This is a genomic window from Alphaproteobacteria bacterium, assembly GCA_004295055.1.
Taxonomy (GTDB): domain Bacteria; phylum Pseudomonadota; class Alphaproteobacteria; order SHNJ01; family SHNJ01; genus SHNJ01.
In genome coordinates this window covers 1-205,062 of the sequence record SHNJ01000012.1, presented here as the reverse complement: position 1 = coordinate 205,062, position 205,062 = coordinate 1, and the positions used below count along the sequence as shown (strand labels likewise).

Here is a 205,062-nt window from a genome sequence, read left to right as displayed (position 1 = left end):
TCGAATCCGCGTTTCTCCGCCTGTTCCAAAGCGACTTCCGACGTGCCGATTTTTCCGCAATCCTTGATAAATTCGGCCAATTGCGGATTGGATTTCGCCAAATTTTCGGCGATCGGATGATTCGGCGAAATCGCCAAGAACGACATGCCGAATAAGGTGTCTGGCCGGGTGGTAAAGACGGTGATAGAAGGTTCCAGGTTCCCGGTATCAGGTTCCTGGTTTTTCTTGCTTTCTTCCTGATACCCGGTACCTGACACCTGAAACCTTATCATGGCACCCGTAGATTTCCCGATCCAGTTTTCCTGCATCAAGCGCACTTTTTCCGGCCAGCCTTGCAAACGCTCTAACGCGCCCAGCAAATCATCGGCATATTGGGTGATTTTCAAAAACCACTGATTCAATTTGCGCCGTTCGACCACCGCGCCCGAACGCCAACCCTTGCCATCGACCACTTGTTCGTTGGCCAGAACGGTATTCTCCACGGGGTCCCAATTCACCCAAGCTTCCTTGCGATAGACCAAAGATTTTTTATAAAACTCGATGAACATTTTCTGTTCATGCTGATAATAATCCGGATCGCACGTCGCGACTTCGCGCCGCCAATCGTACGACAATCCCATGGTTTTCAATTGCGCTTTCATTTGCGCGATATTGGCATAGGTCCATTTGGCCGGATGTTCGCCGCGTTCGATCGCGGCATTTTCCGCCGGCAATCCAAACGCATCCCATCCCATCGGATGCAGCACATTGAATCCCTGCATGACTTTGTATCTGGCCACCACATCGCCCAGCGTGTAATTGCGCACATGGCCCATATGAATTTTGCCGGAAGGATAGGGAAACATTTCCAGCACATAATATTTCGGCTTTGACGAGTCTTCGCCGACTTCAAAGCATTTTTTCTCGTCCCAGATTTTTTGCCAATTTTGCTCGGTTTGTTTGAAATTATACCGCTGCGCTTCTGTGCTCATATTTCTACCTTTATATATGGACCCTACCCGTGAACAATAAATTCTAAGCAAATACAATAATTTGGCAAGAGCCAATCCCCCTGGACATTCTTTATATAAGTGTTTATAAAGGATACACTAAAGGAGCGGTATTAAAATGCGCAAAGACAATAAGCCTCAAGAAAATGAAATTCCGGTCTACTTCGCCCGAATGATCGAAGCGGCAAAAAGCTATATTTTATCTAGGGATCCAAACGGATTAGAACTGTCTGGCAATATGCGCAGTGGTTTGCAAGAAATAGTGAAACATCTCGCCCATCATTGCGACGGCAACGAAGATTTGCTTAGCGAAAATCCAAAACAATCCAAAAAATATAAAAGGATCATTTACGCCGCAAAAACAAATGCCGCGCTAAAGGCTTTTTTATATGGATGGGATTTACAAAATGACGCGCACGTTAATCGGCGCGTTGATGTGGCGAACCAGTTATCGGAAATAAGCGCTTTTCAGAATGCTATTTGTGCAGGCTCCGATATCCGTCCTGTGGATGTCGGTTTGGGTATTGGCGTGGCATTATTTTATTATGCGGCATTCGTGGGGGTGCATGACCCGTATTTTCGCAATTTTGTTTTGCTAACCAGGCATTTAAACTTGCCGCAGTTGCAAAAATTAAAGAAAGCCATGGAATTTGCGGATAGAGCTGATATTTTTTCATTGCTTGGGGATTCGGCAAAACCGGCCAGTAGAAAATACAAGCAATTAAAGCCAAAGAGAGAAAAAGATCCTTCTTACCAAGTGATAGATGCTTTTATCGCGCGGCGCGAGAAAGAGCAGCAAGACTTGCGTAAAACAGCAAAACGCCAAGTAAGAGGACGATAAAAAACCGGTAAAACTTCGCGGGTTTTACCGGTTCTGCACAATATCAAGATAAAATCGGGGATTATTTTACCGCCGCCGCCACGCGCAATTCGCGGGCGCGCATTAAAATCGAATTTTCGATTTTGCTGGCAGTATCGGCATCCGGCGCGGTATCGACCCAATTGCCGTTTTTATCGGCGATTTGTTTAAACGCCGAAACGCGAATGCCATCGGCGCGCAAATCCCGCGACAAAATATAAATCGTCAATTTAAAACGCTCGGTTGCTTTTGCATCCGCTTCTTCCGATGGCGGCGAATACCAGTCGGTGATAATCACGCCGCCGAACGGATCGGCGGATGCCAATGGCATAAAAGAAACCGTGTCTAAACTTGCGCGCCATAAAAATCCATTGACGCCGATGCCAGCGCCGGAATTATTTTCTTCTTTCGATTTGCCGCCGAAAAATAATCCGTCTCCGCCTAAAACAGATTCATTTTGCTTATCGCGCGCCATTTTATCGGTATATGGATTGGTATAGCCTTCGCCCTTTTGAATGTTCGAACATCCGGTCAAACCGACAAGTCCTACCAGCAAGGCAAAAATTGTGAAAAAAACGATTTTTTTAGAAAAACACGACATGAAAACCTACCTTTTGGGGCGTTATAAACCGGAAGTATGACCAAATTAGGGTGGTAATCCACCACAAAATTGCAACAATTTCAAGGGGATAAATGGCTAATCCCCAATAATCGCATTGTAAACATTAACCTTTTTGCCTTGTGGCGGCAAAAACACGCGATGGCCTGAATACAACAGGTTAATGGCCGGAATGACTTGGCACGAGCTCCTAATATGTATAGTTTTGCCTCAGATGACGGGATGACTCGTTGCAATATACAGGTCATTCCATCTGTAACCGCTTTGTTTTTCTAAACATTCGGTCACAACCCGGTCGGAAGCTGAGGATGTGACTATATTAAAGAGAGGCAAGGCAAATTTTTTCGAAGTGTATTGGAGGAAAAATGAAAAAATTCTATTTAGCTCTTGTGGCTTTGGCTGTTTTCGCAGCCGGTAGCGCACAAGCCGCTGACCAAGGCGTAAAACTTGGTTTAGGCGGTTACTACAAAGCCGGTTTCGGCGTGATTGCTAGCGATGATGACGATGCTGGTAACGCCCAAGCTCAGGGCCTTCGCAACCACAGCTTGAAACAAGATGTGGAAGTATGGTTCACCGGTGAAACCACCTTGGACAACGGTTTGACCGTTGGCGCTCGCGTGGAATTGGAAGGCCAAACCAATGGCGACCAAATCGATGAAACCTGGATGTACATGAAAGGTTCCTTCGGCGAATTGCGCGTCGGTGACGAAGATGATGCTCGTCGCTTGAAAGCAGTTGTAGGTCCTATGGCCTCTAAAGTGTTTGGTCACGCCGATCCAGATGACACCATGCTCAGCTTCTCGAACAGCTCCTTGGCTTTCTTGAGCGACGGCGGTGTTAACACCTTCGGTGAAAACAACACTGTTATGAAAGTTGAAAATGACAGCACAAAGCTGATCTATATGACCCCAAGCTTCAACGGCTTTAGCTTGGCTGTTTCGTATGCTCCAGATGCATCGCAAGACGGCCAAAATCGCGGCGGTTTGACTCAAGCCGACAACATTGGCGGCAACTCTGAAGCATGGTCCGTTGCCGGCGCTTATGACGGCAAATGGGACTCGACCAAAGTTATGGCTTCGTTGGGCTACACCACTTCTAACAACGAAGTGGCTGGCGCTGATGACGTAAGCGCATGGCACGCTGGTTTGGGCTTTGGCTTTGGCGCGTTCATGGTCGGTGGTTCTTATGGCCACTTGAACAATGAATTCGGCAACGACTTAGACGTAAAAGTATGGGAACTTAGCGGTACTTATACCACTGGCCCATACACCTTAGGTTTAGGCTGGAGCCACGGTAACTATGAAGTAACAGCTACCCAAGAACCAGAACTGGATACAGTTGCTGTTAGCGGTTCTTACGCTATGGGTCCTGGCATCACCTTGGATGCAGCCGTTGCTTTCAACCAGTATGACAACGATGGCACTGCTGCTATCGCTGCTGGTGCAGGCACCGACGATTACGATTCGACCTCGGTTATGGTCGGTTCGTCGATCAAATTCTAAGCCTTACGGCATAGTATTGGGAAAAGGCGGCTTTTTAGCCGCCTTTTCTTTTTGCCCAAATATTCGCGTATGTTTTGTTCAAACACATACCGTCACTGGGGATAAGTATTATTGGGTTAAACCGGTTTTTAGCTGGACGGTTTTTGATTTGTTACAATATAACATTAGCCAACACCTTATTTTATGGAGCACAAAATGAGAAAAATTTTCTGGCCAGCATTGGCCGCTTTTGGTTTGTTGGTTTTTTCCGCCTCCGCCAATGCCGCGGATAGCGGCGTTAAACTGGGACTTGGCGGATATTACAAAGCCGGTCTAGGCGTTATTGTTAACGATGACGATGGTGGAAACTTTCGCAATCACAGCATAAACAAGATGTGGAAATATGGTTCACCGGTGAAACCAAATTGAATAACGGTCTGACCGTTGGCGCTTTGGTGGAATTGGAAGGCCAAACGGTTGCTGGCGGACAAATTGACGATACTATTATGTATATCAAAGGCAATTTTGGCGAATTGCAGGTTGGCGATACCGACGATGTGCGCATTCAAAAATCGGTGACCGGCCCCGAAGCGTCGGAAGTTTTCCAAGTGGATCATCGCACCTATGAAACTTTAAGTTTCTCCAACAATCCGCTGACGCAATTAACCAGCTATGGCAATAACGTTGCCGGTGTTAACACAACCTTGGAAATGGTCGAAGCGGCCAGCAGCAAATTGATTTATTTGTCGCCATCCTTCGGCGGATTTTCGTTCGGCGTTTCTTATGCGCCGGATGCCACCGCCGATCGGCAGAATAACGGCGGTTTGACCGAAGCCGATAATGACGCCGGTCAAAATTCCGAAGCGTTATCGATTGCCGCCAGCTATGAAGGCAAATGGCAAAATACCGGTATTCTGGCTTCGGTCGGTTTTACCGATTCGAATAACGAAGACACCACCATGGATGATGTGCGCGCCTGGCAAGCCGGGTTGAATCTGGATTTCGGCGCCTTTGTCGTTGGCGGTTCCTATGGACGCCTTGAAAACGGTCTCGGCAACGATTTGGATGTCGATACTTATGCCATCAGCGGTACTTACAAAACGGGACGATATAAAGTCGGCCTGGGCTGGAGCCACGGCAATTACGAAGTCACCTCCACGCGCGAGCCGGAATTGGATACATTATTGCTATCGGCTTCTTACGCGATGGGTCCTGGCGTAACGCTGGACGCGGCGATTCAACACGACCGTTATGACAATGACGGTACTGGCGCCATCGGCGTCGGTCTTGGCGCAACGGATGATTACGATTCGACCGCGATTATGGTCGGGTCAATGATCTCGTTCTAAGGCTTTGTTGACAAAATAATGAAAGGGCGGTCTTATATGGCCGCCCTTTTTTATTGGAATCGCCATGAATGAAACCATTCCCGATATTCTTGCCGGAATTCGCGCCAGGCTTGGCGCCGCGCAGTTGATTGCGGTCAGTAAAGGCCAGGACGCAGGCAAAATCGCCGAAGCCCTGAATGCGGACCAGCGCGTATTCGGTGAAAATTATGTGCAGGAAGCGCGGGAAAAATGGCCGTCCTTGCGCGCCCAATTTACCGGCATCGAATTGCATATGATTGGCCCTTTGCAAAGCAATAAAGCCAAAGAGGCGTTGGAATTATTCGATGTCATTCAAACTTTGGACCGCGATTCCTTGGCCAAAGCCATAATCAAGCATCCGGAACTGGCGCGCCAAAAAAAGTTCTTTATCCAAGTCAATATCGGGGAAGAAGCGCAAAAATCCGGCGTGATGCCAAACGATGCCGACGCTTTCATTCGCAAATGCATTGGCGAGTATAAATTGCCAATCGTTGGATTAATGTGCATCCCGCCGCAAGACCGGGAACCGGCCGCGCATTTTCAGCGCTTGGCGCGAATCGCGGCGCGGCATGATTTAAAACAATTATCCATGGGTATGAGCGCGGATTGGCAAACGGCCATTGCGTGCGGCGCGACCCACGTGCGGATTGGCACGGCTATATTCGGGGAACGCGGACGTTAGCGTATATCGATCGTCGTTTGCGGCGTGAATTCCGGCAAAATCGACAACAAGTCTTTTTTGTCTATCGCGACGCAACCCTCGGTTCCGGCGAAATCCGGCTTGGCGCAGTGCAGAAAAATCGCGCTTCCCCGGCCGCGAATGGTCGGATTGCGGTTATATCCGATCACCACCACAATATCGTAACACCCGTCTTCGCGCCAAAAAACCTCGTGCCTTGCGGAAAAAGGCAGCGGCACCGGAAAATTATACGCCGCATGCTCCGGGTCATCGCACCAGCCGGTGCTTTTTAGAATTTGTCTGGTTGGCAGTTGGATTTTAGGCAGATCCGCGCGGTCTTTGCGCCAATAAACTTCCAATATCGGAAATTGTCCCAGCGGCGTTTTGCCGTCGCCTTCGATTTTTTCCATCGTGGCGCCATTCTTTCCGATCGCGCAGCGATAGGAACGGTTGTTCCAATATAATAAATTGTTTTTACTGTCGACTTTGATCATCATGAGCAAGATGTAATCGCAGAATTGACGGATTGCAAGCGGAACCCAGGACCGGCTCTAGTTTTGTTGAACGCGCTGTTTCATCATTTGTTCGTATTTATCCATCGCGCGCATCATCATTTCCGGCATTTGTTGCGGCGGAACTGAAACGGGGGCCGCATTGGCGTTAGTTGGCGCCAACGGTTTCATGGGTTTGTTTGGAATTATATCGACTTCCGCAACCGGCTGTTGCTCCACCGGCGTTACTGGCGCTGCGGCTGCTTTCGGCTCCAACCATGGGGCGGCATCGATATCATCCGGAACCTCCGCTAAATTTACGGCGTCGCTGGCGTCTGCGGTTTTGGATTCGGTATCGCTTGCGCTATCGTCGCTATTTTCTTCGGCGACTTGCGCTTTATTTTGTTCGGCTGTGTGTTCTGGCGCTTCTTCATCCTCGCCTAAGCTTGCAATGGCCACTTCGCCGATATCGCGGCCGCCATGTTCCTGCGCATAAATCGCGCTGGATGTGGCCACCAATAATCCCATCGGTCCGCCGAAGGCAAGTCCGCCAATCACGCGCGCCGGTCCTGAAATTGTATCGCCGGTTAGATTGCGGTACAAAGATCCCAGTACAGGAATGTGTTGCAGCGGGTTGATTACATCGATTAAGTCGGCCAGCGTAAAATCTTGATTGTCGTCTACGGGTTTGGCGTCTTCAGCTTCGGAATTTCCATTCAATAGGCGTTCGGCCACGGAATCGGTTTTATCCGCGGCTTGTCCGATATTGTCTTGCAGAATTGGGGCGGCAATAGCGTTGGGCGCTTGCGCCTGCGCCGGTTCAACCGAAGCTGCCGGCAATAATTTTGAAAATTCCGATTCGCTAGGCAGTTTGGTTTCGCGCCAGGCGCGATCATCGCTTAGGGCGCTGCTATAACTGCTCTCGGATAATAAGGCGGTGTTAATCGTCATTTTTTTAGTCTCCCATCCGATATGATCCTTGCAATCGCCATGCCAACCAATCCGGTATATTATCATTATATTTCAATATCTTATATTGTTTCGATATTGATTCTATGGGCAATTTTGGACCGTAAGTGGCTGTTTTTGCCGGGTTTCGGCCCCGGCCTTGTGGGCCGAAAAACATTGCGCTCGATCTGTAACAAAAATATAAAAGATAGAGATGCGTCCAATTTTTCTTATCGGTGGTTATGAAAAAGAATATTTTGCTGGTTGATGATGATGATGCTTTGCGCGAATCGCTCGCCGAACAATTGGCGATGTATGATGAGTTCAAAGTCACCCAAGTCAGCCGCGCCGCGCAAGCACTGGAAAAAGTCAAAGAACAAGAAGTCCCGGATTTGGTGATTCTCGATGTCGGTTTGCCGGATATGGATGGCCGCGATACGTGCCGTTTGATGCGCCGCGCCGGATATAAAGCGCCGATTATTATGCTTACCGGCGCCGCGACCGATGCCGATACGATTTTGGGCTTGGATGCCGGCGCCAATGACTATGTCGCCAAACCGTTCCGGTTTAACGTGCTGCTGGCCCGGGTGCGCGCGCAAATCCGCCAAAATCAGAATTCCGAAGACGCGCAGGTGCGCATCGGAAAATATTTATTTCAGCCCAGCACCAAAATTATGGTCAACACCCAAACCGATCAGAAATTGAAACTGACCGAAAAAGAAGCCGGCATTATCCGCCAACTGTACAAGGCCGGCGGCCGCGTGGTGCCGCGCGAAGTATTGTTGAACGATATTTGGGGTTACAATTCCGGCGTTTCAACGCATACGTTGGAAACCCATATTTACCGCCTGCGGCAGAAGATAGACGATGACAAGGGCGAAGGCGCCGTGATTATCACCGAAGGCGGCGGATACCGCATCGGCGTTTAAGTTTTTAATTTTGGATAATGTATAAAGGCCCTTTCTTATGAAAGGGCCTTTTCTTTTTGCCGCATTGATAAAGTTATTTTTTTAGAACTTCCAAATTGGCTGCGTTTTTGGCCATTTGTATAAGGTTGATAAACTCGGCGCGGTATCCGAACTTATCGGTGCCCTTGGATTTTTCCGCCAGCGTTGCGATATCGTCATATTCGAAATCGCCGACATATTGATCGCCGTGTAATTTTTGGCCAAAGGCGGCAACCGCGGTCGAAAAACGAACATCGGCCGGAACCTGATCGATACTGGAAAATTCCAGATTTTTATCGACGGGCGTCGTGATCAATTTGCTGCCATCCTCATTCGGCAATTTATAACGGATTTTGACAAAGGCATATTCATCGCCCATGCGGCTTGCGATTTGCGCTTTGTCCACTTCAGCCTCGTTTCCATAACGCAATGGGTCGATGCGATCGGCATTTGATCCGGCTGGGGTGATTTCATAAATCGCGGTCACGCTGTGGCCCGATCCGATTTCACCGGCATCCACCTTGTCGTTATTGAAATCCTCGCGATTCAACAAACGGGTTTCATAACCGATCAGGCGGTATTCGGATACGGTCGCCGGATTAAATTCAACCTGAATTTTAACGTCCTTGGCGATGGTAAATAAAGTCGAACCGGCTTCGTTGACCAAAGCCTTGCGCGCTTCGTTAATCGTATCGATATAAGCCGCGTTGCCATTGCCATTCTGGGCCAAAGCCTGCATCAGCTCGTCATTATAATTGCCGCGGCCAAATCCCAAGACAGACAGAGATACGCCGCTTTGCCGTTCCCGTTCGATATAGGATTTCAATTCATTGGTATTGTTGATGCCCACATTGAAATCCCCGTCGGTCGCTAAAATAACGCGATTAACGCCATTTTTATCGAAATTGCTTTTGGCCAATTGATACGCCTGACGGATGCCTTCGGCGCCAGCGGTCGATCCGCCAGCATCCAGATTATCCAACGCCGCCATAATCTTCGCCTTGTCGCTGGCTTTGGTAGGCGGAAGCACTGTGCCCGCGCTGCCGGCATAGGTGACGATGGCGATGCTGTCGTCCGGTTTTAAGGTTCCAACCAGCATTTTCATGGAATTGATCAATAAGGGCAATTTATTTGGATCATCCATCGAACCCGAAGTGTCGATCAAAAACACCAGATTGGATTTTGGTTTTTCGTCGCTATTCAGTTCGTATCCCTTGATGCCGATATGCATTAATTTGGTTTTGGCGTTCCATGGATTTGGATATACCGCCACATGCGCTTTGAAAGGTTCCGATTTGCTTGATGGAGCCTTATAGTCGTAGGGGAAGTAATTGATCATCTCTTCCACGCGTACCGCGTTCTTTTGCGGCATGACGTTATTATTTAACGCCGCGCGGACAAAGGAATAAGACGCCGTGTCCACATCGATGGAAAAAGTGGATACCGGATCGCTGGCGGTCATTTTCACGCCGTTGATTTTCAGATCGCCGAATTTGTCGTGTCCTTGGTCCTGATAATATGGTTCGGAAATGTCCTGGGCAATGCCAATACGCTGGCTGGCGGCCATTTCCGCGGTCCGGATTTTTGCCGGTGCGGTGGACGGAGCGGCAGGCACGGCCAGGCCGCCACTATTGCCGCCGATTTGGGGCTGTCCTGATTCCGCTTTGGTTTCCGGCGCGGCGGACGCCACCATCGCTGGCGGCGATACTGGCGGCGCCAGTTGATCGATGCTTGCGGAATCGTTCCGTCCTGTGCCCGATGGCGGCGATGATGCCAGCATTTCTGGCGGCGCCGATGCCAACCCCGGAAGTGGAACGTGCCGCATTACATACGGATTCCATAAAAAACTGACGGCGATCAGCATCAAGCACAATACGCCGACTAAATAACGAGCATGGGTCATGATATTTTCTCCTATGATTGCGGCGTAGAAATTACGCAGCTTATTCATAAGACGACGCAACGTAGGCAATCCTTGGCGCGCTTCCGCATTTTTTTGCTCAAATTCATCTAACGCATTGGAAATAATGCGTTTTTTTGTATCTAGATCCGGCCGGGGGGTCGGATTATCGCGCCATAATTGCTGTAATTCGTCCAAATCCTTATCCATGGTTTTCTTCCCGAATTTGTTTCAATTTTTTTCGTACCTCAAACAATCGCCAAGACACGGTGGCCTCGGCACAATCCAAAATCTTTCCGGCTTCGGCATGAGTTAGGTTTTCATCCAATATTAAAATGGCGGTATCGCGCAATTCCGGTTCGATTTGATTTAACGCGTTATGTAGCCACGCGCTTTTGTGTTTGTGGTCTTTGCTGTCTTCGCGGGCGAATTCTTGTAATTCTTCGAAGGTTTTTTCTAAATTACGCGCGCGGCCACGGCTTTTACAAAAATCCTTACAGGCATTTAAAATCACGCGATACAACCAGGTGGAAAAATTACTGTCGCCGCGAAAAGCTTGCAACTTATCCACTAATTTTAAACAAATATCCTGCACGATGTCTTCGGCATCTTGCCGGTGTCCGGTAAATCGATAGGCCAATCGATACATTTTGTCGTAATGCCGCTCCAACAATTGCTGGAACGCGGCTTTATCTCCCTTGCTCGCTTTTTGCGCTAAGATCAGGTCAATATTTTGCATGCACTAATGATTGGACGACACGGAAAGAAGGTTCCTTGGGAAAATCTACTAAGACGCAGATAATATTAAATATCAAGGAATTGTTTGAGATAAAAATGCTAGGCGAAGACTGGCTGGGGCGCTAGGGATCGAACCTAGGAATGTCGGTACCAAAAACCGATGCCTTACCGCTTGGCTACGCCCCATCAAGAAATTCAACGGTAAAATAGATCCGTGAAAATAGTCGCTCAGCGCGAATAATGCAAGCCTGTCGTTGCACTTGTCTTGTTGCCGAAAATAACACGCCAGCGAAATATCCACCACTATATATAGGTAAATACTTGCAAATTTTACCAACTCTGGTAAACCCAAATCTTAATCCTTTTTCTATAAATAAAATAAAAACAAGGCCGTACATGACAGATTCTTCCAAGAATGACGTCGCTATCACGATTCCCTGGAGTGTAAAAGGCGTTTCTGCCAAAGCCCGACAAACCGCCAAAGACGAAGCCGCTAAATCAGGTCAGACCATTGGTTCCTGGTTGTCGCAGGCTATTCGCACGGCGGCCAAAGATCCGGTTCTATTTCAGCAATTGACCGATCTGGCGCGCACTACCGCGACCGCCCCGGCCAATGTACCTTTGGACGAGTCCGCTTTGTTTGAATATTTGCAAAAAATGGATCAGAAACTAAATGCGCTGTCGGATCGCGTTGCCGCCAACGAAGGCCAAAGCGATGTGCGCATCCCAAGTTTCGAAACGGTTTCCGCGATCGCCAGCAAAACCTGGCCCGCTTAGTTTAAATTTTTAATATATAGGTTGTTGCATGTCGGCAGTTTTGGGTGCGTGGAGTGTTAAGGGTGTAGACGAAGAAGCCAAATCCATCGCCAAACGCGCCGCCGCCGAAGCAGGCATCACCATGGGCGCTTGGCTGGAAGCCGCCGTGATGCATGTCGCGCGAAAAGGTTTTGAAACATCTTCCCTGTCGCTGACAAAAAACAATCCTTTGACATCCGGCACTATGGTGGAAAGCGCCGTGGGCGATGTTCAAGAGCAGCGTTTGTTTAATACCACCATCCGCGTCGCGCCGCGCGATTTATTGCCATCCGCCACCGGCACATCGACCGGACTTGCCGCGATTGCCGATTCGGTCAATCAATTGGAAGCCGGGCTTCAACGCACTATCGATATTCTGGAAGCCCGTTTGGTGGAATTGGAAGACGGCATGCGCCAAATGCGAAATTTATTGCCGGCTAACCGCACGGCATTGCCTACTTTGACGCAATCGGAACCGCAAATCGCCTATTATGAACTGGGCCAGATCAGCGCGGATTATAAGCCATTGCAAAGCATGCCGACCGGGGCATCGGAATTTTTCAGCACCGATAATTTGCTGAATTTGGCGGTGATCGTGGCGCTTGGCGTTGCCGCGTTTCTTGCCGGCCAGCGTCTCGGTTTTGATTTTTTCAATTTCTAATTTCCCGCAATAACAATCGGCTTGATCCAATAGTCCGGAAAAAGATTCCGGACATCGCCCAGCAATTGCTGCTGCGCCTTTGTATCTTCCGCCAAAAGATAAAAACAGGATCCGCTGCCGCTCATTCCCCAGCCTTTATGCGTGGTTTTGGCCAGTTTATTCGCGATTGCGCCCAATTCCGGATGTATCAGCGCGGCAGGCGTGAACAAATCATTGTCGTTATTGAATTGCGTTGTTGGATGGATGGTTTTCACCCGGCTTTTTCCATTCCAAGCGGCAAAAATATTTTTGGTCGGCACGGAAATATTGGGGAATAGTAAGACGCCACGCTTTGGCGCAAAATTGGATGTGAATTCTATTTTCTCTCCGACACCGCGCATAATGCATGGCTTTGATTCCACGCAAACTGGCACATCCGCGCCAATATTGCGCGCCAGGTCCATCCAATTAAAACCCGGTTTAAATAAGTCCGAATAATAATCGCGAACAAATCTAATGACAGAAGCGGCATCGGCCGAACCGCCGCCAACGCCGCCGCCGACGGGAATATTTTTTTGCAAATGAATATGAAAGTTAGGCAAATCAGGCGCCGATGCGCGCAGTTTGTCCAATGTTTTTAATATCAGATTATCGGGATTGCCCGGCGCAAGGCGCGCGAATTCCCCATCTATCGCAATGCTGTCTTTTGGCGCGATTTCAAAACGCAGCACATCGCCAAAATCCGCAAAACCAACCAGGCTTTCCAAATCGTGATATCCATCCTCGCGTTTGGCAATGATTCTAAGGCTTAGATTGATTTTGGCCGGCGCGGCGATGGTGTAAAACGGGATCAATTCAACAAATCGGTATTGTCAGGTTTCGATGCCGGTGCTGGTGCAGGAGAATCCTTCGGTTCCTGCATGGATTGCTGCTTCAATCCTTTTTCCAATTTTCCATCGATCGATTTTTTTAATTCCGCGTCGGGTTCAAACGAAAGCGCCCTGTTCCATTGAATGCGCGCCTGTTCGGCGCGATCCAGACGCCATAGCGCATCGCCATAATGATCGATCAGTTGTGGATCATAAGGACGCGCTTCAACCGCTTTTTGCAGAATTTTCTCGGCGTCATTGTATTTGCCCATGCGGTACAGCGCCCAGCCCAGCGAATCGATAATAAACGCGTCGCCTGGCGCCAGCGCCACGGCCTTTTCCAGCAATCCCAGGGCTTCATCCAGTCTTTCGCCGCGCTCCACCCAGGAATAAGCGAGATAATTCATCACATAAGGCTGTTCCGGCGATAATTCCAGCGATTGCTGCAAATCCTTTTCCGCCTGGGTCCAAAGTCCGGCGCGTTCAAATGCGGTGCCACGCGCATAAAATAATGGCCAATCGGTTTTGCCGACCGGTTCGCTGTTTTCTATCGCTTCGCTATAAGCCTCGATCGCCGCGGCGTAATCCTTGCGGTTTCTGTATAAATCGCCCAGCATGGTCACGGCCTCCACGCGTTTTGGCTGCGCCTTGCGCATTTTTTCTAAAATTTCGACAGACTTGGCTTGTTGACCCATCTTGTCATAGTCGCGCGCCAGCCGAAGTCCGGCCGACCAATAAAAAGCCGGATTGCCCATCAATTTCGCGTGGATGGCGGCGGATTCGTCAAACTGCTCGAACGCTTCGAACAATTCCGCCATCAGCAATTGATTGAATTCGAAATCGGGCTGCATGTAATTGGACAGTTGCGCGTATACAATCGCCATTTCGCTGCCGGCCTGGCCTTCGAACGATGTGGCGATGTCGAACAGCACTTGCGCAATGCCGTCGGTGGAGGTGCGGATGTTGGCCGGGGCCACGCCGCCTTTTTCCAGCCGCGCATACGCCGCATCGAAAATATAATTATTCGGGCTGCGTTTGGTAAAAGCGTCGTATAATTCCTTGGCTTTCGCGGGTTCGACCAGGCGTTCATATAAATTGCCCATGCTCATCGACAAGCGCAGCGGCATTACGGTGAATCGCGACGCGGCTTGGGTATAAAAATCCATGGCGGCGTTATAATTGTTGGCATATTCGGAAATCAACGCGGCATGCAGTAAAATAATGCCGCCAGCGGTTTCGCTTGGAAATAAAGGCTTCAGCACGTCGATCGCCGCATCGGTTTTGCCTTCGGCCGCATTCATCCAGGCGCGCAACAGAGGCAAGGTCAGCTTGTTTAATTTTGCATCCTCCATCGCTTTTAATTGTATTTCCGCATCCGCCAATTTTCCGGTTTTTACATTTTGCAAAAACAGCACCAAACTCGGCAGCAAGGAATTTTTCTTATTGGTCTGCCAGATTTGCGCCAGCGGCAAGGATTTTTCGACTTGTCCACTCATGATATAAAGCAAACAAACGCGCTCGATCAGCGATTGGTTGGTTGGATCTTTATCCAGCGCTTGTTGTAAAAATTCGGCGGATCTGGTGAAATTGGCGTCCTGCAATGCGGCGCGGCTGGCCAAATAACTGCCCGCAACGCCATCCGGCGTTTCGGTAAATTCGCTGACCGCATCGGTTTCCTCGGTTGTTGCGGTTTCGGCGGGTTCGGCCTTTTGGGCCGTTTCCGCGGCCGGCGCCGCATTGTCCGCGGTATTGGCGGTGGAACTGTTGCCCCCAGCGGCATCCAATAAAGTGCAGGCGCCTAGAATAACGGTGATGGATAGAATCGTCAGAAAACGGAAAACCATAAAAACCTCGGTTAAAAACTACATATTGGTGTAACTCGGCCCCTCGCCGCCTTGAGGCGGAACCCAATCGATATTTTGGCTTGGGTCCTTTATATCGCAAGTTTTGCAATGAACACAGTTGGCGGCATTGATTTGCAGTTTCTTTTGTCCGTCTATGTCCACAAATTCATACACCCCGGCCGGGCAATAACGCGATTCCGGCCCGGCGAATAAGTCATAATTCACTTTTATGGCTTTTTCAGGATCGCGCAATTGCAAATGGCATGGCTGATCTTCGGCATGATTGGTGGATGATAAATACACCGAACTCATGCGGTCGAATGTCAAAACGCCATCCGGTTTCGGATATTCGATTTTCGCCGCCGATTGTTTGTTTTTCAATCCTGTATGATCGGCGCGGTTGCGCAAAGTCCATGGCGCGCGGCCACGGAATATATAGGTATCGATCGCGGAATAAATAATCCCTGCCCATAATCCAAAATGAAACGATGGGCGGATATTGCGTACGCCGTACAATTCCGCGCCAACCCAGGACGATTTCAGCGTTTGTTCGTATTGATCGGCCTCGTCCGGCGCATTTCCCCCCGTCAAATGATCGAATAAACATTCGGCGGCGATCATCCCGGATTTCATCGCCGTGTGCGTGCCCTTGATTTTTGGCACATTTAAAAACCCGGCCGTATCGCCGATCAACATTCCGCCGGGGAATGTCAGTTTGGGAATGGATTGGAATCCGCCTTCGCTGATGGTGCGCGCGCCGTACGATATTCGTTTTCCGCCCTTAAAATATGGCGCAATTTTGGGGTGGGTTTTAAAGCGCTGAAATTCTTCGAACGGTGATAAATAAGGATTGGAATAATCCAGCCCCACCACAAATCCAACTGCGATTTGATTATTGTCGAAATGATATAAAAACGATCCGCCATAGGTGTCGGCACGCAAAGGCCAGCCAACCGAATGCACAATCAATCCTTGCTTATGCAAAGCCGGATCGGCCTGCCAAATTTCCTTGATGCCCAGCCCATAAGTTTGCGGATCGCGGCCATGGCGCAAGTTAAACTTGGCGATCATTTTTTTGGTTAGGCTGCCATGACATCCTTCGGCCAGAATTGTCTGTTTGGCATTGATGACAACACCAGGTTGATATTGCGCGGTTTGGTTGCCATGTTTGTCCAATCCCATATCGCCGGTTTTAACGCCGACGACGCGGTTGTTTTCCATCACCATTTCTGCGGCGGCGAAGCCGGTGAAAATATCGACGCCCATTTCCTGCGCTTGCGCGGCCAGCCATTTGCATAAATTGCCAAGGCTGATGATATAATTGCCTTTGTTGTGCATCTGCTTTGGCGTCGGCAGGCGAAAAGCAAATTTCTTGGTCAGGAATAAAAACTTATCTTCGGCCGCTTCGATCGTAACCGGCGCGCCTTTTTCCTTCCAATCGGGAATCAATTCGTTCAGCGCGCGGGGTTCCAATACCGCGCCGGACATAATGTGGGATCCGACTTCCGCGCCTTTTTCAAGAACGCAAACGGAAATCTCGGCGCCTTTTTGTTTGGCCAGTTGTTTTAAACGGATTGCGGCGGCAAGGCCCGATGGCCCCGCGCCGACAATTACCACATCGAATTGCATGCTATCGGACATGATTGGAATATAGACCAATTGGACGGCCTGTGCTAGTCTTGGCCGCATGCAAACCCCCAGGCAACAACTGCAATGGCTGCATTCCATGGGCGTCGAGGATGAAGCGGCGGAAACCCCTATTGGGCTTTACCGTTTCAAATCCAAATCGCCTATTGCCACCAAGCCGGTTAATAATTCTGGCCCCGCCATCGCTTTTGCCGAGCCGATAAGCGCGCCAAAGGATATGGGCGTGGCCGCCAAAAAGTCGCTGTTTGAGGCCGCGCCGACCATGTCCGGCAATTACGATGGCGAGTCCCTGGCAAAGTCCGCCAATAATCTCGATGAATTGCGCGCGGCAATTGAAAAATTCGATGCGATTGCATTTAAAAACACCGCGGCGCACACGGTGATTGCCGATGGCAACCCCAAAGCCGGAATCATGTTTATCGGCGAGGCGCCGGGCGCGGAAGAAGACCGCCAGGGCTTGCCATTTGTCGGCCAGGCAGGGCAATTGCTGGATAAAATGCTGGCGGCCATTCAATTGGACCGGCGCAACAATGCCTATATCAGCAATATTTTATTTTGGCGTCCGCCGGGCAATCGCACGCCCAGTCCCGAAGAAATGGCGGCCTGCATGCCGTTCGTGCGCCGGCATATTGAATTGATCAATCCAAAAATTTTGGTTTGTTTGGGCGGCACCGCGATGAAGGCGATGTTCGAAGTCAAGGACGGCATCATGAAAATGCGCGGGTCGTGGATGGATTTTACGCCGTCGCCCAATCATGCGCCTATCCCGACTTTATTGACCTATCACCCGGCATTTTTATTGCGCACCCCCGCCTATAAAAAAGATTCCTGGGCCGATTTGCAGGATTTGCAGAAACGCGCCAAAGAATTGGGGATATTATAGCCGGGTAATGGGTTTTGGGGTTTGGGTTTAGGAAAAGAGGCGGATATGGTGGCGCATGCTTCTAGTTTCTCAAAACCCATCACCCAATACCCTAACCCCTTATTATATAGCCGGTGTTGATGAGGCCGGGCGGGGCCCGTGCGCCGGGCCGGTGGTTGCCGCCGCCTTGATATTGCCGAACGGTGTCGAAAAATATTCCTGGGCCGAACAAATTAAAGATTCCAAAAAATTGACCGCCCAAAAACGCGATTATTTATTTTCGCATCTAACGGAGCATTGCGTTTCTGCTGTTGCCGAATGCAGCGTCGAGGAAATTGACCAACTGAATATTTTATGGGCGACGATGCTGGCAATGAAACGCGCTGTGGAATCGCTGGCTACGGCGCCGCAAAAAATTCTGGTGGATGGCAACCGGTTGCCGGATGTTAAAATTGCTGGCGAGGCGGTGGTGGGCGGCGATGATAAATATTTGTGCATCGCGGCGGCGTCCATTATTGCCAAGGTAACGCGCGACCGCATCATGCAAAAATTGGCGGTCGAATTTCCCCATTATGGATGGGGGGATAATTCCGGCTATGCCACCAAAACCCATTTGACGGCCATGGATCGTTACGGTATAACAACGCACCATCGGAAATCTTACGCGCCGGTGGCTAAGACATTGGAAAAGCATCAAAAAATGGCCGCTTGACGAATGTCTTCTAAAAAGATACAATCATAAGGCTTGCAGGTAACATGCTTGTGCGACTGGTTAATCGCCATTCATGTAACCGTATAAAAATTAACAAAATAGAGCCGCATCAGGGATTCATTATCAATTTTAAGACCTGAATGGTTTAGGGGTTATGAGGTAAGTGTTATGAAAATTCCTTTTATAGGGTTGGATATTCCAATAGAGCCGCCGTTGCGCGCCATATCAGACGCGCTGTTTGGCACAATTTGGGCTCCCTTGGCGAAATTGGAAAAAACCACCGTTGTTTTTAGAAACGGCCAGCCGGAGGGACGGGGCACTGCCGATGCGTGGGACCAGGCGATAACTTTATTAACCGGCAAATTGGATATCAATAAGAAGGACGCGAATGGATCATTAAAAATTCCATCCGGCCTTAAAAGGCAAATAAAACGCGTCGCGGATATCGCCGCTTCTAAATCCAACGATAGTAACGGACTGTTGGAGTACCTTGCAAAGTCTAAAGAATTTCCACGATCTGTGATCGCAAAGGAGGTTATCGTACCTGCGGCCAATCAGGTTTTGGATAAAATAGCAAGGCAAGGAAACAAGAATCCTCCCACCACACTCATACGCCTGGATTTGCATAAAATAATTTCGGATACTGTTGTTGGTAACGCAGCAAGCGCAAAAGACGATACGGTAAAATCATCGGTCATCGATCCATCGTTAAAAGCGGCGTTTGCCGAAATAGAAAGTTTTTTCACAAGCGAGCGGCAAGCCAGCGATAGTTACAAGATATCGGACGCCTATCCGGTTATTAATCGTATTTTAGCAAAATATGAAGCATTAAAAATTTCCGATGTCGCCAATCAATGCCAGAATGTACGCAAACGCTTGTTGGAAACCGCCGTTGCGCGCGGAGATCTAAGGTTGTCTCTGCAAATTCTCAGCGATACGGAATCGGCGATTAAATCAAGGCACGCTATTGATGGAATAACCACCGGTAGATTGCCGGAAGCAGTTTTTGCAGGCATTGAAGAATTGCAATCCCAGGTTCTGGCGGGTTCCAGGCATTTAATCATGAAAGAAGCCAGCGGCGATTTGGAAAGAAATACGCAAAACGCCAGGGATCTTTTTCACGATTTACGGCGGCGGATCGTAATGGGAAAAACCAATTATGACAATCCATTTAAAGAAGCGGATACGATAGGCCGGCTTTTTGATTTTGCCCGCACTGTTAAAGATAACGAAGCCATGAAAAGCCTAGCGGAAAGATTGGGCGAAATTGTACAGGATGGCGCTGGAGGCACCACAGCAAAAAGAATGTTGGAGTATTGCGCAGATATTTGCAAACGCGCGGGTATCCCTTTAAATTTAAGTGCGGCGGCAATGGCTGCTATCGGAATGGAGAAACCCGCCGCCGAAAGCCCAGTGATCATAGAAGAGCCTAAAAAACCTAGCGGACAAGAGGTACGTGAACCAGCAGTGGTTGGGCTCCCCCAACAAGCAAACCTGACATTATTGAACGGCGATATGATGTTAGCCGGTTCATCTGGTCCAATAATTAGCGGTGTGGTTCTGACCGGGGCTGGCTTGGTATTGGTTTCTGGAATGTCCGGTCCGCTTATGGACGCCAATATCACCGGCGTTTTGCCGCAACCGACCAACCAAGTCGCTGCGGATTTGTTAACGGACATGGCCGCTATTCACACCGCATTAAAGGACAAAGCCGCCGGTTCGCCCGAATATAGCCGCGCTTTGGCCAGCCTTGCGGCAATAGTTTTTGCGGATTCTCATGCCGCGCCCGATTTGGGGGATGTAGTTACGGCACAAATGAAAAAATTAAAAGCCGTAACCGGCACGGAAGCATCCCATAACGGGGACCGGGTTAATTTTGCCAAAATCATGGGTGCGCAAATAAAAAACAGAAAAACCAGTCCCTTGCCAACGGCCGCCGATCTGCGGAAATGCCGGGAACTTGGCATGACCACGGATGAATTGCGTAACGGATTTTCCGCCAATATAGTGGCTTACGGCGAAAAACTGGGCAATAGCGCTAAAGCGGACAAAGCTTTTGTCACTGCCTTAAAAAAGGCGGAACCAGTGCCTGTTGGGGCTGTCGATACCGCAAAATCCAAAAAGCGCGGATAAGCGGCTCTTAAACCAACAGCGTCCGGATTTTTGCGATCGCCACCGTGATCATCGCGGTATCGAGATTGCTGACCGCGCGGATTTCCGCCAGTAACGCATCGATTGGCGCAACAATCTGTGCGCGGTCATCGATAAATTCCTGCAACGATTTTTCGCCGGCGCCCACTTCGCGCACGACTTCTTTGGTCAGGCGCGCCTGAAGACCCAATAAATCGTCGATCAAGCTGCTCACCGCTCTTGCTTGCCAGGCGCTGGATCGGCTGATTTTGCTCGCCGCGCGGCGCATCCAATCCAGGCCAAACCGTTCGCCAATCATGAAATAAAGTCCGGCTACGTCGCTGGCCGGCTTTTTGGTGGTCTCGGCAATATTGATCACATCGCCAATGCCGCCCAGCATGCGGATAAATACCACCCGCGACGCCAAGCCGTTTACCACATTCTGTTCGGCATAATCCTTGGCTTTTCGATCCAAAATTTTCAAATCGTGGCTTGGCAGGATTTTGCGCAAATTGGCTTGAATTTGCATAATCGGTTTTTGATAAATGGCCAACACCTGATCCAAAGTCTGCTTGGATTTCCGGCTGCGCAGGAACCAGATGGTGGCGCGTTCCACAAACCGGTTCAGCGCCTGGATCATATGAATTTGCACGACCGGCTTGGTTTTGTAATCCAGCGCGCAAATTTCGCTCCATACTTCGTCCAATCCGAACAATTCCCGCACCGCGATATAGGCGCGGATGACTTCGGCGGTATCGCTGCCGGTGATTTCGGAAATGTTATGCGCGAACAGAATCCCAACGCGGTTGACCATATAATTGACAAGGCACGTCGCGATAATTTCGCGGCGCAGCGCATGCTTGCCGATATCCTTGGCATATTTATCTTGCAGCGCTTTGGGGAAATAACGGCGCAAGTCCGTTTCCAGCGCCGGATCGTCCGGCACGGTGCTGGCCAATACCGCGTCATACAGGCCCATTTTGGTATAGGCCAGCAGAACCGCCAATTCCGGCCTGGTCAGGCCTTGCTTGGCCATGCTGCGTTCGGCGATTTCCTCGTCGCTGGGCAAATATTCAATCGTGCGGCTTAACTTGACGCTTTTTTCTAGAATGCGGATATGGCGCGCATATTCATCCAGCATTTCGGCGCTTTCGGAAACCATGCAGGACAATGCCATGGTTTGCTCGTAATTGTCGCGCAAAACCAGATCGCAGACCTCGACGCTCATTTGTTTCAATAATTTATCGCGATCCTTGCGTGTCAAGCGGCCGTCCTGTTCGACACGGCTCAGTAGGATTTTAATATTCACTTCATGGTCGGAACAATCGACGCCGCCGGAATTGTCGATGGCATCGGTATTGTTGCGTCCGCCCGAAAGCGCGTATTCGATTCTGCCCAATTGCGTGAATCCCAAATTCGCGCCTTCCCCCACTATTTTGCAACGCAGCTCCTTGGCGTTTATGCGCAGATTATCGTTGCCGCGGTCGCCGACGTCGGAATTGCTTTCATGGGACGCCTTGACAAAAGTGCCTATGCCGCCAAGCCATAATAAATCCGCCGGTGCGCGCAAAATGGTTTGAATCAATTCTGCCGGGGTGAAATCGGACTGTTCGGTTTGCAACGCTGCGCGCGCTTCGGTCGACAAGGTTATTTTCTTTTTATCGCGGCCAAATACGCCGCCGCCCTTGGAAATGGTTTTGCTGTCGTAATCCGCCCAGCTCAGTTGCGGGTTTTCAAACAACCGTTTGCGTTCCTTGTAACTTTTTGCCGGATCTGGATTCGGATCGACAAAAATATGCGCATGATTGAACGCCGCCAACAGTTTCATTTGATCGGATTGCAGCATGCCGTTGCCGAATACGTCGCCTGCCATATCGCCAACGCCGATGGCGCTGAATTGGGTTTTGCGTATATCGACATCCATTTCGCGGAAATGGCGCATCACGGAAACCCAGCCGCCGCGCGCAGTGATGGAAAGTTCCTTGTGATCGTATCCCGCCGATCCGCCCGATGCGAAGGCATCGCCCAGCCAGAACCCATATTCGGCGGAAACGGAATTGGCGGTATCGGAAAATTTCGCGGTGCCTTTATCGGCCGCCACAACCAGATACGGATCGTCCGCATCGCGGCGGACAACGTTTTGCGGCGGGATCACCTTGCCATTTTGCAAATTGTCGGTGATATCCAGCATGCCGCGCATCATGGTTTTATAACATTCGGTAACTTCGGCCGATAACGCTTTTTTATCTTCCGGCGGCTGCTTTAAAACGAAACCGCCTTTGGACCCAACCGGCACGATAACGGTGTTTTTCACCATTTGCGCCTTAACAAGGCTTAGCACCTCGGTGCGGAAATCCTCGCGGCGGTCGGACCAGCGGATGCCGCCACGCGCCACTTTGCCGCCGCGCAAATGAATCGCTTCCATCCGCGGCGAGCAGACAAAAATCTCGCACCATGGCTTCGGTTCCGGCAGATCGATAATATCGCGGCTGGATAATTTAACCGAGAAATAATTTTTTGGCCGGCCTTCAGCGCCTGTCTGAAAGAAATTGGTGCGCAAGCTGGCCGAGATCAAATTCAGGAATTTGCGCATAATCCGGTCTTCGTCGACATTGGTTACCTTGTCGAGCTTGATCAGAATGTCGGCCTGCAATTTGGCCGCCGTGAACGAATCGCCGCCGGATTTCGGATCGAAGTACGCATAGAACAATTTCAGCAGATCCTTGGTGATGTCCGCGTGCTTGGCCAGGCAGCGTTCGATCGAATTTTGCGAAATGGTAAAACCGATTTGCCGCAAATATTTGGCGTAAGACCGGAAAATAACCACTTCTCTCGCGGTCATGTTATTGCTGACAATCAGACGGTTGAATCCGTCGTCTTCGAATTCGCCGCTATAGACGCCGGCAAGCGCAGCCGTGAACTTGTCCCGCAATTTATCGACGTCGATAGGCTGGCGGTCGAACCGCTGGACGGTTAAATCGTGCGACCATACGGTTTCCGTCTTGCCGTCAATGGTGGGGGTCACCGGCATGGCGGTTTCGCTGAGAACGCGGAACCCCATATTTTCCAGGCTGGGCAGAATTTCCGACAATACCAATTGCGCGCCGTTTTTATACAACGCCACGCCGCATTCGCCCGTTCCGGCATCGCCGTTTGGATAAATGTGAACGATGATTTCCGAAGTTTTCGCCAATGCCAAGGTCGCATCGGTGTTTTCAATATCGGCCATGGCGTCTTTAAGGCCATAAGTGTTTTGGTATTTTAACGAGAATGCGGCGGCATAGCGGCGCAGTATGGCTGGCGCTTTGTCCGCTCCGAATCTATCCAATACCGCTTCGCGTAAACGATCCGACCAGGATCGGGCCATTTCCGCCATTTCTTTTTCAATATGCCCGATATTGACCGATTCCGGCGGGTTTTTGTCGCAATCTATGATGAAATGAATCCGCGCCAACGGCTGATCGCTAAGCATCGTGTAATAATTGCGGATCTTGCCGCCAAGCCTTTCTTCCAAAGTTTGTCCGAATTTTTCGCGCAGGCCGGAAGTAAAATTCTCGCGCGGCGTGAAGATCAGGCAAGAATAATGGCGGCCCAACTTGTCGCGGCGAACGAATAAAGCCGTTCTGATTTTCTCTTGAATCCGGGCAATGCCCATGGCGATGGAAAATAATTCGTCTTCGTCGATCTGAATCAATTCGTCGCGCGGGAACGATACCAATACGTCGACCAGAATTTTGGTTTTATGTCCGGTCGGGCTCCATCCCGTGCGTTTTAAAATATTGTCCACTTTTTGCCGCAACAACGGGATATCGCGCGGATTACGGGAATAAGCCAGCGATGTAAATAATCCGACGAACCGGTGTTCGCCGACGACTTTTCCTTCCTTGTCATACCGCTTGATGGAAACCGTATCCATCGGCACGGTACGGTGCACGCTGGATGTGGCATTGGACTTGCTGATCGAAATAATGGATTTTTCCGATACAAAGGCTTTTACCTCGGGATGGTCGGCATCCCTGTCGCGCAAATCGCCGAATACGCGAAAAGCGGGATCGGTGATAACGCCAAGGCCGCTATTATCGACGACGCTGATTTTGTTACGGTTTCCCGTTTTGGGGTAATCATAGGCGCGATAACCCAGAAACGTGAAATGATCCTGGTCAAGCCATTCTAAAAACTGGCGCGCCTCTTCGCGTTCCGCTGGGCTTGGAATGCCGGCCGGCATTTCGGCGATAATATCGCCCAATTTCTTGCGCATTTTTTGCCAATCCGCAACCGCGATGGCCACATCGTTCAAAACCCGCGTTAAGTTGGCCTTTATGTCTTTAATATCCAGATCCACCGCCGGCGTTTTAATAATAAACTGAATAAACGACATGCGTTGGCCGCCGGATTTCGGGTTGACCTTTTGAATGTGTTTTGGCGGATAAACGGCCTTGATGGTTTTATCGTCCCGCTCGATATAGGCGGTCGGGTGAACCACGGCTTCGATCTCTATTCCCAGGCGGTGCAATTCGTTGGTGGTGGAATCGACCAAAAATGGAATGTCTTCGCCGACAATTTCAATTAACGAATATTCCGGCCCATCTTTTTTGCTGTTGGCCAATTCAATCCTTACGGATTGTTTTTTGCCCTTATGATCCAGCGCGGTTTGCCACAATTGCGCGACGGCATAGGCAAATAACGGTATATGAGCTTGATTCAAATCTTCGGAATTGATGGCATAAATATAAATCGGCGAAAATTGGGCAAATGCTTTCGCCTCGGCGCCTTTGAACCGGCTTGCGGCTTGTCTGATAATTTCTTCGCGCAGGGATTGTTCGGGCATGGCGGCGTGCTTTAAAGCGGGGGCGGGTTTGGACATCGGACGAGATCCTGTAACTTATGGTTAATGGATTATATAGCACGAAGCCCAATACGGGGCAAAATCGCGCTTATAATAAGAAAATTTTTGATGAAAAGAAGATTAAACAACAGTTACGTTTTGCAAACGCAAAAAGAAAATCGGCAATATGTTATTAAAATGGCCGGAAACTGGAGCGGGCAAAGGGATTTGAACCCTCGACCCTCACGTTGGCAACGTGATGCTCTACCGCTGAGCTATACCCGCTTATAAAAACAGAGCAGTATGGATACCAGAATCACCCTTGTTTGGCAAGCCTTTAGAATATAGATCAAGTATCGGAAAATATTGGATTTTATATCTTTATCGTGCTCTGCCGGTTTTGTTAGTTAGGCGCCGCAAATTGCAAGCCCATTGGCTGGGTGTTGGCTTTGGGGCATCGGGTTTGATATTTTTTTGATCTTGGGGTGCGGGAAATACAGGATGGGATGGTTGCGGAAATTTCGGTATCTCATTGGCTCTTACGGAACGCGCCACGCCCCATAGCAACAACACACTCGTTATAATAGTGGCCGCGGCCAAAAACCACCATATTTTATCCGAAGAGAGCAATGGTTGAATAGACCTTGCCAATGGAGCCAATTTAGCATCGGATAAGGCTTCCTTGCTTTCACTTATAACATAAAACAAGGGCGCCAATTCACTCAAAGTGCGTTCCGGCATCCATCGAACATGATTATTGTCGGGTATAATGTTATTTAACGTTCCAAATGCCCCAGAGATTTTTACCCGTTGATTTGGCGTTAACAGACTCGTTAGTGTTTGAAACAGGGGGGCGGGTTGGGTTGCGAGTCCTTCGGTAATAAGTGGCCCAAAAAATTGCTCCCAATCTTTTTCGTTAAATCCTATAAGGGTTTCTTGCCGGCCGTCCACGCCCATTTTTTCACAGGCAAGATTTGGAATCTTTAAAACAGCATTTGGACCAAATAATACGGAATTGCATGGCCGGATTTTGTTTGTCGTTAGTTCAGTAATGAGCATTTATAAAACTCTGCTATTTGTTTGCCGCCTTGCGACAATAATTGCCGGGTCGGGAAAGGTATCGGATCTGGGGTTCAATTTTGGTTCTGTGCCTGAAGGGTTTGCGACGGGCGTTTCTTTTTGTTTTGGCGGCTTCGGCTTTTTGACGGGCTCCCTTATTGCTTCGGAGGCATCTCTATATGGATCCGACAATATATTATAGGCGATAATCGCGGTCGCTAAGATTCCCAAACCGGCGGCGATGGTTATTTTTTTCAGTTTTTGGCGGCGCCTTCCTCTAGCGACCAATGCGCGGATGCGGTGTTGCTTTTCACGCTGTGTCGCTATTGTTTCGGCGATTTTTAAAAAAGGCGCGCATTCTGGTTTTTCCAACCCGCGCTGTTCCGCCTTTGCCGCCGCGCTGGCCATTAAGTCCGCCATCGCCACAAAAACTTTATCATCCATAAACCGGCTGGGGTTATGGATGGATTGATTTAATGCAGCCACTGGAAAATAAGTCCAAACATTTTTCAACACAGGATCGACCAACAACGGACCGTGAGGATTATGGGATTTTTCCCATTCATCAAGGATTTCACCAATAATTGGATTTTGGGGTGTGGCTTTGTATGCGGCGATGGTTGGCGCAAAAAAATTGTCCCAAACCCCATTTTCTACATAACACCAATCGCCGTCCCGTCCCTTTTCAACGCTAAAAATTATAGGTAAAGTCACTGTCTGCCCATCGACCTTGGCGGCGATGGTGCGGTTTGTGCCTGCTCGCAGTAGTGCATTTCTGTCGTTATCCATTTTGGTCCCTCGGGGCTGTCTGGCGCAGCCTTATTTGTTTCTCTAATATATACGGTTTTATAGCAATGGACGAATTATTACAATATTTAAAAGATTTAGGTATTAATCAACAAACAATCAACCACCCAGCCTTCTTTACTGTCGAAGAAGGGCTGCAATGGCATGATCGCATCCCCGGACTTCATTGTAAGACATTGTTTTTAAAAGATAAAAAAGATAAATTGTGGTTGGTGGTCATTCCCTTTCATATTCGAGCCGATCTAAACCGGCTGGAAAAGAAAATTGGCTCTGCCCGGCTATCGTTCGGCAAGCCCGAATTGCTGGAATCGACCTTGCGGGTTAAACCGGGGTCGGTAACGCCGTTTGCGGTAATGCACGATAATCCGCCCAAGGTGCAGGTGGTATTGGACCAGTCTATCCCAAAGGCGGATCTGGTTTGCTATCACCCGATGCGCAATGATTATACCACCACTATTGCGGCGAACGATTTATTGAAATTTCTGCGTGCGACAGGGCACGAACCGATGATTGTCGATTGTGCTGCCTAAGCATATGCGCTAGTTTGCCCTTGTTTTTACAGGGATAAACACCAAATTATGCGTATGACCAATACTATGGAAGCAATTACTTTAGAAAATAAAACCAATGGCTTGATCAAAGACGGATCGATCCCGACTTTTGTGCAAGACGTGCTGGAAGCGAGCAAGACCGCTCTGGTGCTGGTCGATTTCTGGGCCACCTGGTGCGGACCATGCAAACAATTGACGCCGGTATTGGAAAAAATCGTGCGCGATTTTGGCGGCAAAGTGAAATTGGTCAAAATCGATATCGATCAGAATAAACAACTCGCGGCGCAATTGGGTGTGCAATCCGTGCCGATGGTGTACGCGTTTCAAGACGGCCAGCCGGTCGATGCATTCATGGGCGCGATCCCGGAACGTGAATTGCGCGCGTTTGTCGATCGCTTGCTTGGCGGCGAAGGCAAACAAAATACCGAAGACACATTAAAAGCCGCGAAGACGGAATTGGATGCCGGCAATGTCGCGGGCGCGGCGATGCTGTATCAACAAATTTTATCGAATGATGCGGAAAATACCCTGGCGCTGGCGGGATTGGGATTATGTTTTCTGAAAAGCGGCGATGCGGCGCGCGCGCAAGACATACTGAATAAAATCCCGGAAAAACTGTGGCATTTGCCCGATGTAATGGCTCTGATCGCCGCCTTGGAATTATCCAGTGGCGCGAATAATGATACAGCGGCGTTGGAACAAAAAGTAAAACAAAATCCAAAAGATCAGCAAGCGCGATTGGATCTGGCTTGCGCTTATGCGGCGGCGAATAAAATGGAGCCGGCAATTGAAATTTTGCTGCAATCGATCAAATTCGACCGCAAATGGAACGAAGAAGCGGCCCGGCAGAAAATCGTGAAAATTCTCGACACGCTCGGGTTCGATCATCCGCTGGCCGGCGATACGCGGCGCAAACTATCGTCGATTTTATTTTCGTGAACGGCATGACTTGTTTTGAACGATTCAAGGCCAAATTCGAAGATCTGCCGAAACAGATCCCGATTTTCCCATTGCCGGGCGCGTTATTGCTGCCTGGTGGACAATTGCCGTTGAATATTTTCGAGCCGCGCTATGTGAATATGATTCTGGATGCGATGCGCACCGAAACGCGCTTGATTGGCATGATCCGCCCCAAAGACGAAGAATCGATGGAAGATGGCTGCGCCTTATTCAAAACCGGATGCGCCGGGCGAATATCGTCTTTTGCCGAAACCAACGACAACCGGATCTTAATAACCCTGCATGGCGTGGCGCGATTCGATTTATTGTCGGACGATTTGACCGACCGGGGATATCGCCAGGCCAATGTGGATTTTACAAAATATAAACGCGATTTCACCGATGAGCCGAATGAAAAAATCGACCGCGCGCCGATTCTGGCGGATTTAAAGCAATATTTGAAACGCTGTAAAATGGATGCCGATTGGCACATGATCGAAGGCGCGCCGGATTATGTGCTGGTGAACACGCTTGCCATGGTTTGCCCGTTCAGTTGCCAGGAACAGCAGGCATTATTGGAAGCGCCGAATCTGGCCGAACGCGCCAAGATTATTTCGTGTTTATTAAGTATGGCGGCGCACGATAAAGATTGCCGCAAAAAACAATAAGGAGATTTTCGATGGCCCTATTGCAACGTCCGCAAAAAACCGAAGTCGATCCAAGGCTGCTGGAAATTCTGGTGTGCCCTATGACCAAGGCAAAATTGGAATATGACCGCGAAAAACAGGAATTGATTTCGCGCGAGGCTGGCCTGGCCTATCCGATTCGCGACGGTATTCCAATCATGCTGGTCGACGAAGCGCGGAAAATTTAAAAATCCCCCATCGCGCGTTTGACAAAGGCGCGTTTCAGCGGCGGGATATAATCTACCAATTTCAATCCGATGCCGCGAATGCCGCGCATCGCGGCATGATCGACCCCGAACAGCCAATTTAACGCGTGGGTTGCCGCAATCATGCTGGCAACATCGAATTCGCGGCCCCGGGCGTAATTTTTCAGCACCGTATCGCCGCCCAAATCCAATCCCAATTTTTTTGCGCGGCTCAGGGATTGCGATAAATCCTCGATATCGCGGAACCCTAAATTCAATCCTTGCCCGGCAATCGGATGAATGCCATGCGCGGCATCGCCGATCAACACCATGCGTTGTCCGTAAACTTTTTTGGCAACGATCAGATTTAGCGGATATTTCTGCCGGTCGCAGGCCAGCGCAAATTCGCCCAAATAATCGCCGAACCGATCCTGCAATATTCCGCAAAACTCCTCATCGCTTAGATCCATCAAGGCTTGGGCCTTTTCCGGCGACTCGCTCCACACCAGCGAGGACGCGTGTTTGCCGTTTATGTCTTGCATCGGCAGCAACGCCAGCGGGCCTGAGGTCAAAAAACATTCATAAGCCACATTGTGATGCGGTTTGGTATGGGTCAGGCTGGCGATGACCGCATGATGGCGATAATCGTATTGCCGCGTTGGAATATTCCATTCTGTCCGTGCCCGCGATCCGCGGCCGTCGCTGGCAATTAACAATGCCGCCGATAATTTTTTGCCATCCGATAAATCAATTTCAATTTTGGCGGAATCTGGCCGCATGGCTCGCACATCGACAGGGGCCAATAATTCTATATTTTTGTGGTCTTGCAAGGCGGCGAATAATTCGCGCCGCAAATCCAGATTTAAAACAATATGGCCCATCGCCGCGCCATGGGTTTCGGTTTTGCCAAAATCCAAATGCACCGGGCCATTTCCATCGATCACTTCAATTTCTAAAATCGGTTCCGATTTTCCGGCCAGATTCTTCCATATCCCCGCTTGATCCAAAATTGCGCGGCTGCCGTAACTAAGCGCGGTGGTGCGCCAGTCGAAACCGGATTTTAATACCGTTTTCGGATCCTGCCGGTCGATAATTCCGATCGAAAACCCTTGATTCGCCAACAATAAAGCGGCCGTAGCGCCAACCGGCCCCGCGCCTAAAATCAAGCAATCAAAATTGTGCCTTGGGTTGGTTTTTATGTTGCGTCTTACGGCCATGATTATATCTTTTTGCGAAAATGATCTAGGCGCGCGCCCCGCGCCCAGTCTATACTATAAAGCCAAAGGCAGGGTTGGCCAAGCGATTTAGGAAAGATTCCGGATATGACCAAATTAAAGAAAAAGAAATCAATGCGCGCCAAAATGATGGCCCATATCGCCGAAATTTATAACCAGTACGAATCGTATATTTTGGGCGCGCTATGCTTGGTGTTTGGCGTTACCTCGGCCCTGTCCCTGATTTCGTATTCTTCCACCGATCCATCGTTTAATACCGCCAGCGATACCGATGCTGCCAATTGGTTTGGAAATTTTGGCGCTTATTTGTCGGATTTTTTGTTGCAGTCGTTCGGATTCGCCATTTGGCCGCCGGTGATTTTACTGTGCGTTTGGGGCTGGCGGCAATTGGCGCAATTGGAAATGATTGCCGGGTGGTTGCGCGCGATTTTATTGCCGGTGGGTTTATTATTGTTCAGCGGCGCGATGGCAACCTTAGCCACGCCGGCCTTATGGCCGTTTCCAAGCGGGCTTGGCGGCTGGCTTGGCCAATTGGTATTGGCGCAAAGCCTGCCATTATTTTCTTTTATGGGCGCTGGCGCTATTTGGGGTATTGGCGTCCTGTACGGCACTGTTGGCGCGGCGTTGTTGGTATGGTCCGCCGGTTTGTCGGCCGAAGAATGGGCTTATTACGGACAGATTATCGCGGCGGTCAGTGTTTATGCCGCGCGTAAAATCGCGGCGGCATCTTCTTGGCTATATGCGCAGATGAAAATGTTGTTCGCATCCAGCGAAGAAGAAATCGAAGAAATAATAGCGGAAGAAGAGCCGGAGAAAAAACCGGAAAAACTGGAATTGCCGAAACCGCCGCCGCGCAAGAAAAAACCATTGTTGGTGGAACAGGCCGCGAAAAAAACCAAACCGAAGGAATTTCGTCAGCAGCAGTTGGATTTATCTTCCGACGATTTTCAACTGCCGCCATTGGATTTGCTAAAACTGGGCGCGAAAAAAGCGGCTAATGACGGCCAGTCGCGCGAATCGATCGAGGCCAATACGCGCATGCTCGAATCTGTCCTGCAAAATTACGGCGTCGAGGGCGAGGTGGTGCGGGTGCGCCCAGGTCCTGTCGTTACACTATATGAAATGGAACCGGCGCCCGGCACCAAGGCGGCGCGCGTGATCGGATTGGCTGACGATATCGCCCGGAATATGAGCGCGCTGTCGGCGCGTATCGCAATGGTTCCAGGGCGCAGCGTGCTTGGCATTGAATTGCCAAACGCCTCGCGTGAAACGATTTATCTGCGGGAATTATTGGAATTGTCGGATGCGGATGCGCCAAAATATCAACTGCCATTGATTCTGGGCAAGGATATCGGCGGCGAACCGATTATCGCCGATCTGGCGCGCATGCCGCATTTATTGATCGCGGGTACGACCGGATCGGGCAAATCGGTTGCCATTAACACGATGATTTTGTCGCTGCTGTACCGCATGCCGCCGGACAAATGCAAATTGATCATGATCGATCCAAAGATGCTGGAACTGTCGGTGTATCAGGATATTCCGCATTTATTGACGCCGGTCGTAACCGATCCGAAAAAAGCGATTGTGGCGTTGAAATGGGCGGTCAAGGAAATGAATAACCGCTATCAGGCGATGTCCAAACTGGGCGTGCGCAATATCGAAGGATATAATTTGCGCCTGGCTGAAGCGCGCAAAAAAGGCGAGGTTCTATCACGTCAGGTGCAAACCGGATTCGATCCTGAAACCGGAAAACCGGTATACGAAGATCAACCGCTGGATTTGAATCATCTGCCGCTGATTGTGGTGGTGGTCGATGAAATGGCCGATTTGATGCTGGCGGCGGGCAAAGATATTGAATTCGCGATTCAGCGCCTGGCGCAAATGGCGCGCGCGGCCGGCATTCATTTGATTATGGCGACACAACGCCCGTCGGTCGACGTTATTACCGGCACGATTAAGGCGAATTTCCCGACCCGTATTTCGTTCCAAGTCACATCGAAAATCGATTCGCGCACGATTCTGGGTGAACCTGGCGCGGAACAATTATTGGGTCAGGGGGATATGTTATATATGGCCGGCGGCGGACGCATTACCCGCGTGCACGGACCGTATGTTTCGGATGCCGAGGTCGAATCGATCGCCAAATTCCTGCGCGATCAGGGCCAGCCAAGCTATCTGGAATCGGTCACGCAGGACGAGGAAGAAGAAGCCGGATTTGCATCCATCGACGGCAGCGACGATGGCGGCGATCAATTATACCGTCAGGCGGTACAGCTTGTTATGCGCGAACGCAAGGCATCGACATCTTTCATTCAGCGTCATTTGGCGATCGGCTATAACCGTGCCGCGCGGATTATGGACGATATGGAAGCGCGCGGGATCGTTTCCCCCGCCAATGCCACCGGCAAACGCGAGATTTTGATCGAATCCGAAGAACAAATGTATGGTTAAGATTTAGTTCTTTTTCTTTCATCCATCATTTCTCTCAGGCTTAAGGCGCTGAGTCTTTTAGGCGCTATGATGGGCGGCCTTTCGAATTGTTTTTTAGGCGGCAGTACCGCATTGCGCAAATCCACAATAAAAATATCCTGGCCCGGCGTTTTTATGCGGACATCTGCCGTGGCGTCTGCTTCGGAAGTATAAGGCCCAAATACTTTGACGCCGGCAACAACGGCAACATCTCCGTTTTTCCATTGCGGTTTCGTGGCGTTCAGCCAGCTTCCGACACGCTGCTCCGGCGGAACTTTGTTCGCTTTTTGGCCTTTTTTCATTATTACCCTCTCTAAGAAAGAGCTACGAGACCTATCGTTGCTTGTCAATATTATGCGTGTGAGAATCGCCTCGCTTTTGCCACAAGGCGGGACTATATATGGACTATGACCCATATTTCCCGCTTTGTTAGCATTATTCTTTTATCCGTTTTCTGCGCCCTGCCGGTGCAGGCGGCCAATCCCATTTACGATCAAAACATCGCCGATATTCATCAGATCGAAGATTACCTGAACTCTATTCAATCCATGCGCGCCACGTTTGTGCAGGCATCAAGCAATGGCAATTCCGCGCAAGGCAAAGTCTATTTGGCGCGGCCCAGCAAATTGCGTTTCACCTATGATGGCGACAAACCGATCGAACTTGTTTCCGACGGTAAAAAATTGGTCTATTACGACGGCAAGTTGGAACAAGTGACTTATACTTCGATCGATTCGTCCCCGTTGGCGCCAATCCTAAAATCCAAGGTGGAATTCAACGATCCCAAAATTATTCTGACCGGGTTTGAGAAAAAACGCGGGGAAATTTCCGTTTCTTTTATCGGCAAGGATGATCCTGGCGCCGGACAAGTGACGTTGCAATTTGACGCCGAGCCCTTGACGCTAAAGCGGTGGGTTATTCACGATTCGCAAGATATTGTGACCACGGTTTCGCTGGTAGATCCCGAACCTGGCGTGGATATCGACCCGAAAATATTTAAATTCGACGATCCCCGGCCGTTGAATAAACGCATCGATCAATAACCCATAGATTTTACGGCAATGCTGCGCTATATCTGGCGTTATGCCATATATATTTCCGCCAACCGCAGGTATTGTTGGAATTCCGGTGTTGGGCCAATCGGGCCATTTTCCGGTGCGGCGCGTGTTTTGCGCCGGGCGCAATTATGCCGCCCATGCCAAGGAAATGGGATGGAAAGGCGATTCCAAGGAAGAACCGTTCTTTTTTACCAAACCCAATGACACATTGCTGGTGGCCGCCAGCTTCGATCAAGAAGTGGCCGTTCCTTATCCCTTAATGACTAAAAATCTGCACCATGAAATTGAACTGGTGGTGGCTTTGGGCTCTGGTGGCAGTAATTTGTCCGCGCCCGCGGCTGGAAAATCGGTGTTTGGCTATGCTCTCGGCCTCGATTTAACGCGGCGCGATTTGCAGAATTTAGCCAAGGAAAAAGGCCAGCCATGGGATATGGCCAAGGGATTCGATTACGGCGCGCCAATATCGCCGATTATACCGGCCAAAGAAATATCGACAATTGAACATTGCAGCATGGAATTGCAGGTCAATGGCATCGTGCGCCAGCATGGAAAAATATCCGATATGATTTGGAATATCCCTGAAATTATCGCCCATTTATCGCAATACATAGAATTGAAGGCCGGCGATCTTATTTTTACCGGCACGCCCGAAGGCGTCAACGCCGTTCAGAAAGGCGATATATTGGCGGCCAAGTTGGATAGTTTTCTGCAATTGAAAGCCAAGATTGTTTGATGAAAAAGTTAAAAGTCAGCACGTGGAATATCAATTCGGTTCGCCTGCGATTACCCTTGGTGCTGCAGTTTCTAAAAGATCAAAAACCGGATGTGCTGGCGTTACAGGAAACTAAAACGCTGGACGAATTTTTCCCCGGGCAGGCGTTGAAAGACGCCGGATATACGCATCAATTATTTACCGGCATGAAATCCTATAATGGCGTGGCGTTGCTGTCTAAAGTGCCGCTGGAGAAAATCGATACGCCTTACTGGTGCGATAAACAGGACTGCCGCGGCATTTCCGGACGTTTGCCCAATGGCGTGGAAATCCATAATTTATACATCCCCGCCGGCGGCGATATTCCGGACCGCGCGGTGAATGACAAATTCGGCCATAAATTGGATTTCGTCGCTGAAGTCGGCAAATTCTGGAAAAAAATGAAATGCGGTAAAACCGGCCGGATTTTGCTGGGTGATTTTAATATCGCGCCGCTGGAACAGGATGTTTGGTCGCATAAACAATTGCTGGATGTGGTATCGCATACCCCGATCGAGGTCGAATCATTGTTAAAAATGCAGGCGGCCAATGATTGGGTTGATGCGGTCCGGCATTTCGTTCCCGCCGATCAGAAGCTTTATACCTGGTGGAGTTACCGCAACCAGGATTGGCGCAAATCGGATCGTGGCCGCAGGCTAGATCATATTTGGGTATCTCCAAACTTGAAAAATAATTTAAAATCGTATCACATATTGAAAGACGCCCGCGATTGGCAACAGCCATCCGATCATGTTCCGGTCAGCGTCGAAATGAAATTTTAGGGAGAAGAGCATGGGCAATTATAAAACTATCGATGAATTGAATGTCGCCGGCAAAACCGTTCTGGTGCGGGTCGACTATAACGTGCCGATTAAAGATGGGAAAATAACCGACGCAACCAGAATCGAAAAATCGGCCAAAACTATTTTGGATTTATCCGCGCGCGGCGCAAAAGTGATTTTGCTGACCCACCTGGGCCGGCCGGATGGCCATAAAAAACCGGAATTTTCTTTGGCTGTTGTGTTGCCGGAACTCAGCCGCGCGTTGGGCAACAAGCCGGTGGCGTTTGCGGATGATTGCGTCGGCGAACCTGTAAAAGCGGCCATTCAGAAACTTCCGAATGGACAGATTTTGTTATGCGAGAATGTGCGATTCCACGCTGGCGAGGAAAAAAACGATCCTTCTTTTGCCGCGCAACTGGCGGAACTGGGCGATTTTTATGTGAATGACGCGTTTTCCGCCGCGCATCGCGCCCATGCCTCGACGGAAGGTCTGGCGCATTTATTGCCATCCGCCGTTGGGCGTTTGTTGCAAGCGGAATTGGAAGCCTTGCAAAAAACCTTGGAAAATACTTTGCGTCCGGCAATGGCCATTGTTGGTGGCGCCAAAGTTTCAACCAAAGTCGATGTGCTGTTCAACCTTTTGTCCAAGGTCGATATTTTGACCGTTGGCGGCGGGATGGCCAATACATTCTTGGTGGCTCAGGGATTGCATGTCGGAAAATCGCTGGTGGATAAAGAATCGGTCAGCATCGCGCAAAAAATCCTGGCTGAGGCAAAATCCCAGGGCAAAGAAATTTTGTTGCCGACCGATGCGATGGTGGCGCCCGAATTAAAAGCGCACGTACACGCGGATATCGCCGCCGTTAATGCGATTCCAAACGATAAAATGATTTTGGATGTTGGCCCGGCCAGCGTCGTGAAAATTGCGCAAAAACTGGCGCATGTCAAAACCGTATTGTGGAACGGGCCGCTTGGCGTTTTTGAAACGCCGCCATTTGACCGCGGCACTATCGCGGTGGCGCAGGAAATCGCGCGTTTGACGGGGACTGGAAAATTATTGTCTGTGGCAGGCGGCGGCGATACCGTATCGGCGCTGGAACATGCAGGCGTGATGGATAAATTGTCTTATGTATCCACCGCTGGCGGCGCATTTTTGGAATGGCTGGAGGGCAAGGAATTGCCGGGCATTGCCGCGCTTAAAAAATCGCCGATGAAAAAAGCCGGATAGTTATTCCGCCGCCGGGCGCGCAGATGCCGGTATTTTCACCAGACGCTGTGCCGGAAAGGTAATCGATACGGTCGTGCCTTTGCCAGGCGCGCTTTGCAAATTCAATTTACCGCCGTGCAATTCCGCCAGCGCGACGCATACCGGCAATCCAAGGCCGGTGCCTTCGTGTTTTTGGGTCAGGCGGTTATTGACTTGCGAAAATGCGGTCAATGCCTTTGGAATATCGTCTTCATTCATGCCAATGCCGGTATCGCGCACATGAATCGCCGGGTTCCCGGCGCGGTCAATGTCGGTAAAGGCGGTAATCGATCCCCCAGGCATGGTAAATTTGACCGCATTCGAGAATAAATTAATCAGAATCTGCCGCAGTTTTTTATTGTCCACGCGCAGCACCATATTGGGATCGATGCCGCTGGCATCCAACGTGATATTGTTCGACTCCGCTTTTTGCCATACCATGCGCATGGTGGATTGTACCGCGGAAATAACGCTGACATTCTGTTCCACTAGTTCCAATTTTCCGGCTTCGGCCTTGGATACGTCTAAAATATCATTGATGATGTTCAATAAGTGGCTGGAACTATCGTGAATATCCTGCGCATATATTCTGTATTGAGGATTGCCAAGCGCGCCTAATTGTTCTTCTTTCATAATATCGGAAAAACCGATGATCGCATTTAATGGCGTTCGCAATTCGTGGCTCATTTTGGCGAAAAACTCGCCCTTGGCCTTGTTGGCTTTTTCCGCATCCAGCCGCGCGCCGGTTAGTTCATTTTCGCGGTGCTTGATTTCGGTAATGTCGGTGAAAATGCTAACCCTGCCATCTTCCTCGGTTTTGTAATCGCGCGCCAATAAATATCTTCCATCCGCCAGTTTGAATTCAAACGGCGCGCCTGTTTGTATGAAATGCCGATTGCGCGTGTTGATCCAATCTTGCGCGGACATTCCGCCCGTATCGACATCGTGGCGTAAAACCGCTTGTTGCAGCCATTCGGTGTGATGCAATCCCTGTTTCAGTAAATGTTCGGTGGCGTTAAAGAAGTTGCGGATCATGCCGTTGATCAGGATCAGATGGCCGTTTTTGTCGAATAATGCAAACCCTTCGGACATGGTTTCAATCGCGTGGCCCAGACGTCGTTCCAGCAATTCCGCTTGGGATTTCGCGGTCAATTCATCGCTGATATCGCGCGCGGTGCCGCGATAGCCCAAAAATTTTCCATCCAGGCGATCGAAATTCGGCATGCCGCTTAATTGCAGCGTATGAATTTTTCCCACGCGGTCGGTGACGTAAAAACTTAGATTGCGGAACGGCGTCAGGCGCTGCACGGCAATCGGTTTTCCGGTAACGGTATCCATTTCATTCGCATTGACGTTGCCTAGCGAAAATAAGCCGCAGCCGATAATTTCGCGGGGGTGGAATCCCAGCAATTCATAAATACGCTGCGAAGTCACCGTCAGGCGCAATTGATCGTCGGTTTCCCATACCCAATCGGACGACAGCCTGATCACGTCATCCAGGCGGCTCTGGGTCAATTGCAGGCGCGATTTAATATGTTCTTCGCCCGTTACATCCAGAAATTGACTGATGACGCCGCGAGCAGTGGTGCGGGATAAAGCAACCATGCGGTGTGTGGTTCGATAAACATAAACTTTACCTTCGCGATTGACCCGCAGATCGAACGACAAAGCATTATTCAGCATTTCCAATTGCTGAATAATTTCAATTAAATCAGGCGCATCCGGCTCCAGTGCGCCGCCTTCTATTTCTTCCTTATAGGTCCGGTTTTTGTAGAGAATATTGCCGCTAATGTCGGCAATTCGCACCGGCCCGGCATGTTCCGTCGTTTCTTCCAAAATGCTGTTCAGGCTTGGAAGTTCGATTTTAACCGGCACTTTGCTTTTGTGCAGGGAAATAGATTTTGATTTTATTTTTGGGGCGGGTTTTTTGCCGGTTTTTTTACCCGTTTTTTTCTTTGGGGTGCGGGCCATCATATTCCCCGCTATTTCTTATCGCCGGGCTTGTTCAGGCGCAACGCCTGCCCGGCGGCTTGTTTCTTGTCGCCCTTGTTGATGTTGTCAAGGTAACTGGAATCGCGCTGCCAGCTGCGCAGAATATTTTGCGCGGTGACTTTTTTCATTTGCTCGTAATACGACAATAAATGCGACATTTCATTGATCCGCACATCGCGCGATCCGGACCGCGTAATCCGGATCAATTTATACAAATCGGAAAATTGATGATTCTCGAAACCGATCGCCTTGCAAGCCAGCGCGATCACTTCGCCCTCGGCCTCGAAAATTATTTTACGCATGGTGGCGATATCCAGCTCCACCATTTTGCTGAACAAGCCCACAAATAAAGGTATTTCGCCATCGCGCAATGTTTTGGCCAAAAGACCCGGAGTCAATTCCTTGGTCTTACTGATGGCTTCGACCAATTCCATGGTCTTTTTATTGGAATCCGCGCCTTCATCGCGCACAGCATCGCCCACTGATTCCAGCATGGCGGCTTCGATGGTGGCGGGATCGACCTTATAATCCGCAACGATTTTTTTGCGCAATGTATCGGACACCCAGACATACATTTTCTTGGCTAAATCGGGTTTCAAATCGGCGCGCGACAATAACGGGGTTTGATAAGAATCCACCCGTTCCGATTGTTCCACAAGATATTCCAAGGTAGCTTGCGAAATTTGCGCCGACGGATTTTGCAGCAATGTGGTTACAACGTCTTCTTGCCCCGTTTCCACCAGCGCGCTCGATACGACTTCGGATACATTTTCGCGCATTGCGACGGCCATTTGGTGCTCTTGGGTGCGGTGCTTGATAATTTCCAACAGTTCGTCATCATTCAATAAATCGCTTTCCAGCAATATCGGCCGCGCTACATCGATCGTATCGTTGGCCAGCATGACGACCAATTCTTTGGGCGCCTTGGCATCGCGAGCGAGTTTGCTGGACAAAGACTGGCGCACCTGCATTTCAACTTCGTGCAGCAATTTATTTAAAATATCGACCATCATCGCCCGTTCCTGGTCGGACGATGTAACCTGGCCATCGATCATGATATTGCTCAGCTGGCCGAATAATTCATTGCGGCCTTCGGCGGATTTGGTTTCGGCCAAATGCACAAGATTCAGTAAGTCCACAGGAACATTCTGTGTTGTTGTCATTGCTCAGGCACGCCTTTTTCGATAACCCAAAGGAATCTGAAGTAATTGAAAATCCTAAATTTAGTTTGCCTGGAATAGGTTGAGAAAACCTAAACGCCACTTAAAAAAACCGGCAGCGGTTTTAACCCAAAAATGCATACCAAGGCATTCCCACGCTATCAATAAGTAATTGAAATACAATAATAAATATTAAAATGTCACAGAAGATTCAAAATACCCCCCGATTTTCCAGATTAACCAGTTCTCAACCGTTTTCCGGTTAAATGGATAGAAATAAGGGGAATGAAATTATGCAAATTAATTCAAACACCCCGTACACAAACGTTGGCACAGCGACTCAAGGATTTAAACCGGAAGTTTCCCGGCAAGAACAAAGAAGCAGTGCACCGGTTGTTACACGGGAAGCGATCAAGCCGGAACGGCAATTGGACCGGGTTGTCGATCAAAATGACCGGGCCAAACAGATGGCGCGCAATGCATATGCAGGCGCATCGCAACGGGGGTCACTCGTCAATATCGTGGTCTAAGACGGCCGCAACGGAATTCCCTTCAGTGGGATAAAATTTTTCCTTAGCTCCATCACTTCTCTTGGCGCCGTTTTACGACGGTGCCATTTTCTTTTCCGGGCAATTTGATTTAAATGCCGAGCAAGTTATTGGCAAATGCGATCGGATCGAACGGCTGCAAATCGTCAATCCCCTCGCCGACGCCAATGGCGACCACAGGAATTTTGGTTTTCTCGGCAATCGCCAAAATCGCTCCGCCGCGCGCGGTTCCATCCAGTTTTGTAACAATCAGTCCGGTCAGTGGCACGGATTTATGGAAGTTTTCAACTTGGGCGATCGCGTTTTGGCCGGTGGTGGCATCCAATACCAAAAATGTTTCGTGCGGCGCATCGGCGGCGATTTTTTTCAAGACGCGCGGAATTTTCTCCAATTCCTGCATCAAATTGGTCCGCGTGTGCAGGCGTCCTGCCGTATCGACGATTAAAACATCGAATGCGCCTTGCGCCGATTGTAACGCCTCGTACGCCAATGCGGCCGGATCGCTGACATTGGGTTTATAGAAAAAACTGGCGCTGCCGGTGCGTTTGCACCAAACATCCAATTGCTCGGTTGCCGCTGCCCGGAATGTGTCGGCCGCGGCCAGCATAATTTTATGTCCCTGCCGGTTTAAATGATGGGTCAATTTACCGATGGTGGTGGTTTTACCGGCGCCGTTAACGCCAATCACTAAAATCACAAATGGCGATTTTGCGGCATCAATCTCAATCACGCGCGAATAAGGTTTTAATTTACCAGCGATGATGGCGGCGAGTTCCTGGCGCAGTTCTGCGCCATCGACTTCCTTATCGAATTTATTTTGCGCCAGCTCCGCGACGATTTGTGCCGACATACTGACGCCCATATCGCCAGCGATCAAAATTTCTTCCAATTCAGAAATTGTTTGCGTGTCCAATTTGCGTTTGTTGACAAGATTATCGATTTGCGCCGTTAAATTATCGGCGCTTTTTTGTAACCCTTGTTTCAACCGTTTCAGCCAGTTGGTTTCCTGGGTGCCATCATTGGCGGCTTCCGGCGCGGTTTCCGCGGACGTTCGAGATTCTTGTTTTTTACGGAATAATCGCAACATTATGCATATAACCTTTTGTCGTCAGCCGAAATGATGGTGCGTTCGATAATCTGGCCGACTTTGGATTGATCGTTAGTATCGGATAATTGTACGGCGGCAAAATGGCGCGTGTGCCCTATTCCGCCGCGTTCGATTAAAATTTGCTCGCGCTGTCCATGACGGCTTTGCAAGAATTTCTGTAAATTGGCGGCGCCGATGGCGCGCAATCTGGCGGCGCGGGATTTGCGAATATCGCCCTTGACCTGCGGCATTTTGGCGGCTGGCGTGCCGCGCCGCGCGGAATAGGGAAATACATGCATATGGATAATGTCGCATTCTTCGATCAGGCGAGCGGTGTTTTCAAACATCTCATCGGTTTCGGTTGGGAATCCAGCAATCACATCGGCGCCGAACACCATATCCGGCCGCGCTGCTCGCGCCCGTGTGCAGAAATCAATCACGTCTTGGCGTAAATGGCGGCGTTTCATGCGTTTCAACACCATATCGTCGCCCGCTTGTAAACTGATATGCAAATGCGGCATCAGGCGCGGTTCATTTTCAATCAACTGCCATAAATCCGCATCGATTTCGGCGGGATCGACCGATGATAAACGTAATCTTGGCAATTCCGGCACCAGCGCCAGTAACCGGCGCAGCATTTGGCCTAATGTTGGCACGCCTGGCAGATCCTTGCCATAACTGGTTAAATCGACGCCGCTGACCACAATTTCATTGTAACCATTTGTAACCAACTGGCGGACTTGAGTAACGATTTCGCCAATCGGCGTAGACCGCGAATTGCCGCGGCCATATGGAATAATACAAAATGTGCAACGATGGTCGCAGCCATTTTGTACCTGGATGAAAGCGCGCGATTGATCCTGAAATCCCGCCAATAAATGCGATGCGGTTTCGCGCACCGACATAATGTCGTTTACAATCACCCGCTCGCCCAAATCCGGCAAAAAACTTTCCGCCTTCATTTTCGCGTCATTGCCCAGCACCCTATTCACTTCTGCCATGGCGGCGAATTCGCTAGAATTGGTTTGCACCGCGCAGCCGGTTGCGATGATATAAGCATCTGGATTTTCGCGGCGCAATTTGCGGATTGCCTGGCGCGCTTCGCGTTCAGCTTCGTTGGTAACCGCGCAAGTATTGACGATAATGGTATTTTGCAATCCACCGGCGCGCGCATGTTCGCGCATCACTTCAGATTCATAGTGATTTAAACGGCAACCAAAAGTGACAATACGCGGATCGCTCATATCATTCCCTTAAGCGGCTTCCAAATCGATTTCGCCGGAAAAAGATAACGCCACCGGCCCTGTCATCATCACATGCCCATCGCGCAAATATTCCACGATCAACTTTCCGCCATCCATGATGACTTCGATTTTCCGGTCGGTTAGATTTTTACGCACTGCCGCAACCACAGTTGCGCAAGCGCCCGTGCCGCAAGCATCGGTAATGCCAGCGCCGCGTTCCCAAACCCGCATCCGCACCCTGCCCTTGTCCAAAATCTGCACAAATTCGACATTGGTTTTTTCCGGAAACATTTTATGGGTTTCGATTTGCGGACCCCATTTCGCGACGTCAAAAAATTCGACATTTTTGATAAAAAATACCGCATGTGGATTGCCGACATTCACTCCAACCGGTTTCGGCAAATCCGCGCACGGCAAATCAATTGGAATTTCGGCGGTATCGCAAGCATCGCGCAATGGAATATCGCGCCAATCCAATTTCGCCGCGCCCATATCGACGCTGACCAAATTGCGGCCTGCGATTTCGCATTCCAATAATCCGGCGCCAGTTTGAATGGTGATGTGATTTTGTTTTTTCTCCGCGCCCAATTCCCAGGCGACGCAACGCGTGGCATTGCCGCAAGCGTTCACTTCGGTCCCGTCGGCATTGATGATGCGCATGAACACATCCGCGCCCTTGCCGCGCGGGGGTTCCAGCACGATGACCTGATCGCAACCAATCCCGGTTTTACGGTTGGCGATTTGTTGCAAGGTTTTAAGGGTAAGGGGCAGGGGCTTTTTCCGGCTATCGAGCACCACAAAATCATTGCCCAGCCCATGCATTTTTTTAAACACGGCCAACATTATGAATCCTTATTTTCAAACCATTTATCTAGCGCAAATCCGATAAAGCCACAAGTTATTGAATTTACTGGAATTTTGTGTGTAATAAAATTACCTATATATTGAAAATGGAGAAATTTATCCGAAATAGAAAAATTTTATGTTGACCTTGTGGTATTGTGGATATAGACTGTTACAAATTGATCATAATATTTGACATATTAATATTGTTACGATTAAGTTTCATTAATATGTCACATAGTAAAAACATAATATAGGAGCGAGAGATGGTACATTATCAAAGCAGTTTAGAAGAAGACGGCGTTGTTGACACTGCAACGCGTCCGGCCAAAAAAAGATTTTATCCCGCTCACCAAGATCCCAAAAAAATTACTTTGGCGGGCCAGCCTACGGATGTAGTAGAGCGCGGCTTAAATAAATTGCGCAACGGCATTGCACAGCAAGTAGGCGCGGAATTTAATAAACAGCACGGAAGAGGATGGCGAAGCAGCGAAGAGGCTCCTCGTTTGCAGGAACAATTCTCTACCCGAACCGCAGCGCTATTTGAGGCTCGTTTTAAACAACTGACGAACAGTCGATAGATAAAGATTAAGAGGAAAATAATGTCTGAAAAATCAAAAAACCGGCGTTGTGCGGGATATGTTATGCGACATGGCACACACAGGTGTTAGCGGTGTGGGCGGTACCTCTGTAGTAGAAGCAAGAGAGCCAAAGTCTGGATATGTTTATCGGGAATCTGCGGGAGATCAAAACGGAGTACTTGTTCCCGGCGCGCCATTAAGCGTATTGGATTTACAAATCGCCCGTGATTTTGGCATAGGTCATATTTTAGGACTAAGAGCCAGGTAATATACTAAGCATCTGTTTTATCATCAAATAAGCTTCATCGCTTAGGCTTGACTTTGCCGGGCTTTTGCTTTAAAAACGCCCATAATTAAGCGGAAAACCAAATAAAGGTGTTTCCACGCCAGTCGACGAGTTTCGTCCACTGGTGTTTTTTGTTTGTGATAAAGGCAAGGTAATGTTTAACGCGTTAAGCGACAAACTCGGATCTATTTTCGACCGGCTAAAAGGACGCGGCGCTTTGCGTGCCGAAGACGTCGAAGCCGCTATGCGCGAAGTGCGCATCGCGCTGCTCGAAGCCGATGTATCGTTACCAGCCGTCAAAGATTTTATTGCCAAGGTGCAAAGCCGCGCGGTTGGGGTGGATGTTTTGCAATCCATTACTCCTGGACAGCAAGTTGTTAAAATCGTTCACGATGCGCTGGTGGAATTATTGAGCGGCGAGGACGAGTCGGCGGAATTGAATATCAATGTTGCCCCGCCAGCGGTAATTTTGATGGCCGGTTTGCAAGGTTCGGGTAAAACCACCACATCCGGCAAAATCGCAAAATTCTTAAATGAAAAACGCCGCAAAAAAGTTTTATTAGCATCGCTAGATATTTATCGTCCCGCTGCGCAACAGCAATTGGAAATTCTGGCGCGCCAAGTCGGGGTAGGGGGCTTGCCGATTGTAACGGGCGAAAAGCCATTACAAATCGCCGAACGTGCGATGAAGGTTGCGCGCATCGAAGGATATGATGTTTTAATTTTAGATTCCGCTGGCCGTTTGCAAATCGATCAGGAATTGATGGATGAATTGCGCCAGGTTAGCGATTTGGTAAAACCGCAAGAAACCTTGCTGGTGGCCGATGCCTTGACCGGTCAAGAGGCGCTGAATATCGCGCGCGGATTTAATGCGCAAATTGGCATTACCGGCATTGTGTTGACCCGTATGGACGGCGATGCACGGGGCGGTGCGGCCTTGTCGATGCGTCATGAAACGGGCCGGGCGATTAAATTTATCGGAACGGGCGAAAAATTAGACGGCTTGCAAGAATTCGATGCCAAACGCGTCGCTGGTCGCATTTTGGGCATGGGCGACGTTGTTGGTCTCGTTGAAAAAGCGATGCAGGAGTTCGACGAAGCCAAAGCCGAAAAAATGATGCAGCGGATGCAAGAAGGCAAATTCGATTTGACCGATATGCTGGATCAATTCCGCAAAATGCAAAATATGGGCGGTATGGGCGCGATGCTGGAAATGTTGCCGGGTATGGGCAAAATTAAAAACCAAGTTGCCGGCAAGATTGACGAAAAAATGTTGAAACGGAACGAGGCGATTATTTTATCGATGACGCCATCGGAACGCAGCGATCCCGATTTACTAAAAGCGTCCCGCAAAAAACGCATTGCCGCTGGATCCGGCACACGCGTTGAAGATATCAACCGCTTGCTGAAATCTTATGAAGAGATGAGCAAGGTGATGAAGCAAATTAAAAAAGGCGGATTGGCCGGATTGCTGAAAGGCGGTTTGGGTCAAATGTTCGGTGGCGGTGGAATGCCTGGCATGCCGGATATCGCCAATATCGATCCGAAAAGTTTGATGCAGGGCGGCCAATTGCCGCAACTGCCAAAGGGTTTGGGCTTACCGCCCGGATTCAAGATACCAAAGTTTTAACTGTTTAATTTAATAAAGGAGAGCAAATGCTAAAAATCAGACTATCCAGACATGGCGCGAAAAAACGTCCATTTTTTCACATCGTGATCGCCGAACATACACGTTGCCGCGATGGGCAATTTGTTGAAAAAGTAGGCACCTATAATCCGATGTTGCAAAAAACCGATACGCAACGCATCAATTTGAACACCGACCGGATTAAATATTGGCTCGGCGTTGGCGCACAGCCAACCGATCGCGTTGCGAAATTCTTGGGCGATGCAAATTTGATCGCCAAACGTCAATATCGCGAAACCCCAACCAAATCTTTGCCAAAAGCAAAAGCGCAAGAACGCTTGAAAGCTGCCGCTGATGCCGCTGCCGCCCCTGCGGAAGCTGCCCCAGCACCAGCTGCTCCAGCTCCAGCCGAAGCGCCAGCAGCCTAAGGATCTAAGGGATAAGAATGCAAACCATGTCTACCCATAACGCATCTGCAAAACGATCTGGCTTGTCGCCAGCGTCGATGGATGCGCGCGCCGATCTGATTTTGATGGGCGTTATTGGCAAGCCGAAAGGCGTGCGGGGACAGGTATGGATTTATTCTTATACTGGCAATCCGAGCGACATTGCTTCGTATGGCACCTTGATCGATCCAAAAACCAACCGCACGTTCCAATTGAAAGCGGGCGAGGTGAAGGGATCACAAGTCGTTGTATCGATCGATGGCGTTGCCGATCGTACTATGGTGGAATCTTTGCGCGGCGTGAAATTATATGTTTCGCGGGGCGCCTTGCCGCCACTTGAAAATGGACGTTACTATCACACCGATCTGATTGGCCTTTTTGCGGAAACGCAGAATGGCGAAATGGTTGGCAAGGTAATCGACGTTTATAATTACGGTGCGGGTGACGTTGTGGAAATCGCAACGGAAAATTCCGATGAACCATTATGCTTGCCGTTCCACGATCAATTCGTGATTTCGGTTGATATGAATGCGGGCAAAATGATCGTCGAAATTCCTGTGATGGTGGAATTAGAGGAGGGCGAGCAAGATGCGTAAATCTTCCCCGCAATCCGCGCCGAAATTACAGGTGGCCGTGTTATCGTTATTCCCGGAAATGTTTCCTGGGCCCTTGGCGCATTCGATTGCGGCCAAGGCGGCATCGGATAATATCTGGGCGATTGAATCGATCAATTTGCGCGATTTCGCAACCGATAAACATCGTACCGTGGACGATACGCCATTTGGCGGCGGTCCCGGCATGGTGATCAAGGCGGATGTGATTGATGCGGCGATTGAATCTTTGCGCGCGCGCGACGAATATAAAACCGCCAAGGTGATTTATTTCACCCCGCGCGGTAGAAAATTCGATCAAGCTATCGCCAAAGATTTGGCAGGCGAGCAAAATTTAATTTTGCTGTGTGGCCGGTACGAAGGTATCGATCAGCGCGCGATTGACAAACATCAGATGGTTGAAATCTCGATGGGCGATTTCATTTTATCGGGCGGCGAGTTGCCAGCGATGATGGTGTTGGATGCCGTAATCCGGTTATTGCCGGGTACGGTTGGCGATGCGCAAAGCGTGTTGGAAGAAAGTTTTGAAAGCGGTTTATTAGAAGCGCCGCATTATACCAAACCTGCCGATTGGCAGGGGATGGCTGTGCCGGATGTGTTGTTGTCCGGGCATCATCAAAAAATTGCCGATTGGCGCAAGCAGATGGCGGAAACCGCCACGCGCGAACGCCGACCGGATTTATGGCAGCAATATAAAACTGCTTAACTATTTTAACGATAAGATTAACTGAAGGAGACAAATATGAGCAAGCTACAACAAGTCGAAAAAAGACTGATTGCAAAATCGGTCGAAGCTAAGAAAGTTCCGGAATTTGCCCCAGGCGATACCGTGAAAGTGCAAGTGAAAGTGGTCGAAGGCGACCGTGTTCGTTTGCAAGCGTTCGAAGGCGTTTGCATTGCGCGCAGCAACAAAGGCATCAATTCGAATTTTACCGTGCGTAAAATTTCGTACGGCGAAGGCGTGGAACGTTTGTTCCCGATCCACTCTCCGCTCGTTGCATCGGTCGAAGTAACCCGCCGTGGTGAAGTTCGCCGCAGCAAATTATATTATCTGCGCGACCGGACCGGCAAATCCGCCCGTATCAAAGAACGTATGGGTATTGTCGAACAAGACATGCCAGCCAACGCGGCACAAGCCGACAAAGCCGCTTCGTCCTCTGAAGCGCAAAGCGCGTAAGGGAAAAAAACCGCCAGCGCCTAATCGTGATTGGTGTTTAGATACAGAAAAAGCGGGGTTTTGCCCCGCTTTTTTGTTGGTTATTACTTTTGGCGACCCAGTATCAAAAGCTGTACCGGAATAGCGATTTTCATCGAAGCTTCCGTAACGCCACCGCGGCTAATCGCGGCTTCTTCATAACCTAAAGCTTCGCGCTGATCTTCTGGGATGCGAACTTGGATATAGCTATTGAGCGCCGCAACTTTGGCAGCACGATCATGGCCCTTGAAATCTTGATCGCCAACAATCGGCGGGTGAAATACTTGTGGTTCCATGACTTGTGAGGATCGAATTGATAAACCAGCCAGTTGCACCGACTCTGTTAATTCCGGCAAGGTTGGGAAATATCTTTTGGCGCGTTGAACCGAATGCCCACCGATGGCGTCGCGCATAGCAATAATATCGCGCAAAGTTTCAGGACGATCTGTTGGCATGACTTGCTGCCAGACTACAAGGCGGCTTTCCGGATTGTCATTTAAAAACGCAGCCGCATGCTGCAAAGTAGTGGGATGCATATCTTTAGGAGTTTCATGTAAGGCAGAACGCAGCAACACAACATCAAATCGATAATCCGCATGTGGAGGCTTCCAATCAGGATCAACAAGGTTCGCTTGATCTATCCCAATGTCGACAACACCCATGTTCTTGAGCTTGGTGCGACCGGCTTCCAACATCTGAGGAGAAGAATCTAACAAGACGACCCGAATATTGGGCTGAACTTCAGCGATATAGGAGCTGGCGGTAGCGGGGCCGGACATGGCGTCTAAAATTGAAATGCCCGGTTGCGCATTCACCGCTTCGCGCAACATGGCAATTTGTCCATCTGTGACACTTTGTAATTTTGTAAAATCAATCACTGTTGCATAACGATCGCCGGACATATCTGCTCCTGTTAAATTAAAATTTGTAGAATTTTATCCTATAAAGATACAAATAACAAGCTGTTTTTAAGTTCTACTTCTCAATGGTTTAGGGCATAATTTAAGGGTTAAACCAAGGATTCCCAATGACCCAACCGCAAACTTTGTTCGATAAAATCTGGGCCTCGCATATCGTCGATCGCAAAGACGACGGCGCGTGTTTGATTTATATCGACCGGCAATTGATTCACGAAGTTACTTCTCCGCAAGCCTTTGAAGGATTGCGCAATGCCGGGCGCAAAGTGCGCCGGACGGGTGCGGTATTGGCGGTGGCGGACCATAATATTCCAACGACCGACCGTTCCTTGCCGATTGTCGATCCCGATTCCAAATTACAAGTCGAAACGCTGGGCGCGAATGTGAAAAACGCTCATATCGAATATTTCGACATGCATGACCAACGCAACGGCATCGTGCATATGGTTGGGCCCGAACAAGGTCTGACCCAGCCCGGTATCACGTTGGTTTGCGGCGATTCGCACACATCCACCCATGGCGCGTTCGGCGCGCTGGCGTTCGGCATCGGCACATCCGAAGTCGAACATGTACTGGCTACGCAAACATTATGGCAAAAGCCGGCGAAAAATATGCGCATCACGGTCGATGGCAAATTGGGATATGGCGTAACATCGAAAGATATTATTTTGGCGATCATCGGTAAAATCGGCACCGCCGGCGGCACCGGGCATGTGATGGAATATGCAGGCTCCGCCATTCGCGACCTGTCGATGGAAGCGCGCATGACCATGTGCAATATGTCGATCGAGGGCGGCGCGCGCGCTGGCTTGATCGCGCCGGATGAAAAAACTTTTACTTATATGAAAGGCCGTCCAAAGGCGCCAAAACCCGATCAATGGGATGCGGCGGTTGCATATTGGAAAACCTTGCCGTCGGATGTGGGCGCGAAATACGATACCGACCATGAACTGCGCGCCGAGGATATTGCCCCGCAAGTCACCTGGGGCACATCCCCGCAAGAAGTTGTGCCAATCACGGGCGTTGTGCCGGATCCGCGCGCGGAAAAAGACGATAAAAAGCGCGTTTCGATGGAACGAATGCTGGAATATATGGGATTGACGCCGGGAACAAAAATGCAAGATTTAAAAGTCGATATGGTGTTTTTGGGTTCCTGCACCAACGCGCGGATCGAAGATTTGCGCGCGGCAGCCGCAATCCTAAAAAACAAAAAAGTCGCCAGCGGTGTGCAGGCGATGGTGGTTCCGGGATCGGGATTGGTCAAAAAACAAGCCGAGGAAGAAGGCTTGGCCGATATTTTCAAATCCGCCGGATTCGAATGGCGAGAACCCGGATGTTCGATGTGTTTGGGCATGAACCCAGACAAGGTGCCAAGTGGCAAACGCTGCGCCTCCACATCCAACCGCAATTTCGAAGGCCGCCAAGGCCGCGGCGCAAGAACGCATTTATTATCGCCGATCATGGCGGCAGCGGCAGCCATCGAAGGCCATTTCGTCGATGTGCGTAATTATGATCTGAAAGGCTAAATCATGCAAAAATTCACAACACTTTCCGGTCTTGCCGCCGCGCTGCCGACGCCGAATGTCGACACGGATCAAATCATTCCAAAACAATTCCTGACCACAATTCAGCGTAAGGGATTGGCCAAGGGATTGTTTTACGATTCCAGATTCGATGAAAAAGGCAACAAAAAATCAGGTTTTGTTTTGAACGAATCGCCTTGGGATCAGGCGAAGATTCTGATCGCGGGTGAAAATTTCGGATGCGGGTCATCGCGCGAACATGCGCCATGGGCGTTGATGGATTTTGGCATTACTTGCGTGATTGCATCCTCGTTCGCCGATATTTTTTACAATAACTGCTTTAAAAACTTTATGCTGCCGATTATTTTGCCACAGGACAAAATCGATCAATTGCTGAAATTGGCGGCGAATAAAAGCGGCTATCAATTGAATGTCGATTTGCCTAATCAAACGATCAGCGGCGATGGTATCGCGCCGATCAAATTCCAGGTCGATGCATTCCGTAAACATTGTTTAATTAATGGCCTCGATGATATCGGATTGACCTTGGAAAAATCATCGGCGATCGACGCATTCGAAGCCAAACAAAAACAGGCGATGCCGTGGCTGTGGAATCAAGGGTGAAACCGGCTGCTTTGCCATTGGTTCGGCCGGCGCGGGATAATGACCGCGATCTCGCCGAATTAATCGGTATGAGCAAGGCGTTGGTGACGCATGAAGGCGGGGAGGCATCCGCTTATTGCAATTCTACATCCACCATTCGCCGCGAATTATTTCACAGCAATGCCAATGTCGAATGCCATATCGCCGAAACGGGCGGAGAAATTGCGGGATTTATTATGTTTTACCCCAGTTTTTCCAGTTATAATTTGTGCCGCGCAATTTTTATTTCCGGACTGTATGTAAAACCGGAGTGGCGCGATCAAGGTATTGGCACAAAATTATGGAACCAGGCGACCATTTATATGCAAAATAATAATATCCGTCACGTCAGTTGGCTGGTATCTGATGGAAATTCAAAGGCACGCGAATTTTACACCAAAATGGGCGCGGCGATGGATGGGCCGTGGAATTATTGCGTGGTTAGGAATTCAAATTACAAGGAATAGTCATGACTCAAAAAATTCTTCTTTTGCCTGGCGACGGTATTGGTCAAGAGGTTATGGAACAGGCCGAACGCGTATTGCGTCATTTGATGGCCAAAGGATTAAAAGTCGAAATCGAGCATGATGTGATCGGCGGGACGGCGATTGATAAATTCGGTAAACCTTTGGACGATTCGACATTGGCCAAGGCGCGCGCGTGCGGCACGGTGTTGCTTGGCGCGGTCGGCGGCCCGAAATGGGACAAGGTCGATTATAATATAAGGCCAGAGGCGGGATTGCTGCGCATTCGGAAAGAGCTGGATTTATTCGCCAATCTGCGTCCGGCTATCGTATTTCCGGCATTGGCACAGGCTTCATCCCTGAAAACCGAAATCGTATCCGGCCTTGATATTTTGATTGTACGCGAATTGACCGGCGGCGTGTATTTCGGCAACCCGCGCGGGATCGAGGATCTGGGCAATGGCGAACGGCGCGGAATCAACACCCAAGTTTACACGACATCCGAAATCAAACGCGTTGCGCGCGTGGCATTTGAATTGGCCAGAACGCGCAAAAAACAAGTCACGTCTTGCGAAAAAGCCAATGTGATGGAATCCGGAAAATTGTGGCGCGAAGAAGTTACCGCGCTGCATGCGGCAGAATATTCCGATGTTCAATTATCGCATATGTACGCCGATAACGCGGCGATGCAATTGGTGCGTAACCCGAAACAGTTCGATGTGATCGTCACCGATAATCTGTTCGGCGATATTCTATCGGACGAAGCGGCGATGCTGACGGGATCGCTCGGCATGTTGCCGTCAGCCTCATTGAATGGCAAAAAATACGGGCTTTATGAACCGGTGCATGGCTCCGCGCCGGATATTGCCGGCAAGGGTGTTGCCAATCCGCTGGCGATGATTTTATCGCTTGCCATGGCGTTGCGTTATTCACTCGATCAAGGTGCGCTCGCCACGCAATTGGAATCGGCGGTTGCCAAGGTTTTGGATAATGGCATCCGCACCGCCGATATCATGCAAGACGGGATGACCAAGGTCGGTACCGCGCAAATGGGCTCGCACATTCTAAATGTGCTGGGATAGGGTTAACGGCTTCTTTGATTTTCCACAGTCGATTTAATATCCCGAATCGATAGATCCGGTTGCTCTTTTTGTGACGTATTTTGCAACCACATGCTGTAAGCAAAAGAAACCACCGCAATAGCGCTGAAAACAACCGCCAATGCGGCATAACGATAAGCTGTGTTCGAGTGTTCGGCAGCTGCCGCTGAGTGGGTTTCCGCTTCACGAAGAAGCTGCATTGGTGATTTTGAAACCATTTATATTTTCCTTTTCCTGTAAATAGGCGATCACTGTAGAAAAAAGACATTTAAGTTTTATTACAAAATCCTTAAAATATTGATTTTATGGGGCTTATAATGCAATATCCTGCTTTGAAAAGGGGTAAAGAATGTCTTATACGATTGCCGTCGTTGGTGCGACCGGGAATGTCGGGCGCGAAGTTTTGAATATTCTGGCGGAACGGAATTTTCCGGCCAAGAAAATCCATGCGCTGGCCTCGGAAAAATCGGCTGGCCGCGAAGTGGCCTATGGCGACGATAAAAGCCTGCGGGTGGAATCCTTAAGCAAATTCGATTTCAAGGGCGTCGATATTGTGTTTTCCGCCGCTGGGTCATCCGTGTCCAAAGAATTCGTGCCGCGCGCGACGGCGGCGGGCGCGATTGTCATCGACAAAACGTCCTTGTACCGCATGGAACCGGATGTGCCTTTGGTGGTGCCGGAAGTAAATCCGCAGGCATTGGCCGGTTATGCCAAGCGCCGCATTATCGCGGTGCCGAATTGTTCCACTATTCAAATAGTAATGGCGTTGAAACCATTGCATGATATTGCGCGGATTAAACGGGTGGTGGTGGCTACCTATCAATCGGTTGGCGGCGCGGGCAAGGAAGCGATGGATGAATTGTTCAACCAAACCCGCAATGTTTTTGTCAGCCAAGATGCTAAACGCGAGATTTTTTCCAAGCAAATAGCCTTTAATTTGATCCCGCATATCGATTCTTTCATGGATGATGGCTATACCAAGGAAGAATGGAAAATGATGGCGGAGACCAAAAAAATTCTGGACCCGAAAATAGAAGTGGTCGCGACGTGCGTGCGCGTGCCAGTATTTGTCGGCCATTCCGAAGCGATCAATGTCGAATTCGAATCGCAAATTACCGTCAAGCAGGCGCGCGACGCGCTGGAAAAATTTCCGGGAATTGAAATTGTCGACCGGCGCGAGGACGAGGGGTATATCACTCCAATCGAATGTGTCGGCCAGGACGAAGTATTCATCAGCCGCCTGCGATCCGATAAAACCGTGCCATTCGGATTGTCATTCTGGTGCGTGTCGGATAATCTGCGCAAAGGCGCGGCACTGAACGCGGTGCAGATCGCCGAATCTTTGATTGAACAAAAAATGCTAAAGGCTGCCTGAATATGAACGGCGAATCCCTTTTAATTTATACTGTCGGCGGCATATTTGTTTTGTTTTGCATCGTCATGGCGTTTGGCGCGCATGTATTGCCGACCGGACCGATGATGCGTAACCCCAGCCGGCGCGGCGATATATTGATCGGACTGTTGGCGGTATGCATGTTGCTGGCGGCGGTCTGGATCGTGTATGACGGATGGCGTTATATTTGGGGCAACCATCCCGGACCAAAACCGGAAGTTGCGTTTTTTACGCCGACAATTTCGCAAGGCGTAACCAGTGCTGGATGGCTAAGTCCAGAATCTTTGCAAAAACCCGCGCCAACGAAACGCCAGGTCCGCGCTTATTGCAAAAAATTTATCGAAGACAATCCGAATTTGAACCAGTGCGTTGTCTTTATGTGGATTGATCAGCGGTTTTTACCGCAAACTCTGCCTATATCGCCGGCCAGCCTGAACGTAATGACAGCGAATTATTTATATAATAAATCCGGCAATCTTGACCGGTTTTGCTGGCTGGTTAATGGTAAAGTGCTGGAAACTAATTGCTTTTAACTCTAAAACGCTACAGCGTTTTATTAAACGAAATAAATTATCGGGCTTTTATTGACTTATAGTAAAGACAGCTTTAAACCTATTTTAGAACCTCTCTAACATCCATGTCCAACGCCCCAAAAACCTATCCGCGTCCATTATCGCCGCATTTGCAAATTTACAAATTGCCGCTGACTGGCGCCATTATGTCGATCATGCACCGTTTTACCGGCATCGCCCTGTATTTCGGCATTTTGGTTTTGACCGTATGGCTGTTCGCGCTGGCCTCCAGCCCCGAATGTTTTGCGCAGATACAGCATTTTATGGGCAGTCTGCTGGGCCGTCTGATGCTGTTCGGCTGGACCTTTTGCATTTTCTATCATTTATGCAATGGCATCCGCCATTTGGTTTGGGATGTCGGCAAGGGATTTAAATTAAACGAAGTGGATGATTCCGGCGGCATGGTCATGGTCGGCAGTGTGTTATTGACAGCGCTGGCCTGGCTGCTTGCGTATGCATTGTACAATCCGTCGGCTTGGCAAACATTATAGGGGCATTATGGCGCAAATCCAAAACAGCATGCGGTCGAAATTGGCGGTGGTCCGTGGTTTAGGATCGGCCAAGGACGGCGTGCATCATTGGTGGATGCAGCGTTTAACCGCCATTGCCTTGATTCCGCTGACGGTTTGGCTGGTTGGCGCTTTTATTGGATTGATGGGCGCTGGCGGCCCTGTAATTGCCATTTGGATGGCGCAGCCATGGCACACGATTTTATTTGGACTGTTTATGTTAATTGGCCTTTATCACGGCGCCATTGGCATGCAAGTTGTGGTCGAAGATTATGTGCATAGCCCATTTTCCAAATACACATTGCTGATTGGGTTGAAATTGCTGATGTGGCTGACTATGGCCATGACCGTGTATGCCGTTTTTAAAATTGCTTTGATGCATTAGGATTAATCGCGTTATGAATTTGCAATCGTACAAAATTATCGATCATGAATTCGATGTCGTCGTTGTCGGCGCGGGCGGCGCCGGTTTGCGCGCCACGATGGGGATGACCGCGGCCGGCCTTAAAACAGCTTGCATTACCAAGGTTTATCCGACCCGTTCGCACACCGTCGCGGCACAGGGCGGCGTTGGCGCCGCGCTCGGCAACATGGGTGACGGCGACAATTGGCGCAATCATTTTTTCGATACGATCAAGGGATCGGATTGGCTGGGCGATCAGGATGCAATCGAATATATGTGCAAAAACGCCATTCCAGCCGTTATCGAACTCGAACATTTTGGCGTGCCGTTTTCCCGCACGCCCGAAGGAAAGATTTACCAACGCCCGTTTGGCGGACATATTTTGAACGAAGGCGCCGGATCGCCGGCAAAACGCGCTTGCGCCGCCGCCGACCGTACCGGCCATGCAATTTTGCATACGTTGTACCAACAATGCCTAAAATATAACGCCGAATTTTTTGTCGAATATTTTGCGCTGGATCTGATGATGGATTCGGATGGCAAATGCCGCGGCGTGGTGGCGTTGTGTCTGGAAGACGGAACGATTCACCGGTTCAAGGCCCATCAAACGGTTTTGGCGACCGGGGGATATGGCCGCGCCTATTTCAGCTGCACCTCGGCGCACACTTGCACTGGCGACGGCAACGCGATGGTGTTGCGCGCCGGATTGCCATTACAAGACATGGAGTTCGTGCAATTTCACCCGACCGGAATTTACGGTTCGGGTTGTTTGATCACCGAGGGCGCGCGCGGCGAAGGCGGTTATTTGACCAATTCCGAAGGCGAGCGCTTTATGGAACGGTACGCTCCGTCGGCAAAAGATTTGGCTTCGCGCGATGTGGTTTCCCGTGCCATGACCATTGAAATCAACGAAGGCCGCGGCGTCGGTCCGCACAAAGATCATATTTTGCTGCATTTGGAACATCTGGATCCAAAGGTATTGCATGAACGTTTGCCGGGTATTTCGGAAACCGCAAAGATTTTCGCGGGCGTCGATGTCACCAAACAGCCGATTCCGGTTCTGCCGACCGTGCATTACAATATGGGCGGAATTCCAACCAATTATCATGGCGAGGTTGTCCGTCCAACGCCGCAAAACCCCGATGCCGTCGTGCCGGGATTGATGGCGATTGGCGAAGCCGCTTGTGTTTCGGTGCATGGCGCTAACCGCCTGGGTACCAATTCGTTGCTCGATATCGTGGTATTCGGCCGCGCCGCCGCAATCCGCGCCAAGGAAACCATGCGTCCGAATCAGCCGCATGCGCCATTGCCGGCCAACGCGTCTGATCTTGCCATTTCACGCCTGGATAAAATGCGGCATGCGAACGGTAAATTATCATCCAGCGTCATTCGTGAAAATATGCAACGCGCCATGCAGCGCCACGCGGCGGTGTTCCGTAATTCAAAATCGCTGGATGAGGGCGTTGTGAAAATTCAGGATATCGCTCAATCGATCCGCGACATTAAAGTTTCCGACCGTTCATTGGTTTGGAACTCCGATTTGGTCGAGGCGTTGGAATTGGAAAATTTGCTGGCGCAGGCTATTGTCACGCTGACATCCGCACAGGCACGGCCGGAATCGCGCGGCGCGCATGCGCACGAAGATTATCCGGAACGCGACGATAAAGACTGGATGAAGCATACCGTTACCTGGTGCGACGATAAAAACCGGGTCAAAATCGCCTATCGTCCGGTGCATATGAATACGCTGTCGAACGACATTCAACCAATCCCGCCAAAGAAACGGGTATATTAAAGGAGCAAGGTAATGAGCAACACCGCGAAACAAGAACAAGTCACATTGCATTTAATCGGCCAGCACGTCATGTGGGGCATCGAATCGCAATTTTTTATGGACAGCGATGCGATTTCCGCGGCTGTCAATGGCAATTTGGAAAATGTGGCGCCGCCGATGATGGCGCCAAAGCGCGAGCGTAAAATCGTTGCGCAGCCCGTAGCCGCAGAAAACGTCGTAAAATTATTTGGCGCGAAATAAAGGACATCCCAATGGCTGAATTCACTTTGCCAAAAAATTCCAAAGTCGAACCCGGCAAAAAACACGCCGCGCCTTCAGATGCCAAAAATACCCGCACGTTTAAAGTTTATCGCTGGGACCCGGAAACGCCGGATAATCCGCGTTTGGATGAATACCAGCTTGATATGGATAAATGCGGCCCGATGGTTTTGGATGCGCTGATTAAAATTAAAAACGAAGTCGATTCGACCCTGACATTCCGCCGTTCCTGCCGCGAGGGGATTTGCGGTTCCTGTTCGATGAATATCGACGGCACCAATACGCTGGCCTGTACCAAGGCCATCGACGAGGTTAAGGGCGATGTTAAAATTTATCCATTGCCGCATATGAATGTGGTAAAGGATTTGGTCCCGGATTTATCGCAAGCCTTTGCGCAATATAAATCGGTGAAACCATGGTTGCGCGCCGATAGTGAAATTACGACCGGGGCAGAGCGTTTGCAATCCGAGGAAGAGCGCGCCAAGTTGGACGGGTTGTGGGAATGTATTTTATGTTTCTGCTGTACTACATCGTGTCCGTCTTATTGGTGGAATGGCGAGCGGTATTTAGGCCCGGCAACGTTATTGCAATCATACCGCTGGATCGCCGATTCGCGCGATGAAACCACGGGTGAACGTCTGGATGAACTGGAAGATCCGTTTAAATTATACCGGTGCCATACGATTATGAACTGCACCAAAACCTGTCCCAAAGGTTTGAATCCGGCCGAAGCGATCGCCGAAACCAAAAAACTGATGGTCGAACGCAAGGTTTAATTTAAGACTAAAATTGGATAGAATAAGAACCGTGGGGACCGGTGGCCTTGACGTACGACAATATCGCTTTGTGGCGATAACTTTGCAAATTGCCGGCGTCGCCCATCAAATCATACACTTTTTCGTCGAATTCGTGCATTTTGCGTTCATACAGCGTATCGCCTTTTTTCTCGTTCTTTTGGGTTTCGCTGTGATTATCCATAATTCTTAGTTCCAGCGTGCCGTTGCCGTCGACATCGACCAGTTCCATATGAAAATCGCGCATTTTGTCGATGGAAATAACCTTGCTGTCGCCGTTGCCCCGTTCGTCGAACAAAGTAACGATAGCTTGATTGTTTTCTAAATCGACAATGACTTCATCTTCGATTTTATCGCCGTTAATATCGGCGGCCATAACGCGGTATTTATTCGGATCGACTTGCCAGACGGGATTTTCCGATGTTTCGGTCGGCTGGCGCACCAAACGGACACTGATATCGCCGCGTTTGATGATCAAGGCTTTGGTAAAATCGCCCTGCTTTTGTTTTTCCCAGCCGATATCGGTTATGCCGTGAAAATTCAAATTCTTGGTTTCCGTCAATGAATATTCGCCAGTTTCATCCTGGCTATAAACCTGCAACAGGCCTTTTTCATTGATAATCAACACATCGTCTTTGCCATCGCCGTCGAAATCGCCGATAATTCCTTTGGCATTCAACCCATGCTGTTTCATATCCGCGATTTTTTGATTTAAAAATTCCTCGGCCTTGCTGACGGCAGGCGCGGTTTCTTTGTCTGTTTTTTGTGGTTTGGTAACGCGCGCGGCGTTCGCCAATGCGCTGTCTAGGCGTGTTGCGTTGATATTATTCTGTCTGCTGGCAATGGCGTTGACCAATCGATACTTCCTGCATCGTTGTTTAAATCCCTTTTACTATAGGCCAAATACCTTAATATCTTATTAATACATTGCCGCAAAAATACGATGGAATTAGCCCCAATCATTGTACCAGCAATAAAAAAACCGGCGGTTTTTATGCCGCCGGCTATATCAATCATATTTTATTTATCTTCTTCTGGAATTGGGGGAGCTAGCAGCATACACTAGAGCTGCTTCCACGGTTTCTCTTGCATGCGTGGTTATCCGAGGTTTAATTCTACGATCTTTCCCACGCGGATGCGCGTCCATAGCGACATCGCGGACAACTACGGCTAAATCATGCGCCAATGGCCCGGCCATAATATTTCCAGAATTAGTTAATTCTCTCATTTTAGCTGCAATTTTTCTTTGTACGACTGGTGTTTTTAACCAATCTTCCACCGATTGCACTGTTGCTAGTGTCGGTCGAGGTAAATAAACTCTATTTCTACCCAATGTTTCATTTACTTCACCCCAGCGATCACTTTCCACAAAAATAGCATTAATCATTGCCTCCACATTCTGTTGCCGCCAAGTTTTTTGGGTCGGGGTGGTTTGTTCAATAATTTTGCGGTCTAAACGAAGTCTTGCAATTTCATCCAAAAATAAGTCAAGATTGAATCCTTCTTTGCTTCTAATCTCAGTTTCACTGTCAGGTGCGCGAATGATTAATCTGCCATTATCATTCCGCTTGCTGGCTAATTGATGCATCAAATAAGTATCTGCCACGGGTTCAGTAGGTCTAGATTTTTTGGCATGTGATGCAACATAAACTACGCGATCTGGCTGTGGGGCAGCCGTGACTGCTCCTGTAGTTCCCCCCAATGAAATGGCGGCGGCAACTACCGCAGCACCACTATAGGTCTTTTGCAACCTATTTTTGGTGCGATGGCGATTATTGATGACAGACGTTTTAGTCATAATTCCCTCTCTATTAACTAATTTCCTTAACAGCCGTAGAAAGTTACAGAAATATGTCATAGCGTCAAATGCAAATTTTGCATACCGACATTAAATTTATGAAATAACGGAAAAAATTGTTGAAAACACGTCTAAAATTTAAAATTGTGTAATTATATTTTAATTTACAGAAATTTTATTCTAAAAAGAGACGATTAAGTTTATATCTCAGTCAGATATGGATATTGTTTCAGCTCTAGGCGCGGGGGATTCCCTGGCGCGATTTATAAAAAACTTATGCGCGTCAATCATGGTACGGTTTAGGGGAAATCGCTTGATCTCAATGATTTAGACCGATAAGACCATATTATGCAAACCGGCCCTTATGAAAAATACAAAGCGATGGTGAGCGGCGGCAAGCTGCGCGAGGATGAAACCCAAGAAACCCTCGCCAAGGAATTGCAAATTTTACATGAACAATTGCTGGCCTATCACCCGCGCAAAAAATCGGGATTGACCGGCGCGGTTGCGCGGTGGCGTGGCGGTTCGGTAATGCAGCCCAAAGGCCTTTATATTCACGGGCAAGTCGGTCGCGGCAAATCCATGCTGATGGATTTGTTTTTTATGGCGGTTCCAACGCCGCAAAAAAAACGGGTGCATTTCCACCAATTCATGCAAGACGTGCACCACCGTTTATTCATTATGCGAAAATCGAAACCCAATCTCGCCGATCCTTTAAAGCCGCTGGCGGCGGAGCTTGCTGAAGAAGCCTGGTTATTATGTTTCGATGAATTCGTGGTCCAAGATATTGCCGATGCGATGATTCTATCGCGCTTGTTTACGGCGCTGTTTGAAGAAGGCGTGGTAATGGTAGCGACATCCAACGTCGCGCCGGACGATTTATATAAAAACGGATTGCAGCGCGACCGGTTTTTACCGTTCATCGATATCTTAAAAAATCACGTGCATGTATTTCATTTTGGCGGCGGACAAGATTATCGCGCCAAACGCATCGCCGAAATCAATTTGTACAACGCGCCGCTGGATGCCAAGGCGGCCAGCACGTTGGCCTTGGCCTTTACCCGCTTGACCGATCATGACGCGGCGGAATCCGTGGATTTGGATGTGAAGGGGCATAAATTGCATATCGCCAAGGCTGCGAAGGGCGTTGCGTTTTGTACCTTTGCCGATTTATGCGAAAAACCTTATGGCGCTGGCGATTATCTGGCTATCGCACAAAATTTTCATACGCTCATTTTGTCCGGCATTCCGCAATTTAAAGACGATAATCGTAATGAAGGCAAACGCTTTATTACCTTAATTGACGTTTTATACGACAATCATATCAAATTGATATGCTCCGCCGCTGTGCCGGTCGCGGAGTTATCGGCGGGTGGGCATAATGCGTTCGAATTTCAACGCACCATTTCGCGTCTGATGGAAATGCAATCGCGCGAATATGCCGCGCCCGACGCGGCCTGATATCCTTTTTGTTTACAAAATTATGGTATGACCGGTAGGACCAATTCGTCCACCACAAATTATTGCGCGTTCATGGCGATTGGCTTGGATTTTCGCCCCTAAAATGCTAGGAATTAACTGTTCAAGGGGGCTGTTCTGCCTTTATGGATTGTTAACCATTGCGGCTTAGGATTCGCTCTTCTTCTTAATATATAAAGTACAAGGAATTCATCATGGCTCACAAACGCGCAAAAATTTCATTAATCGGCGCCGGTCAAATTGGCGGCACGCTGGCATTGCTGGCAGGATTGAAAGAACTGGGCGATGTGGTGCTGTTCGATGTGGTCGAAGGCACGCCGCAAGGCAAAGGTCTGGACATTGCGGAAGCCGCGCCGGTTTTGGGGTTCGATGCGAAATTTTCCGGGGCCAATGGATATGAAGCCATTCAAGATTCCGATGTGGTGATTGTAACCGCCGGCATTCCGCGTAAACCGGGGATGAGCCGCGACGATCTGATCGGCACCAATACCAAAGTCATGCAAGCCGTCGGCGAAGGCATTAAAAAATATTGCCCCGGCGCATTTGTAATTTGCGTTACCAATCCGCTGGATGCGATGGTCGGCGTGCTGCAAGAAGTTTCCGGTTTGCCGAAAAACAAAGTCGTCGGCATGGCCGGCGTTCTGGATTCCGCCCGCTTCCGTCATTTCTTGGCGGATGAATTTAATGTGAGTGTGGAGGATGTAACCGCATTCGTTCTGGGCGGTCATGGCGATACCATGGTGCCGCTGGTGCGCTATTCGACTATTGCTGGAATTCCGTTGCCGGATATGGTGAAAATGGGATGGAGCACGCAAGCGAAAATCGACAAAATTGTTGATCGCACCAGAAATGGTGGCGGTGAAATCGTCGCATTGCTGAAAACCGGATCGGCCTTTTATGCCCCTGCCGCGTCGGCGATTGAAATGGCGGAATCCTATTTGCGCGACAAACGCCGCGTGCTGCCATGCGCCGCGTATTTGAACGGCGAATATGGCGTGAAGGGCATTTATGTCGGCGTGCCGGTAATCATTGGCAAGGGCGGCGTTGAAAAAATCGTCGAAATTCAAATGAACGCGGATGAAAAATCCATGTTCGACAAATCGGTTGCGGCGGTGCAGGAACTGGTCAAAGTGACCAAGGACATTCAGGCGAAAGCGGCCTAATAAATTTAGATTTTTAAGTAAGGGACAACACAATGAACATCCATGAATATCAAGCAAAAAAATTATTAGGCCAATATGGCGTATCGGTTCCGCGCGGTGCGGTGGCCTATACCGCCGAAGAAGCCGAAACAGCAGCCAAGCAATTGGGCGGTCCGGTGTGGGTCGTTAAGGCGCAAATTCACGCCGGTGGCCGCGGCAAGGGTGGCGGCGTTAAATTGACCAAATCGGTGGCGGAAGCAAAAGAAACCGCGCAGAAAATGTTAGGGATGACTCTGGTCACCAAACAAACCGGCCCAGCTGGTAAAGAAGTCAAGCGCGTTTATATCGAAGAAGGCTGCAACATCGACCGCGAGTTGTATTTGGGCATGCTGGTGGATCGCGCCACGTCGCGCATTACCATGATGGCATCGACCGAAGGCGGCATGGAAATCGAAGAAGTCGCCGCGCATCAGCCGGAGAAAATTTTAAAAGCGGTGATCGATCCGGCGGTTGGATTGCAAAATTTCCAGTGCCGTCAAATTTGCTTTGGCCTTGGATTGAAAGGCAAGCAAATCAACGCGGCGCAAGAATTCATGATCGCGATGTATCGCGCCTTTGTGGATTTGGATTGCTCGACCGTGGAAATCAATCCGTTGGTTGTCACCAAGGAAGGCGGCGTGATTGCACTCGACGCGAAAATGAATTTCGATGACAATGCGTTGTTTCGTCACCCGGAAATCGAACAATTGCGCGACGAATCGGAAGAAGATCCGATGGAATTGGAAGCTGGCAAGCACAGCCTCAATTACGTGAAAATGGACGGATCGATCGGTTGTATGGTCAACGGCGCAGGTTTGGCGATGGCCACCATGGACATCATTAAATTGTATGGCTCCGAGCCTGCCAATTTCCTCGATGTCGGCGGCGGCGCAACACGCGAACGCGTGACCACGGCCTTTAAAATTATTTTGTCCGATCCGAATGTCGAAGGCATTTTGGTCAACATCTTTGGCGGCATCATGCGTTGCGATGTGATCGCCGAAGGTATTGTCGCGGCCGCGAAAGAAGTATCGCTGCACGTGCCGCTGGTCGTAAGATTAGAAGGCACCAATGTGGATCTGGGTAAACAGATCCTGGCCAAATCCGGTTTGCCGATCGTATCGGCGAACGATTTGGGCGATGCTGCACAGAAAATTGTCAAAGCGGTCAAAGAAGCGGCATAACGGTAAGAGGAAATCATGTTGTTCAGTCGCGGCGGTTTAGTAGTGCAAGAGGTTAAGGGCCGTTTGGTTCCGGCAACTCCGTTTGCTGCCGCGTATCACTCCTGGGCGCAATTTGCCGGCATGCCTTCTACTCCGCCAGCGGAAATGATTCTGCGCTCCGTTGCCGATATTCCGCGCCGGTTTCGTGGCAAAATTGCGCCAGCAATCTTGGAGCATTTTTCCCGCGAAAGAAGAAAATCATAAGAATTTAATAGGAGATTTTAAATGTCTGTATTAGTCAACAAAGATACCAAAGTTATTTGTCAGGGTTTCACTGGCGCACAAGGCACGTTCCATTCGGAACAAGCCATCGCCTATGGCACTAAAATGGTCGGCGGCGTAACGCCTGGCAAAGGCGGAACCAAGCATTTGGATTTGCCGGTGTTTGACACGGTGCGCGATGCCGCAAAAGTCACCAAGGCCGATGCGTCTGTTATTTATGTTCCGCCACCATTTGCCGCCGATGCAATTTTAGAAGCCATCGAAGCCGAAATTAAATTGATCGTCTGTATTACCGAAGGCATTCCGGTCACCGACATGATCAAGGTCAAACGCGTTCTGACCGGATCGAAATCCCGTTTGATCGGCCCGAACTGCCCGGGAATTATCACCCCAGGCGAATGTAAAATCGGCATTATGCCTGGCCATATTCACAAACGCGGCAAAATCGGTATCGTTTCGCGTTCCGGCACCCTGACATACGAAGCGGTCGCGCAAACAACCGCGGCGGGTCTTGGTCAAACCACTTGTGTGGGTATTGGCGGCGATCCGGTTAACGGAACTAATTTCGTCGATGTGCTGGAATTGTTCTACAAAGATCCTGAAACCGAAGGCATTATCATGATCGGTGAAATCGGCGGCGACGCCGAAGAAACCGCGGCCGAATTCGTCAAATCGCAAAAAATGAAAAAGCCGATTGTTGGCTTTATCGCTGGACGCACCGCGCCTCCGGGCCGCCGCATGGGCCATGCCGGCGCGATCATTTCGGGCGGCAAGGGCGGAGCGGAAGACAAAATCGAAGCCATGAAATCGGCCGGTTATTTAGTCTCCGAATCGCCAGCATCGCTGGGCACAACGATGCTTGAGGCAATGAAAAAGGTTAAGGCGGCTTAAAAAGCTGCCTTGACGTATCTATCCTTTTAAGATACAATCTTAGTAAGATATTAATATTAAATAATAAATGTGGGTAGATGATGACACAAACCGTTGCGCCACAGGCTCAAACCCGGGATACTGGTCAAATTTTAGATGATGTGGCTATGCATCAGCGAATGTTTGATTTAGTTTTACAAAAAGCGCGTAGTGACGATGAATTACGTAAAGCAGCATTGAAAGTTAAACCGCCTAAAGGCCAAAAAGCTCCTACACCGGATCAGTTAAACAGAGAAAAAGGTTGGGTTTCTGGGGGACATTTAACAAGTCTAAATTCATGGTCGGCTAAGCCAACATGGCCGATGGCTACTAAAAATTTTCACCTACTGTGTGAAATGTATTCTACTTATTTTCCAGACGGCCCCGATGCCAATGAAGCAAGACAGATAACAGGCCGGGGCGGAAGTGGCAGTAATGGAACCGCGAAGCAACCATCACCTGAAGCATTGAAATTATTGGGTCTTGGCGGTCAACAAGGTCCACGTCGCCGTTAAATTTTGCCGCTTGATCGTGACAGTAATTGCATAATTTGCTATAAATCCTGAATCTAATCATTCAGGATTTTTTTATGTCCCGCGAACAAACTTTATCCAGCTCTTTCTTATATGGCGGCAACGGCGAATATGTCGCCGAACTTTATGCCAAGTTTTTAAAAGATCGCAATTCGGTCGATAGTCAGTGGTCGCAATTTTTTGGATCGTTGGGCGATGAAGATAAATCGGCCCTCGCCGATATGCTGGGCGCAAGTTGGAACAAACGTCCTGGGAAAATCGTCGGCGCGGCAGACGGTAACGTGACTAAACCGGCTGCTGGTAAAGGTTCGGCGAATACCAATGCCGCCGTTGCGGTGGTAACGCCCGATGCGCTAAAGGCGCAGATTGTCGATTCCATGCAAGCGCGGTCGTTGATTCGCGCCTACCGTGTGCGTGGGCACTTATTGGCGCAGCTTGATCCGCTGGGATTAATGCAGCCCGCCTATCACGCGGATTTGGATCCTGGTACCTATGGTTTTTCGGAATCGGATTACGACCGGCCGATTTTCATCGGCGGCGCGTTCGATGGCCGCGAAACCATTACCATTCGCGAATTGCTGGATGTGTTGCGCCAAACCTATTGTGGCCATGTCGGCATTGAATTCATGCATATGCAGGATCCCGAGGCGCGCGGCTGGATTCAATCCCGCGTCGAATCGAACCGCAGCCACCGCGATTTTACCGTACTTGGCAAACGGGCGATTTTGGATCGGCTGACCGCTGGCGAGGGTTTTGAAAAATTTCTGCAGGTTAAATATACAGGCACCAAACGCTTTGGTTTGGAAGGCGGCGAATCGCTGATCCCGGCGATGGAGCAGATCATCAAAAAATCCGGCCAACTGGGCGTTAAAGAAATCGTGTTTGGCATGGCGCATCGCGGCCGTTTGAATATGCTAGCCAACGTTTTAGGCAAACCATACGTCAATATTTTATCCGAATTCCAAGGCAATTCCGCCAATCCGGACGAAGTGCAGGGATCTGGCGACGTTAAATATCATTTGGGCACCTCAAGCGACCGCACCTTCGATGGCGTGTCGGTGCATTTAACCCTATCGCCTAATCCATCGCATTTAGAAGCCGTGAATCCGGTGGTATTGGGCCGCGTGCGCGCAAAACAAGACCAGAAAAAAGACCGGGAACGCGGTCAGGTTTTGGGCGTGTTATTGCATGGCGATGCGGCGTTCGCAGGCCAGGGTATCGTGCCGGAATGTTTTGGATTTTCGGATCTGCCGGGATATCGCACCGGCGGTACGATTCATTTTATTATCAATAACCAGGTTGGATTCACCACATCGCCAACTTATGGCCGTTCTTCGCCATATTCATCGGATGTCGCGAAAACCGTGCAAGCGCCGATTTTTCACGTCAACGGCGACGATCCGGAAGCCGTGGTTTATGTTGCAGGTTTGGCGGCCGAATTCCGTCAGCAATTTAAACGCGATGTTGTGGTCGACATGTTATGTTACCGCCGTCAGGGTCATAATGAAACCGATGAACCGGCATTCACCCAGCCGATTATGTATCAAAGAATCGCATCCATGCCGACGACGCGCGCGAAATACGCCGAACAATTGGCGCGCGAGGAAATTGTTTCCGAACGCGAATCCAAGGCGATGGTCGATAATTTCAACGCGATGATGGAACGCGAACATCAGGCCGCGCAATCGTACAAACCGAACAAGGCCGATTGGCTGGAAGGCGCGTGGAGCGGCCTTTCCACATCGAAATCCGCCAAGGATGAAGTCGATACCGGCGTGAAAAAAGATGTTTTGGGCCAGGTGATCAACGCGATCACATCGACGCCGCAAGGATTCAATTTGAATTCCAAAATCGCCCGTCAATTGGAAGCCAAGAAAAAAATGTTCGAATCCGGCGAAGGATTCGATTGGGCCACCGGCGAGGCATTGGCATTCGGATCTTTGTTGACCGAGGGATATCGCGTGCGTATTTCCGGCCAGGATGTCGGCCGCGGCACATTTTCGCATCGTCATTGCATTCTGCACGATCAGAAAAATGCCGAACGATATTTGCCATTGCAACATATCAACGATAAACAAGCCGAATTCGAAGCCTGCGACAGCCCATTATCCGAATTTGGCGTGATGGGATTCGATTATGGTTATTCGCTGGCCGAACCGCGCTCGCTAGTGTGCTGGGAAGGTCAGTTCGGCGATTTCGTCAACGGCGCGCAAGTGATGATCGATCAGTTCATCTCCTCCGCCGAATCGAAATGGCTGCGGATGAGTGGTTTGGTATTGTTATTGCCGCACGGATTCGAAGGCCAGGGGCCGGAACATAGCTCCGCGCGCCCGGAACGATTCCTGCAATTATGCGCCGAAGATAATATGGTGGTCGGCAATTGCACCACGCCAGCCAATTATTTCCACGCGCTGCGCCGCCAATTGCACCGGCCATTCCGTAAACCGCTGATTTTGATGACGCCGAAATCTTTGTTGCGCCATAAATTATGCGTTTCGACCCTCGATGATTTCTTGCCGAAAACCTCGTTCCAAAAAGTCATTCCAGAGGCCGAAAAAATCGACGCGGCGAAATGCAAGCGCGTCGTGTTGTGTTCCGGCAAAGTTTATTATGACTTGCTAGAGGCCCGTACCGCCAAGGGCATTAAAGATGTCGCGCTGATTCGGGTCGAACAATATTACCCGTATCCGGATGCGGAATTGCAAGCGGTGCTGAAACCATACAAAAACGCCGATATTATCTGGTGTCAGGAAGAACCGGAAAATATGGGGGCTTGGAATTTCCTCGACCGCCGTATCGAAGGCACATTGACCGCGATCAAGCATAAGGCTGGCCGCCCAGTCTATGTCGGCCGCCCGGCAGCAGCCTCGCCGGCAACCGGATCGTATAAACGCCATAACGAAGAACAGGCGAAGTTGGTGAAAGAAGCCTTGGGCGCATGACCACCAAAACACCAAAAGCACCTGGAAGAAGACGCGCCACGCCGCCGGATGCCGCGAAGCTTTATCCGCAAGTGGTTCGTTGGCGTATGGTCAATTATGAATTTAGCGAAAAAGAAAATCCGCATCGTCAGCAGCTTTTTGTAACTTTACAACAAGTTGGATTCACCCCATCCCGCCCACAAGGACCGCCAGGATCTTTGTCTACCCATCAAGATTGGTGGTTTGTGGCATTAAACAATGAGGGGGAACGAGAACTTTTAATGAAACTTTTAAAACGCGCACAAAAACTAAAAGTTATCGATGATATTCAAACAGTGCGCCATGGCGATCAGCATCCTTTGCCTGTGGATCGGGAAATGGCCGCTTTGATAGAACGGTTGCGTCAGCGACAAGATTGATAGTTCTGGTCGCAAGAACGCACAATCCACGCTAACATACTGAAAAATATGATAAACCACCTTTGTTTGCTGGACAAAATGCCAGAAAAACGTATATATTTAGGCGCTTCTTCTTATAAAGGAATTTCCCGATGTCCACCGAAATCAAAGTCCCATCTTTGGGCGAATCTGTTTCCGAAGCCACCATCGCAAAATGGCTGAAAAATCCTGGCGACGCTGTCAAAGCCGACGAGCCGGTTGCGGAATTAGAAACCGATAAAGTCACGGTCGAAGTTCCCGCGCCCACCGCGGGCGTGTTATCCGAAATTCGCGTACAAGCCGGACAAAATGTAAAAGTCGGCGCGGTAATCGCCACCATCGGCGCCGGCACGGGCAAAGTTTTCGCGGCTCCCGCCGCTGCGCCTGTTGCGCCAAAACCTTCCTCCGCCAAGGCTTCGGAGGGCGGGTCAGAAATTAAAATTTCTTCTGACAAATCCGGCATGTCCGCCGAAGCCTTGGCGAAGGCGGGTCCTGCCGCGCGCAAGGCGATGGCGGAAACTGGAAATACGCCGCAAACTGGCAGCGGCAAAGACGGCCGCGTTACCCGCGCCGATGTGTTCAACGCGCCGGTTCCGGTGGCACAAGCCACGAGCACCAGGGTTGGTGTGGCGGCTGGTGCGAGTGGCGCAAGAGAGGAACGCGTGAAGATGTCGCGCTTGCGCCAAAAAATCGCCGAACGTTTGAAGCAGGCGCAAAATACCGCCGCGATGCTCACCACATTCAATGAAATCGACATGACGGCGGTGATGAATTTGCGCGAACAATACAAAGAATCGTTCGAAAAAATGCATGGCGTGAAGCTTGGTTTCATGTCGCTGTTTGTCAAGGCCGCGATTCAAGGCTTGAAAGAATTGCCAGCGGTGAATGCCGAAATCGCCGGCGATGAAATCATTTACAAAAATTATTACGATATCGGCGTTGCCGTCGGCACCGAACAGGGCTTGGTCGTTCCCGTGGTGCGCGACGCGGATGCGTTGTCGTTCGCGGAGATCGAGAAAAAAATCGGCGAATTGGGCCGCAAAGCCAAAGACGGCAAGCTCGGTATTGATGAATTGACTGGCGGTACATTCACCATCACCAATGGCGGTATTTATGGGTCGTTAATGTCGACGCCAATCTTGAACCCGCCGCAATCCGGCATTCTGGGCATGCATAAAATTCAAAAACGCCCAATCGCCGTCGGCGATAAATTGGAAATTCGCCCGATGATGTATGTGGCGTTATCTTATGACCACCGCATTATCGACGGCCGCGAAGCGGTTACGTTCCTGGTGCGGGTAAAAGAATGCATCGAAGATCCGCAACGTCTGTTGCTTGCTATGTAATCAATTTCCCCTCCCTTTGGGAGGGGTATGGGGAGGGTTAGGTTCGGTTTCGAATCTACTGTAAGGAGAGAGGGCTTTACCCCCGCCTTACCTCCCCCAAAGGGGGAGGAATTATTTTATGTCTGAAAACTCATTTGATTTAGTTGTCATCGGCGCCGGGCCAGGCGGATATGTCGCGGCGATTCGCGCCGCGCAATTGGGGATGAAGGTTGCCTGCGTTGAAAAACGTGCAACCCTTGGCGGCACTTGTTTGAATATTGGCTGTATCCCATCGAAGGCATTGTTAAACGTCACCCACAAATTCGAAGAAGCGCGCGATCATTTCGCTGGCCAGGGCATTTCGGTCGGCAAGGTCGATGTCGATGTCGCCAAAATGATGGCGCACAAGGATAAAATCGTCGGCGATCTGACCAAGGGGATCGATTTCCTGTTCAAGAAAAATAAAATCGCCCGTTTCCTTGGCACTGGCACGATTACGGCCGCAGGCGAGGTTACCGTTGCGGTGGACAGCAAGGGTGAAAAACAAGTTTTAAAAACCAAAAAGATTTTAATCGCAACGGGATCGGATGTGATTTCTCTGCCCGGTATTGCCATCGACGAAAAATCGATTGTATCGTCCACTGGTGCGCTGGAATTGACATCGGTGCCGAAACACATGGCGGTGATTGGCGGCGGCGTTATTGGTCTTGAAATGGCGACCGTATGGCGGCGTTTGGGCGCGCAAGTGACCGTGATTGAATATTTGGATCGCATTGGCGGGCCGCTGGATCTGGAAGTATCGAAAAATCTGCACCGCGCTTTGACGAAAATGGGCATGGATTTTCGTCTCGCGACCAAGGTTACTGGCGCCAACAAACAATCCAGCAAGGCAAAAACTAGCGTCACATTGACGGTGGAACCGGCGGCTGGCGGCGCACGCGAAGAAATCGAAGCCGATGTGGTGCTTGTTGCGGTCGGGCGCAAGGCGAATACGGCCGGGTTGGGCCTCGATAAAATCGGCGTGAAAATGGACGAACGCGGCCGCGTGGCGGTGAATGAGAATTTTGAATCGAACGTGCCTGGCATTTTTGCGATTGGCGATGTTATCGCCGGACCAATGTTGGCGCATAAGGCGGAGGAAGAAGGCATTGTGTGCGTTGAATTAATGGCCGGGCAACACCCGCATATTAATTACGATATGATCCCATCGGTAATTTACACCTGGCCCGAAGTCGCCAGCGTCGGCAAAACCGAAGAAGAATTGAAATCGGCAGGCGTAGCGTACAAGGCCGGAAAATTCCCATTTGCGGCGAATTCCCGCGCCAAATCGAATGATGACACAACAGGTTTTGTGAAAATTTTGGAAGATAGCAACACCGGTAAAATCCTCGGCGCGCATATTATTGGCCCTGATGCCGGAACCTTAATCGCAGAAATTACATTGGCGATGGAATTTGGCGGATCGGCCGAAGACATCTATCGTACCTGCCACGCCCACCCAACATTGAACGAGGCCGTGAAAGAAGCCGCGCTCGCCGTCGATGGCCGCGCGGTGCATGTTTGATTATCATTAAACCATTGATATTAAATATATTTTTTAACTTACAAAAAACATTATTTTTGTTAGTTATGGCAATTTAGCTTTCAAAAATGTTAGTTTGGATTTTTTAAATAACGAAATATGCATATTTCGTTATTTATAATCTTGTAACTTTCAATAATGTTAGTTATATTAAAATAACTAACAAAAATCTAAATTTTTGTTAGTTAAGCAATAGGTTCAACAATGTCGAACAATAAATCAACCCGGATCGGACAATACATTAAATGCGGCCAAGGTACGGAAGAACCGTATACGGCCTATTTTCCGACTTCGTTGCCGCCGGTTCCGCCTATAGAAATGGAAAATTTGTACGCTTTGTTGGAACAAGCCAACACGGCTTTGGGACGTCTAGACAGCATCAGCGTTGTTTTACCAGATCCATCGCTGTTTCTATATATGTACATCCGCAAAGAAGCGGTTCTATCTTCGCAAATCGAAGGCACGCAATCGTCATTGTCGGACTTGTTGCTTTTCGAGAGCGAACAAGCGGCGGGCGTTCCCATCGATGACGTAACCGAAGTATCCTGTTACGTGACGGCGATGAATTATGGATTGCAGCGGTTGCAGGAACTTCCTTTGTCGCTGCGCCTGTTGCGCGAAATTCATGCCAAGCTGATGAGCAATGCCCGTGGCGGCCGTAAAGATCCGGGCGAATTCCGCCGTTCGCAAAATTGGATTGGCGGAACTCGTCCTGGAAACGCCCAATTCGTTCCGCCGCCGCCGGATAGATTGATGGAATCGTTGGATGCTTTTGAAAAATTCCTGCATGACAAATCAATAAAGCTGCCGATTTTGATTAAGGCGGCGCTGTCCCATGTGCAATTTGAAACTATTCATCCGTTTTTGGACGGCAACGGGCGGCTTGGGCGCTTGTTGATCACTTTTATGCTGTGCGCGGAAGGCGTTTTGAAGCAGCCGTTATTGTATCTCAGTTTGTATTTGAAAACCCATCGCCAAGCCTATTACGATCATTTGCAATCGGTGCGCGCCACCGGCGATTGGGAAGGATGGATTGAATTCTTTTTAGAAGGGATCATCCATACGGCGACTCAAGCGGTAACCACCGCAAAATCCATCCTGGATTTGTTTGAGCGCGACCGCGTAAGAATAGAAACATCTGGTCAATCGACCACCACCGTCCTTGGCATATTCAATCATCTGCAATATCATCCGATCGTGAACACGACCATGTTACGGCAAGTTACCGGTAAGGCCTTGCCCACCGTTCTGCGTGCGCTGGCGGTTTTGCAGAAACTGGGCATCGTCAAGGAAATTTCCGGTCGCGCAAGAAACCGGGTTTTTATGTATGCGGAATATATTGACGTTCTGAACGATGGGGTCGAGAAAGCCAACGACTAGCATTACCTCTTCCCGCCAAACACCGCAGACAGAATCGCTTGATAATCCGCCTTGATTAAACGGCAGATATGCATAAATTCTACTATATCCAAACGCCGTTCATAGGTTTCATAGCGCGATACGAATGGTTGCGGCTTATTTAATTTGGCCGCAAGGTCCACTTGCCGAATCCCAGCTTTTTTGCGGGCGGCGATCAGAAGGTCAACGATCTTCCGGTAATCTTTGTCGTATACGGATTCCAATTAAATCAAGCTCCAACCGGTGGTGAGGCTTGACTTGTATATACGAAAATGGAATATACAAATTATGTATATACATTTTCTGTATATTTGTCAATTCATCTAAGGGAGTTATTATGAAACGTCTATTATTAAGTATCTTTCTCTTATCTACGCTGGCGGTCATACCGGTGGCGAGGGCTGCGGATAATGCGGTGAAACCAGGCTTGTACGGTTCGCTCGGCCTCTCGCATGTCACACTGCGCGATTCGGATTTTTCCGATGGCACGGATAGCGTGACGGTCGAATCCGATGGCGGTTATGGCATCATGGCCGCGTTGGGCTATCGCTTTACCAATAACCTGCGCGCTGAAGGCGAGATCGCTTATCGCCATAATGATCTCGATAATGTCGAAGGTATCGATTTAAACGGCGATGCCAAGGCATGGTCGTTTATGGCCAACGGTTATTACGATTTCAACACGGGCGGCGTGCAGCCTTATCTGGGCGCTGGCATTGGCGTCGCGCGGGTTTCGCAAGACAGTACTTTTACCGTCGGTGGATTTACCTATGATAGCGAGGGCAGCGATACGGTATTGGCGTACCAAGCCATCGTCGGCGTTGCGGTTCCGGTCGCAACCGATACCAATATTGGCGTCGAATACCGCTATTTCGGTACGCAAAATCCCGAGGATGAAGGCGTCGAGGCGGAATATGGCACGCATAATATCGGCGTGCGGTTAAATCACTCGTTCTAATTTCCTCTGACTAAAGAAACGGCCTGTTGGGAGTGCTCACCCGGCAGGCCGTTTTTTGTTCTTGTGATCATAAATTAAATTCCCCTCCCTTTGGGAGGGGTAGGGGAGGGTTAAGTTCTTAAGGGCTTAACCCCCTACTGCAAATGCTGTGCATTTGCACCTCCCCCAAAAGGGGAGGAATTTTTTACCCGCTTTTCTTCCCCCGTGGATGCGCGCGCGCGTGAATGTCGAGCATTTTTTCGACTTCGACTTGGGCGTACCTTTGTGTGGTCGATAAATTGGCGTGGCCCAGCAATTCCTGAATGCTGCGTAAATCGGCGCCGCCATTTAATAGATGCGTGTCGAAGCTGTGGCGCAGGGCATGTGGCGTCGTATGTTCCGGCAATCCCATCGCGGCGCGCAATTGCCGCACCATGCCGGCGATATTGGTGCGTTGTAACCGTTTGCCTTTTTGGCCAATAAATAACGGATCATTCGCGGCCAGGGGCAGGGGGCAATGATCGATATAATCCCGCACCGCCTTTTGTATTTGCGGCAAAATCGGCACGACGCGTTGTTTATTGCCTTTGCCGGTAATCACCGTTGTGTCATTTACCGGCGCATTGTTGCGATTCAATCCGACCACTTCGCCAACCCGCATTCCCGCGCCGTACATCAACGCGAACATCGCCATATTGCGTTTTTGTATCCAGGGTATGTCGGATAAAATATCGCTGCCGTCCAATAGCGCCTCGGCTTCCGCCCCGGCGATCGCGCGCGGCAGTGTTTTGGGCAATTTGGGCGAGCGGATCACGGTGATCGCCGCGTTCTGCCCGTATTCTTTTTTGGCCAGGAATTTATAAAAACTGCGGATGGTCGATAGGATCCGCGCGATGCTGACGCGCTGCATTCCCGCATTATGGCGCGAAGCCATGAAAGCGCGGAAATCCGCGGCCTCTAGCCCTAACAGGGTTTTTAAATTTAATTCGCCGCCAGTGTGATCTTGCAGGAACGATAAAAAATATACGAAGTCTTTTTGATAACGCTCGATGGTTTCGGGCGAATAACGCCGTTCGCTTTGCATCCATTCGAACCAATGGGCAATCGCCTTTTGCAATTTGGTGTCGCAAAATTGCGGGAACATGAAAATAGTGTATAGGGGTTGGCGGATGGTGGCTAGGGAATTGCGATTATTCGCCAACCGTAATCCATTGCGTGATACAGATTTCAACTACTTGGCCCAGAAACGCCAGCAATTCGCCGCCGAATGCGGTCTGAAACGCATTGACCTTGCGCGATCCCAGCGCCAGCATCGCATCGGGAATCGTATCGCTGATATATAGGCGGATTAACGCGTCCGATTGCACCAGCGCCGCGGCCGCGCCGAAAATAGCTGGATCGGGATCGATTTCCCCGCGCAGCAATATATGCCGCGTGCCCATGACCTCGTCGATATATAACGGGTCCAGAATTTGAATGCCGGGCATTGCGGTTCCGGTCGGCATGATATCGTTCGCCTCGAAACACAGCATCACCGCATCCAAATCGAGCTGCATGGCAAGGTCCGATGCGATCACATACAATAAATCTTCAAGGCCGTTGGCGGACAATAGCGAGATGATGGCGGAATGCACGCGCTGCTGCGCGGTTATATTTTCACGCGTGTTATGAATCAAATCGGTGTTGACGCCGCGCAGTTTGCTGTTATCCGCTTGCAATTTGCGCAGCATGAAATTTTGCAAATCCATCACCTTGCCGCCTTCATGCCGCGATGGCGGGGTCAGCAATTCCAGCAACGCCGGATGTTTCAGCAAAAAGTTCGGATGTTTTTCCAGATAATCCAAAACTTGCTGTTCGGTGACCTTGTCGCTATGGGGTTTGCGCGTAACCATATATTAAGTATGTGATTGAAATGATTAAAAGACCGCTAATACATAGGCGAAAAAACCGCGCTGTAAAGTCAATAATTCGCTTGACGGGGTTTAAAAACTGGTGTTGGATAATGGCATGACACATAAAACGGTTTCTTATTTCTCTTCTGCAATCTGGTGGCGCTAAGCCGCACAGAACCGTTTTACTTATTTTTCCCCTTACAATTTAAGTTTTTAAATTTTCTCGCAGAAGAGGTTTATCATGTCTACTACCACCATCGATGCCACAGGTTTATTTGCCGGTGCCGTAAAATCGGCCCCTATCGCTAAAATCCGCCCCTTGGGGCCTTTGAGCGATTTTGTGGTCGAGGAACTGCCCAACCGCCTATCCGCCATTCGGTTCGCTCAATCTAAATCCGCGCAACAAACCGGTCCTTTCGGCTTAGGACAGCAAGGCGATAGCACAGAGAAATTGGCCGCCGATATCGAAGGGTTGATTGCGGGAAAACAGTTTCATGTTCCTCATGCCAAAACCAATCTGGCAAGACTGGATTTGATGATGCTGGAGGCTGGCTTGCGCGCAATCGGCACTGTTCCAGGCGCAGGATTGCAAACTTTAATCGATGACGCTTCGCGGGAAACCGGCCAGCAGCCGATTTTATCGTATCAGGACATTATTATCGATAATCCGCCCGGCGATTTGCGCACTTTTACCACAGGCGTTATCGGCAAGCAGGAAGCCGATTTTTATCGCGGCCACCAAATGATCGAAAGCTGTCTTTGGCTCGGCCATCGCTTCTCTGCAACAATTCATTGATCAGCCAGCCGCCGCCAACACCGCGTTAAAAGCCGCCTTGCCGCATTTGCAGCAAGTCGTTCAGATCATGCAGCGTTTTCATGATCTTGATGCAAAAGCATTCGACCAATTCCGAGTATTTTTCGCCAGCAAGGAATGCCCGGTGAAAATGGCGGGGCCGAGCGGACTTTATTCCAGCAAAATTCCAACCTTGGATATTTTACTTAGTGGCCGGCATTTGCCGCCGCATATGAATGAATTTCTGGCGGCGCATGATATTTCTTATCCCAAGCGTGAACAACCAACGCGCACTGCTGTAAAGCAAGATGCCGCGAACGGCCGTTGTGTGCTGGATGTCATTCATGATTTGGGCGATCCGGAATCCTTGGCGGCGGATTATGCCGATTTGCAAGCGGCTTTATCGAAATTTCGCAGCACGCATATGCAAGCGGTGGTGAAATTTATCCCAGGCCTGATTGAAGGGCACAAACTGGGCACCGGCGGCGAAAGCGTCGATTTGTTGCGTGCGCGCAATTCCATGCATGGCGATGCGCAAAAACGTTGTCCGTTTCATGGTTTAACCGAATTGATCTCCAAATTCAGAGGAAGGTGTCCCCGTGCTTAAGAAAAAATCGGCCAAAAAACCAAACGATGATTTCGAATTATACGATTTGCGGGTGACGACCATGCCGCTCGCGCGCGGCAAAAAAATGGGATGCAATCATCCGGTTGGATCCTATTTCGAGCTCAGTGGCGAGAATCTAAAGCTGGGCCAGAAAACATTTCCGATCTATTCACTGGCAGCGATTCTGCCGTTACTGCCGGCGATGCAACGCCAGGTGCAGGATAATGATTGGATGAGCACGGATCATATCATCGCTTGTCCAGATCCGAATTGCGGCGGACGGTTTCAAATCACCCGCATCGGCAAGCGCAAATTTCAATATTCCAAAACAACTTTAACCAAAAGGAGAAAATAAAAACTAATGTTTAGTCCTATAACACAATATAAATTAACCGCAGGGTATGAAATTCCGCGCATTATCAAAGGTTGCTGGCAGTTATCGTCCGGCCACAGCGATGTGGACCGAAGCCAGGCTCTAAGCGATCTGGGGGCCTATATCGACGCGGGTTTTACCGCGCTTGATTGCGGCGATATTTATACAGGTGTTGAAGAATTGATCGGCGATTATATTCGCGGCAACCGCGGTAAAAAGGTGCAAATTCACACCAAATACGTGCCGGATCTTGATTGTTTGGATAAGGTTGATTTTGCCGGCACGCAAGCCGTGATCGACCGTTCTCTGCTGCGTTTAGGAGTAGAGAGTTTGGATCTGGTGCAATTTCACTGGTGGGATTTTGCCGTGCATCGGTATGTTGAAGTCGCGCAGCATCTGGCAGCATTGCAAAAGCAAGGAAAGATCCGCCATATTGGCGTAACCAATTTCGATGGCGCGAGATTGCAGGAATTGTTACGCGCTGGCGTGCCGGTTGTCAGCAATCAGGTGCAATATTCGGTGCTGGATGATCGTCCGGGTCAGGATAAAATATTACGTGATGTTTGCCGCAATCATGGCGTGCGTTTGCTAGCGTATGGAACTATGGCTGGCGGCTTTTTGCAAGAATCGAATTTAGGCGCCGCGCCGCCGGAGCCTCCGTTTCAAAATCGTTCGCAAACCAAATACCATCTGATGATCGAAGAATTCGGCGGATGGGAATTGTTCCAGGAATTATTGCGAACTTTGACAAATATTGGAAAGAAATATGATGTTAGTCCAAGTGCGGTAGCAAGCGCCTATGTTCTGCGTTGTACAAATGTAGCAGGGGTTATTGTCGGCGCGCGAAACCAGGCGCATTTGACGGAAACGATACTAATCCAACGATGCAGCCTTAGCCCGGACGATGTTGGAAAAATTCAAACGGTACGATCCAAAGCCAAGGGGCCGAATGGACCGGTATATGGATTAGAACGCGACCGCGACGGACCGCACGGTAAAATCATGCGTTATGATTTGAACACTGCGGTGATGCCTAGGCGCGAATTAGCTCGTACCTGATTAAAGAATGCTTTGTCCGGTTTTTTGCCAATCGGCAACAAACTGGGCAAGACCTTTGTCCGTCAACTGGTGATGGAATAATTGCTTGATGATTGCGGCTGGAATGGTGGCTACATGCGCGCCGACTTTGGCCGCTTCGACCACATGTTCCGGTTTTCGCACCGATGCCACCAGGATCTGCGTGTCGAAATCCGAATATTGCTTATATATTTGCGCGATATCGGCAATCAATTGCATGCCGTCGACGCCAATATCATCCAGGCGTCCAACAAATGGCGATACAAAAGTCGCGCCGGCCTTGGCCGCCAGAATTGCCTGCGCCGGCGAGAAACACAGCGTCACATTGACCATAATATTTTTGGCGCGGAAAGTTTTACAGGCTTTCAGCCCATCCGGTGTCAAAGGCACTTTGACCGCAACGTTTTTGGCGATCTTGGATAATTTCAACCCTTCTTTGATCATGGCGTCATAATCGGTTGCGGCAACCTCGGCCGAAACCGGCCCATCGACGATTTTGCAAATTTCGGCAATGACTTCGAGGAAATTGCGCCCCGATTTGGCTACTAACGACGGGTTGGTGGTTACCCCATCCAAAAGCCCGGTTGCGGCCAATTCCTTAATTTCCTGCACATCGGCGGTATCGACGAAGAATTTCATTTTTTTCCTCAAAGGGTTTGCGGGTTAGGGTTTACGGTTTAGAAGGGGTGGTAGAGAATAATTTTCCCTATACCCAAAACCCTAAACCCTATACCCTAATGCTATGACATTAACCACAAACCAGGATGTCTTTCAAGTCTTGCTGCCTTTACCCTTAAAGGATTGCTTTGACTATAAGATCCCAGCCAATATTGCCACCGCGACGGGCAGTTACTTGCGCCTGCCATTCGGGCCAAAGGAAATGGTCGGCATCGTTTGGGGTAAAGGCGCCGGCAATGTGCCGGATCATAAATTAAAAGCTGCCAACGACAGCCTGGATCTGCCGCCATTGACCGATGCGATGCGGCAATTCGTGGATTGGGTGGCGACATACACCATGAATCCGCGTGGTGCTATTTTAAAAATGGTGATGGCGGAAAAATCGGTGTTTGCCGTGCCAAAACGTGCTCGCAAACCGGTGACCGCAAAAAGTTACGATTATCGTCCGCCTAATATATCGTTGGAACCCGAACAACAACGCGCCGCCGATGATTTGGTTGGTAAATTAGGCCGCGGATATTCAGCGACTTTATTGGAAGGCGTTACGGGATCGGGAAAAACCGAAGTCTATTTTCAGGCGATTGCCAAGGCGTTGCAGGAAAAAAAACAAGTATTGTTGCTGTTGCCGGAAATTGCGCTGTCGGCGCAATTATTGCGGCGGTTTCAAGATGAATTCGGCGCGGCTGCTACGTTATGGCATTCGGATTTGAAATCCACCGAGCGGCGGCAAAACTGGCTGGATATTGTCACGGGTCGCGCGCGAGTGATTATCGGTGCGCGTTCGGCGTTGTTTTTGCCGTACAAAGATTTAGGCCTGATTGTGGTCGACGAAGAACATGAAGGCGCATTCAAGCAAGAAGAAGGCGTGTTATATCACGGCCGCGATATGGCGGTGGTGCGCGCACATTTGGAAAAAATACCTATTATATTGGTCTCCGCGACCCCAAGTTTGGAAACGGCCGCCAATGTGCAATCGGGCAAATATCATCATTTGCATTTATCCAAACGGTACAGCGGCGCGAAATTGCCGGATATTCAGATAATCGATCTGCGCACCCACAAATTGCCGCGCGGACGGTGGATTTCCGATGTTTTACAAAAAGCGCTCGCGGATAATTTGCAATCGCGGCAACAAAGCCTGTTGTTTTTAAACCGGCGCGGCTATGCGCCATTAACCTTGTGCCGCACATGCGGTCACCGCATGCAATGCAAACGGTGCAGCGCCTGGCTGGTGGAACATCAAAAAACCGGCGAGCTATGTTGCCATCATTGCGGGTTTACCATGCGCAAACCGCAAAACTGCCCATCATGCAAAAAAGAAAATGATTTGCATCCGATCGGACCGGGGGTGGAGAGGATAGAAGAAGAAGTAAAACAATTATTTCCATCCGCGCACGTGGCGGTGATGTCCAGCGATCTGACCGAAAGCGCGCAAAAAGTGGCGGAGTTGGTGCAGGCGTTGGAACTTGGCGAAATAGATATCGTGATCGGAACGCAAATGATCGCCAAGGGTTATCATTTCCCTCGTCTAACATTGGTTGGTGTTGTGGATGCGGATCTCGGTCTTGCTGGCGGGGATTTGCGCGCCGCCGAACGCACACATCAATTATTATTGCAAGTTGCTGGCCGTTCGGGCCGCGAGGATTTGCATGGCAAGGTTTACTTGCAGACCCATTTGCCGGATCACCCGGTATTACAGGCCATCGCGCGCGGCGATGACGAGGCATTTTATGCCTTGCAAATGGAAGAACGCAAATTGCTGTCCATGCCGCCATTCTCGCGTTTGGCATCGGTGGTAATTTCGGGGGCAAACCAATCCATGGTCGAAGAACATGCGGGGAAATTGGCGCGCGCTATCCCGCATAATATTACGGGCTTGCAAATATTGGGCCCTGCGCCAGCGCCCTTATCGCGCCTGCGCGGTAAATACCGGATGCGTTTTCTGGTCAAGGCGGCCAAGAATCTCGCAATCCAGGACCATTTACGTGCCTGGGTGGGATCACAGCCCCATTCCCGCGCCATTAAAATTCAAGTGGATGTAGATCCGTATAGTTTTGTCTAACTTTGCGTCAAAAATTTATATTTTGTAATAAAGTTTCGCCAGATCTCGCTAAGTATGACCGGTTTTTCCACGGTCTGACCAATCCAGAATTTTCCAGATATTTCAAAGAGAAAGCTTGCACTACCGGGTTTCGGATGCTATAAAGCGCGCGAATTTAAAAAAGGAAAAAACGTGGCAGGAATTTATTCGGTTAACGCGCAATTGGTCAATCGCTTTTGCAAGGCTTTGCTGGATTTGGCGATTCAGAATAATGCCGTCGACACTATTCAACAAGAATTGCAGAAATTGGGCGCGGCGATTGAACAAAGCCCGGAATTGAGAACATTGATCGAAACGCCGATTTTACGCCGCGAACAAAAATTAAACGCCATCGTGGAAATTTTGAAAAAATCGGGCGCCAGCGGATTGCTGGTCAATTTCGCCGGAATGCTGGCGAATAATAATCGTTTGAATTTACTGCCTGAAATTGTCGGATCGTTTGCCGAAAAATTGGCGGAAATGCGCGGGGAAATCGCCGCCGAAGCAATCTCGGCGCGCCCACTGGAAGCCGCGCAAATGCAGCAATTGCAAACAGAAATCAGCAAAATGTTTGCCGGCAAGAAAATTGTCGTAACGTCGAAGGTAGATCCAAATTTACTTGGCGGCGTTGCGGTGCGTGTTGGATCGACAATGATCGACGGTTCCTTGCGCACCAAATTCGAAGGATTAAGTCTGGCGTTAAAAGGCGCCGCTTAGGTTTTAATACGGAATTAAAAGGAAAGTTTATTTAGGAGAACATCAATGGAAATTCGTGCAGCAGAAATATCCGCGATTTTAAAACAGCAAATCAGCAATTTTTCAACCGAAGCCCAAGTCGCCGAAGTCGGCCAGGTTATTTCGGTGGGCGACGGTATCGCGCGTATTTACGGCTTGGACAAAGTGCAAGCCGGGGAGCTTGTGGAATTTCCAGGCGGCATCAAGGGCATGGCGCTGAATTTGGAAACCGATAACGTCGGCGTGGTTATTTTCGGCGACGATCGCGGCATTAAAGAAGGCGATACCGTAAAACGTACCGGCGCCATCGTCGACGTTCCGGTCGGCAAGGGTTTGCTCGGCCGTGTTGTAGACGGTTTGGGCAATCCAATTGACGGCAAAGGCCCATTGACCAACGTTACCCGCCGCCGTGTTGAGGTTAAGGCCCCTGGCATTATTCCACGCCAATCGGTTAACGAGCCCGTGCAAACCGGATTGAAAGCGATTGACTCGCTGGTTCCAATCGGCCGCGGTCAGCGCGAATTGATCATCGGCGACCGTCAAACGGGCAAAACGGCAGTTGCGATCGACGCTATTTTGAACCAAAAGGCGGTTAACGCCGGTTCGGATGAATCGAAAAAATTATACTGTATTTATGTGGCGATCGGACAAAAGCGTTCGACCGTTGCACAGATCGTCAAAACTTTGGAAGAACAAGGCGCATTGCAATATTCGATCGTGGTTGCGGCAACCGCATCCGATCCTGCGCCAATGCAATTCTTGGCGCCGTACACCGGCTGCTCGATGGGCGAATATTTCCGCGACAACGGCATGCATGCCGTTATTATTTATGATGATTTGTCGAAACAAGCGGTGGCTTATCGTCAGATGTCGTTGTTGTTGCGCCGTCCGCCAGGCCGCGAAGCGTATCCAGGCGACGTATTTTATCTGCACAGCCGTTTGCTCGAACGCGCCGCGAAACTGAACAAAGCGAATGGTTCAGGTTCGCTTACCGCGTTGCCGATCATCGAAACCCAGGCTGGCGACGTTTCGGCGTACATTCCAACCAATGTGATTTCGATCACCGACGGCCAGATTTTCTTGGAAACCGAATTATTCTATCGCGGTATTCGCCCGGCGATTAACGTCGGTTTGTCGGTATCGCGCGTCGGTTCCGCCGCGCAAATCAAAGCCATGAAACAAGTTGCTGGCCGTATCAAATTGGAATTGGCGCAGTACCGTGAAATGGCGGCATTCGCGCAGTTTGCATCGGATCTTGATGCCGCAACCCAAAAATTGCTGGCACGTGGCGCGCGTTTGACCGAATTGTTGAAACAGCCGCAATATTCGCCGCTGTCGGTCGAAGAACAAGTTTGCGTCATTTTCGCAGGTGTTCGCGGATATCTGGATAACGTTCCAACCAACAACATCACCAAATTCGAAGCTGAATTCTTGCGCGCTTTGCGCGGCAGTGGCGCAGACATTTTGTCCACCATCCGCACCGAGCAAGCATTAAGCGAAGCGACTGAGAACAAATTGAAATCGTTCTTGGAAAACTTCATGAAGAGTTTTGCGTAAGATTCACGGGCTGAAAACGGGATAATCCATGCCGAGTTTAAAAGAGTTTAGAAACCGAATCAAAAGCGTGAAATCCACGCGTAAGATTACGTCAGCCATGAAAATGGTCGCTGGCGCGAAATTAAAACGCGCCACCGATCGCGCCGCCGCTGGCCGCCCATACGCGCAAGCCATGGAAAAAATGCTGGCCAATTTAACGCAAAATATCAGCGCGTCCGAAGCGCCGGTATTAATGCGCGGCACTGGCAAGGACGATGTGCATTTACTAGTGGTTATGACGTCTGATCGCGGCCTCTGCGGCGCGTTCAACGGATCGATTTCCCGCCGTGCGCGCGCCGAAATCGTGCGTTTGCGCCAATTGGGCAAAAAAGTTTTGGTATTATGCGTTGGCCGCAAGGGCCGTGATTTCTTGCGCCGCGAATTTGCCGACTCCATCGTTGGCACGATGGAAGATATCGGCAAACCACAATTGTCGTTTGCCGATGCCGAACGCGTGGCCAGCAAAGTGATGGAATTGTTCAACGAAGGTAAATTTGATGTTGCGACGTTATTTTACAACCATTTCAAATCCGCGATGACCCAAGTGGTCACCGCGCAGCAATTGATTCCGGTTCCAATGGCGCCGAAGATCGCCAATCAAAACGAAGAAAAATCGGAACCAAAAGCGATTTACGAGTTCGAGCCAAGCCCGGAAGAAATTTTGGCTGAATTTTTGCCGCGCAATATTCGCGTGCAAATCTACCGCGCTTTGCTGGAAAATAACGCGTCCGAACAAGGCGCGCGGATGGTGGCGATGGATAATGCCACCCGTAACGCCGGCAAGGCAATCGACAGATTGAATTTGAATTATAACCGCGCGCGCCAAGCGTACATCACCAAAGAGATGATCGAAATCGTCTCTGGCGCCGAAGCGGTCTAAACGAATAAAGGAATTAAGGAGAAAGTAAAATGGCATTAGCAGCAGTGAAAAAAGACAATCAGGGTAAGATTCTTCAGGTTATCGGGCCGGTCGTGGACGTGCAATTCGAATCGTCCTTGCCGCCGATTTTGAACGCTTTGCACACCAAAAACGAAGACCAAACCTTGGTGCTTGAAGTCGCGCAACATTTGGGCGAGAACACCGTTCGTTGTATTGCTATGGATTCGACCGATGGTTTGACCCGCGGATCGCCGGTTAATGACACTGGCTCGCCAATTTCGGTCCCCGTGGGTCCCGGCACGCTGGGCCGTATTATGGATGTGGTTGGCAATCCGATTGACGATCGCGGCCCGGTTGTTACCGAAAAAACCTATCCGATTCACCGTTCGGCCCCGGAATTTGCGGAACAGTCGACCAAAAAAGAAGTTTTGGTGACGGGTATTAAAGTTATCGATTTGCTCTGCCCTTATTTGAAAGGTGGAAAAATCGGTTTGTTCGGCGGCGCCGGTGTCGGCAAAACCGTTCTGATTATGGAATTGATCAACAACGTCGCAAAGGCGCACGGCGGTTATTCGGTATTCGCTGGCGTGGGCGAACGGTCGCGCGAAGGCAACGATTTGTATCATGAAATGATCGAATCGGGCGTTATCAAAAAAGACGGCCCAGGCTCCAAAGCCGCGCTGGTTTACGGTCAAATGAACGAGCCGCCAGGCGCGCGTGCCCGTGTTGCTTTGACCGGTTTGACCCAAGCCGAATATTTCCGCGACGAAGAAAACCAAGACGTGTTGTTCTTCATCGACAACATCTTCCGTTTTACCCAAGCCGGTTCCGAAGTGTCGGCGTTGCTTGGCCGTATTCCATCGGCGGTGGGCTATCAGCCAACCTTGGCGACCGACATGGGCGCTTTGCAAGAACGCATTACCTCGACGAAGAAGGGTTCGATTACATCGGTTCAGGCGATTTACGTTCCGGCCGACGATTTGACCGATCCTGCACCGGCAACCTCGTTCTCTCACTTGGACGCAACCACCGTGTTGTCGCGCCAAATCGCGGAATTGGGCATTTATCCGGCGGTGGATCCGCTTGATTCCACCTCGCGTATTTTGGATCCGATCGTTCTGGGCGAAACGCATTACCAAGTTGCCCGTGACGTTCAGCGTGTATTGCAATCGTACAAATCGTTGCAAGACATTATCGCGATCTTGGGCATGGACGAATTGTCCGAAGAAGACAAATTGACCGTTATGCGCGCGCGCAAAATTCAACGTTTCTTGTCGCAACCGTTCCATGTGGCCGAAGTATTCACCGGATCGCCCGGCGTTCTCGTCAGTTTGGAAGAGACCATCAAGGGCTTCCGCGGCATCGTGGATGGCGCTTATGACGATCTTCCAGAACAAGCCTTCTACATGGTGGGCACAATCGACGAAGCTATTGCCAAAGCGAAGAAAATGGCGACAGAATCGAAATAGGAAATCGCATGGCCGAATCTTTTCAACTCGATATCATCGCGCCCGACAAAACCTTGCTGTCGGAGCCAGTGCAAATGGTTGTCATTCCGGGGACGGAGGGCGACTTTGGCGTGCTGGCAAAGCATGCGCCGTTTCTTAGCACGCTTCGGCCGGGAATTATTAAAATTCAACCGGTTAACAATAACGATAGCGAAACTTTATTTATCTCCGGGGGCTTTGCAGCGGTAGAAAATAACCATTGCACCATTTTGGCTGACTATGCTATACCTGCCAAAGAGATAAAACGTGAACAAGTTGTATCCCGTATCGAAAATATTACAAAAAAATTGCAAGAAGATCCGACCCAAGATACCTTGATCACCGAGTTAAAAGTTTGCGAAGCCATGTTGGCCGTCGCGGCCTAAACAAAATAGGGAGATTGAGCACATGATGATTACAATGCTTTCCGGTAAAATTCAGCGCGTGAAAGTTACCGACACGGATTCCGATATCGACGGTGGTATCACCATCGATGAAAAATTGATGGAAATGGCTGGCATTGGCAAGTTTCAGGAAGTTCAAGTCATCAATATCACCACTGGCGCTCATTTCACCACATACGCTTTGCCAGGCAAAAAAGCCTCTGGCGTTATTCAAACTAACGGCGGATGCAGCCAATTGGCGAAATCCGGCGATGTTATTCAAATTTTGACCTATGCCAGCGTTCCAGCGGCCGCAGCCGGCAACTGGATCCCGCAAGAAGTTCCAACGGACGAGAAAAATCGTCCAATCCACAGCATCGATCAAGGCGCCGCGAAATTCTTGGATGCTCGCCGCCGTCGTGCCGGTGCCGCTTAACTTACAAGCATTTGGCTGGAATCAGGGGGCATTTTTGCCCCCTTTTTATTCAAAAGTAATGGTCCAAGCAATTAAAATATAAGTAAGGATGAGAGTTATGGATCAAATAACATATGGTTGGGCAATGGTCTTGGGGGATCGCAACGCACGCAACGCGCCTTTGACTAGGGCTGGGTGGGGTTATTATATGATTGTGACAGCTGTTGTATTGGTATCGGGGGTATTGGCGATGAAAGATAAGCCAGAAACAACATCTCGGCCGATTATAACAAAACAGCCAGCAACACACGGAAGATAAAATGAAACATTGGGATTATCAAACCGATATTGATTGGGAAAAATTCGACAGGTCCAAAGTTGATCCTGCTATTGTGCCATTGATCAAGGCCGCCGCGTTGGTGGAATATAATGGCGGACAATATGCCGATCATTTGGTACCCGTATTCGCGGATGACCCCGATTTTTGCGCGTCCGCGCGCGATTGGGGGATTGAAGAAATTCAACACGGGCAAAGCCTTGGTAAGTGGGCGTCATTATACGATCCAACATTCAATTTAGAAGATGCGTTCCAAAAATTTACCTCCGGTTATCAAATTCCAGTGCAGGCTGGCGTTTCCGCGCGCGGATCGCGCGCTGGCGAGATGATTGCGCGTTGTATTGTCGAAACCGGAACCAGTTCCTATTACACGGCGCTGATGGAATCGACCGACGAGCCGGTATTAAAAGATATTTGCCGCCATATCGCCGCGGATGAATTCCGGCATTACAAATTATTTTACCAATATTTTAAAAAATATGTGGCGATTGAAAAAATTTCTTTCCCGCGCCGATTGATGATCGCCATCGGCAGGATCAGTGAAACCGAGGATGATGAATTATCCTATGCCTATTATTCCGGCAATCTTGCGGCCAACGACAATACAGCTTATGACCGGGAATTATTCAATAAACGCTATATGTTCGGCGCTTATTCCTATTACCGCCGCCACCATATCGAGCGCGCGGTTGGTATGGTATTGAAAGCAACTGGCCTCAAAGCGGGCGGGAAATTGAATTCCTGGCTGACAACGCTGGCGTACAAAAAAATGCAAAAAAATCTGCACAAACTGGCGAATGATTTGAAACAGGCAGCGTAATGCAGCAGCCGGTCTGGAAGAAATTCGATCAGCTTAGTTTGAATGAACTTTATGCCATTTTAAAACTGCGTATCGATGTATTTGTGGTTGAACAAAATTGTCCTTGGGCAGATCTGGATAATTTGGATCAAGTTTCCTGGCATTTATGTTTATGGCAGGGTCCGGAATTGGCCGCTTATGCGCGGTTGCTGCCGCCACATCATATGGGCAGCGAAGTGAAAATTCAGCGCGTTATCACCGATCAAAAATTCCGCGGCCAAGGATTGGGGCAACAATTAATGACCGCGGCGCTGGAAAAATCGACAGAATTATTTCCCGGCATTCCAATAAAAATCGGTGCGCAAGAACGGCTAGAGAAATTTTATTCCAATCTTGGTTTTATGCCGTGCGGCAAACCTTATGACGATCTTGGCATTATGCATATCGATATGATTAAAGTTGCCTAGGATAGTAAATTTTTAAATTCCTGCAAAACCCGCGCGTAAACATCGCGTTTGAACGGCACGATTAAATCCAGCAATTGATTGGGTTGCGCCCATTGCCAAGTTATAAATTCCGGCTTGGCGTCCGCGTCGATTTTAATATCGGCATCGACCCCGGTAAATCGCATGGCAAACCATTTTTGCCGTTGGCCAATATATTTTCCGCCCCATAATTTTTTCTGCAAATCGGATGGCAAATCGTAATACAGCCAATCTTTGCTTTCGGCGATAATATCCGCTTTGCCTGTGCCAACTTCTTCCCGCAATTCGCGCCAGACCGCATCGCTTGGATTTTCGCCATCATCGATGCCGCCTTGCGGCATTTGCCAGGCATCGGCAATTTTATCGGCGCGCTGGCCGACAAAAACCTCGCGGTTTTTGTTCAATAACATAATGCCGACGCCGGGCCGGTAACGGGAAGGTGTCAGGTGTCGGGTGTCGGATTTCAGGATCATTATTAAAAAGTCAGGTTTTGGGAATAGGTATCGAATTTTAGAATAATTGCTCGTATAAATCCATAACCTACCTGACACCGGGTACCTGATACCTGAAACCTATTTCCCAATGTCAACCATTGCGGTGATTGGCATTAATACAAGGCCTTTGGCCTCCAGCGTTTGGGACCATTCTTTGATTTTACGCACGCTGATAGGATAAGCCTGTGCCAAGCCGACCGCGTATCCGCTGGTTCTGGCTTGCTGTTCCAGATCCTTCAATCGCGCGTCGATCGCGCTCCGGGATGGCTCGCTGTCTATCAGTAATGTGACGCTGGCGATTTGCGACTTGATATCGGCCGATACTTGATCGGTAACGGAATTTACCGAAGCCATGTTATCGACGAAAATATAACCTTGCTGTTTTATTTCGGACAAAGCCGCCTTCATTGGTCCGGTTTTTGATAGATATTTCCCGCCCATAAAAGCCAGTAGACCCACGCTGCCCTTGGCTTGGGTTAAAACCCAATCTAAATTTTTTGCATTTTCGTCCCAGGATTTATCGGTAAACAATGCGCGCGGTCCCGGATCGCTGCCAGGATAATAAACCGGCTCCAATGGCAATTCGACCAAGGCTTCCTGGTTTCTGGCACGCACGCGCTGTATCAGCGAGAAAAGATTTTCGCCATAAACCGAAAATCCGATAGTGGTCAGTGGCGGCAATTCATTTAATGCCAATTCCGTTTCTTCTTTTTTAAGGCCTAGGCCCGTAACAATAATCGCGATTTTAGGCCTGCTGTCGGACCGGTCATATCGTGCCGCATTGGCTTTCCATGGAATGCCGGAAACAATGGCTGGCGGCAAAGGCGCGGGTGCTGCAATATCGGGGCTGGAATCGGGGGTGGTGGAAACAGGAGAAGCCTGTTCACCAACATCCGGCAGCGGCGGCGTTTCCATCGCACCCAATATGGATTGAATGCCTGCAGTTATTGCCGACCCTGCGATATCAGAACTGGCGCTGGGAATGGCCAATGTGCGGCGCGAAGCGGTGTCTTCTGCCTGAACCATGGCCCAGGCAATGAGGGCCGATACACCCGCGATAAATAAAAACACTACAACCAATAAGCCCCACCAGGATAATTTGGTATGGGCTTTATCGGCGGTAAGGACGGTCATGGGTCTTACTTTGCTTTGGCCGGGGTGGGGGTTTCTTTTGCCGCTTTTTTAACGGCGCCGGGATGGTTGTACATATAAATTCCACGCAGCAAATCGACGCCACGAGCCAATTGATAATCTTCATCCGGTTTTCCGGATTCAGCCGCGGCATATTTATCCGCGTCTTCCTTATCTTTATTGGCCGATTTATCGTCGGATTTTTTGCCGTTCTTATCGTCGGATTTTACAGCGTCTTTATCCTGATCGTTTTTCAACGCGCCGCGCAAGTCTGCTTCCCGGCGGCCTTTGGAATCTTTTTCCAAGATTTCAATTTTAGCCACTGGAACTTCGATATCTGGCGTTATGCCTTTGCCTTGGATCGATTTGCCGGACGGGGTGTAATACCGGGCGGTGGTCAGGCGCATCGCGCCATGGCCTGGCAATGGAATAATGGTTTGCACCGATCCCTTGCCGAACGATTGCGTACCCAGCACGATTGCGCGGTGATTGTCTTGCAAGGCGCCGGAAACAATTTCCGATGCCGATGCCGAACCGCCATTGATTAATATTACAATTGGCAGTCCTTTGATCAAATCGCCAGGTTTGGCGTTAACACGTTGCGTGTCTTCCACTTTGCGCGAACGGGTTGATACGATTTCGCCGCTTTCTAAAAATGCGTCCGATACCGCGATTGCCTGATCCAACAATCCGCCTGGGTTGTTACGCAGATCCAGCACGATACCTTTTAAATTGTCGCCCAACTTGGATTTAATTTCTTCGATTCCTTTGCTTAATCCCGGATAGGTCAATTCGTTGAATGTGGTAATCCGCACATAGCCGACATCGTCCAGAACTTTGCTTTTGACCGATTGGATTTTGATGATATCGCGTGTCAATGTTACATCGAACGGTTCCGCATTTTCCCGGCGTACCGATAATTTGACTTTGGTGTTTACGGGGCCGCGCAGTTTTTCTACCGCTTCGCTTAAAGTCAGGCCCATGACTTGTTCGCCGTCAATATGGGTAACGAAATCGCCTGGTTTCAATCCGGCCTTTGCCGCCGGGGTGTCATCGATCGGCGATACAACTTTTATCAATCCGGCTTCCATTGTAACTTCGATACCAAGTCCGCCAAATTCGCCTTTGGTTTGAACCTGCATATCTTGGAAATTCTTGGCGTTTAAATAGCTGGAATGCGGGTCCAGGGCGGATAGCATGCCGTTGATGGCGTCTTCCATCAATTTTTCCTCTTCGACCGGTTCCACATATTCCTGGCGAGTGCGTTCAAATACATCGCCGAACAAATTCAGCAATTGATATGTTTCAGAAGCGCTTTTGCTGGCTTTTTTATCGTCATTAGCGGCAAAAGACGGGATAGAGAGTAAACCGGCGATCAGGGCAACCGCGGCTAGAAATTTTACATAACGCAACATAAGGAACCTTTTGGTTTAAGAGTTAGGGCTGGTCCAATTCTGTGGAGGAACTGGTTGCCCGTTTTTACGGAATTCGACATAGAGCCGGGGCGAGGCGGGACCTGTGCCCATGACCCCGACGGGTTCACCGGCAACCAGATTTTGCCCCAGCGCGCTATCGATGCGTCCAAGATTGGATAACATTATATGGTACCCGTCCCCAACTTCAATAATTAAGATCAATCCGTACGACCGAAATTGTCCGGCGTAGACTACTTCGCCAGCATAGGGGCTAACTACCTGGGCTTGTGGGCGGGTTTCTATGACCAAACCCTTGCTAAGTCCGCCCATTGTGTTGGTTTCGCCATATTCGGTGACGATTTTACCCTTGGCCGGCAAAGGAATACCGCCGATGGTGGCAACTTCCTTGCCTGATTTGGGTTTAATTTTTGGCTTAGGCAGGGTTTGGGTAACGCGCTGTTTGCGTTCTTCTTCCAATTTCGCGATTAAATCGCGTAAATCGGCGGCCTGGCCGGCTAATTGTTGAATCTTTTGTTCTTGTTTCTCTTGCGCTTTTTGGTTGGCTGCATGAGCTGCTTTGCGCTTTTTAACCAGACTTTCCAATTTTTCTTTTTCCGCCAACAGCTGCTTGCTGCGGTCGATAACTTCGGAATGTTTTTCTTCGATGGTTTTTTCAACCAAGGAAATAGCGTCCAATTGTGCCTTTAACACTGCCACCTGCTTATCCAACTCCGGCGTCATTTGTTTTAAAAGAACGATGGTGTGCGCGGTTTCGGCAGGGGTTTGCGGAATGGCCAGCAATGCCTGTGGCGGCTGGCGTTTCAACCGCAAGATCGCAGCAAGTACATGCGATAATGAGTCATGGCTTTTCAGCAAATCTTTTTCGGCCTTATCGCGTTGCGCGCCTAAATCCTTAAGGCTGGCTTCCAGTTTGCTCAACGCTTCTTCCTGATCCTGGGCGCGTTCGGCAGCCTCGACCATATCGCCTTGTAACTTTTCTATTTCCTCGGCCAGTTCTTCTTGCTGAAGTTTTAGCTTTTCCTGCTTGGCGCGCTCCGCCTCGATATTTTTTTCTAATTGCTGCGCTTGATTATTGATTTGGTCGATACGATTGGCGGATTTTTTGGCTGGCGTGGATTTGACCGCAGTCTGTTCCGGCTTGGCAAATGCCGGAGTATGCATAACGATCAGGCCGGACAGAATTACGGCCAATAAAATCGGCGATTTATTTTTGAAAAGGCTCATTGTTATAAAATTACGGTTCCGGTCATCGATGCTGGTTGTGGCAAGTTCAACAAGCGCAAAACGCTTGGCGCCACATCCGCCAGTCTACCATTCTTCAGCGTTTTGACGCCAGTTTTATCGTTAAAAAGTACCAGTTTTACCGGGTTCAATGTGTGGGCGGTGTGCGGCTCGCCAGTTTCCGGATCGCGCATCATTTCGGCGTTGCCGTGATCGGCGGTTACGAGCATTACCCCACCCATTTTCTCAACCGCATCCATAACACGCCCAAGACATATATCAACCGTTTCACAGGCCTTGATGGCCGCTTCTAAAATGCCGCTATGGCCGACCATATCGGGGTTGGCGTAATTGATTAAAATAAAATCATATTGGGCGGATTCAATCGCTTCGACCAATTTATCGGTCAATGGAATCGCCGACATTTCCGGTTGCAAATCATAGGTAGCGACTTTCGGCGAGGGAACCAGAATCCGGTCTTCGCCGGTATATTGTTTTTCCTCGCCGCCATTGAAAAAGAAAGTGACATGCGGATATTTTTCCGTCTCCGCCATGCGCAATTGGCGCTTGCCGGCCTTGGCGACCACTTCGCCCAGCAAGTCATGCAAAGGTTGCGGCGTGAATAATATTTGCATCCGGTTGGCCAAATCAGCCGAATATTCGGTCATTGCCACCGCGACAGATGCATGAACAGGGCGGCGGGCAAAGTCATGAAAATCGGGATCCAAAAGCGCAGTCATAATTTGCCGCACCCGGTCGGACCGGAAATTGGCACATAAAATCGCATCGCCGTCTTGCATGGCTTGAAAGCCTGGCAAAATGCGTGGCTTGATAAATTCATCCGTCTCGCCAGCATCATGCGCGGATTTAATTGCAGCGGAAAGGGACGGCGCGTGATCCGCCTTGCCATCGACGATAGCGTTATAAGCCAATTCCACCCGTTCCCATCGCTTGTCGCGGTCCATGGCATAGTATCGCCCACAAAGGGTGGCAGGCTTAATATGCGGCAGGTTCTTTAATTCCTGTTCCAGCGCCGATACATAATCGATTGCGCTTTGCGGCGGTGTATCGCGGCCATCGGTCCATAGATGCAAGTATGTTGGAATGCCAGCATCATTCAGAATTTTACATAGCGCTACTATATGATCTTGATGCGAATGCACGCCGCCTGGCGAATACAATCCCATCAAATGACATGATCTTCCTTTGGATTTCAGGGTTTCGATCATCTGTTTTAGAATCGGATGATTTTTTAAACTTCCATCTTCGATCGCGGAATCGATTCGCGGCAAATCCTGCATGACGACGCGTCCGGCGCCCAAATTCATATGGCCTACTTCGGAATTGCCCATTTGCCCGGTGGGTAATCCCACATCGCGGCCGCAGGTTTTTAGTAACGCCTGCGGCGATGATTTCAACAACCGGTCCCAATTTGGGGTTTTGGCCATGGCAACGGCGTTGTCGGTTCGTGTTTCGCTATATCCCCAGCCATCGAGGATGCACAGAATTACAGGTTTTTGTTGGGTTTTCATAGAGTTAGAATTAGCATATAATAAATCCTGAAAGCCAATAGTTTATTGACATATAAATAACATGATCCTACAAAGAAACGACTTTTAAAAAGGGAAATTATCATGGCAAATCAACTTCCTAAACAGGTAGCCATACTGGTTGGAGCAACAGTAATTGGGGGAATGATAGGATCCACGATTTCTGAGGTTTGCACCACACGTGAACAAGGGCAGTACTTGGCGAGTGTGCCAACACCTCTTACCGTTCGAATGCCGAATAATGAAGGTGTATCTTTAAACTTTAATCCTATCACCCATAACTATTCCGTGCTGCAATCCAATTCGGTTTTGCCTTCTATAGGAAGAATTGCTGAAGCAGGAGCGACTGCGATTGAGGTTCCAACTGTTAACGTACAACAGAATTTAACAGCCCAAGCAGTGGCGGCCAGTTATAATCAACAAATTGACACCCGATTAAATACTATTTCTCAGGGTAATCAGTGGATCTTTGCCACAGGCATGATTTCTGGTCTGGTAATTGGGATGATAGGCGGCTTTGGTTGCCCCTATGTTGCGCGGCGTATACGAGAACAAAGACAAGGTAGCATTCGCCTAGCCTAATCCCGGTGATACGGGTGTCCGTCCAGAATCGTTTTGGCGCGGTAAATTTGTTCCAATAACATCACCTTAACCAACCTATGTGGCCAAGTCATGGCGCCGAATGCCAATTTATAATCGGCGCGTTTCAATATACCTATATCCAATCCATCCGCGCCGCCAATAATAAAACATAAATGTGATTGCCCAGCATTCTGCCAGGATTTAATAGATTCCGCGAATTCTTTGCTGGTCGGATTTTTGCCGCGTTCATCGAGCGCCACGATCATCGCGCCTTTGGGAATTTGCGCGGCGATTTGCTCGGCCTCGATTTCCTTGATATTGGGCTTATTTGCGCCTTTGCTGTCCGATTCCAGGATTTTCACCGGCCAGGACAGGCGTTTTTCATATTCGGCGCAAAGTTCCGCAACCGCGTCGCGTTTGGATTTGCCAATAGCAATGATGGTGATTTTCATAACAGGTGTCAGGTATCAGGTAACGGGTTTCAGGTCAACAACCTGGAACTTGGCACCGGATACCTCGAACCTTAGGCCATAAGCGTAGGTTGATCGACTTGTGGTATATTAGCGCCCCACATCTTTTCAACGTTATAAAACCCTCTCGCTTCGGGTTTGAAAAGATGCACGATGACATCGCCGGTATCCACGCAAACCCAGTCGCAGCCGGGGATGCCTTCGACCTTTACGGGGTCGACGGTGCGGCTGATCCGATCGGCAATCGCGCCCAGCTGGCGTTGCGAGGCGCCAGAGGCAACAATCATATAATCGGCAATACTGGATTTTCCGGATAAATCGATAACAACGACGTCTTGGGCCTTAGTTTCATCTAAGCAGCGTTCGATCAGGTCGAGAACGGCTGAAGCACTTTGTTGTTTGGTCACTATGGGAAAAATCTCCTTTTCCAAGCGTATACCCTTATTATAAATCAAATTGTTAAAAAAATGTAAAACAAAAACCAATAAAACCGGGCTTAAAGCCACCATTTGCGTGGTTTTTTTGCCCTTATGCGGCTGGCGGAGCGTTTGTCGGCAAAGCCGGTCAGGTACGTCCAAGCAGGCGGTTTTTGCGCTGCAAAATCAGTTTTAGATGTAATGCGGTATTTTTTTAATGCAACGGCAGCCTCGGATTTTAAAGATGCCTTGCCAATCGGCTGCCGTTTTATGATGGCGATCGGTATACGCCGCGCAATTTGCCGCCATTTCCGCCAGCGGTCGAAGCCCGCCAAATTATCGCTGCCCATCAGCCAGATAAATTGGGGGTTTGGGAATTTTTTCTGGATTTGGGTTATGGTATCGATGCTGTACCGCGTGCCCATTTGCGATTCCAGATTTTTGATTTTTATTTTTGGGTGAGCGCCGATTTTACGCGCCTGTTTCAACCGCGTGGACAGGGGCGCCATATCATCCGATTTTTTCAACGGATTTTGTGGGCTGACCAGCCACCATATTTCATCGAGCTTAAGAGCGCGTAAAGCGAACAAGGACATTTTTTTATGTCCCAGATGCGCGGGGTTAAATGACCCTCCCAAAAGTCCAATTTTACGGGGTTTATTCGGCGGCCGGCGTTTCATGATGGTCTTGCTCGGCGGCGGCTTTTTCGGCTCTCGCTTTTTCGATCTCGGCGCGCAATTCGCGCAATACGGGCAGAATATTTTTCTGCGCGGCGGCGGAAATCAGATGCACTTTTTTGCCCGATGCTTTTTCCACCTGTTTTTTCTTGTCCGCTTGTTCTTCGTCGCTCAGCGCGTCAATTTTATTAATAGCGATTACTTCATGTTTTTCGCTTAACCCATGGCCGTATTCGTCCAATTCCGCGCGGATGGTGCGGTAAGATTGCGCCAGATCTTCTTCGGTGCCATCGATCAAATGCAACAACACGTTGCACCGCTCCACATGCGCCAGAAATTTGGTGCCAAGCCCGCGGCCTTCGGATGCGCCTTCGATCAGGCCAGGAATATCCGCGAGGACAAAGGAATATTCATCCGCTTTGACGACGCCCAGTTGCGGGTTCAAAGTGGTGAATGGGTAATCGGCGATTTTCGGTTTTGCCGCAGACGTTGCCGCCAGAAATGTGGACTTGCCTGCGTTGGGCTGGCCAATAATACCGGCATCGGCGATCAGTTTTAATCTAAGCCAGACCCAGCGTTCCTCGCCGGGCCAGCCCGGTAATGCCTTGGTCGGCGCGCGGTTGGTCGATGTTTTGAAATGCACATTGCCGAATCCGCCATCGCCGCCTTTTAACAAAACGACTTTCTTGCCATCTTTGTCCATGTCGGCCAGCAGGGTTTCTTTATCTTCATCCAGAATTTCGGTGCCGACCGGAACTTTGATAATCAAATCCTCGCCGGATTTGCCGAATTGATCGCGGCCACGGCCATTTTCGCCTTGTTCGGCTTTGAAATGTTGTTGGTACCGGAAATCAATCAGCGTGTTCAAATTTTCGCCAGCGACAAAAATAATGCTGCCGCCACGGCCACCATTGCCGCCGTCGGGACCTCCTTCGGGAATAAATTTCTCCCGCCGGAACGAGGCCGAGCCATTGCCGCCATCGCCGCTTTTAATAAAGATTTTTGCTTCGTCTAAAAATTTCATGTCCCAAATCCAATCGATTCAGGAAAATAGCAAAAATAATGAATAATATCTATGTGCGTGTGGCAGCTTTAAGCGCTAAAAAACGCCTCTCAACTCCCGTGGCTGCTTGCACTTTTTCCGCAGCGTCAGGCGGAGCTTTACCCAAGCTGGGAATAGTAATTGATCCTTTGGGTCCATTAATTGTAGCCTCGTGTTTTTCAAAACTAACAGTGCAGCCAGTACCTGGCGCTTGCACCATTTCGCATATTCGCGAGTATTTCATCACGTTCCCCCTGGATTATTTATTCAATTTTCTAATGATAACCGAATATAAATAAAGTGCCTAGGGGAAATTAGCGCAGCAATATTACAAAGGGGATATTTTAAGAAACTAGATTCAACCGTTCGTGGTAAATTTGGCCAATAAAAAACGGCCCTGTGAGGGGCCGCTTTTAAGCTTCTCAAGCTTAAATATCTTAGGCGTTGCCTACGACGTTAACAAAGGTTTTGCCACCGCTTTTGCGTTGGAATTGAACTTTGCCATCCGTGGTCGCGAAAATGGTGTGATCGCGGCCCATATCCACGTTTTTGCCTGGATAGAATTTGGTGCCGCGTTGACGGATGATAATGCCGCCGGCCAAGATGTCTTGTCCGCCGCTAACTTTTACGCCCAATCTTCTGCCGGCTGAGTCGCGACCGTTGGCGGTACTACCGCCTGCTTTCTTCTGTGCCATAACTTAAACTCCTTTAATCCTATTACTCGGCTTTTTTGCCTTTGGCCGCGGTTTTCTTCGCCGCCGGTTTTTTCGCTGCCGCCGGTTTGGCTGCTTTGGCGGATTTTGCCGCTGCCGCTGGGCGTTTGTTGCGCGCTTTGTATTCCGGAGCCGATTTTTTCGGGCCGCCAGAAGCGCTGATATCGAACACTTTTACCATGGTCAATTCTTGGCGATGGCCGCGTTTACGGCGGTAATTGTGACGACGTTTCTTTTTAAAGATGATCACTTTGTCATCTTGATATTGATCCAAAACCTGCACGCTGACGCTGGCGCCGCCGATGGTTGGTTTGCCCAGCTGCACCTTGCCGCCGTCTTCGATGGCCAATACCGAATCGAACGTTACGGTTTGACCGGCTTCTTTGGTCAATTTTTCAACCGAGAAAATATCGCCTTCTTTCACGCGATATTGTTTTCCACCGGTTTGGATGATTGCGTACATGATACCTTGCCTCTTATATTTATATAATAATTCTATATGCTTAGGCCGTTCAGCGGCTTTGGCGAACCCGTCAATATAAGGATTTTGCGCTTTCTGTCAATCGCTTTCGCAACAAAATTTGTCATTTTTTCCAATGATTTTCAGGGGGTTATGGGTGTTCAATCCAAATGGGGGGCAAAGCTGGCTTAAATCCGGCTTTATGGCTGGAAAAACCCGTTAAAAAGAATATCTTAGCTTTCATCCGTTTGAAAGGAGCCAATCCATGTCCATTACCCAGAAATTTTTATCTATTGCGGTTTTCTTGGCCTTTGCCGCTTTTGCCCCGATCGCGTTTGCCGCGCCGATTATCGGCAATCCCGCGCCGGATTTCGCCGCGACCGATTCCAACGGCAAAACCGTCAATTTGTCGGATTTCAAGGGCCGCAATGTGGTTTTGGAATGGACCAACAATGAATGCCCATTTGTTAGAAAACATTACGAATCGGGCAATATGCAATCCTTGCAGAAAAAATATACCGCGCAGGATGTGGTGTGGTTATCGATTGTTTCATCGGCGCCTGGTAAGCAGGGCCATGTCGATGGCGCAACCGCGAATAAATTGACCGTTAGCCGCGGCGCGTCGCCGACCGCGGTGCTGTTGGATGAATCGGGTAAAATCGGGAAATTATACGGCGCGAAAACGACGCCGCATATGTTCATCGTCGATAAAACCGGCAAGCTGGCCTATGCCGGGGCAATTGATGATATTAATTCGACCGATATAGCGGACGTAAAGAAGGCCAGAAATTATATCGATATGGCTTTTGCCGATATTAATGCCAACCGCACAGTCGCGTTATCGTCCACCAAACCTTATGGATGTTCGGTGAAATATGGCGGGTTTTTTTAACGCCCTTTTTGTGTCAACCCAATCAGCCGTATTGGCGCCTGGTGCCGCCTTGAATTTTAAGCGGTGCGGTTAAAACATAACCGCCGATTGGGGGCATATCGTTTAGGCCCGCAGCATTTTCAATCAAATATTTTCCGGCGCCCAGCACGGCTTTGTGCACCGGAAAACCTTCATCGCCACGGTCGGAAGACAACGTATCGATGCCAAGCCCTTTTATGCCGCGCGATAATAATAATTTTGCCGTTTCCACATCTACCGAAGGAAAGCGGAAACTATTGTGATATTGGTCTGGATTGTTCCAAAAACGCGCCCAGCCGGTTTTGATCATTACAACGCTGCCGGTTGGAATAGGGCCGTGGTCTTTTTCAAATTGTTTAATATCGTCAACGGAAGTTTTGTATTTTTCATCGCCGCGTGCGGACACATCGATCACCACGCATGGCGCGATTAGATCGGATAAGGGTAACTGATCGACGGTTTTACCGCCAGGGATGCAGTGCGCTGGCGAATCCATGTGCGTGCCGATACCCTCGTTCATCGCAATTTTATGAATGCGAAATTGGTATTCGTCGGTTGGCGTATAATCGAAATGCACTTTGTGATCGAATCCGCAAGACCCATCCCAAGTCGGAATGGCAGGAGATAGGGCGTGGGTAAGATCGATCAGTTGGTATGGAAAGTTTGGCATGCTGCATTATTTGGTAAGATGGCGGATGAGGAGGGATTTGAACCCCCGATACCCTTGCGAGTATACCGCATTTCGAGTGCGGCGCGATCGACCACTCTGCCACTCATCCGGTTTTGGCCGCTAAATTAATATAAAGTCAAAACCGCCCTGCATAGCTCCGTTAGGAGCGAAGCGGGGCCGGTGCGAACCGATCGACTTTGGGGCGCAGAATACAAATATAAATCGGATCTGTCTACCCATGTTTTAGTGTAATAAAGCCTGGGCTATTGGCCGTTTTTCGGCATTGCTAAATACCAATCCAGTAAATGCTTGGTATTGGCTGGATTCCGGTGCAGGGCGCCATGCCCTTCGGCCGGATCTTCGATTTGCAGGGCCACGTTTCCGCCCATCGATTCAATCCATTTTGCCGTCCGTTTCATGGCGGGGCAGCCGTCTCGATCCGGGTTTTCATCGCGCATCCCGCAGGACGTAACCCATTGGGTTCCGGCAAAAGGTTTCGGGCCAAATTCGCCGCGCGTGATTAATTGTGTTGGCGGATAATCCATCGATGCGCCGCCGGAATTGGCGACAATCGTATTGAAATATTTTCTACCCTTGTTCTGATCGATTGCGGCAACCGCATAAATATTCGCGCTGCCCCGGCTGAAACCATGCAACATGGCCTGACCGGGCGCGATGTGCAGTTGATTTAAGGCAATATCGAGTTCGCGGTAAATATCGAATGGCGAGTAATAGTCCGATGTCTTATCGCCGCCGCCCAACCACCATTGCAAAACAACAATACCGATATTTTCGCCATTCAAATGTTGCGCCCAAATTTGCAAATCGCGCGTTGCATACCCGCCAGTGCCAGGCAAGGAGACAATCCATTTTCGTGGAGGTGTTTTGCTCGGCGTCCAGACCGCCAAAAAACTTTTTCCATCGCTGGTCGGCAAAAACGCCGGATGCAGTTTGGCTGTTTCCTTGAAATATTTTTGACTCTGCGCCTGGCGCAGCAATTGTGCGCTTTGTTCCGGCCAGGATTGATCGGCGGCCAGTGCGGAGAAAGGCAATAATAAGAATAGCGATAAAATAAGGATTCTCATGCATATTCCTTGCGGTTGGGCGCCTTATTATAGCGGCTTAAAATAAAAACACCCGCCTTTATGGGCGGGTGTTTTGTTTGCGATGAAATCGCTATGGCTTAGTTGCCAACTGCGGTTTTCAAATCTTTCGCGGCGCGGAAAGCGATTTTCTTTTTCGCCGGAATTTTGATTTGTTCGCCGGTCGCCGGGTTGCGGCCCATGCGAGCAGCGCGTTTGCGCACTTGCAAAATGCCGATACCAGCCCAACGAATACGCTCGCCTTTTTTCATGGATTTAACGATCAATGTGTTTAAATCCTCGAGCATTGCGTTCGTGGTTTTTTTAGGAATGTCATATTTTTCCGCCAATGTAGCGAAGAAAGTTTTAAAGGTTACTGTGGGTTGAGAAGTAGATGCCACCTTAACGCTCCTTATAAGTTAGGGTTAAACGTGATTCAAAAAATACGCCAAACACACGGTAACGCAAGCAAAATCAGCACTATTTTCCGGCTATAACCCAAAATAATCCCCATTTTTATTGGTTTTTTGGCCTTAGGGGGTATTTATCCCCCGTATTTAAATGTTTTGTTGCAATTCTGGCCAATCGGTTGGTAAAGACGCTTGGATCGAAATTGGCGGTTTGTTTTTATATAAAGGCAGCGCAATTTGTTTTGCATGCAGGAATAATCGATTCGATTTACGGTCGGAATCCACGCCATATAGTCGGTCGCCAATAATCGGGCATCCAATATGTGCACAGTGCGCGCGCAATTGATGCGTGCGCCCGGTTTGCGGTTTTAATTCCAATAAAGTTCGGTCATCCTTGCGCGCCAGCACTTTATATTCTGTTATCGCGTCCTGTCCTCGATCATCGACAATCATGCGAAAACCCAGCTGGCCAGGTTTGAATAAGTGCCGGTATAATTTGGCATCGATCGTGCCGGATTCGGTGGGCGGCATGCCGCGCGCGACGGCCCAATAAATTTTTTCCGCTTTATTTTGTGAAAATATTTTTTGCAATTCGCGTAAGCTATGCGGGTTTCGGCCCAGAATCAAAACGCCCGAAGTATCCTTGTCCAGCCGGTGCGCCAATTCCGGCTTGCGCGGCAAGCCGAATTTCAACGCATCCAAAAATTGCCCCAAATGCGCGCCGCCGCCTGGGCCTTTATGTACCGGCAAACCGGCGGGTTTATCGATTCCCAATATTAAGGCGTCGCGGTAAATCAACCGGTCTTCTATGGAAAAATTTGCAAAATTGCCCATATAGGTTTTTAGCGTTATGATCCCTATATTGCCATGCCTAAAATAAGGAATATGACATGAATAACGCCGCACACAAACATCCCATTACTTCCTGGACCGATGCAGACCATCAATGCCTGACTGATTTGCGGCATATTAAGCCTGCGCGAAAAAAGACACATGTTGCTCCTCCGACCATTGGCCAGAAAGTTGCGGATGCGGTGGCGGCACTGGTTGGGTCCTGGGGTTTCATTTTGCTGCAAACGGCGCTGATCGCCTGTTGGATTGGATTGAACCTGTTCGGCATTATTAATTTGGATCCGTTTCCGTTTATTCTTTTAAATTTGTTGTTGTCGTTTCAAGCCGCCTATACCGCGCCCGTTATTATGATGAGCCAGAATCGCCAATCGGAAATCGATCGCAGGCGGGCGGAAAATGATTATGCGGTCAATTTAAAGGCGGAGCTCGAAATCGAGCAGTTGCATCAAAAAATCGATCTTTTGCGCGAGCAGGAAATATTAAAGCTAACCCAAATTATCGAGCAAATGTCCGCGCAAATCGCGCAATTGGCCGCCCGAAAATAATCCGTAACTCCGTTGCCAAATCGGGGAAATTGTGATACATAACCTGCCAATTAAAAGAAATGGCAAGGTAATGAAAAACGATTCTATAAAAACCGCACAAACCAAAACCGCCCCGCGTGTGGGGATGGTGTCGCTGGGCTGTTCCAAGGCGCTGGTCGATTCCGAGCGGATTCTGACGCAACTTCGCGCCGAAGGCTATGAAATCACCGGCAGCTACGATGGCGCCGATGTGGTGGTGGTCAATACTTGCGGATTTTTGGATTCCGCGCGCGAAGAATCGCTGGATGCGATCGGCGAGGCGATGGCGGAAAACGGCAAGGTGATTGTAACGGGTTGTTTGGGCGCGGAGCCCGATGTGATCATGGCGCGGCATCCGCAAGTGCTGGAAATTACCGGCCCGCATCAATATGAATCGGTGGTGGCCGCAATTCACAAGGCTGTACCGCCGGCGCACGATCCATATTTGGATCTGATTCCAGCAGGCGGCGTGCGTTTAACCCCGCGCCATTATGCCTATTTAAAAATTTCCGAAGGCTGCAATAACCGTTGCAGTTTTTGCATCATTCCAAAATTGCGCGGCGATTTGGTTTCGCGGCCGCTGGGCGAGGTTATGGCGGAGGCGGAAACACTGGTGCAATCCGGCGTTAAAGAATTGCTGGTGATTTCTCAAGATACATCCGCCTATGGCATCGATGTGAAATATGCCGAATCGCAATGGCGCGATAAAACCTACCGCACCAAATTTTTGGATTTATGCAATGCGCTGGGGGAACTTGGCGTTTGGACGCGGCTGCATTATGTATACCCATATCCGCATGTCGATGAAATTTTGCCGATGATGGCGGATGGAAAGATTTTACCGTACCTGGATATTCCATTCCAGCATGCCGCGCCCAATGTATTGAAGGCGATGAAACGTCCGGCGGCGGCGGAAAAAGTCGTCCATCGTATTCAGAACTGGCGCAAAATTTGCCCGGATATGACCGTGCGTTCCACATTTATCGTTGGATTTCCTGGCGAGACGGACGAAGATTTTGAAATTCTGCTCGATTGGTTGAAAGAAGCGCAAATCGATCGTGCCGGATGTTTCAAATATGAAAACGTCGAACATGCCACATCGCGCGATTTACCGAACCATGTGCCGATTGAGGTCAAAGAAGAACGTTGGCACCGTTTCATGCAAGCGCAACAAGAAATCAGTGCGGCGCGATTAAAGGCGAAAATCGGCAAAACCATCGAGGTAATGATCGATCAATCCGGCCCCGACGGAATTGTTGGCCGTTCCAAATCCGATGCGCCGGATGTGGACGGCAAAGTATATTTGACATCCAAAAAACGCCATCTGCCTGGCCATATCGTAAAGGCCACAGTAACAGCGGCGGATGAATATGATTTAGAAGGAGAAGTGGTATGACATCGAAGCGAGATGCAGTTATAGCAGCTCTGGCTGAACAAGGTTTGAAATTGGAAACCATAACTGATCCCCCATCCAGTAAAATCGTATCGTTTATGCCCCTTTGTATTGGGGTCCAGGAAACCACGTTTCACACCAGTGGCGTTGCGCCGCGCAGAGATGGAAAAGTTCCAAGTGAATTTATTGGCAAATTAGGGAAAGAAAATTGGCATGTGCCTATGGAGCGCGCTCAATTGGCGGCCGCGCACTGTGCCGCAACATTGCTTGGAATTGTTGACAAAATTTGCGAAGGAGATTGGGATCGAGTGGCAGGATTAGTCCATTTAACCGGGTTGGTTAATCATGCCGATCCAGAGTTTGCCGATTTTCCCAAAGTAACCGACGCAGCATCCGGTGTTTTTTTAAATACCTTGGGGCCGGAGATTGGACAACATTGCCGCACTTCATCTGGCGTATCCGGTTTGCCAGGAAGATATGTCGTAGAAATGAATTTAAGTTTGCGAGTTAGAAATAAATAAAAAGCGGGACTGAATAGTCCCGCTTTTTATTTTTAGAAATCAAAAATCTATTTCTTATCCATGCTGCAAGAGCCGCCTTCGCAAGACGATTTGCCCATCATGGTATAAAGACAGCACGATCCGGTTGCCGCCGTTAAGATCAAAACGATACCGAGAACCAAAACCACGATACCGAAAGTTCCGGCGATGTTTCCTGTTCCGTGCAACAGCATCAATACGATCCCTAGTATGGCGCGCAATAGACGTTCCCGGTCGCCAACATTTTTGGTGCAGAATAATTTGTTCATAAAAAGCTCCCTATAACAATAACCGATATGGATATCATGGGCGCGAGGCCCTTATTTGTCTATGTTTGATCGAGGGGCTTGAAAATATATTTTGGCAATTTATCTTTGTTTGCAACATTTAGGAGACATTTTATGACCGTATTGCAAGGAAAATTGGCTGTAATTACTGGGGGATCTCGGGGGATTGGGGCGGCTACCGCCGTAAGATTGGCGGAAATGGGCGCGGATGTCGCCATTACTTTCAGCAAGTCCGATGCCGAGGCCAAGGCAATTGTACAAAAAATTACCGCTATGGGCCGCAAGGCGCAAGCGTACAAAGTAGACCATACAACTCCCAAGGCGGTTGGCGAAACTGTCGATAAAATTGGCCAGGATTTTGGAAAAATCGATATTTTGGTTAACAATGCCGGAATTTATGAACAAAAATCTTTGCCGGATTTAACCGATGCCGAATTCGAAAAAATGTTCAACATCAATGTCTATTCGGTTTTTGCGGCAACGCGTGCCGCGATTAAATTCATGCCCGATCATGGCCGTATTATCAATATCGGCAGCGTGCTTGGCGAACGGGCAATTTTTCCAGGCATGACCGCCTATGCCATGAGCAAATTCGCAGTCGCGGGGATGAGCCGCGCCTGGGCGTGGGATTTGGGCGCTCGGAAAATTACCGTAAATTGCGTTGAACCAGGTCCGATCAATACCGACATGAATCCGGAAAACGCGGAATATTCCGATGAACAAAGAAAAATGAATCCGCTGAGCCGGTTTGGCCAACCGAAAGAAGTCGCGGCTGTTATTGCATTCCTGGCATCGCCGGAATCGGCCAATGTGAACGGCGCGACGATCGGCGTCGATGGCGGAATGAACGCTTAACTATTTCTTTGCCAGTAAATCGCGAATTTCTTCCAGTAGAATTTCCTGCCGTGGTGGTGGGGCGGTCGGCGCGACCGCTTCACTTCGTTTCAGGCGGTTGATTTGCTTGACTACGATAAAAATAGCAAAAGCCACGATCAAAAATTTAATCACCGCATTAATAAACAGGCCATAATTCAATGTAACCGCGCCAGCTTTTTTTGCGGCCTCCAGGGTCATCGCATGCTCGCCTTTTAATGTGATAAAAAATTCGGAAAAATCGATTCCGCCAATTAATAATCCTATGACAGGGTTGATGACATCGCCGACCAGTGAATTGACAATGGTGGTAAACGCGGCGCCAATAACAACACCGACCGCGAGATCGATGACATTGCCGCGCAGGGCAAATTCTTTAAATTCTTTGAACATAGTGCGTGGTCCTTGGTTTGTATCCTGAAGGCGCGACCATTCTTGTTTTAGCGCGTTTCTGGACAATTTTAAAATATCCGCCGCAGTAAAATCGGAATCGCCGTTTGGTTTCGAAAGAAAAGACATTGGAACCTAAATTATGTTAAAATTGATAACAATCGCGATTGTCCGCGTCAAGATGGTAATACTATGGCTGCTCCTACAAAGAATAAATCGAGACCCGTGCCCACATCACGACTGCCACGCGATTTTTATGCCCGGCCAACGGTAGCGGTTGCCAAGGATTTGCTGGGAAAAATTATGGTATTTAATGGTATTGCGGCTACTATTACCGAAACCGAAGCCTATGTTGGGAAAAATGACGAGGCCTGTCATGCGTCGCGCGGGAAAACCAAACGGACAGAAATCATGTTCGGCCCACCTGGGCATTCGTATGTGTATTTTATTTACGGCATGTATCATTGTCTGAATTTTGTGACAGAGCCTGAAGGCACTGCGGCGGCGGTTTTAATTCGCGGTTGCCAATTGCTGGATGACAGTAAATTGCATTTGAACGGCCCTGGAAAATTATGCCGCCATTTCGGGATTACCCGCGATTACAACGCGATCGATCTATGTTCCGATCCAGACTTTTATGTGTTGGATCATCCCATTCGTCCTAAATTCGACACGACCCCCCGCATTGGTATTTCGAAAGCCAAAGATAAATTGTGGCGTTATGTGGTAAAATCAAATAGTTAGATATTCTCTGTCATAGAATATTAATAATTAAGCTATTGACTTTATTATAATATTGTAATATTATTTCAATATATAATAAAAAGGAGTAGTTAAATTGGCTGTAGTAGTTTCAGGGGGAATTAGGGAAAGTGGTTCAGTACAGCCGGTTGTGGTGTTGCAAACTTTGTTTCCAAACCAAAATGATTTAGTGGCACAAGAGCAAAATTCCAAAAAACAATTTGAGTTAAATGCCATTGCTGCCAAAGCGCTTCGCCGGGCAGAAGATGCGTTAGAAGATATGCGCCGCGCTAAGTATGCTATGGAAGATTTGGTAACTATAGCTAAAGCAAACCCATCTTATGCCAATGTCGCCGCCGCCAAAGACGCAGCTGGAATTTATCAAAAAGCGGCAGTGGAATATGTCGGCGCTTTATATGCCGCCGAATATGCCAACAAAGCTGCTGAGGGGGCGGGAGTTTCGGTTGCCAGTAAATTCGCCGGCGAAAAAATATCGCCTGGAATGGAAACAGTTCGCACAGATATAAAAAGAATTGAAGCCAATTATCAAGAAGTCGCCAAGTCGCAATCTGTTTCAGTTTCTAGTTTGAACGTAGTCCCAGTTTTTAATGCGCAAATGGAATTTAAATTGGCTTCAGAACGAGTTGATGTCTTGTTTGATATTGCTAAAATGCCAACATCGACCGCAGAAGATGGCCAAAATCTGGTGGAGGCTGTTGCGGCTATGAAAGCGGCCCGTAAACAAGCCTATATTGCGAAACGTGATGTCCGCATCGCCGAACTGATGGGAATGGGCTATAGCGAATCGGATTCCAGGGATCAATGCGCCAAAGAATTGCGCGCCGAACGCCGGCACGAAGATGAAACTGGCAAGCGTAAAAAGCGTCATGAATATTGCAGAAAATGCAATCGTCAAGGACACGGTTTGATTAGAGGAGATGTTCAACAAGGCCGGGCCGATATGCCGTTGGCGATGGCAAAACATTATAATGCCAAGCATGATAAAAAAGCGGCCCGTGCCGAACGCGATGTAGTCCGCCGCGAGAAGAATCCTTTTGCTTTGCAGGAATCGGTAGATCGTTATGTGCTGGCCAGCAAACGCATGACCATGGGTATTTTCCGTCAATTGACCGCAGAAGCGATGATCGAAGGTTATACAAAAGCAGAAGCCAAAAAAATCGCTTTGGAAAAATTCCGCGCCGAGCATAATCGCCGTAAAAATGGAACCGATCACGATGCTCGTGAATGGCAAAACGCCCGAAACGATTTGCAAATGGATATTGGTCTTCTGCGCGTTACTTCTGGCAAGGCGGAATCTGTGTATACAGCGCCATCGTCCGTGCGCCGTCATGACGGTAACGAACGCAATCATCCGCAAGCGCATCGGCATAGGGTCGGAGTTGCTTCAGATCCAAGAGTAGCGGCGGCAATATTGGATGCGCGGCAACGCAGAATGTAATTCATCGAAAAATAAAAAAGGCGGCCCCAAATGGCCGCCTTTTTTTGTGAACCGATAAAGCTTAGCTTTCGCCCTGCGCTTTGGAATAGCCGATTTTGCCATCAAACTCATTCAGCTTTTCAATGTGCGTCCAGGTATGCTGTGCCGACAATTTATTCAGCAAATCCAGAATATCGTGATCGCTGACATTGGCATTGTCGTTACGGGCAACAAAGCGGCAGGAGAAGCAATCGACCAAATCCGGTTGTGCACCGGTGGATGGCCATACCTGCGTGCCGCGGTTGGAAATGCCTTTCAATTTCAAAGCGCCGTTACCGGACAGGTTTTCCAGCGATTTTGCCAGCGCTTCTGCTTGTTGATGCCATTCGACAAACAAATCGATCCCGGCGGTGCGGCGCTTTGCCGCTTTTACAAAATCGATATCGGCGCGCACGTTAGGCACTTTGATTTCTTTGAAATTGCGCGCTTTGATCGAAGTCGCGGATTTGCCTAGATTTTGAATGACGCCATCGGTGAATTCCGATGTCTTGCAGCCTTTGGCATCGCCTACAACGTCGCGCGGCAAAAACTTGCCTTGTTCATACGTTGCGTAAATAGCGTTTTCCATTTTGTCTGCTTCATTTAAGAATCCAAGATAACGCAGCATCATCACCGCCGACATCATATGCGCGGTTGGGTTGATATTATTTTTCCCGGCATATTTTGGCGCGGATCCGTGCACCGCTTCGAATATCGCGATGTCCTTGCCGATATTGGCCGACGGGGCAAATCCCAAACCGCCAATCAAGCCGGATGTTAAATCCGATAAAACGTCGCCGTTCATGTTGGTAAACAGAATCACGTCGAATTGTTCCGGTTTTTTGGCTAATTGATGCGCGCAATTGTCTACAATCATATGTTCGGCTTGGATATCCGGATATTCAGGCGCCACGCGTTCAAATACGCGTTTCAATGTACCTTCGGTCATTTTCATAATGTTGGATTTGGAGGCACAGGTGACTTTTTTGCGGCCTTCGGCGCGGGCGGTTTCAAATGCAAAACGCGCAATTTTTTCGCAGCCTTTTTCCGAAATCATTTTCAACGCATGGAAAACGCCGGGAGATTGTTGGTGTTCCACGCCGGCATATAAATCTTCGATATTTTCGCGCACGACGGTAATATCAATGCCGCGGCCTTTAAATGGGGTTGGCACATTCGGCCATTCGCGCACAGGGCGTATGTTAGCATAAGTTTCGGCCAGTTTGCGCAGTGTCACGTTTGCGGATTTATTGCCATAGCCAACCGGAGTCCCCAAAGGACCTTTTAATACGCAACGCGTCGATTTCATCGATTCCAAAGTTTCGGTTGGAACGCCGGTTTCATATCCTTTGACAAACGCGGCTTCGCCGGCAATGTGGTCTTCCCATTCGATCGGTACATTCATCGCTTCGATAACTTTGCGGCTGGCGTTGGAAACTTCGGGGCCAATGCCGTCGCCTGGAATAAAGGTGACGCGTTTTTTAGTCATGGGAAAATCCTTATAAATTGGGAAAAAGACTGATCAAATAATGACCTATCTTTATATACTAGACCAGTTAAAACAATATTAAGAGTCAAAAACGCCTTATGCCCGTTGCATCGGACTCATTCCGCTATAACCCGCTCTGCAGCATGATTACAGCCGGGGCGATAGGGGTGCTGGCTTGAATGCGCAAGGGAATATGCCGGTCATCGTCGGATAAAAACGCATGAATTTTGGTATTTTGCCATATATCCGCATCTCTGCTTTTAAAGCCTGCAACCGGGACAATGGATAAGGTGATGTCTATCACTTTGCGCATTTGGCCGGCAACTTTGTCTTCCCGCTCGGCGATGTCCTGCAGCGAGATATCATAACGGCGCCTGCCGTCATACACCGGCAATATTTTATCCTTGATCACGGACCAATCGTTCTTGATTCTTGCTTCACGGATTAAATTGCGAGCCTTCAGAAGTACCGATAAAGGATCGTAAATATGTTGGCGCATGGATTCAGGAATAGTTTTTTCCGTGTCTTCGTTATTTTCATCCGGAACACGCGCAACTCCTGTTTTAGGGTCAAGTCGCCACCAATATTTTTTTTCTTTTTTTCTTTTGCTGACCGTAGAAGTAAATTCCGATGTGGTAGGCGAATCGTTTTTGATTGTGCCGGAATTTTCCGCGCTGGAATATAAGCGTAAGATTTTTTTAATCAGGCCTTTGGATTCAAAGGCAAATTTAGATTGGTATTTTTGATGATCTTCTTCGAGAGACAGGGTTATATTAGCGGCCTCAATCCCGCCCCAGAATCCTTTGTACTGCAAAACCATCGGTTGTACGGCTTCTGATGCCGTTGTTGTTTCAATGGCAAAAGCAGGGGCATTTATTAGTGCCAGGACTAATATCAATACCAAACGGATCATGGGGTACATAATGCGCATATAACGGAGTCTATTTTATGACGTTTTCCGGGAAAGTATACAATATCCCAATATAGCAGATAAAATCGATCCGAACAGTACCCCTAATTTGATTTGTTCCATATTTTGGGGGCCAGCAAAGGCCAGAGAACCTATAAACAGGGACATGGTAAAGCCGATGCCGCCTAAAATGGAGATCCCATAAATATGCCGAAAATTGCACCCCTGGGGCAATAAGGCGGGGCGTCCGCGGGTATAAGCGTAACAAGCCCCAAAAATGCCGATTTGTTTGCCGACAAAAAGCCCTAGAATAATGCCTAGTGGCAGCGGATTTAGAAAATCCGTTATTCGAAAGTCATCGAAATTCAAACCAGAATTGGCAAATCCAAACACGGGCATAATGAAATATGCAACAATTGGTTGCAGGTTGTGTTCCAGCCGTTCAAAGAAATTGTTCGCGGTATTCAGCGGAATAAAGATCGCCAATAAAACGCCCGCTAAAGTGGCGTGAATTCCGGACAGTAATGTGGCTGTCCATAGTGCCGCGCCCAAAATAATATACGGCCAAATACAGGAAACCGATTTGCGGTGCAGTTGATGCAACGCGGCGCAGGAAAACAGCATTGTTATAGTTGCGGGAACATATAGTTGATCGGTATAAAATGTAGCGATTATGATAATCGCGCCCAAATCGTCGATAATGGCAAGAGCGGTTAAAAATATTTTCAGGCTTAGAGGGATGCGCGATCCCAATACCCCTAAAATAGCAAGAGAGAATGCGATGTCGGTTGCCGATGGAATCGCCCATCCCGACCAATGTTCCGGATAATGCCAATTGATTAAAAGATAGATGATTGCTGGCGCAATCATTCCGCCGATCGCGGCAATTGCTGGCAGACTGGCCTTGGACCAGGTGTTCAATTCGCCAATGCATAATTCCCGCTTTATTTCCAGGCCCACCAAAAGAAAAAATCCTGCCATTAGAAGATCATTAATCCATGCTTGAACCGTCAGGCTCTTGCCGAACAGATGAATTGGAGGAACATAGGACAGGGCGGCGGTGTAATGACCATGGAATGGCGAATTGGCCACGGCCAATGCCAGTATGGCCGAGAATATCAGCAGGAATCCGGAATCTTGAAAAAGGCGTAAAAATCTTTGGATAATAGTCATAACACGGGCTGGATTGAGAATAAAATTGATGTATGATGTGCCGACTATAATCCATTTCTTATTCCCAGGGAAATACCATGGCGCAAGCGGCATTAAAAAATAATTCAGACAATCTTATTCATCACAAAGTTCGCGTATATCCGTCGGCAGAACCTTGTCCGCGCGAAGATCAATTGGCGTGGAAATTGGCCGCCAGCGCCGCCGACAATGTGCCGCTGGATAATGATGTCACCGATATGATTATCAATCGCGTGATAGATAATGCCGCGGTTGCCATCGCCGCAATCAACCGCGAACCGGTTGCGAATGCAAGGTCGCAAGCGCTTTGCCATCCACGCGATGGTGGCGCTACCGTTTGGGGCATGCCCAATAATGCACGCTTCTCGCCGGAATGGGCGGCCTGGGCCAATGGCGTTGCGGTGCGCGAACTCGATTGGCATGACACGTTTTTGGCCGCCGATTATTCGCATCCGGCCGACAATATTCCCCCTGTATTGGCTGTCGCGCAGCAATTGGGAAAATCCGGCGCGGATATGTTGCGCGGTCTTGCGGCGGCTTATGAAATTCACATTAATCTTGTTAAGGGCATTTGTTTGCACGAATTTAAAAAAGATCATATCGCGCATCTGGGCCCCGCTGCTGCTGGTGGAATTGGCGCGATGTTGAATCTGCCGGTCGATCAGATTTATCAATCGATCCAACAAGCGGTACATGTTTGTTTCACCACACGCCAATCGCGCAAAGGCGAAATCTCTTCATGGAAGGCACACGCGCCAGCCCATGCCGGCAAATTGGCAATCGAGGCGGTGGATCGCGCGATGCGCGGCGAAAAATCGCCATCGCCAATTTACGAAGGCGAAGACAGCGTGATTGCCTGGATGCTGGCTGGCAAAAATGGTCAATATATTGTGCCGATACCAGCCATCGGTTCGCCGAAACGCGCGATCATGGACTCTTACACCAAGGAACATAGCGCCGAATATCAATCGCAAGCCTTGATCGATTTGTCTTTCCGCATGCGCACCAAGATAAAAAATTGGGATGATGTGAAGGAAATTATTTTGCATACATCACACCATACCCATTACGTTATCGGCACCGGCGCAAACGATCCGCAAAAAATGGATCCGAAGGCGTCGCGCGAAACATTGGATCATTCGATCATGTATATTCTCGCGGTCGCATTACAAGACGGCAAGTGGCATCATGTCGATTCCTATGCGCCGGAACGCGCGGGCCGTGCCGATACGGTACGTTTGTGGCATAAAATTCGTACCGTCGAAGACAAAAATTGGACCGAACGATACCATTCGCACGACCCAAAACAAAAAGCGTTTGGCGGACGGATTGAAATCATCCTAAATGACGGCACCAAAATCGCCGATGAAATGGCAGTTGCGAATGCGCATTCGCTCGGCGCAACGCCATGGCAGCGTCCACAATACGTCAATAAATTCAAAATGCTGACCGATGGCATTATCGCCGCTGCCGAATCGGCGCGGTTTTTAGACGCGGCGCAGAATCTTGCCAAATTGCGCGCCGATCAGATGGCGGATTTGAACGTGCAATTAGATCCCAAAACATTAACGCGCAATGCGCGCGACAAACGGGGAATTTTTTAATCCATGACCCAAACCACCAAAACCATTTTGCTTTCTGTGCTCGTCAGTTTCGCCGTAACATTCACGGCGGCGAATTGGTTGGGGTGGGGTGGAGATACGCAAACGAAAACGGCGGCAAAAGAGTCTGTCTATGACCGCGTGATGCGAACCAAGACCATTCGCTGTGGGTATACGCTACGGCCCGGGTTTGTGATGAAAGACGTCAACTCTGGGCAATTATCGGGCGTGGTGGTCGATTATGTCCGGGAACTGGGCAGTGGTTTATCATTGAATGTCGAATGGAATGATGAAATCGCGCCGGGTGAAGTTGGCGCGGCACTCGATTCCGGCAAGATTGATTTGTATTGCGCCGCACTTTGGCCAAACGCGCCGCGCGCGAGAGTGATGGATATGGTCATGCCAATCGCAACCAGTGTAATGGGCGTTTATATTCGCAACAATGAAACGCGGCAATTTACCGATTACCAGCAATTGAACGATCCCGCCGTCACCGTCGCTCTGATCGATGGCACCGCGCCTGCGCAAATTATTCAGCGCTTATTTCCGGCGGTAAAAAAATACGCATTGCCACAATTGACGCCGCACACCGATCTGGCATTGGCGGTGGAATCAGGCAAGGCTGATTTTGCCTTAATCGATTCTTATGCCGCCGAGGAATTTATGGCTCATAATCCAGGCAAGATAAAACAATTAGTGCTGAGCAAACCCTTTGCTACTTTCCCAAATTCTATTGCTTTGAAACGTGGCGAATATGAATTTAAACGTATGCTGGAAATTTCGACGTTGGAACTAATCGGCACTGGTGTTATCGAAAAAATCGTCAAAAAATATGAACAACATCCAGGAACAATCATTCCTGCCAAATATTTATTGAGTATGTAATCATGGCCCAATCCGCAAAAACCGTTCTAATTTCTATTGTCGCCAGTTTGGCAGTTTGTTTTTTGCTGATTAATTGGATGGGGTTGAAACCGCAGCAAGCATCAAACGCCAAAGAATCCGTTTATGAGCGCGTGATACGCGCAGGGACGATTCGTTGCGGGTATTTCAATGTTCCGCCCTATATGATTAAAAATCCAAATACAGGCGAACTTAGCGGCATTGCCCACGATGTGATGGAACAAGTCGGCGCTCGGTTGAATATGAAAATTGAATGGGTGATGGAATCCGCTTTTCCAACAATGGCGCAGGATTTGAATCAAGATCGCTATGACGCGCTTTGTTCCGGTGCATGGAATATGCCCACACGGGCAAAGGTGGCTGATTTCACCGTGCCATTCTTTTTTACGCCGTCTATTGTGATTGTCCGCGCCGATGATACGCGTTTTGATAAGGACGTGACGATACTGAATAATTCCGATTACACATTGGCTATTGTTGAAGGAACGCCACAACAATATCTGCACAAAACCCGTTTCCAAAATGCCAAATTGTACAGTTTGCCGGAATATTCCAGTCCGGCAGAAGCATTGGAAGTAGTTGCCACGAAAAAAGCCGATGCGGCCATTTATTTCGTTTCGGAGTTGGATTTGTATAATCGTCACAACCCGGATAAAAAATTGAAAAATGCTACTCCAAACCATCCGGTCTTTATCGGCGCAAGTTCGATGATTGTTAAAAAAGGCGAAGTAGATTTTAAAAATTTGCTTGATCAAGTATTGCTGTATTTAATGGCCGATGGAACCGTGGATGAGATATTGAAAAAGTACCAATCCGTTCCAGGATCTTTTCTTCGCGTCGCCAATCCTTATCAACCTTTATCGGTGCAACCATGACCCAAACTACCAAAACCGTTTTACTTTCCATTCTCGTCAGTCTCGCCGTAACATTCACCGCGGCGAATTGGTTGGGGTGGGGTGGGATGTCACAAACAAAATCGGCGGAAAAAGAATCCGTGTTTGACCGGGTGATGCGCACCAAAACTATTCGCTGTGGGTATTTCATTCGCCCCGGATTTTTGATGAAAGACGTCAATACCGGCGAATTTTCCGGTATCGCCTATGATTATGCCGAGGAAATGGCAAAATCCTTATCGTTGAATATCGAATGGGCCGAGGAGATTGGTGGCGGTGACGTTGCCTCTTCTTTGCAATCGAATCGCATCGATGCTTATTGCAGCACCGTATGGCCCACTTCGGCGCGGGCGCGGGCGATGGATTTTGTGGCGCCGATTGCGCTTACGCCGCTTATTGTCATGGTGCGCGAAAATGAAACCCGGTTTACCGGCGATTACGCGCAATTAAATGATCCGCAATATAGCGCATCTTATATCGATGGATCGACCATGGCTTTGATGACGCAGCGCGCTTTTAGCCGGGCGCAACAACATAGTTTGCCGCAATTGACGTCGTTGATGGAACCTGTCAACGATGTGGCGAATGGTAAAGCCGATTTCGCCCTGTCCGACAGCTTTATCGGCCATGATTATATCGCCAAAAATCCCGGCAAGATAAAAATCCTGAATGCTAAACCCGTCGGTATGTATACCAACGCGTTGTTTATCAAACAGGATGAATATAAATTCAAACGCATGCTGGATGTAGCGACGCTGGAATTGATCAATACCGGCGTCATTGAAAAAATCATCAAGAAATACGATAAATATGACGGCACTATTCTTCCCGTGCCAATCGGAGCGAACTAATGACCCAAACCCGTAAATCTTTTCGCAAATCTTTGAAATCCGGCAAATTGCTGCGCATGCCGGGTGCATTCAACCCGCTGGTCGCGATGGCGATTCAGCGCGCTGGGTTTGACGGCGTGTATTTATCGGGCGGCGCGTTTTCGGCATCGATGGGGTTGCCGGATATTGGTATGACGACGTTACCAGAAGTTACCGGTATTTGTGCGCAAATGACGCGCGTGATGGATTTGCCGATTCTGGCCGACGCCGATACCGGATTTGGCGGGATTCCGAATGTCGCGCGCACGGTAACTATGTTCGAAGAAGCTGGCGCGGCCGGGATTCATTTGGAAGATCAAGTGCATCCCAAACGTTGTGGCCATTTGGACGGCAAGGAATTGGTAGATACAAAAACCATGGTGCAAAAAATCCGCGCAGCCATCAGTGTAAAACAAGATCCGGATTTCTTAATCATGGCCCGCACCGATGCCAAAGGGGTCGAAGGTTTAGACAAGGCGATTGCCCGCGCGAAGGCGTATGTTGATGCTGGAGCGGAAGCGATTTTCCCCGAAGCATTAGAAGGTGAAAAAGAATTCGAAAAATTCCGCAAGGCGGTCAAGGTCCCATTGCTGGCCAATATGACCGAATTCGGCAAATCAAAATTGCTGACTGTAAAACAATTGGAAAATTTGGGTTACAATATCGTTATTTATCCCGTAACCACGCTGCGCCTTGCGATGGGCGCAATTACGGATGGCTTGAAACAGATCAAACGCGATGGCACGCAACAGAATGTGGTAAAAAATATGCAAACCCGCGCGGAATTGTATGATTTGTTGGATTATGAAAGCTATAGTAAATTCGATCAGAAGATTTATAATTTCAAAGTGAAGAAAAATTAAGTGAAGAAATAGGTGAGTGATGAGTGTTCCGGCGGCCGCCAATTCCGTAAGCAATATTAAAAAAGGCCTCGAAGGGGTAGTCACCGATGAAACGCGCATTTCCCGTGTTATTCCCGATAAACAATATCTGACCTATTACGGTTATCCGGTTCAGGATCTGGCCGAAAATTGCGATTTTATGGAAGTCGCTTATTTGCTGCTCAATGGCGAGCTGCCGAACACCAAACAATATGCCGATTTTTGCGATATGGAAAAAAAATCGCGCGGCGTCAGCGGCAATATTTTATCGGTTATCAAAACGTTCCCGAAAAATTCTCATCCAATGCGCATGATGCAAACCTGCATCGCCTATTTAGGACTGGAAGATGCGGATGCGGAAAATAACAGTGTTGAAGCGAATCGCCGTAAATATATGCGGCTTTTGGCGCAATTGCCCACGGTAACGGCGGCAGCAATGCGCCATACCAAGGGTGAAGATTTCATTCCGCCCGATCCAAAACTGGGATATTGCGAGAATTTTTTCCAAATGTGCTTTGGTAAAATTCCATCGAAAGACGTGCTGAAAGCATTCGACGTATCGATGACATTATATGCAGAACATGGATTTAATGCCTCCACCTTTACCGCGCGGGTGATTATTTCATCTTTATCCGATTTGCACAGCGCCGCGTCGGGCGCGGTGGGATCGTTAAAAGGCCCACTGCATGGCGGCGCGAACGAAGCGGTGATGCATATGTTAATGGATGTCGGCAATGGCGATCCTAAAAAATGGATGCTGGATGCGTTGGCGACTAAGAAAAAAATTATGGGATTCGGCCACCGCGTTTATAAAAACGGCGATTCGCGTGTACCATGTATGAAGAAATACCGCGATCTGGCCGCAAAATCTTTGGGCGGCGAAAAGTGGGTGGAAATGTCCAATATTCTGGAATCCACCATGATTGCCGAAAAAAATATTCATCCCAATTTGGATTTTCCGGCTGGGCCCGCTTATTACATGATGGGTTTCCCAATTCCATTTTTCACGCCGCTGTTTATTATGAGCCGTATTACCGGCTGGGCGGCGCATGTGATCGAACAATTATCGTCCAATAAATTAATTCGCCCGTTAAGCCAGTATATTGGTCCGGTGGAACGTAAAGTAACCCCTATCAACCAGCGCGCCGCATGAGTAAATCCGCAAAAATATTGCTTGCCGCCAGGTACGCCGGAAATAATGGCGATTGGCGCTCGGCCGAAAATCTATATCGGCAAATTTTGAATTTGGATTCGGAAAATGAGGATGCGTTGAATGGTCTCGCCGATTCTTTGTATTTTCAAGGAAGACTGCAAGAAGCGGAAATCGATTATCGCGCGGCGGTTTTCTCCAATCCGACCAATTTGAATTTGCGTATTTTGCTGGCGCGGTATTATTTGCGCCTGGAATACGATCAAATAGCCTTGGATGTTCTTGAATATATTTTGGGCCAGGACCCTAATCATCAACAAGCATCCTTGTTGATTTGCGAAACCTTGTGCCGTTTGGGCCGGATCGACGAAGCGCACGCTCGCGCCAGAATTCTGCTGATGCAGCATGGGTATGATTCTAAATTCTATTTCTATCTTGCCGGCACATTGCGCCGCACGCTGGAATTCAATCATCTGCAGCAATTGGAACGCGCGGGTGAGGCGGATTTTACCGCCGCGGACCGAAGATTGCGCAGCCGGCAATTGGTGCATTTCCTGGCTGGCGCGGAACATGACACCGGCAAGGAACGTTTAAAAAAACTGGCTTCGTCAATCTGGCATCGTTTGGACCGCCACGCGGTTACTTCGGCGCCGTCCAAAGCCCCTTATCGTGTCGGGTTTGTGTGCCATGAACTCCGCACGCATCCCGTGGGCCGGTACTTTCTGTCGTTACTGCGCGCCTATGCCGCGCAATATATGCCCGATTTGCGGATTCATGTTTACAATGTCGGCGACGATCTGCCGCGCGATCCGGTTTATGCCGAGATACGTAAAATTGCCGGCAATCATTTCCGCAGTTTGAAAAATTTGCCGATGGATTTGGTTTTGGAAACCGTGCGCGCCGATCATATCGATGTACTGTTCGATTTGGGTGGGCATAGTCCGCGTTCTGCCACGTGGATATTCGAAGCGCGCTTGGCGCCGGTACAAATCATGTGGCTGGGTTGGGGTCATACAATGGGACTGCCGGGGATCGATTCGGTATTGGTCGATCAATATTGCGCGCCGACCGACCGGCGCTTTTTGGCCGAAGAATGCACGGTAATTGATGCGCCGTATATGATTTTGCCGGATGTGCCGACATTGCCGGATAAATTTATTCCGCCCATAGTCCAAAACGGCTTTGTTACGTTTGGCCAGCCAAACCGGCTGGATAAATGGACACCGGATATGATTGTGCGGGATGCGGCCATTATGCGGGAATTGGCAGATTCGAAAATGCTGGTGTTCCATCCCGATGTAGCGGCAGAATCGGTACGAAAAAATGTCCGCAGTCTGTTTGCCGCCCAAGGCATCGATAATTCGCGGATTGAATTTATCGCCAATACGCCAACCAATTATGTGGATTGCTTGCGCCGCGTGGATATAGTGATGGACCCAATTATGGTGAATGGCGGCGCGACATCGATGGATGTTCTGGCGCAAGGCATTCCATTATTCACTGTACCTGGCGATCAATTATTCCAGAGATTCAGCTACGCATTTTTACAATACGCGAATCTTCCTCAATTCTGTGCCAAAAACCAAAAAGATTTAATTCAAAAAGTGATTCAGTTTGCCGGCAATGCCGATTTATTAACCGAATGGCGCGGCGGCGGCATAACGCATACTGTGGCAGGGTCGCCATTATGTGATTTTGCGGCTTACGGCGCGGCTTGGAATAGGCTGATTCCGCAATTGGTTGACCGGGGACACACGCAAAAATTGCAAAAAAGAATGTAATACATATCGGTTATTTTTAACCCATTGTTTTTCCTATATAAAATTGCATAAAATGCAATCTATATTTTACCGGAAATTAAAGCCGGCATGATTAAATAATAAGAGTACGGGTTTGGCCTTTGGGCCAAGGGGAGCGTTACAGGGGGAGTGGTTTTATGACAGCAGTACCGGTGAACACCGTTGCGGTAAATTATACCCGCATTGGTGGAGTTGCAGCCGCAAGCGCCAAGGCGCATGCCGACGCAAGAGAAAGATTTGATATCGAGGTTAAGCAAGATTTGCAAAGAAAACAGGACAAAGTTGACGCTTTGTCGAACAAGCTGGAACAGAGTGATTCAGAGAGCGGCAGTGACAGAGTCGATGTCACCGTATAACGATTTAGGGGTGTAAAAGAGAGTAGGGGGAAAGCGGCTTTCGGGCCGCTTTTTCTTTTCTAGAATAAATGCGGCCAGTTCATGGTTACAAAATAAATGCCGATAAATGCCAGCAATAAATTTCCGATCGATCCGATAACCGGTACCGCTGTTAAAATTAGGGCGGCTACGCCGGATTTTACCCAATCCCATCCCATTATTTGCATTAACGCATAAATGGACAATGGCAGCATCAGGATATTGAATATCCATCCTAATGTTTTGCCAAATGCACTGAAAATATTCCCAATCATGCCGGTAATCCTCTGACGCAAATAATTCCAAGTATCGTCGCCAGCAACGACAATAAAACCGATGCGCAAATGTAAATCACCGCTGGCGTGGTTTGTCCGCGTTGCAATAGCAAAATCGCATCCAACGAAAAAGCGGAAAAAGTGGTAAATCCGCCCAAGATGCCGACGATCAGAAAGGCGCGCAGTTCCATGCCCACATTCCAACGCAACGCCATCGATTCCATCCAATACCCAATAATAAAAGACCCAATGATGTTGACAATCATCGTGCCATACGGAAAGTCCGTGCCCAAAAATTTACCCGCGCCGATATTGGTCAAATATCGTGCCGTCGATCCCAAGGCGCCGCCGATTGCGACGGCCAATATCATGGTTGGGTTCATGGATTTACTGCCGGTTGATATGGTTTGGCGGTATGCAAAAATTGATCCGTTCCAATATCGTATTTTTTCAAAAGCCTGTCGACAAATCCGGTATTCAGCAGGTGCCGGATACTGGAATCGATCAGCCATAAGAATCTTTGGTCTTGTTCCAGTTTTGCGATCATCGATATGCCGAATACGCCAATCGGATGATCGGCAGGAATCTTGCGCAACTTTCCAGGATTGCTTTTCATGAATTCATGCGCGGTAACGGTATCGATAAACACTACATCGGCCTTGCCGCTGGTAACGTTTAAAACGGCTTGAACAAGCCCTTGCTGCGCGGTGATTTCCAATAATTTGGCTTTGGGAAAACCGCTGCGCGCCAATGCCGATGTCAACTCGCCTTCGATGACGGAAATAGTAACATTTTCGGCGTTGATGGCGTCCAGGTTATTATCAAAACGTTTATCATCGGCGCGTGTATAAGCATAGGATTCGATAAAGGCGAATGGCGCGGTAAAATATCCATGAGTGACGCGTTGCGGTACGGCGGCCATTGGAACACAAAACATGTCAAACCGGTCGCCTTCAAGGGCGGCCGCAAACTCACTCCATGCAATTTCCTCGGTCCATTCGATTTTAAGATTCAATCCTTTGCCAATTTCTTCCATAAGGTCGTACATAACGCCGGAAACTTTGCCGGTATTCGGGTCTTTGCTTAAGATCGGAGGCCAAGCGCCATATCCGCAACGGATGGTTTTTGTTTTCATGACCCGCGCAAAAACCGATGTTTTTTGCTCATTGGTGGATTCCACCGATTTACCGGCCCAGTTGGTCACCAACAAAACAATCAAAACAACCGCAATAATATGCAGATAAAAACTCAATGTGGTTTTTGGCATGTAAATCCTATTCTCCTTATAAGAAGACGCATAGCAGTTATACGCTAAGAAGATGGTCGAGGCCACCCCGACAAGGAAATTATTTTGCTCGCAAAGCCGGGTAGAATCATTTTCTGGCGGCAAGGACGGTTGTGTTTTATCACAACACCCCGGGCATAAACTGTTGCTAATAAATCATATTTTGATTGCAGAATGGTGCGGTTATCGGCAAGCATTGTGTATGGATCGGGCAGGGACCGGAATCCAGACGCTGTTATTTTAAATGATTGATATATAAGGAGAATCTCATGTTTAAGAAATTTATCGTCCTCTCCGCGCTGTTGGTTTTATCCGGTTGCGCCGGCGTCAATGTCGATAAGTTCGATGATGCCAAAGTCAAAGGTTCTCCCTTTACCCAAGCATTAGTCAAAGAATATAAATCCTTCGTCCGTTCCGAAGCGCATCAGTATGATTGGTACGATGCCGATCATTTCGCAAACAAAGGCTTGCGCGCTTTGAACGGTGAAAATGTGGATCCGGAAAATCCTAACAATTGGAATATCCCAAACCACAAAATTGCGGAAATGACCAATTATTACAATCGCCTGGATTATATGTTGGATAACGGCGCAAAAAAATCATCGCCGAACCAGGCCGCTAAGGCCATGGCGAAATTCGATTGCTGGGTCGAACAACAAGAAGAAAATTGGCAGCCAAACGATATCGCCGCCTGCCGCAAGGAATTTATGGCCGCGTTCGCGGATTTAGAAAAATCGGAAACGGCTCTTGCCGATAAAGCCAAGAAGTACGCCAGCAGTCAGCCGAAAAAAGCACGCGCCTCGATGGCGATGAAAGATACAACCCCGCATTCCGGCGACGGTACAATCTATTTTGCCTTTGGATCTTCTAAATTGAATGCCGCAGATATTAAGGAAGTAAAAGCCTTGGCTAAACGGGCCGGCACCGACAATCCTGTCATAGTCACAGGCCATACGGACACCGCCGGCACTCGCGCAGGCAACATGGCCTTATCGCACCGCCGGGCTATGGCTGTGCGCAATGTGCTGATTAAAGCTGGCGTGCCGTCGAAAAATATCCGCGTGGAAGCGCGCGGCGAAGACGATTTGGCCATTTCAACCGGCGATAATGTTCGCGAAGCGCGCAATCGCCGCGCTGGCGTAAGGATTGGCGGAACGCCATCGCACGATCGGAATATTATGTACTAATCAATGCAATAATATGGAAAAAGGGGCCTTTTGGCCCCTTTTTTTATGATTTGGCCCCCTTTTCTTAGTATGGCTTTTGCCGTATGATGCGCGCCGATGTACAGTAAAACCACCCACAATATTCGTATTACGGTCAAGCCAACCTATTTGGCCGATCAATCGGCGCCAAACGATAACAGTTTTGTATGGGCCTATCATGTGCGAATAGAAAATTGCGGCAAGGAGACGGTACAGCTTCGCAATCGCCATTGGAAAATTACAGATTCTTATGGCCGCACCCAGGAAGTGCGCGGGCCCGGGGTTGTTGGCGAAGAACCGGTTTTGAATCCGGGCGATGCTTATGAATATACTAGCGGTACGCCGCTGCCGACTCCATCGGGAATTATGGTGGGCAGTTATGAGATGGAAAGTCAAACCGGCGACCGGTTTAATGTCGATATCCCCGCCTTTTCGCTCGACAGCCCTTACCAACCGATCAAAATGCAATAGATATAAATTCCAACTTTTGAAAGATTTCTTATGAGCAACAAAGATTCCGTCACCGCCCTTTTAAAATCGATTCATCAACTGGGCGACGATATCCGCCCCAGCGAGGAGCAGGCGATGGATGCGGTTCGCACCTTGATTCGGTATGCTGGCGATGATCCAGACCGCGAGGGTTTGATTGAAACCCCGGACCGCGTAGTGCGCGCGTTCGAAGAATTTTTCCGCGGTTATGCCGAAGATCCGGCCGAGATTTTGGGCAAAACGTTTGAACAGCCGTCGGGTTATCATGATGTCGTTATTCTGCGCGATATTCCATACGAATCGCATTGCGAACATCATATCATGCCATTTACCGGTAAAATCCACATTGCCTATTTGCCGAATAAAATGGTGGCGGGTATTAGCAAATTGGCGCGTGTTGTCGATGTATATGCCAAACGTTTGCAGATTCAGGAAAAAATGACCTCGGAAATCGCGATTGCGATTTACCAGCATCTTAGCGCCAAGGGCGTGATTGTCGTCGCCGAAGGTGTGCATGAATGCATGACCAATCGCGGCGTGCATAAACAAGGCGTCAATATGATCACCATGCAGGCGTTGGGTTTGTATGAGCATGATGCCATCAAGCGCGAAGAAGTGCTGCGGCTTATAAAATCCGGCACTTAAGTGCTAGGTAGATCTTGTGCATAATAAAAAAGGCCGCTTTACTAGCGGCCTTTTTTATTGCTCAACGAGTTTTTCTTCTAAGTTTCGCAAGGTGTTTAATAATAGAATTATCTTCAACCAAAGTAATTTGATCTTGCCCGGCTGGTTTTTCTATTCTTATTCCCAAGGGTCTTCTTGCCCTTCCCCCAAGCATGTAGGATGCCAGAGGAGTTTCAATTTTATCGCGTATCAAGCGCTTTAAAGGCCGGGCGCCATACTCAATTCATAACCATTTTGTGCAAGCCATGCTTTTGCGTCCGGAGTTACTTCTAAAGATACGTTTTGCGCACGCACCCGTTTTGCCAGCAAAGAGGCATGTAAGTCAACTATGGGCGGCATATCGGTGGGCGACAAAGGATCAAAAGTTACTTGGTCGACGCGGTTTAAAAATTCAGGCGATGCCCATTTTCGTACCGCCTGATCATAGGCTTCGCGCATTTTTTCTTTTGCAAGTTCAACATTGTCTCTGTCTTTGGCTCCCACAAAACCAAACTGCTGCGCTGCAGCCATGGCTTCTCTGGCGCCAATATTACTGGTCATAATAAGAACGGTATTGCGAAAATCTATGGTGTTGGCGCGTCCATCGGTCAAGCGCCCATCTTCGGTGACTTGCAGTAAAATTGATAGAATATCCGGATGCGCTTTTTCAATTTCATCCAGCAATACGACCGAAAATGGTCTGCGTCGGACTGGTTCCGTCAATTGTCCGGGTTCATCATAACCAACATAGCCGGGCGGCGCGCCAATTAATCGGGAAACACTGTGTTTTTCGCCATATTCTGACATATCAATACGAATAGGGCGTTCCAACCCCAGCTCTTCGGCAATAACATTCGCGGTCAAAGTTTTTCCAACACCGGTTGGTCCAATAAAAATAAAACATCCTAACGGCTTGCCGGATTCTTGAATCCCCGCCATGCCGCGTTTAATCGCATCTCCGACCGCAACCGCCGCATTTCTTTGTGCAATAATCCGCAGCCCTAATTTTTCGGTCAATGCGCCGTAGCCACTTTTATCTCTACTTTGAATATTGACCAACGGAATATTGGTCATTTTTGCGACTACTTCTTTAACATCATGCAGTGAGGCATAAGTCCCGCCTCGTTTTCGAGCGGCCAGCAAAGTTGCATCCAATACATCGATGGATTTGTCCGGTTGTTTGCGGCTGTTAATGTATCTTTCCGCCGTTTCCGCGATTGCGCGAATAACAGAAGGGGGAATTTTTACCTTATGATGGGCCGCATAAGTTGGTGCTAGGCCGGTAAGAATCTCAATGGTTTTTTCTAAGTTTGGTTCTTGAACGTCAATCACATGAAATCTGCGATTCAAAGCAGTGTCTTTTTCAATGTGTTTTCTATACTCATTCCAGGTAGTAGCACCTATGACACGAATTTCACCTCGTGCCAAATACGGTTTTAATATATTGCTTAAATCTAGGGTGCCTTCGTTTGTTCCACCAGCACCAACCATGCCATGCATTTCGTCAATAAACAAAACGATATTTTTATCGGCTGATGCTCCAGCGACAATCGCTTGTACGCGCGCTTCGAAATCGCCCCGGTAGTGAGTGCCTGCCACTAATTTACCAATATCCAAATGAAGCAAGCGTAAATTGGCCAATCTGGGATCGGCCTTTGCGTTTGCAATCCGGGTTGCCAATCCTTCAACGACAGCGCTTTTTCCAACACCAGCATCGCCCACTAAAACGGCGCTGCTTTTTTTGCGATGCAGTAATGCATCTTCTATTTGATTAATTTCTCCTTCCCTGCCAATGACGGCATCGAATTTTCCTTGGCGGGCCTTTAACACCATATCTGTTGTATAGTTTGCCAATGCCTCGGACGATTTCATTGGGATTCCAAAGATGGCATGCAAAGCGCTGCGTTGTTCCGGATCTTGCCCAATTTCCCTTAATACAGTTTCCGCTTCGCGTACAAAATCCTTTGGATCCGCCACGCCCCACTCTTGTAGACGTTTTGCAAGGCCGGTTTTGGGATCATCAATTAGCAATGCAAAAATATCGGCGGCAATAACCGGTCTGTCCTTAAAACTTAAAGCTGCCGCTCTTTTCAAAGTAGTTTGAAATAAATCATCTGGAACAACGCTATGGCGGTAAGTGCTGCCAACATTATCTGCTGCGGCTTTATCTTCGATTATTTTTGCCATGGCCCCGCGAGCTACCTCAGGCTTAAAACCGGTTTTGATAAGCGCTTGAGTGACTAAACTATCCCCGATTAAAACAGGTAATAAATAATCAACGGTTAGATTTTTGGCTCTAAGATCTCTTGCCGTGTCCCAGGCGCCTAAAAATACATTGGCAACATTATGTGCCGGAAATTGGAAGACTGGAGGTGTTGTTCCTTCGGGCACAACCAACCCCGACCGATAAAGCAAGACTTCTATCAAAGGATTTTTTGCATCAAGTACAATTTTGACCAAATCATCGGTTAAGGGGGCCGAGTCTTGTTCATCGGTTAGATTACGAGCGCCTGTTTTATAAGCTTCTTGGACAGAAGCATTGTCATAAGCAGACACTCCTTGTTGTTGGAGTACGGATTTTCCAACTTCTTCAGCAAAGCCTGCAGTAAGGTCTTGCATTTCTGTTCTTAAAAGCTTTTGGGCAATATTTATAGCTTCTCTCGCAGAATCAACAGAAGCTTGTTTTTTTCGTAAATTTTGTACAGTTTCTGATTGGTTATCATAATAACCTATGATTCCAATGCATCTTTCTAATATTTCATTATATCCCCTTATAGTGAGTCCAGGTTCTACAGCTTCCGCGTTTTCATCTTCGCTTCTTCTTACCTGCATTTTTCTTTCTGCGGCAAGTTTGGCTTCATTTAAAATTACTTGCACTTCTCTTAGGTCCAATAAATGATTCGCAATCCGAATGATGATTTGACCGCTCGGGGATCTTAGTAACTCGCTTATAGGAGGTGTTCTGGTCCAATCTATCTCTAGTGCTTTAGGCGGGGATGAATCGGCCGCAATCGCAATTGGTCCGAACCCAAGTTTGTGGGACAGTAACGAGAATCTAATGTCAGTTTCTAATGTTCCAACGGAAATACCAAGGCGACTAAAAACCTGCGATCCATTATTGCTGGATAATAGTGCAAGCAATACATGGCGCCAATTGACATGATCACTATTCATGCCTCGTGCATGTTGCTCGGCGGTTAGCCAAATTTGCCGGACTAGTCTGCTGGCCATCTTGTTCCCTCAAAGTTTTAATGATTCTATATAAGAAACAATTGGATTCAAGAGAAATAGGATATTGAAAAATAATAAAAAAGGCCGCCAATTTGGCGGCCTTTTTGTTGGAATCGGGTCAATTACATCGTTGCCGGACCGCGAGTCATCAGAATCGGGCCGAAATTGGCGCTGATTTGTTTGCTCAATTCCCGGTCGATATCATTGGCCAGGGCACGGGTTAAATCATACCAAACCCGGTCCTTGTCGGATTGCGACGCATTTTCCAAAACAGTGCGGCTTTGGGTGGATTTGGCGGAAACATAAGCCTCCACATATCCGTCGGGACGGACGATTTCAATCATCACCGACAGCGATCCGTCATAACGGGCGGCTTCTTCGGTGCTAAACCATCCGCGCCAGCCTTTGGTATATGGCAATTCGGTTTCTTTCACGCTGGCATCGCGAATCACAACACGCGCCAAAAACTGGCCGCCTTTGGCCGATAAACGATCTTTTACCCAGCTTTCGACCGCCTTGGCCGGAGAAATAGCGAACATATGTTCCACGTTCGGTGCCGCCATTGGCGATTTATAATCCTGAACAATTTGGAAATCCGATACGGCAAGAGCGATAGGCGCTTGATCCTTAAAACTCATATCTTGCGGCGCAGGCGGCGCATCATTGCTGGCGCAAGCGGTCAGCAGGCCTAAAGTTAGAAATAATGCTATAATTTTTTTCATCATGAACCTCATTGGTTGAATATAGAGCTACGCCGGATTTTCAGTTTTACGGTTGATTTCTTCCCACGTAAAAATTTCTTTAGAATTGCAAAACTGGCAAGTGACGACGATTTTGCCATCAATTTGCATTTCTTGCAAATCTTCTGCTGTTAGCCGGAGTAAAACATTCTCCACCCGTTCGCGATTACAGCGGCATTTATGCACCAGGGGAGTGGGCTTAAAGACACGCACGCCATCCTCATGAAACAAGCGGAATAATAACTGCTGGGCGGTTAAATAAGGGTCGGTTAATTCTTCATCGGTGCAAGTACCCAATAAATACATTAACCGGCGCCAGCCATCTTCTTGTTCTTCCGCATCCAATGTTATGGATGATCCGCCTTCCAGCGGTATTCGTTGTAACATAATCGCGCCAGCGCGCCAGTGATTGCGTCCGGCAAGGCTTGGCAATTCGCCGGTGGCAACCTTGATGGCGGCTTCCAATTGTTCCGATTGCTGGAAATAATGATGCACGCAATCAACCAGTTTGTTTCCGGTCAATTCCACGATGCCTTGATAAGGATCGGCTTTATCGCCCTGATCTACGGTGAATGCCAAATATCCTGTTCCCATCAATCGCGGCAAAGATAAATCTTTATTGTTGGCGGCGATGACTTTTTCCATTTCTTCGGAATTGTAATGGCAATATCCGCGCAAATGACCCTCGCTGGTCATATCTGCCACCAGGAAACGCACCGCCCCATCGGTTTTGGTTTGCAAGGTGAAAATTCCGTCGAATTTTAACATGTTCGCTAAACACGCGGTGATAGCAAGACTTTCGCCAACAATTTGCGCAATTGGCGGCGGGTATTCATGTTTGTGAATAATGGTATCGGCCACGGTGGACAGCCGAATCAACCGGCCGCGTATCTGCAGGCTTTCGATCTGAAAGGGTAAAATAAAATCGTCGATACTGGGGATCGAGGAAAGGGTGATTTCTTCTGGATGATCGGCCACGTTGATATTCCTTATGCGGCCGGTTTGAAATCGCGGCAGGTTTTTTCGATAATCGCCAATGCCTCGTCGACATGGTTTGCGGTGATAATCAATGGCGGCACCAGACGAATGCAATTTTCGCCGGCAACGGTCGACAGCAATCCGTGTTCGCGCAATTGCGGTACGAAATCGGTATTGACGATATTGGATTTCAACTGGAATCCCGCCAATAACCCGCGCCCACGCGGTTCGATAACAATGTTTGGATATTGTTGCGCCAGTTTTTCCAATCCCTCGCGCAGTTGCTGGCCGCGTTGTTGTACATTTTCCATAAATCCAGGGGCCAGCAAAACGTCAAGCGCCGCATTGGCTAACGCGCAAGCCATCGGGCTGCCGCCAAAAGTGGTGCCATGACTGCCGGGTGTCATGCCGGTTGCGGCTTTTTTGGTGGAAAGGCAAACGCCCATCGGATATCCGCCGGCAATTCCTTTGGCGAATGTCAATACATCGGGTTTCACGCCGGACCAATGATGCGAACAGAATTTACCGGTCCGGCCAACGCCGCATTGCACCTGATCGTAAATCAGCAACAGGCCAAATTCATCGCATGTTTTGCGCAGCGCCTGCAGCCATTCGTCGGACGCAACGCGTAATCCGCCTTCGCCTTGCACGGGCTCGATCATAATTGCGGCGGTTTCCGGCGTAATGGCGGCGCGCAATTCATTCATATTTCCATAAGCGACTTTATCAAACCCATCCACTTTCGGATAAAATCCCTTTAAGTATTTCTCTTGACCCGTGGCGGTAACGGTGGCCAGCGTGCGGCCATGAAAAGCTTGTTCAAAAGTGATGATACGGAATTTCTCCGGCTGGCCGATGTCGTCGAAATACTTGCGGGTTAATTTGAACGCGCTTTCATTCGCTTCCGCGCCAGAATTGCAGAAATAAGCCTGTTCCATTCCTGTTGCCTCGACCAGGCGTTCCGCCAGACGTTCTTGTTCCGGTATTCGGAAGTGGTTGGAATAATGCCAGACTTTGCCGGATTGTTCCCGCATTGCAGCAACCAATTGCGGATGAGAGTGCCCCAGTGAGCAAACGGCGATGCCAGCCAGGAAATCCAGATATTTTTTGCCATCATACCCATATAAATAGGGTCCTTCCCCGTGGGTAAACGCCAAATTGGCCCGTCTTGCCAGGGGCATTAATGCGTCGGTGACCGGTTTTTGCAGGGAGAAATTCGAATTCATGTCTGGACAGTCCTGAAAAATAACTTGGTATTTTATGGCGCTCGGCCTAATCTGTAAGCCGGTTATCATAGGCAATTCCAATGCAATCTGCCAGAAAAATTGAAAAAAAATATAAGGATAAAAGACCGCCAAAACCGCGCGCTATAACGTCGGAATATTTGGAAAAAGCCGCCTTGTACTATCTGGGGCGTTACGCCGCTTCGACCCATTCCTTGCGCCAGGTTTTAATGCGCCGTTTGCAGAAATCCGGGGTGCATAAAGAAGCGGATTTTATTGCGATGGTCGATAAAACCATCGCAAAAATTGCAGCATCCGGATATTTAGACGATCAAAATTTTGCCTGGCACCGGATTAAAAATATGAACCAAGGCGGCAAATCCCTGCGCAGTATTCGCGCCAAATTAAAACAAAAAGGCATTGCCAACGACGATACCGAATCGGCGTTGGATAGAATTATAGAAGAAGATCCGGACATGGAATATCAAGCGGCGATGCGATTTGCCAAGCGTAAAAAATTAGGGCCATTCGCGGCGCCAGGATTAGATGCCAAGAAACAATTGCAGAAATTTGCCGCCGCCGGATTTGCCTTTGCTCTCGCCAAACAAATCTTAAATATTAAAAACGGGGATTTCGATGACAATGATACCGATTAATCCAGAATTTGCTGCGTTGGCCAATATCAATACCGAACAATATATTGCCATGATGAAGGCATCCATCGATCATCCAGATCAATTCTGGGCGGTGCAGGCAAAGCGTCTTGACTGGTTTCAGTTTCCTAAAAAAATAAAGAATGTGGATTTTGCCGATAATGCCCGTATTCGTTGGTATGAAGACGGTATTTTAAACGTATCCCATAACTGCATCGATCGTCATTTGGCGGAACATAAAAACCGCGTTGCGATTATTTGGGAAGGCGACGATCCGAATGAATCTAAAAAAATAACCTATGGCGAGTTGTACGAACAGGTTTGCCGCATGGCGAACGTGTTGAAATCAATGGGCGTTAAAAAAGGCGACCGGGTTACAATTTACCTGCCCATGATTCCCGAAGCCGCTTATGCCATGCTGGCCTGTGCCCGCATTGGGGCTATTCATTCGGTAGTTTTTGGCGGATTTTCGGCCGAATCGCTAGCCGGCCGCATTCAGGATTGCGGGTCCAGCATTGTAATTACCGCCGACGAAGGATTGCGCGGCGGAAAAACCGTGCCGTTAAAATCGAATGTCGATATCGCCTTGAAATCCTGTCCCGGCGTTCAGAAAACCTTGGTGGTGAAACGTACGGGCGGAAAAGTGAATCTCGATTCTTCGCGCGACATTTGGTGGCACGAAGCATCGGTAAAAGTAAGCGCCGATTGCCCGCCAGAAAAAATGAATGCCGAAGATCCGCTGTTTATTTTGTACACTTCGGGTTCGACCGGCAAGCCCAAGGGTGTTTTGCATACGACCGGCGGCTATTTATTGTATGCCGCGATGACGCATCACTATGTGTTCGATTATAACCGCGAAGATATTTATTGGTGCACGGCCGATGTGGGTTGGATCACCGGCCATAGTTATATCGTTTACGGTCCGCTGGCCAATTGTGCAACAACCTTGATGTTCGAAGGGATTCCTAATCACCCGACCACATCGCGTTTCTGGCAAGTGATAGACAAGCACGCGGTCAGTATTTTTTATACCGCCCCAACCGCGATTCGCGCACTGATGCGGGAGGGTGAGGGGCCTGTAAAATCCACCAAGCGCGATTCGTTGCGTTTGCTGGGATCGGTGGGCGAGCCGATCAATCCAGAAGCTTGGCTGTGGTATTATAATGTGGTTGGAGATGCGCGTTGCCCCGTTGTCGATACCTGGTGGCAAACCGAAACGGGCGGAATTTTGATATCGCCGCTGCCTGGCGCTACGCCGTTAAAACCCGGTTCGGCCACGACGCCGTTATTCGGCGTTCGCCCTGAAATTGTCGATGCCAATGGCAAAATGTTGATGGGCGCGGGCGAAGGCAATCTGGTGATCGCCGATTCTTGGCCAGGCCAGGCGCGTACCGTGTATGGCGATCATAACCGGTTTGTTGAAACCTATTTTAAAACTTACCCCGGAAAGTATTTTACTGGCGATGGATGCCGCCGCGATGAAGATGGTTATTATTGGATTACCGGACGTGTCGACGACGTGATTAACGTATCTGGCCATCGTTTGGGCACCGCGGAAATCGAATCGTCATTCGTTGAACATCATTCCGTTGCCGAGGCAGCGGTGGTCGGCATGCCGCACGATATCAAAGGACAGGGGATTTACGCCTATGTCACTTTGAAGAAAGGCATCGAAGCGAATGAAAGTCTGCGTAAAGAATTGACCCAATGGGTTCGGCAAAAGATATCGCCGATTGCCACGCCGGATTTCGTTCAATTTGCGCCAGGACTGCCGAAAACAAGATCGGGCAAGATCATGCGCCGCATTTTGCGCAAGATTGCGGAAAATGAATTGTCCAATTTGGGCGATACGTCGACGCTGGCCGATCCGGCGGTGGTTCAGGATTTGATCGATAATCGATTAAATAAGGGCTAGTTCCTAACTTGATTTTGACATATTTAAGAGCATAATGGCGCCATGGAAAATATTATACAGCCTCAGGCTAAGCTTTTAAAATCTCGGATTAAATGGACGCGCTATTTTGCTGTTTTGTGCGTGGGTGTTTTGTTGTTCTGCGCGCCAAGACTAGAATGGCTGGAAGAAGTCACCGAATGGTTAGGATATGTTTGTCTAATTATTGCGGTTGCGGGACGTGTCGCGTGCACCATGTATGTCGGTGGCCGTAAAAATGAAACTTTGGTAGCCGAAGGCCCTTATTCCATCGTACGAAATCCTTTGTATGTTTTTAGTTTCTTTGGCGTGCTGGGGCTTGGCTTTATTACCGGGATGATGAGCTTTTTACTTTTGCTGGTGCTGGCGTTTATTTTATATTACCCGCATGTTGTGGCACGGGAAGAAGCGTTTCTGCATGAAAAATTTGGCGCTGTTTATGAAAATTATCGCAATCGTACGCCAGCCTGGATTCCCAATTTTAAGCTCTGGAACTCCCCGCCATTGGTTTCCGCCAATCCGCGTTTTATGATGTTAACTTTGCGCGATGCCACATGGTTTTTGCTGGCTTTTCCATTGGTTGAATTGATTGAATATGGCCATGAAATTGGCTGGCTGCCGGTTTTAGCCCATTTGTATTAATTATTCGGCATCGGCGCGTTCGCACCAAGATCCGCGTTTTTTACCTTCATAGGCCCGGCCCAAATTTTCGGCGATAAGAGTTTTAGCAATGTCGGCTTCACCCTGCGTGCGTATTTTGGCAATCACCCGGCCGCCATATTTATCCCGTTGAATGTCATACAATTCCACTTTTTGCCCACGCAGCAATTCTTCAAGCCGCGCTTTGGCGGCAATCGCCAAATCGTGTTCTTGTACACAGCGCGATTTTAATTCTGCCGTGTCCAGGCCTTGCAACCTTACGGTGGTGGTAACCTCTTGATCCAGCCACACGCGCACGCGCACTTCTACGGAATCGCCGTCAATGACGCGAACCACCTCCGCCGGCAAGGGGCCAGGCAGATAATGTTCGGCTCCTTGCTCGGTTGCGGCTGGTGCTGGCGCTGGCGCAAACCAAACGCCGGTGAGGAATAGAATAAAAAAAAATCTGGAGATCATAGTTGCAGTATACGCTCAAAATATTTCCGGATGATTAATTATACAACCGATGGTTGTAATATCGCGCGAAAAATTGAAAATAATTTTACGCAATACCATCGCAGTCGCATCTTGGCGTATGAAGCAATTTAATTGTTTAGCAGTTTTGTAAATTCCACGCCGATTTTTTGCGCCGATTTTTGCCGAAGATTGTTATCGCCGCCACTGTATAAATATACGGCCCCTTGGTAATCCATATCCAAATATTCGCTGGTGCGTTGAAATGGAATTTCGAATCCTTGCGGCAGATTATCGTCTGTGCCGCTGCTAATTAGAAAAGTTTTCTTGCCTTCTAATTGCCGGCCCTGGTTTTTTTCGACGCGCACCAAATCGGAAAAACGATCGATGAATATTTTTAAAGGCGCGCTCATTGCATACCAATAAACCGGCGTTGCAAAAATTATTTTTTCTGCGCCTAGCATTTTTGGGACGATGGCTTGAAAATCGTCTTTGCGGTTTCTGTATTCATAATCATAAAACGTAAAATTATAATTCAGTAAATCGACCAATTCGAATTCATGGCCCGCCATAGCGAGATCAACCGCATGGCGTGTATCGCCATTGCTGCGGGAGCTTCCCAATATAACCAGCGGCTTGTCGGACATTATACTTGTGTTCCGCCTACGGTCATTCCTTCGAGGAGGAGTGTCGGCTGGCCTACGCCTACCGGTACCGATTGGCCGTCTTTGCCGCAAGTGCCAATGCCTTCGTCCAGCGCGGTGTCATTGCCGACCATTTTAATTTTGGTCAGCGCGTCGGCTCCTTTGCCAATCAACGTAGCGCCTTTAACTGGCGCGGTTATTTTCCCGTCCTCGATTAAAAACGCTTCGGATGCGGAAAACACAAACTGGCCCGATGTGATATCCACTTGGCCGCCGCCAAAATTGGTCGCGTATAATCCGCGTTTGACCGATTTGATAATTTCTTCGCGTGTATGATTGCCGTTCAACATATATGTATTGGTCATGCGCGGCATAGGGGCGTGCGCATAAGATTGCCGCCGCCCATTGCCGGTTGGCTTCATACCCATCAATCTGGCGTTCTGGCGGTCTTGCAAAAACCCGACCAATTTGCCGTCTTCGACGATCACATTGCGTTGCGATGGCGTGCCTTCGTCATCGACGGTAATCGATCCTCGTTTGTCTGGAATCGTGCCATCATCCACCACGGTCACACCAGGCGAGGCAACGCGCTGGCCCATCATGCCTGTAAATACCGACGTTTTTTTGCGGTTGAAATCGCCCTCGAATCCATGGCCGATAGCTTCGTGCAATAACACGCCCGGCCAACCAGCGCCCAGCACCACGGTCATCTCGCCCGCGGGGGCGGAAACGGAATCCAATTTTTGCACCGCCTGGCGCAACGCATCATGGACCGCATTTTTCCAGTTCTGATCGGTTAGGAACTCGGTATAGGATTTGCGTCCACCCATGCCATAAGATCCCGTTTCCATGCGGCCATTTTGTTCGACGATTACGCTGACGCTGACGCGAACCAAGGGACGGACATCCGCGATACGGCGGCCATCAGGACGGATAATTTGTACTACCTGCCATTCGGCATAAAGACTTGCCATTACTTGTTTAACGCGTGGATCTTGAATTCTGGCATATTCATCGATGCGTTGCAGAATATTGATTTTTTCGGCAAATCCCATGTCGGTTAACGGATTATCCTCGGTATATAAATGCAGATTGGTGCCTACGGGCGGTTCGCCCAATTGTCCCGAATAATTTTTGTAAACCGATTTAATGGCATCGGCGGAACGTTTCATGGCGTCGAAGGTAAAATTGGTCGAATGGGCATATCCAACCGCTTCGCCAGCAACCGCACGCATTCCATATCCTTGTGAAATATCATAGGTCGAAGATTTTAGTTTGCCATCGTCCCAAGACAGGCTTTCCGACAGGCAATATTCCAAAAACATCTCCCCATCGTCAGATTTGACCAGACTGTCGCTGACCAGTTTTTGCACGGCATGTAGATCCAATTGCGAATTTTTTCCAAAAAAGATCTTATCTGACTGTAAAAGATGGGACATGGGCCGTATTCCTTCGTTTAAATACCGATTGTTTATTAATATAGTCAGGAATTAAGAGAAAAATAGAGTTAAATTCAAGGAATTGCACATATTTACATAAAACATGATTTTGTTCCATGGAACAAAGTGACTTTTTTCCGGTTTTCCATTATAGATCGAGGATTAATCAATCATAAAAATCAAATGGATATCCTTATGCAACGCGTAATCATTGGTTTTAGTTCCTTTATTTTCTCTTTTTTCGTAACAGCACTGGCATTCGCCGCGGACATTGTCGGCGCGCCGCATGAAAAACAATTGAGCTTCCAAGCCGCCGCTTCGCCGGTGATGGAAAAAATTACCAGTTTTCATGATTTTCTTTTGGTTCTGATTACTATTGTTGCCACATTTGTGTTGGCGTTATTGTTATGGGTTATGGTGCGGTACAATGCGCGCCGCAATCCGGTTCCAAGCAAGACAACCCATAACACCATGTTGGAAGTTGTTTGGACCTTAATCCCAGTTTTGATTTTATTGATTATTATCGTGCCGTCGATGCGTTTGTTGTATTTCTCGGACAAAGCCGTGAATGCGGAAATGACTTTAAAAGCAATTGGCAAGCAGTGGTTTTGGACATATGAATATCCGGACAACGGCAACTTTACGTTCGATGCCTATATTTTAAAAGATGAAGAAGCGAAAGCCGCCGGCCACCCGCGTTTATTGGGCACCGATAATCTGGTGGTTCTGCCAACCGAAACGAATATTCGTATTTTAGTCACTGGCGCGGATGTGTTGCATGCGTGGGCAATGCCGTCCCTGGGCGTGAAAAAAGACGCGGTGCCGGGAAAGATCAATGAAACCTGGCTGCGTATCGAAAAACCAGGAATGTATTATGGCCAATGTTCGGAATTATGCGGCACCAATCACGGTTTCATGCCGATTGCATTAAAAGCGGTTCCAAAGGCGGAATTTGAAGCCTGGGTCAAAGAAGCCAAGGCAAAATTCCCAGTTGCCGAAGGCACGCCAGAAGCTGAAACCAAGCAATCCGCCGCGCCAGCCGCACACTAAATCTAGTTTAAGTTACAGAATATTTTTGGAGGAATTTTATAATGGCTCATACTGCACATCACGGCGATCATCACGATCATGCACCAGGATTTTTTAAACGCTGGTTCTGTTCCACCAATCACAAGGATATTGGAACGCTTTACATCATATTCTCCATTATCGCCGGTTTGATCGGCGGCGCGATTTCCGTTCTGATGCGTATGGAATTGGCGGAACCGGGTCTGCAATATCTATCGGTTGACAACATAGATATGTGGAACGTGTGGATCACGGCCCACGGTTTGATCATGGTGTTCTTTGTGGTTATGCCGGCCCTGATTGGCGGTTTCGGCAATTGGTTCGTGCCTATGATGATCGGCGCGCCGGATATGGCATTTCCACGCATGAATAATATCAGTTTTTGGCTGATTGTGCCGGCATTTTTATTGTTGGCGGGATCGATGTTTGTTGGCGCCGGCGCAGGCACCGGCTGGACCGTATATCCGCCGTTATCAAGCAAATTAGGCCATCCGGGGGCATCGGTGGATATGGCGATTTTCTCGCTGCATCTTGCTGGCGCATCCTCGATTTTAGGCGCGATTAATTTTATCACCACGATTTTGAACATGCGCGCGCCGGGCATGACCTTGCATAAAATGCCATTATTCGCCTGGGCGATTTTAATTACGGCTTTCTTGTTGCTGTTATCGTTGCCGGTATTGGGCGGCGCGATTACCATGTTGTTGGTTGACCGCAATTTCGGCGCCACATTTTTTGATCCGGCTGGCGGCGGCGATCCGGTTTTATTCCAGCACTTATTCTGGTTCTTCGGCCATCCCGAAGTTTATATTATGATTTTGCCCGCCTTCGGCATTGTCAGCCACATTATCTCGACTTTCTCAAAAAAGCCGATTTTCGGCTATTTGGGCATGGCCTATGCGATGGTGTCGATCGGCGTTGTGGGTTTTATCGTTTGGGCTCACCATATGTATACTACCGGTATTGCGGTGGATACACGCGCCTATTTTACTATCGCGACGTTGATTATCGCGGTTCCAACCGGCATTAAGATTTTCAGTTGGATTGCAACCATGTGGGGCGGTTCGATCGAATTTAAAACGCCGATGTTGTGGGCGATCGGATTTATTTTCTTGTTCACCGTTGGCGGCGTAACCGGCGTGGTTTTGGCCAATGCGGGTATCGATACCGCCATGCATGACACTTATTATGTGGTAGCGCATTTCCATTATGTATTGTCGCTGGGCGCGGTATTTATCATGTTCGCCGCGTTCTATTATTGGATCGGAAAAATGTCCGGCCGCCAGTACAATGAATTTTTAGGCAAACTGCATTTCTGGATCACTTTTATCGGTGTGAACTTAACGTTCTTCCCAATGCACTTCGCCGGGCTTGCCGGCATGCCGCGCCGTATTCCGGATTACCCGGATGCTTTTGCGTATTGGAATCATATCTCGTCGATGGGGTCTTATCTCTCGGCCGGTGCGACGGTGTTGTTCATTTTCATCGTGTTCCATACATTATTGGCCGGCAAAAAAGTCGGCGCCAATTATTGGGGCGAAGGCGCAACCACGTTGGAATGGACCGTATCTTCCCCACCACCATTCCATACCTATGATGAGTTGCCAAACTTTGTGGGCGTAGGCGGAGGGCACTAAGATCCTCGATGACAACAGTAACTTCCGCATATTTTGCCGATCAAAGCGATGCCAATGACTATTTCGCGCTGCTAAAGCCGCGCGTGATGTCATTGGTGGTGTTTATCGGTCTGGCTGGAATGATGGCGGCGCCTGTATCTTTGCATCCGGTCTTGGCTTTCACCACGATTCTTTGTATCGCCATTGGCGCGGGCGCGGCTGGGTGCATTAATATGTGGTATGAACGCGATGTCGATGCGTTAATGTCGCGCACCCGCAATCGCCCCATCCCGTCTGGACGTATTGCGCCGGAATCCGCCTTGGCATTTGGCGTTACGCTGGCGGCGGCATCGGTATTATTGCAAGGTCTTGCCGTCAATATTTTATCGGCCGTAATTCTTGCGATCTCCATTTTATTTTATGTATTTGTTTATACGATCTGGTTGAAACGCCGCACGCCGCAAAATATCGTGATTGGCGGCGCGGCTGGCGCCTTTCCGCCGCTGATTGGCTGGGCAGCCGCGACGGGCACGATTGATGCGGCGCCGCTTTCCATGTTTCTTTTGGTTTTTTTATGGACGCCGCCGCATTTCTGGGCCCTGGCTTTGTATAAATCCGGCGATTATGCGCGTGCGGGCATTCCCATGCTGCCGGTGGTGCGGGGCCGGCAATCAACGCTAAATCATATTTTGGCTTACAGTCTGACATTGATACCGGCATCTTTGTTGCCTTGGTATTTTGGCGCGGCCGGTTTGTTTTATGCCGCTACCGCAGGCGCGTTGTCGGTATTGTTTGTGATTCTGGCCGCTCAATTATGGCGTAGCGAGAAAGATATCGTGGAAAAGCGCGCCAAACAATTATTTGGTTATTCCATCCTTTATTTATTTTTAGTGTTTGCGATTTTGATGGCGGATGCAGTGCGATGAATCCAAACGTCAAAAGAAAAAATTTGGTTTTATTGTTGGTTCTAGGCTGTTTTGTGGCGCTGATGTACTTGATTACCATAGCGAAAATTGGCGGATAACAATGCACAGAAATAAAAATCAAAAAACGGTTTTATATCTGCTTACCATATTGGCGGTGATGACCGGCCTTACTTTTGCGTCGCCGCCTTTATACCGGCTATTTTGCCAGGTTACCGGATTTGATGGAACGGCAAGAAAGGCTGCCAAAGCCCCGACAGAAATCGGTACCCGTGTAATTACGGTGCGTTTTAATACCGATGTCGATCCGAATTTATCCTGGTCTTTTGCGCCATCGATGCGCACGATGGACGTGAAGCTGGGCGAAGTGGCCAACATCAGCTTTCATGTCAAAAATACCGGTCTTGAGCCTGTGGTAGGCACTTCGACGTATAATGTAACGCCGGAAAAAACCGCCGCCTATTTCAATAAATTGCAGTGTTTTTGTTTCACGCGCCATTTTTTGAAACCAGGCGAAGAAGCGGATTTTCCAGTGCAGTTTTTTATCGATCCGGCCATGGCCCAGGACAAGCAATTGGACGATGTGACGTCGATCACATTGTCTTATACATTTTTCAAGGCGCCGGATCAGAATTTGATTTCCAGCAGCGGTTCCACCAATTATCAGTAAGTAAGGAAGGTTATTATGGCACAGCAAAAACACGATTTTCACTTGGTCGACCCCAGCATATGGCCAATCTTGTCGGCCTTTGCCGCCGGATTCATGGCAATTTGCGCGGTGCTGTATATGCACCCCGATATGAAAATATTGAATGTTAATTTGGGACTTACGGGCGTTATTGCCGGATTTGCGGTGTTGTGTTTTCTGGCTTTCCGCTGGTGGCGCGACGTTGTCCGCGAAGCCCATTCCGAAGGACATCATACGCCGATCGTCCGTTTGCACCATCGCTATGGCATGATTTTGTTTATCGCCAGCGAGGTAATGTTTTTTGCCGCATTTTTCTGGGCATTCTTCGATGCCAGCCTTTATCCGAAAGAAGCGACCGGCGGTGTTTGGCCGCCAAAAGGCATTTCGCCATTCGATCCATTCCATTTGCCTTTATTCAATACATTGGTGCTGCTGCTGTCCGGCACCACGGTAACCTGGGCGCATCATTCGCTGCTCGAAGGCAATCGTAAAGGATTGATCCAGGGCTTAATTTGCACCGTTTTGCTGGGTGCATTGTTTACCTGCGTTCAAGCCTATGAATATCATCACGCCGCTTTTACTTTTAAAGATGGCGTTTATCCAAGCACATTTTTTATGGCAACCGGATTCCACGGATTCCACGTTATGATCGGGACCACATTTTTGCTGGTTTGCCTGATCCGCTCTATCAAAGGCCATTTTACGCCGGAACAGCATTTCGGTTTGGAAGCCGCCGCCTGGTACTGGCATTTCGTCGACGTGGTATGGTTGTTCTTGTTCGCCGCCGTTTACTGGTGGGGCGCTTAACGGGGTTTAGGGGTTTGGGTTTAGGGTTTTAGGGCAAATGACCGGTTACTCGACGCCATCCCCGCTTTCTTGCGGCTTGCGCCTTTGCTGTCCGCGTTGTGGGGCAGGAAATATTTTTTCTTCGTTTTTAAAGGTAAAGCCACGATGCCTTGAATGTAATTTGAATCTTGCCGAACAGGATAGCGGGGATGGTCCCGCGACGTTCGGCATTTTCATTTTGGGATTTATTTTCTCGCCTTTGGTGCTGTGGTACGAATTTTCTTTTAACCCGCCGGCCTGGCACCATTTTGTGATTTGGCCCATATTGCTGGCGGGAGCGGGATACTGGATTCTGCCGCGAATAAAATCCGCAATGATTGCACTTGAATATAAAAATCATATTCTGGCCGGACAGCATGAAGAGTAAGCAATCGCAGATTTTATTTTATATTTTTTCGCTGGCCGCGTTCATATTGTTTGTCGGTTTAGGGTGCTGGCAATTACAGCGCTTGCAGGAAAAAGAGGCAATGCTGGCTCCAATGCGCGATTTTGATTTGCGTGCGGTTAGTATTATGACTCTACCAGTTGATGAAAATACTGGTTATCAATTATACACTTACACATCCCGAAAAGGATTGCTCGATCAGACCAAGCCACTATTTCGTCCAGGCGCGATCAATCCATATCCATCCGCGAATCCGGCAGAACGTCTGGGGTATGATTTGTATTTGCCGCTGACCGGTAATGGCAAGGCGATCCTGGTGAATTTTGGCTGGGTCGAACCTGCCATGCGGGATCGCATGATTGCCAATGCTGCGGCCAAAAAAGTTTTTCCAATTGAAGTGACGGTGAATGGCTGGTTTATGGCGCCGCAAGCCCAAAAAACCTTTACCCCTCCCAATAATCCATTGGAAAATCAATGGTTTTGGCATGATTTTCCGGCCATGGAAGCCTATGCCGGATACCAATTTTTACCCTTTATTCTATATAATGATCTTAATTGGTATGGCACCGCTCGGGCGCCTTTATGGCAGTCTATTCCGAACAATCATCGGCAATATGCCTGGACTTGGTTTGGCCTGGCGTTGGTGCAATTGGCGGCGACAATCGCCTATGGTTTAAAGGCAAGGGCACAATCATGAGCAGCGTTTATAAAACTCTCGAACAAAATTTTGCAAGAATCTCCACACTCGAAGAAATAAACGCCATGCTCGGCTGGGATATGCAAACCATGATGCCCAAAAACAGTGGTACTGGCCGGGCCCAGCAAATGTCGGAAATCCAAGGCCTGATACAAGACACTCTGCAAAACCCGGAATTGCCTGATCAACTGGACGAAGCCGAGCGCGATAATAAACTGGACGATTGGCAGCGCGCCAATATTCGTGAAATGCGCCGTATTTGGATTCATATCAATGCCGTGCCGAAGGATTTGCAACAAGCATTGATTCATGCGCGGCTGCAATCGGAATTGATTTGGCGGGAAGCGCGGCCGAAAAACGATTTTAAATCGCTGCAACCAGCTTTGCAGAAGGTTCTGGATTTGCTGCGCGAACAGGCCAGGATTAAATCCAGCGCCTTGCGGTGCTCTGTATACGAAGCCTTGATGGATGAATATGAACCCGGCCTTCGCACACCGGATTTAGACCGGATTTTCGGCGATTTATTGAAATTCCTGCCGGGATTTATGCGCGAAGTGATGGATAGACAGGCGCGCGCGAAAATACCGCCCGTGCCGTCCGGTCCATTTGCCGTCGACAAACAAAAAACTCTATGTTTGCAATTAATGCACCAAGCCGGTTTTGATTTCGATCAGGGACGGCTGGATGTCAGCGCCCATCCATTTTGCGGCGGCGTGGTCGACGATATCCGCATTACCACGCGGTACCGCGAGGATGATTTCATCCAAAGCCTGATGAGTTTGATGCATGAAACCGGTCACGCCTTATATGAGTTCGGTCTGCCCAAAGGCTGGCGGTATCAGCCGGTGGGTAAGGCGCGCGGGATGGCAATGCATGAAAGCCAGTCTTTATTGATTGAAATGCAGGCAAGCCGTAGCCGGGAGTTTCTGAATTATGTCGCGCCGTTATTGCAACAAGCATTTCCAGAGCATCGCGATGTGTTGACTGGCAAAAATATTTACGCCTGGCAGACCAAGGTGGAACCAAGCCTGATTCGCGTCGAAGCGGACGAAGTTACTTATCCATTGCATATTATTTTGCGCTATCGCCTGGAAAGGGCGATGATAGAAGGGGATCTCGATATCGCCGATCTGCCGGACGCGTTCAATCAGGGCCTGAAAGAATTATTGGGCGTGACGCCAGCGGATGATAGAAATGGCTGCATGCAGGATGTGCATTGGCCATCGGGCGCATTTGGATATTTTCCAACCTATACGCTAGGTGCCATGATCGCCGCGCAATTATTCGCCGCAGCCGAACGGGCTTATCCGAATATTCGCGCCGATTTGGGCAGGGGCGATTTCACCAGCCTGTTAAAATGGTTGCGCGAAAATGTGCATGGTAAGGCGAGTTTATTGTCGACCACAGAATTAATTAAATCTGCCACTGGCGAAACGCTAAACGCCGAGATTTTTAAATTGCATTTGCGCCGCCGCTATTTGGAGGCCGCATGAGCATCCAAATAACCACTTTGGATAGCGGTTTACGCGTCGCCAGCGAATTTATGCCGAATATCGAAACCGTGGCGCTTGGCGTTTGGTTTGATGTCGGTACGCGCAATGAATTGCCCAAACAAAACGGCATTGCGCATTTGCTGGAGCATATGTTGTTCAAGGGCACCTCGCGCCGTACCGCCCTGCAAATTTCTGAAGAAATCGAAAATGTTGGCGGGCATACCAATGCCTATACGTCGCGCGATTTAACCGCTTATTACGCGCGGGTGATGCATCAGGATACGGAATTGGCGATCGATTTGCTGGCCGATTTGATTCAAAATTCCACTTTCGATGCCACAGAATTGGAACGCGAAAAACAAGTGATTATTCAGGAAATAAATTTATCGCGCGATACGCCGGACGATATTATTTTCGATTACATGCAAATGGCCGCTTATGGCAATCAGCCGCTGGGCATGTCGATCCTTGGAAAGCCCGAGGTGATTGCAAAAATTTCGGGTGCAGATTTAAAGAAATATGCCGGGATTCATTATTGCGCGCCGAAAACCGTGATTGCGGTAGCCGGCCGGGTGGATCACGCGCAATTGCTGGATTGGGTTAAAAAATATTTTGGGCAGCTGTCGCCAGTCAGCGATGCGCCAATCCCTCCATCTGTTTATAAACCCGAAAATATCCTGATAAATAAAGATTCCGAACAGGCGCATCTGTCGTTGGCGCTGCCGGCATGCGGTGGCAAAGACCCGGATTATTATGCTTATTCGATATATGCGACATTATTGGGCGGCGGGTCTTCGTCGCGGTTGTTCCAGGAAGTGCGCGAAAAACGCGGATTGGCCTACACGGTGTCGGCATTTTTATCTAATGTGGATGATACCGGCCTGCTTGGTATTTATGTCGGTACGGCGCCCGGCGAAGTGGCTAAATTAGCCGAAGTTCTGCGCGAACAATTGGTGGACAGTTCGCGTAATATTAAAAAAGCGGAATTGGACCGCGCTAAGCAACAATTAAAGGCCGGCATGTTGATGGCTTTGGAGCAACCTTTTTCCCGTGCTGAAAACACCGCGCAGCATTTATTGACTTTTGGCCGCGTCTTGAGCGTGGCGGAATTGATCGAGAAAATTGACAACGTTACTCCAGCCGATATTCACCGTATTGTCGGAAAAATGATATCGGCAAAACCGGCCCTGGCCGGTATCGGCCCTAAAAAGTCCATGAAGGTCTGGGAAAAGTTCGAGCTAACCTAAGCGTGGCCGGCGGTATCGGATAAGTGGTGCAACGATACGCCAATTTTGCTCATTGCGCGGTGCCATTTGGTGTCGACATTGTCATCGAACAATAACGCGGCATCTGGCGGAACGGTCAGCCAGGAATTATTTTGAATCTCGTATTCCAATTGCCCAGCGCCCCACCCGGCATAGCCAAGCGCCAACAGGGATTGGTTTGGTCCGCGGCCTTCCGCAATAGTGCGCAGAATATCGACCGTTGCGGTTAGCGCGATTCCATCCGATACTTTTAAAGTGCTTTCTTGATTTACGTCATCGCTGTGCAGAACAAAGCCCCGTCCAGCCTCGATCGGGCCGCCGTAAAATACCGGTTTTTTCGGATCGATGATATGAGTTGGTAAGGTCAGTTGTTGCAATAATTCAGGATAGGAAATCGAATTGCTTTGACGGTTAATGACAACGCCCATTGCGCCATCGGCATTGTGTACGCACAGCATAATAACCGCTTTTTCAAAGCGCGGATCAGGCATATTAGGCATCGAAATCAGAATTTGGCCAGCAAGATAACGGGGGTCTCTATAGGGTTTGAATTCTTTCAAATCTTCCACTTTCGCTGTAGGGCCTTGCTATAATCGTATGTAATTCTATTATACACGATACTCTATTGTAGACTGAGTATTATTAAGGATTCGTTTGCTTTTTATTGTTTTCCAAGGGTTTTCTCGCAATTGCACAGGGGTTTTATCATGCGTCTTTCGATACTTAGCGTTTTTTGCGCAATTTTGGTGCTTTTGTCGGCAAATTTAACCTATGCGCAAACGTCCCCTGGCACGGCATTGCAGGGTGGGGCGGGGACTATTTACGCTGGCGCGGGGAATGCAACGCCATGGGCGCAGAACGATCATGGCATGGTGCGGTTGATTGCCACCAGCCCAACAGTGGGCGAAGATCCGCAAATTCAATTGGGTTTGCATTTCAAGATGGAACCCGGATGGCATATTTACTGGCGCAGCGCGGGGGATGCTGGTTACCCGCCAAAAGTCGATTGGACAGGATCGCAAAATATTAAATCGGCGCAATTTCTGTGGCCGGCGCCGATCCGCGTCAGTATCGGCGATATTCAAACCATCGGTTATGGCGAAGAAGTCGTTTTGCCGATTACTGCGGATTTAATTCAACCCGGCCAACCTGTGCAAATTCACGCGAGTGTCGATTATTTGACCTGCAACCAGATTTGCGTTCCATATAAATATGTATTCGCATTGAATCTGCAGCAAGGGATGAGCTTGATTACCGAGGAAACAAGCTTGATTAAAATGTTTGTTTCGAAATTGCCGGATAAAGACAGCATCAAAAGTCTAATGGCAATCAACAATGTGTTTGTCAGCGGCGATCAAAAACCAGTTTTTGAAATTCATGCGATCAAGGCCGACGGATTTGCAAAGCCGGATATTTTTATCGAAAGCGATAAAAATATTTCTTTTGGTCCTCCGGAATTTAAGATTGATACGGATAAACGCAAAGCCATTATTACGGTTGCGGTCAATGCGGATGATCCGGCTCTATTAAAAAACCTGACCCAAATTCCATTCACTTTTACAATGGTGGACGGCGAGGTCGCTCATGAAGCCACAATGATGCCGGTTGTCGGCGGCGGCAATTTTACTTGGCAGAAAGTATTGCTGATGGTCGCCTTTGGTATTTTGGGCGGACTGATTCTGAACGTCATGCCATGCGTATTGCCGGTATTGTCGATCAAATTAATGCAAATCATTGCCAAACATGATTTTGAACGGCACTGGGTGCGTAAAGGATTTATGGCCACGGCGGCGGGAATTATCGTATCGTTTCTCGCGTTGGCCGGAATTTTGACCGCGCTGAAATTAACGGGTCAGCAAATCGGCTGGGGCATTCAATTTCAACAGCCGTTATTTTTAATTTTCCTGGCGATTATTGTGTTTATTTTCGCGGCTAATATGTGGGGTATATTTGAAATTCGCCTGCCGCAATTTATCGCCAACATCGGCAGATTGGGCAATGATCCCCAAGGACACAGTTTATCCAAAGAATTTTTGATGGGCGCGTTTGCGACATTGTTGGCAACGCCATGTTCAGCGCCGTTTTTGGGTACGGCCTTGGGGTTTGCCCTGTCCCAAGGTATTGGCGAAATATTTATCATTTTTACCGCAATTGGGCTCGGCATGGCCTTGCCGTATTTTATCGTGGCTGTTTATCCGCATGCGGTTTACGCTCTGCCGAAACCTGGCCGGTGGATGCTTGCTGTGCGGAGGGTGCTTGCGGTATTTCTGTTGGTTACCGGATTATGGTTGGTGTCGATTGTGGTTGTGCAAACGACCAATGTGATGGACCCGCCGGCATCAAAGCAAACTTTGCCATGGCAGGCGTTCGATCCAAGGCAAATTGGAACCTTGGTGTCGCAAAATAAAATTGTTGTAGTCGATGTCACCGCCGACTGGTGTCTAACATGCAAAGTGAATGAACGCTTGGTATTGCAATCGCAGAAAATTCAAAGCCTGTTAACGCAGCCAAACGTCGTATTGATGCGCGGCGATTGGACCAAGCCGAATGACAGTATCGCAAAATATCTGGCTGGTTTTGGCCGTTATGGAATTCCGTTTAACGCGGTGTACAGTGCCAAGTTCCCAACCGGCAAGCCATTGCCGGAATTGCTGAGTGAATCGGCGGTGGAACGCGCCATGACAGAGGCGCGGTAAGCTTTAGCGAGTGGCGGTTAGTGTTCTAAGTTTCTGCGCGGCTTGCATTGCTCGATCGTGAGATACACCGGTATCGATTGGCGCGCCATTCACGCAATGGGCGATCCATGCTTTTAATAAGACAGGACTTTTGTAAATTTTATCGCTTAAGACTGGCATACCAGGAGCGTTATCCAGCATAACAACTGCCGGATAAACTTTTTTTGTACGACAGCGCATATCATAACTGATAACGGCTGGAATACCATAAGGGCCCTTGGTGCGTTGACCATGTTTATCGGTAATAATTATAGTATATATTTTGGCGGGGTTGATAAATAGTGCAAAGTTTATAAACAACATTACCTGTTTTATCGCGTACATATTCGATTGCCGGCACACGATCCCCATCTACATTGCGCCAATCAACTTCACTAGCCACCAGCCCAGTGCTAGGATCATATCTATATTCTTGGATAGCACGACCGGTTTTAGGATCGGAGTAAGTGACCGATTTTTGACCATCCGGTCCCATGGTAGGAGTGCCGCAGGTTTCGTAACATCTATATATTTCATGGCCTGTTTGTGTATTTGTAACACTGTGTGCAGGAGCGCGAAATTTCTCGCTGGACGGATCATAAATATAACAGTCATCAGCCACCGCGCCTTGTTCTCGTAATGCTTCCAAAAAACCTTCGGGATCTGCGCGATATTGTTCAAATTGCTGAATAATTTCAGCACCTTTTTTCCGGCGCGCGGTTTCTTTTTGAATCCATTGCCATGATTTATGAGGGTGATCTTGCGGGATGACTGGTATATGAAAATCAGTTCTGTAACTGATGACAATGGATGTATGATCAGCCTGGTTTTCATAAGTTACCAGCACGTGATCATAGGCCGGTTGCCCACTGGCGGCCAATTTTTGTGTAGATTTGTCGGCGGCAGTTGTTTCAACTTTGTATAATATTTTCATCTTCAAACCCTAAAATTTCAGAGGGTAATTGTATCTTTAAAGATTACAATCGTCAATTACTATTAACGCAGTATTATTAATCATTTAGCCTATGTTTAAAGCGGTAATCGCGTTGTTCGCCAGCCGATCCACCCGTTCGTTTTCGGGGTGTCCCGCATGGCCCTTAACCCAATGCCATTCGATTTTATGTTTTTGCTGCGCTTCATCCAGGCGCTGCCATAAATCGGCATTTACGACCGGTTTTTTTTGCGCATTACGCCAGCCATTTTTTTTCCAGCCATGAATCCATTCGGTGATGCCTTGGCGCACATATTGGCTATCGGTATAAAGCTCGCCAGTAACTGAACGGGTCAGGGCTTCGATACCCTGAATCGCCGCCATTAATTCCATGCGGTTGTTGGTGGTGTTGGCTTCGGCACCGCTTAATTCTTTTTCCGTGCCGTTATAAATCAATAATGCCGCCCAGCCGCCTGGACCAGGATTGCCCTTGCAGGCGCCATCGGTATAAATGCGGACTATATTATCCTTCATAGGAATTGGATTCTTTGTAAAAATAATAGGGCGTGTTGGCGTTCGCGCCTTCGCGCAAAATTATTGCGGCTTTGCCGCGCAAAACAGCATGCCGGGTTCCGTCAAGGCGTGGGATGGCATTATCATTCGATGGCGCTTGATCGCACAAACGCAATTCATAAAATCCGGTGGTGGTTTCCAGGCGGAAAACTTCCGTTCCGCCTTGATTGCCCATATAAAAACAATTCAGCGCCGGGCCGACCAGATAGTCGACCAGAAAATGCTGCAACTCATGTTCGCGGATTAAGTTGATCATGATCGTCCATCAATATTTTAGGCAGTTTGAATTCAATATTCTCTTCGGCCGTCGTAATGTTCTGTGTGGTCACGGTAAACCTTGCCCGGCAAGCATCAATCAATTCTTCGACTAAAATTTCGGGGGCGGAAGCGCCCGCGGTAATGCCCAGGTTTACGACGCCCTGCAGCCAGTTCCAGTCCATATCGCGCGCGCTTTGCAACAACATCGCCTTTGGGCAACCGGCTTTTTCCGCAACCTCGACTAAGCGGACGGAATTGGATGAATTCGGCGCACCGATGACGATAATCGCATCGCATTTTTCGGCCATCGCCTTGACCGCTTCCTGGCGGTTGGTGGTGGCATAACAAATATCGTCTTTTTTCGGCACACGGATATGCGGGAAACGTGCGGCGAGGATTTTTACAATTTCGGTGGTGTCGTCGACTGATAAGGTCGTTTGTGTGACATAGGCCAGTTTTTCGGCGCGCGATAAATCGATATTTTTTGCATCCTCGATATTTTCAATTAAATCGATGCTGCCTTCTGGCAATTGACCCATGGTGCCGATGACTTCCGGATGGCCTTCGTGACCGATCAGCACGATATGATATCCTTCATCATGCAGATGATTGACGGAGCTGTGAACCTTGGTCACAAGCGGACAAGTGGCATCGACATAAATCATTTGCCGTGTTTTTGCTTCGGCCGGGACAGATTTGGCAACGCCGTGGGCGGAAAAAATAATCGGCCGGTCGTGCGGGGCATCGGATACTTCGTTGACAAACACCGCCCCTTTTTGTTCTAAAGATTCTACGACGTGTCTGTTATGGACAATTTCATGTCTTACAAAGACAGGAGCGCCGTATTTTTGCAGTGTTTTTTCAACAATCTTGATGGCTCTATCCACACCCGCGCAAAACCCTCTCGGCGCTGCGAGATAAATATTAAGTGACGCTTGCTTGGGGGTGGTCATTTGGTTAATCTGTGCCCTTTCCAGGGGCTACCATATAGGGATTGGCCCATTCTATCAAGGTTCGAATTTGTTGCAAAACCATACAAAAACCGCTCTTTTGCTGCTGGCCATCTTGGGATTGGCCGGATGTCAAAGTCTGGGTTTAAGCGATCCTGAAAAGAAGGTTGCTTGCCCGAATTATTTGATTCTCAAAAATGCTGCCGAAATTACCAGTGGTGAGCCGGAAAATCCTGTTTGGCAAGTTAGTATTGATCGTTTGGCCGCGGAATGCATAGCGCAAGGCGATCAAATGACGATGCGGTTGGGCATGAAATTTTTGGCCGAACGCCATAAACCGGGAATCAATATTCCAAACGATGCCAGGTATTTCATAGCTATCTTGGATCAAGACGAAAATATAATCGGCAAGGAATCTGACAGCTTGTCATTCGAATTCAAATCTGAAAATCCGATATATTCCGCAACGATAGAACAGCGGGAAATTTCTTTTGCCGCATCCGGCACGGACTACACAATTTATGTCGGTTTGGAAAAACCGGCAAACCAAAATAAGGCGGTAAATCAATGACCACTTCATCTCCATCTTCTACTATGCGGAAAACGGCGCTTTATACGGCGCACAGCCAGGCCGGCGCCAAGATAGTGAATTTTGCCGGCTATGAAATGCCAATCCAGTACCCCAAAGGCATTATGGGAGAACATAATCAGGTGCGGAATTCCGCCGGCCTGTTCGATGTTTCGCACATGGGCCATATCATGATTCATGGCGAGGATTTGGTGGCGCAGTTTGAAGGTTTGGTTGTCGCCGACGTTCAGGAAATGCAAGAAAACCAGATGAAATATTCGCTGTTCACCAATCCTGAAGGCGGGGTGATCGATGATTTGATGATCACCCGCGTTAAAGGCGGTTTATATTTGGTGGTGAATGCATCGCGCAAATCGGTCGACTTGGCGCACATCCAAGCATATTTGGATAAAAGCCGCGTGGAATATTTGTCCACAAAATCCTTGTTGGCATTGCAGGGGCCAAAGGCCGCGGCGACGCTTGCGGCTTTGGTGCCGGGTATTGATAAGTTGAAATTCATGCATGCGACTCAGGCGGAAATAAAATGTATCAAGGCCTTTATCACCAGATCGGGCTATACTGGCGAGGATGGATTTGAAATTGCCATCGATAATAAAGATGCCGAGGCAGTGGCGCAATTGTTGCTAAAGAATTCGGATGTCTCTTGGATTGGGCTTGGCGCGCGCGATACGCTGCGGTTAGAGGCTGGATTATGTTTATACGGTCAGGATCTGGATGAAACCACTACGCCGGTCGAAGCCGATTTGAAATGGACCATCGGCAAACGCCGCCGGGTGGAAGGTAATTTCCTCGGCGAAGGAATTATCAAAGAACAACTTCAAAAAGGTCCGCAGCGCAAGCGGGTTGGCATTCGCCCGGAAGGCCGTCATATCGCGCGCGGCCATACCGATATCGCGGGCCAGAACGGGGAAAAGATTGGCATTGTCACCAGCGGCACGTTCAGTCCGACTTTAAATGCGCCGATTGCCATGGGCTATGTGGATGCTAAGTATGCGGAAATAGGCGCAAAATTAAACTTATCTATACGCGACCAGCTGATACCGGGACAAATTACGGCTTTACCGTTTGTTCCATATCGCTATTATCGGGGTTAATTCTAAGGAGTTATATTTATGAGCACAGTGAAATTCACCAAAGAACATGAATGGGTAAAAATCGAAGGCGATACCGCAACGATCGGTATCTCCGAATATGCGCAAAGCCAGCTGGGCGATGTGGTCTTCGTCGAATTGCCGGCCAAAGGCAAGCAAGTGCAGCAGTTTAAAGAAGCCGCCGTCGTGGAATCGGTCAAGGCCGCCAGCGATGTTTACTCGCCAATGAGCGGCGAGGTTATCGGTTTTAACGATAAATTGCCGGGCAATCCGGGCTTGATCAATCAATCGCCGCTGGGTGATGGATGGTTTTTCAAAATCAAAATTGCCAACCAAAATGAAATCGGCAATTTGATGAGCGAAGACGAATATAAAAAATATATTCAAGGTCTGTAATTTATAAAGTGCAGGAGACGATATGCGTTATTTACCATTAACCGCGAACGACCGGGCGCAAATGCTGAAAAAAATCGGTGTTTCGTCGGTGGATGATTTGTTCAAGGGCGTTCCGAAAAAAGCGGTATTGCCGGGCCCCGTCGATTTACCAATGTATAAAAGCGAAATCGAAGTCGAATCGGTCATTCGCGGCATGGCGGCAAAAAATATCGGCGCTTCGTCGGTTCCTTCATTCCTGGGTTGTGGCGCGTATCGGCACCATGTGCCGTCTGCCGTGGATTATATTATTCAGCGCGGCGAATTTCTGACGTCCTACACGCCGTATCAGCCGGAAGTCGCTCAAGGCACCTTGCAATATCTATTTGAATTTCAATCCCAAGTGGCGCTGATCACCGGCATGGAAGTCGCCAATGCGTCGATGTACGACGGATCTACCGCCTGTGTCGAAGCGGTGCAGATGGCCAACCGTTCGACCAAACGCAACCGTGTGGTTTTGTCCGGCGCATTGCATCCGCATTACCGTGAAATCGTCGAAACCCACGGCAAGTATGCCGGGTTCAAAGTTGAATCCCTATCGCCCGATAAAGGCTTGTGTGAAGATTTAAGCGCAAGCATTGACTATCAAACCTCTTGCGTGGTGGTGCAATATCCGTGCTTTTATGGCCGGGTCAGTGATTTGACTTCACTGGCCAATGCTTGCCATGCCAAAGGCGTTTATTTGATTGTGGCGGTGACTGAAATCGTGTCGCTGGGCTTGCTGAAGCCGCCGGGCGAAATGGGCGCCGATATCGTTGCGGCTGAAGGCCAATCGATCGGCAATAACTTGTCCTTTGGCGGTCCTTATGTGGGCTTATTTGCTGCACGGGAACGCGATATTCGGCAAATGCCGGGCCGTTTATGCGGCCAGACAGTCGATGCCGAAGGCAAGCGCGGTTTTGTTCTTACGCTGTCGACCCGTGAACAACATATTCGTCGGGAAAAAGCGACATCCAATATATGCACGAATGCGGGCTTGTGCGCTTTGTCCTTTACCATTCACATGTCGCTGCTTGGCGAAGAAGGCTATCGCAAATTGGCGGAATTGAATCATGCCAAGGCTGTGCAATTGGCGGATAAATTATCCGCAATTAAGGGCGTTGAAATTGTTACGGATAATTTCTTCAATGAATTTACCGTAAAATTGCCAAAAGCAGCGAACGATGTGGTTGAAAAATTGGCCGCGCAAAAAATATTGGCGGGTGTGCCAGTATCGCGCTTTTATCCGAAAAACGACAATTTAAAAGACCTGCTGATTGTCGCAGCAACCGAAGTTACCACCGAATCCGACATGGATGCGCTGGTGAACGGCTTGAAACAAGTAATATAAATAGGTGCGATGATGAGTCAGCAAGGCAGACCAACCAAACCAGAATCCGCCAGCGGCGGCAATATCCAGACAATTTCGGGAAACAAGGCGTTGCAAGTCGAGGAACCATTGATTTTCGAACTTTCCACGCCAGGTAAAGTCGGCGTCGATTTGCCATCGCATCCAAAGGTAAAAACGCGCCTTGCTGGATTGGAACGCAAGGGCGGCGTTGGATTGCCTTCTTTGTCGGAACCCGAAGTCGTGCGTCATTACACACGCCTAAGCCAGAAAAATTATGGCATCGACACAGGATTATTTCCGCTTGGTTCTTGCACCATGAAGCATAACCCGCGCCTGAATGAAAAAATGGCGCGTTTGCCCGGTCTTGTGGATTTGCATCCTTTGCAGCCTGAATCGACTGTGCAAGGCGCCCTCGAATTGATTGACACGCTGGCGCATTGGCTGAAAACCTTGACCGGCATGCCGGCCGTGGCTATGTCGCCGGCGGCGGGCGCGCACGGTGAATTATGCGGTTTGCTTGCAATCCGCGCCGCGCTCGAGGCCAAGGGCCAGGGCCATCGCCGCCGCGTTCTGGTGCCAGAGGCCGCGCATGGAACCAACCCCGCGACCGCGGCATTGTGCGGTTTTACGGTTGACGCGTTTCCCCAGAAACCGGATGGCCGTGCCGATGTCGAAGCGTTCAAGGCGAAATTGGGCGATGATGTCGCCGCAATCATGTTGACCAATCCCAACACTTGCGGATTGTTCGAATACGATATTCTGGAATTCTCGCGATTGATTCATGAGGCCGGCGGTTATTTCTATTGCGATGGCGCGAATTATAACGCGCTGATCGGCCGGGTGCGTCCGGGCGATTTGGGAATCGATTGCATGCACATCAATCTGCATAAAACCTGCTCGACGCCGCATGGCGGCGGCGGCCCCGGTTCCGGTCCGGTTGTTTTGTCCGAAGCATTAGCGCCTTACGCGCCATTGCCGCTGATTTTGCACGATAAAGGCGGATTCCGTGTCGTTGAAAATACCGGCGACAAGGCCAGCGCCCAAAGTTTTGGCCGGTTGAAAGCATTTTACGGCCAAATGGGCATGTTTATCCGCGCAATGGCATATTGTTTGTCCCACGGCGCGGATGGTTTGCGCCAGGTATCCGAAGACGCGGTATTGAACGCCAATTATTTAATGGCTTGTTTAAAAGACGTCGTGTCGGTTCCATACGAAGGCCCGTGCATGCACGAAGCCTTGTTCGACGATACATTTTTGGAAGGTACCGGCGTAACCACGCTCGATTTTGCCAAAGCCATGATCGACGAAGGATATCATCCAATGACCATGTATTTCCCATTGGTGGTGCATGGCGCATTACTGATGGAGCCAACCGAGACAGAATCCAAACAATCTATGGATCAGTTTATTTCCGTGATTCGCGGTTTGGCACAAAAAGCCAAAGCGGATGCCGATTATTTTAAATCCGCTCCGCGTTTAACTCCGCGCCGCCGCTTGAATGAAACCGAAGCCGCGCGCAATCCAATTTTGCGTTGGAAACCGGAAAAAAAACTGATGGCCGCGGAATAGGTTAGCGTCCACGCCCTATTACTAAGGCATGTGTCGATAATCCAGGTGGTAGAGGAGGGGTTTTTTTACTTAAAGCGGCGCCGTCTTCATCATAAGCGGCTTCCAGCGCTGAACGTACTTGCGGAGGCAAAGGTTCTTTTATTGTTTTTAAAATTTCATCGATATTGGTTGCCATCTCTTTTCCCTTTTTAATAGCGGTTATTGGCATAGTTATATGCTAAATAACAAATTTATCAATAAAAATCATATCCTTTTCAGATTTTACTATATTAAGTTATTGAAATATAATAGTAATTATCTGCTGCGAATTTCAGATAATTGGTAAAGGCGCCGGCTGGTACCTGGGGTAAGAGTGGCGCTATCGCCGGAAACGCGAAATTCCTCGCTTACTTCACCGGTAGAAAAGTTGGTTATTCGAACCGACGGGGCTCCCTGGGCGGACCACTCATTGTCATAATAGGCGTTGTAATATTGAACCATGGTGGAAAATCGGCCATTTTGCATGGCTGTAAATTCCCCGCTTATGTCCCCCTGAATGTCAACCGGTTCGAAATTCGCAGCTTCTAAATTCAACAATGCTTCCGGATGATTGGGATCGTAAAATTCAAAAGGAACCAACTGGTTGGTGCGTTGCAATCCAAATACGGAAAATCTTCCACCGCGCGCAACCCGTTGAGTGCGTTGCACCACCAAATATCCTCGCGCCAAATAAGTGGGGTCAAGATAGATATCCAATTTGCTGAAATCGTCTTGAACCGAATTTTGTAAAAACCCATCTGGCCAGGGGGTGAATTCGCATCCTGTGTCAGCAACGCTTTGAATAAAAGCGGCCATGCCGGTTAATTCTTGCTGCGGTTCAGCAATGTATTTTTGTGCAGGCGGATTATGGGCCGGGTAAGCGAACGTATTTTTTGCAACCGGGCGGGATTCTTTGTGAGTCTGTTTTGGGCTTGCAACAAAAGGGGTCGATGATGAAATCGTTCTCCAAAATAAACCGATACTGGCGATAAGGGCCGCACCAAGTATTGTAATTCGCGATAGAGAATTGCGGTTTCGATAAGAACTCATCGAAAAAGCATAAAATTGCCTATCTCTGCCGTCAATAAATGGATCTTCAAGGAAATTATATTACTGGGGACAATTATGATTAACGTCCGCCACGTTCTCCAGCACCATTTTGTAAAGGCGATATATCGCTAATCACTGTTCCGTCTGATCCTACAGTGCGTTGACGCACCAAAACCGAATTGCGGCGATCTTGTGCGTCTGGCTCGAAATAAGATTCCGCAATAGTCCTGTTTGGCAGATAGATTCGCAGCAGATAATTAAATGTGTCCCCATTTTTCTCGGTGCGGAAGAAATTCTCGCTGGTGACAACGGGATCTTTTCCATCGACTTTGTGCAACATCCGCATTCCAAGCCCATCACTGCGCGATGACTCGAATTGTTGCCGGATTTCCACGCCACCGGCCGGGTGCGGCGTTATGTATTCTATGATCGGAAGATCGGGGCCAGGATTACCCGTTCTATAACGGTTAACAGAAGTCAATTGACCATCCACAAAACGGATCATTTCAAAATTTATTTTATCTCTTAATGGTACAAGATTTTCCGTATTGATGTTCTGTAAGCTTTCTTCGTCATTGACGTTGATTCGATCGGCTGGCGCAATGCGATACAAGCGCGTGAAATGGTAACTGCCATCCGGATTTTTTTTAATAAACGTTTTTTGGACAACCAATCCTTTGTCCGCACAATCAGGATCGAAGATAATATCGATGGAAAGTTGAGTGTCCGGATTGTCGCTGGAAGTCCAGGAAACGGTTTTCAGTATCTTGCTGTCGGCGCCAACATAAAATTGCGGCATAAAACGATTGGCTGCGGATTCAAAATCGTCTTTCAATTGTTTGGGGGCATTTGTGGGATTCGGGGGTGTAGGAGATGGCGATTGTTCCGCATTTTTTGAAACAGGAGGCGTTATCGCTTGTGGGTTTATAATAGTGGACGTATGATTTCCGCCGTTTTGATTCGGATTTACCGATCCTGTGCAATAGGAAATAAAAGCACCGCCAGTTACAGTCGCCAGCGCGGCGATTAATAAGGGAGAAGTTCTTGATTTCTGTGGTGTCATCTATGCCATCCTTTTGGGATAGCATAATTCTTCTTTGGACAGGAACAAGCATAATTTAAGGAAAATTGATCAAACCCCACCCCATTAGATTGTGGGAAGAATGTACGGGTGCCCCTAAATATTGGTTAAATACAATTACTTGTGGTATTGTCCGATAGTTCCCATATTAATCGCAGTGATATGAGATTGATGAAGAAAACCGCTACCCGCAAAAAAAGCAATAATGCCTATGTTGTGCCATGCTCCACCCGCTTTCGCAGCGAGCTGGAATTGCTTTTGCAGACGCGCAGTGATGGCGGCGGGGCAAATGACAATGTGGGATTGGGCGATTTGGCTCGCGCGGTGATGTTGTTAATTCCGCAAGATATTATCGAATCGCAGCCAGATCCTGGCGATCCCGATAAAAATGACCGCGATATTGTCACTGTCCGTGGCGGCAAGGCGGGCGGGCGCACCATGCCGCGCAAGCCGCGTTTGCAAGTGCGCGTGCCGCAAAAAACCAATCCGGCCAGCATTCGCAAGGCTTTGGGTCTGGCGCTGTCTTTGGAAAAAGGTTGGGCGAATTTAATGTTGGACGGACGCGGTACCAGCAGCGCGGCATACAAATTGGCCAATGCGGAATTGGAATTGCAACGTCTGCAAGGCATGATTGAAAAACTGGCTTTTGTGCCGTTGGAACGCGGCGTGCGCACGCGGCTTGATGCTTTATATGTTTTGGGATTTCCGCCAGGCGCGAACCCATCCGCCACCGAAATTAAATCTCGTTACCGGATGCTGGCGATGATTTTTCACCCTGACAGCGGCCATTCCTCTCCCAATGCCGCGCTTCGTATCGCGCAACTTAGCGATGCTGTAAAAATATTGAACAAGTCTTTTTAGGCTTATCGAACAATATGACGCTGCGCATGAAAAATCCGGCGGATGGCCCGATCGGCCAAATTTGCTTTGCGGCTAACCGGTTCAATATGTTTGCGCTGCAATTTGGATTGGCAAAATGCAGGCAATAAGCCTGTTGTCACAAATTCTGTAAAAGCAGCCACCGATTCTGGCTGGGTTGCTTCCGCAAATGAAAAATTGATCTCCTGCGCGTCTTTAAGATGTTGGCCAACACCAATATTCAAAGCAGTAATATTGGGATGGGCCCCCGCAAGTTCGGTGGCGGCTTGGAACATCGGTTTATCCCCGCCGGCATCGCCAGCGGCAATTGCCAAGATTCTTGCGTCAGACGGAACGGTTTGCATTAATGCCGCCAGAATATTTTTAGCCGGTTGATATTTGCTGAGTTTTTGCCAAACCACGTCGACATAAGATGGGCCATGCTTAAAAACCAATTGGGCCAACATTTCTCCACTTGGATCTTGCTGCCTAATATATTCCTGAATCAACGGTTCTATATTCGCTGCATTATGGTCAGGTTGATTGGGATTGAAAAACACGCTGCATTTTAATTCTGTGGTGTCCTGAACGACCACGGTTAAACCCTGGCGTTGGGCGTGCGCCGTGAATCCATCGCGTAATTTTTGTATGGCCTTGTTGGCTAATTGTGCCGTTGGATCGATGGCAATCACCGGTACGGCGAAATCGGATTCGCGCGGGGAATAAAACGCGCCATATTCCGCGCCGATGGGCAACATGACAGGCATCTCATGGTTAATTCGCGTGTGGTTGATTTGCTCATACGCTTCTTGCCGGGGACGGCCGGTAACCATGACTACGCGATGATTGCTGGCATAATCCAAACCATTCAACGCCTTGCGCGCCAATGGTGTGGCGGTATTGAAACCGATCCTGCCAATGGCTGGGTCGAACGCGGTGAATGTTTCATCCAAATCCACTGTGCCGATTATGTAATCAGCCCTTGCCGCTAACTCGGCGGCTTGTGCTGGCGTGTATCGAAAAAGCATCCCGTACCTGTTTGTATCTTTAAAAAAGACAATATATCAGAGGACGCTCTCAACCGCAAGCAAGCTAAACAATTGTTTACGCAATAAAAAACCCGGCTTTAACCGGGTTTTTCAATTCCAAAAACTTAATTCAATTTCTGCGGCATTTCGCGGATGGCTTGATCCACCAACGCGGCGTTTTTCTGCGCATCCAGAATTTCGACCAAAATACGCTGAGTCGCATCAATAGCCATATTGGCGGTTTTTTGGCGCAGTTCTTTGATAATCTCAGCTTCAAGGCGGTTGATTTTTTCCATCGCCTGCTGTTCACGGGCGTGAATCATGTCTTTTAATTCCGCCATGGACGATTGCTGCATGGCGATCGAATCGGTTTTGGCTTGTTGAATGATGCGTTCGCATTCAATTGCGCCTTGTTTTTGTTTTTCACGATATTGCACGATCATCGCCTCGGCCTCGGCTTTTAGATCCTGGGCCTGTTTCAATTGCTTGGCGACATCGGCGGCATATTTATCGGTTGCCTGGAAATACATTTTCTTGACGGTTTTAAAAATCAGCACGGCGAAAACCACGATCGACAGGGCAACCCAGAAAGTAGGGTCCATGTAAAACGGGCCAATCGGCGCGTGATGGCCAGCATCATGAGATTCAACGCCTTGGGTGGCAATGTGGCCAGGTTCTTCATTGGCATGAAGGTCGGATGTGGCAAGAACAGTGTAAGTCGTGCTCATGTTTAGCCCCTTGCTTCTTTTTTAACCGGCGCGTTGTAATCGCCATTGGTTTGGGTTTTGCCCAATAATTTTTGTACCATTAAATTCGCGAGTTCTTCGGACAATGGATTGACTTGTTGCAGCATTTTGCCTTTTGCAGTGTTCATTCTCGCTTCGGCATCGGCAACGCGCGCTTCCAGTTTTTTGTCCAGCGCGTTTAATTGTTTGTCGCGTTCGAATGCGATTTCATCGTGCGCCTGTTTTACCAGATAGCGCGCCCGATTTTTCGCATCGGCAATGTTTTTATCGTGATTCAGAATAATATTTTCCGCTTCCGCCTTTAATTTGGCGGCATTGTCCAAATCGGCCTTAATGGCCGCAGCGCGTGCATCCAATATTTGTCCGATACGTGGCAGGGCCAGTTTGGCCATCAACCAATATAACAGGGCAAAGTTCACCGCCAGCCAAAATAGCTGGGACGGGTAGGTGGCAAGATCGAGCTGCGGCATCATGGCGCTATTACCTTTTTAAGATATTAGACAACGAACAATAACAGAATCGCGATAACGAACGACAACAGACCCAACAGTTCGGCGAAAGCGGCGCCGATGAAGGTCATAACGCGGATTTGATCCACGGCCGATGGGTTGCGGGCGGCAGCGTTCAAAAAGTTGCTGAAAATCGCACCGATACCGATACCAGCGCCGATCATGCCCAACATGGCGAGACCTGCACCGATCATTTTTGCGGCTTGCATATCCATATTTCTATCTCCTTATTAACCGTTAATGTTACTCAACCAAAAAAACTTATCTACTGCCGCGCGTCCTAGTGTAAGTGAACCGCATCATGCAGATAAACGCATGTCAGCACCGAGAAAATGTACGCTTGTAAGAAAGCGACAAAAATTTCGAAACCGACAAATCCAATGCTGAACGGCAACAATAGCGCGCCGAACAAACCCATCATCGTAATAAACGCCGCGATCACTTTTAATACAATGTGACCGGCCAGCATGTTGGCGAACAACCGCACCGATAACGAAATCGGGCGCGCCAGATACGAAAAAATTTCAATCGGAATAATCAATGGAGCCAATAGCAACGGCACGCCTGGCGGCGCGAACAGCGATAAGAAATGCGTGCCATGGCGATAAAAACCGATCAGGGTAACGAATAAAAATACGGTCAATGCCAACGCGAATGTCACAATAATATGGCTGGTAAATGTAAAGGCGTACGGTGTCATACCCAGCAAATTGCCGAATAAAATGAAGGCAAATAAAGTGAATACGAATGGGAAATAGGCTTTGCCTTCGTCGCCGGCCGCGTCGCGCACCATGCCGTAAATGAAATTGTAAAACATTTCAGCCAGCGATTGCGTGCGGCCAGGAATAGTTTGCGCGCGGACAGATCCCATTAACATCAACAAGGTCGCCAACACAACGGCAGTGGTCATGTAAAAAGCGGAATTGGTATAAGGCAGCGACAATCCGCCGATTTCAAACGGGATCCATTCCTGAATCTGGAACTGGTGTAAGGGATCCATTTTACCTGCCATCAATCGCTCCTATTTCTCTTTTTTAAAACCCACCGCGTTCGATTTCTTGGTTGCGGTTTTATAGGCATTCAAAAATCCGCCGCCCATACCAAGAAAAAAACACAGCAAAATGAACAAAGGCGATAATCCGGTTGCCTTGTCCAACGCATACCCGACCAATAACCCAACGGCCGGACCCGCGATAATATCCACCATCACCCGCCATGCCAGACCCGAATCACGGTTCGCTTGCGCGATCACGCTGGGCTTGCCATCCAACTTTTCCTCGGCGGCATCGATACGCTGGCCAAATTTTTCTAACTGACGAAGTTTCTTTTCGTCTTCTGCGCTTAAGTGATTATGCGCCTGATCCATTTGCCCCGCGAATCTTTGTTTTATTATTTCAAAGTCACGCGGAAAATACGGATTTAAGGCGATTTTGTCAAGGCCGGAAATGGGGCAAATTGCTGAAATAAAACAATAAAACCGAGGTGGGACGGGTAAGATTTTTTATGACGTTGCGTTTTTAGCCTGAAGATTGATCCAATACAGGCCCAAAAGCCCGATCGGGCTTAGTATTAACATGATCATTTGCAAAGAAAAACCAATATGAACCATGCCGGCAATGGTTAGCAATATCGCGGTAACGCTGGCGTCCCAGGCAACTTCGGCCCAATAGATGTAGTGAAAATAACTTTCGGCGGTTTTGCCTTGATTGTAAAAATTGACATCCGCCTGGGTCATTAATTGATTGCCGATGGATAATCCTTCAGTTACCGCCATGGCCGCAGGTACTCCCGGTATGGCTGAACGGATCAATACTTGCACAAGACTGATAGCCGTGCCAATTTTTAACATTAAATACCCTCGGCCCTTATCGATATAATGGCCGACGAATAATTGCAGAATGGCAAAGAAAATCAGCCCGGCGGTCAAAACTGTGCCAAACATCATTAAACTGCCCACCATGGTGAACACCACAAACCGCCAAAGAAATATGCTGGCATATTCCTTGATAGCGTAGAAAAAATGATATTTCATGATCCAGCGCACGGCGGCTTTTTGCTTTTCGCTGTGTTTGGTCAATAATTTGGGGGTGGGAGTTTTTAGCTTCCATAAGGGAATGGCGGCAATAACCATCAATATCGCCGAAATACTGAACAGGGTTTCAAATCCGGCCAAACCGACGATTGTCGCGCTAAGAAGCGGGATTAACGCGCTGAGTATGGTGGATAGCGTGTTGATCATGGACATGTGTTTGCCGCGGTTCCCAGTATCGCCCACCAATCCAAAGATTGTATGAAAGGCGGTGTAGTAAAACGTCATTGCAACGCTGAATACCAATAAGAACCAGGGAATCAAGTCGGGACGTTCTTTGATGTGCGGCAGGAAACACATAGCGCCGGCATAACAAACGAGTCCAAAACATACGGCGCGCGTAAGGCCGAAAAATTTAAATGAACGCAAATACAGGTACCGGATTGGCAGGCGCATCGCAAAAATGCCGGACCAGATGGCCAGCGTGACGTCGATGCCATATCCCAACTGCAGCATAAAAATCGGACCGAAAATCCAGCCTATGCGTTCGCCGCAATAATATATCAGTTTATGCAGAAATATGTGATTGACGTCGCGGTTGGTAAAGAATTTGCGCATGAAACGGGTGCCAGGTATCGGGTGTCAGGTGCCAGGTTGAAATTGCTATTATCTTACCCGAAACCTGATACCAGACACCTGAAACCTTACGCTGTGGCGCGCATTTTTTCGGCGGTGTGCAGATCGACCGATACCAATTGTGACACGCCTGGCTCGCCCATAGTCACACCGAACAAACGGTGCATGCGGGCCATGGTCATGCGGTGGTGAGTGATAACCACATACCGCGTGTCATTGCGTTTGGCCATTTCTTCCAGCATGGTGCAATACCGGTCGACGTTGCTTTCATCCAATGGCGCATCGACCTCGTCCAGCACGCAAATTGGTGCTGGGTTGCATTCGAATACCGCGAATAAAAGGGCGATTGCGGTAAGCGCGCGTTCACCGCCCGATAACAACGATAACGCTTGCAATTTTTTGCCGGGTGGCGATGCAAAGATTTCAAGGCCTGCTTCCAATGGGTCTTCGTGTTCGGTCCATTCCAAATACGCCTTGCCGCCGCCAAACAGGCGGGTGAACAGGCGGGAAAAGTTTTCGTTTACCTTCACAAAGGCTTCGGTAAGGCGTTCGCGGCCTTCTTTGTTCAATTCATTGATTCCCTGACGCAATTTCAGTGTTGCGGCGATCAACTCATCATGTTCCGACTGTTGCTTGGTCAATTTTTCTTCGACTTCGGTCGCTTCGATATCGGCACGCAAATTGACCGGGCCCATATTGTCGCGTTCGCGGCGCAAACGTTCTAATTTGTTTTGGGTTGCGGTAAAATCCGGCATATCGGCTGGATCTTTCAATGCGGCGATATCCAGCAATTGTTCCGGGCTTGCTTCCAAACGTTCCTGAATGTCGTAACGCAATTTTTGCTGTTCGGTGTCACCCAATTCTATCGCGGTTTGATGCTTGACGCGTTCTTCGCGCAAGGCGCCGATACTGTTTTGTAGGGCGCGGCCGGATTTATCGACCTCGGATAGTTTGGTTTCGGCTTGCGATAAAATATCGGCGGCTTCGTTGCGCGATTCTTCGGCGGCGGTTATTTGAATCAATAATTGTTCGCGTTGCGCGGCAAATTCGGCGGGCTTGCCGGCCAATTCCTGTTGCTCGGCAATCGCGGTTTCCTGGCGTTCACCCAACATGGCTTGACGGGATTCGACTTCCGTCAGGCGTTTTTGCCAATCGCGCAATTGATTGTCCAATTGCTGCAAACGGGTTTCCCGTTGTTTCGATTCGTTGCTGGATTGTTCATATGTGGCGCGCGCCTGGAACGCTTGATTGCGCAATTCCTCGACACTTAAACGTTTTTGCGACTGATCGGCGCGCATCGCATCGAAATCCGGCTTTTCGCCCATTTCGGCGATCAATGTATCGAAATTGCCTTGGGTTTCGGTTTGTTCCGCCGTCAAACGATCGCAATTTTGCTGCGCCGATTCATATTGCGCCTGGGTAACGGCGATGCGCTGTGTTTCATCCGATTGTTTGCCACGCGCAGCTTGTAATTCGTTATAGGCGGTATCCAGCGCGGTGCGCGACGTTTGTTGACGTTCTTTGGCTTCGGTTAGATTTTGTTGCGCGGTGAACGACAATTGCGCGATGCGGGTTTCCTCCGCATTCAGGTTTTCGAGTTCCTTGGAAACTTCTTCCAGCCGGTTTTTATGGCGCAAATGCGTTGCGGTTTTTTGCGATGCTTGCGCCTTTGCGGTATATCCGTCGAAACGCCACAAATCGCCATTCTTGCTGACCAAACACTGCCCGATCGACAGATAATTTTGCAGCAATTGTCCCGATTCAAAATTTTCAACAACGCCGACCAGCGACAACGCGCGGGTCAATTCCTTTGGCGCTTCGACCATTTGGTTTAATGGGGTTGCGCCATGCGGCAATTCCGGCGCGCTCGCAAATGGCGGCAGACCGCGCCAAAAACGGTCGGCAGAATCTTGCAGGCCAGCAAATAAATCGTCGCCTAAAGCGGCGCTTAATGCGGCTTCGAATCCAGAATTAACGCGCACTTGATCCATGATCGGATCGACGATATCGCTTTCGCTGCTTAAAATCGCGCGCAAGCCATCGGCCTCGGCGCGCAATTTTGCTTTGTTGGCGTTAAATTCTTGCGATTGTTTTTGCGCGTCGTCGTGCGCCGATTGCGCGGTTTGCAGATTTTGCTCGGCTTCAGCCAATTTGGTTTTGGCGTTGCTAACTTCCGCTTCGTTGAATACCACCGCTTGCAAACATAATTGCAAGGAATTGTCGGCATCCAATTTGGTCTTCCATTCATCGCGCTGCGCGGTCGATTTGGTTAAATCATCCGCCAATTTTGTTAAGCGCGATTGCAGTTGGTTTTTGCGTTCTTCCAGCGCGGACCAGCGTGTTTCTTCGCGGCCGATTGTATCGCTTAGATTTTGCAGTTCGGCTTCCGCGGATTTTTGCGCCGACTCGCGGGATTGGAATTCGGTCAATAAATTCGCAACGATTTCTTGCTGGCTGTTTTGAATTTCAGAAATTTCTTTTTGTTCGGCCGATACGGTATCGATGTTTTTACGCGCGTCTTCGGCCAGCTGCTTTTCGCGTTCCAAATCGTTCTGGATTTGCGAGATACGTTGTTCCAGCGCCATTTGCGCGGCCGCCAAACGCGATTCTTCGCCGGTCAATTCATGTTCGGCCAATTTCAACCGTTGTAACGCGGCGGCACGCTCCGCCTCTTTTTGGCGCAGGGCAGGAATATTTCCGGCCAATTCCGCTTGTTGCGCGTTGATTGCGGTCAATTCGGTTTCAAGCCCGGTCAATTCACCGTCAATTTCGCCCTTGCGGGTTTGCGCCGATGAAACACGCGCATTCACATCCACCCATTGATGATGGAAAAACAATGCTTCGGTCTGGCGGAAACGGTCCGCGAGGCTTTTGTACGCGGCCGCTTGCTTGGCTTGCTTTTTCAGCGAAACCAATTGTTCGTTCAATTGGCGTAAAATATCTTCGCTGCGTTTGATGTTGTTTTCCGCTGCATTCAAACGCAATTCGGCTTCATGACGACGGGCGTGCAATCCAACAATGCCTGCTGCTTCTTCCAGCAAAGCGCGGCGTTCGGTCGGTTTTGCGTTGACCAAATGGCCGACGCGGCCTTGGCTGACAATGGCGGTTGAATGTGCGCCGGTGGATGCATCGGCGAAAATAGTTTGCACGTCACGTTGGCGCACGTCACGCGCATTGACTTTATACGTCGATCCTTCGCCGCGGTCGATGCGGCGGCTGACTTCCAGCGCGTCGGCATCGTTGAAATTCGCCGGTGCTTTGCGCAATTGATTGTCCAGGTGCAAAACTACTTCGGCGAAATTGCGCGCGGGACGTGCTTGGGTGCCGTTGAAAATAACGTCGTCCATTTCTCCGCCGCGCAATTGTTTGGCCGATGTTTCGCCCATCACCCATTTCAACGCGTCGACGATATTGGATTTGCCGCAACCATTGGGGCCAACAATTCCGGTCAGGCCAGGTTCCAAGACCAGTTCGGTCGGTTCGACAAAAGATTTGAATCCCGATAAACGCAGTTTAGTTAATTGCACAATTGGCCCCTTACTTGCTTTTAAACCCGCCTTGACGGATTGTTGTTTTTCTAATGTTACCCAGCGTATTCGTTACGCTTGCGTCACTAATATTATTATCGCTGACTGGCCCCGGAAAAGGGAGGCATAGTTATGCGGTTTTGCCCCTTTTCCACAGTATTTTCTTTATTTTTCGGCCCTTACTTTTGGACTTTGCCTTGTTTCAATTGATTGTCCAGAACAGCTTTAAATTCCTCAAACGGCTTGGCGCCTTCGATTTTCTCTCCGCCAATCAAAAAAGTCGGGGTCGATGAAATGCCCAATTCTTTTTCGGCTTTCATGCGGGTTTCCAGAATCTGTTTGTTCAGGGCGCTTTTTTCACCGGAACATTCCTTGTATTTTTCTTCGGTCAAGCCTGCCAGACGGGCGATTTTTTTCAGTTCCGCTTCCGGGTTATTGCCGCGTACCCATTCCTCTTGACTGGAATAAATCGCATCGATAAATGGATAAAACTGCGCTTCCGGCAAGCAATAGGCCATAATGCTGCCTTTTAACGCGATGCCGTCAAACGGAAATGGGCGGAAAATTAATTTTACCAGGCCGGTGTCGACATAATTCTTTTTAATTTCCGGCAAAATTTCTTTGTGAAAATGCGCGCAGTGCGGACAAGTCAAGGATGCATATTCCACAATGGCAACCGGTGCTTTTGGATTGCCCAATACGCGATCCGGTACGGCGGCGGCTGGGATTTTTGCGCCTTGAGTTTTAGCGGGTTTGGTGTTTTCCGGCGCCGCTGGCGTTGTATCGGCGTGGTTATCCGCTGCCAACGCTTGTTGCACTTCAATCGAAGAGATGCGTTTGAATGGATCGTTTTTATAAGCAATAACGCCGTAAATAAATCCAGCTGCATAGATAACAGCGACAAATGCCAACATCATGATTATTATTTTGCGCACACATATCTCCTTTTTAAATGTTGCTGGAATGTAGCCCACCAGACGGCAGCACAGCAATGGAATTTTTTAATAATAACAAGGATTTAGATCGAAATTAAGGCATCGGCGGAAATCTTGTAACTTATTGATATAAAATGGATTTTTTATCAATCTAAACTGGCCGCCAATTTGGCCAGGCTTTCTCGCAATTCCGGCTGTTCTATTTCGTTTAAATTGGCTGGAATTTCAGAAGGTTTGGCGGGGCGCATAACCGGCTTTGCGGTGGCGGCGGTTTTGTTTGGCATATAACCTTGTACCAACCGCAAGCCATGAATTAAACGATGGCCAAAATAACTATTAATCCGTTCAATGATTTGCGGCTGTTGATGCTGAATTTCCAGCGCCGCCGCCCCCATGACCCGCAATTGCAATATACATGGATCGTCCTTGCGGCTTTGGATAATTTTATCGGGGGCGCAGAATTGATTTAACGGCGCGCCGATAATATTGCCCCATTGCGTCAATAATTGCGCCAGACGGGCATCAAACCCAGGAATTTGCTGTAATAATTGCGGCACCAGGCTGGAAGCCGGTTTCAAATAAGAACCTGGCCTGCGGACCACCGGATATGGTTCGCTGTCGTCGGCAGAATAAATTTCAATCTCGTTTTGGTCCATGATTATGCTACATCGATTCTATGGCAAAACGTCGTCAAACGATAGATCAAAAATTACTGGCCTGGTATGATAAAAACCGGCGCGAATTGCCTTGGCGCGCGGCCGCCGGAGCCGTTCAAAACCCATATTATGTTTGGGTTTCCGAAATTATGCTGCAACAAACCACGGTGCCGGCGGTGATGAAATATTTCCCGCGCTTCATCCATCGCTTCCCAACGGTCACGGCGCTGGCGGTGGCAAATTTAGACGATGTTTTAACGCTATGGCAGGGGCTTGGATACTATGCCCGCGCGCGGAATTTACACAAATGCGCTGGCGTTTTGGTGCGCGATTATGGCGGCGAATTCCCCACAACGAAAAAAGCACTGATGGAATTGCCAGGTATCGGCGATTACACGGCCGGTGCGATTGCCGCTATCGCTTTCGATCAAAGTGAATATGCGGTGGATGCCAATGTAGAGCGGGTTATCGCAAGGTTATTTGCGGTTCGCGACCCATTGCCTAAATCAAAACCGCAAATAATTAATCACGCCGCAAAACTGACGCCGCAGAAACGCGCCGGCGATTATTTGCAAGCGATGATGGATTTGGGCGCGGGGCTTTGTTCGATCGATGCTCCGCAATGTACGGTTTGTCCGCTGACAAATAACTGCATGGCGCGCGAGAAGAATATTGCGGTGGGGTTGCCGGTTAAAATTAAAAACAAAAATAAACCGGTGCGGTATGGGCAGGCATTCATTGTCATCAACGACAAAAAACAAATTTTTCTGCGCAAACGCGCCGGCAAATCGATGCTGGGCGACATGATCGAGGTGCCATCGTCCAATTGGGATCATAAAAGCGCAGAGAAAAAATCCAGCCTGTCTGCGCCAAAAGGAACGGGTTGGGATAAATTAAAATCCAAAGTGCGGCACAGTTTTACCCATTTTGACCTCGAGCTGGATCTTTATGTGGCAAATATGAACCGGCATCCGTTTGATGGCGGATTTTGGCATAATATCAATAAGTTGGATCAGGTTGCCCTGCCGACTCTATTTAAAAAAACCATCCGTTTGGGGATCGGTAAAATCTAAAAAACAAAATAATTATTTTTATCGCTTGACTTGTATTTTGTCCGTATTAATGTATCATTATAGTAATACAACAATACAGTCCTTCCTTATCAACCCCCAATGGAGTCTATCATGGTAGAAAATCTAGCGGCTTCTCTTCTTTCCGATCAGAATCAATCCATGCACGGTGTGGACAATCACACGCACAATATCGATGAAAAAGCTAATTTAGCTTGGCCAAGCAAGGGTAACAGACACAATCAGGATTACAGGCACATTGGATTTCTACTGCCAAACCTAATGCCACATATTCACAATATCAGCAGAGCAATTCACATCATGTTCAATCCCAATTCGCACAATTTGACTCCGTTAAACTCTAATTCGAATCATGACCATAATGCTTCCGTTGCCCATAAAAATAACAAGTAATTGTTTTATATAGATAATTTATTTAATAATAACTATTGACCATACTGTCCAATTGTACTACTATGCCACTACAGTAGCGCCATAATACAGAACTACAAAAGTATTTGTGCTGTGGCGCACTTTAGGGAAAGAGAGCCGGACAATGTCAGTCAAAAACAAAAAGGCCAAGGTGGTTTCTTTGTACGAAGCGATCTTATTATTGCGTAACGAAAAAGAATGCCGCGATTTTATGCGCGATCTTTGTACGCCAGGAGAGATTAAAGATATGGAAGAACGCTGGCAAATTGCGCAAATTCTGAACCAGGGCGAAATGTCGTATCGGGAGATTCAGAAAAAAATTGGCGCCAGCGTTACCACGGTTGGCCGTGTCGCAAGATTTTTAAAAGACGAACCTTATCAAGGTTACCGCACAATTTTAAACAGGCTAAGCGAGTAATTATGATCCGCAGCAAATTAAATAATTTCATTTTCTTGACTAGCGCTGTTGCTGCCAGCGCCGCAATCCATTCCATGCATCACCCCAAAAGGGGTCAATAACATTTAATCACATAAATTGTTTATTGGCCCGGTCTTAGAAAAACCGGGCTTATTTATTTTTAAAAATTTCAGATGCATGGAGAATAAAATGAACGGAATAATTACAGATGTTAATGTACAAACTTTCACAACAATTGGCGGCGGGAAGTTTTATAAAGTTGGTTGGGACGATCTTAAAGGACCGGCCCGGAATCTTGCCCTTAAAATAAAAGACAGCCGGCCAATAACCGATTGTGGCATTGCCGGCGCGTTATTGCTGATATCCGATTCCACGTTGACTAGCGCAACGCCAGGCGGATTGGTGTTGTCCGCCGATCTTTTGATCGAAGCTATATTAGCCAAAAACGGAAATGCATATTGTTTTAGCGCAGCGGATATTAAAGCCTATGTCGAAGCATTCGGTGTGGATCGCGTAAAACCCTGGGTGCAGAATAAGGGCGCCAGTATTCGCGATTTTGCAGTGCTGGGTGACGGGCGCCGCAATGTTGATGGCAAAAAATATTGCGGCCAGATTTCCATTTTATTTGCGGCGATTGCACGTGCTGTGGATGAAGGCAATACCGGGTTATTGCAATATCTGTTTGGTGAATTAGAAGCCAATCCCAATCAGCGTATTTGGGCCTATGCCAGAAGCGGCGATATACAGGCGCAATTTGAACCCTGCTATGATCCCAAAGCGCCATGTTATCCGGCGGATGTGCCTTTATTGTATTGTCAATACTTAGCATCAACCGGCGCTAGCCAGGCGCGTATCGCGCCTATTATTCGAAGCTTGATGAATAATAATGCGGATGCCAATTTGCCCAATATTCAAGGGCGCACCCCATATATGGAGGCACTGCGATCCGGACAAAAATTTGTGCTTGAAGAGCTTTCAGTGCAAAAGCCCGATGTAACGGCGATGGCCGCTCCTAATTATCCGGCTTGGGTATTGGCTGCCGAAAAGGCAGGCAAGCAATCCGCCGGGTTGCCGCGTCCTAAACCGCAATCATTTATCCAATATGTTTGCGAGGCCGCGCCACTTTGGGCGGTGCAATGGATGTATGAAAAAGGGTTGATACAAAGTCCCGAACAAAAGAAAAGCGCTTCTGATATCACCCGTGCCCGTTTATCAAAAGCGCTCGGTAAACTCCCCACCATGATTTTAGATGATGCCCGTTTAGCGTATTTCTGTGTCACACAGCAATTCCCGGCGGGTCCGGAACGGGCTTCCGCGTTAAATGCTCTTGGCAAAATGACTGCGGGCATAAGGGGCGCTCTGGGAATAGTTTTACAAAAAACAAAATAAATTAATAGGAGAGAAAAATGGATCAGATCAACAGCATAAAATCTTATGCGGAACAACAAGCCTTACAATTTGCTGAACGTTTGAGTCGCAGATTATCAACTATCCGCCAACCGGATGAATTTGCCGACTGGTTAATTCGTTATGATTACTTCAATCGGGGCTTTCCTGGCGCGGCATTGGAATTGGCCGGGCAAGTGGCCTTTATGGACGATGATTTTGGCGACATCGGCGCGGAAGAGGTTAGTTCCGGTATTATCGCGGCAATCACGGATGAATTCATTGATCGCCAGACAATGGAAACATCCTTGCACAGTAGCCTGCGCCGGGAATTGGTCGCGCGTTCTTTACAGGTTTTATCCGGAAATGCGCGCGCGAATTTGGAATCGGCGCAAAAGCCTTACTATTCTTATCGGCGGTCTGTACTGGAGTCGACAAGAATTGGATACGGGCTTGTGCCGGATGAATCATGCGATCAACTGCGAAGAATTATGGCCGGTATCGCATTTTTTATGGCAAGCGAGACCAGTGGCGCGCAGGAATTCACGGTTTTGAACCGATGCATGTCAAGGAATTGGCCAGTATTGGTAAAAGAACTGGCGGAGGCGGAAGACGATACCGGCAGGCAATTGTACCGTTGGGTCGTGGAGCACCAGGATCTGGAATCAGATCACGCTCGTTTTGCACTTAGCGCTGTTCGGTCTGCCTTTAAGAACTATTCCGCAATGGGCAATAAATCCGATGAATTGGTTTCTTATATTTATCAAGGCATAGATCAATTTTTTAAAATGGCGGATGAAACCTTGATTAAACCGGCAGTAATCCCATCGGTATTGGGCGATTATTTCGCTTTAAATGCAAAAACTGCGGCGTGAATTTACCGGCGGCTGGTTTATAAAACCAGCCGTCTAATTTTATGGGTTAATGCCTAAAATGCCGAGTGCCGGTGAAAACCATCGCAATGCCGGCCTTGTCGGCGGCTTCGATGACTTCGTTATCGCGCACCGAACCGCCGGGTTGGATGATGGCGGTGGTGCCGGCATCGGCAATGGCTTCTAATCCATCGGCGAATGGGAAAAATGCATCCGATGCCGCAACCGATCCGCGCAATTCCAATTTCAATTCGGCCGCCTTTGCCTTGGCGATTCGGGCGGAATCGATCCGGCTCATCTGCCCCGCGCCAATGCCGACGGTCGAAAGATTCTTGGCGTAAACAATCGCGTTCGATTTTACATGTTTGCCAACGCGTTCGGCGAATAATAAATCTTGAACTTCTTCGGCCGATGGTTGGCGTTTGGTCACAACGCGGATTTGCGATTGGCTAGCGGCCGCGCCATCGCGGCTTTGCACCAAATATCCGCCGCTAATGCTGCGGATCGTGTGATGCTCGGCATTTCGCGCGGGGAAATTGGGCAATAACAACAGCCGCAAATTCGGTTTTTTGGCGAATAATTTAATCGCGTCTTCATCGGCTTCGGGCGCAATGACGACCTCGGTGAAAATTTCGGTGATTGCGGTTGCGGTGGCCGCATCCAATTTGCGGTTCATGGCGATAATGCCGCCAAACGCACTGACGGGATCGCAGGCAAGCGCCTTTTTATAGGCGGCCGCCAAATCATCGGCGCTGGCAACGCCGCAAGGATTGGCGTGCTTGATAATTGCGATGCTGGGCGCGTCGAATTCGCAAATCAATTCCAATGCCGCATCGCTGTCCAGCAGATTATTATACGATAATTCCTTGCCTTGAATTTGTTTGGCGTAGGCAAGGCCGGTTTTCTGCGACGGGTTCAGATATAGCGCTGCGCGTTGTTGCGGATTTTCGCCGTACCGCAAAGTTTGTTGGCGTGTACCAGAAACATTCAGGCTTTGCGGGAATTCCTCGCCAGCCTGGCCATTCATCCAGTTCACAATGGCCGCATCATAACGCGAGGTCAGCGCGAAAGCCTTCATCGCCATTTTCTTGCGGAAATCCAGCGATATTTCGCCGCCATTAATGCCCATTGATTCGATAAATTCCTTGTAATCGGCCGGATCGGTAATGATCGTGACATAGGCGTGATTTTTCGCCGCGGCACGAATCATCGCCGGACCGCCAATATCTATGTTTTCAACGCATGTATCGTAATCCGCGCCTTTGGCGACAGTTTCAGAAAATGGATATAAATTCACGACGATCAAATCGAATGGCTTAATATTATGTTCCGAAATCGCCTTGGCATGATCCGGTTTATCGGGTTTGCCCAAAATGCCGCCATGCACCAGCGGGTGCAAAGTTTTAACGCGGCCATCCATGATTTCCGGAAACCCGGTCAGTTTGGAGATATCGTGATGCGGCATTTTCATGTCGGCGAGCGCCTTGGCGGTGCCGCCGGTCGAATAAATTTCAATACCATAGGAAACGAGCAGGGGCGCCAGTTCATCCAAACCGGTTTTATCGGACACGGAAATCAAAGCGCGTTTAATCGAACGTGAATCTTGGGCCATAACTTAATACTTCAGGACTTATTTTTTGCTTTCTTTTTGAATTGCCCATTTGACCGTCGCTGAATCGCCCAGTAACTCGCCGGAAATAACGATTTGCTTGGTCTTTTGGACTTGTCCTTTTTGCCCTAAATAAACGCTATTCTCAAGACCCAGTTTGCCGCCGCTCATCCGCAAGCGCCAGCCAGCGCCGCCGGAGGTGCGTAAAATCACGCTATTTTGCGCTTCGATCGATTGGATTTTGGGATGCAGGTGAAACCGGATGGTAAATTCAATCGGTTCTTGGGTGTTCGCCGCTATCTGGCGGGTGATTGTATCTTCGCCGCGAATATCGTCCCCGGCTGCGTTCGCATAAATTTGCCGCGTATGGGAAATACCGGCGCCGCGATACGCATCGCTTTGCGCGGATAACCAAATTTGTCCTTCCCCGGATTTTCGCTCGGTTTGGATGGAATAGGTTTCGGCTGGTAAATAATCCCGCAGGGAAAGGGTGGAATGCGCGGCGGGGGAACGGCAAGCCTCGATCCAATTGTCGGCGGTGGTAATGCCGCTGCCGCAATTAACGATAATACGTTCGCGCCCAGATGAAAATTCAATTGCTAATGGACTTTGATGGCGGGTTTCCGGATTGCTTGGCGCGAATCCGGCGTCCAGGATTAACAAAGACCTTCCGGTTTGTAACCGGTGCCAGCCCGATTCTTCTAATATGTCTCCGGCTTTGCCCTTGATATTGGCGGATACCAATAACAGATCGAGAAAATCGGCATTATCTTCGAATGCGCCATGAAATAAGGCGAGGCCACCATCGCCATGCCGCAAATGACGCAGCGCGCGCGCCATCGCGGCAATCGCTTCGCCTAAACCTTCGGGCAAAGGCATCTGGGCATATGTAAATAAAGAACGGATTTCGATCAGATCTTGTAAAATCTGCGCTTGCAGGGCTGGCGATCGTTGATAATAACAACCATCCGCTAGAATCTGCCGGTGAATGGCGTCTTGCAATTCAATCACGATTTGCGGAAAATCCAGATAATCGTCGCCCAAGGCGCGCGCGGAAAATAACATGCCTTTGACGGCGGCAATGCGCGCCGGGCCATCGGTTTGATCTTCGTAAATGCGTACCAGATGCCGCAATTGACGCATCAATGATTGAAAAAACTGGTGGCGGAAATGATCGTCTGCAGAACTGCCGAAAAACGCGTATTGCGATAGCCAGGCGGTCAAGCGCTCCCCAATCAGGCCGGGCGCCCAGGATTTTTCTTCCCAGGTTCCGTGCGACGCGAACCAATCTTCCAATAATTGCCGCGCGGTTTGCCGCGCCGCGTTGCCACCAACCGCATGCAAATGCCGCAGCCAGGCGAAAGAATGCAATTCGTCAAAGGCTTGCTGCATCAAAGGCGCTCGCCACAAGGTAATCGTATGACCTTTGGTTTGCGCGGGATGATCTTTGCCGGCCAGCGGAAAAATTCCGCGCATAATCAAATTGCCGATATTAATATCGCCCGCGAAGGCATCGCGCGGAGTTTGTTGCAAATGATTCGGCACTTGGCCATTCAGCATCGCGGAATAAATAGGGCTGGCATAGGCGGCCTTGCGCGCGAATTGCGACAAGCGTTCGGACCATCCTTTGTTTTCGGTTTTTTGTTTTTTTGCGGTCGCGCTTTTAGCCATGGCCGTACCTAGGCCGCGCGCAGTTTTTTCACATTGTCCGCATATGCGGATGCGCCGCCCGCGAAACTGGCGGTACCGGCAACCAATACATTCGCGCCGACAGCAATAACGTCGCGCGCGGTATCGAATGTAATGCCGCCGTCAACTTCTAAATCAATATCGCGGCCGGTTTGATCGATCATTTGCCGCAACATTTTGATTTTAGGCAATTGCGAAGCGATGAATTTTTGTCCGCCAAAACCCGGATTGACGGTCATGACCAGAATTAAATCGATATCGGAAATAACATGCTGCATCGATTCGATTGGGGTCGACGGGTTCAGCACAACGCCTGCTTTTTTCCCGGCGCTTTTGATTAATTGAACGGTGCGATGCAAATGCGGACCGGATTCCGGATGTACTGAAACGATGTCCGCGCCAGCGGCAATAAAATCTGGAATCAGCGGATCGACAGGGGCGATCATCAAATGCACATCGAACGGCAGTTTGGTAACCGAACGGATCGATTTGATAATCGGCGGTCCGAACGTAAGATTCGGCACAAAATGCCCGTCCATCACATCGATATGAATATAATCGGCGCCGGCCGATTCCATGGCGCGAATTTCATCGCCCAGTTTGGAAAAATCGGCGGACAGTATCGATGGGGCTATTTTGATTTTGCGCATATAATTTTGTTAGCAGTTTATGCGCCAAGCTGCAAGCGACAGACATAAAATCCGTCCATTCCACCCATATCGCCGAGGTCGCAAGGCAACGTTCGCACGTCCCCCTGTGGATTAATCAAATCGGCAAATTCCGGTAAATCGGCGGCCGTAATCGGCAAACGCCGCAATTGCGGGTTTTGTTTCAAGGCTTTGGCCATAATTTGCGGACCTTCTTCATCCTGAAGCGAGCAAACCGCGTAAACCAGAATCCCGCCTGGGGCCAGCATTTGCGTGGCATTTAGGAGAATTTTTAACTGCAATTCCGAAAGGCGGTTGATATCGTCCTTGGTTTTTAAATATGGAATATCGGGATGGCGGCGGATCGTGCCAGTCGCGCTGCACGGCGAATCCAATAAAATATGGGATACTTTTTCCGGCGGTTGCCAGCTGGCGGCATCAGCGCAGACGATTCCAGCCGATAAATTCAACCGGCGCAGATTTTGTTCCAGTCTTTTGATGCGTGCTTGGCTTTGATCCACCGCGATCACATTTGCACCCGTTGAGGCCAGTTGCGCGGTCTTGCCGCCTGGCGCGGCGCATAAATCGATAACGGTTTTACCGGCCACTTTACCCAGTAATCGCGCCGGGATCGTGGCGGCCACATCCTGCACCCACCATTCGCCAGCGCCAAAACCATCCTTGGCATCAACGCGGCCGCCAACTTTCAGCCGCAGGCTGCCGTTCGGCAATATGGCTGCTCCCAACCGTTCCGCCCATTTTTCAGGATCGGATTTAACGCTGATATCGAGCCCAGGCTCGACCGCATGGGCCGCCGCAATGGCGGTTGCGACATCATTGCCATAAATATTGGCCCAGCTGTCGTATAACCAGTCCGGCGTGTTCAATGTAATCGCATTCAATTCCGCCAGTTTGACTTCACCCTCGCTTTGCGCGCGGCGTAGAACCGCATTGATCAGATTTTTTAATCCATCCAATTTTTTATGTTTTGCCAACTCAACGCTGGTATGGATGGCCGCATGGGCGGGGGTTTTTAAAAACAATAATTGCGCGATTCCCAGGCGTAAAATATCGGCGGCGGTATAGGCTTTTTTTGGCAACTTCTTGTCCATGAATCCTTGCCAGACGGCATCAATCTCGCCCAAATGGCGCAAGACGGTTGCCAGTAACAGGCGGACAAAACCGCGATCCTCGGCGCTTAATTTTGCGAAATAACGATTAGTGCTTAAACATTGATCCATAGCTTTATGGTCGCGCAAAATATCCTGCAACATTTGCAACGCGACGATGCGGGATTGTAATGGTGAAGCCATGCGCCAATTTACCCTTGATTTTTAACGCGGCAAGGTCAAATTACAATCATGGATAACAATAAAAACAAAGACTTGGAAAATAAGGCGCCCGCCCCAGCGCCGAAACAGCCGCTTGACCCCGAAGTGGGAGGGTATAAAGGTCAGAATCCGACCGAGCATGGCGATTGGCAACATAAAGGCCGCACCACGGATTTTTAAACCCTGACTATGCCGTTGGCTTTTTGCAATTTTCTGCGCTTTTCGGTGCTTGCGTACTTTAACGTACGCTGCGCTCCGGTTCTCGAAAATCACAAAAATCCTTAGGCCTAGCGGGTTTAGTTTTGATCATTAAAAAGTTGGTCTATCTTTCCGCCCCATTCGCCATTCAATTTTTCGATTAACAAATCCGATTGAGTTTTGCCGGATTGTAAAATCTCTTTTAATGGATTCAGGAAGTAAGTTTCATCGGCGCCGTTTTTGTCGCGGAAATCGCGGCGTTTTAAGCCATGTTCAGCAATATTTACAATTTGCCGCGCGATATCGATTACGGTGCCGCCCTGAAATTTGGTGTGTAGTCCCATTTTCGGCGTATCCAGATGCAGGGATCTTCTTTCGTCCGCGGTCCAGTTTTTTATTAAATCGGTCATGGCCAATTGCGCATCTGCGTCGTACAGTAATCCAGTCCATAAAGCGGGCAGGGCGCATAAATATTCCCAGCTGCCGCCATCCGCGCCGCGCATTTCGATCCATGGTTTCAGCCGGACAATCGGAAATACGCAAGTAATGTGATTTTTCCAATCTTCGACAGTGGCGAATTCACCCGGCAGGGCAGGTAGTTTTCCCGCCATAAAATCGCGGAACGATTGGCCGCTGGCGTCGATATATTGTCCGTTGCGAATGACAAAATACATCGGCACATCCAGCAAGTAATCGGCATATTTTTCGAATCCCGAATCGCTATCGAACATAAAAGGCAAATTGCCTGTGCGCGCAGGATCGGTGTGCAGCCAAACATGGTTGCGGTATGACTGGAATTGATTTAGGCCGCCATTTTTAAATGGCGAATTGGAAAACATTGCCCCGATAATCGGCTGTAACGCCAATCCGATGCGCGTTTTCTGGATCATATCGGATTCCGACTCGTAATCCAAATTTACTTGCACTGTTGCGGTGCGCAGCATCATGTCGATGCCCATGTCGCCAACGCGCGGCATGTAATTGCGCATAATGTCGTATCGTTTTTTGGGAACCCATGTGAAATCGCTGCGGTCCCATTTCGGGTCAAATCCAAGCGTCAGAAATCCGATGTCTAATTCATTACCCACATCTTCCGTTTCACGCATATGGGTGCTGACGCTTTTACAGCAATGATGCACCGACGGCAATGTGGCGCCGGATAATTCCACCGCGCCGCCAGGTTCCAACGTAATGGATTGCGTTTCGCGTCTCAGGGCGACAATATTCCCGCCCTCATAAACGGCCTGCCAATTGTATTTCTCGATTAGTTTTTGCAGCAGGGCGGTTGTGCTGACCGGGCCGGAAAATGGAAGCGGTTTCAAAGTTTTTTTATTAAACGCAAACCGTTCGAATTCAACCCCGATCTTCCATTCGCTGCGCGGTTTGGACTGATGGGTAAAAATTTCGATCAATTCGGATTTTTGCAACATGGTCATGCCGGATATATAGTCCGCGTTTAATTATTTCCAGTCGCCGTAAATCGCGCCATAAACCGCAAGGCCGGTCATGGCGGCGGTTTCGGCGCGCAGAACGCGTGGGCCAAGATTGGCGGATTTCACAAACGGCAGAGAGTTTAAATAATCGCGTTCCTTGGCGCTAAACCCGCCTTCCGGGCCAGATAAAAACGCCGGTTTTTGACCCTGCATATCCGCTAGAATCTTTGGCAGTGGCGGCGAGGTCCGCATTTCATCGCAGAAAATCAACGCACGGTCTTTGGGCCATGCGGCCAGAATATTTTTCAACGAATCGGCTTGTTTCACCGCTGGCACGGTTAATCGCCGCGATTGCTGGCTGGCTTCGATCACATTGGCGGCGGCGCGTTCGATATTAAACCGTTCGGTATTGGTATAATCGGTAAAAACCGGCTGTAAAACCGATGCGCCCAATTCGGTGCATTTTTGTAAAATAAAGTCGGTTTGATCTTTTTTCACCGGCGCGAATAAAACCCAAACGTCCAAATCCGATTTTTGCGATTCTGTCTGTGTGCCGGTTACGATCGATGTTTTACCGTCGAATTCGGCCACATATTCGCCGTCGCGGCCGTTAAAAACATGGATCTTCGCGCCAGTATCCGCGCGCAGCACATTGCGCAAATAATGCGCCTGGTCTTTATTCAAGGGGATATCGCGCCCGGCGGCCAAATCGCTCGCTAGATAAAGCCGTGTTTTTGCTTTATATTCCGTACTCATGCGGCAGAGAGTATCGCATTAAAGCCAAAGGTCAAGATCCATGAATTTCAATGCTATTGCGCGCCTTTCGCGCTGGGACAAGCCGGTTGGGATCTGGCTGTTATATTTTCCATGCCTGTGGGGGCTTGGGCTTGCCTGGAATGGCGATTTGACCGCATATATTTATTACGCGAGCCTGTTTTTTATCGGCAGCGTTTTACTGCGCAGCGCCGGATGCATTTACAACGATCTTTGCGACCGCGATTTCGATGCCAAGGTTGAGCGCACCGCTATGCGGCCCCTGGCCAGCGGCGAGATTTCCAAGAAACAGGCGATCATATTGATTATATTTTTGTGCGTCTGCGCCTTGCCAATTTTATTTGTTCTAAATAATTTTGCGCGAATCGTTGCGTTGGGCGCAATTATTCCGGTTGCTTTATACCCATGGATGAAACGTATCACCTATTGGCCGCAATTGTTTCTGGGCATTACCTTTAATTGGGGAATTTTGGTTGGATATGCGGCTTTGCAAGGGCGGCTCGACCCCGCAGCCGGTCTTTTATATATGGCGGCGATATTGTGGACTTTGGCTTACGACACTATATATGCCTTGCAGGATATAGAGGACGATATGCGGATTGGCGTGAAATCAACGGCGGTTTTAATGCAAGGTTCAGTGCATCCCATGGCTTTATTATGCTATGTTTGGATGGCGTCAATCCTTGTATTTCTGGGGGTTTTACAAGGATTTGGCATGGTGTACTTTGGCCATATGTTTGTGCTAAGTTGCCTGTTGTTATGGCAGGTGTTAACCCTTCTGTCGGGCGATGCGCAAAATGCGCTTGCAAGGTTTAAAAGCAATATTTGGGCCGGGTTGATCGTATCCTCGGCTTTATTTATGGAAACGATTTTATAATGACGGATCATTTGAATTTTTTGGGCGATATTATTGGTAAAGCGATTGCCAAGGGGGCAAGCGCGGCCGACGCTATTTTGGTGGACTCCGTTAGCCAGGATGTATCGGTACGGTACGGCAAGCTGGAAAAATTGGAACGCTCCGCCTCGGCCGATGTTGGTTTGCGCGTATTTATCGGTAAAAAACAATCGGTAGTATCTTCGTCCTATTCCAATTTAACCGAAATCAACGAAGTGGTTGACCGCGCGGTCGCGATGGCCAAGGCCTCGCCGGATGATCCGTATTGCGGCCTTGCCGATAAAAACGACTCTTTGATTGGCGAGCATAAGCATCATAACGCCGATGATTCCGATATTGGCGAAGAAAAATTGCAAGAATGGGCAAAGAAAGCCGAGGACGCCGCGCAAGCCGTTAAAGGCGTTACCAAAAGCGAAGGCGGCGACGCGCACGCCAGCCGTTCTAAAATTTATTTGGTAAATAGTAATGGTCTTGCCGGTGAATATGATCAATCGAGTTTTTCAGTATCGGCATCGGTGATTGCCGGCGAAGGCACCGGGATGGAGCGCGATTATGATTATAGCTCCGCCGTTTTTTACAAGGACATGATCTCGCCGGATATTATCGGCCGCAAGGCCGGCGAGCGTGCTGTAAGGCGCCTGAATCCGCGCAAAGTCAAAACACAGCAAGTGCCGGTGGTATTCGATCCGCGCGTCGCGCGCGGTATTGTGGGATATGTGGCCAGCGCAATCAATGGCGCGACGGTGGCGCGTGGCACATCATTCTTGAAATCGAAAATGGGTCAGCAAATATTTAAGGGCTCCATCAATATTATCGACGATCCATCGCGCCCACGCGCCTTGCGGTCCCGGCCGTTCGATGCCGAAGGCATCGCGACGCGCAATATTCATTTTATCGAAGGCGGTTATTTAAAGAATTGGATTATGGATTGCCGCTCCGCCCGTCAATTGGGTTTGCATTCGACCGGTCATGCGGTGCGCGGCGTTTCCAGTGTGCCATCGCCTTCGATCAGCAATTTTTATTTGGCTTCTGGTTCGGTTACGCCGCAACAATTGATGGCCGATATTAAGCAAGGGTTCTATGTCACTGAAACCATGGGCATGGGAGTGAATCTGGTTACTGGCGATTACAGCCAGGGCGCATCCGGGTTTTGGATTGAAAACGGGCAGATTGCTTATCCCGTATCGGAAGTCACCATCGCCGGGCATTTATCGGAAATGTTTATGGAACTGACGCCGGCCAATGATTTGGAATTTAAATATGGCGTCGACAGTCCGACAATTCGTGTCGGGCAAATGACGCTGGCGGGACAATAGATGGATAAAATCAAACCGAATTTTGCTACCACCCGTACTCTTATGCGCCGCTTGGCGCGCGATCACATTAAAAATTATAAGGGCCGCCTGGGTCTGGCCTTGTGCATGATGGTCATTATCGCCGCGACCACGGCCACATTTGCAAAATTGATCGAACCGATTCTGGATAAAATATTTATCGAAAAAAACGAAGCCGCCCTGTGGCCAATCGGTCTTGCGGTAATCGTATTGTTCGCCGTGCGCGGCCTTGCGACTTATGGCGAGGCGATGCTGATGAACGGCATTGGCCAGGGCATTATTCGCGATTTGCAAAACCGGATGTTCCGCCATGTGGTGCGCGCGGATCTGGCATTTTTTCACGGTTCGCAAACTGGCGCGTTGGTATCGCGCTTTACATATGACGTAGGGATGTTGCGTTATGCGGTGGCGAACACCATCACGGGCATGGGCAAGGATATTCTGACACTGATTTTCCTGATGGGGATGTTGTTTTATCAGGACGCCAAATTGGCTTTTATCGCGCTGGTAGTTTTTCCTTTAACCGCGTTTCCGATTGCCAAATTGGGCCGTAAGGTGCGTAAATTATCGTATACATCGCAGGGCAGCGCGGGCACGTATGCATCATTATTGGAACAAGTATTTCATGGCATGCGCCACGTGAAGGCGAATAATACAGAAGACGAAGAAGTTTCCCGCGCCGAACATTTGACCGAAAATCTTTATATTTTATCCCAACGTTCGCAACGTTATCGTTCCGCGAATTCTCCCATTATGGAATTTTTCGGCGCCATCGCGGTTTGCGCCGTTATTATTTATGGCGGATATCAGGTTATTGACGGCTATAAAACCACGGGCGCTTTTTTCTCGTTTATCACGGCGTTATTGTTGGCGTATGAGCCGTTAAAAGGCCTTGCAAAATTAAACGCCGGATTGCAAGAAGGCATGGCTTCCGCCCAGCGTATTTATGACTTGCTCGAAGTGCCGTCTAAAATTGTCGACGCTCCGGATGCCAAGGATTTAGAATTGGCTCAAGCCAAAATCGAATTCCGCGATGTCGAATTTTCGTATGATAATGGCAAAACCGCGTTATGGAATATGCAACTGGATATTCCGGCTGGCCGCACTACGGCCCTGGTCGGTCCATCGGGCGGCGGCAAAAGTACGATTTTAAATCTAATCCCGCGCTTTTATGATGTAAGCAAGGGTTCTATCGTGATTGATGGCCAGAATGTGCGCGATGTAACTTTGCATAGCCTGCGCGATGCGATGGCGCTGGTCAGCCAGGAAACTTTGCTGTTCGACGATACGATCCGCGCCAATATTGCCTATGGCCAAAAGAACGCCGGGGAGCTGGATATTATTCAGGCGGCCAAGGCGGCGGGCGCGCATGAATTTATCATGTCCATGCCAAATGGATACGACACACCGGTTGGTCCGCAAGGATCGAAATTGTCGGGTGGCCAGCGGCAACGCGTGGCGATTGCCCGCGCCATGCTGAAAAACGCGCCCATTCTGTTGCTGGACGAGGCAACCTCGGCGCTCGACAGCAATACCGAACGCCAGGTACAAAGCGCCTTGCAGGATTTGATGCGCGGCAGAACCACGATTGTGATTGCGCATCGCCTGTCGACCATCGTCAACGCGGATTTGATTTATGTCATCGATCAAGGTTGGGTGGTGGAATCCGGCACCCATCAACAATTGCTGGCCAAGGGCGGTGCGTATGCCAAATTATATAGCATGCAATATCAGGCCCAGGATCAGAACCAACCAGCGCCGCAATTGAACGCAGTGAACGCGTAAATGTCCAAAAAATTCCGCCGCAAATTGATTCAATCTTCGTTGGTGCAATCGCTGATTTCCTGGGTTGCCTATTTATATATGGAATTGGTGTATTACACGTCGCGCTGGGAACACCATAATCGCGCGGTGCCGGAATCATTTTGGGATGCCGGCAAACCGATGATCGTCTGTTTTTGGCATAATCGTTTGCTGTGCATGTGCCGTTGCTGGCGCAAAGGGGTGAAGGCGACGATTTTGATTTCGCAGCATCGTGACGGCAGATTTATTTCACAAACTATTCATCATTATGGCGTGGGCACGGTTACAGGCTCCACCTCGCGCGGCAGCAGCGCCGCATTGCGGGAAATGGTCGAAAAAATTGAACAGAGTTATTGTGTCGGCATTACCCCGGATGGGCCGCGTGGGCCGCGATTCCAAGCCGCGCCTGGCCCTGTGTATCTGGCGAAACTAACCGGCATTCCAATCGTTAATGTTTCGGTTGCGACCAGTAAACGCAAGGTTTTACAAAGTTGGGACCGGTTTTTGGTCTGTTTGCCATTTTCGCGTGGCGCCTATGTATGGGGTAATCCTATCCATGTGCCGCAAGATTGCAGCGACGCGGACCTGGAACTATACCGCCAGAAATTAGAGCAGGACTTGATAGATGTTTCGAATCGTTCCGACCAATTATGCGGTCAGACGCCAATCCCCTTGGACGAATCCAGGCTTAATGATATGATGTCTCAACGGAAAGCATCATGAATAAACTGACTCTGTATCGATGGACACTGCGTGCGATCGCCCCGATTTTGCGGTTGTATTTAAAAATCCGTGTGCGGTTGGGTAAGGAAGACCCACAACGTCTATGCGAACGATTCGGACGGGCTACTATGCCACGTCCCGCCGGGCGTTTGGTTTGGATACATGCGGCCAGCGTCGGCGAAAGCCAATCGGTATTAACCTTGATCGAACGGCTATTTATACTTTATCCGAATATCACCGTTTTAATCACCACCGGCACAAAAACATCGGCGGAATTTATAAAGCCACGCCTGCATTCCCGGTTGTTGCATCAATATATTCCGCTGGACCATCCAGGATGGGTGGACAGTTTTTTGCATCATTGGATGCCAAATTTCGCCATTTGGGTGGAATCGGAATTATGGCCGAATCTGATTTCCCAAACCAAGGCGCGCAATATAGATATTGTTTTATTGAACGCGCGCATGTCGGATGAATCATTTGAATCTTGGCAAAAGAATCCTGGTTTTATTGCGCAATTATTGAAAAACTTTTCTCATGTGCTGGCGCAAAATGAAACTTATGCGCGTTATTTTACGGCGCTTGGCGCATCGCCAGTTGAAATTTCCGGAAATTTAAAATTTGCCGCCGCTCCACTGCCTTATCGCCAGGCTGACCGGCATTGGTTACAGCAATCTATAGGCAGCAGGCTTGTATGGTGCGCCGCCAGCACGCATGAGGGCGAGGAAAAATCGATCGGCGAAGCGCATCGTGTTTTACGGCAAAAATATCCGGGGCTTTTGACTATTATCGCTCCGCGCCACCCGCAACGCAGCACCAAGATTCAAAATGAATTGCGCATATTGGGGCTGAATGTGGCTGTGCGTTCGCGCGGCCAAGCCATTGCGGCTTCAACCGATATATATTTAGCCGATACGATTGGCGAGCTTGGTTTGTTTTTCTCCGTTTGTAAAATCGTATTCATGGGCGGCAGTTTAAAAGTCAAAGGCGGGCATAATTTGCTGGAACCGGCGCGATATGGATGCGCCATAGTTTATGGTCCGCAAATGCAGAATTTTGTTGATCTTCATCAGGCGATGCAATCCGCGCAAGCGGCCTGGGTGGTAAATAATGATTTGGAATTGCAATCCTATGTGCAAAGATTGCTGGGCGATATTTATATTTCTCAAAGTCTGGGGCAACGAGCGCTTGCCGTGGCACAAAGTCAAGACCGGATTTTAGATTTTGTAGTGGCGCGTTTGCAGCCCTATATAGGCCCTGTTCAACAACAGGATGTGCGCTATGCAAACGCCTGAGTTTTGGCATATCGATTGCCCCGCCGCGCGTTGTTTTACGCCCTTAAGCTGGTTATATGCCGGACTTGGAAAAATGCGCCGCGATTTCGCCAAAACATACAAGGCATCTGTGCCGGTTATTTGTGTCGGCAATGTGGTGGCTGGCGGGGCGGGAAAAACGCCAATTTGCCTCAGTCTGGGCGAGTTTTTTAAAAAACAGAATAAAACCCCGGTATTTCTAAGTTATGGGTATGGGGGCATTTATGGCGGTCCATTGGTGGTCGATCCCCACGCGCATCAAGCGATTCATGTTGGCGATGAAGCCTTATTATTGACCCGCACGGGCATAACCGTCATCGGCGAAGATCGTGTCGCCGCGTCTAAATTGGCCGTATCCGAAGGCGCGGATGTTATTGTGATGGATGATGGATTTCAGAATCCATATCTTCACAAAGATTTATCGTTGCTGGTGGTGGATGGCGAATATGGCGTTGGCAATGGCCGGATCATTCCGGCCGGGCCATTGCGCGAAAAATTCGATCATGCGGTCGATCGCGCCGATACCATCGTTCTGTACGGCCAAGATAAACACCATCTATTTGCCAGGATTCCAAGCAGCAAGCCGATTCTGCAAGCCAGGATGGTGCCGGATGCGCGGCAAATCGAAAAACTGAAGGGCCGGAAAATCATGGCTTTTGCCGGAATCGGCCGCCCACAAAAATTTTACCATATGTTGCGGGATTACGGTTTAAATGTAATTGAAACCCATGATTTTCCCGATCATCATTATTTCAATTCCTCGGAAATTGTTTTACTGATCAAAGAAGCCGAACGCCAAGGCGCCCATCTGGTCACAACCGCCAAAGATTTAGTGCGCATCGAACAAAATCTGCAAGAAAATATCGAACCTATTCACGTGCGGGTGGAATGGTCCGATCCAGGCCAATTGGAAAAATTATTAAGCCGGTTTATGTAACTATTTTCTCTTCTTGTCTTTAATCGTGGCTGTGGATTCTCCATCGTGCAAACGAATTCTGTAATCTTCGCCGACATTGACGGCGTCGATTTTAGTCACCGCCTGGCCATTTTGATCCAGCATTAACGCAAATCCGCGCTCCAACACCCGTTCATAAGACAGGGTTTGCAGCAGCCTTGTTTGTTTGGAAAACTGATCTTTGGCGCGCTGCAAATGCCGTATGATCGCCTGGCGCAATCGGGCTTCGGATTGTTTGATTTGTTGCCCTTGGCGGCGCAGGTCAAGCCGCAATAATTCGGGCGAAATATGAATCTTATGCAATCGCAGGTTTCGCGCATGTAGAAACGCGGCAACCGATTTGGACAGGCGTAAAACGCGTTCATCCAGTTTCTGCTGCATCATCGCTAAACGTTCGCGCGGGTGGGGCAGGCCGCGGGACAGGCTTTGCAAATGTTTTTTATGCAATTGCAGAAATTTGGCGATGGCATTTTGTAGTCTTGCGGTTTTATCCGCCATGGCGGCGATCAATTGCAATCGCACCGGTACCGCCAATTCCGCCGCCGCGGTTGGTGTCGGCGCGCGAACATCGGCGACATAATCGATCAAAGTAACATCGGTTTCATGCCCCACTGCCGAAATAACCGGAATTGAACAATTGGCGACAGCGCGGACGACCGATTCATCGTTAAATTCCCATAAATCCTCGATACTGCCGCCGCCGCGCGCGACGATTAAAACATCGGGCTTTGGAATGCCATTTTCCGGCAATTTTGTGTCAAAGCCCGTAATCGCGGCGGCGATTTGCGCGGCGGCGCCATCGCCCTGCACCGGCACCGGCCAAACCAATACATCGCGAGGAAACCGATCGGCCAAACGATGCAGGATGTCACGGATAACGGCGCCAGTCGGGGATGTCACCACGCCAATAACGCGCGGCAAGAACGGCAATTTCTTTTTTCGTTCGGGATCGAATAATCCTTCGGCGGCCAGTTTTTTCTTGCGTTCTTCCAGCAATTTTAACAATGCGCCTTGGCCGGCAAGTTCGATCGAATCGACGATAATCTGATATCGCGATCCGCCGGGATAGGTTGAAACCTTGCCGGTCGCGATGATTTCCATCCCGTCTTCCGGTTTTATTTTCAATCGCGGCACGCTGAATTTCCAGCACACGCCGTCCAAAACCGCATCCGCGTCTTTTAATTTGAAATATACATGGCCCGATGCCGGGCGGCTTAGGCCTGATATTTCTCCGCGCACCCGCACCCGTTCAAAACTGCCTTCGACCACGCGTTTAACCGCATGGGCAATTTCCGAAACCGTAAATTCGGGAATATTGCTGGGAGAATTTTGAAATGCCGGATCGGCCATTTACGCCACTTGTTTTTTGCCGGCAATCGCGCGCCAGCCAATATCTTTGCGGTAAAAACCGTCCGGCCAGTCGATTTTGCCAATCGCGTCATAAGCTCGTTTTTGCGCCTCGGCAATGGTTGTGCCTTCGCCAACTATAGATAAAACGCGGCCGCCATCGGCAACGATTTGATTTTCATTCCATTTGGTTGCGGCATGGAACAGTTGAATATGCGGCAGACCTTTCAGAGCATCCAAATTGCGGATCGGCGTGTATTTCTTATATTGTTCCGGATACCCTTGGCTGGCGTAAACAACGCCCAATGTACATATATCGCGCCATTTTAACGCGGGTAGGGTGGATAATTTTCCGGTCGCGGTCGCGTATAAAACCTTCAGCCAATCGCCATCCAGGCGGGGCAAAATCGCCTGGCATTCCGGATCGCCAAACCGCACATTATATTCAATCAAATGCGGTCCGGTCTCGGTAATCATCAGGCCGGCAAATAACACGCCGCGAAACGGCATGCCGCGCGATACCATCGCGCGCGCGGTTGGGCGGATAATTTTTTCCATCACTTGTTGTTGAATGGCGGGGGTAAAAACTGGCGCGGGGGAGTAAGCGCCCATACCGCCGGTATTCGGGCCCAGATCGCCATCAAAGGCGCGTTTGTGATCTTGCGCCGCGACCAATGGCACCACGGTTTCGCCATCGACCAGGGCAAAGAAGCTCGCTTCCTCGCCATCCAAAAATTCTTCGATAACCAGCGACGGATGGCCTTCGGGACCAGGCGATAATAATTTTTTTGCCGCTCCGACCGCTTCGGCTTGATTTTCGGCGATAATAACACCCTTGCCGGCGGCCAGCCCGTCGGCCTTGACCACCACTTTGCCTTTCATTCTGGCTATAACTTTTTCCGCCGCTGGCACATCGTAAACGCGTTCATATCCGGCGGTTGGAATATTATGTTCGCGGCATAAATCCTTGACGAATCCTTTCGATCCTTCTAATTGCGCGGCTGCTTGCGATGGGCCAAATACAGGCACATTTATTTTTATCAGATGATCGGCAAGTCCGGCGACTAGTGGTTGTTCCGGGCCGACAACCACAAAATCGATTTTGTTGGTTTTGATAAAATCGGTAATCGCAGTAAAATCGGTCACGGATATATTGGCGCCTGCGGCGATTTGCGAAATGCCATAATTGCCAGGGGCGCAAAATAATTTACCGCAATCGGGCGATTGTGTTATTGCCCAGCATAATGCATGTTCCCGCGCGCCGCCGCCAATGACCAAAATATTCATGGAAATTCCCTTGTTAAGCAGGATTTGAAAATACAATAAATCCGGGTTTTTTTCTATATGGAATTATGCGCGTTTCGATTCAAAAAAACCGCGTAATAACGCGCCGGTTTCGCTTTCCATAATGCCGCCGTAAATTTCCGGCGCGTGGTGGCAAGTGGGGGAGGCAAAAAATTTAACGCCATGATCGACCGCGCCGCCCTTGGGATCATAGGCGCCATAATATAACCGCCGGACACGAAATTGGCTGATCGCCGCCGCGCACATGGTGCATGGCTCCAACGTCACATACAAATCGCAATCGACCAATCTGGGCTCGCCGATTTTTTGTGCCGCCATACGCAATGCTAATAATTCGGCATGGGCGGATGGATCGTTCGTTTCTTCCGTTCTGTTGCCTGCTTGCGCAATAATTTGCCCGGACTTGTCGACCACCACCGCGCCAATAGGCACTTCGCCACGGGCCTCGGCCGCCCGTGCTTCGGTCAGCGCGATTTGCATGTAATTTTGATTCTGCATACGGTATAAACTATATAGAATTGAATAGAGCTTCAAGGGCAGAAAAGATGAAAAAACCGCTGATTGGCATTATTCCAGACTGGCAGGAACCGAAACCGGGCGGGTTTTCGGAATGGCGGCCATATTATGCCATGCGCGAAAATTACAGCGATGCGGTGGCCAATGCCGGCGGCAATCCGATTTTAATTCCATATCGCAAGGACGCCGTCGCAGCATACAGCTTATTATGCGATGGGTTTTTGATTGTGGGCGCGGGCGACGATTTGGATCCAAAATTATATGGCGAAGAGCCGCATCCAAAATCCAAAATTAAAAACTCCCCGCGCGCCGATTTTGAAATCGCCTTGATTCGTGCGGCGTTGGAATCCGGCAAGGCGGTATTGGGCATTTGCAACGGCATGCAAACATTGAATGTGGCGCTTGGCGGCAGTTTGATCCAACATATTCCAGATGCGGTGCCGAATGCGCACGAACATTCGCAAAAACCGCCATTCGATCAAGCCGCGCACGATATTGCGGTGGAGCCTGGCACGATGTTGCACCGTATTTTAGGGGTCGATCGTTTGGCGGTGAATTCATCGCATCACCAATCGATTAAAAATGTTCCCACCGGCACGATTGTCAGCGCGCGCGCCGGAGATGGCGTGATCGAGGGAATAGAATCCCCGTCCTACCGTTTTTGCCTGGGCGTGCAATGGCACCCGGAATACGCGGCCAGTCCGCATGACGCAAAGATATTTTCCGCATTAATCGGGGCATGCCAATGACCAGACCTAAAAAACAGGCCGCTAAGAAACGCGTGACGCAGAAATTCAATTCGCGCCGTTCTTTCCAAACCAAAAAACCGACCGCGCCAATTAAAAACAAACCGGAACGTATTGCCAAGGTTTTGGCCCATGCGGGATTATGTTCGCGGCGCGAGGCCGAGCAATGGATTTTGGAAGGCCGGGTTACGGTCGATGGCGAGGTGTTAAAAACACCGGCTTGCGTGGTTTCGCCAATCAATAAAATCACGGTGAACAACCGGCCATTTATATGGAAATCGAAACAAGCCAAATTATGGTTGTATCACAAACCGCTCGGATATGTCGTTACGCACAATGATCCGCAGGGGCGTCCGACCATTTTCGATATTCTGCCGAAATCGTTGCCGCGCGTGGTATCGGTCGGAAGACTCGATCTAAACAGCGAGGGATTGATCTTGCTGACCAACGATGGCGGACTGGCGCGGTACATGGAATTGCCCAAAAACGGTTTTTCGCGCCATTATCGCGTGCGCGTATATGGTACGGTTACGCCGGAAATTATAGAACGGCTGGGCAAAGGCATAACGGTCGATGGCGTGCGATACGCGCCAGCCACCGTGGAAATAGACAAGGCCACCGGGCGCAATGCGTGGCTGTTTGTTACCTTGCACGAAGGCAAGAATCGCGAAATCCGCAAAATGATGCAACATTTCGGTCTGGCGGTGAACCGTTTGACGCGGCTTGGGTATGGGCCGTTTGAATTGCGCGATCTTGGGCCCGGAAAGGCCAAGGAAATCGGCGAGGATCAATTGCATAAATTGCTGCCGGGATATTTTGGGGGTAAGTAGTGCGCATTACCACCGGCATTTACAAAGGCCGTAAATTGTCGGTTCCGCCAGGAAACGATATTCGCCCCACATCAGACCGCGCCCGGCAGGCATTGTACAATATTTTATCGCATGGAAAACCGGCATCGATTTTCGATTTGCCGATCCCGCAAAAATTAAGTGTTCTGGATGTGTTTTGCGGCAGTGGCGCGCTGGGGCTGGAGGCGTTATCGCGTGGCGCGGATTATGCGTGTTTTATCGACCGCGACATTAAAACCGCGCGCGCCAATGCCGAAGATATGAAAGCGACAGGCATATGCGATTTTATTTCTGCCGATGCCTTGAATTTGCCGCCGGCGCGGGAACAGTTCGATCTGGTATTCTTAGATCCGCCCTATAACCAAGGATTGATTGCGCCTTGCATCGAATCTTTGCGTCAAAATAATTGGCTGTCGCCACGTGCTTTGATCGTCATCGAATCTGCGGCAAAAGAAGAATATACATTGCCGGAATTGGAATTGCTGGATGAACGAGTTTATGGCGCGGCGAAGATACGGTTCTATTTATTTGCGGCCAAATAATTTCTCGATATCCGACAAACTCAATTCGATAAAGGTCGGTCTGCCGTGATTGCACTGGCCGGAATTAGGCGTTTGTTCCATTTGGCGCAATAACGCATTCATTTCGGCGGCATTTAAAATTCTCCCCGATCTAACGCTGCCATGGCACGCCATGGTCGAACATATTTGCCAAAGATTTTTTTCTAATTCCAACGATCCGTCCATATCCGATAAATCGGCGGATAATTGTTCGATCATCCCGGCAACCGAACTTTTGCCCAATATGCTTGGTATCTCGCGCACCAAAATGGCGTCTGCGCCGAAACTTTCCACCATTAATCCCAGTTTTTCCAATTCCGTCGCGCGTTCCAACAATACGCGGCTTTGCCCGGCCGGCAATTTGACCACTTCCGGAATCAATAAAATCTGCCGTTTAATGCCGGATGCGGCCATTTCATTTTTCATTTTTTCGTACACAATCCGTTCATGGGCGGCGTGCTGGTCGATTAAAATCAGGCCCGATTCAGTTTGCGCGACAATATAATTTTCATGAATATGCGCAACGGCCGCGCCTAGGGGATGATGAATCTGGGTTTCAATCGCCTCGGCGGCCGCGGAATCCAGATTGCGCGCCATGGGAATAAAATCGGAAAAGCCGGATTGGTGTTGCGCCACATAATTTTGCGCCGTTTCGCGCCGCTGGAAAGCCATAATCATGGCGGATTGGTTGCTGCTGCTGGATGTCAGGGATTGTTCGCTGGCAATCGCCGCCCGGATCGCGCCTATCAGTAACCCGCGCACTTTATTGGCATCGCGGAACCGCACCTCGGTTTTCGCCGGATGCACATTAACATCCAAATCCTGTGCCGGAATATCCAAATATAGCGCGACATAGGGATAACGGTCGCTGGCCAATACGTCTTGATAGGCGGCTCGCAGCGCGCCCAATAATTGTTTATCGCGCACGGGGCGATTATTGACGGTAAAAAACTGCATTTGCGCGTTGCCGCGGCTATAGGTTGGAATGCTGACAAGGCCATATAAACGGTATCCATCCCGTTCAACATCGATTGGCAAATGATTGGCCGCGAATTCGCCGCCCATCACATCGACAACGCGGGCGCGAATGGTGGAAAAGAAATCGCCCTGACCGGCGTTTAATTTTAAAATAGCGCCATCCTCATCGTTCAAATCGAATGCGATATGGGGGCAGGCCAGCGCCAACCGCCGGATCGTATCGGTGATTTGCGCGCTTTCCGTCGCTGGCGATTTCATGAATTTCAATCGCGCCGGTGTGGCGTAAAATAAATCTTCGACATCGATGCTGGTGCCGATATTATGCGCGGCCGGAACCGGTTTGGATTTCTTGCCGCTTTCGACCCTGATTGAAAATCCGCTATCTTGATCTTGCGGACGGCTGGTGATGGACAGGCGGGCGATAGAACCGATCGACGGCAAGGCCTCGCCTCTGAAACCAAGCGATGCGATACGATCCAAATTGTCGTCGGTCAGTTTCGATGTGGCGTGGCGTTCGACCGACAATGGCAGTTCAGCCGCATTCATGCCCTTGCCATTGTCGCGCACGGTGATTTTATTTAATCCGCCGCCGCGGATAAAAACCTCGATCCGGCTGGCGCCGGCGTCAATCGCATTTTCCACCAATTCCTTGACCACCGACGCAGGCCGTTCCACCACCTCGCCGGCGGCGATTTGGTTGACAAGATGGTTGGGCAGGATGCGGATGGTCATGCGGTTAAGCCGCGTTATGCAATTCTTGCAAATATTTTTTGGTCAGGATTTTGCCTTCCTCAACCGCGGGCTGATCGAAGGCGTTAATGCCCAGCAATTCCGCGCCAATCATGGTTTCCAGCATAAAATGCATGAATAACGCGCCCAGCGTGTGCTCGTTTAATTTGCCGATTTCGATGCAACGCACTGGCAAATCCTTGTTTTTCAGGCTTTGCAAGGTGGCTTTTCCTTCGGCGGCGATTAAATCGCCCATGGTGCGGCCGTATAAATAAGCTAGTCGATCATCGGATGCATTTTTCAGTGGGGAGATGCGCGCGCCTTCTTCCGCATGATCCGGCAAAATCAATGTATAAAACTTATCGCGTGGGCCATCTAAATATAATTGCAACTGGCTATGCTGATCGACGGTGCCCAACGCATCGATGGGTGTCGTTCCAAGCCCGTTTTTGCCGACGCTTTCCGCCCATAATTGTTTGTACCATTCCGCGAATGTTTTTAACGCGTCGGCATAAGGCATCAGCACCGTCTGGTTGATTTTATGATGTTTGTTCAAAGTAATGCTGACGGCGGCGCCAATCGCGGCGGCGGAATCGGCTGTGGACGCGCGGTTTAATATGTCCGCCGCGCCGGCGCGGATTTTAGCAATATCCAATCCCGCAATCGCGGCTGGCAACATGCCGACAATCGATAAAACCGAATAACGTCCGCCGATTTTAGGATTATGGTCAAGGATGGCAACGCCCAATTGGCCGGCGATTTTTCGCATGACGTTGTCGCCAGCTTCGGTAATAACCAGCAATTTTTCCTTAAGGTTGTTATGGCCCAGCCATTCCACGATTGCATGCAACTGGCATAGTGTTTCGGCGGTGTTGCCGGATTTGGAAATGGCGATGACCCCGGTCGTTTCCGGGTCGAGTCTTTTTAGGGCGCGATCAAACCCATCCGGGTCTACATTGGCCAGAAAATGCACATTGATTTTTGAATCGGCGATGGCGCAGCAGGTTTTACCGCCCAGCGACGATCCGCCAGTGCCCAATACAACAACATCGGAAAACTTGCCAGAAAATTTCCTGGCGGCATCCAGTGTGCCGTCGTCTTTTAATGCGGCCGATAAAAACGGATAATTGCCGCCAGCGACTTGCGCCGATATTTTTTGCGCAACATCATTCGCCTTGATCAGTAAAGCGTCATAGGCGGTTTTATTAAAGTCGTTTGGAAAAAATATATTCTGCCGGTAAGAATCGGTCATGCTATTCCCGTTTGCCTGGATGATAATCGCCGATGACAGCGAATAATAAATAATCCGGGCTTAAAATTTGTTTGGCCACGCGGCGCACGTCATCCAATGTCACGGCCTCGACCAAATCATTGCGTTTGGTGAAAAAATCTATGCCCAAATTATCCTGCTGTAAAGCCAATAAAATCCCGGCTATTTGCGGGGTAGAGCTGAAACGCAGAGGAAAGGATCCAATCAGATATTTTTTAGCAGTTTCAAGATCTTCCGCGGTCAGATTGTCCGGCAATTCGGCCCAGACCTGGCGGATCAATTGCAGAGATTGCTCGAAATCCTGGCGCTTGGTGGCAACGCCGCCAAGAATAATGCCGGCATCCCGCATCGTATCGATGCTGCTGTATACGGAATAGGCGAGGCCCTTATCCTCGCGCACGGTTTTGGTAAGGCGCGATGAAAAACTGCCGCCGCCCAGAATATGATTCAATACATATAGCGGATAAAAATCCGGATTGTCCCGTTTCAAACCTTTTTGGCCGAATACCGCGACAGTTTGCGGTTGATCCATGGTTTTAAATACAATGTTGCCGGATTGCGGCGCGGCGAATGGAACGGGTTTAATCGCCGGATCGAAATCGGGCAAGAATTTGAACATGCGGTCCAGGGCCGCGCCCAATTCTTCGGGCGTTATGTCCCCGGCCACGCCGATTTTCAATGTGCGGCGGTTTAATGTTTGGCGCAAATAATTGGTCAGATCTTTTTTCTGTACCTCATTGATGGATTTTGCATCATAAATCCGGCCATAAGGGTGTCCGGCAAAATAAGTCTTCCACCACAATTCGCTGGCCTGAGTGTCGGGATCCGATTCCTTCTGTTTTAAAATCGCCATAAACTGGCTGCGGATACGGGCTACGGAAGGCGCATCAAAACGCGGTTTTTCCAGCGCAACGCTGGTTAAATCGAAAACTTCGTCTTTGTTTTGCGTCAATGTACGCAAGGATCCGGAAAAATAGTCATTGTCGACGCCAAAGGAAATGCTGGCGGCCAGCTCTTTCACCCGGTCGTGAAATTCGGTGGAATTATAAGGCCCTGCGCCTTCATCCAGCAGCGCCGATGTAAAGTCGCCAGCGCCTTCCTTGCCCATGGGGTCCAGTTTGCTTCCGCCATCGAATGAAAATCCCATCGATATAATCGGCAATGTATGGTCTTCGATCAGCCAAGCGGTAATGCCGCCAGGACTGGTGACGGATTTAATTTCAACCGCGTGCGCGGCGGATGAAATGGAAATCAGCAAAAGGAATAAAAAGAAAAAACGTTTCATGATTACTCCCCTGGCGGCAACAGCCAGCCAGATGTCGCGCCTTCTTCATAAACCAGCAATCTTGCGGCGATCATCACATCGTCTTTGCTGACGGCATCGATATTTTTTTCCCAATCTTCGATATCTTGTAACGTTCCGCCCAGCGCCAGGGCTTCGCCAACCACATAAGCCATGCGGTAATTATTGTCGCGCGCATATATCGCCTCGGCCAGCAACGATTTTTTGGCGCGGACTAAATCGGCGTCTTGCACGCCGGTTTTGATGAAATTCCGGATATCCGCGTCGATGGCGCTCACCAAATCGCTTTGCGAAGTTTTTTCCGCCGGCGTTGCGCCCAATACAAAATTGGTCGGGCCGCGTTTGTCGGGATCGTAATAAGCGTTAACGCCAACCGCCAGTTTTTTACCGACCACCAGATCTTTGTATAAAATGCCGCTGGGGCCGCTGAGTATTTGATCCAGAACTTCCAGGCCAAAAACAATGTTGCGGTGGTCGGGACTGGTATAAAATCCGGGCACGGAAATATATTTTATATATTGCGGCTGGCGGACTTTGTTGCTGCGGTAAACCAGGCTGCGGCTGGCATGCCCGGCCGGTTCCTGGGGTTCAACGGCGCGATCGATCGTTTTGGATGGGATGGACCCATAAAATTTTTCGGCTAAAGGTTTTACGTCGGCGATATCGGCGTCGCCCGCAACCACCACGATGGCATTGTTGGGGGCGTAATAACGGGCATGAAAATCCATGACGTCTTGATGGGTCAAATCCTCGATCTCATGTTCCCAGCCGATCAATGGGCGCCCATACGGATGATTGCGGTAATGCGCCGCCATCATTTCTTCGGATAAAATCGCGCCTGGGTCGTTGCCCACGCGTGACCGGCGTTCTTCCAGAATAACCGATTTCTCCGAATTGAAATCTTTCTCGCTCATGGACAGATTTTGCATCCGGTCGGCTTCGAGTTCCATGACCAGCGGCAAATGTTCCTTGGCAATGGTCTGGAAATAGGCGGTGTAATCGGACGTAGTCATTGCATTTTCGTTGCCGCCAATATCGGCAATGCGTTTTGAAAATTCCCCCGCCGGCACGTTTGGCGTGCCTTTGAACATCAAATGTTCCAGAAAATGGGCAAGACCGGATTTGCCGTTTATTTCATCCATGGCGCCGACTTTGTAAAACACCATGTGGGTCAAAATCGGCATGCGGTGATTAGGCACCACAACCAGTTGCAGGCCATTTTCCAAAGTCGCTTGCTGTAAAACCAGATTTTGCGCGTTGCTTGAAAGCGGTATTGAAATCGCCGCTATAACAAGAAAAAGGGCGAATATTTGGCGCATCAGCGGTTGAATAAACCCTTGCGTTTCGGTTGGATCATCGGAATTTGGCCCTCGTTGGCCGGTTTGCCCTCGGCCTTATTTTTTTCCAATCGTTCTTTTTCTTTTACCGGATCCACCAAAGTCGCGGGCGGTTCATAATCGCGGATTTTATCCAACAATGTTTTATTCGCTTCAGCCAGCTGCGCGCTTTCGCGGTCGATGGTGGCCTTGATCGACGGGTCGGATTTATCGCCGCCGGTAAGATCCAATAATTTGGATTCTCCGTTCGATAATTTCGCATCGGATTTTTTTGTATTAGGGTCGGTGCCAAGCAGGGCGGATTCGGCCTTTGTGCGCGGCGTAACTGCGCCTAAATTGGCGGCGCCATTCGCCGGTGGCCGCAAAGTGAAATCGGGGGGAAGTACCAAAGGCGCGCGCGAAACGACGCGGAATTCATCCGGACTGGGGCGGCTTAGGCCCAAATTGTCTTTAAAATCGGAACAGCCCGTCAGCGCGAACGCCGGCAATAATAAAAAAGCCAAAATCGATTTACGCAAGAAACACCTTTAGGATAGAAATTACGACGCGATCTTATCAGGACGTTTAACAGTAGAAAACAGCAAAAATATGACGCCAATAAATACAGCGGAATCCGCGATATTAAAGGCCGGCCAGTGATAGGATCCTATATAAAAATCGAAAAAATCCCGCACCGCTCCGAATTGGATGCGATCGTGAATATTGCCAATTGCCCCGCCCAGAATCAGACCGCATCCGCCGGCGGTAAAACGATCCTCGGCGCGCCATAACCAGTGGATGATAATCACCGTAATGGCGGCGGCAATCGCCAGCAAATGCCAAATTTGGGTGCCAGCCATTAAACCAAAGGAAACACCTTTGTTCCAAACAGCGGTCAAATTGAAAAACGGCAGGATTTCGATGCTGCGCGGCGGATCGAACAATAAATTCTGAAAAAACTGCTTGGTAATCAGGTCGCAAATCAAAATGATGGCCGCAATCGCCAATCCAGTTTTTCGATAGTCGTTGAATCGCGCCATCTAAGCCGCCAACGCATCCAAATCGACCGCATCGGCGCAACGTTTGCACAAATGATGGCCTTCTGCCGCCTTGCCGACTTCGGGCAGAATGCGCCAGCAGCGTCCGCACTTGTCTCCTTCGGCCAGTTTGCTGACCACGCCGATATTCTTAATTTCTTCCGACTGAAAAGCGTCTTTCGGGATTTGGGCGGTGCTGATGGTGATTTGCGATGTAATGCAAATTTCATCCATGGACAATCCGTCCAATAACGATGCTTGTTCTTTGCTGACATATACTTGCGGGTGCGCCTGCAGGGATGAACCGATGCGGCCTTCGCGGCGCTCGACTTCTAACGCGCCGGTGATGACACCGCGAATATCGCGGACTTTGTCCCATTTTGTGCCCAATTCCGCATTTAACCATTCGGCTGGAACTTCGGGGAAAGTGCCCAAATGCACGCTTTCTTTCGATCCGTAAGCCGCAAAGGCTTCTTCGGCGGTAAAGCATAATACCGGCGCGAGCCAATGGGTCAGACACATAAATACATGGTTCAAAACCGTGCGGCAGGCGCGGCGGCGAACCGAATCGGCGGCATCGCAATATAAGGAATCTTTGCGGATGTCGAAATAAAAGGCCGACAAATCCACCGCGCAGAAATTATGCAGTTCGTTGAACGCCTGATGGAAATTATAATTGGTATATCCATCACGCACTTTTTTATCGAGTTCGGCGAGGCGATGCAGAACCCAGCGTTCCAATTCCGGCATATTATCGGTGGTCACGGTTTCGGTCGGATTATATCCATCCAAACTGCCCAGCAAGTACCGCATCGTGTTGCGGATACGGCGGTACAATTCAACCTGGTGTTTGATGATTTCTTTGCCGATGCGCAAATCTTCGGTGTAATCCGATCCAACCACCCATAGGCGCAAAATATCCGCGCCATATTCCTTGATCACTTCTTGCGGGGCCACTACGTTGCCCATGGATTTGGACATTTTGCGGCCTTCGCCATCCAGAACGAAACCGTGCGTCAATACTTGTTTAAATGGCGCCGATCCGCGCGTGCCGCAAGATTCCAGCAAGGAAGATTGAAACCAGCCGCGATGCTGATCCGAACCTTCAAGATATAGGTTGCATGGCCAGGCAAGATTATCGCGGCCTTCCAGCACGAACGCATGGGTCGATCCCGATTCAAACCATACATCGACGATATCGAAACTCGGTTCGTATTCCGATGTCGGATACTCCGGTTCCAGGAAACGACATGGATCGCCCTTGTACCAGATATCGCTGCCTTCTTTTTCGAATGCGTCGGCGATGCGGTCGACAATGGTTTGATCGCGCAGCGGTTCGCCGGTTTGTTTATGGGTGAATACCGCAATTGGCACGCCCCAGGCGCGTTGACGCGAAATGCACCAATCCGGGCGTTGTTCCACCATCGAATAAATCCGGTTGCGGCCGGATTGCGGGAACCATTTGGTTTCGTCGATCGCTTGCAACGACCGCTGGCGCAATTGGTTTTCTTCCATGCCGATAAACCATTGCGGCGTATTGCGGAAAATCAACGGCGCTTTGGAACGCCAGGAATGCGGATAAGAATGCACTAAGGTGCCGCGCGCCATCAAGGCGCCGACGGCCTGCATTTCGGTGCAAATATTGTCGTGCACTTTGAATACATGTTGTCCGGCGAACATCGGCACGTGCGGGTAATAAGTTCCGTCGCCTTGCACGGTGTTTGGGATTTCGATTTTGTGTTTCATGCCCAAATTAAAGTCATCTTCACCATGACCCGGCGCGATATGCACAAGGCCGGTACCGGCATCGGTCGTCACGAAATCGCCGGCGTACATTGGCACATTGAAATCATATCCTTTGCCGCGCCATGGATGAGCGCACACGGTGCCCAGCAATTTGTCGCCGGTGAATTCCGCCAAAGTTTTATAGGATTTGATTTTGGTTTCTTTGCAAAAACTATCCAATAATTTTTGCGCGACCACCATTTTGGTGCCGGTTTTTACCAAAGATTCCGGTTCGGCTTCGCCCGATTCGATCAGAACATAGTCAATCTCTTCGCCATACGCGATGGCGCGGTTGCCCGGCATGGTCCATGGGGTCGTGGTCCAGATGACAACGCCAGCGCCTTCGATTTCTTTTAGTTTGGTTTTGACAACCGGGAAACGGATATGAACCCAGTGCGATTTATGATCGTGATATTCAACCTCGGCTTCGGCCAGGGCGGTTTTTTCCACCACCGACCATAACACCGATTTCATGCCTTTGTACAAAGACCCGTTGACCAGGAATTTCCCGATCTCGCGGAAAATCTGCGCTTCGGCCGGGAATGTCATGGTGGAATAAGGGTTGTCCCAATCGCCTTCGACGCCCAGGCGCTTAAACTCCTCACGCTGCACGCCGATCCAATGCGCGGCGAAATCGCGGCATTCCTTGCGGAATTCCAAAATCGGCACTTGGTCTTTGTCTTTTTTCTGTTCGCGGTATTTTTCTTCGATCTTCCATTCGATCGGCAAACCATGGCAGTCCCAACCAGGGATATAATCGACTTCTTTGCCTAAACCGCGTTGGCTGCGGTTGACGACGTCTTTTAAAATTTTATTCAACGCATGGCCGATATGCAAATTGCCGTTGGCGTATGGCGGCCCGTCATGCAGCACGAATTTTTCGCGGCCGCGCGTTTTGGCCTTAATCTGGTCCGATAATTTCTGCGCTTCCCATTGCTTTAAAATCTCCACCTCTTTTTGCGGCAAATTGGCGCGCATTGGAAAATCTGTTTTAGGGAGAAATACCGTGTTTTTGTAAAGGTCTTTTTGCTCGGACATGTATGGTTACCCTTGCCTTTGGATTTTTTGCATAAGCTATTAAAATAACAGGAAATTTTGATATGTCTACCCTTTAGATAGGCGAAATTCATCAAGGCTTTAGCCATATTCCAAACAAATTTATCCGCTATGGTCGATAATTATTGAATTCCGCAATCACCCGAGTAAGGTGGACAGGGTATTCAAAATAACGTTCAGTATCAGATCAGTATCAGAAAGGAATCCATCATGAGACTATTAACCCTCGCCCTTGCTTTGGTTATGTTCACCGTATTGCCCGCTATGGCAGGTCAACAAAAAAGCATCACCGAATCCAATTCCACCCCGGCGCACCAAGCGGTAAAAGCCGAAGGCAAAGCCACCCCGGCGCACCAGCCAGTAACCGCCAACAGCGAAAACGCCAAAATGAAGCGCGAAGCTATGCAAGCCAAACGCAAAGAATTGATTGAAAAGAAAATGGCCAACAAAAAAGAAAACATGGAAAAACGCCAGCAAGCCATGAAAGAAAAAACCTATGAATGGACCGTCGGCCCAGTTCCGAAAACTTCCGACATGCGCTAATTTATAAAAATTGTTTTATCATCGAACGGGGGCTAATTGGCCCCCGTTTTTTTATTATATTAAATCGAAAAAATTTTTCTAGCGGTTTCGCTGTCTTGCGCGATTTGAGTTTTTAATTCTTCAATGCCAGCGAATTTTTTTTCCGGGCGGATGAATTTAATCAAATCCACGCCCACGCGCTGTTCATATAAATCGCCGGTGAAATCGAAAATATGCGCCTCGCACCGTGCCGCCTTGCCGCCGATAGTGGGGCGCATGCCAATATTGGCGACGCCTGGCAAATCGGTTTTATGTTTGGTTTGTACCCGCACCGCATAGACGCCATACATCGGATGCTGATAATCGCGCAGGCAAATAATGACGGTTGGGAATCCCAAT

Annotated in this window: 211 protein-coding genes, 3 tRNA genes and 1 pseudogene; 118 read left to right on the top strand and 97 right to left on the bottom strand. The window is 49.1% G+C overall.

Going from position 1 to position 205,062, the window contains the following annotated elements:
* Window positions 1-971: leucine--tRNA ligase (locus EYC62_03735; GenBank protein ID TAH36218.1), on the bottom strand; the 971-nt coding region annotated here is incomplete at its 3' end.
* A gap of 136 nt (window positions 972-1,107) precedes the next feature.
* On the opposite strand from EYC62_03735, the gene EYC62_03730 reads away from it, so the two are divergent.
* Window positions 1,108-1,830: a hypothetical protein gene (locus EYC62_03730; GenBank protein TAH36217.1), complete on the top strand. Its 723-nt coding sequence runs from the start codon at window positions 1,108-1,110 to the stop codon at window positions 1,828-1,830.
* Window positions 1,831-1,891: 61 nt separating this feature from the next.
* On the opposite strand, the gene EYC62_03725 is transcribed toward EYC62_03730, so the two are convergent.
* Window positions 1,892-2,449 carry a DUF3576 domain-containing protein gene (locus EYC62_03725; protein ID TAH36216.1) on the bottom strand — a complete coding sequence of 186 codons (558 nt, stop codon included), beginning with the start codon at window positions 2,447-2,449 and terminating at the stop codon, window positions 1,892-1,894.
* 383 nt (window positions 2,450-2,832) lie between these two features.
* On the opposite strand from EYC62_03725, the gene EYC62_03720 reads away from it, so the two are divergent.
* From EYC62_03720 to EYC62_03705, 4 genes are all read left to right on the top strand, one after another.
* Window positions 2,833-3,969: a porin gene (locus EYC62_03720; GenBank protein TAH36215.1), complete on the top strand. Its 1,137-nt coding sequence runs from the start codon at window positions 2,833-2,835 to the stop codon at window positions 3,967-3,969.
* 195 nt (window positions 3,970-4,164) lie between these two features.
* Window positions 4,165-4,377 carry a hypothetical protein gene (locus tag EYC62_03715; protein TAH36214.1) on the top strand — a complete coding sequence of 71 codons (213 nt, stop codon included), beginning with the start codon at window positions 4,165-4,167 and terminating at the stop codon, window positions 4,375-4,377.
* Window positions 4,344-5,297 (top strand): porin, encoded by a 954-nt coding sequence (locus EYC62_03710; GenBank protein TAH36213.1) that lies wholly within the window; start codon window positions 4,344-4,346, stop codon window positions 5,295-5,297. Before EYC62_03715 ends, EYC62_03710 begins: the two co-directional genes overlap by 34 nt.
* A gap of 64 nt (window positions 5,298-5,361) precedes the next feature.
* Window positions 5,362-5,997, top strand: a complete 636-nt coding sequence (locus EYC62_03705; protein TAH36212.1) for a YggS family pyridoxal phosphate-dependent enzyme — start codon at window positions 5,362-5,364, stop codon at window positions 5,995-5,997.
* Here EYC62_03705 and EYC62_03700 read toward each other — a convergent pair.
* Window positions 5,994-6,491 (bottom strand): hypothetical protein, encoded by a 498-nt coding sequence (locus EYC62_03700; GenBank protein ID TAH36211.1) that lies wholly within the window; start codon window positions 6,489-6,491, stop codon window positions 5,994-5,996. The genes EYC62_03705 and EYC62_03700 overlap by 4 nt on opposite strands.
* Before the next feature lie 54 nt (window positions 6,492-6,545).
* A complete protein-coding gene (locus EYC62_03695) occupies window positions 6,546-7,436 on the bottom strand; it encodes a hypothetical protein (GenBank protein ID TAH36210.1) in 891 nt (296 codons plus the stop codon).
* A 239-nt stretch (window positions 7,437-7,675) separates the two neighbouring features.
* On the opposite strand from EYC62_03695, the gene EYC62_03690 reads away from it, so the two are divergent.
* On the top strand, window positions 7,676-8,362 hold the full coding sequence (locus EYC62_03690; GenBank protein ID TAH36209.1) for a response regulator transcription factor: 687 nt from the start codon (window positions 7,676-7,678) through the stop codon (window positions 8,360-8,362).
* Between the two features lie 73 nt (window positions 8,363-8,435).
* Here EYC62_03690 and EYC62_03685 read toward each other — a convergent pair whose 3' ends face one another.
* The 3 genes from EYC62_03685 to EYC62_03675 all read right to left on the bottom strand — a co-directional run bounded on the left by EYC62_03685 (window position 8,436) and on the right by EYC62_03675 (window position 11,204).
* The gene (locus tag EYC62_03685) at window positions 8,436-10,490 is read right to left on the bottom strand and encodes a VWA domain-containing protein (GenBank protein ID TAH36208.1); all 2,055 of its coding nucleotides are present in this window, start codon (window positions 10,488-10,490) and stop codon (window positions 8,436-8,438) included.
* Window positions 10,483-11,019: an RNA polymerase sigma factor gene (locus EYC62_03680; protein ID TAH36207.1), complete on the bottom strand. Its 537-nt coding sequence runs from the start codon at window positions 11,017-11,019 to the stop codon at window positions 10,483-10,485. The genes EYC62_03685 and EYC62_03680 overlap by 8 nt, the downstream gene beginning before the upstream one ends.
* A 110-nt stretch (window positions 11,020-11,129) precedes the next feature.
* Window positions 11,130-11,204, bottom strand: a tRNA-Gln gene (locus EYC62_03675).
* 210 nt (window positions 11,205-11,414) lie between these two features.
* Between EYC62_03675 and EYC62_03670 the strand changes: the two genes are divergently transcribed.
* Together EYC62_03670 and EYC62_03665 are read left to right on the top strand one after the other, a co-directional pair.
* Entirely contained in the window at window positions 11,415-11,795 is a 381-nt protein-coding gene (locus EYC62_03670; protein ID TAH36206.1) for a hypothetical protein, read from the top strand.
* 28 nt (window positions 11,796-11,823) lie between these two features.
* Window positions 11,824-12,474 carry a hypothetical protein gene (locus tag EYC62_03665; protein ID TAH36205.1) on the top strand — a complete coding sequence of 217 codons (651 nt, stop codon included), beginning with the start codon at window positions 11,824-11,826 and terminating at the stop codon, window positions 12,472-12,474.
* On the opposite strand, the gene EYC62_03660 is transcribed toward EYC62_03665, so the two are convergent.
* Genes EYC62_03660 through EYC62_03650 form a run of 3 tightly spaced genes read right to left on the bottom strand, consistent with a single transcriptional unit; the run spans window position 12,471 to window position 16,807 of the window.
* Window positions 12,471-13,307 (bottom strand): 4-(cytidine 5'-diphospho)-2-C-methyl-D-erythritol kinase, encoded by an 837-nt coding sequence (locus EYC62_03660; protein TAH36204.1) that lies wholly within the window; start codon window positions 13,305-13,307, stop codon window positions 12,471-12,473. The two genes, EYC62_03665 and EYC62_03660, sit on opposite strands and share 4 nt — an antisense overlap.
* Window positions 13,304-15,166 carry a tetratricopeptide repeat protein gene (locus tag EYC62_03655; protein ID TAH36203.1) on the bottom strand — a complete coding sequence of 621 codons (1,863 nt, stop codon included), beginning with the start codon at window positions 15,164-15,166 and terminating at the stop codon, window positions 13,304-13,306. Before EYC62_03655 ends, EYC62_03660 begins: the two co-directional genes overlap by 4 nt.
* Before the next feature lie 18 nt (window positions 15,167-15,184).
* Window positions 15,185-16,807 (bottom strand): electron transfer flavoprotein-ubiquinone oxidoreductase, encoded by a 1,623-nt coding sequence (locus EYC62_03650; protein TAH36229.1) that lies wholly within the window; start codon window positions 16,805-16,807, stop codon window positions 15,185-15,187.
* 46 nt (window positions 16,808-16,853) lie between these two features.
* On the opposite strand from EYC62_03650, the gene EYC62_03645 reads away from it, so the two are divergent.
* The 3 genes from EYC62_03645 to EYC62_03635 all read left to right on the top strand — a co-directional run bounded on the left by EYC62_03645 (window position 16,854) and on the right by EYC62_03635 (window position 20,520).
* Window positions 16,854-17,696 (top strand): uracil-DNA glycosylase, encoded by an 843-nt coding sequence (locus EYC62_03645; protein ID TAH36202.1) that lies wholly within the window; start codon window positions 16,854-16,856, stop codon window positions 17,694-17,696.
* Window positions 17,697-17,751: 55 nt separating this feature from the next.
* Entirely contained in the window at window positions 17,752-18,387 is a 636-nt protein-coding gene (locus EYC62_03640) for a ribonuclease HII (GenBank protein TAH36201.1), read from the top strand.
* A 168-nt stretch (window positions 18,388-18,555) separates the two neighbouring features.
* A complete protein-coding gene (locus tag EYC62_03635) occupies window positions 18,556-20,520 on the top strand; it encodes a hypothetical protein (protein TAH36200.1) in 1,965 nt (654 codons plus the stop codon).
* A 7-nt stretch (window positions 20,521-20,527) separates the two neighbouring features.
* Here the strand turns inward: EYC62_03635 and EYC62_03630 are convergent, their stop codons facing one another.
* The 4 genes from EYC62_03630 to EYC62_03615 all read right to left on the bottom strand — a co-directional run bounded on the left by EYC62_03630 (window position 20,528) and on the right by EYC62_03615 (window position 27,190).
* On the bottom strand, window positions 20,528-25,381 hold the full coding sequence (locus EYC62_03630) for an NAD-glutamate dehydrogenase (GenBank protein ID TAH36199.1): 4,854 nt from the start codon (window positions 25,379-25,381) through the stop codon (window positions 20,528-20,530).
* Window positions 25,382-25,552: 171 nt separating this feature from the next.
* Window positions 25,553-25,627 (bottom strand) — tRNA-Gly (locus EYC62_03625).
* Between the two features lie 96 nt (window positions 25,628-25,723).
* Window positions 25,724-26,401 (bottom strand): hypothetical protein, encoded by a 678-nt coding sequence (locus EYC62_03620; protein TAH36198.1) that lies wholly within the window; start codon window positions 26,399-26,401, stop codon window positions 25,724-25,726.
* On the bottom strand, window positions 26,402-27,190 hold the full coding sequence (locus EYC62_03615) for a hypothetical protein (protein TAH36197.1): 789 nt from the start codon (window positions 27,188-27,190) through the stop codon (window positions 26,402-26,404). It lies immediately after the preceding gene.
* 65 nt (window positions 27,191-27,255) lie between these two features.
* On the opposite strand from EYC62_03615, the gene EYC62_03610 reads away from it, so the two are divergent.
* The 4 genes from EYC62_03610 to EYC62_03595 are packed head-to-tail and all read left to right on the top strand — an operon-like array spanning window position 27,256 to window position 29,572.
* Window positions 27,256-27,738, top strand: coding sequence for a prolyl-tRNA synthetase associated domain-containing protein (locus EYC62_03610; GenBank protein ID TAH36196.1), 483 nt, complete (start codon window positions 27,256-27,258; stop codon window positions 27,736-27,738).
* A 54-nt stretch (window positions 27,739-27,792) separates the two neighbouring features.
* The gene (gene trxA, locus EYC62_03605) at window positions 27,793-28,698 is read left to right on the top strand and encodes a thioredoxin (GenBank protein TAH36228.1); all 906 of its coding nucleotides are present in this window, start codon (window positions 27,793-27,795) and stop codon (window positions 28,696-28,698) included.
* Between the two features lie 5 nt (window positions 28,699-28,703).
* Entirely contained in the window at window positions 28,704-29,366 is a 663-nt protein-coding gene (locus EYC62_03600; GenBank protein TAH36227.1) for a peptidase S16, read from the top strand.
* Between the two features lie 11 nt (window positions 29,367-29,377).
* Window positions 29,378-29,572 carry a Trm112 family protein gene (locus tag EYC62_03595; protein TAH36195.1) on the top strand — a complete coding sequence of 65 codons (195 nt, stop codon included), beginning with the start codon at window positions 29,378-29,380 and terminating at the stop codon, window positions 29,570-29,572.
* On the opposite strand, the gene EYC62_03590 is transcribed toward EYC62_03595, so the two are convergent.
* Window positions 29,569-30,786 (bottom strand): 2-octaprenyl-6-methoxyphenyl hydroxylase, encoded by a 1,218-nt coding sequence (locus tag EYC62_03590; GenBank protein TAH36194.1) that lies wholly within the window; start codon window positions 30,784-30,786, stop codon window positions 29,569-29,571. The two genes, EYC62_03595 and EYC62_03590, sit on opposite strands and share 4 nt — an antisense overlap.
* Window positions 30,787-31,371: 585 nt before the next feature.
* On the opposite strand from EYC62_03590, the gene EYC62_03585 reads away from it, so the two are divergent.
* Window positions 31,372-33,258 (top strand): DNA translocase FtsK, encoded by a 1,887-nt coding sequence (locus tag EYC62_03585; protein TAH36226.1) that lies wholly within the window; start codon window positions 31,372-31,374, stop codon window positions 33,256-33,258.
* Here the strand turns inward: EYC62_03585 and EYC62_03580 are convergent.
* Window positions 33,255-33,578, bottom strand: coding sequence for a hypothetical protein (locus tag EYC62_03580; GenBank protein ID TAH36193.1), 324 nt, complete (start codon window positions 33,576-33,578; stop codon window positions 33,255-33,257). The genes EYC62_03585 and EYC62_03580 overlap by 4 nt on opposite strands.
* Before the next feature lie 105 nt (window positions 33,579-33,683).
* Here EYC62_03580 and EYC62_03575 point away from each other — a divergent pair, with 105 nt between their 5' ends.
* From EYC62_03575 to EYC62_03560, 4 genes are read left to right on the top strand one after another with little or no spacing between them, the layout of a single operon-like run.
* Window positions 33,684-34,319: an outer membrane lipoprotein carrier protein LolA gene (locus EYC62_03575; protein ID TAH36192.1), complete on the top strand. Its 636-nt coding sequence runs from the start codon at window positions 33,684-33,686 to the stop codon at window positions 34,317-34,319.
* Window positions 34,320-34,359: 40 nt separating this feature from the next.
* A complete protein-coding gene (locus EYC62_03570; protein TAH36191.1) occupies window positions 34,360-35,067 on the top strand; it encodes an FAA hydrolase family protein in 708 nt (235 codons plus the stop codon).
* On the top strand, window positions 35,067-35,867 hold the full coding sequence (gene xth / locus EYC62_03565) for an exodeoxyribonuclease III (protein ID TAH36190.1): 801 nt from the start codon (window positions 35,067-35,069) through the stop codon (window positions 35,865-35,867). The genes EYC62_03570 and xth overlap by 1 nt, the downstream gene beginning before the upstream one ends.
* 10 nt (window positions 35,868-35,877) lie before the next feature.
* Window positions 35,878-37,095, top strand: coding sequence for a phosphoglycerate kinase (locus EYC62_03560; GenBank protein TAH36189.1), 1,218 nt, complete (start codon window positions 35,878-35,880; stop codon window positions 37,093-37,095).
* Here the strand turns inward: EYC62_03560 and EYC62_03555 are convergent, their stop codons facing one another.
* Together EYC62_03555 and EYC62_03550 are read right to left on the bottom strand one after the other, a co-directional pair.
* Entirely contained in the window at window positions 37,096-39,087 is a 1,992-nt protein-coding gene (locus tag EYC62_03555) for a hypothetical protein (protein ID TAH36188.1), read from the bottom strand.
* Window positions 39,088-39,095: 8 nt separating this feature from the next.
* On the bottom strand, window positions 39,096-40,268 hold the full coding sequence (locus tag EYC62_03550; GenBank protein TAH36187.1) for a DUF2336 domain-containing protein: 1,173 nt from the start codon (window positions 40,266-40,268) through the stop codon (window positions 39,096-39,098).
* A 290-nt stretch (window positions 40,269-40,558) separates the two neighbouring features.
* Between EYC62_03550 and EYC62_03545 the strand changes: the two genes are divergently transcribed.
* Entirely contained in the window at window positions 40,559-40,795 is a 237-nt protein-coding gene (locus tag EYC62_03545; GenBank protein ID TAH36186.1) for a hypothetical protein, read from the top strand.
* A gap of 109 nt (window positions 40,796-40,904) precedes the next feature.
* On the opposite strand, the gene ftsY is transcribed toward EYC62_03545, so the two are convergent.
* The 3 genes from ftsY to EYC62_03530 are packed head-to-tail and all read right to left on the bottom strand — an operon-like array spanning window position 40,905 to window position 43,987.
* On the bottom strand, window positions 40,905-41,900 hold the full coding sequence (gene ftsY, locus EYC62_03540) for a signal recognition particle-docking protein FtsY (GenBank protein ID TAH36185.1): 996 nt from the start codon (window positions 41,898-41,900) through the stop codon (window positions 40,905-40,907).
* On the bottom strand, window positions 41,900-43,144 hold the full coding sequence (mtaB, locus tag EYC62_03535) for a tRNA (N(6)-L-threonylcarbamoyladenosine(37)-C(2))-methylthiotransferase MtaB (protein TAH36184.1): 1,245 nt from the start codon (window positions 43,142-43,144) through the stop codon (window positions 41,900-41,902). The genes ftsY and mtaB overlap by 1 nt, the downstream gene beginning before the upstream one ends.
* Window positions 43,145-43,153: 9 nt before the next feature.
* A complete protein-coding gene (locus EYC62_03530; GenBank protein ID TAH36183.1) occupies window positions 43,154-43,987 on the bottom strand; it encodes a diaminopimelate epimerase in 834 nt (277 codons plus the stop codon).
* Window positions 43,988-44,253: 266 nt separating this feature from the next.
* On the opposite strand from EYC62_03530, the gene EYC62_03525 reads away from it, so the two are divergent.
* The 6 genes from EYC62_03525 to EYC62_03500 all read left to right on the top strand — a co-directional run bounded on the left by EYC62_03525 (window position 44,254) and on the right by EYC62_03500 (window position 48,715).
* Window positions 44,254-44,568: a hypothetical protein gene (locus EYC62_03525; protein TAH36182.1), complete on the top strand. Its 315-nt coding sequence runs from the start codon at window positions 44,254-44,256 to the stop codon at window positions 44,566-44,568.
* A gap of 440 nt (window positions 44,569-45,008) precedes the next feature.
* Complete coding sequence (locus EYC62_03520) at window positions 45,009-46,484, top strand: signal recognition particle protein (GenBank protein TAH36181.1); 1,476 nt, start codon at window positions 45,009-45,011, stop codon at window positions 46,482-46,484.
* Between the two features lie 26 nt (window positions 46,485-46,510).
* The gene (locus tag EYC62_03515; protein ID TAH36180.1) at window positions 46,511-46,909 is read left to right on the top strand and encodes a 30S ribosomal protein S16; all 399 of its coding nucleotides are present in this window, start codon (window positions 46,511-46,513) and stop codon (window positions 46,907-46,909) included.
* Window positions 46,910-46,926: 17 nt separating this feature from the next.
* Window positions 46,927-47,523 (top strand): 16S rRNA processing protein RimM, encoded by a 597-nt coding sequence (gene rimM, locus EYC62_03510; protein TAH36179.1) that lies wholly within the window; start codon window positions 46,927-46,929, stop codon window positions 47,521-47,523.
* Complete coding sequence (trmD, locus tag EYC62_03505) at window positions 47,516-48,244, top strand: tRNA (guanosine(37)-N1)-methyltransferase TrmD (protein ID TAH36178.1); 729 nt, start codon at window positions 47,516-47,518, stop codon at window positions 48,242-48,244. The genes rimM and trmD overlap by 8 nt, the downstream gene beginning before the upstream one ends.
* 36 nt (window positions 48,245-48,280) lie before the next feature.
* A complete protein-coding gene (locus tag EYC62_03500; GenBank protein TAH36177.1) occupies window positions 48,281-48,715 on the top strand; it encodes a 50S ribosomal protein L19 in 435 nt (144 codons plus the stop codon).
* A gap of 83 nt (window positions 48,716-48,798) precedes the next feature.
* Here the strand turns inward: EYC62_03500 and EYC62_03495 are convergent, their stop codons facing one another.
* Window positions 48,799-49,635, bottom strand: a complete 837-nt coding sequence (locus tag EYC62_03495; protein TAH36176.1) for a class I SAM-dependent methyltransferase — start codon at window positions 49,633-49,635, stop codon at window positions 48,799-48,801.
* A gap of 125 nt (window positions 49,636-49,760) precedes the next feature.
* Here EYC62_03495 and leuC point away from each other — a divergent pair, with 125 nt between their 5' ends.
* From leuC to leuB, 4 genes are read left to right on the top strand one after another with little or no spacing between them, the layout of a single operon-like run.
* Window positions 49,761-51,176 carry a 3-isopropylmalate dehydratase large subunit gene (leuC, locus tag EYC62_03490; protein ID TAH36175.1) on the top strand — a complete coding sequence of 472 codons (1,416 nt, stop codon included), beginning with the start codon at window positions 49,761-49,763 and terminating at the stop codon, window positions 51,174-51,176.
* A 3-nt stretch (window positions 51,177-51,179) separates the two neighbouring features.
* Window positions 51,180-51,797 (top strand): 3-isopropylmalate dehydratase small subunit, encoded by a 618-nt coding sequence (gene leuD / locus EYC62_03485; GenBank protein TAH36174.1) that lies wholly within the window; start codon window positions 51,180-51,182, stop codon window positions 51,795-51,797.
* Window positions 51,776-52,282 carry a GNAT family N-acetyltransferase gene (locus tag EYC62_03480; GenBank protein ID TAH36173.1) on the top strand — a complete coding sequence of 169 codons (507 nt, stop codon included), beginning with the start codon at window positions 51,776-51,778 and terminating at the stop codon, window positions 52,280-52,282. The genes leuD and EYC62_03480 overlap by 22 nt, the downstream gene beginning before the upstream one ends.
* A gap of 2 nt (window positions 52,283-52,284) precedes the next feature.
* Window positions 52,285-53,361 (top strand): 3-isopropylmalate dehydrogenase, encoded by a 1,077-nt coding sequence (leuB, locus tag EYC62_03475; GenBank protein ID TAH36172.1) that lies wholly within the window; start codon window positions 52,285-52,287, stop codon window positions 53,359-53,361.
* Window positions 53,362-53,363: 2 nt separating this feature from the next.
* On the opposite strand, the gene EYC62_03470 is transcribed toward leuB, so the two are convergent.
* A complete protein-coding gene (locus EYC62_03470) occupies window positions 53,364-53,597 on the bottom strand; it encodes a hypothetical protein (protein TAH36171.1) in 234 nt (77 codons plus the stop codon).
* A 131-nt stretch (window positions 53,598-53,728) separates the two neighbouring features.
* Between EYC62_03470 and EYC62_03465 the strand changes: the two genes are divergently transcribed.
* The 7 genes from EYC62_03465 (at window position 53,729) to EYC62_03435 (ending at window position 59,085) form a co-directional block, all read left to right on the top strand.
* Window positions 53,729-54,754: an aspartate-semialdehyde dehydrogenase gene (locus EYC62_03465; GenBank protein ID TAH36170.1), complete on the top strand. Its 1,026-nt coding sequence runs from the start codon at window positions 53,729-53,731 to the stop codon at window positions 54,752-54,754.
* 2 nt (window positions 54,755-54,756) lie between these two features.
* Complete coding sequence (locus EYC62_03460) at window positions 54,757-55,305, top strand: hypothetical protein (protein TAH36169.1); 549 nt, start codon at window positions 54,757-54,759, stop codon at window positions 55,303-55,305.
* 104 nt (window positions 55,306-55,409) lie between these two features.
* Complete coding sequence (sdhC, locus tag EYC62_03455) at window positions 55,410-55,835, top strand: succinate dehydrogenase, cytochrome b556 subunit (GenBank protein ID TAH36168.1); 426 nt, start codon at window positions 55,410-55,412, stop codon at window positions 55,833-55,835.
* Between the two features lie 7 nt (window positions 55,836-55,842).
* Window positions 55,843-56,238: a succinate dehydrogenase, hydrophobic membrane anchor protein gene (gene sdhD, locus EYC62_03450; GenBank protein TAH36167.1), complete on the top strand. Its 396-nt coding sequence runs from the start codon at window positions 55,843-55,845 to the stop codon at window positions 56,236-56,238.
* 13 nt (window positions 56,239-56,251) lie between these two features.
* The gene (locus tag EYC62_03445; GenBank protein ID TAH36166.1) at window positions 56,252-58,051 is read left to right on the top strand and encodes a succinate dehydrogenase flavoprotein subunit; all 1,800 of its coding nucleotides are present in this window, start codon (window positions 56,252-56,254) and stop codon (window positions 58,049-58,051) included.
* Window positions 58,052-58,063: 12 nt separating this feature from the next.
* Complete coding sequence (locus EYC62_03440; GenBank protein ID TAH36165.1) at window positions 58,064-58,291, top strand: hypothetical protein; 228 nt, start codon at window positions 58,064-58,066, stop codon at window positions 58,289-58,291.
* Window positions 58,292-58,302: 11 nt separating this feature from the next.
* Window positions 58,303-59,085, top strand: a complete 783-nt coding sequence (locus EYC62_03435) for a succinate dehydrogenase iron-sulfur subunit (GenBank protein TAH36164.1) — start codon at window positions 58,303-58,305, stop codon at window positions 59,083-59,085.
* 7 nt (window positions 59,086-59,092) lie between these two features.
* On the opposite strand, the gene EYC62_03430 is transcribed toward EYC62_03435, so the two are convergent.
* Together EYC62_03430 and EYC62_03425 are read right to left on the bottom strand one after the other, a co-directional pair.
* Complete coding sequence (locus EYC62_03430) at window positions 59,093-59,959, bottom strand: hypothetical protein (protein ID TAH36163.1); 867 nt, start codon at window positions 59,957-59,959, stop codon at window positions 59,093-59,095.
* Window positions 59,960-60,127: 168 nt separating this feature from the next.
* Window positions 60,128-60,901 carry a hypothetical protein gene (locus EYC62_03425; protein TAH36162.1) on the bottom strand — a complete coding sequence of 258 codons (774 nt, stop codon included), beginning with the start codon at window positions 60,899-60,901 and terminating at the stop codon, window positions 60,128-60,130.
* Between the two features lie 348 nt (window positions 60,902-61,249).
* On the opposite strand from EYC62_03425, the gene EYC62_03420 reads away from it, so the two are divergent.
* The 11 genes from EYC62_03420 to EYC62_03370 all read left to right on the top strand — a co-directional run bounded on the left by EYC62_03420 (window position 61,250) and on the right by EYC62_03370 (window position 74,093).
* On the top strand, window positions 61,250-62,362 hold the full coding sequence (locus EYC62_03420) for a cell division protein ZapE (protein TAH36161.1): 1,113 nt from the start codon (window positions 61,250-61,252) through the stop codon (window positions 62,360-62,362).
* A gap of 212 nt (window positions 62,363-62,574) precedes the next feature.
* Window positions 62,575-63,543, top strand: a complete 969-nt coding sequence (gene mdh, locus EYC62_03415; protein TAH36160.1) for a malate dehydrogenase — start codon at window positions 62,575-62,577, stop codon at window positions 63,541-63,543.
* Between the two features lie 32 nt (window positions 63,544-63,575).
* Complete coding sequence (locus EYC62_03410; protein TAH36159.1) at window positions 63,576-64,745, top strand: ADP-forming succinate--CoA ligase subunit beta; 1,170 nt, start codon at window positions 63,576-63,578, stop codon at window positions 64,743-64,745.
* A 15-nt stretch (window positions 64,746-64,760) separates the two neighbouring features.
* Window positions 64,761-64,988 (top strand): hypothetical protein, encoded by a 228-nt coding sequence (locus EYC62_03405; GenBank protein TAH36158.1) that lies wholly within the window; start codon window positions 64,761-64,763, stop codon window positions 64,986-64,988.
* 21 nt (window positions 64,989-65,009) lie between these two features.
* Window positions 65,010-65,897, top strand: coding sequence for a succinate--CoA ligase subunit alpha (sucD, locus tag EYC62_03400; protein TAH36157.1), 888 nt, complete (start codon window positions 65,010-65,012; stop codon window positions 65,895-65,897).
* Between the two features lie 77 nt (window positions 65,898-65,974).
* A complete protein-coding gene (locus EYC62_03395; GenBank protein ID TAH36156.1) occupies window positions 65,975-66,430 on the top strand; it encodes a hypothetical protein in 456 nt (151 codons plus the stop codon).
* Window positions 66,431-66,504: 74 nt separating this feature from the next.
* A complete protein-coding gene (locus EYC62_03390) occupies window positions 66,505-69,390 on the top strand; it encodes a 2-oxoglutarate dehydrogenase E1 component (protein ID TAH36155.1) in 2,886 nt (961 codons plus the stop codon).
* Window positions 69,387-69,788 carry a hypothetical protein gene (locus tag EYC62_03385; protein TAH36154.1) on the top strand — a complete coding sequence of 134 codons (402 nt, stop codon included), beginning with the start codon at window positions 69,387-69,389 and terminating at the stop codon, window positions 69,786-69,788. Before EYC62_03390 ends, EYC62_03385 begins: the two co-directional genes overlap by 4 nt.
* Window positions 69,789-69,919: 131 nt before the next feature.
* Window positions 69,920-71,152, top strand: coding sequence for a 2-oxoglutarate dehydrogenase complex dihydrolipoyllysine-residue succinyltransferase (odhB, locus tag EYC62_03380; protein TAH36153.1), 1,233 nt, complete (start codon window positions 69,920-69,922; stop codon window positions 71,150-71,152).
* A gap of 118 nt (window positions 71,153-71,270) precedes the next feature.
* Complete coding sequence (gene lpdA / locus EYC62_03375; GenBank protein TAH36152.1) at window positions 71,271-72,695, top strand: dihydrolipoyl dehydrogenase; 1,425 nt, start codon at window positions 71,271-71,273, stop codon at window positions 72,693-72,695.
* Window positions 72,696-72,917: 222 nt separating this feature from the next.
* Entirely contained in the window at window positions 72,918-74,093 is a 1,176-nt protein-coding gene (locus tag EYC62_03370) for a Fic family protein (GenBank protein TAH36151.1), read from the top strand.
* A 2-nt stretch (window positions 74,094-74,095) separates the two neighbouring features.
* Here EYC62_03370 and EYC62_03365 read toward each other — a convergent pair whose 3' ends face one another.
* Complete coding sequence (locus EYC62_03365) at window positions 74,096-74,335, bottom strand: XRE family transcriptional regulator (protein TAH36150.1); 240 nt, start codon at window positions 74,333-74,335, stop codon at window positions 74,096-74,098.
* Between the two features lie 113 nt (window positions 74,336-74,448).
* Here EYC62_03365 and EYC62_03360 point away from each other — a divergent pair, with 113 nt between their 5' ends.
* On the top strand, window positions 74,449-75,069 hold the full coding sequence (locus tag EYC62_03360) for a porin family protein (GenBank protein ID TAH36149.1): 621 nt from the start codon (window positions 74,449-74,451) through the stop codon (window positions 75,067-75,069).
* A gap of 184 nt (window positions 75,070-75,253) precedes the next feature.
* Here the strand turns inward: EYC62_03360 and EYC62_03355 are convergent, their stop codons facing one another.
* The gene (locus tag EYC62_03355; GenBank protein TAH36148.1) at window positions 75,254-76,279 is read right to left on the bottom strand and encodes a tyrosine recombinase XerC; all 1,026 of its coding nucleotides are present in this window, start codon (window positions 76,277-76,279) and stop codon (window positions 75,254-75,256) included.
* Window positions 76,239-76,940 carry a DUF484 family protein gene (locus EYC62_03350; GenBank protein TAH36147.1) on the bottom strand — a complete coding sequence of 234 codons (702 nt, stop codon included), beginning with the start codon at window positions 76,938-76,940 and terminating at the stop codon, window positions 76,239-76,241. The genes EYC62_03355 and EYC62_03350 overlap by 41 nt, the downstream gene beginning before the upstream one ends.
* A 241-nt stretch (window positions 76,941-77,181) precedes the next feature.
* On the opposite strand from EYC62_03350, the gene EYC62_03345 reads away from it, so the two are divergent.
* From EYC62_03345 to EYC62_03330, 4 genes are all read left to right on the top strand, one after another.
* Window positions 77,182-77,736: a hypothetical protein gene (locus EYC62_03345; protein ID TAH36146.1), complete on the top strand. Its 555-nt coding sequence runs from the start codon at window positions 77,182-77,184 to the stop codon at window positions 77,734-77,736.
* Between the two features lie 67 nt (window positions 77,737-77,803).
* Entirely contained in the window at window positions 77,804-78,340 is a 537-nt protein-coding gene (locus tag EYC62_03340) for a hypothetical protein (protein ID TAH36145.1), read from the top strand.
* A gap of 61 nt (window positions 78,341-78,401) precedes the next feature.
* A complete protein-coding gene (locus EYC62_03335; GenBank protein ID TAH36225.1) occupies window positions 78,402-78,695 on the top strand; it encodes a TIGR04076 family protein in 294 nt (97 codons plus the stop codon).
* A gap of 6 nt (window positions 78,696-78,701) precedes the next feature.
* The gene (locus EYC62_03330; GenBank protein ID TAH36144.1) at window positions 78,702-79,772 is read left to right on the top strand and encodes an aldo/keto reductase; all 1,071 of its coding nucleotides are present in this window, start codon (window positions 78,702-78,704) and stop codon (window positions 79,770-79,772) included.
* On the opposite strand, the gene fsa is transcribed toward EYC62_03330, so the two are convergent.
* Window positions 79,773-80,429, bottom strand: coding sequence for a fructose-6-phosphate aldolase (fsa, locus tag EYC62_03325; protein TAH36143.1), 657 nt, complete (start codon window positions 80,427-80,429; stop codon window positions 79,773-79,775).
* Window positions 80,430-80,532: 103 nt separating this feature from the next.
* Here fsa and priA point away from each other — a divergent pair, with 103 nt between their 5' ends.
* The 9 genes from priA (at window position 80,533) to EYC62_03280 (ending at window position 89,647) form a co-directional block, all read left to right on the top strand.
* Window positions 80,533-82,530 (top strand): primosomal protein N', encoded by a 1,998-nt coding sequence (priA, locus tag EYC62_03320; protein TAH36142.1) that lies wholly within the window; start codon window positions 80,533-80,535, stop codon window positions 82,528-82,530.
* Window positions 82,531-82,611: 81 nt separating this feature from the next.
* Entirely contained in the window at window positions 82,612-83,265 is a 654-nt protein-coding gene (gene atpH, locus EYC62_03315; GenBank protein ID TAH36141.1) for an ATP synthase F1 subunit delta, read from the top strand.
* Between the two features lie 45 nt (window positions 83,266-83,310).
* Window positions 83,311-84,840: a F0F1 ATP synthase subunit alpha gene (locus EYC62_03310; GenBank protein ID TAH36140.1), complete on the top strand. Its 1,530-nt coding sequence runs from the start codon at window positions 83,311-83,313 to the stop codon at window positions 84,838-84,840.
* A 28-nt stretch (window positions 84,841-84,868) separates the two neighbouring features.
* Window positions 84,869-85,759, top strand: coding sequence for a F0F1 ATP synthase subunit gamma (locus tag EYC62_03305; GenBank protein ID TAH36139.1), 891 nt, complete (start codon window positions 84,869-84,871; stop codon window positions 85,757-85,759).
* 29 nt (window positions 85,760-85,788) lie between these two features.
* Entirely contained in the window at window positions 85,789-87,228 is a 1,440-nt protein-coding gene (gene atpD / locus EYC62_03300) for a F0F1 ATP synthase subunit beta (GenBank protein TAH36138.1), read from the top strand.
* A gap of 8 nt (window positions 87,229-87,236) precedes the next feature.
* Window positions 87,237-87,632 carry an ATP synthase F1 subunit epsilon gene (atpC, locus tag EYC62_03295; GenBank protein TAH36137.1) on the top strand — a complete coding sequence of 132 codons (396 nt, stop codon included), beginning with the start codon at window positions 87,237-87,239 and terminating at the stop codon, window positions 87,630-87,632.
* A 22-nt stretch (window positions 87,633-87,654) separates the two neighbouring features.
* Window positions 87,655-88,065, top strand: a complete 411-nt coding sequence (locus tag EYC62_03290; GenBank protein ID TAH36136.1) for an aspartate 1-decarboxylase — start codon at window positions 87,655-87,657, stop codon at window positions 88,063-88,065.
* A 299-nt stretch (window positions 88,066-88,364) separates the two neighbouring features.
* Window positions 88,365-89,201 carry a ferritin-like domain-containing protein gene (locus tag EYC62_03285; protein TAH36135.1) on the top strand — a complete coding sequence of 279 codons (837 nt, stop codon included), beginning with the start codon at window positions 88,365-88,367 and terminating at the stop codon, window positions 89,199-89,201.
* Window positions 89,201-89,647: a GNAT family N-acetyltransferase gene (locus EYC62_03280; protein TAH36134.1), complete on the top strand. Its 447-nt coding sequence runs from the start codon at window positions 89,201-89,203 to the stop codon at window positions 89,645-89,647. The genes EYC62_03285 and EYC62_03280 overlap by 1 nt, the downstream gene beginning before the upstream one ends.
* On the opposite strand, the gene EYC62_03275 is transcribed toward EYC62_03280, so the two are convergent.
* The 5 genes from EYC62_03275 to EYC62_03255 all read right to left on the bottom strand — a co-directional run bounded on the left by EYC62_03275 (window position 89,644) and on the right by EYC62_03255 (window position 95,479).
* On the bottom strand, window positions 89,644-90,138 hold the full coding sequence (locus EYC62_03275; protein ID TAH36133.1) for an RNA pyrophosphohydrolase: 495 nt from the start codon (window positions 90,136-90,138) through the stop codon (window positions 89,644-89,646). The two genes, EYC62_03280 and EYC62_03275, sit on opposite strands and share 4 nt — an antisense overlap.
* A 99-nt stretch (window positions 90,139-90,237) precedes the next feature.
* Entirely contained in the window at window positions 90,238-91,293 is a 1,056-nt protein-coding gene (locus tag EYC62_03270) for a divergent polysaccharide deacetylase family protein (GenBank protein ID TAH36132.1), read from the bottom strand.
* 5 nt (window positions 91,294-91,298) lie between these two features.
* Window positions 91,299-92,705: a S41 family peptidase gene (locus EYC62_03265; protein TAH36131.1), complete on the bottom strand. Its 1,407-nt coding sequence runs from the start codon at window positions 92,703-92,705 to the stop codon at window positions 91,299-91,301.
* Window positions 92,706-92,720: 15 nt separating this feature from the next.
* A complete protein-coding gene (locus tag EYC62_03260; GenBank protein ID TAH36130.1) occupies window positions 92,721-93,950 on the bottom strand; it encodes a hypothetical protein in 1,230 nt (409 codons plus the stop codon).
* 2 nt (window positions 93,951-93,952) lie between these two features.
* The gene (locus tag EYC62_03255) at window positions 93,953-95,479 is read right to left on the bottom strand and encodes a 2,3-bisphosphoglycerate-independent phosphoglycerate mutase (protein ID TAH36129.1); all 1,527 of its coding nucleotides are present in this window, start codon (window positions 95,477-95,479) and stop codon (window positions 93,953-93,955) included.
* A 102-nt stretch (window positions 95,480-95,581) separates the two neighbouring features.
* Here EYC62_03255 and EYC62_03250 point away from each other — a divergent pair, with 102 nt between their 5' ends.
* Window positions 95,582-96,079 (top strand): hypothetical protein, encoded by a 498-nt coding sequence (locus EYC62_03250; GenBank protein TAH36128.1) that lies wholly within the window; start codon window positions 95,582-95,584, stop codon window positions 96,077-96,079.
* On the opposite strand, the gene rlmH is transcribed toward EYC62_03250, so the two are convergent.
* From rlmH to obgE, 4 genes are all read right to left on the bottom strand, one after another.
* Window positions 96,076-96,531 carry a 23S rRNA (pseudouridine(1915)-N(3))-methyltransferase RlmH gene (rlmH, locus tag EYC62_03245; protein TAH36127.1) on the bottom strand — a complete coding sequence of 152 codons (456 nt, stop codon included), beginning with the start codon at window positions 96,529-96,531 and terminating at the stop codon, window positions 96,076-96,078. The genes EYC62_03250 and rlmH overlap by 4 nt on opposite strands.
* A gap of 71 nt (window positions 96,532-96,602) precedes the next feature.
* Window positions 96,603-97,058: a ribosome silencing factor gene (gene rsfS, locus EYC62_03240; GenBank protein TAH36126.1), complete on the bottom strand. Its 456-nt coding sequence runs from the start codon at window positions 97,056-97,058 to the stop codon at window positions 96,603-96,605.
* Window positions 97,046-97,645: a nicotinate-nucleotide adenylyltransferase gene (locus EYC62_03235; protein TAH36125.1), complete on the bottom strand. Its 600-nt coding sequence runs from the start codon at window positions 97,643-97,645 to the stop codon at window positions 97,046-97,048. Before EYC62_03235 ends, rsfS begins: the two co-directional genes overlap by 13 nt.
* Window positions 97,623-98,666 carry a GTPase ObgE gene (gene obgE / locus EYC62_03230; GenBank protein ID TAH36124.1) on the bottom strand — a complete coding sequence of 348 codons (1,044 nt, stop codon included), beginning with the start codon at window positions 98,664-98,666 and terminating at the stop codon, window positions 97,623-97,625. Before obgE ends, EYC62_03235 begins: the two co-directional genes overlap by 23 nt.
* A gap of 38 nt (window positions 98,667-98,704) precedes the next feature.
* Here obgE and EYC62_03225 point away from each other — a divergent pair, with 38 nt between their 5' ends.
* Window positions 98,705-98,983: a hypothetical protein gene (locus EYC62_03225; GenBank protein TAH36123.1), complete on the top strand. Its 279-nt coding sequence runs from the start codon at window positions 98,705-98,707 to the stop codon at window positions 98,981-98,983.
* Window positions 98,984-99,121: 138 nt separating this feature from the next.
* Here the strand turns inward: EYC62_03225 and EYC62_03220 are convergent, their stop codons facing one another.
* Both EYC62_03220 and rplU read right to left on the bottom strand, forming a co-directional pair.
* Entirely contained in the window at window positions 99,122-99,379 is a 258-nt protein-coding gene (locus tag EYC62_03220; GenBank protein ID TAH36122.1) for a 50S ribosomal protein L27, read from the bottom strand.
* Window positions 99,380-99,401: 22 nt separating this feature from the next.
* Window positions 99,402-99,860: a 50S ribosomal protein L21 gene (gene rplU, locus EYC62_03215; GenBank protein ID TAH36121.1), complete on the bottom strand. Its 459-nt coding sequence runs from the start codon at window positions 99,858-99,860 to the stop codon at window positions 99,402-99,404.
* A gap of 262 nt (window positions 99,861-100,122) precedes the next feature.
* On the opposite strand from rplU, the gene EYC62_03210 reads away from it, so the two are divergent.
* A complete protein-coding gene (locus EYC62_03210; protein ID TAH36120.1) occupies window positions 100,123-100,749 on the top strand; it encodes a thioredoxin family protein in 627 nt (208 codons plus the stop codon).
* Here EYC62_03210 and EYC62_03205 read toward each other — a convergent pair.
* The 5 genes and pseudogenes from EYC62_03205 to EYC62_03185 form a co-directional block, all read right to left on the bottom strand.
* Window positions 100,746-101,437, bottom strand: a pseudogene (locus EYC62_03205) (cyclase family protein). The gene EYC62_03210 and the pseudogene EYC62_03205 overlap by 4 nt on opposite strands.
* A gap of 19 nt (window positions 101,438-101,456) precedes the next feature.
* Window positions 101,457-101,546 (bottom strand) — tRNA-Ser (locus tag EYC62_03200).
* A 154-nt stretch (window positions 101,547-101,700) separates the two neighbouring features.
* Complete coding sequence (locus EYC62_03195) at window positions 101,701-102,522, bottom strand: hypothetical protein (protein TAH36119.1); 822 nt, start codon at window positions 102,520-102,522, stop codon at window positions 101,701-101,703.
* A gap of 98 nt (window positions 102,523-102,620) precedes the next feature.
* Window positions 102,621-102,935 carry an HU family DNA-binding protein gene (locus tag EYC62_03190; protein ID TAH36118.1) on the bottom strand — a complete coding sequence of 105 codons (315 nt, stop codon included), beginning with the start codon at window positions 102,933-102,935 and terminating at the stop codon, window positions 102,621-102,623.
* Between the two features lie 141 nt (window positions 102,936-103,076).
* Entirely contained in the window at window positions 103,077-103,763 is a 687-nt protein-coding gene (locus tag EYC62_03185; protein ID TAH36117.1) for an RluA family pseudouridine synthase, read from the bottom strand.
* Between the two features lie 56 nt (window positions 103,764-103,819).
* Between EYC62_03185 and EYC62_03180 the strand changes: the two genes are divergently transcribed.
* From EYC62_03180 to EYC62_03170, 3 genes are all read left to right on the top strand, one after another.
* Entirely contained in the window at window positions 103,820-104,326 is a 507-nt protein-coding gene (locus tag EYC62_03180) for a DUF1003 domain-containing protein (GenBank protein ID TAH36116.1), read from the top strand.
* Between the two features lie 70 nt (window positions 104,327-104,396).
* On the top strand, window positions 104,397-105,740 hold the full coding sequence (gene rimO, locus EYC62_03175) for a 30S ribosomal protein S12 methylthiotransferase RimO (protein TAH36115.1): 1,344 nt from the start codon (window positions 104,397-104,399) through the stop codon (window positions 105,738-105,740).
* A complete protein-coding gene (locus EYC62_03170; GenBank protein ID TAH36114.1) occupies window positions 105,737-106,258 on the top strand; it encodes a hypothetical protein in 522 nt (173 codons plus the stop codon). Before rimO ends, EYC62_03170 begins: the two co-directional genes overlap by 4 nt.
* A gap of 47 nt (window positions 106,259-106,305) precedes the next feature.
* Here EYC62_03170 and EYC62_03165 read toward each other — a convergent pair whose 3' ends face one another.
* Window positions 106,306-106,545, bottom strand: a complete 240-nt coding sequence (locus EYC62_03165) for a DUF2892 domain-containing protein (protein TAH36113.1) — start codon at window positions 106,543-106,545, stop codon at window positions 106,306-106,308.
* A 132-nt stretch (window positions 106,546-106,677) separates the two neighbouring features.
* Here EYC62_03165 and EYC62_03160 point away from each other — a divergent pair, with 132 nt between their 5' ends.
* On the top strand, window positions 106,678-107,418 hold the full coding sequence (locus EYC62_03160; protein TAH36112.1) for a 3-oxoacyl-ACP reductase FabG: 741 nt from the start codon (window positions 106,678-106,680) through the stop codon (window positions 107,416-107,418).
* On the opposite strand, the gene mscL is transcribed toward EYC62_03160, so the two are convergent.
* Complete coding sequence (mscL, locus tag EYC62_03155) at window positions 107,419-107,829, bottom strand: large conductance mechanosensitive channel protein MscL (GenBank protein ID TAH36224.1); 411 nt, start codon at window positions 107,827-107,829, stop codon at window positions 107,419-107,421.
* Between the two features lie 189 nt (window positions 107,830-108,018).
* Here mscL and EYC62_03150 point away from each other — a divergent pair, with 189 nt between their 5' ends.
* Window positions 108,019-108,570 (top strand): DNA-3-methyladenine glycosylase, encoded by a 552-nt coding sequence (locus tag EYC62_03150; GenBank protein TAH36111.1) that lies wholly within the window; start codon window positions 108,019-108,021, stop codon window positions 108,568-108,570.
* Between the two features lie 94 nt (window positions 108,571-108,664).
* Window positions 108,665-110,026: a hypothetical protein gene (locus tag EYC62_03145; protein ID TAH36110.1), complete on the top strand. Its 1,362-nt coding sequence runs from the start codon at window positions 108,665-108,667 to the stop codon at window positions 110,024-110,026.
* A gap of 61 nt (window positions 110,027-110,087) precedes the next feature.
* On the opposite strand, the gene EYC62_03140 is transcribed toward EYC62_03145, so the two are convergent.
* From EYC62_03140 to nhaA, 3 genes are all read right to left on the bottom strand, one after another.
* Window positions 110,088-111,533, bottom strand: a complete 1,446-nt coding sequence (locus EYC62_03140; protein TAH36109.1) for an NADP-dependent isocitrate dehydrogenase — start codon at window positions 111,531-111,533, stop codon at window positions 110,088-110,090.
* Window positions 111,534-111,657: 124 nt separating this feature from the next.
* The gene (locus EYC62_03135) at window positions 111,658-112,464 is read right to left on the bottom strand and encodes a DUF3108 domain-containing protein (protein ID TAH36108.1); all 807 of its coding nucleotides are present in this window, start codon (window positions 112,462-112,464) and stop codon (window positions 111,658-111,660) included.
* A 15-nt stretch (window positions 112,465-112,479) separates the two neighbouring features.
* Window positions 112,480-113,616 carry a Na+/H+ antiporter NhaA gene (gene nhaA, locus EYC62_03130; GenBank protein TAH36107.1) on the bottom strand — a complete coding sequence of 379 codons (1,137 nt, stop codon included), beginning with the start codon at window positions 113,614-113,616 and terminating at the stop codon, window positions 112,480-112,482.
* A gap of 77 nt (window positions 113,617-113,693) precedes the next feature.
* On the opposite strand from nhaA, the gene EYC62_03125 reads away from it, so the two are divergent.
* From EYC62_03125 to EYC62_03090, 8 genes are all read left to right on the top strand, one after another.
* The gene (locus EYC62_03125; protein ID TAH36106.1) at window positions 113,694-115,238 is read left to right on the top strand and encodes an MmgE/PrpD family protein; all 1,545 of its coding nucleotides are present in this window, start codon (window positions 113,694-113,696) and stop codon (window positions 115,236-115,238) included.
* A 3-nt stretch (window positions 115,239-115,241) separates the two neighbouring features.
* On the top strand, window positions 115,242-116,120 hold the full coding sequence (locus EYC62_03120; protein TAH36105.1) for a transporter substrate-binding domain-containing protein: 879 nt from the start codon (window positions 115,242-115,244) through the stop codon (window positions 116,118-116,120).
* 2 nt (window positions 116,121-116,122) lie between these two features.
* Window positions 116,123-117,013 carry an amino acid ABC transporter substrate-binding protein gene (locus tag EYC62_03115; protein TAH36104.1) on the top strand — a complete coding sequence of 297 codons (891 nt, stop codon included), beginning with the start codon at window positions 116,123-116,125 and terminating at the stop codon, window positions 117,011-117,013.
* Entirely contained in the window at window positions 117,010-117,882 is an 873-nt protein-coding gene (locus EYC62_03110; GenBank protein ID TAH36103.1) for a transporter substrate-binding domain-containing protein, read from the top strand. Before EYC62_03115 ends, EYC62_03110 begins: the two co-directional genes overlap by 4 nt.
* A complete protein-coding gene (gene prpB, locus EYC62_03105; protein ID TAH36102.1) occupies window positions 117,882-118,763 on the top strand; it encodes a methylisocitrate lyase in 882 nt (293 codons plus the stop codon). Before EYC62_03110 ends, prpB begins: the two co-directional genes overlap by 1 nt.
* Window positions 118,764-118,782: 19 nt before the next feature.
* Window positions 118,783-119,934, top strand: a complete 1,152-nt coding sequence (locus tag EYC62_03100) for a bifunctional 2-methylcitrate synthase/citrate synthase (protein ID TAH36101.1) — start codon at window positions 118,783-118,785, stop codon at window positions 119,932-119,934.
* Window positions 119,931-121,712 carry a tetratricopeptide repeat protein gene (locus EYC62_03095; GenBank protein ID TAH36100.1) on the top strand — a complete coding sequence of 594 codons (1,782 nt, stop codon included), beginning with the start codon at window positions 119,931-119,933 and terminating at the stop codon, window positions 121,710-121,712. Before EYC62_03100 ends, EYC62_03095 begins: the two co-directional genes overlap by 4 nt.
* 155 nt (window positions 121,713-121,867) lie before the next feature.
* Window positions 121,868-122,086, top strand: coding sequence for a hypothetical protein (locus EYC62_03090; GenBank protein ID TAH36099.1), 219 nt, complete (start codon window positions 121,868-121,870; stop codon window positions 122,084-122,086).
* A gap of 59 nt (window positions 122,087-122,145) precedes the next feature.
* Here the strand turns inward: EYC62_03090 and EYC62_03085 are convergent, their stop codons facing one another.
* Genes EYC62_03085 through EYC62_03075 form a run of 3 tightly spaced genes read right to left on the bottom strand, consistent with a single transcriptional unit; the run spans window position 122,146 to window position 123,646 of the window.
* Entirely contained in the window at window positions 122,146-122,379 is a 234-nt protein-coding gene (locus EYC62_03085) for a hypothetical protein (protein TAH36098.1), read from the bottom strand.
* Window positions 122,376-122,762: a fluoride efflux transporter CrcB gene (gene crcB / locus EYC62_03080; GenBank protein ID TAH36097.1), complete on the bottom strand. Its 387-nt coding sequence runs from the start codon at window positions 122,760-122,762 to the stop codon at window positions 122,376-122,378. The genes EYC62_03085 and crcB overlap by 4 nt, the downstream gene beginning before the upstream one ends.
* Window positions 122,759-123,646: a transporter substrate-binding domain-containing protein gene (locus tag EYC62_03075; protein ID TAH36096.1), complete on the bottom strand. Its 888-nt coding sequence runs from the start codon at window positions 123,644-123,646 to the stop codon at window positions 122,759-122,761. The genes crcB and EYC62_03075 overlap by 4 nt, the downstream gene beginning before the upstream one ends.
* 287 nt (window positions 123,647-123,933) lie before the next feature.
* Here EYC62_03075 and EYC62_03070 point away from each other — a divergent pair, with 287 nt between their 5' ends.
* The 3 genes from EYC62_03070 (at window position 123,934) to folE (ending at window position 126,003) form a co-directional block, all read left to right on the top strand.
* Complete coding sequence (locus EYC62_03070) at window positions 123,934-124,851, top strand: OmpA family protein (protein TAH36095.1); 918 nt, start codon at window positions 123,934-123,936, stop codon at window positions 124,849-124,851.
* 96 nt (window positions 124,852-124,947) lie between these two features.
* Window positions 124,948-125,340 (top strand): Co2+/Mg2+ efflux protein ApaG, encoded by a 393-nt coding sequence (gene apaG / locus EYC62_03065; GenBank protein ID TAH36094.1) that lies wholly within the window; start codon window positions 124,948-124,950, stop codon window positions 125,338-125,340.
* A gap of 30 nt (window positions 125,341-125,370) precedes the next feature.
* Window positions 125,371-126,003, top strand: coding sequence for a GTP cyclohydrolase I FolE (gene folE, locus EYC62_03060; GenBank protein ID TAH36093.1), 633 nt, complete (start codon window positions 125,371-125,373; stop codon window positions 126,001-126,003).
* Between the two features lie 61 nt (window positions 126,004-126,064).
* Here the strand turns inward: folE and EYC62_03055 are convergent, their stop codons facing one another.
* From EYC62_03055 to EYC62_03035, 5 genes are all read right to left on the bottom strand, one after another.
* Window positions 126,065-126,265 (bottom strand): hypothetical protein, encoded by a 201-nt coding sequence (locus tag EYC62_03055; protein ID TAH36223.1) that lies wholly within the window; start codon window positions 126,263-126,265, stop codon window positions 126,065-126,067.
* Window positions 126,241-129,252, bottom strand: a complete 3,012-nt coding sequence (locus EYC62_03050; protein ID TAH36092.1) for an ATP-dependent Clp protease ATP-binding subunit — start codon at window positions 129,250-129,252, stop codon at window positions 126,241-126,243. The genes EYC62_03055 and EYC62_03050 overlap by 25 nt, the downstream gene beginning before the upstream one ends.
* A gap of 122 nt (window positions 129,253-129,374) precedes the next feature.
* Complete coding sequence (locus tag EYC62_03045) at window positions 129,375-129,977, bottom strand: hypothetical protein (protein ID TAH36091.1); 603 nt, start codon at window positions 129,975-129,977, stop codon at window positions 129,375-129,377.
* Between the two features lie 24 nt (window positions 129,978-130,001).
* The gene (locus EYC62_03040) at window positions 130,002-130,949 is read right to left on the bottom strand and encodes a molecular chaperone Hsp33 (GenBank protein ID TAH36222.1); all 948 of its coding nucleotides are present in this window, start codon (window positions 130,947-130,949) and stop codon (window positions 130,002-130,004) included.
* A 32-nt stretch (window positions 130,950-130,981) separates the two neighbouring features.
* A complete protein-coding gene (locus EYC62_03035) occupies window positions 130,982-132,151 on the bottom strand; it encodes an aspartate aminotransferase family protein (protein TAH36221.1) in 1,170 nt (389 codons plus the stop codon).
* 125 nt (window positions 132,152-132,276) lie between these two features.
* Here EYC62_03035 and EYC62_03030 point away from each other — a divergent pair, with 125 nt between their 5' ends.
* From EYC62_03030 to EYC62_03020, 3 genes are read left to right on the top strand one after another with little or no spacing between them, the layout of a single operon-like run.
* Window positions 132,277-132,849 carry a regulatory protein RecX gene (locus EYC62_03030; GenBank protein TAH36090.1) on the top strand — a complete coding sequence of 191 codons (573 nt, stop codon included), beginning with the start codon at window positions 132,277-132,279 and terminating at the stop codon, window positions 132,847-132,849.
* Window positions 132,830-134,761 carry an acetate--CoA ligase gene (acs, locus tag EYC62_03025; protein TAH36089.1) on the top strand — a complete coding sequence of 644 codons (1,932 nt, stop codon included), beginning with the start codon at window positions 132,830-132,832 and terminating at the stop codon, window positions 134,759-134,761. Before EYC62_03030 ends, acs begins: the two co-directional genes overlap by 20 nt.
* A 42-nt stretch (window positions 134,762-134,803) precedes the next feature.
* A complete protein-coding gene (locus tag EYC62_03020; protein TAH36088.1) occupies window positions 134,804-135,418 on the top strand; it encodes an isoprenylcysteine carboxylmethyltransferase family protein in 615 nt (204 codons plus the stop codon).
* On the opposite strand, the gene EYC62_03015 is transcribed toward EYC62_03020, so the two are convergent.
* The 3 genes from EYC62_03015 to tldD form a co-directional block, all read right to left on the bottom strand.
* A complete protein-coding gene (locus EYC62_03015) occupies window positions 135,419-135,892 on the bottom strand; it encodes a nuclease (protein ID TAH36087.1) in 474 nt (157 codons plus the stop codon).
* A gap of 128 nt (window positions 135,893-136,020) precedes the next feature.
* Complete coding sequence (locus tag EYC62_03010) at window positions 136,021-136,536, bottom strand: NADPH-dependent oxidoreductase (GenBank protein ID TAH36086.1); 516 nt, start codon at window positions 136,534-136,536, stop codon at window positions 136,021-136,023.
* Window positions 136,536-137,972: a metalloprotease TldD gene (tldD, locus tag EYC62_03005; protein ID TAH36085.1), complete on the bottom strand. Its 1,437-nt coding sequence runs from the start codon at window positions 137,970-137,972 to the stop codon at window positions 136,536-136,538. The genes EYC62_03010 and tldD overlap by 1 nt, the downstream gene beginning before the upstream one ends.
* A 195-nt stretch (window positions 137,973-138,167) precedes the next feature.
* Between tldD and coxB the strand changes: the two genes are divergently transcribed.
* From coxB to EYC62_02960, 9 genes are read left to right on the top strand one after another with little or no spacing between them, the layout of a single operon-like run.
* Window positions 138,168-139,022 (top strand): cytochrome c oxidase subunit II, encoded by an 855-nt coding sequence (coxB, locus tag EYC62_03000; GenBank protein ID TAH36084.1) that lies wholly within the window; start codon window positions 138,168-138,170, stop codon window positions 139,020-139,022.
* 38 nt (window positions 139,023-139,060) lie between these two features.
* Entirely contained in the window at window positions 139,061-140,677 is a 1,617-nt protein-coding gene (gene ctaD, locus EYC62_02995; protein TAH36083.1) for a cytochrome c oxidase subunit I, read from the top strand.
* A gap of 8 nt (window positions 140,678-140,685) precedes the next feature.
* A complete protein-coding gene (locus tag EYC62_02990; protein ID TAH36082.1) occupies window positions 140,686-141,582 on the top strand; it encodes a protoheme IX farnesyltransferase in 897 nt (298 codons plus the stop codon).
* Entirely contained in the window at window positions 141,569-142,249 is a 681-nt protein-coding gene (locus EYC62_02985) for a cytochrome c oxidase assembly protein (GenBank protein TAH36081.1), read from the top strand. Before EYC62_02990 ends, EYC62_02985 begins: the two co-directional genes overlap by 14 nt.
* Window positions 142,250-142,264: 15 nt before the next feature.
* Window positions 142,265-143,074, top strand: coding sequence for a cytochrome c oxidase subunit 3 (locus EYC62_02980; GenBank protein ID TAH36080.1), 810 nt, complete (start codon window positions 142,265-142,267; stop codon window positions 143,072-143,074).
* A 37-nt stretch (window positions 143,075-143,111) separates the two neighbouring features.
* Complete coding sequence (locus EYC62_02975; protein TAH36079.1) at window positions 143,112-143,480, top strand: DUF983 domain-containing protein; 369 nt, start codon at window positions 143,112-143,114, stop codon at window positions 143,478-143,480.
* Window positions 143,470-144,195, top strand: coding sequence for an SURF1 family protein (locus tag EYC62_02970; protein ID TAH36078.1), 726 nt, complete (start codon window positions 143,470-143,472; stop codon window positions 144,193-144,195). The genes EYC62_02975 and EYC62_02970 overlap by 11 nt, the downstream gene beginning before the upstream one ends.
* The gene (locus EYC62_02965; GenBank protein ID TAH36077.1) at window positions 144,192-145,688 is read left to right on the top strand and encodes a carboxypeptidase M32; all 1,497 of its coding nucleotides are present in this window, start codon (window positions 144,192-144,194) and stop codon (window positions 145,686-145,688) included. The genes EYC62_02970 and EYC62_02965 overlap by 4 nt, the downstream gene beginning before the upstream one ends.
* Complete coding sequence (locus EYC62_02960; GenBank protein ID TAH36076.1) at window positions 145,685-146,935, top strand: insulinase family protein; 1,251 nt, start codon at window positions 145,685-145,687, stop codon at window positions 146,933-146,935. The genes EYC62_02965 and EYC62_02960 overlap by 4 nt, the downstream gene beginning before the upstream one ends.
* Here the strand turns inward: EYC62_02960 and EYC62_02955 are convergent.
* Entirely contained in the window at window positions 146,932-147,453 is a 522-nt protein-coding gene (locus EYC62_02955; GenBank protein TAH36220.1) for a YqgE/AlgH family protein, read from the bottom strand. The two genes, EYC62_02960 and EYC62_02955, sit on opposite strands and share 4 nt — an antisense overlap.
* A 207-nt stretch (window positions 147,454-147,660) precedes the next feature.
* Between EYC62_02955 and EYC62_02950 the strand changes: the two genes are divergently transcribed.
* Window positions 147,661-149,649, top strand: coding sequence for a disulfide bond formation protein DsbD (locus tag EYC62_02950; GenBank protein TAH36075.1), 1,989 nt, complete (start codon window positions 147,661-147,663; stop codon window positions 149,647-149,649).
* Window positions 149,650-149,652: 3 nt separating this feature from the next.
* Here EYC62_02950 and EYC62_02945 read toward each other — a convergent pair whose 3' ends face one another.
* From EYC62_02945 to EYC62_02925, 5 genes are all read right to left on the bottom strand, one after another.
* On the bottom strand, window positions 149,653-149,868 hold the full coding sequence (locus tag EYC62_02945) for a hypothetical protein (GenBank protein TAH36074.1): 216 nt from the start codon (window positions 149,866-149,868) through the stop codon (window positions 149,653-149,655).
* A 55-nt stretch (window positions 149,869-149,923) separates the two neighbouring features.
* Window positions 149,924-150,601 (bottom strand): hypothetical protein, encoded by a 678-nt coding sequence (locus EYC62_02940; protein ID TAH36073.1) that lies wholly within the window; start codon window positions 150,599-150,601, stop codon window positions 149,924-149,926.
* A gap of 84 nt (window positions 150,602-150,685) precedes the next feature.
* Complete coding sequence (locus EYC62_02935) at window positions 150,686-151,132, bottom strand: ribonuclease HI (protein ID TAH36072.1); 447 nt, start codon at window positions 151,130-151,132, stop codon at window positions 150,686-150,688.
* On the bottom strand, window positions 151,122-151,427 hold the full coding sequence (locus EYC62_02930) for a hypothetical protein (protein TAH36071.1): 306 nt from the start codon (window positions 151,425-151,427) through the stop codon (window positions 151,122-151,124). The genes EYC62_02935 and EYC62_02930 overlap by 11 nt, the downstream gene beginning before the upstream one ends.
* Window positions 151,402-152,382, bottom strand: a complete 981-nt coding sequence (locus tag EYC62_02925) for a 4-hydroxy-3-methylbut-2-enyl diphosphate reductase (protein TAH36070.1) — start codon at window positions 152,380-152,382, stop codon at window positions 151,402-151,404. Before EYC62_02925 ends, EYC62_02930 begins: the two co-directional genes overlap by 26 nt.
* 67 nt (window positions 152,383-152,449) lie before the next feature.
* Here EYC62_02925 and EYC62_02920 point away from each other — a divergent pair, with 67 nt between their 5' ends.
* The 5 genes from EYC62_02920 to EYC62_02900 are packed head-to-tail and all read left to right on the top strand — an operon-like array spanning window position 152,450 to window position 157,390.
* Complete coding sequence (locus EYC62_02920) at window positions 152,450-152,950, top strand: hypothetical protein (GenBank protein TAH36069.1); 501 nt, start codon at window positions 152,450-152,452, stop codon at window positions 152,948-152,950.
* Window positions 152,947-154,062, top strand: coding sequence for a glycine cleavage system aminomethyltransferase GcvT (gene gcvT / locus EYC62_02915; protein TAH36068.1), 1,116 nt, complete (start codon window positions 152,947-152,949; stop codon window positions 154,060-154,062). Before EYC62_02920 ends, gcvT begins: the two co-directional genes overlap by 4 nt.
* Before the next feature lie 18 nt (window positions 154,063-154,080).
* The gene (gene gcvH, locus EYC62_02910; protein ID TAH36067.1) at window positions 154,081-154,455 is read left to right on the top strand and encodes a glycine cleavage system protein GcvH; all 375 of its coding nucleotides are present in this window, start codon (window positions 154,081-154,083) and stop codon (window positions 154,453-154,455) included.
* 22 nt (window positions 154,456-154,477) lie between these two features.
* On the top strand, window positions 154,478-155,821 hold the full coding sequence (locus tag EYC62_02905) for an aminomethyl-transferring glycine dehydrogenase subunit GcvPA (GenBank protein TAH36066.1): 1,344 nt from the start codon (window positions 154,478-154,480) through the stop codon (window positions 155,819-155,821).
* Window positions 155,822-155,830: 9 nt separating this feature from the next.
* Window positions 155,831-157,390 (top strand): glycine dehydrogenase subunit 2, encoded by a 1,560-nt coding sequence (locus tag EYC62_02900; protein TAH36065.1) that lies wholly within the window; start codon window positions 155,831-155,833, stop codon window positions 157,388-157,390.
* Window position 157,391: 1 nt separating this feature from the next.
* Here the strand turns inward: EYC62_02900 and EYC62_02895 are convergent, their stop codons facing one another.
* From EYC62_02895 to EYC62_02885, 3 genes are all read right to left on the bottom strand, one after another.
* Window positions 157,392-157,598, bottom strand: a complete 207-nt coding sequence (locus EYC62_02895; GenBank protein TAH36064.1) for a hypothetical protein — start codon at window positions 157,596-157,598, stop codon at window positions 157,392-157,394.
* 86 nt (window positions 157,599-157,684) lie between these two features.
* On the bottom strand, window positions 157,685-158,458 hold the full coding sequence (locus EYC62_02890; protein TAH36063.1) for a hypothetical protein: 774 nt from the start codon (window positions 158,456-158,458) through the stop codon (window positions 157,685-157,687).
* 79 nt (window positions 158,459-158,537) lie between these two features.
* On the bottom strand, window positions 158,538-159,521 hold the full coding sequence (locus tag EYC62_02885; protein ID TAH36062.1) for a hypothetical protein: 984 nt from the start codon (window positions 159,519-159,521) through the stop codon (window positions 158,538-158,540).
* A gap of 180 nt (window positions 159,522-159,701) precedes the next feature.
* Here EYC62_02885 and EYC62_02880 point away from each other — a divergent pair, with 180 nt between their 5' ends.
* Window positions 159,702-160,400 carry a hypothetical protein gene (locus EYC62_02880; protein ID TAH36061.1) on the top strand — a complete coding sequence of 233 codons (699 nt, stop codon included), beginning with the start codon at window positions 159,702-159,704 and terminating at the stop codon, window positions 160,398-160,400.
* Window positions 160,401-160,402: 2 nt separating this feature from the next.
* On the opposite strand, the gene EYC62_02875 is transcribed toward EYC62_02880, so the two are convergent.
* The 10 genes from EYC62_02875 to EYC62_02830 form a co-directional block, all read right to left on the bottom strand.
* Entirely contained in the window at window positions 160,403-161,425 is a 1,023-nt protein-coding gene (locus EYC62_02875) for a hypothetical protein (protein ID TAH36060.1), read from the bottom strand.
* Between the two features lie 125 nt (window positions 161,426-161,550).
* A complete protein-coding gene (locus EYC62_02870) occupies window positions 161,551-162,153 on the bottom strand; it encodes a hypothetical protein (protein TAH36059.1) in 603 nt (200 codons plus the stop codon).
* A gap of 2 nt (window positions 162,154-162,155) precedes the next feature.
* Complete coding sequence (locus EYC62_02865) at window positions 162,156-162,644, bottom strand: hypothetical protein (GenBank protein ID TAH36058.1); 489 nt, start codon at window positions 162,642-162,644, stop codon at window positions 162,156-162,158.
* Between the two features lie 23 nt (window positions 162,645-162,667).
* Window positions 162,668-162,895, bottom strand: a complete 228-nt coding sequence (locus tag EYC62_02860) for a F0F1 ATP synthase subunit C (GenBank protein TAH36057.1) — start codon at window positions 162,893-162,895, stop codon at window positions 162,668-162,670.
* Between the two features lie 65 nt (window positions 162,896-162,960).
* Window positions 162,961-163,692 (bottom strand): F0F1 ATP synthase subunit A, encoded by a 732-nt coding sequence (locus tag EYC62_02855; GenBank protein TAH36056.1) that lies wholly within the window; start codon window positions 163,690-163,692, stop codon window positions 162,961-162,963.
* Between the two features lie 9 nt (window positions 163,693-163,701).
* Complete coding sequence (locus EYC62_02850; GenBank protein TAH36055.1) at window positions 163,702-164,046, bottom strand: AtpZ/AtpI family protein; 345 nt, start codon at window positions 164,044-164,046, stop codon at window positions 163,702-163,704.
* Window positions 164,047-164,181: 135 nt separating this feature from the next.
* Complete coding sequence (locus EYC62_02845; protein ID TAH36054.1) at window positions 164,182-165,327, bottom strand: hypothetical protein; 1,146 nt, start codon at window positions 165,325-165,327, stop codon at window positions 164,182-164,184.
* Window positions 165,328-165,413: 86 nt separating this feature from the next.
* Window positions 165,414-168,941 carry a chromosome segregation protein SMC gene (smc, locus tag EYC62_02840; GenBank protein ID TAH36053.1) on the bottom strand — a complete coding sequence of 1,176 codons (3,528 nt, stop codon included), beginning with the start codon at window positions 168,939-168,941 and terminating at the stop codon, window positions 165,414-165,416.
* Window positions 168,942-169,051: 110 nt separating this feature from the next.
* A complete protein-coding gene (locus EYC62_02835; GenBank protein TAH36052.1) occupies window positions 169,052-169,807 on the bottom strand; it encodes a DsbA family protein in 756 nt (251 codons plus the stop codon).
* 146 nt (window positions 169,808-169,953) lie between these two features.
* The gene (locus EYC62_02830; GenBank protein TAH36051.1) at window positions 169,954-170,463 is read right to left on the bottom strand and encodes a DUF721 domain-containing protein; all 510 of its coding nucleotides are present in this window, start codon (window positions 170,461-170,463) and stop codon (window positions 169,954-169,956) included.
* Window positions 170,464-170,483: 20 nt separating this feature from the next.
* Here EYC62_02830 and mutY point away from each other — a divergent pair, with 20 nt between their 5' ends.
* The 5 genes from mutY to EYC62_02805 all read left to right on the top strand — a co-directional run bounded on the left by mutY (window position 170,484) and on the right by EYC62_02805 (window position 174,644).
* Window positions 170,484-171,536: an A/G-specific adenine glycosylase gene (mutY, locus tag EYC62_02825; protein TAH36050.1), complete on the top strand. Its 1,053-nt coding sequence runs from the start codon at window positions 170,484-170,486 to the stop codon at window positions 171,534-171,536.
* Between the two features lie 111 nt (window positions 171,537-171,647).
* Window positions 171,648-171,947, top strand: a complete 300-nt coding sequence (locus EYC62_02820; GenBank protein ID TAH36049.1) for a hypothetical protein — start codon at window positions 171,648-171,650, stop codon at window positions 171,945-171,947.
* 169 nt (window positions 171,948-172,116) lie between these two features.
* A complete protein-coding gene (locus EYC62_02815) occupies window positions 172,117-172,383 on the top strand; it encodes a transcriptional regulator (GenBank protein ID TAH36219.1) in 267 nt (88 codons plus the stop codon).
* A 189-nt stretch (window positions 172,384-172,572) separates the two neighbouring features.
* The gene (locus EYC62_02810) at window positions 172,573-173,772 is read left to right on the top strand and encodes a hypothetical protein (GenBank protein TAH36048.1); all 1,200 of its coding nucleotides are present in this window, start codon (window positions 172,573-172,575) and stop codon (window positions 173,770-173,772) included.
* A 17-nt stretch (window positions 173,773-173,789) separates the two neighbouring features.
* Entirely contained in the window at window positions 173,790-174,644 is an 855-nt protein-coding gene (locus EYC62_02805) for a hypothetical protein (protein ID TAH36047.1), read from the top strand.
* Window positions 174,645-174,690: 46 nt separating this feature from the next.
* On the opposite strand, the gene purH is transcribed toward EYC62_02805, so the two are convergent.
* From purH to EYC62_02785, 4 genes are read right to left on the bottom strand one after another with little or no spacing between them, the layout of a single operon-like run.
* The gene (purH, locus tag EYC62_02800; GenBank protein TAH36046.1) at window positions 174,691-176,253 is read right to left on the bottom strand and encodes a bifunctional phosphoribosylaminoimidazolecarboxamide formyltransferase/IMP cyclohydrolase; all 1,563 of its coding nucleotides are present in this window, start codon (window positions 176,251-176,253) and stop codon (window positions 174,691-174,693) included.
* Between the two features lie 18 nt (window positions 176,254-176,271).
* Window positions 176,272-177,921: a hypothetical protein gene (locus EYC62_02795; protein ID TAH36045.1), complete on the bottom strand. Its 1,650-nt coding sequence runs from the start codon at window positions 177,919-177,921 to the stop codon at window positions 176,272-176,274.
* Between the two features lie 8 nt (window positions 177,922-177,929).
* Entirely contained in the window at window positions 177,930-178,589 is a 660-nt protein-coding gene (locus EYC62_02790) for a ribulose-phosphate 3-epimerase (GenBank protein ID TAH36044.1), read from the bottom strand.
* A 17-nt stretch (window positions 178,590-178,606) separates the two neighbouring features.
* On the bottom strand, window positions 178,607-179,899 hold the full coding sequence (locus EYC62_02785) for an MFS transporter (protein TAH36043.1): 1,293 nt from the start codon (window positions 179,897-179,899) through the stop codon (window positions 178,607-178,609).
* A 48-nt stretch (window positions 179,900-179,947) separates the two neighbouring features.
* Here EYC62_02785 and EYC62_02780 point away from each other — a divergent pair, with 48 nt between their 5' ends.
* A complete protein-coding gene (locus tag EYC62_02780; protein ID TAH36042.1) occupies window positions 179,948-180,097 on the top strand; it encodes a DUF1674 domain-containing protein in 150 nt (49 codons plus the stop codon).
* Window positions 180,098-180,213: 116 nt separating this feature from the next.
* On the opposite strand, the gene EYC62_02775 is transcribed toward EYC62_02780, so the two are convergent.
* Both EYC62_02775 and EYC62_02770 read right to left on the bottom strand, forming a co-directional pair.
* Complete coding sequence (locus tag EYC62_02775) at window positions 180,214-181,551, bottom strand: glutamate--cysteine ligase (protein ID TAH36041.1); 1,338 nt, start codon at window positions 181,549-181,551, stop codon at window positions 180,214-180,216.
* 24 nt (window positions 181,552-181,575) lie between these two features.
* Window positions 181,576-182,304, bottom strand: a complete 729-nt coding sequence (locus tag EYC62_02770; GenBank protein TAH36040.1) for a 16S rRNA (uracil(1498)-N(3))-methyltransferase — start codon at window positions 182,302-182,304, stop codon at window positions 181,576-181,578.
* Between the two features lie 40 nt (window positions 182,305-182,344).
* Here EYC62_02770 and ubiA point away from each other — a divergent pair, with 40 nt between their 5' ends.
* The 6 genes from ubiA to EYC62_02740 are packed head-to-tail and all read left to right on the top strand — an operon-like array spanning window position 182,345 to window position 189,327.
* Window positions 182,345-183,199, top strand: coding sequence for a 4-hydroxybenzoate polyprenyltransferase (gene ubiA, locus EYC62_02765; GenBank protein TAH36039.1), 855 nt, complete (start codon window positions 182,345-182,347; stop codon window positions 183,197-183,199).
* Window positions 183,199-184,533: a TldD/PmbA family protein gene (locus EYC62_02760; protein ID TAH36038.1), complete on the top strand. Its 1,335-nt coding sequence runs from the start codon at window positions 183,199-183,201 to the stop codon at window positions 184,531-184,533. The genes ubiA and EYC62_02760 overlap by 1 nt, the downstream gene beginning before the upstream one ends.
* A complete protein-coding gene (locus tag EYC62_02755; GenBank protein TAH36037.1) occupies window positions 184,534-186,336 on the top strand; it encodes an ATP-binding cassette domain-containing protein in 1,803 nt (600 codons plus the stop codon).
* Window positions 186,337-187,077: a DUF374 domain-containing protein gene (locus tag EYC62_02750; protein ID TAH36036.1), complete on the top strand. Its 741-nt coding sequence runs from the start codon at window positions 186,337-186,339 to the stop codon at window positions 187,075-187,077. It begins immediately after the preceding gene.
* Window positions 187,074-188,372: a 3-deoxy-D-manno-octulosonic acid transferase gene (locus tag EYC62_02745; protein TAH36035.1), complete on the top strand. Its 1,299-nt coding sequence runs from the start codon at window positions 187,074-187,076 to the stop codon at window positions 188,370-188,372. Before EYC62_02750 ends, EYC62_02745 begins: the two co-directional genes overlap by 4 nt.
* Window positions 188,350-189,327 carry a tetraacyldisaccharide 4'-kinase gene (locus EYC62_02740; protein ID TAH36034.1) on the top strand — a complete coding sequence of 326 codons (978 nt, stop codon included), beginning with the start codon at window positions 188,350-188,352 and terminating at the stop codon, window positions 189,325-189,327. The genes EYC62_02745 and EYC62_02740 overlap by 23 nt, the downstream gene beginning before the upstream one ends.
* On the opposite strand, the gene EYC62_02735 is transcribed toward EYC62_02740, so the two are convergent.
* From EYC62_02735 to EYC62_02725, 3 genes are all read right to left on the bottom strand, one after another.
* Window positions 189,328-190,695: an exodeoxyribonuclease VII large subunit gene (locus tag EYC62_02735; protein TAH36033.1), complete on the bottom strand. Its 1,368-nt coding sequence runs from the start codon at window positions 190,693-190,695 to the stop codon at window positions 189,328-189,330.
* Window positions 190,696-191,979: a phosphoribosylamine--glycine ligase gene (gene purD / locus EYC62_02730; protein ID TAH36032.1), complete on the bottom strand. Its 1,284-nt coding sequence runs from the start codon at window positions 191,977-191,979 to the stop codon at window positions 190,696-190,698.
* Between the two features lie 63 nt (window positions 191,980-192,042).
* Complete coding sequence (locus tag EYC62_02725; GenBank protein ID TAH36031.1) at window positions 192,043-192,495, bottom strand: nucleoside deaminase; 453 nt, start codon at window positions 192,493-192,495, stop codon at window positions 192,043-192,045.
* Between the two features lie 47 nt (window positions 192,496-192,542).
* Between EYC62_02725 and EYC62_02720 the strand changes: the two genes are divergently transcribed.
* The 3 genes from EYC62_02720 to rsmD are packed head-to-tail and all read left to right on the top strand — an operon-like array spanning window position 192,543 to window position 194,649.
* Window positions 192,543-193,262 (top strand): gamma-glutamyl-gamma-aminobutyrate hydrolase family protein, encoded by a 720-nt coding sequence (locus EYC62_02720; GenBank protein ID TAH36030.1) that lies wholly within the window; start codon window positions 192,543-192,545, stop codon window positions 193,260-193,262.
* Window positions 193,253-194,089, top strand: coding sequence for an rRNA pseudouridine synthase (locus EYC62_02715; protein TAH36029.1), 837 nt, complete (start codon window positions 193,253-193,255; stop codon window positions 194,087-194,089). Before EYC62_02720 ends, EYC62_02715 begins: the two co-directional genes overlap by 10 nt.
* On the top strand, window positions 194,089-194,649 hold the full coding sequence (gene rsmD / locus EYC62_02710) for a 16S rRNA (guanine(966)-N(2))-methyltransferase RsmD (GenBank protein TAH36028.1): 561 nt from the start codon (window positions 194,089-194,091) through the stop codon (window positions 194,647-194,649). Before EYC62_02715 ends, rsmD begins: the two co-directional genes overlap by 1 nt.
* Here the strand turns inward: rsmD and mutL are convergent.
* The 7 genes from mutL to EYC62_02675 are packed head-to-tail and all read right to left on the bottom strand — an operon-like array spanning window position 194,632 to window position 204,123.
* Window positions 194,632-196,377 carry a DNA mismatch repair endonuclease MutL gene (mutL, locus tag EYC62_02705; GenBank protein ID TAH36027.1) on the bottom strand — a complete coding sequence of 582 codons (1,746 nt, stop codon included), beginning with the start codon at window positions 196,375-196,377 and terminating at the stop codon, window positions 194,632-194,634. The genes rsmD and mutL overlap by 18 nt on opposite strands.
* A 4-nt stretch (window positions 196,378-196,381) precedes the next feature.
* Window positions 196,382-197,626, bottom strand: coding sequence for a glucose-6-phosphate isomerase (locus tag EYC62_02700; protein TAH36026.1), 1,245 nt, complete (start codon window positions 197,624-197,626; stop codon window positions 196,382-196,384).
* Between the two features lies 1 nt (window position 197,627).
* Window positions 197,628-198,929, bottom strand: a complete 1,302-nt coding sequence (locus EYC62_02695) for an insulinase family protein (GenBank protein TAH36025.1) — start codon at window positions 198,927-198,929, stop codon at window positions 197,628-197,630.
* A gap of 2 nt (window positions 198,930-198,931) precedes the next feature.
* On the bottom strand, window positions 198,932-200,266 hold the full coding sequence (locus EYC62_02690) for an insulinase family protein (GenBank protein ID TAH36024.1): 1,335 nt from the start codon (window positions 200,264-200,266) through the stop codon (window positions 198,932-198,934).
* Window positions 200,266-200,802, bottom strand: a complete 537-nt coding sequence (locus EYC62_02685; protein ID TAH36023.1) for a DUF3035 domain-containing protein — start codon at window positions 200,800-200,802, stop codon at window positions 200,266-200,268. Before EYC62_02685 ends, EYC62_02690 begins: the two co-directional genes overlap by 1 nt.
* A gap of 21 nt (window positions 200,803-200,823) precedes the next feature.
* Complete coding sequence (lspA, locus tag EYC62_02680) at window positions 200,824-201,303, bottom strand: signal peptidase II (GenBank protein TAH36022.1); 480 nt, start codon at window positions 201,301-201,303, stop codon at window positions 200,824-200,826.
* Complete coding sequence (locus EYC62_02675) at window positions 201,304-204,123, bottom strand: isoleucine--tRNA ligase (GenBank protein ID TAH36021.1); 2,820 nt, start codon at window positions 204,121-204,123, stop codon at window positions 201,304-201,306.
* 228 nt (window positions 204,124-204,351) lie between these two features.
* Here EYC62_02675 and EYC62_02670 point away from each other — a divergent pair, with 228 nt between their 5' ends.
* Window positions 204,352-204,684 (top strand): hypothetical protein, encoded by a 333-nt coding sequence (locus EYC62_02670; GenBank protein TAH36020.1) that lies wholly within the window; start codon window positions 204,352-204,354, stop codon window positions 204,682-204,684.
* Window positions 204,685-204,743: 59 nt separating this feature from the next.
* Here the strand turns inward: EYC62_02670 and EYC62_02665 are convergent.
* The coding region (locus EYC62_02665) for a bifunctional riboflavin kinase/FMN adenylyltransferase (GenBank protein ID TAH36019.1) at window positions 204,744-205,062 on the bottom strand (319 nt) is incomplete at its 5' end.

Bases quoted from the DNA above. Each gene is read 5' to 3' on its own strand.
- EYC62_03730 (TAH36217.1), top strand. From the start codon at position 1,108: ATGCGCAAAGACAATAAGCCTCAAGAAAATGAAATTCCGGTCTACTTC.
- EYC62_03725 (TAH36216.1), bottom strand. From the start codon at position 2,449: ATGTCGTGTTTTTCTAAAAAAATCGTTTTTTTCACAATTTTTGCCTTG.
- EYC62_03720 (TAH36215.1), top strand. From the start codon at position 2,833: ATGAAAAAATTCTATTTAGCTCTTGTGGCTTTGGCTGTTTTCGCAGCC.
- EYC62_03715 (TAH36214.1), top strand. From the start codon at position 4,165: ATGAGAAAAATTTTCTGGCCAGCATTGGCCGCTTTTGGTTTGTTGGTT.
- EYC62_03705 (TAH36212.1), top strand. From the start codon at position 5,362: ATGAATGAAACCATTCCCGATATTCTTGCCGGAATTCGCGCCAGGCTT.
- EYC62_03700 (TAH36211.1), bottom strand. From the start codon at position 6,491: ATGATGATCAAAGTCGACAGTAAAAACAATTTATTATATTGGAACAAC.
- EYC62_03695 (TAH36210.1), bottom strand. From the start codon at position 7,436: ATGACGATTAACACCGCCTTATTATCCGAGAGCAGTTATAGCAGCGCC.
- EYC62_03690 (TAH36209.1), top strand. From the start codon at position 7,676: ATGAAAAAGAATATTTTGCTGGTTGATGATGATGATGCTTTGCGCGAA.
- EYC62_03685 (TAH36208.1), bottom strand. From the start codon at position 10,490: ATGGATAAGGATTTGGACGAATTACAGCAATTATGGCGCGATAATCCG.
- EYC62_03680 (TAH36207.1), bottom strand. From the start codon at position 11,019: ATGCAAAATATTGACCTGATCTTAGCGCAAAAAGCGAGCAAGGGAGAT.
- EYC62_03670 (TAH36206.1), top strand. From the start codon at position 11,415: ATGACAGATTCTTCCAAGAATGACGTCGCTATCACGATTCCCTGGAGT.
- EYC62_03665 (TAH36205.1), top strand. From the start codon at position 11,824: ATGTCGGCAGTTTTGGGTGCGTGGAGTGTTAAGGGTGTAGACGAAGAA.
- EYC62_03655 (TAH36203.1), bottom strand. From the start codon at position 15,166: ATGGTTTTCCGTTTTCTGACGATTCTATCCATCACCGTTATTCTAGGC.
- EYC62_03650 (TAH36229.1), bottom strand. From the start codon at position 16,807: ATGTCCGATAGCATGCAATTCGATGTGGTAATTGTCGGCGCGGGGCCA.
- EYC62_03645 (TAH36202.1), top strand. From the start codon at position 16,854: ATGCAAACCCCCAGGCAACAACTGCAATGGCTGCATTCCATGGGCGTC.
- EYC62_03640 (TAH36201.1), top strand. From the start codon at position 17,752: ATGCTTCTAGTTTCTCAAAACCCATCACCCAATACCCTAACCCCTTAT.
- EYC62_03635 (TAH36200.1), top strand. From the start codon at position 18,556: ATGAAAATTCCTTTTATAGGGTTGGATATTCCAATAGAGCCGCCGTTG.
- EYC62_03630 (TAH36199.1), bottom strand. From the start codon at position 25,381: ATGTCCAAACCCGCCCCCGCTTTAAAGCACGCCGCCATGCCCGAACAA.
- EYC62_03620 (TAH36198.1), bottom strand. From the start codon at position 26,401: ATGCTCATTACTGAACTAACGACAAACAAAATCCGGCCATGCAATTCC.
- EYC62_03615 (TAH36197.1), bottom strand. From the start codon at position 27,190: ATGGATAACGACAGAAATGCACTACTGCGAGCAGGCACAAACCGCACC.
- EYC62_03610 (TAH36196.1), top strand. From the start codon at position 27,256: ATGGACGAATTATTACAATATTTAAAAGATTTAGGTATTAATCAACAA.
- trxA (TAH36228.1), top strand. From the start codon at position 27,793: ATGACCAATACTATGGAAGCAATTACTTTAGAAAATAAAACCAATGGC.
- EYC62_03600 (TAH36227.1), top strand. From the start codon at position 28,704: ATGACTTGTTTTGAACGATTCAAGGCCAAATTCGAAGATCTGCCGAAA.
- EYC62_03595 (TAH36195.1), top strand. From the start codon at position 29,378: ATGGCCCTATTGCAACGTCCGCAAAAAACCGAAGTCGATCCAAGGCTG.
- EYC62_03590 (TAH36194.1), bottom strand. From the start codon at position 30,786: ATGGCCGTAAGACGCAACATAAAAACCAACCCAAGGCACAATTTTGAT.
- EYC62_03585 (TAH36226.1), top strand. From the start codon at position 31,372: ATGGGCGCTGGCGCTATTTGGGGTATTGGCGTCCTGTACGGCACTGTT.
- EYC62_03580 (TAH36193.1), bottom strand. From the start codon at position 33,578: ATGAAAAAAGGCCAAAAAGCGAACAAAGTTCCGCCGGAGCAGCGTGTC.
- EYC62_03575 (TAH36192.1), top strand. From the start codon at position 33,684: ATGACCCATATTTCCCGCTTTGTTAGCATTATTCTTTTATCCGTTTTC.
- EYC62_03570 (TAH36191.1), top strand. From the start codon at position 34,360: ATGCCATATATATTTCCGCCAACCGCAGGTATTGTTGGAATTCCGGTG.
- xth (TAH36190.1), top strand. From the start codon at position 35,067: ATGAAAAAGTTAAAAGTCAGCACGTGGAATATCAATTCGGTTCGCCTG.
- EYC62_03560 (TAH36189.1), top strand. From the start codon at position 35,878: ATGGGCAATTATAAAACTATCGATGAATTGAATGTCGCCGGCAAAACC.
- EYC62_03555 (TAH36188.1), bottom strand. From the start codon at position 39,087: ATGATGGCCCGCACCCCAAAGAAAAAAACGGGTAAAAAAACCGGCAAA.
- EYC62_03550 (TAH36187.1), bottom strand. From the start codon at position 40,268: ATGACAACAACACAGAATGTTCCTGTGGACTTACTGAATCTTGTGCAT.
- EYC62_03545 (TAH36186.1), top strand. From the start codon at position 40,559: ATGCAAATTAATTCAAACACCCCGTACACAAACGTTGGCACAGCGACT.
- ftsY (TAH36185.1), bottom strand. From the start codon at position 41,900: ATGTTGCGATTATTCCGTAAAAAACAAGAATCTCGAACGTCCGCGGAA.
- mtaB (TAH36184.1), bottom strand. From the start codon at position 43,144: ATGAGCGATCCGCGTATTGTCACTTTTGGTTGCCGTTTAAATCACTAT.
- EYC62_03530 (TAH36183.1), bottom strand. From the start codon at position 43,987: ATGTTGGCCGTGTTTAAAAAAATGCATGGGCTGGGCAATGATTTTGTG.
- EYC62_03525 (TAH36182.1), top strand. From the start codon at position 44,254: ATGGTACATTATCAAAGCAGTTTAGAAGAAGACGGCGTTGTTGACACT.
- EYC62_03520 (TAH36181.1), top strand. From the start codon at position 45,009: ATGTTTAACGCGTTAAGCGACAAACTCGGATCTATTTTCGACCGGCTA.
- EYC62_03515 (TAH36180.1), top strand. From the start codon at position 46,511: ATGCTAAAAATCAGACTATCCAGACATGGCGCGAAAAAACGTCCATTT.
- rimM (TAH36179.1), top strand. From the start codon at position 46,927: ATGCAAACCATGTCTACCCATAACGCATCTGCAAAACGATCTGGCTTG.
- trmD (TAH36178.1), top strand. From the start codon at position 47,516: ATGCGTAAATCTTCCCCGCAATCCGCGCCGAAATTACAGGTGGCCGTG.
- EYC62_03500 (TAH36177.1), top strand. From the start codon at position 48,281: ATGAGCAAGCTACAACAAGTCGAAAAAAGACTGATTGCAAAATCGGTC.
- EYC62_03495 (TAH36176.1), bottom strand. From the start codon at position 49,635: ATGTCCGGCGATCGTTATGCAACAGTGATTGATTTTACAAAATTACAA.
- leuC (TAH36175.1), top strand. From the start codon at position 49,761: ATGACCCAACCGCAAACTTTGTTCGATAAAATCTGGGCCTCGCATATC.
- leuD (TAH36174.1), top strand. From the start codon at position 51,180: ATGCAAAAATTCACAACACTTTCCGGTCTTGCCGCCGCGCTGCCGACG.
- leuB (TAH36172.1), top strand. From the start codon at position 52,285: ATGACTCAAAAAATTCTTCTTTTGCCTGGCGACGGTATTGGTCAAGAG.
- EYC62_03470 (TAH36171.1), bottom strand. From the start codon at position 53,597: ATGGTTTCAAAATCACCAATGCAGCTTCTTCGTGAAGCGGAAACCCAC.
- EYC62_03465 (TAH36170.1), top strand. From the start codon at position 53,729: ATGTCTTATACGATTGCCGTCGTTGGTGCGACCGGGAATGTCGGGCGC.
- EYC62_03460 (TAH36169.1), top strand. From the start codon at position 54,757: ATGAACGGCGAATCCCTTTTAATTTATACTGTCGGCGGCATATTTGTT.
- sdhC (TAH36168.1), top strand. From the start codon at position 55,410: ATGTCCAACGCCCCAAAAACCTATCCGCGTCCATTATCGCCGCATTTG.
- sdhD (TAH36167.1), top strand. From the start codon at position 55,843: ATGGCGCAAATCCAAAACAGCATGCGGTCGAAATTGGCGGTGGTCCGT.
- EYC62_03445 (TAH36166.1), top strand. From the start codon at position 56,252: ATGAATTTGCAATCGTACAAAATTATCGATCATGAATTCGATGTCGTC.
- EYC62_03440 (TAH36165.1), top strand. From the start codon at position 58,064: ATGAGCAACACCGCGAAACAAGAACAAGTCACATTGCATTTAATCGGC.
- EYC62_03435 (TAH36164.1), top strand. From the start codon at position 58,303: ATGGCTGAATTCACTTTGCCAAAAAATTCCAAAGTCGAACCCGGCAAA.
- EYC62_03425 (TAH36162.1), bottom strand. From the start codon at position 60,901: ATGACTAAAACGTCTGTCATCAATAATCGCCATCGCACCAAAAATAGG.
- EYC62_03420 (TAH36161.1), top strand. From the start codon at position 61,250: ATGCAAACCGGCCCTTATGAAAAATACAAAGCGATGGTGAGCGGCGGC.
- mdh (TAH36160.1), top strand. From the start codon at position 62,575: ATGGCTCACAAACGCGCAAAAATTTCATTAATCGGCGCCGGTCAAATT.
- EYC62_03410 (TAH36159.1), top strand. From the start codon at position 63,576: ATGAACATCCATGAATATCAAGCAAAAAAATTATTAGGCCAATATGGC.
- EYC62_03405 (TAH36158.1), top strand. From the start codon at position 64,761: ATGTTGTTCAGTCGCGGCGGTTTAGTAGTGCAAGAGGTTAAGGGCCGT.
- sucD (TAH36157.1), top strand. From the start codon at position 65,010: ATGTCTGTATTAGTCAACAAAGATACCAAAGTTATTTGTCAGGGTTTC.
- EYC62_03395 (TAH36156.1), top strand. From the start codon at position 65,975: ATGATGACACAAACCGTTGCGCCACAGGCTCAAACCCGGGATACTGGT.
- EYC62_03390 (TAH36155.1), top strand. From the start codon at position 66,505: ATGTCCCGCGAACAAACTTTATCCAGCTCTTTCTTATATGGCGGCAAC.
- EYC62_03385 (TAH36154.1), top strand. From the start codon at position 69,387: ATGACCACCAAAACACCAAAAGCACCTGGAAGAAGACGCGCCACGCCG.
- odhB (TAH36153.1), top strand. From the start codon at position 69,920: ATGTCCACCGAAATCAAAGTCCCATCTTTGGGCGAATCTGTTTCCGAA.
- lpdA (TAH36152.1), top strand. From the start codon at position 71,271: ATGTCTGAAAACTCATTTGATTTAGTTGTCATCGGCGCCGGGCCAGGC.
- EYC62_03370 (TAH36151.1), top strand. From the start codon at position 72,918: ATGTCGAACAATAAATCAACCCGGATCGGACAATACATTAAATGCGGC.
- EYC62_03360 (TAH36149.1), top strand. From the start codon at position 74,449: ATGAAACGTCTATTATTAAGTATCTTTCTCTTATCTACGCTGGCGGTC.
- EYC62_03350 (TAH36147.1), bottom strand. From the start codon at position 76,940: ATGGTTACGCGCAAACCCCATAGCGACAAGGTCACCGAACAGCAAGTT.
- EYC62_03345 (TAH36146.1), top strand. From the start codon at position 77,182: ATGTCTACTACCACCATCGATGCCACAGGTTTATTTGCCGGTGCCGTA.
- EYC62_03340 (TAH36145.1), top strand. From the start codon at position 77,804: ATGCAGCGTTTTCATGATCTTGATGCAAAAGCATTCGACCAATTCCGA.
- EYC62_03335 (TAH36225.1), top strand. From the start codon at position 78,402: ATGCCGCTCGCGCGCGGCAAAAAAATGGGATGCAATCATCCGGTTGGA.
- EYC62_03330 (TAH36144.1), top strand. From the start codon at position 78,702: ATGTTTAGTCCTATAACACAATATAAATTAACCGCAGGGTATGAAATT.
- fsa (TAH36143.1), bottom strand. From the start codon at position 80,429: ATGAAATTCTTCGTCGATACCGCCGATGTGCAGGAAATTAAGGAATTG.
- priA (TAH36142.1), top strand. From the start codon at position 80,533: ATGACATTAACCACAAACCAGGATGTCTTTCAAGTCTTGCTGCCTTTA.
- EYC62_03310 (TAH36140.1), top strand. From the start codon at position 83,311: ATGGAAATTCGTGCAGCAGAAATATCCGCGATTTTAAAACAGCAAATC.
- EYC62_03305 (TAH36139.1), top strand. From the start codon at position 84,869: ATGCCGAGTTTAAAAGAGTTTAGAAACCGAATCAAAAGCGTGAAATCC.
- atpD (TAH36138.1), top strand. From the start codon at position 85,789: ATGGCATTAGCAGCAGTGAAAAAAGACAATCAGGGTAAGATTCTTCAG.
- atpC (TAH36137.1), top strand. From the start codon at position 87,237: ATGGCCGAATCTTTTCAACTCGATATCATCGCGCCCGACAAAACCTTG.
- EYC62_03290 (TAH36136.1), top strand. From the start codon at position 87,655: ATGATGATTACAATGCTTTCCGGTAAAATTCAGCGCGTGAAAGTTACC.
- EYC62_03285 (TAH36135.1), top strand. From the start codon at position 88,365: ATGAAACATTGGGATTATCAAACCGATATTGATTGGGAAAAATTCGAC.
- EYC62_03280 (TAH36134.1), top strand. From the start codon at position 89,201: ATGCAGCAGCCGGTCTGGAAGAAATTCGATCAGCTTAGTTTGAATGAA.
- EYC62_03275 (TAH36133.1), bottom strand. From the start codon at position 90,138: ATGATCCTGAAATCCGACACCCGACACCTGACACCTTCCCGTTACCGG.
- EYC62_03270 (TAH36132.1), bottom strand. From the start codon at position 91,293: ATGACCGTCCTTACCGCCGATAAAGCCCATACCAAATTATCCTGGTGG.
- EYC62_03265 (TAH36131.1), bottom strand. From the start codon at position 92,705: ATGTTGCGTTATGTAAAATTTCTAGCCGCGGTTGCCCTGATCGCCGGT.
- EYC62_03260 (TAH36130.1), bottom strand. From the start codon at position 93,950: ATGAGCCTTTTCAAAAATAAATCGCCGATTTTATTGGCCGTAATTCTG.
- EYC62_03255 (TAH36129.1), bottom strand. From the start codon at position 95,479: ATGAAAACCCAACAAAAACCTGTAATTCTGTGCATCCTCGATGGCTGG.
- EYC62_03250 (TAH36128.1), top strand. From the start codon at position 95,582: ATGGCAAATCAACTTCCTAAACAGGTAGCCATACTGGTTGGAGCAACA.
- rlmH (TAH36127.1), bottom strand. From the start codon at position 96,531: ATGAAAATCACCATCATTGCTATTGGCAAATCCAAACGCGACGCGGTT.
- rsfS (TAH36126.1), bottom strand. From the start codon at position 97,058: ATGGTGGCTTTAAGCCCGGTTTTATTGGTTTTTGTTTTACATTTTTTT.
- EYC62_03235 (TAH36125.1), bottom strand. From the start codon at position 97,645: ATGAAACGCCGGCCGCCGAATAAACCCCGTAAAATTGGACTTTTGGGA.
- obgE (TAH36124.1), bottom strand. From the start codon at position 98,666: ATGAAATTTTTAGACGAAGCAAAAATCTTTATTAAAAGCGGCGATGGC.
- EYC62_03225 (TAH36123.1), top strand. From the start codon at position 98,705: ATGAATAATATCTATGTGCGTGTGGCAGCTTTAAGCGCTAAAAAACGC.
- EYC62_03220 (TAH36122.1), bottom strand. From the start codon at position 99,379: ATGGCACAGAAGAAAGCAGGCGGTAGTACCGCCAACGGTCGCGACTCA.
- rplU (TAH36121.1), bottom strand. From the start codon at position 99,860: ATGTACGCAATCATCCAAACCGGTGGAAAACAATATCGCGTGAAAGAA.
- EYC62_03210 (TAH36120.1), top strand. From the start codon at position 100,123: ATGTCCATTACCCAGAAATTTTTATCTATTGCGGTTTTCTTGGCCTTT.
- EYC62_03195 (TAH36119.1), bottom strand. From the start codon at position 102,522: ATGAGAATCCTTATTTTATCGCTATTCTTATTATTGCCTTTCTCCGCA.
- EYC62_03185 (TAH36117.1), bottom strand. From the start codon at position 103,763: ATGGGCAATTTTGCAAATTTTTCCATAGAAGACCGGTTGATTTACCGC.
- EYC62_03180 (TAH36116.1), top strand. From the start codon at position 103,820: ATGAATAACGCCGCACACAAACATCCCATTACTTCCTGGACCGATGCA.
- rimO (TAH36115.1), top strand. From the start codon at position 104,397: ATGAAAAACGATTCTATAAAAACCGCACAAACCAAAACCGCCCCGCGT.
- EYC62_03170 (TAH36114.1), top strand. From the start codon at position 105,737: ATGACATCGAAGCGAGATGCAGTTATAGCAGCTCTGGCTGAACAAGGT.
- EYC62_03165 (TAH36113.1), bottom strand. From the start codon at position 106,545: ATGAACAAATTATTCTGCACCAAAAATGTTGGCGACCGGGAACGTCTA.
- EYC62_03160 (TAH36112.1), top strand. From the start codon at position 106,678: ATGACCGTATTGCAAGGAAAATTGGCTGTAATTACTGGGGGATCTCGG.
- mscL (TAH36224.1), bottom strand. From the start codon at position 107,829: ATGTTCAAAGAATTTAAAGAATTTGCCCTGCGCGGCAATGTCATCGAT.
- EYC62_03150 (TAH36111.1), top strand. From the start codon at position 108,019: ATGGCTGCTCCTACAAAGAATAAATCGAGACCCGTGCCCACATCACGA.
- EYC62_03140 (TAH36109.1), bottom strand. From the start codon at position 111,533: ATGACTAAAAAACGCGTCACCTTTATTCCAGGCGACGGCATTGGCCCC.
- EYC62_03135 (TAH36108.1), bottom strand. From the start codon at position 112,464: ATGCGCATTATGTACCCCATGATCCGTTTGGTATTGATATTAGTCCTG.
- nhaA (TAH36107.1), bottom strand. From the start codon at position 113,616: ATGACTATTATCCAAAGATTTTTACGCCTTTTTCAAGATTCCGGATTC.
- EYC62_03125 (TAH36106.1), top strand. From the start codon at position 113,694: ATGGCGCAAGCGGCATTAAAAAATAATTCAGACAATCTTATTCATCAC.
- EYC62_03120 (TAH36105.1), top strand. From the start codon at position 115,242: ATGACCCAAACCACCAAAACCATTTTGCTTTCTGTGCTCGTCAGTTTC.
- EYC62_03115 (TAH36104.1), top strand. From the start codon at position 116,123: ATGGCCCAATCCGCAAAAACCGTTCTAATTTCTATTGTCGCCAGTTTG.
- EYC62_03110 (TAH36103.1), top strand. From the start codon at position 117,010: ATGACCCAAACTACCAAAACCGTTTTACTTTCCATTCTCGTCAGTCTC.
- prpB (TAH36102.1), top strand. From the start codon at position 117,882: ATGACCCAAACCCGTAAATCTTTTCGCAAATCTTTGAAATCCGGCAAA.
- EYC62_03100 (TAH36101.1), top strand. From the start codon at position 118,783: ATGAGTGTTCCGGCGGCCGCCAATTCCGTAAGCAATATTAAAAAAGGC.
- EYC62_03095 (TAH36100.1), top strand. From the start codon at position 119,931: ATGAGTAAATCCGCAAAAATATTGCTTGCCGCCAGGTACGCCGGAAAT.
- EYC62_03090 (TAH36099.1), top strand. From the start codon at position 121,868: ATGACAGCAGTACCGGTGAACACCGTTGCGGTAAATTATACCCGCATT.
- EYC62_03085 (TAH36098.1), bottom strand. From the start codon at position 122,379: ATGATTGGGAATATTTTCAGTGCATTTGGCAAAACATTAGGATGGATA.
- crcB (TAH36097.1), bottom strand. From the start codon at position 122,762: ATGAACCCAACCATGATATTGGCCGTCGCAATCGGCGGCGCCTTGGGA.
- EYC62_03075 (TAH36096.1), bottom strand. From the start codon at position 123,646: ATGCCAAAAACCACATTGAGTTTTTATCTGCATATTATTGCGGTTGTT.
- EYC62_03070 (TAH36095.1), top strand. From the start codon at position 123,934: ATGTTTAAGAAATTTATCGTCCTCTCCGCGCTGTTGGTTTTATCCGGT.
- apaG (TAH36094.1), top strand. From the start codon at position 124,948: ATGTACAGTAAAACCACCCACAATATTCGTATTACGGTCAAGCCAACC.
- folE (TAH36093.1), top strand. From the start codon at position 125,371: ATGAGCAACAAAGATTCCGTCACCGCCCTTTTAAAATCGATTCATCAA.
- EYC62_03050 (TAH36092.1), bottom strand. From the start codon at position 129,252: ATGGCCAGCAGACTAGTCCGGCAAATTTGGCTAACCGCCGAGCAACAT.
- EYC62_03045 (TAH36091.1), bottom strand. From the start codon at position 129,977: ATGATGAAAAAAATTATAGCATTATTTCTAACTTTAGGCCTGCTGACC.
- EYC62_03035 (TAH36221.1), bottom strand. From the start codon at position 132,151: ATGCCCCTGGCAAGACGGGCCAATTTGGCGTTTACCCACGGGGAAGGA.
- EYC62_03030 (TAH36090.1), top strand. From the start codon at position 132,277: ATGCAATCTGCCAGAAAAATTGAAAAAAAATATAAGGATAAAAGACCG.
- acs (TAH36089.1), top strand. From the start codon at position 132,830: ATGACAATGATACCGATTAATCCAGAATTTGCTGCGTTGGCCAATATC.
- EYC62_03020 (TAH36088.1), top strand. From the start codon at position 134,804: ATGGAAAATATTATACAGCCTCAGGCTAAGCTTTTAAAATCTCGGATT.
- EYC62_03015 (TAH36087.1), bottom strand. From the start codon at position 135,892: ATGATCTCCAGATTTTTTTTTATTCTATTCCTCACCGGCGTTTGGTTT.
- EYC62_03010 (TAH36086.1), bottom strand. From the start codon at position 136,536: ATGTCCGACAAGCCGCTGGTTATATTGGGAAGCTCCCGCAGCAATGGC.
- tldD (TAH36085.1), bottom strand. From the start codon at position 137,972: ATGTCCCATCTTTTACAGTCAGATAAGATCTTTTTTGGAAAAAATTCG.
- coxB (TAH36084.1), top strand. From the start codon at position 138,168: ATGCAACGCGTAATCATTGGTTTTAGTTCCTTTATTTTCTCTTTTTTC.
- EYC62_02990 (TAH36082.1), top strand. From the start codon at position 140,686: ATGACAACAGTAACTTCCGCATATTTTGCCGATCAAAGCGATGCCAAT.
- EYC62_02985 (TAH36081.1), top strand. From the start codon at position 141,569: ATGCAGTGCGATGAATCCAAACGTCAAAAGAAAAAATTTGGTTTTATT.
- EYC62_02980 (TAH36080.1), top strand. From the start codon at position 142,265: ATGGCACAGCAAAAACACGATTTTCACTTGGTCGACCCCAGCATATGG.
- EYC62_02975 (TAH36079.1), top strand. From the start codon at position 143,112: ATGACCGGTTACTCGACGCCATCCCCGCTTTCTTGCGGCTTGCGCCTT.
- EYC62_02970 (TAH36078.1), top strand. From the start codon at position 143,470: ATGAAGAGTAAGCAATCGCAGATTTTATTTTATATTTTTTCGCTGGCC.
- EYC62_02965 (TAH36077.1), top strand. From the start codon at position 144,192: ATGAGCAGCGTTTATAAAACTCTCGAACAAAATTTTGCAAGAATCTCC.
- EYC62_02960 (TAH36076.1), top strand. From the start codon at position 145,685: ATGAGCATCCAAATAACCACTTTGGATAGCGGTTTACGCGTCGCCAGC.
- EYC62_02955 (TAH36220.1), bottom strand. From the start codon at position 147,453: ATGCCTAATATGCCTGATCCGCGCTTTGAAAAAGCGGTTATTATGCTG.
- EYC62_02950 (TAH36075.1), top strand. From the start codon at position 147,661: ATGCGTCTTTCGATACTTAGCGTTTTTTGCGCAATTTTGGTGCTTTTG.
- EYC62_02945 (TAH36074.1), bottom strand. From the start codon at position 149,868: ATGCGCTGTCGTACAAAAAAAGTTTATCCGGCAGTTGTTATGCTGGAT.
- EYC62_02940 (TAH36073.1), bottom strand. From the start codon at position 150,601: ATGAAAATATTATACAAAGTTGAAACAACTGCCGCCGACAAATCTACA.
- EYC62_02935 (TAH36072.1), bottom strand. From the start codon at position 151,132: ATGAAGGATAATATAGTCCGCATTTATACCGATGGCGCCTGCAAGGGC.
- EYC62_02930 (TAH36071.1), bottom strand. From the start codon at position 151,427: ATGATCAACTTAATCCGCGAACATGAGTTGCAGCATTTTCTGGTCGAC.
- EYC62_02925 (TAH36070.1), bottom strand. From the start codon at position 152,382: ATGACCACCCCCAAGCAAGCGTCACTTAATATTTATCTCGCAGCGCCG.
- gcvT (TAH36068.1), top strand. From the start codon at position 152,947: ATGACCACTTCATCTCCATCTTCTACTATGCGGAAAACGGCGCTTTAT.
- gcvH (TAH36067.1), top strand. From the start codon at position 154,081: ATGAGCACAGTGAAATTCACCAAAGAACATGAATGGGTAAAAATCGAA.
- EYC62_02905 (TAH36066.1), top strand. From the start codon at position 154,478: ATGCGTTATTTACCATTAACCGCGAACGACCGGGCGCAAATGCTGAAA.
- EYC62_02900 (TAH36065.1), top strand. From the start codon at position 155,831: ATGATGAGTCAGCAAGGCAGACCAACCAAACCAGAATCCGCCAGCGGC.
- EYC62_02895 (TAH36064.1), bottom strand. From the start codon at position 157,598: ATGCCAATAACCGCTATTAAAAAGGGAAAAGAGATGGCAACCAATATC.
- EYC62_02890 (TAH36063.1), bottom strand. From the start codon at position 158,458: ATGAGTTCTTATCGAAACCGCAATTCTCTATCGCGAATTACAATACTT.
- EYC62_02885 (TAH36062.1), bottom strand. From the start codon at position 159,521: ATGACACCACAGAAATCAAGAACTTCTCCCTTATTAATCGCCGCGCTG.
- EYC62_02880 (TAH36061.1), top strand. From the start codon at position 159,702: ATGAGATTGATGAAGAAAACCGCTACCCGCAAAAAAAGCAATAATGCC.
- EYC62_02875 (TAH36060.1), bottom strand. From the start codon at position 161,425: ATGCTTTTTCGATACACGCCAGCACAAGCCGCCGAGTTAGCGGCAAGG.
- EYC62_02870 (TAH36059.1), bottom strand. From the start codon at position 162,153: ATGAGCACGACTTACACTGTTCTTGCCACATCCGACCTTCATGCCAAT.
- EYC62_02865 (TAH36058.1), bottom strand. From the start codon at position 162,644: ATGATGCCGCAGCTCGATCTTGCCACCTACCCGTCCCAGCTATTTTGG.
- EYC62_02860 (TAH36057.1), bottom strand. From the start codon at position 162,895: ATGGATATGCAAGCCGCAAAAATGATCGGTGCAGGTCTCGCCATGTTG.
- EYC62_02855 (TAH36056.1), bottom strand. From the start codon at position 163,692: ATGGCAGGTAAAATGGATCCCTTACACCAGTTCCAGATTCAGGAATGG.
- EYC62_02850 (TAH36055.1), bottom strand. From the start codon at position 164,046: ATGGATCAGGCGCATAATCACTTAAGCGCAGAAGACGAAAAGAAACTT.
- EYC62_02845 (TAH36054.1), bottom strand. From the start codon at position 165,327: ATGCGCAAATTCTTTACCAACCGCGACGTCAATCACATATTTCTGCAT.
- EYC62_02830 (TAH36051.1), bottom strand. From the start codon at position 170,463: ATGGACCAAAACGAGATTGAAATTTATTCTGCCGACGACAGCGAACCA.
- mutY (TAH36050.1), top strand. From the start codon at position 170,484: ATGGCAAAACGTCGTCAAACGATAGATCAAAAATTACTGGCCTGGTAT.
- EYC62_02820 (TAH36049.1), top strand. From the start codon at position 171,648: ATGGTAGAAAATCTAGCGGCTTCTCTTCTTTCCGATCAGAATCAATCC.
- EYC62_02810 (TAH36048.1), top strand. From the start codon at position 172,573: ATGAACGGAATAATTACAGATGTTAATGTACAAACTTTCACAACAATT.
- EYC62_02805 (TAH36047.1), top strand. From the start codon at position 173,790: ATGGATCAGATCAACAGCATAAAATCTTATGCGGAACAACAAGCCTTA.
- purH (TAH36046.1), bottom strand. From the start codon at position 176,253: ATGGCCCAAGATTCACGTTCGATTAAACGCGCTTTGATTTCCGTGTCC.
- EYC62_02795 (TAH36045.1), bottom strand. From the start codon at position 177,921: ATGGCTAAAAGCGCGACCGCAAAAAAACAAAAAACCGAAAACAAAGGA.
- EYC62_02790 (TAH36044.1), bottom strand. From the start codon at position 178,589: ATGCGCAAAATCAAAATAGCCCCATCGATACTGTCCGCCGATTTTTCC.
- EYC62_02785 (TAH36043.1), bottom strand. From the start codon at position 179,899: ATGGCTTCACCATTACAATCCCGCATCGTCGCGTTGCAAATGTTGCAG.
- EYC62_02780 (TAH36042.1), top strand. From the start codon at position 179,948: ATGGATAACAATAAAAACAAAGACTTGGAAAATAAGGCGCCCGCCCCA.
- EYC62_02775 (TAH36041.1), bottom strand. From the start codon at position 181,551: ATGACCATGTTGCAAAAATCCGAATTGATCGAAATTTTTACCCATCAG.
- EYC62_02770 (TAH36040.1), bottom strand. From the start codon at position 182,304: ATGAGTACGGAATATAAAGCAAAAACACGGCTTTATCTAGCGAGCGAT.
- ubiA (TAH36039.1), top strand. From the start codon at position 182,345: ATGAATTTCAATGCTATTGCGCGCCTTTCGCGCTGGGACAAGCCGGTT.
- EYC62_02760 (TAH36038.1), top strand. From the start codon at position 183,199: ATGACGGATCATTTGAATTTTTTGGGCGATATTATTGGTAAAGCGATT.
- EYC62_02755 (TAH36037.1), top strand. From the start codon at position 184,534: ATGGATAAAATCAAACCGAATTTTGCTACCACCCGTACTCTTATGCGC.
- EYC62_02750 (TAH36036.1), top strand. From the start codon at position 186,337: ATGTCCAAAAAATTCCGCCGCAAATTGATTCAATCTTCGTTGGTGCAA.
- EYC62_02745 (TAH36035.1), top strand. From the start codon at position 187,074: ATGAATAAACTGACTCTGTATCGATGGACACTGCGTGCGATCGCCCCG.
- EYC62_02740 (TAH36034.1), top strand. From the start codon at position 188,350: ATGTGCGCTATGCAAACGCCTGAGTTTTGGCATATCGATTGCCCCGCC.
- EYC62_02735 (TAH36033.1), bottom strand. From the start codon at position 190,695: ATGGCCGATCCGGCATTTCAAAATTCTCCCAGCAATATTCCCGAATTT.
- purD (TAH36032.1), bottom strand. From the start codon at position 191,979: ATGAATATTTTGGTCATTGGCGGCGGCGCGCGGGAACATGCATTATGC.
- EYC62_02725 (TAH36031.1), bottom strand. From the start codon at position 192,495: ATGCAGAATCAAAATTACATGCAAATCGCGCTGACCGAAGCACGGGCG.
- EYC62_02720 (TAH36030.1), top strand. From the start codon at position 192,543: ATGAAAAAACCGCTGATTGGCATTATTCCAGACTGGCAGGAACCGAAA.
- EYC62_02715 (TAH36029.1), top strand. From the start codon at position 193,253: ATGCCAATGACCAGACCTAAAAAACAGGCCGCTAAGAAACGCGTGACG.
- mutL (TAH36027.1), bottom strand. From the start codon at position 196,377: ATGACCATCCGCATCCTGCCCAACCATCTTGTCAACCAAATCGCCGCC.
- EYC62_02700 (TAH36026.1), bottom strand. From the start codon at position 197,626: ATGACCGATTCTTACCGGCAGAATATATTTTTTCCAAACGACTTTAAT.
- EYC62_02695 (TAH36025.1), bottom strand. From the start codon at position 198,929: ATGAAACGTTTTTTCTTTTTATTCCTTTTGCTGATTTCCATTTCATCC.
- EYC62_02690 (TAH36024.1), bottom strand. From the start codon at position 200,266: ATGCGCCAAATATTCGCCCTTTTTCTTGTTATAGCGGCGATTTCAATA.
- lspA (TAH36022.1), bottom strand. From the start codon at position 201,303: ATGGCGCGATTCAACGACTATCGAAAAACTGGATTGGCGATTGCGGCC.
- EYC62_02675 (TAH36021.1), bottom strand. From the start codon at position 204,123: ATGTCCGAGCAAAAAGACCTTTACAAAAACACGGTATTTCTCCCTAAA.
- EYC62_02670 (TAH36020.1), top strand. From the start codon at position 204,352: ATGAGACTATTAACCCTCGCCCTTGCTTTGGTTATGTTCACCGTATTG.